Origin of the sequence: Sphingobium sp. 15-1, assembly GCF_013375535.1 — a bacterium.
In the GTDB taxonomy this organism is placed as follows: domain Bacteria; phylum Pseudomonadota; class Alphaproteobacteria; order Sphingomonadales; family Sphingomonadaceae; genus Sphingobium; species Sphingobium aromaticivastans.
On the sequence record NZ_JABXJG010000003.1, the window covers coordinates 632,353 to 843,427 of the forward strand.

Consider the following 211,075-nt stretch of genomic DNA (forward strand, 5'->3'; position numbering starts at 1 on the left):
TTGCGCGCTTGGATAGCGCTCTGCCATTTCACTGGTTCTTCCGGTCCCGTCTCGCCGACTGTTGTGCCATACCCTCCTTCGACCGCCTACGTCCCCGACGCCTCTGACCGCGACCTCAGCTTATGCCGTGACCGCAGCCGGAGCTCTGTAATCTTCGTTCTTTGTCAGCAACGCCCACACCATGTGTGCCATCTTGTTAGCGAGCGCCACTGAGACGAGCATGCGGGGCTTGCGCGCCAACATTCGTTCCAACCATGAACCAGCCGGTGCACCGTGGCGGCACGCACTACGAACCATCGAGCTCCCGCCGATGATGAGCAGCCGCCTGATGGTGCGCTCACCCATCTTCGAGATGCTGCCGAGCTTCTGTTTACCGCCGGTGGAATGCTGTCGCGGTGCAAGTCCGAGCCAGGCGGCAAAGTCACGGCCTTTGGTGAACGTCTCGATGGGTGGAGCCAGAGCGATGATGGCGGTGGCAGCGATCGGGCCAATGCCCGGCATGGTCATCAGCCGCCGTGGGGCTTCATCTTCTTTCGCGCGGCGTGCAATCTCGCGGTCGAGTACGCTGATGCGCTTTTCCAGTTCCCCGAGCATATCGACCATGAGCGCGAACATCGGTCGAGCTGCCTCGGGCAGGCTTGATGCCATCTCCTCCTCATCGAGCAGGTCTGCAAGCATCGCCATATGCGCCGTTCCGCGCGGTGCTACCCAACCATATTCTGCCAGATGCCCACGGATTGCATTGATAAGTTGAGTTCGCTGGCGCACCGCCAGATCGCGGGTGCGGAATACGAGACCCGCCGCCTGCTGCTCTTCACTCTTCACCGCCACGAAGCGCATGCCAGGACGCTGCGCCGCCTCGCATATTGCCTCGGCATCGATCGCATCATTCTTGTGCCGCTTCACAAACGGCTTCACGTAGGCTGGCGGAATTAGGCGGACCTTGTACCCCATCGCCTGCAGTTCGCGCGCCCAGTGGGTGTGCTCCACCGCATGCCTCGAGTGCCACTGTGCATCGAGGGTGTCGCGTAAAGAAATCCAACAGCTTGCCGCGTGTCAGCTTGCGGCTGAACACCATCGCGCCGCGCGCATCAGCGCCATGGGCGTGAAAAGCATTCTTAGCAATATCCAGACCGATCGTGATAACCTCTGACACGGACGCCTCCCTCAAGTGGTGCTTCAACACCTCCACCTTGGCACATCGATGCCGTCGGGGGGCGTCCACCCGATCAGGTTTCGAGATCGACAACCGAAACGGTTTAGACCGGAATTGGCACGTAGCAGCCGCTTCCGACCTTTATAGGACGATCAAGAGCAAATTTTTTGCTCCGAGGTCCGCTCGGTCCGCTTTCTCATTTTTCAGAGCCTAGAATTGGTCGTTCCCGAACGACCGATCAGCGGCAAGCGACTCGGGAAAGCTGCCTTTTACTCTTTTGAAAACGTCAAAATTGCCAGTTCAGGCCGGCCTGAAGCTGATGATTTTGCCCGCTGCGCGCAATTGCGACCTGATAACCGAGATTGATCTGCAACCGGTCACGGATCGCGCCATGCAACCGCAATTCGCTTACCAGACTGTCGCGTGCGATCGGCAGGCCGCTGACCGCAAAACGCTGGCCGTCAAGGGCAGCCTGAACCACCGGCAGTTGATCCCCGAAAACATGCTGCCAGCCTGCCGACGCGCGCACCGTGAGCCGAGCGCCTGCTACGGCGAGATCAAGGTCGCCGCGCGTGCCTGCGGTCGCGTAGCTGGTGCGCAGGGAATCCGCTTCCAGTTGCAGAGCCGCCGACGCGCCGCTTTCCTGCCCGCGACCGACATCCAGCCGCACATGCGCGATGCTGGCGAAGGGTTCGATTGATCCCGCCACCGTCTCGATGCGATAAGCGGTCTCCCCGAACATCTGCGCGGTCGTTGCGCGATACCGCGTCGCGACGCCGTCCGCAAAACCGGAAAAGCGCACGGAACGCTGGACCGCGACATCCTGCCAGGCAAAGGCCAGACCGCCGCGCAACGCCACCCGGCCTAGCGTCCCGCCGCCATAGAGCCCGGCATGGTAGCTGTCCACATCCGCCAGCCCCTCTCCCCTCATGCGATCACGGTTGTGACCGCCGATCATGCCAAGGCGAAAGCTGCTGTCGGATGCCTGAGCCTCAATGCCTATCAGTCCGCCCGACGAACTTTGGTCGAACCGCGCGGCATTGCCGTCGCTGCGCCAATGGCTCCAGGCGTCGAGCGTCTGTCCCCAATAGGTCAGCCCCGGACGGCCCGAAACCGTCCCACGCAATCGGTCCAGCGCCGCATCGCGCGACAGGCTGCTATTCTGGATCAACGCGGCACGCAGCGATGCGTGAAATTCACCGGACAGTTGATCGAAGGCTTTCCGCGCCGTCTCGGCGTCACTCATCAACACAGCGTCCTGTACTTTGCTGCCCGCCGCCATCCTCTCCAGCGCCGCGCCGGTCGCCTGCTGGTTCGAGGATATGGCGACATCGCTGAACCGGACATCATTGCGATCCAGCCTCAACCTCACGCTGTCATGGCCGTAGCGGAGCTGAGGCGTCAGGAAGGCATAGGTGGACGTAACCGCGTCGAACCGGCCCTGCACTCCGCCCTCTGCGAGCAGAATGACATAGGTAGAACTCGGCCGGTAAATGCCGCTGGCGCCGATATGGGCGACTGTGCCGCCGAGCGTCGCAACGCCGGTCACTATGATCGCATCCGCCGACGTGCCGAATGGATCGACCTCCACCTCATAGCGGCTTCCCGGCGCGAAGGTCAGATTTCCCTCGACGTGAAGAGTTGCGATCCCTGGGCCGGGCGCGATCTTGCCGCCCGTAGCGACCCGGACGGACCCTAATGTCCCCTGGCCGGCCAGCAGCGTGTTCGCCTCCACCGCAATCTGGCCACCCAGCTTTCCGTCCACGATCAGGCGCCCGAACTGAAGCTGGGTGCTGCCGGTAAAGCCGGAGGAATCGCCGCTGAGGGTCAATGCGCCGCCGCCCGCCTTGATGAACCGACCGCTGCCGCCGATCCGACCGGAATAGTGGCTGGCGCCGGTCTCTGCGAACTGGAGTTCCGCGCCCGGCCGCAAGTCGGCATTGCCGGTAAAGCGGCTCGCGGCGGTCGCCAGCCGCCCCTCTTCCAATCGCCAGTCGAGCGTGCTGAGACCGGTGAGCGTCAGCACGCCGCTGCCCCTTTTCACCATTGTTCCGGCGTTTCCATCGAGCGCCCGGATCGCGCCGGAGAAACTGCCATTGTCCCGCTGGTCGAACACCATTGTCGCCGCATTGCGGACATTGCCGCGAAGCGCACGGCTATTGCCGACCAGCGTGCCCGCCTCGACTTCAGTATCGCCCGTGTAGCTGTTGGTGCCGGACAGGATGAGCGTGCCTGCATCGCGCTTGACCAAGGTCGTGGCTCCAGACAGGGGCGCGGCGATTTCGGCGGTCAGGCTGGCATCCCAGACGCTGCCCGCGCCGACGCGGACAACCGTGCGATCCCCTCCCGCCAATGTCAGCGTGCCTCCCGACAGGACATAGCCGCCGGTCGCGAACTGCAATCCATCGGTTTTTACCGCCCCGGCGCCGTTGTCTATCAGCACCTGCCCGCTATCGCCGGTGAAGATCGCAAAGCCATTGGCCTTTCCGGCCTCGTTGACGATCCCGTCCTGCCCGGTCCAACTGAGCGCTCCGTTGCGCCAGACGCCGGGGCCACCGTCCACCCGGCCATTTCCATAGCGGGCCGGGTCGCTGCCGTCCCAGAATTGCAAGGGCCGCGCCGCCGTGCCGGAAAGAAGATTCACTTGCCCCACGGTCGCGGTCTGGATCGAAAGGCCGTCGGCAACTTGACCGGGTGGCAGCGCCCCGAGCTCCAACCCCCTGTCGGTGAGCTTGCCGCCATAGCTGAAGAGCCGATAAAGCCCTTCGCCCAGCGGCGCGCCGTTGGCGACATGCAGCGTACCGTCCAGCGTCAGGTCGCCCGCCACATCGAACAGCGCCGGATCTTGCGTCGCCCCGAAAGTGGCATCGGTAATCGAACCGGCGCCAAGTGCAAGACTTTCCATATGAAGTGTCGCGCCGGCTCTGCCCGTCAAGCGCCCGCCAGTGGCGATCTCCACGGCGCCGACCTGCCCACCGCCGCTCAACATGCCGTTCGAGGCAACATAGAGCTTGCCGCCCAGTGCACCATCGACCCGCAGCGCGCTGTCGGAAACCTCTGTTCGGCCGGAGAAGGTGGACTGGCCGGTCAGGACGAGCATGTTGGCTCCCTTGACGTCGAAACGGCCATTGCCTGAAAGAGCGTAGGGATAGACGGTTTCCGCCCCCGACCCCTCGCCCGCATCGAAGGTCAGCCGTCCCGTCCCACCGATCTCGACATTGCCGCCAAAGCCGGCCGCGTGGGCCACCAGAGCGCCTTCCTCCACGCGCCAGTCCAGATTGCTGCTGCTGCCAAGGGTAAGCGTGCCCTCCCCCCGTTTGATCATGAAGCCCCAGAAGCTGAACAGGCCACTGACGCTCCCGGCGAAGATTCCGTCCTTATCCTGATCGAAAATGACGGTGCTGCCATTTTCCAGATTGCCGCGGATCGAATCCGTGTTGCCGATCACCGTGCCGCCATCGACGCGCATATTGCCTTGATAGCTGTTCGCGCCGGTCAGAATGACCGTGCCGAAATCATTGAAGAACGCGCCTCCGTTGCCGGTCAGTTCAGCATCGATCCGCGTGGTCGCCCCCGCCGTTGAACGAATCGAGGTATAGGCGCCGCCATCGAGTTTCAGTTGCCCGCCGGAAAGGCGATAACCGTCCGTTAGAAAATGCATGCCGGTGACCGCCGGCACCCCGTTCCTGTCGTCGATCGTTATCGTGCCGGCCTGGCCCTGAAAAACGGTGAAGGCAGGCACAGGCCGCATCGGACCATTCACCGTGCCGCTGCTGTCGGTCCAGCTCGGGTCGGCGCCACTCCAGACGCCCGAACCACCGTCGATGACGCCATTCTCACGCTCGGCTGGATCGCTGCCATCCCAAAAGCGCAGCGCCGGTTGCGCTTCCGCATTGTCGGGCAGCACCATCAATCCACCGACAACCAGCGCCGCGATACTGTCGCTCGCCAGTCGTCCTGCTTTCGATACGGATTGCGCCACCGCTCCGCGCCGTCCTTCATCTCGCATCGGCATAACCCCTTTATTAAGAAGGCATTTTTACAGCCTCCTGAAGAGATGAAATGACGCAATCGCTTTGCGCCATTGCGTTATCCATCTGCGGGGGACCGATGGGGCGATCGCCGAACTTGCCGCCAAGGCTGTTATACCCGCCTCATCGCGGAGCGGAGAGGCGAAGAATTTGAAGGAGTTCGGACATAGCCCAATCGATCTTCTGAGCGCCGACCTCATAGCTGGAATGCTCTTTGGTCGATTCCAGAATGACGGGTTGGCGGCAGGCGACTCGGCAAAGCTGCCGCTCCCATCGCCGAGAAATCTGCCGCACCCCCGACGACCCATCGCCATTAAGCGGCCAATTTTCGATGCCGAATTCCGGACGGTCAGCTCTCTTATGCTGTATGCGCAAGCCTCGCCGCTTTCGATTTGGCAGCTTTGGAACTATGGTGCGTTGGTTCCAGTGCCGTCGTCCTTTCTCAATGACCTTCTGCATGGGGCCGCATGACTGCCGCACCCAAAGCACCGAAACGCCCTATTGATTCGTAATCTTTGGATTGGGCGGATCATTCGCGGCAGGGCATTTCTGTCCGGAGGCAGTGGGCGGCAGCTTCACGCCATCCAGAGCGTCATCCAAGAGAGCGTGCCGACCTTGCCAGGATTCCCCGCGCGCCGTCCGCCAGAGTGTCGCCAAGCTCGTCAGGATCGCCGCTATGCCGATCAGGAATGAACCATCGATATTGACCATTATCGACTCCTTTCATAAGCATGTTCCATATTTGTTCTCATGTAGGAAAGGGTGATTCTGCGATGGGAGTGACGATCGAGGCAATTCCAGAGAGTGTGCGGCTGCGTGTCACGGGGGACATTGAAACCGTGCTGGTCGTCCCATATGAGGATGATGATCGGTTTCTGGTCGGCTTCAGCGATGGCAGCTTTTGATCGGTGCTTATGATGAAGAGCTGAACTGCAGATGGGAGGTGGCTCGCGAGGGCGCGGGGATTGTTCGGGTCACCCCTGGAGGCGTGCGACTGGACTGGTGCGTGGAATGGGCCACGGTGTCGGTCTATGATCCTAATGTTGCGGAGCCACCGCTGCCGGAAGCCTTGCCGCTCTTTCCGATGCTGGATCGCTGGGCGGCTTAATTTCTGTCGTTGCGGCGTCGAACTGTCATTGCGTCCAGCCGATGGGCAACCTCTTGCCACAAGGCGATACCGTCCGATTCTCCCAGCGTCGCCAATTCTCCTATACGCTCAGCGACTTTCAATGGGGCAAAGTCGCCATGTTGGCGCAACAGCATCGAGGCTATGCCCCATAGCTCCAGATCCCGGGTCACGCTGCTTCGATTCTGTCGACGGCGAGCAGGTCGAACCCATTGCGGGTTCCGTTCACTTTGACTCGCATGCCGAACAGATGCCTGTGACGCTTCAATATTTCCAGCCGCCATTCACCGCCGCCAGGCATACGCAATATAGGATAGAGGCCATTCTCAAGCAGAATGCCAATCAGTTCATGCCGTGTCGATCGATGCACTACTCACCTCTAAGCCTGCCATTCTCGTTACAGGGGCGGTATAAAAGCTGGCTCCGACTTATAAAAGCGGGAAGAGGCAGCTTCGCCCACGGATCGCGATTATTTTCCATGTACCTCAAGCGAAGGACGACCCGGTCAGTTTCTTGCCACCTTCCCAATGCGCGACAGGCCGTGTCCGCGTGCACTTCCTCTCCCAAATGGCGCGCGTCAGTACCAAATGAATCGCCTTAGCGGCTTCCTGGCCCGGAATGAAGCATCCGACAGGTCTTTCGCTCCACAACGGACGCCATTGCCGATCTTGTTGTTCTTCTGCCACAACCCCATGAGGTCTAGTCACCCAGGTCAGGAGCGCCAGATATGCCTGATCTTGATATATTGCCAACGATGGACGAATGCGTGACTGCAATCGCCGAAATACTGAACGCATGTCTCATCCAGCTTGATGAACTGTGCATGTGGCAAGCGGGCGCACATGTCAGCCAGGCGATCGCGGCCTTGCCCGGTCAAGCCACCGTACTTCCCCTGGAATTCCAGGACGCCAGCAACTTATCCACCCTGGAATACCATTCGGTTGAAAGCTCAACGAACACCCGCCGGCTATCCAGCGGATCGGCGCGTCGCGTTATCATTCCGTGACTTTCCATGACCCTCATTTGCCGCAATGCCGTAGTTTGCGGTACTGCCGAGGCAAGGCAGAGACTGGAGACGCTGACCCGTCGACGAATGCTGGCATGAGCGAACAAATCCAGCAGCATGTCCCAGATCGGCTCGCCGAACAGACTGCCTCCCAGCAGCCTGTCTCGTTCCCTTCGTGCCTTGAGGATTGCCAGGGCGACGTCAGAGGTGGATGGGCAATGCGCACCCCAACGACTATCCGAAAGCTGATTTACCCGGCGCGCCTGCGCTCTGATCTTCAAGAATATCTCGTCAACCAATTGCTCGAGTGGCTCTTCTTCGGACGAGGGGCTGAAGGGAAACTCCTTACCCATAAATTCGCTCTCCATTGAGAAGGGCCTCAATGTCGGTCACACGGCCTTCCCGATACGCAGTGATCAATTCAACCTGCTCGGGCCGTAAGGAATCGATGGCATTTAGATTTTCCGGCACTACCTCCTGAAGGAGCACCGAGGGGCATTGTCCTTCATAATTTCCCAGGTTCGGACGATGTTGCTGATAGCCGACCAGCGCTGCAAGGGTGGGAGAAAATTGCCTTGCAATCGAGGGCGGATAAGCCAGCCACTGATTCTCATAAGGTTTGAGCCATCCGAGCGAATAGCTGATAATCAAGCCACGCCGAATTTCTCTGCTTCGATTGTGCCCGGCGCCATGCAGTGTCGATCCCAGGAACAGCAACGCCGATCCGGGCGACATTTCCGCATCGATCGCCTCTTCCTTTGACAGAATCATCTGTTCCTGCTTTCGATGGCTTTCCGGCCAAATAACCGTTGCCCCCGTTTCCCGTGTGTAGCTGGTCGTGGGCCACATGACATTGACGAGATATTCCACCTCGCCCTTGGGGCCCTGCCACATATCCTGGTCGCGATGGGGAACCTGGGCGGGCGATCCGGGATAAACCTCGACCGCCTGTGTCAGGTTGAGCTGGATCACGTCGCACCAAGGGTGCAACAACTCCCGGACAACACCAAGGATGACCTCATTCTGGACCAGCGACGTCGCATGTTTCGAGCGGACCAACAGCCGACCAAATCGCTTGGTGCGAGATCCGTAAAAAGGACCTTCACAGAAAGGGGTCTGGGAGAAACGTTCTCTCAGGTCGCCATCCAGCTCGGACATAAGCTGGCGATCCATGAGGTTGGGAATGATGACATAACCATTGGAACGCAAAGCCGATGCGTAAACGGAGATCAGGTCTTCTAGACGCGCGCCATCAGCCGCGCCAATCGATATTGGCGTGTACATTGTGATTTCCTTTTTGGAGAGGCTTAGGCGACTAGTGGGCGATGTCCGAGCTTCAGCTCAGAACTTGCATAGGTGCCGGCCTTGCGAAGCAAATTAATGGTATCGGTTGCGACATGGATCTGTAGAGCACCCAGCAGGGACTTACCGATCGGTTTGGGGATGCCGAGGGGATCACAGCGCCAGCCCAGAGCGAGAATCTGGTTCAGCCAGCCCAACTCCGCTACCCCCGTGTAGCTGGTAATGCCGGTCAGCAGGGCATATTCGACGAGCGCCGTTGCCAGGCGATTGCGGACCTGCAATCTTTCCGAGGCACACAATCGGGGCGACAGGCAAAGCCGCGTGATTTCGCGGATATCGGGCCCAGTCGGGATCGGCATATCGCAGAGCTGCGGAAAAAGATTGCCGAGAATATGCGGGCGATCTGTACGCAAAAGCCTAACCGACCCCATATGTATTTTCGTTTTGCTATCATAAACGATCAGATATTCCGCAAAATCATCATCGAATTGATCGATTTCCTTTCCATCAACTGAGACGATTTCCCATTTCAATATATCGATAAATACCTTTTTTCTTTCGCGAAACATGGAATCCATTACATACCCATTCTGGGTTTTATTTCCACTGTTCACCAGATGAACCATCGGACACCTCCACTTTGGAGGTTTCATTTTGTCCGATATGGATCATTGCTCAATTTCCCCCTTAAGGGGGATGTTTTCACAGCAGGTCAGTCAGGGCTATCTTTCCATCATGCACTGCACGGATGATCATCTGCACTCGCCGGGCCACGCCATAGCGCTCCCGTGCCATATCGAGATGTTGCGTAACCGTATCCTCCGCGATCCCCAAAATTTTGGCGATCTCCCAATCGCTTTTCCCGCGGCCCGCCAGCACCAAGCAATCAAGCTGCCTTGGACTGAGATGTATCGGACTGGAGGGAGAAGAAGAAACCGTCATCGCCTTTGCCGAAAGCTCGCGCGCCGTATTGAATGCAATGGAGCCAATCAGTTGAACGGCATTCAGATGCTTTCTTGGAAGGCTCTTTCCAGCCCGGACAGCGAAACTAAAGGAGCCGTTGGCTTCGCCAGGAAGATTCGCGGGAACGGTGATGCCATCACCCAGGCCTTCCCGCATAGCGCTGCTCAAGACATCTTTATGCTTCTTGGTAAGATGGATCATGTCGGGCACATCCGACCAGGCGAATGCAAGGTTGGTCCCATAGCTGGCCATATGAATGGGATCCCATGAATATAGCTTCTGCTCCAGAAACTTCTCTACCCATGAAGCAGGATAATTTTCGAGGCGGATGGTCCGCCCTTTGGCCCCAATGCGATGATCGACATGGTGGATCAGGGCAAAATAATCGAATCCTAGCTCCGCGGCGGTCTGTAGGAGCAGGCGTTCAAGGTCGGCAAGGCCTTCGGTCCGCCGCGCCGCGTCTGCAAATTCCTGCGCGACACGAAAGCAATCCAGTTCCTCAGCCCTGGATATAAATTCGGTTGTTAACGCCGCATTCCCCATGCAACGACTCCCCCCATTACCCATCTTTGGATATAGGAGGATTCCTATAGGAATTGCCACAAGCTTTTGTTAACCTTCATAAGCTTTTTGCTCATTGGCAGATTATAGCGCTACCTTGTGATAAGGGGAATCAGAAGCGGTCTTCCAGCTTTCGTCCGACCCAGACTACGCGGCCCACAATCTTCATCAACTCGGGCTCAAGATTGTCCCACTGCGGATAAGCGGGATTGTCACTTCTCACGGTGAATTGCCCCTTGCGGGGTCCCAGTGCGACACGCTTGACGAAGAGGACGCCATCCAGAAGCAAGACATAGATACCATCGCGGAGGCGGATTTCCGCATCGTCATGGTTGACCATGATTTCATCGCCATCGATCAATGTCGGCGCCATGGATTCGCCCTTCACCTGGATGATGGAAATCCGATCGGGCCTGAGGCCCATTTTCCTCAACCACGTGCCGCTGAACCGGATGCTGGAATTCTTTCTTTCCTCCTCGACCCGCGCGCCATGGCCTGCGGACGCACCGACGGCGATAACGGAGACCGCCTCTAGTTGACCCACCCGGGAACATCCGCCGCTCTTCCCCAGCTCCTCCTCGGACACGCCAAAATATTGCGCGAGGATGCTGCGGTCCTCCTCCTTCAAGCGGCGAGGAACGCCTCTCCTGATGAATTGCTGGACATAAGCGGGATTGCGCCCGAGCAACGCGGAGATGCCGGCATAGGATGAACCCCGCTCCTCAATGAGTTGCTCAAGCCTCGCGCGAACTGCATCCATAACTGCCATAGCTGCCTCTAAGCTGCTTTCGTGCAGATTAACAGTTCAGCAAAATTCTGCGGTTTGCTGAGATATTCCGACAGATTCATTCGATGAACGGTGGTTGGATATCATCCCATAGAGGCCCTTGGCCCTGCCATGCCCCTGCGCGCACGCGACTTATTCGCAGGCGATGCCATCGCCATCCCGATCAAGCCGCCGGGAATATCCACGATCGCCTTCCCTGATCGGGGCCGCGCCCGCTGCGCGCGCCTCGCTGCAATTTGCATAGAGGGAGCGACCGCCACCTCCATAAGCGCGAGCGGATGAAGCGGCACCATAATAGGATCGCCGCCGGTAACCATATGGCTTCGAACCGCGCCTGCGGGCATCTGCGTCGCTGCCAGCCAAGCCCAGAAACGACACAGCCATCAGTAAAAAGGACCGTCGGTCCATCTCACCTCCCTCTTGATATCTGGCGGCGGCGAACATGGAGCGAATTCAACACCATCTCGCCGCCTACAGCGTGCGATCAATAGGTGATCGCCTCGGCGGTGAAGGCGTTCACGAACTGGCCGGGCAGCATTGTCGCGGACCGCCCGCTCACCAACCAGGTCGCGAAGACCGCGGCCACCGTGTTTCCCTTGCCTTCCTGCCGATGCGTCCCCCGCAGTGCGAAGTCATGTCCCCGAACGTTGATCTTATCGAAATTGACCTCGAACTTTCCTGACTTGCCACCGACGGCCTTGCCTGTCTTCCAGGAAATCGTTCCCTCGACCGCCGCGCCCCGTGGGATAACGACGATGCCATTTTCGGTAACGTCGTTGACCACGGCAAAGGCAACCTTCTGACCCACTTCGACGTGCTTGGAGGAAATTTCACTTAGCGGGGTAACGGAGATCAGCGTACTCGCCGGTAGTGTCCGTGAAGCCACGGAAACCGCTGAAGGAGCGGTAACACCCGTGCCGGGCGCATCGGTCTGCGCAAATGCAACAGAAGAAGCAGCCATAGCGGCTGCGCAAAACAGATAACGAATCATGTACCCCCCGATAATCCACAGAATGTGGACGGCGCAGAGAGCATGGTTCGTGCTAATTTTCTATGATGAATACGACACTGACATCCAATTCGGGTCATTCTCATGAGGCGTGCGGTATGCTCTCGGTTGGCCGGTTCTCGTCACTCTCGACCCCTAGTAGTCGTTCAGGCGTCAAATTCCAGTTCTCGGAAGCGGACATAGCTATGCGCCAGGAACACCGGCTGTATCAGCTCGGTCTCGCCCTTCGGTCCAGAAACTGCTTGAGAGGATTGGGTTTGCCGGGCGCCACACGCCTGAGGGTATTTGTATCGTGATGGTCGAACGGGTCAGGCCTGCCGTGGATGGTAAGGGTGGTGCGGATATCATAGCTCCAGCTATCGTTGCCATCGAAGCGGATATCGATGCGGTATGAATCCGTTCGAAAACCATATTCAAGGAAAGCGGTCGAGCATATCCCATCCTGCGTCTGTCCGCGTGTCGCGACCAGGGATAGACTATCGTCGCCGGCCTTGGCATGGCCTGCGGCCAACGCCACTTGCCCACGCGGGATCGCCAATGTCTGCAGGATCAGTCCGGTCGCCGGTTCCCAGAGCCAGTAACCAACCTGATCGTGGAAAGTGATATCCTCTTCCTTGGTGGTGATATGGGTGTGGTAGCGCAGCCCATAGAAAAGCTGCGGGCCGTTGGTTTGCGGATCGATCGCGTCGAACGAAACACGCTCCATGAACACACGCCGCTCGGGAGCATTTGCCTTTGGGTTGATATCAATGCCCTTGTGGGCCTCCCAGCGACCGGCAAACCTCGCAAGCGGCCCCAGATTAGCGAGCGTGTCAGGGTCGACGGCGGTCGGCTCGGTAAAAATATCGTGAGGAAACGGGTTCATAGACTCTCCCTTGGGAACGGTTGAGATTCGGAGCATAGGGCTTGACCATGATCCACCCAAGGCAATCTCGCCTAGATCGCGTCCCGGGACGTTCTCTAATCGCCTTGGTCAAGTGCTGATCTCTCAGCGATCCATCCTGCGTGCCGGGCTCTTGGGTTCTCTCCGGGGTCACCGCGTCGGGTGCCGCACGTTTGCGTTCCAGGTCGGGTGGATCGAAGTGGTGTGCGCGGTCATTGCCGCTAACCTGGGAGCGATCTCACCCTCGCCGCGCGTCCCGGCTGGACGCATTCCGTTGTGCTGATGATCAGTGTCGTTTCAGTTGCGAGATCTATGCCATCGCCGGCTCCCGGAAGGGCGTGTTAGTGCGCCACATCGCATGCAATGTTACAGCAAGTTTCCGCGCCAGAGCCACCTTGGCTTTCCGGGGTCCTGTTCTTTCGGCGATAGCTTTGGCCCAGCTGCGTAAGCGTGGGCCACCAAGGTCCCGACAGACGATCGCATTCGCCGCCTCGAACAGGCATTTCCGCGTGAACCCATCCCCGCGTTTCGAGATGCGACCGTTCCGGCTAATCTCGCCAGACTCGTAGCGCCTTGGCGTCAGCCCGAGGTAGGCACCGGCGCCGGACGACCGTCGGAACCGGGCGGCATCATCGAAGGCTGCTACTACGGACATCGCTGTGATCGGTCCTACACCGGGGGCGGTCATTAACAATCTGACCGTCGCATGCCGCTTGGCGATCGCCCTGATCCGCTTGTCGAGTGTTGCTATGTGAGACAGAATGTCGCGGCGAGCCTGTATCAGCGTTTTAAAAATCGGGATGAGTTCTGGGGCAACCAGCAGTTCCTTGGCAATGATTTCGTCGGCCCGACGCTTGAATCCACCGACACGCTTGCCAAACATAACACCAAAGGTCTTCAAAAGCCCCCGGACCTCGTTCTCCAGCCGAACCCGCATGCCGACGAACGCTTCCCGGGCTGTCAGCATCGCCCGATTGACGTAGGCGTCGTGGCTCTTGATCTGCACAGCCTTGAACCAGCCGGTCCGTACGATCTGGGCCAGACCACGGGCATCATGACGATCGGTCTTGTTGGGCATCATTTTCAACACACCGTTGGCATGGCGCGCGTCCAGACAGATGATCGGCACCTCTCGCGCCACCAATTCGTTCCAAAGCCAGACAGCCAGAGGGCCAGTTTCCATGCCGACCCGCTCAAGGCCATCTGATCGCTCCGCGAGCCAATTGGCAATCGCCTCCGGGCAGGTCGGCACCTTGGCCTCCGCCAGCATCGCGCCGTCCTGGTCCACCATGCAAATCGCCGTCTGATCCTGCGACACATCCAGAGCTGCAAACACCGCCATTGCATCCTCCTTGTTCAAAGCTTCGGCATAAAGTGTCGAAGCGGAAGTCCCATTCTGCATCAGTTGTTGAGATATGGGGCGTGGCGATTACACTAAGTGGTGTAGGTGGTGTAGGTTTTCCTAGCCACCGCTCATTTCGGCATCGGGATGAGCCGATCATGCGCCCGGTACAGCCGAGAGCATGACGATCGGATTGTCGCTGACGGGAGCCATGGTTTAGCTGCGCTGGCCTTCGGCTCAAGCGTCATGTAGCGGGCGCGCTGGACAGCCCATTCGTCACTCTGTTCCATGAGGATGGCGCCGATCAGGCGCGTGATCGCGGCCTCATTGGGGAAGATGCCGACGACCTCGGTGCGGCGCTTGATCTCGCCGTTGAGGCGCTCGAGAGGATTCGTAACCGGTATGAGGATTGGCGGTGCCGATGTCCCTGCCGCGATTCGATGTTGTGGCATATGGTACGACCATCCGGGACAGAGGCACCGGGAGCACGAATGTGCGGGCAGGCCGATCTTATAGCATGAGCTACGAGCTCGAGTTAGTAGCTGGCCGCCTCTGCGACTCACCCGGTTGCGCTGCGAGCGCGGATCCGTAGTTGTCGTGTCGCCCGCCGCTCCCGTCACTTTGACTGACAGGAGGCGTTTATGCGGCGCGTCGTTGGCATTGATATCCACCGGACCTTTGGCGAGGTGGTGATTTGGGAGGAAGGTCGGCTCAGGAATTCCGGACGGGTCGATATGACCCGGACGGCGCTGGAGGGTTTCGGCAAAAGACTGCGATCGAGCGACGAAGTGGTCATTGAGGCGACCGGCAACTGCATGGCCGTTTCGCGGGTCCTCTCGCCGTTCGTGGCACGCGTGGTGATCGCCAATCCACTTCAGGTAAAGGCGATCGCCCACGCTCATGTGAAGACCGACAAGATCGATGCGGGTACGCTGGCGAGCTTGTATGCAGCTGGCTATCTACCGGAAATCTGGACGCCGGATGCAGCGACTGAGCGGATGCGCAGGCTTGCTGCCCGGCGATTTCAAATTGTCCGGCACCGCACGCGGATCAAGAACGAGGTGCATTCCATCCTGCATGCTCATCTGATCCCGCGCTGTCCGCATGCCGATCTGTTCAGCGGCGTGGGCCGTGCCTGGCTTCTGCGCCAGGCCGTGCCGGAAGATGAGCGTGGCGCTATCGAACGGCACATCCGCGAGCTTGATCGGTTTGGCAGCCATCGACAAGGAAATTGCCACTGATGCGCTCAACGATGATGCGATTGCCAGGCTGCTGACCATCACAGGGATCAACCTAACCGTAGCGGCGGGGATCGTGGCGGCGATCGGCGACATCAATCGCTTCTCGAGCCCGCAAAAGCTGGTGAGCTACTTCGGCCTCAACCCGCGGATGCGCCAGTCGGGGCTTGGAGCAGCCCACCATGGGCGGATCAGCAAGGCCGGCCGCAGTCACGCCAGGGCGATGCTGGTCGAAGCGGCATGGGCAGCCGCCAAGACGCCTGGGCCGTTACACGCCTTCTTTGTCCGTATCCGGGCGAAGCGCGGCCATCAGGTGGCGGCAGTCGCCTTGGCTCGCAAGCTGACAGTTCTGTGCTGGCACCTGCTGACCAAGCAGACCGACTATCGCTGGGCGCGCCCCGCGCTGGTCGCCAACAAGCGACGGGCAATGGAACTCAAGGCCGGAAAACCGCAGAAGAAGGGCAACAAACCCGGCCCAGCCCATGCGTACAACGTCAAGGCCTCGCGCGATCAGGAAATGGACATCGCCCGCCATGCCGAGCAGGCCTATGAGCAATTCGTTGCCCAGTGGGAGACAAGGCCAAAGGTGCGCGGACGCTCCAAACCGGCAGGGCTGTGACAAGGCGGCCTGACGGAACTTACAGCCGGAGTTCCGCTCTTCGCCACGGAGTCGCCCGCGCACCACCTGCATAGCACAATTTTCTGAGGCCGGTCTTGTCCATCTCATCCGTGCTAAAGAACGGCTCGGTGGCGCGTTGGCGAACCTCGGCGCTCATGCCATGGCCTTCGTCGCGGATGCTCAACACGACATAATCCCCTTCGGGAAGGCCATGCGCCGCCGCGTTGCCGTTCAGCTTCCAAAGCTCGGTCGCGATCGTCACGGTGCCGCCGCCCGGCATCGCGTCGCGAGCGTTGATCAGGATGTTGAGCACCGCCATCTCAAGATGCGTGGGGTCGATCTGCACCACCGGGAGCCGACGCTCCAGCGCGGTGACCAGCCTGATCTGCGGCCCCACAGTATTGTCGATCAAATCGCCAAATTCGTGGATCAGCTCGTTCATATTGATCCGGCGCGGCTCGAGCCGGGTCTTGCGCGCGAAGGCAAGCAACTGGCGAGTCAGCCTCGCGCCGCGCTCGGCAGCCCGAGCAGCATTGCCCAGCATCGGTCGCTGGGCATCGTTCAGATCGTCTCCGAGCACGATGTCGAGATTGCCTGTCACCACCTGCAGCAGGTTGTTGAAATCATGCGCCAGGCCGGCAGTCAGTTGTCCGATCGCCTCCATTTTTTGCGCCTGACGAAAGGCTTGTTCAGAGGAGCGTCTTCAGAGGAGCGTCGACGCGTGACATCAAGCTGACTGGCGAAGAAATAGATGAGCGTGCCGTCGTCATCATAGACTGGCGCCACGAACACCGCGTTCCAGAAGGGACTGCCGTCGCGACGATAGTTCAGGATTTCGGTCGAAATCGCTTCCTGCGCCCCTACGGCTTCGCGAAGGGCGCGGACGGTTTCCCTGTCGGTGTCGGCCCCCTGCAGGAAACCGCAATTGCGGCCGACGACTTCGCTTTCCTCATAGCCTGTCAGATCAAGAAACGCTTTGTTGGCGAAGACGATTGGATTGTCGTCCTGGCGCGGATCGGTAAGGATCATCGGCATCCGTGTCATCTGCAAGGCAGCAAAGAACACCGTACCGCGCTGGTCGAGCCCAGGCTCCGCCACGGTTGATCGCTTCCAGTGACGCGTCGGTCGGGTGCCTGTCGGACTATAGGAACTGGTGTCTTCCAGATCGCCGGCTGGCTCGCCGGTCGCTTCGTTGGGATTGACGGGCGCTTCTGCGCCATCCTTGTCGGCCACGGGCTACCTCAAATCAGTTTCAACATCGCAATAAATCTTCATCAGCGATCTGGTTGCCATGAGTCTTCACTCGAGATTATCAGCCTGGCCTGACCATCCCGTCTGCAACCAGTTCAAGCGTTTTGCGTTTGCGTCCAGCATCAGAAGAATTTTTCCCCGGGGGATCGATGAAAAAGCCAGAACCGGCGCGCGCGATCAGCGCTGACGAATGGCGCCAGATCGTCGATGGCGCGGTTGGCACGGCGATCATCACCACCGATCTCGAAGGCCGGGTGACGAGTTGGAACGAGGGCGCGTCCCGGATGCTGGGCTGGACCGCCTCTGACGTTCTGGGCGAGACGCTGGAGCGCCTGTTCCCCCCCGGAGAGGGTGCCTTGGCGCTCCGACAAGAGATGACCGACGCGCTGACCGTCGGCCGTGGCGGCGGAACGGAAGGTTGGCGCATTCGCCGCGGCGGCTCTCAGATATGGGCCGTAGGCGAAATGTCGCCGATCCGCAATCGGACCGGTGCCGTGGTCGGATTCACGAAGATTTTGCACGATCGCACGAGAAGCAGGGAAGCGCAGGAGGCGATCTCTGAAGAGCGCCGTGCGCTCGAGATACTTAATCGGGCCGGCTCCGCCCTGGCGGCCAAGACCGATCTTCAGGAACTCGTCCAGATCGTCACCGATGCGGGCGTTGAGCTGACCGGTGCCGAATTCGGCGCCTTCTTCTACAATGTCGAGAATGAGGCCGGGGAGAGCTACATGCTCTACACCCTGTCCGGTGCACCAGCCGAAGCCTTCTCCAAATTTCCGATGCCGCGCAACACATCGGTGTTCGCGCCGACCTTCTCCGGCGAAGGGATCGTTCGCTCCGACGATATAACCAGGGACCCGCGTTACGGGCAGAATGCGCCCCGCAAAGGCATGCCCGAGGGACATCTGCCCGTTCGCAGCTATCTGGCTGTGCCGGTCATTTCGCGTATCGGAGAGGTGATCGGGGGCCTGTTCTTCGGCCATGCCGATATCGGCGTCTTCGACGATCGGTCGGAACGGGGCCTGGAAGGCCTGACGGCCGAGGCGGCCGTCGCAATCGATAATGCGAGGCTGTTTCAGGCACTCGAACGCGAACTCACACAACGGCGGAAAGCGGAGAGCGAGCTCGCCGACAGCGAAGCGCGCTTGCGACTGGCCACTGAAGCGGCTGAAATCGGGACCTGGGACTACGACCCCGCATCGAACGAACTTCAATGGGACGTTAGGTGCAAGCAACTCTTCGGTTTATCCCCGGAGGCGGCAGTCACCTACGAGGGCTCCTTCATCGCAGGAATTCATCCGGACGACCGTGAGCGCGCGGATGAGGCCGTCCGACGAGCAATCGATCCCGCGGGCTTGGGCCGCTACGACATAGAATATCGCACCATCGGTATCGAGGACGGACGGCAGCGGTGGATTTCCGCGAACGGACGCGCGCTCTTCGATACCGACCAGGGAACGCGGTTTGTCGGGACCGTGATCGACATTACCGAGCGGAGGGCGACCGAGGACAGGTTGCACCAGCTTAACGAGCGGCTGGAAGAACAGGTCGAGGCCGAGATCCGCAAACGCGCGGAAGCGGAAGAGGCGCTGCGCCAGTCGCAGAAGATGGAGGCGATAGGACAACTCACCGGCGGGATCGCCCACGATTTCAATAACCTGTTGGCAGGCATCATCGGCAGCCTGGAAATCATCGAAAGGCGTCTTTCCGAAGGCCGAACGGAGGGTATTGAGCGCTTCATCAACGGTGCGCAGACCTCCGCCCGGCGCGCCGCGGCGCTGACCCAGCGGCTCCTCGCCTTCTCTCGTCGCCAGACCCTCGATCCCAAACCGACCGACGTGAACCGGTTGGCCTTCGGTATGGAAGACCTCATCGCCCGCACCGTCGGCCCGGCCATCAAGGTCGAGGTCGTCGGCGCCGCAGGCCTCTGGCCAACCAGGATCGACACCGTCCAGCTTGAAAGCGCGCTCCTCAATCTCGCCATCAACGCTCGCGACGCCATGCCCGACGGCGGCAAACTGACGATCGAGACCGCGAACAAATGGCTGGACAATCGCGCCGGGCGGGAACGCGACCTGCCGCCAGGACAGTATATCTCGGTATGCGTCACCGACACGGGGACAGGCATACCGAAAGACATCGCCGACCGAATCTTCGATCCGTTCTTCACGACCAAGCCAATCGGTCAGGGCACGGGTCTGGGTCTTTCCATGATCCATGGTTTCGTGCGGCAGTCGGGCGGCCAGGTTCGCGTCTACAGCGAGTCCGGGCAGGGAACGACGATGTGCCTCTATCTGCCCCGCTACTCCGGCGATGTCACGGACGATGCCACGGCGGTGGAATCACCGATCCCGGAAACGGGCGCCGGGGAAACCGTGCTCGTGATCGACGACGAACCGACCGTTCGCATGCTGATAGTGGAGGTGCTCGAAGAGGCTGGATATGTCGCACTTGAAGCCGAAGATGGCCCTTCAGGGTTAAAAATCCTACAGTCCGACGTCCGGGTCGATCTGCTCATCACCGATGTCGGGTTACCCGGAGGCATGAACGGCCGACAGATCGCCGACGCGGCCCGCGTTGCTCGCCCGGACCTGAAGGTGCTTTTCGTTACCGGCTTCGCGGAGAATGCCGCTGTCGGCAATGGTCATCTTGAGAGGGGCATGGAGGTTATCACCAAACCATTTGTGATGACCGAACTCGCGAACAAGATCACCGACATGGTCGAACATCGGCACCCCGGGGCCTGATTGACGTCGATTCCCGGTCGCGCTTGCCAAAGGTCATCTTGAGGTGCGTAGAATGAATAGCTGACCGTCCGAACCCGAGGGGCGAAAATGTGCCTCCGAGCGTCGTGGAAAGGTCGTCCCCGCAGCGCGCCAGCACGAACTCACAGCATTCTGGTCTCTTTTCAGTCGGATTTGCGCCTACAGAATAAAGTCGGCGGCTGCGAATTTCACACTGCCAAGGATCTCGATCTGAAAGTCAGCAATTCCGTCGCCATTCACATCGCCATACACGGATGTGCTTCCGCCTGCCTGATCGTATCGAAGCTGGCCCGCTTCTCTGCTGAACGTTTTGGTTCCGATGAATTTGAAGGCCTCGTTGGCGCTTGTTGCCACTTTTGCATCGATGCTTGCCAGCGAAATGATGTCGCCCTGCTGCCGGCTGAAATCGGTGATCCTGTCAGATGTACCAGCCCGGCTGTCACCAGCCGCGCCGAATTCGAATATGTCGGTGCCCAGACCGCCGGTCAGAATGTCGGCGCCCGCTTCGCCGGCAAGGCGATCATTGCCCGCCCCGCCGTCCAGACTGTCATTCCCTGCGCCGCCGGAGATCGTATCGGCGCCGCCGCGTCCTTCGATCCGGTCGTTGTAGATCGTGGCAAATGACTGCCCCGCGACCGTTCTGCTGGTCGAGATTATGTCGTTGCCCGCGGTCCCTATGATGGTAGCGGCTTCTGGGACGTCACTGACGGTGACGGCCAGCGTCTGGCTATCGCTCAAATGTCCGTCGCTCGCCGAGATCACGACATCGTAAACATTGTTCAGCCCCGCATCGGCAGGCGCTTCAAAATCCGGCGCGGAGTTGAAGCGAAGCGCACCGGTCGCGGGATCGATGGAAAACAGCGCAGCGTCCGCGCCGCCCGTCACGGCGTAGCTAATGGCGTCACCATCAGGATCAGCGGCGGCGATCAAAGCAGCGGCCTGCTGATTTTCATTGACGATCAGCGAGACCGCGTCTGTCCCACCAAAAGAGGTGATGCGGGCAACCTCATTGTCATTCTGCACAGCGATGGCGAAGCGTTGCGTCGCCGATAGCGATCCGTCGCTGGCCGAGACGATGACGTCATAGCTGTTGTTCCGGTCGACATCGGAGGGCGCTTCGAAGTCCGGCGCAGATTTGAAGCGAAGCGCGCCGGTCGCGGCGTCGATCGCAAACAGAGCGGCGTCCGCACCGCCCGTCACGGTATAGCTAATGGCATCGCCGTCGGGGTCGTTGGCGCGGACGTCGGCTGCCGCCTGGCCGTTTTCCTGGATGGCGAGCGAGACCGTTTCGGTGCCACCATAAGATGTGATGCGTACCGCTTCGTTCACATCCTCGACGACGATCTCTACCCGCTGCATCGCCGACAGCGTGCCGTCGCTGGCCGAAACGATGACGGTATAGAAATTGTCCTCGGCAAAATCGACCGGTGCTTCGAAATCGGGGGCGTTGACGAAAGACAGGACGCCGCTTTGCGCATCGATCGCGAACAGAGCCGCGTCGGGACCGCCGGTGATGGCGAAATGGACGGCGTCGCCGTCGACGTCGGTGGCCGTGATGGTGGTGACCGCCAGCGCATTTTCCGGGCGGGATAGCGCGACACTGGTTGAACCGCCATGCGAGGAAATGACCGGCGCTTCGTTGACATTTGTGACGCTGACGGAGAGCGTCTGCACATCGCCATACACAGCATTGCCGGCTCGTACCCGAACGCTGTAGAGATTGTCTCCGTCTCCGCCCGGATATTCGTGGTCCGGCGCGTTCGCGAAGCTGAGAATGCCGGAAAGCGGATCGATCGTGAACAGAGCGGCATCGTCGCCGCCGTCGATTGAGTAACGAATATCGGCTGGCGACCCATCGGTGGTCGCGACGACCTGCGTGACGATGGACTGATTTTCCGCCGCCATGACCGATGCAACGTCACCGCCGCCATCCGATGTGATGGTGACGGGATATTGCGGCGTGAAGACGCGTGCCTTCACCTGATCGTCATCCGCCCCCGCACCGCCGAGGTCGGTCCAGCTGACGATGAAGCCGCCCGATCCCAAGGCCGTGATGGAGGGATCAAACTGGTCTCCCGACGCCTGATTATTGACGAGCCTGGCGTCGCCTGCCGCCTGTCCGCCCGCGTCGAAGACCTGCACGAATACCGCCCTTCCCGATCCATCGCTGAGCGGGGTGCTGTTTGCCGTCCATGCTATCGCGAAGCCGCCGTCGGCGAGGCTCGCCACCTTCGGTCCGACCTGCGTGCCCGAAAAGCCGCTGGGCACTGTGATCTGGGAACCGATGCGATCGCCGCTTGCCGAAAAGAGCTGGATCCGATGGCCGCTGCCGAGCACGGCGTCGCTCTCATACCAGGCCACCGCGAAACCGCCATTGGCGAGCGTCGTCACGGAGGACTCGACCGAGGATACGCCGCTCGTTGCGGTGCTGACGATGAATTCGGACCCGACCGCGGCCCCAGAGGCGTCATAGATGCGGCCCTTGATCAGCCAGCCCGCGCCGCGATCGGTGAAGGTGACGACATAGCCGCCTCCCGACAGTGCGGTGATGGCGCTGTCCGCCTGATTGCCGTTCGACACCACATTGACCAGGCTTTCGGGCGCGATGGCGGCGCCATTCGCATCGTAGCTTCTGACATGCACGGAGAAGCCCGATATATCGCCGCCGCTCGTCCTTGTATCATGCCAGCTGATGGCGAAGCCACCGCCGTCCAGCGCGGTGACATCCGGCCGATCTGCGGAAATTCCCGCGGGACTGACGGTAAACGCGGGCGCGACGGGGGCGCCGGTTGCATCGAAGACCTGAGCCTGGACCGAGGTGAGACCTTCCCAGGTGAGGACGAACCGCCCGTCTTCGAGCCCCGTCACCGCCGGATTGATGAAGCTGGACCCGGCGACCAGCGTCATTTCCGTTCCCAGCCGCGCGCCATCGGCGCCATAGATCTGCGCCTTGAGAAAGCGGCCGGCCGTGGTGTTGAAATCGGCGTCCACCCAGACGAGAATCGCGCCGCCGCCGGCAAGGCTGGCGGCATCCGACTGCGCTTGCGTTCTGGAATAAGTCGAATTGACGTCGAACTCCGTCCCCGAAGCACCATAGATCGTCATGCCACCCCCGCCTCAGCGCATTTGTCCTTCGTCCAAATTGCACCAAGATGATCCGGGAGTCGATCCGCTACGGTTCCCCATAAGGATATGCGCCATAAAGAGACAATCCAGCGTGGATCGTATCAGCAGGTCATGGGCAAAGACGTTTCGGTCAACGGCTGCCTTTAGGCGTCAGGGCAAAATCGACCTGAATGGCGACCGCGCTTGTCGTCTCACCTGGCATCAACCGGGCCGACGCGTTGTTCACTGCCGATTGCTCGACAACCGGTGGGGGCGCAACCGGCACTGCACCGGGAAGATAGCGGTTGCCCTGCGTGCCGCCAGCATCGCGGATCGAGAGAATGCGCGCGATGGTCATTCCCGCTGCGTCGGCATAGGCCTGCGCCCGGCTATGAGCCGCCTTATACGCAGCCGTGTACGCCGAGTTGGCCGCCTTTTCCGGATCGGACATTCGAAGGTCAGGACCACTCAGCACATTGGCCCCAGCGCCTGTCACCGCGTCTATCGCAGCTGATGCACGATCAACATCGCGCACCGTGACGTTGACCACATTGCTCGCCTGATACTGGCCCTTGCGATCGCCCCAGTCCACGCGTTGAACGCTGAGCGAGCGGGTCTGGATATCCTTTTCCGCGATCCCGACCTGGTTCAGCGCGCTCACAATTTTCTCGATCATCTGGCGGTTGGCCGCGCTCGCCGCTAGCGCAGTCTTGCTCCAGCTGTTGATCCCCGCCTGGAACTGCGCCTGGTCCGGACGCGTATCGGCCTGACCTGTCGCGCTGACGGAAAGCAGCGTCTCTTCATGCCTTATGCCGCGGGGATCATATTCTCCCTGACCGCCGCAGCCGGTCAGGAAAAGGGCTCCTAACACTATATGCATTCTGGCCATGAGCAGAGTCTCCGCGGGCGAAAGGGCTTCCCGTCGCTCATGATGCGGGGGCGGAAATGAAGGAAAGCTGACGCAAACGGACGACCGGCCTGAAAAGCTCTCGTTGCATGTCTGCCGACGAGGATAGTCGACAGAGGCGCGCCGCGCAGTTCGACAGCAACCTTGGAGCGGATGCCGCGTTCTTTTTGTTTCTGGAGGACGATGGAAGAATGCGAAGCGCGGACACCTATGGCAGGCGCTTGACTATCCTCGCCCGGATCGGCTTTGCGGCACGTGGGCTGGTTTATCTGATGGTCGGTTGGTTGGCGATCGACGCGGCGTTTCATGGCGGCGAGCCCAGTGACAATCAGGGCGTGCTCGGGTCATTCGCGGACAACGCCATGGGCCGTGTCCTGCTCATTCTCTGCGCCATCGGCTTTGCCGGCTATGCCTTGTGGCGGCTTACCGAAGCGCTACTCGATCCGGAACGGAGGAGCCGCAATTTGAAGGGGAAGCTCGAACGGGCAGGATACGCGCTGAGCGGGATTGTCCATGCCATGCTTTCGATCGCGGCCGTCAATCTCGCTCTTCGCACCCCTCATTCCTCCAGCCGCAGTCCCGGCGACAGGACGGCGCAAAGCTGGTCCTCCTGGTTGCTCGATCAGCCGGGCGGGCAGGTAGTGCTGGCGGCCGCCGGGGTGGTTCTTCTCGTCGTCGCGCTCGCCCAGGCAATCAAGGCCTATCAGGGGCGTTTCGATGAGCTTGCGGGGGATGTTCCCGCGCCGCGCGAGGTGCGCTGGGCTGGCCGGCTTGGATATGCGGCGCGGGGGGTGGTCTTTACGCTAATGGCATGGTTCGTCTTTAACGCCGCGATTCACGAAAATGCGCGGGAGGCTGGCGGCCTGGGCGCGGCCCTTCGCCAATTGCGGGATCAGGAACAGGGGCCGCTGCTGCTGGGGGTCGTAGCTGCCGGACTGGTCCTGTTCGGCATCTTCAGCCTGGTCGAGGCGGCCTATCGGCATCTCAAGATCGACCTGTCGGAATGGCGCGCCGCCGCGCATACGTTGAGACGGTGACAGACGGGAAGATGCAGGGCACTGGGCATGTCACCGCCGAGCCCTAAACCTTAACCTACTTTGTCGCGCCGCATTGGACTCTCTGTAATCTGGTCGGAAAATAGAGGGGCGCGGAATGGGGGACGATGGACGGGAGGCGATCCGACACGCAATCACGGCGCAGGTGAAGATGCGGCGCAGGATGGAGCATTCGGTCGCGTCCTCGGTGTCCGATCTTTCGCTGAGCGGCTTTCGGCTTCGTACCCACATGAAATTGGCGGCAGGCTGCGACATCGCGCTCACCCTGCCGGGGCTTGAAGCCCGCTGGGCGAAAATCGTCTGGGTTCGGGGGTTCGAGGCAGGATGCCGCTTTCATGAGCCCTTGCACCCGGCAATCCTGGACGATCTCATCCGGCGGTCCATGAGAAAAGCATGATGGTGGCGGACTTTGCGGCAATGGGAACGGCAGCCGGTCAATCGGGGAGAAAGGGAGCCGCCCATGATGAGCGGCCCGATGTCTCAGGCGAGGCTATGCTTCAAGGCACTGGCGCGATCGTGGCCGGCCTTGACCGACTGGTACGCCCGTTCGACCACCGTTCGCGCGTTGGCATCCAGGCCCGCATCGCGAAGGGCGGCTTCATATTTGCCCTTGATATAATCTTCACCCCGCTCGACTTCCTGGACGATCGCCTTGTCGTCCTTGCCGGTGAATGCCTGCTTCAGATCCATGAAGCTATGGTGGGCGGCGGCGAGAAAACTGCTGTCATCTTCAGGATTGCCGCCCAGGCGCCTGACTTCCCCCTGAAGCGCGGTTGCAACTTCGCTCCGTTATCGCGCGAAGTCAGCGAACAAGGTCGAAAATTGCGTGCTCTCCGCGTCCTCCGCTACGTCCTTGAAGCCCTTCATACTGTCAAGCGTGGTTTTAATAAGGCTGTTCAAGATGCTGATCGTGCTTTCCGCGCTCATGGCCTGCTCCTTCTATGGAAAGCTTCGTAACGGTCGCCGCAACGGAAAGGTCCGCCGCACGTTGAGAATGAGCCAACGGAGATGCATCGGCCTGGAAAACCGGAGCGAGGAAGAAATCGAAGCCTTGCGCGCCGACGAACAGTGCGCGGTCGACCGAAACGCAATCGCCAGCAGCGGCGCTAAATCGAGGTAAACCTCACATATGCTCCGCAGTCATCCGAATGTCTGCCGCGTACCTGCTGCGCCAGCTCAAGCCAATCAGCGGCCGTCGGCAGAACGCCATAGCTAGTCGGATTCTCAGACAAGCGGAAGGTCCGCTGCCCGAGAGGTGAATCTGGGCGATGAAAGGCCACATAGGGCCGTTCAAAATGGCAGAGGAGCTGATGCCTCATTCAGCCGAGCGCCACCGGCGGGTCCTCAATGGGGTCAGCTAAGCTAGGACAGCAATGGTTTCTGAACGAAGCGGGGCATGCTTCAATCGCCTCGCGCTCGGCTTCAGCCCCCAGCAAACCGGCGCTGCCATAGCTTGCTTTGCAGAAGGTCCAGCAGTTCGTTTAAAGGCCGATCGTCAGGATTTTGAACCACAATGAATTATCGCCATTCCTTCCATGCTGGCAATAGCGCCGATGTCGTGAAGCACAGCCTCCTGATTGCCCTGGTGCGAGCCTTGCAGCACAAGCCGGGCGCGCTGACTCTGATCGACACCCATGCTGGCTGCGGGCTGTACGACCTTGGCGGTGACGAAGCTCAACGCACCGGCGAGGCTACGGGGGGCGTGCTGCGGGCCTTTGCCGACCCGAACCCCTTTCTGGACGACTACCGCGCCGCCGTGCAGGCGGTAAATGTGGGTGGCGAACCGCACCTTTACCCCGGCTCGCCGCAGATTCTGGCGCAGCTTTTGCGCCCGCAGGATTTTCTGATCCTCAACGAAAAGCACCCGGAAGACGCTTACACCCTCCGCGGCGTGATGCGGGGCACCAGCGCGGCCGTGCATGAACGCGACGCCTACGAGCTTTGGCTGGCTATATTGCCGCCCCGCACCGCGCGCGGCGTGGTGGTGGTCGACCCGCCCTACGAGCAGCCGGACGAACGCGCGCGCATCACCGCCACCCTCGCCGCCGCTCACCGCAAATGGGCGCATGGCGTGACGGTGATCTGGTATCCACTGAAAGACCGCGCCACGCATTTGCAGTGGAAGAAGCACTTACGCAAGCTCGGCATCCCGAAATTGCTGCTGGTGGAGCATTGGCTATACGATAGCGAGCAACCCGGCATTTATAACGGCGCGGGCCTCTATATCGTTAATCCACCCTACGCTTTCACGCAGACACTGCCGCCACTGTTGGAAGCTTTGCGCGCGGCGTTAGCGCCCGAAGCGGTCCGCACCTCGGGAACGCAAATTCGGTGATGAACGGCTGAGATGGGTCGCGTGCAGCCTGCCGGTTCTACGACATCAGGATGATAGGTGCCTGCAGCGCGGCGATCATTGAGAGAATCAGGTTCAGGAAGATAAAAGGATATGGGTCGAAAGCTGGACCGTAATATATCAGCACCAGCGTGTTGGGTCCGACCCACGCACCCAGCGCCACTATGAAAATGATGATGAAGGTCCAGGAACCCCCAAAGCGCGCGACCCGGTCCGCGACATGGTCACCAATGGTCTGGTCATCGTCTACCGCGCGATTGACGCTGCGCGTGACATGATGCCGATCGGCAATTGTGGAGATGACGCGCTGTTCGCGCACCGAAGCTCGGACAGCCTCCCTTCTGCAGTCGCTGCGCAAGATCTGCAACGCGTGCGTATGGTTTGCCTTCACTCATCCTATGCCACCCTGCCCATCACCCAGCGCAACCAAATCCTGTTGCAATTCATCGGAGACGCCTTGCGATCTTTCGGGTGAAACGGCAAGACGGCAGCTTTGTTTCATCGCTTATCGCGGGGATCAGGCCGCACTTCACGTCCTCAATCCCTCCGCTGTTCGAGCGGGCTGGTTTCATAAATTCCTGTTGCGCGCTGTCACTTTGCATCCTGCGCGGTTTGCTCAACAGCTCTACCAGCCGATTGCGCATCTTTTCCGGCGCCTTCGACAGTGTTGCAACTCGCAACGGCCAAGCCGCCTAGCAAAATTGCAAATCGAATATAATGTGAAATTCTCACAATAGCTCTCCATATTCATTCAGGAGGGGGTGTGCATCTTCGACGGTGCGGATCGTTATTGCCGGTTATTCCGCATATTTTCGGCCTCGGCTTTTCTCCTGGCCCGCTCTTCGGCATCGCCATGCTTCGCGGCAGCGGAGTCATTCCTTCCTTGCGCACGGGGCGTGGCTTCCCAAGGCCGCTGATCACGATTTCGCATCGCACCGGGGCTGACATTGGGGCGGTCGGGCGTCGGCACCGCCTGAGGGGTCGCGTCGCGGCGGTAAGAATTTGCCGGCTGATCCCTGTACCCGGACTCACGCCTGCCCGGCGCCATTTGCGGACGCTGCCGGTCGTTCCCCCGGCGATACCGATCCGGGGTGGTGGGCCGGGGTCCCCATTCAGGCCTGTAATTGTCGTAATAGTGGCTCTCCCAACGAGAGCGATCGGAATAGAATGGACGGCTGCGATAATGATTGTCCCAATAGTCGTCGAACCGGAACGACAACACAAGGATGCTCATATAGGGCGCAATCATGATAATCGACTGTCGCCGCCCCCGGTAATCGGCGCCCAGAAGGCGGCCGGCAACCCAGCCGCGATCCGAACGGTAGCCCACATCGCACCAACTCCAGTTATTCAGGCAGCCGTAAATATCGACCCGGCGGTTACCGGGGATGAAGCGTATGACAGGATAATCCGTGTCTGGCCCGGCCCACATCCTGACCTGCCTCAAGGTATAGCCGGTCGATGTCCGGCCATGCCGCGACCATCCTGACTGGGCTTGGGCCGCAGGAGCAAGCGACACGAGCGGCACTGCCAGTGCGGCTACAGACGCCATGAGCATGAATGCGCGCATGAAAAATATCCTTTGATGCTGGTCTGTTATCATCAATGAAGCTGAAGGCCCTCACCCTTGCGGGCTCGCCGGGAACTGTATTCACAGCCGACCGGTCAGAAACAGCAGGGCAACGATGATCAGAATAACACCGATCACCCCTATTCCGCCGTGACCAAAGCCATAGCCATAGCCGCCGAAGCGGCCACTGAAACCGCCCAGCAACAGGATGACGAGGATGATGACGAGGATAAGCCCGATGGTCATAATCTATCTCCTGCCGATCCATCCCCTCACTGCGGAGGAATCGTCAATGTTCGATCCCATGCGGTTGCTGCCTCAGCGGCAGCGGGTATCGCGATCGATCTCGCGGCCAGCAAGCGCGCCCGCACCGGCGCCAAGGATTGTACCGAGCGTTTCCGATCCACCTGGCGCGATCATATTGCCGAGTACGCCACCTGCGATTGCGCCGACGACCAGCCCTGTGCTGCCGTCCGAACGGCGGCAATAATAGCGTCCGTCCTGACCGCGATAGATGCGGTCATTCTGCGCCAGGCGGCGCTCGCCGTAGCGACGGTCCTCGCGATAATATCGATCGGCATGATATCCGCTATAATTTGGATCTGGCCGGTTATAGTCATATTGCCGCCATTCCGCGCGCGGACGACGATCATTGCCGTCGCTCATACAGCCCGTAAGCATAGCCGCAGCCATTGCCCCTGCTATGAAGATGCGCATATTTTCTCTCCAGCCTTTATTGTCTTAATCATTAGAGATGATCATATAGGACTTAAGGATATATCGTGAGTATCGGAAACTACTCACTTCATAGAGTAACGGATCAGTCCGGTGACTGACTGGAAAGTTCGATGGCACAGATGAGATCATGGAGTTTGAATGGCTTGCGCAGGATGACCGCGCCTGGTGCCAACTCCTGCACCTGATAGGGATCGCCTGTCATGAATATATGTGGCACGAAGCCCGCAAGGAGGATTTGGGCAACAGCTGAGATGCCGCTGCCTTCATACAGGTTAGCATCGACGATCATCAGATCGGGCCTGCATCGAACGGCGGCGGCTACCGCTTCCGCCTCGGTCTCGGCAAACGCGCAGACTGCGTGCCCCATGCCGCTTAGCAGATCTGCAAGGGACATTGCGATGACCGCGTCGTCTTCAACGAGCATTATCTGGAGCGGCTTCACGATGCAGCCTCCTCCCATGCGCCGCCTTCGTTGACCCATCTGGCGATATCCGCCCGCAATGCCAAAGGGCCATTGTTCGTGTCGATGGACGTGGGACGCGCTTGCCCCGCCGGGGGTTCTGCCCGACCGCATTTCACGCCATTTGGCGGGGGCCGACGATCGGCTTCAGCGTGCGGCGGAACAATCGGGGGCATTGTTCGGTCCTCCAAGCGGGCGCCTCTGGACGATCTTTGGGTCTACCAGATGTACTGCGCGCGCACGAGCGGTCCAATTCAGAGGCTTGCTACCGATCTTACAGAGATATCACCAGACCGATCAGGGTCGGAAATTACTCAAATCTCACATATGCCATATCGATTGGGCGTAAAGGGTTGCGCTGGCCGCCGTGCTATAATCCGATCCATGGCAGCATTTACTCCCGAGTCGGGTGTCGACCAACGACACCGCGGCATCTCGGTCGAAGGGCATGCGACTCCGTCAGTCACCGAACGGCCTTCGCCAGCGCGCGCGCTGCTGAGTAGCCCCTGTTTTCCCATCGTCGCCATAGGGGCCTCGGCCGGTGGGCTCGAAGCCGCCACCAAACTCGTCGCCGGATTGCCCGCCCATTCCGGCATGGCATTCATTCTGGTCCAGCACCTCGCCCCGACGCATGAGAGCATGATGGTAGAACTGCTCGCCGAACATAGCGCGATGAACGTCGTCCAGGCGAGCGACGGCGCGCTGCTTGAGCCCGATTGCCTCTATGTCATTCCGCCTGGGCGCTATCTTTCGGTACGCTCCGGTGCGCTTCATCTGTCTTTGCCCCAGGCTCGGCACGGCGCGCGTCTTCCCTTCGATTTCCTGATCAAATCGCTGGCGCAGGATTGCGGTCCACGCACCGCCTGTCTGATCCTTTCCGGCACGGGCGCGGACGGAAGCGTCGGCCTGCCTGTACTCAAGGAAAAGGGCGGCTTCATCATCGCGCAGGACCCGGACGAAGCGGACTATGACGGTATGCCGCGCAGTGCCATTCTCACGGGCAAGGTCGATGCGGTGCTTCCTGTGGGGCGGATGCCGGAGGCGCTTGCGAAATTCGGCCAACGGGTCGCCGCTTTGCCCGATCGGCTGGGATCGGCGGACCGGCAACCGGAATCGGCCAGCTTGCCCGATGTCATCGACTTTCTCCGGCAGACGACCGCGCATGATTTCCGGCTGTACAAGCGTGGCACGCTGGAACGGCGGATCGAGCGGCGGATCGGCCTTGCCCCGATCGAGGCGAAGAATATGCACAGCTATTTGCAGCTGTTGCGGAATGACCCGCGGGAGCGGGACCAACTCGCCAAGGACCTGCTTATCAACGTCACCCGCTTCTTTCGTGATCCGCAGGTCTTCACGACCTTGGGCAGGACGATCATTCCAGACCTCATCCGGGGATTGAAAGAGCATCAGGCGCTGCGAATATGGGTGCCGGGTTGCAGCACGGGGGAGGAAGCCTATTCCATTGCAATGGTTTGCCGTGACGCCATCACGGCTGCCAAGCGCGATATCAAGCTCCAGCTATTTGCCTCCGACGTTGAGCCGGATGCCATCGCTGCGGCCCGCGAAGCGCTTTATCCCGAAACCATCGCGGAGGACGTGCCGCCCGACCAGTTGGCCCGATTTTTCAAAAAGGAGGATGGCGGCGGCTATCGCGTCGTTCCCGACCTGCGGGGCGACGTCATATTCACGGTCCAGGATCTGCTGGCAGACCCGCCTTTTTCGCGGATCGACCTGATATCGTGCCGGAACCTGCTGATCTATTTGAACCCCGAAGCGCAGTCGAAGGCCGTCGCGCTGTTTCATTTCGCCCTGCGCGAACAGGGGATATTGTTCCTCGGGCCTTCGGATGCCGCCGGCAATATCGACGACCGCTTCGAACTGATCGCGAAGACCGAGAAAATCTATCGGCATATCGCGCGGAGCCGACCCGGCGATGCGGGCTTTCCGTTGAGTTTCGACGAGAGCATTCCCACATTTTCTGCGTCAATCGGTCCCCCACTGACGTCGCGGCAAACCACGCTTGCTGATCTATGTCGTCAGGCCGTGCTCAAAACGCATGCGCCGGCCGCCGTGCTGATCAATCGTCAACGCCAATGCCTTTATTCGCTTGGCCCCACGGACCGTTATCTGCGCGTGGCGCCTGGTTATCCCTCGCATGACCTGCTGGCGATGGCGACGCCGGCCTTACGGACGAAGCTGAGGCTCGCGATTGAACAGACCGGGAATGATAGGCCGCGGGTCAGCGCCGGACGCAGCAGACTGAACCGCGATGGCGCGACGATCTGGTTTGACATCGATGTCCAGTTTTTGACGCATGAGGGTGAGGAGCTGTTGCTCGTCTGCTTCATCGAAGAGACCAGCCGGGACCGCATGCCGGGTTCGACCCTGGCGCGTGTCGATCGGTCCCGCATCGCCGATCTGGAACGCGAACTGGAAGAAACCCAGGCCGAATTGCAGAATGCGCTTCAGAATCTGGAAATGTCGACCCAGGAACAGAAAGCCATCAATGAGGAGGCCTTGTCCGTCAACGAGGAGTTCCAGTCGACCAACGAAGAATTGCTGACATCCAAGGAGGAGTTGCAATCCCTTAACGAGGAGTTGACAGCGCTGAACTCCCAGCTCCAGGAAACGCTTGACCGTCAGCGGACGACCGCCGACGATTTGCAGAACGTGCTTTACAGTACGAATGTGGCGACACTGTTCCTTGATCGTGAACTCAGGATTCGCTTTTTCACGCCCGCAACCAGATCCATTTTCAATGTCATCCCCGGCGACGTTGGCCGCCCGCTCGCTGACCTCCATGCGCTCGCGACGGATGAAGATCTGCTCCCCGATGCCCAGGCGGTCCTGGCGGGCAAGGATGCCATTGAACGCGAAATCGGCGCGAAGAACGGTGTCTGGTTCGTGCGGCGCATTCTTCCCTATCTTGCCCATGACAATCGGGTCGAAGGCGTCGTCATTACCTTCGTCGATATCACCGAGCGCAAGCTGGCCGTATCGGCCGTGGACACGGCGAGGCAGGAGGCTGAACGGGCGAACCTCGCAAAATCGAGCTTTCTGGCGGCGGCAAGCCACGACCTGCGGCAGCCGCTGCAATCGCTGACACTGCTACAGGCGCTTCTGGCGCAGATGGTTGAAGGAGAGGATGCCCAGAAACTGATCGCCCGGTTCGATCAGACCGTCGGCGCGATGTCGGGCATGCTCAACGCTTTGCTCGACATCAACCAGATCGAAGCTGGCGTCATCACGGCGAGGCCCGTCGCCTTCCCGATCATGGAATTGCTCGACCGGCTTCGGGACGAATTCACCTATCTGGCGGAGGCAAGGCACTTGTCTCTGCGTGTCCAGCCGAGTTCTGCAATAATCGAAAGCGACCCACGCCTGCTGGAACAGATGCTTCGAAATCTACTTGCCAATGCCATAAAATATACCAAGCGAGGTCGCATAGTGCTGGGCTGCCGGCGGAATGGCGGTGGGCTGCGCATAGAAGTCTGGGATAGCGGGATCGGTATACCGGGGGACCAGCTCCATGCGATCTTCGATGAATTTCATCAGGTCGGCAATGCCGCGCGGGAGCGCAGTCATGGCCTCGGCCTCGGCCTGTCGATTGTCCAGCGCCTTTCGGCATTGCTGGGCCATGAGGTGCAAGTCCGGTCAATGCCGGGCAAAGGGTCCTTTTTTTCGATCGGTGTCAGGCAAGGTACCGGCAGGTCGCACCCCGCGCTGATCCCCGAAAGGGACGGGCATGATGCCGAACAAACGGCCCGATCGGGTTGCGCGATCATCCTTGTTGAAGATGATCCCGACGTCCTCGACCTGCTCGCACAACTGCTCAAGGCTGAAGGGCATATCGTCAGGATCGCATCGGACGGAAACGCCGCCGTGAAGCTGGTGTCTGGCGGAGCGATTCGGCCAGACATCATCCTGGCCGACTATAATCTTCCAAACGGCATGAACGGTCTGCAATTACTGGCGAAGCTTCGCAATCTGCTTCATCATCCCGTGCCCGGTATCATCCTGACCGGCGACATATCGACGGCTTCCCTTGCGGAGATCGCGCTTCAGGATTGTGTGCAACTGAGCAAGCCGGTGCAGGCGCGCGAACTTGCTGCGGTGATTGAGCAGCTCTTGCCGGACAGTGCGCCACATGGCGCCTCGATAGACGGGATTCCTGGCGCCGATCCGGTTTCCACGGTGTTCGTCGTGGATGACGACCCGGAAATTTGTACGTCCCTTCGCGACGTACTAGAAGCCGACGGCCACCATGTCGAGGCTTTTGGAAGCCCGGAGGCGTTTCTCGCCGGATATCTGCCGGGAGGCGAGGGATGCCTGCTGATCGACGCCAACCTGCCCGGGATGAGCGGTATCGCACTTTTGGAAAAGCTTCGGGACGGGGGCGACCGATTGCCGGCGATCATCATTACGGGCAGCGGCGAAATCGGACTGGCGGTCCAGGCGATGAAAGCGGGTGCCTGCGATTTCATCGAAAAGCCGGTCGGACGCGCGGCACTGCTCGCCAGCATTGGCGGGGCGCTCGAACAGTCTCATGATGCCGGAAAATCATCCGGGGTCCAGGAAGCCACGTCACGCCGGATCGCTGCTCTGACCAAGCGGCAGCATCAAATAATGGACATGGTGCTTTTAGGGCATCCGAGCAAGAATATCGCGGCGGATTTGGGCATCAGCCAGCGTACCGTAGAAAATCACCGGGCATCGATCATGCGCAAAATGGGGGCAAGGTCGCTTCCTGAACTGGCCCGTCTGGCATTTGCGTTGCCATCGGTAGTTTCCTGATCTGACCGGGCGTGCGGCCAAGGAACTGCTTGATTTCCCTGATGGAATGAGACTGGTCATAAAAACTGTCGTAGCAAAGCCCGTTCCGGTCCTGACCATCGCGTGCGATCTGCGCGGCAAAGCGGAGTGCCCGATATTTGCGCGCCAGATATTGGGGCGGTGCACCATAGAGGCGGTTGGTCAGCCGCGCCACTTGCCGTTCCGACAGACCGGTCGCGTCCCGAAGATTCCGCACTTGCGGCGATGTCTCGCTGGTCAGCCAGTCATCAACCGCAGCGACAAACGCCCTTATCGCGGGACGCACCGCTGCGGTTGCGGGCAGCGGTTTAGTTCCCGGTTTGGGAATGAGGCGCGGCCACGGGTTTCGATTCCGGTGACTCGCGTTGACGTAGAAAGACCGAAAGTATGACGAGGACGGCGGTGGACAAGAACTCACTCTGCCAGTTCTGGAAGGATTCAAACCAAAGCTGCGGATCAGCGAGATGATTGAATGCCGTCGGGGCGATTTCGCCATGTTCGGCGGCATCCCGCGCGGCGGCATGCGCGCTCTGGAGCCAGTGACCAAAGAAGGACAAAAGGAACAGCAGGGTAAGAGCGATCCCTAAGGAGCGCGCATAAAGAGCACGCCACAATCGCCCCCACCGCAAAATCCCCGGGGCGCCAGGCTTGCGCGCGTGAAGGTCGAGATCGGCATCGCGTGGCGGGCTGCCGGGGTCCATTGATTCTGCCGACCCGCGTTGATAGAATACCGCCGTCAGAATGACATAGGCAGACATTTGCAGGAATTCGCTTTCCCAATTCTCAAAGACGCTGGACAGGAATTCGGGGCTGCCTGCATATGCGAGCAGGCTCTCAGCCAAGGAGCCATGTCGCGCTGCATCCTCCATCTCCACGCGCCATCCCGTCAGCCATTGGCCGAGGATACTGAGGGAGAAGCAAAGCAGCAGCAGCAGGGTTAGGCCATTGTTTCGCAGCCAGCGCATGAGCATATCCTCGATTTGTTTAGCGGCGAAACGCACGCGGCTGCCTTCGTGCTCCGACTGTGGCGCCGTTAATGAATTTCCGGTGCGCGCTGAGCCGCGCGTGGGCTCATTGATTGCGTGCCTTCTGCGATATCGCTCGGCTGGCTCGCCCGACCGTCATGATTCGGTGGCTCTCGCCGTTGTGCATCGCAGCTTTCAGGCTCGGTCGGCGGCCTACGTCTGCGCAGCGCGGCCGTCAAAGCGGTAGGGATCGAAGGCGTCCCGATCCGGGTCGGCCTCGCCGGCCAATTCCCGCTCCAGTATCTCTGCCGCCAACGAGGCGAAGGCGATGCCATTGCCGCCATAGCCCGCCGCGATCCAGACATGGCGCATGAGCGAACTAGCGCCGATGGCGGGCAGGCCGTCGGGCGACGCGCCGAAGGTCGCCGCCCATCTTCCACCGTTCATCGACCGCGTCTACAATCCTGCTTCATAACACCCATCTGTCTATGTTGTTGAAGTAAATAGGCTTTGCTGATCGGGATGCGATCCCGTGGGGTATTTTGGGTTTTTCCGGGCGCGGTTTACGAGTTGATGGGCGGAAGAGCCACCAAGTTCGGCCCGGCTGAATATCCATGGTCCTTCTGGTAGAGGATGGATGCCTTCGATCTCGCCGGCTTCCGCTGCGACCCGGAGCGTCTTCGGGGTCACGCCGATTTGGCGGGCCGCCTGGCTCAAGTTCAGCCATGGAACATCGCCATCGGTTCCTGCGCGGAAGACCGGAATCTTGTGATGCGACCTCAGCGCGGTGACCCGTTCACGCGTCCAGCGGTTGCCGTGCCCGGTCATCAGCCCGTTCCGGTTGAGGATCCCAGCGATCAGGTCGTCATTGGCGATGAGCACGAGTTGGCGCACGGCGACAATGACGTCGGCCGGGGTGCTGTTACGCTGTCCCTTGCGGCGCTTGGGCAGTCGTAACTCGGTATGGACGCCGCCCGCCCAATGGATCAGCAACACGATCTCGGATGCGTCGCCGTCGATGTCAGCGATTATCTCTTGGATGAGAGTGCGCACGATGCGCTTCTTCAAGCGCGCATCGGTCTGCGGGTCTTTCCAGACGGCTTTGAGATCGGCGGCAAGGCCGTCGATCTCCTTCAGGGACGTCGACGCTGGTTGCGGCATCGCGGCATCATGCGCGGCGATCCTGGCTTCCACTTCACTGACGCGCGTGAGTGCGCGGTTCCATCGGGCTTCCAGTTCCGCCGTTACCAACCGGTTCTGAGGATCGGCCGCATCATATTGTCGGAAGGCCCGATCGGCCTCGTAACGGGCCGCTTCGAAATCGCGCATCAGCGCGTCGCGGACCTGATCGCGGCGACTGGCTGCTTGTGCTTCGGCTTCAACCGCGGCCGCAATCGCTCCGGGTTCGAGGACCGGAATGAGCGCCTGCTCGATCGCATCATCGACACGTAATCCGCCGAATGCGATACAACGCGGCTCGCCATTGTCGAGCAGGCCCCGCCAGCAGGAATAGCGGGGAATATCATGCCTGGCACCAGTGTAACGCACGGTCAGCTTGCGGCCGCACCGCCGGCATCGGACGAGCCCGGTGAGCAGTGCATCGCCATGCTTGGGCGCCCCATGATGCCGACTAGTGGGAACATTGTCGCTCACCATCTTGCGGATAATCTCCGATCGCTCCCAACTGACATAGCCTTCGTGCGAACCAGGGATGAGCGCCAGCCACTCGTCCCGCGCCTTGCGGCGACTCTGCGATCGCATACCGCCGCCATTATATCCGGTGGCGGTGCGGCTTTTACCATAGGCATAGGCGCCACCGTAAATCGGGTTCTCGATCATCCGGTGAATGGTTGCGTAGTTCGGCTTGCGCCACTCGACATCGCCGTTGTTGCGCTTGGCGGGAAGGTCCAGCCCATGCTCGATAAACCAGAGCAGCGCTTGCCGTGCACTGCCGAGCTCGGCGACCTTGTCAAACACCAGGGCAATGGCTTCTTGGACTCGACGATCAGGATCCTTCTCGATCCGGTCGCCGACCTTCACGAAGCCGACCGGGGCCGCAACGATTAGTTCGCCGCGTCGAGCCTTCTCGTAGCGGGCCGAGAGCGAACGCTGGCGCAGAAGATCCAGTTCATACTCTTTGAGGCTTCCCTTCAGGCCCAGCAGCAGTCGGTCATTACCTTGGCGCGGGGCGTACACGGTCTCTTGGTCGATCAAAACCGTGTCGACGACCCGGCACATCTCGATAAGCTGTTGCCAGTCACGGCTGTTGCGGGCGAAGCGCGAAACTTCCCGTGCAGCGACTGCACCGACTTTGCCAAGGCAGACCTTGGCAACCATCCGGTCGAAACCAGCGCGTGTCACACCTCCTGCGGCTGATCGGCCAAGATCTTCGTCGACGGTCTCGATGCGAGACCATCCCAAAGTGACCAGGCGATCGCGCATTGCGTATTGCAGAGCGCTGCTCTCCCGGTTGTGAAGCACCTGATGGGGGAGGACTGCCGCACATACAGGATCGCCTTGCGCTCGAGATGCTGCGGGCCGATCTTCTCAAAGTTCATCGTACGTCTCCCGTGGTTCCGCGACGGGATCGCTGTCGATATGCTCAAGTAGCAGGCGTACGATCAGCGGCATCAACGCTTGGCGTGTCGGCGGCGGCAGGGTCTGCCATCGCGGAAGCTGCGCGATCCCGGAACCGCTGGGGCTGGAGAACAGATCGAGCTGCACTGTCATCGGCTTGCGTGCCATCAAGACCTCCCGAATACGAGTCGTGAGGGCTGAATGCTGCGCTCGAAACCGATGAAGCCGAAATCTTCTTGGCTGCCACCTGCAGGAGTCTGGACAGCGCGCTCAGCGCGCCGATATCCACGCGAGATGCAGCTTCAAGGCACGTCATGGTACAAACAGCGCGGTCAAACATCCACGCCGGAATCTCAAGCAAGCGATCGGACGTCGTACCTGTGAGGTTGCACCGAAAAACAATCCCCCCGGCGCGTTCCACGGCTTGATGCACGTGGATCGGCCGACCCCTCCAGGGGTGCCATTGATAGATAACTTCCCGGATATCGGTCCCGTGGGCGTTGCGTCGCCGTGTTGTACAATGAACGCCGACTGCATTCCGCTCTGGGCTATTTGAGCCCGGTGCAGTTTGAGGAGTTACACGCCAAAACTATGGTCAAATCCGCGGCCTGATACCTGTCCGACCCCAGGGGCCCACTCCATAACGGGGTCCTTTTTGCACGCCGATCCACAGTGGCGAACCACTTCGGGCCGGCGACATCCTCCTGACAGGCGCGCTCGGTCCCCTGGTGCCGCTCCGGATAGGGGATCATGTTCACGCGGTCGTAGGCGGGATCGGCGAAGGCAGCTTCACCTATCAGACCTGAGCGCATTGAGCTCGCTGCCACAGGGACCGATCGCGTCAGCCCAACCCGAGCCTGCGCGATAGGAGTGCGCGTCCCGGACCTGCATCTCCACATCTGCACCCGCGCATGCCGGGTTCACATCGGCTTGCTTCCCTACCCGCCTACATCCCTCCGCGCTTTGGGAAGCGAGGAGCAGTCCGTTGCCATCCCGCAGCAAATTGATAAGCTGCTCCGGCATGGTTTGCCCAAATATGCTCGGGCATTTTTGCCCTATCCCCAACTAGACTGAGAAGGCCTATTCGGGATAGATTAAGCCATGCCTCACGCCATATCCGACCTGTCTCAGCCTGAATGGGACACAAGCCTTGTGCAGCTCCTAGTTGATACCTCGACTTCCATAGCCCGGCTGGACGAGCGCATTTCCGCTAGTTCTGTCACTGTCGCATGGCAGCTACGCGCGAGTTGGAGCGGATATGGGCGAGCCTTTGAGGCGCACGGAGTGGAAATTGAAGAAATCGACATTTTTTCGAGGGAATGTGGCGTCCCCCTCCCCTCTCGCGCCCCAATTTCGACGATCAGCGATCCGTTCGATGTCCTTGTTCGCTGGCAGAATCGGTTTACTGGCAACGAACGTCTTCATTGGAGCGATAATCTCAAGTTCAGCTTTTCGGCACCGCCGGACTGGGCAGAACGTCCTGCCCTCTTGCGCGCCCTGGAGCTACAGGCCCGCAGCGCCCGCGCGGATGCTGGGTTTTCAGTGTGGCTGGAGTTGCCGCTTCTGTTGCAACGACTGGGCTTTACCCGCTCGCTTCTCCCCATATTGGTGGCGGGGGATAAGGCCTATCGAATTGCCCCGAACGACCGCTCCATCACGCGCCGCTTTCTTCGCAGACTGAATGCGGCGGCCATGGATGGCATGGCGCTTCTCGACGCGATGGAGGCCGATCGCCTTAGGTTCAGCGAGGCGATTGCAAAGACCCATCGCCCGGGCAGCTTGGCCGCTCTGGTAGCGCTGCTCATGCGGCATCCCGTCGCGAGCCCCACTCGGGTTGCCCAGGAACTCGGTTTGAGTATTTCCGGAGCCGGCAAGCTTCTCAAGCGCGCCGTGGGCTTGGGATTACTGGTCGAGGCAGAGGCGCGCCACAATTGGCAGCTCTATCTGACGGGCGACCTTGCTGTTCGCTTCGGGTTTAAATCAGCGCCGCGTGGCCGGCCCGTCTCCCCTTCCCCACCGTCCCCCGAGCTTGATACAGCACTGATGGCGTTCGATGCCGAGCTTGCCGCTTTTGAACGAAAGATCGAGGCTCTCGGATCAAAGTCAAAGTCAGACCCAGAAATCGCGAACAAGGGCTAGGACCGCCTGCTCCGCTTCTTCGCGGGTACCGCCTCCTTTGGGCAGCAGCGTCAGCGTCACGGCCTTCGGGGATCGTTTCTCAATCTTGAGCAGCGGCTTGTCATCCGTTCCGGTGATCGTTTCGGTCAATCCTGACTTCCTGGGGGATCCTGACCTCTTGGGGGGGTCCGCTGCGAGAGTCAGCGCACGGACGATGTCCGGCGCCGCAAACGCCCCCCCTCCCCTGCCCCATTGAGCCGCCAGCTCGGCAGCCCTGGCAAATACCCGATCCTTGCGTTCTTCCGGTTTGAGTAGCGGCTTCAGCATCGTCACATGCTTGATCCTGAGCGCGTGGATGTCGGGAAATGCCGCCGTGAGTTCGGCAGGCAGGCGCGCAAGGTCAAGATAGCGGCTGAGCCAGCTTTGCGAAACGTTGAGTCGCTCCGCCATGCGGCCCTGGTGCCCCTCATAATAGCCGGCAAGCGCCTTCAGATAATCCCGCGCCCGCTCCATATCCGTAATGTCTTCACGCGCACGGTTTTCAAGGTCTGCCAGGCGAAACGCCTCTTCATCTGTAAGCTCGCGAGCTTCGACGAGGAACCGGAAGTCGGGATAATTATGCGCCCGCAGCCAGGACACCGACCAATGGCGGCGCGCGCCGCAGATGACCTCGAAATCATAATCCGCGTCGCCACGGACCCGTCGCACAATCGCCGGCACTTCCTGTCGCCCCTGCGCCTTCAAACTCTCGATCAGGTCGGCGCAGCGATCTTCATTCAGCAGGTCATAGTCCCGGTTATGCCCCGCCCACATGCGGCAACGAGCGGGATCGACAAGCTCATGCGTGCGCTGCGTTATAGCACCCGACGCGAGCGCCGCGATCCGATTTTCGCGCGACGACAAAATCGACCCCATCTGGCTTCGCGCCCTGGGCGTTTCCGACGGAGCGGGCACCAGCCCGGCTGCGAGGCCTTCTGCGAAACTCTTATTTTTACCGCTCATATACTGGTCCCTTTTTGGCGGATTTCTGCGCCGTTCGCGCTAGCAAATGCCTGATTTTGCACCGGTGCAAAATCAGGCATGGCCCTCCTGCCTGAGCCTGGCGGCATGGCTTGGCCAGGTCGATCGGATGTCAATCTCCACCTCTGAATTGACGCCGTCGAGATAAGTCAGGCAGCGCTCGCGCACCGAGCGGCTGGTGAGAGGTCCATCCAGTTCGTAAACGCTCATCAACCGAGCCGTTGCATTGTCGATTTCGGCCGAGTCCTTGAGCGGCGTGCGCACGATGTAATGACCGAAAAGCGAGCGCATGAGGTTCAACATTTCCTTCTGCATCGACTTTCCTTCGTCCACCTTGGAAGCCACGAAGCGAAGGAAATTGAGGCCCGTGGGGAAACCCAGCCTGTGCAGCTCAGCCATCGTTTCCTCAAGCATGCTGAGAAATGCGGCTGTCGAGGAAAAGTCCATTACCGTCGGAGGCACCGGCACGACAAGCGAATTTGCTGCGCGCAGCACCGAAAGCGAAATCGCGCCCAGCGCTGGCGGCGGATCGATAACGATCACGTCAAATCGATCGGCAATCGAATGGATGCCTTCCGCCAGCCGGTTGAGCAACGCCGACTCGCCGCGCGCCATCCGCCCTGCCAGCTCATATTCCGACTGGAACAGCCGGAGGTTGGCGGGGATCAATTCGAGCTGATCGAAATGCGTCTTACGCAGGGCATAATCCAACGATCCAATATCGTCATGCCGCAAGAACGGATAAAGCGTGTCGTCCTCGGTAAGATCCAGGTCAGGAACATAGCCGAAAAGGGTCGTTGCCGACCCCTGGCTGTCGCAGTCGATAAGCGCCACCCGATAGCCCTGGATTGCGAGATATTGCGCAAGATGGACGGAGATGGTCGATTTGCCGACCCCCCCCTTGAAGTTCTGGACCGCGATGACGGCACAGGGGTCGTCCGCCGTGCGCCACGGGCGTGTGCCGAACAATCCGCGCATATCGTTGAGCTGAGCCAGGGTGTAACCCACCCGGCGCCCCGTGTCCGTCCGCGGCGGCTCAGGCAGACGCCCATCGCGTTCGGCTTCGCGAATGGCCTGCGTCGTGCGGCCGATCAGTTCTGCCGCCCGCCCGATCGTGAAGGTTGGCTCTCGCCTTGCATTGGCACGCGCCGCCTGCGCATTGTCCCGCAGCCTTTCCAGAACTGTATTGGAACGCGCTGCAAGGTCGGTTACGGCGGCGAAGCTTGAGTCTATTTCGTCGGCCGGAAGGCTTGCCATAATCACTACCCTTTTCGAAGATGGATCGACTATGCTCCAGCTTGTGATTTTATGTCAATGGCGGGCATATTTTCGCAAGCTGACGCTTGCATGCTTATCCAGTGAAAACCCCAGCGCCATCCTGACCGAATGGGGGCCGTCCATGCCGGCGGAGGGAGATTTTGCACCGGTGCAAAATGAATGGCCGTCAACAGAAAATCCCGCAAACTTGGGTAATATCCGTTTCTCCCACCCCCCAATTTGCCGGGACCGGCTTTAGCGCCGCCCTACCGTGACTCACTTAAGCGCCGTCTTTCGAATTCCAGCCTCTGTGGCGGATAATTTTGAAGATGTAAGGAATCTGATGCTTCCTCAGCAATTCATACGTTCAAACCTGACCAGTTGGGGGCGCCGAACTGAATTAGATCAACCGAACGCTTCAGTTTTGCCCTCCCAACTTCGCTGCGCTGGATGGTAAGCAAGCGGTCCTGTCCGATTGGGGGGCGGACTTCTGCACAATCCGCTTGGGTGAAATTTGGCGATGTGCCACCGTTCCCCTTAGCGTCCATTCAGTCGATGAGCTTATGCGTCAGCCGCGACATTCAAACGCGGTTCGACAGCCATTTTGCACCGGTGCAAAATCTTCTACGGCCGACCCCGACGCGACGCGTAGCTCTCGCAAAATCCGGTCCAGGATTGCCTCAGCTTGTTACCGCTCAGATTGGCCAGCCGCGCTCCCATATATTCTCTATAGGCGGTGGCAATGAGATCGATATCCCACCCCCCGCCGATGGAGCGGGCGATATCGCGAAATGCCGGCGAGGACGCATAGTGGAGGCTTCCTGAAGGGAAGGCCGCAAAGGCATCGCCCTCCCCTCCACTGTTCGCGCCTGCCGACTTCTTCTTTTCCACGGCCGGGCCGGCCGTCACCGCCGGAGCCGCCGGCACAATGGTTTCCACCCGTCCGTCCCGCCGAGCCTTACGCCCGGTAGAATGGCGTTCGAGTTCATCAACCGTGTTGATTTGCTCGGGTGCGTCCTTCGCAAGGAAACGCATCTCGATCTCTGCAACCGCACGGCCCTTGCGGACCTCCTTCCACTCGATGGTGAAATGGGCCAGTTGATCGATCTCTGATTTTGCCGTCTGCAGGACCTTGCGGCGAAGTTGAGCGAAATCCTTGTACACATCGGGATCGATCCCCAATGCCGCTCGCAAGGCCGTGACGTCTCCCTTCCAGGTCGACTGGCGTCGATGGATGCGCAAGGCGCCCATCTCATAAAGCCGCAGCGCATATGTTGAACGAAAGCCCAGAACCGCCTGCCGATTGAGGACGGCGTAGGTCTCTGATTCCTTGATCAGCCGGCGCGCGTCCGGCGTGAATTCCCATTCGATCCACCCCGCCTCCTGGCCATCCTCGTCCACCTCTTCCCTGGACATCTGGATAAGCGGAAAGCGGCGTGTTGCCCGGCGACCCCGCCAGGAAGTATCATCTTCCGCGAACAAGGTCCGATGCAATTCTTCAAGCATGTCGGCAATGCGTTCATTGCCCTTATGACCCCGCCGTATCTCCGCCTTGCGGATTCGATGGGGGATGTCGCGCCATGCGTCCCCACCAGCGGTCAGGATCATGAGGGCGAGAAGACGGGAGGCCGTCAAACTCAGAGACTGCCCCTTGATGAACCTTACCTCGACGAGCTTGCCTGGCTTTGCAAATTCGTCATTATCCCGATTGGCAAGCGCTGCCGCGACACGCATGGCGCGATTCGTGGCGACAAGCGCCTCATCTTGTGTTCGGGTCTGATCCGCCTCTTCCATAGCGAGCGAGAGATTTGCCTGACCTGACCGGAAACGTCAAGTCAGGTCAGGATACAGCCCATTCCCCCAATCGGACAGGATTCGCAAATATCCGGCGGGATCAGAAGATCAAGGTGCGCCCGCGCGAAGAACGGCGGAACGCGGTTCAGTGGGCGCCCTGTCGGACCCAAGGCGGGATGGGGGAGGGCATATTGGTATCGATCCACCGCCTCCTCCTCCAACCGGTCAGGCGAACGCCCCCGCAAGGTCAGCCCCACGCCCCCAAACAGACAGGTTAACTCCCCCAACCAGTCAGGATAGGGGCTCGCGACTCATGTTTTCCCCGCGATTCGCAAATCCTGAATCAGAATCTTTAGAATCAGAATTTCTCCGACCATTCTGGTCGGCGTGTCTCATAAAATATTTGGAAGGGGCTCTAAACTTACGAAGGAAAGTGCTGGCGCTTCAATGTCGCCTCAGCGCGCAGGCGTCTGCTGACTTTGAGTGGGTTTCCCGAGATCGGTTTGGTCGCGGCCGGAGCAAAACCGGATACGTTCCTGCACGGGGGGAGATGTCCGCTGCCAAAAAGAAGAAAGTGAACCTGTAACGCCGCGCTACGTCCGAGGCAGCCTCCCGCAAACTCGTCAACGAGTGGCTCGCTGGCATGTGCCGACTTGGTTTGCTGCAAATGACAAGAGCGTTAAGAACCGGCTGGATGGCGATCTTATTCGCAATTTGGCAGCCTTCGGTCGGCAATGAACAGCGATCCCACACGCGCTGCGATGAATGGAGCCGAGAGGATCGATCGAGAGAGCCAACCAAGTGTGCGGTTAGGCTCACGCTACGAAAAGAAAGCGAGATCAAACAGCGATAATCATGGCGTCGCATGGACGTCGTCCCCTCGTCCGATGATTTAAGAGAGGATCTACCCGCTATGCCCGGTCCGATTCTGATGAAATAACCTTGCAAATCGGGAATGGTATTCCAATAATGCAAGGATGATTGACCGTCGAATTGCAGCGCGCCTGTTTGAACGCTTGAGCGAAGTCCCCGCTGTGGCGCTGCTCGGACCACGGCAGGTCGGCAAGACGACCCTTGCCCTGGAGATTGGCGAGACGGTCCCCTCCATCTATCTCGACCTCGAATCCGAGACAGACCGGGCCAAGCTGAGCGATCCGGAACTCTATCTTTCGGGGCACCAGGACAAGCTGGTGATCCTGGACGAGGTTCATCGCCTGCCGGGTCTTTTCCAGATATTGCGCGGCCTTATCGACAAGGGCAGGCGCGCTGGCTTCAAGGCCGGCCGCTTCCTACTCCTTGGCTCTGCATCGATCGATCTGCTCGCTCAATCGGGCGAGAGCTTTGCCGGGCGGGTCAGCTATCTTGAAATGGGACCGCTCGATGCGCTTGAGATCGAGGCGCAGGCGGCAAGCCGCCTCTGGGTGCGGGGCGGTTTCCCGGACAGCTTTCTCAGTGCGAGCGATCCCTCGAGCCTGCGCTGGCGGCAGGATTTCATCCGCACCTATCTGGAGCGGGATGTTCCGATGCTGGGCCCCAGGATCGCGGCGGAAACGCTGCGACGCTTCTGGACGATGCTGGCGCATCATCAGTCGGGGCTGCTCAATGCCGCGGATTTCGCGCGCGCTCTTGGCCTCGATTCCAAGACCGTCGCCAACTATCTCGATCTTCTCGTCGACCTGCTGCTCGTCCGTCGGCTCGAACCATGGCACAGCAACAGTGCGAAGAGGCTCGTCAAATCGCCGCGCATTTATGTCAGGGACAGTGGGCTGGTCCATGCCCTGCTTGGTCTGGGCGATGAAGAAGCGATCCTTGGTCATCCCGTCGCGGGCGGAAGCTGGGAAGGCTTCGTCATCGAGAATCTGATTGCCGCGGCGCCTGAGGGCAGCGTCGCCAATTTCTACCGGACGGCGGCAGGCGCCGAGATCGATCTGCTCATCACTCTGCCGGGTGGAGAACTCTGGGTCTATGAGATCAAGCGGAGCCTGGCGCCGAAGGTGGAACGCGGCTTCCATCATGCCTGTGCAGACCTGAACCCAGCGCGCCGCAGCGTCATTTATCCCGGTGGCGAAGCCTATCCCATGTCGGCTGACATCATGGTCATGCCGCTCGTTGCTGCGGCCGCGGATCTGTTCGAGCGCCACTGAGGCGGGCCTCCAGATCGGCCTCATCGCATGGGATCGCTGGAATTGCGGTTACTGACAACGCCCGTGAATTTCGCCATGGCGCGTACGCCGACGGCGGCCCGGACGCCCGTCTGCATCTTGACCCCGAGATAGAATCGGTGTCGCCCGCGGGCTTTAGCCAGGCGACCGGGTGACCGATCAAGGGCAGGCCTAGCCGTCCTGATCGGAGCATCGCTTCGCTCTCGCCGATGATGCGGACGGAGATGCGGTAGCGGACCTTCAATTGGCCGAGCTTTGCCCAGAGATCGCCGCAGGGAATGCAGCCGGGGCACTGCTCGTCTCGACGACGAAAGCTGCCCCCTGACCGCGCAGCGTTTCCTCAAAATCGGGCGGATGATCGATGGTCTGCGGAACGCGATCGAGCCCGGATAGGCGCTGCGGGCGCTGTGTCACGCCGGCGAAGGCACGCGCCTTGCAGCGGGCAAAGTCCTGGAGACGCCAGAAATTCGCGACGGCGTCCACCGTCAGAACCGTGGCCGCATAATCGCGCTGCTCGGTGATCAGCCTGGCAATGCGCGGCGGGCTCCAGCGCGCAAGCTCCGCCATCGGCGGGATCAGGGGCGGTTTTGGAAGCTCTTCTGCGTCCTGAGGGGCGGGCAGGGGCGGCGGTGCATGCCACTCGGCCCCGGTGAGACTGTGACCGAGCTTTGTCTGGAGGGGTTCTCACGTCCCGCTTCCGTACTTTCACCGGAAGCAAGGCTAACTTTGACGCATCGGATGGAGGACGCACCCCAAAAGAACGAAATTCATGACATTTTGGTAAAGCCTGTCGGCGTCCGGATGTGGCTTCCCGTGGCACATGCGTCTCACCCGGTCTCCTCGGCTTGCTTCTTTTCCGGGAAACCTCCCGCTCCACAGCATCTCTGCCGTATGGCGTGACCGTCGTTGCTGCGGTCGGCGGACGCGCCGCCTCCCTTCAAATGGGAACCCGATTGTGCGGCGACAGTTTGGCTCCGCCTCAGGACGCGGCGGGAATGAGGGAGGGAAGGGGGAGGGGGTTGTTGCGCCTCAGCCGGGGCGTTGACCACCTGTGATCCGGAGTATTTGCGCCATAATGTCTGCGGCCCCCAGATAAGCAAGTGTTTGATGAAGCTGACCATCACCGTTTCACCACGGGATTTTTAATCGATAGCGCGTGCATCAAGCCCTTCGTAGGAAGCTAACCAGTGCGTCGGCTGTTCCGGTTAACGGGTGGCCTCTGACCGCTGCCGATCGTCCAACTTGACCGAAGCTGCTTTCCATCCGAGACTGTTGTAGCCGAGCGCGTCGCCAATTGGTCAGGCGGACCATTTCGGCGGGAGACCGAGACATGCACGAGCTTGCCCTGCTGGTGGCGACGCGAAAGGGTGCCTGGATCTATCGCAGCGATGTCGGACGGCGGGAATGGCAGGCAGATGGTCCGCACTTCCTGGGCCATATCATCCATCATCTGGTACTCGATCCGCGCGATGGTCGCACATTGCTGGCCGCCGCCAAGACCGGGCACCTGGGTCCGACGATCTTCCGCTCGACCGACCTGGGGAAGAGTTGGAACGAGGCGAGCCGTCCGCCAGCCTTTCCCAAGGCGCGGGAAGGAGAGGCTGGCCGCGCCGTCGATCATAGTTTCTGGTTGACCCCCGGCCACGCCAGCGAGCCGGGCCTGTGGTACGCCGGCACCTCACCGCAAGCGCTCTTCCGCAGCGAGGATGGCGGTGTGACCTGGGAAGGCGTTGCTGGTTTCAACGATAACCCCGCCTATCGCGATCGTTTGGGTGGCGCACAGGACGGAACCCCCGATGGTCCGAAGTTGCATTCGTTGCTGGTCGACCCGCGCGACGCGGCCCATCTCTACCTTGGCATGTCGGGTGGGGGCGTGCACGAATCGCATGATGCCGGCCAGACCTGGATACCGTTGATCGAAGGGCTGGAGGTGGTCGCCGGGTTCGATGCCAGCCAATGGGCCTTTCACGACCCACATTGCCTGGCGCTGTGCCCTTCGAACCCCGACCGGCTCTATCAGCAGAACCATTGCGGTATTTACCGGATCGACCGGCCGTCGAACCAATGGCGACGGATCGGACGCGCCATGCCGGCGGAGGTCGGAGACATTGGCTTTCCCATCATAGCCCACCCACGCGACGACCGGACCGCCTGGGTATTTCCGATGGACGGCACCGACGTTTGGCCGCGCACCAGCCCGGGGGGCAAGCCTGCAGCCTACATCACTCGCGATGGCGGCGAGTCCTGGTCGCGACAGGATGCCGGCCTGCCTCAGAACGGCGCCTGGTGGACGGTCTATCGCCAGGCGATGGCCAACGATGTCTGCGATCCGGTCGGCATCTATGTTGGTACGGCCAGCGGCAGCCTGTGGATGAGCGCGGATGAAGGCGAGCAATGGTCGATGATCGCGCAGCATCTACCGCCAGTCTATGCCGTGGAAACGGCCGTCCTGGCCTGAGGAGAAGTGGGATGAATGTGTCGATTCCCAGCGCGCTGCAATCCTATACCGGCGCATCGCAGGTTGAGGCGTCGGGCACGAACCTTACCGATTTGTTCGCTACGCTTGACGCGCGCTATCCCGGCATCCGCTTTCGCATGATTGACGAGCAGGACCGCTTTCGCCGCAATATGCGCTGCTTCGTCAACGGTGAACAGGTTTTCGAACTAGGCAGGCCGCTGTCCGACTGGGACGAAGTCATCATCCTCCAGGCTCTCAGCGGGGGATGACGATCGTTGGCGCGGGCGTGCTGCAGGTTCGCAAACTGCGCGATTTTGCTTTAGCGTGTCTCGCGCCGATGTCCCGCTACAATTGCGCCCTTGCCCATGCGACGATGGCTGGTTGCGGCATCGCACCCGATTGCCGGGCCACTTCGCGCCCGTTCGAGAACAGGATCATCGTGGGGATCGAGCGTATGCCGTAGCGCGCGGCGATGCCCTGCTCGGCTTCCGTATCGAGCTTGCCCAAGCGCATATAGGGTTCAAGGTCGCGCGCCGCCCCGGCAAAAGCAGGCGCCATCTGACGGCAGGGGCCACACCAGGACGTCCAAAAATCAACAAGTAGAGGCACGCCGCTGCGACCGGCATGCGCATCGAAATTGGCGGCAGTCAGCGACACCGGCTCGCCTGCGAAGAGTGGCTGCTTGCACCGCCCGCATATGCCACCAGCCTTCAATTTATCAGGTGGGACGCGGTTGGCGGCGCTGCAATGTGGGCAAACGATGATTAGAACTTTATCTTGGGTCATGAAACTGCCTTGCGCCCTCACGCTCGCGGAAGCGAGAGCCATAACCCTCCGGTCGCGATGGCCATTGAATAGCGGCCTGTCCGCACCTGGGGAGTATATATATATGCCGGCTGACGACTGCAAAGGGTCGACCTTGGAAGCGGCGTCAAAACGATGACCTTCAAACATCGCGGCCAGCTTCAAGAAAGGCCTTCAGGCGGCCGGCAACTTCGAGATTCGCGGGGTTGTAGACCATCATAACCAGATCCCGCCGTCCTTCGACGGAGAAAGTGGAAAATTCCAACTCGATTGGCCCTATCTCAGGATGTTGCAGACGCTTCACGCCTTCGCCGTGCCCGACAACCTCATTGTCACGCCACATTGCCGCGAATTCGGGGCTCATGAGGGATAGCTCATCGACGAGTTGACGGATTTCTGCGCCAGCGCCCGCTCGTGCGGCATCTGCCCGGAATGCACCGACCACAAAACGCGCAACGCTATACCAATCCTCCTGTGCCGTCTTCACCCGGGAGTCGGAGAACATCAGGCGCAAGATGTTGCGTTCCTGCCGCGAAAGGCTGGAATAGTCGGTCAAGATTGTTGCGGCAGCTCTGTTCCATGCCACGACGTCCCAAGTCGCCGTCCGGATGATCGCTGGACTGACGGGGATGGCATCGAGCACGCGCTGTAACCGCGGCGAGATGCCTTCCGGCTCACTATAGCGCGATTCCGGTGGATGACCGAATGCAAGAATATGAAGATGTTCCCGTTCCGGCTCGGTCAGCATCATTCCCGTCGCGATGCGCTCGATCACATCTGCGGAAGGCGCTCCGCCACGGCCCTGTTCGAGCCAAGTGTACCAGGTCGCGCTGATATTGGCGCGTTGCGCCACTTCTTCCCGGCGAAGGCCCGGCGTCCGGCGGCGATTGGTCGAAAAGCCGAACGTTGCCGGATCAAGCCGCATACGGCGGTCGCGCAGGAATAGGCCGAGGGCGTTGTCGATCTCCACCAGAGGTCCAGCCTGTTTGGATTTATACTATGATAAGATCACTACTTTAACAGGAAAATGTGCGGGCGGATAGAGGCTCCGAACAATGTCGGAGTATCGATGATGCGTATTTTCCTCACGGGTGCGACCGGTTTCATAGGGTCGCGCATAGTGCCTGACCTGCTGGCCGCTGGGCATGAGGTGCTCGGCCTAACGCGATCCGAAACGGGAGCAGCGTTTCTCGTTGCGGCGGGTGCAGAGGTGCATCGCGGTACGCTGGAGGATCTGGACAGTATCCGCGCCGGTGCCGCCAACGCCGACGCTGTGATACACACCGCCTTCGATCATGATTTCTCCAACTTCATCGCAAATTGTGAGAAGGATCGGCGTGTGATCGAGGCGCTGGGGGCAGTGCTAAAAGGGAGCGACCGTCCGCTTCTCATCACCTCGGGAACGGGCATCGGGGCACCAGGCGACGGCACGCCTGCTGTGGAGGATGTGGTGAACCTTCATCATCCCAACCCGCGCATCGCTTCGGAACTAGCTGGACAGGCATTACTGGAGAAAGGCGTCAATGTCTCGGTCATGCGACTGCCGCAGGTACATGATGCAGTTAAGCAGGGCCTCATCACACCCTATATCCAGATGGCGCGGGAGAAAGGAGGCGTGGCCTATATTGGCGAAGGCGGCAACCGCTGGCCTGCCGCCCACGTCCTCGACGTGGCCAAGCTCTATGTGCTTGCTATCGACCGTAGGCAGGCTGGCGCACGCTATCATGCTGTCGCTGAGGAAGGCATATCCGCTCGCGCGATTGCGGAGGTCGTGGGGGTGGGCCTGGGCCTGCCGGTCATCTCCTTGCCTCCGGAAGCGGCACCGGACCACTTCGGTTGGTTTGCCATGTTCGCTGGACTCGACATGCCTGCGTCGAGCGAGAAGACGCGCGCGTTACTGGATTGGCAACCCGTCGGTCCCGATATGCTCACCGATCTCAGGGCGATGGATTACGCCGCGATACCGGCTTGAGGGACTGGATGGGAGTGAGTTGGATCGGCGGACACCCTCCAATTCTTGCATTGCGCTGTCTGACGAGCGTCTGTTTTGGGGAAACAGGATTTGACAGCTCTATGGCTTCTTGGGTCGACGCCAGCGCGCTGTCCGTGCTGCTGCTGCTAATGTATGCCACCTTGCTTCTGTCCTCATTATTCCTTATCTTGTGGACAGGAGACTGGTCTTATGTCTAAACCCATGACTTTAAATGTACGCGTCAGCGGCTCTCTCAGCGATTTTGTGTCCGCTAACATCGGCGAGGCAGGGGCCTATGAAAATGTGAGCGAGTATGTTCGAGACCTGATTCGTCGGGACAAGGAACGGGTCGAGAGCGAACGGTTGGCGCTCTTGAAGGCCGAGTTGACCGCCGCATTTGCCGTACCAGAGAGCGAATATCTGCCGCTTGATGCGGACGCAATTATTGCCCGTAACGCTCGCAACTAAGCCTCATGATCAGTTATCGCGTGCAGCGCGCCGCCGGCCGCCGGATAGATGACATTTACAACTATACACGCGAGCAATGGGGACAGGATCAGGCTGACCGTTATATTCGCGGCCTTTTTGCTCGCTTTGAAGATATTGCCGAACGCCGCATTGCCTGGCGGGATGTCCCCCGGGGACTCGGCGTCGAAGGCTTCTATTGCCGGTATGAGCATCATTATGTCTATTGGCGTGTCTTGTCCGATGGTGCCGTTGGTATTGTCACCGTTTTGCATGAGCGCATGCATCAGATCGAGCGTTTCCGAGAGGATGCGCCGAATTGATCCCTTGCCGTGTCGAGTTGGATTCCAGTGATCTTCCGATGATCGCAGCCTAAACCGTCGGTCCTCTGCTGGGATCGCAATTTACCTCCTTCGATGTCGCCTTCGGGTCGTTCTAGTGGGGGGATTTTAGGGTGTTGCCCACCGAGATTGGATCGCTGCCAGTTGGCGCAACAATCTTGCCAAATTGCTTATGCAGTTGGCCATGAGCACGATGAACATCTCATTGCCTGATACGCTCAAAGCTTTCGTGGTGCTTCGTTGAATCGCTCGAAGCGGTTTATCGCGTGATTACGGAGCATCCCGGCGCTGGCTCGCTGCGCTACGCGCACGAGTTGAGCTTGCCGGATTTGCGTCATCGCCGGCTCGCCCGCTGGACTTTGGAAAACAGCTTTCGTGCCGCTCTACACCGAGGCCGCACATGCTCTTGGGCCGTCTCCGGGCCGGACAAAGCGCAGGGCTGTTGCATTTAATTAATTGATCGATTAGTGTTCTGTCATAGGCAAGGGTTGAACCCTACTGTGTGGGCGAGGCAGATGAATTTCGAATTTGACAGCGCGCAGCGGCAATTGGGGGAGGAGGCACGGCGGTTTCTTGTCTCGCGCTCGCCGTCGGCGGATGTCCGTTGCGTGCTGGAGGGGGAGCAGCCCTATCAGACGGAGCTTTGGCGCGAGCTGGGCGAAATGGGTTTCACCGGGGCGGCCATCGCGGAGGAATATGGCGGCTCCGGATTCGGCTATCTCGAGCTGTGCGTACTTGCGCAGGAAATAGGTCGGGCGATGGCCGCAGTGCCTTTCAGTTCGACTGTTTACCTGTTCGCGGAACTCATCAAGGCGGCAGGAACCGAGGCGCAAAAGCAGGCCTGGCTGCCACGGGTGGCGGGTGCCGGTCTGATCGGGACAGTTGCCTGGGCGGAAGGGCCGGGCGCATTCACGCCGGAATGCGTGACGACCGTGGCGATCGGCGGTCACCTGAATGGCTCGAAGACGCCCGTGCTTGATGGCTCCATCGCCGGCGCGGCGATCGTGATCGCCCGGGAACATGACGATCCTGCGGAGCTGTCGCTCTTCCTGGTAGAGCTCGCCTCTTCCGGCGTGTCGAGAACCGCGCTGGAGTCCATTGACCCGACGAGGGGCCTTGCCGCGCTGACGTTCGATCATGTGCCGGCGGAACGGCTGGGCGCGCGCGGAGCCGGGCTCAGCCTGTTGGCGGACGTGTTCGACAGGGCGGCCGTCCTTGTCGCCTTCGAGCAGATCGGCGGTGCGGAGCGCGCGCTCGAGATGGCGTGCGAGTTCTCACGCATGCGATTCGCCTTCGGTCGCGCGATCGGTTCGTTCCAGGCGCTGAAGCACCTGATGGCTGACATGTATGTCAGTACCGTGCTGGCCCGTGCCAACGCCTATTATGGCGCCTGGGCGCTGTCGGCCAACGCGTCGGTGCTGCCGGAGGCGGCGGCGTTCGCGCGGGTGGCGGCGACGCAATCCTACCAGCAGTGCGCAAAGGACAATATCCAGGTCCATGGCGGCATGGGCTTCACCTGGGAAGCCGACTGCCATCTCCATTATCGCCGGTCGAACCTCCTCGCCCTGATGCTTGGTGGCGCGAGCGAGTGGGAGGGCAAACTCATTGCCAAGCTGAGGGCGGAGCCCGCCTCGGTCGAGAAAATTCCAGCATAGAAGAGGGATCGCGGTGAGGACCGAATATGATACTTTGTATATCGACCGCGTTGGCACGGAAGGTCGTGTCGCCCGGATCACGCTGAACCGACCCGAGAAGCTTAACGCGATTTCCCCCCACATGATGGGGGAGCTGGACGCAGCGCTCCACGACCTTGAACTGGACCGAACGGCGCGAGTGGTGATTTTGCGGGGGGCAGGGCGCTGCTTCAGCACTGGCCACGACATTTCGGGCCCGGGTCAAAATGCGGCATCGCCCCGCAACCCTGAAATGAGCGGCACCAAATACACAGAGGACGGGCGTCCGCTGACGATGAACTTTCGCACGATGCTGCACGCGGGCACGGACATTCAGATGTACATGTGGCGCATGGCGAAGGTCACAATCGTCCAGGCGCACGGTTTTTGCCTGGCCGGAGGGATGGAGTTCGCGATGATGGCGGACCTCGTCACGGCGTCGGAGGACTGCCTGTTCGGGCATCCGGGCCACCGGGCCATCGGCGTTGCGCGCAATGGCAATATCCTTCCGCTGGTGATCGGCATGCGCAAGGCGAAGGAGCTTTTCTTCACCGGCGATGCGATCGATGGCCGGGCCGCCGAGGAGCTTGGAATGATCAACTATGCCTGGCCAGAAGCCGAGTTGGAGGATCGCACCATCGCGTTTGCAGACAGAATCGCGAATCTCAGCGCCGACTTCCTGGCCGGTTTGAAGACAGCGGCCAATGCCTTCTACGAAAATATGGGCATTCAGTCGTCCGTCTCGACCTGCACTCTGACGGATGCGGCCCTGGCCAACAGCGAATCCGCCTATGAATGGTGGAGCAAGCTCGATGAATTGGGCGTGCGGGAAGCGGTGCGATGGCGCGATACGGGGTATGGGGACTATTCTGCCGGCAGCAGCAAGAAGTGATCCCCGGTTATCGGGATCAACGACAATAACGACTTGGATGGGGTGTTAGATGGAACGGATGGCCACTTTGAACTCGGGACATGCAGCATGAACACGACCGAGTTGCGCGAAGCGCTCGATTACGCAAATGTGCCGACATTGCTGCTCTTGCTCTATCAACTGACGGGCGAAAGCCGCTGGCTGGAGGCGCCCTATCTGCCCACGCCGATGCTTGGCTTCACCGATCATGACACGGGTGGCTTGTCGGACGACATTCAAGCGGAGGTGCGGGCCGCGGCGCTGGAGGCGATCGAGGCGTGGAAGGACGGCAAGCCCATAGCCGTGCCGCAGCCCTCGGCAGAAACGATCAACAGGATGCTGAGCGTGTCCACTGGCGACCCCATCCCTGAGCGCTATTCGGAAATGGTCGACGATACACTGCGTCTCGCTTCGCGGCTGGCGCAGGCGAAGACTCCAGCGACGTCGGACACGGGCTTCAAAGCCATCGTCATCGGGGCGGGAGCCTCGGGCCTTGCCGCCGCCATCCGGCTGCAGGATCTGGGCATAGCCTATACGATTCTGGAAAAGACCGGGAAGGTAGGCGGCACCTGGGTGGCGAACCGCTATCCTGGGGTGGGCGTGGATACCCCGAACCACCATTATTCGTTCAGTTTCTCCAATCATGACTGGACCCGCTATTTCTGTCATGGCGCGGAACTGCGCGACTATCTTCAGAAGGTCGCCCGGGATTTCAACATCCAAAGCCAGATTCAGTTCGACACCGAGGTGTTGGAACTTGAGTGGCAGGATGCGGACCAGGAGTGGGAGGTTCAGGTCCGGCGAGCCGGTTCGGACGCGGTCGAGGTGATGCGCGCAAATGTCGTCATCAGTGCCGTCGGTATCTTCAGCCCCGCCAGGCTACCGGCGATCAAGGGGCTGGACGTTTTCAAGGGCGTCATGGCGCACACGGCGGAATGGCCCGAACATCTGGATCTGGATGGCAAGGATGTCGTGGTTGTCGGTAGCGGGGCCAGCGCCATGCAACTGGTTCCGGCCATCGTTGACAAGGTCAAGTCGCTGACGCTGATCCAGCGCACGCCGCAATGGTCGGCGCCCATGGACGAGAAGTTCCGGGGGGTGATTGCTGAACCGCTGCGCCGCCTGTTTCAAGAGGTGCCGCTCTACACCACTCTCTACCGCATGCGTATCGGCTGGATGGTCAACGACCGCTTCTATGCCCAGATTCACAAGGATCCGAACTGGGGTCATCCGGAGCGCTCACTCAATGCGGAAAATGATGCCATCAGGCAGCAGCTCGCGGACTACACCATCGCCCAGTTGGGCGACCGTAGGGATCTGATCGACAAGCTGGTCCCGAATTACCCGCCCTTTGGCAAGCGGTTGCTGGTCGATCATGGCTGGGTGCCGGCGCTGATCAAGCCCAATGTCACGGTCGTGAACGAGGGCGTCGCTGAATTGCGGGAGGATCGCGTCGTGACCACTTCCGGCCAGGAGATCGTTGCGGATGCGGTCCTCTTCGCGACCGGTTACGATGTGCAGCGCTTCCTTTCGACGCTCACTGTCGTGGGGCGGTCCGGAACCACATTGCGGGCGCTGTGGGGCGATGACGATGGCAAGGCTTTCCTTGGCGCCGCCATTCCGGATTTCCCCAACTTTTTCTGTATTTACGGTCCGAACACCCAAACCGGCCACGGTGGAAGCCTGATCGGACTGGTCGAGCACCAGATGAATTTCATCGCCAGTGCGATCGAACAGATGGTTGAGAATGATATCGGAACGCTTGAGATCAAGCGCGACGCTCTCGACGGCTTCATCAATATGATCGACAGCATGCACGAAAAGCTGGTTTGGACCCATCCCGGCGTCGATAGCTATTATCGCAATTCGAAGGGCAGGGTGGTCATCACCACGCCTTTCTCGACCTTCGAATTCTGGAACCGCACCAAGGCGGCCGATCTCAGCCTGTTCGACTGCGAAAAGCGGAAAGCCTCGGGAAAACAAGTCTCTCCGGCGATCGCGGAACAGTCATAATATGCGAACGTCCTGTTTGACGGGTGGGAAAAAAAATGAATTTTGAGGATTCAGCGGAGGAAGCCGCTTTCCGCGCCCGGGTACGAGCATGGATCGAGGCAAATGCGCCCGTCGGGCTGAAGCGGGAACTGGAGCAGACTCCGTTCGGGCAACTGGGTCTGAAGTCGGTGGACAGTCTTCAGGCCGCGAAGGACTGGCAGCGCAAGAAGGCGGAGGGCGGCTGGGCCTGTCTGTCATGGCCAAGGGAATATGGCGGGGCGGGCGCGTCGCCCATCGAAACCCTCATCTGGCACCAGGAGGAGGGGGTGTACAAGCCGCTGGGCATGCCTTTCATCGTTGGTCTTGGCGTATGCGGCCCCGCGATCCTGGCCTGGGGCACAGCGGAGCAGAAGGCCAGATTGCTGCCGCCGATGATCGTCGGTGACGAGATCTGGTGTCAGTTGTTTTCGGAGCCGGCGGCGGGGTCCGACCTCGCCGGCGTTCGGACGCGAGCCCAGCGCAGCGGGGATGACTGGATCATCAACGGCAGCAAAATCTGGTCCAGCGGCGCGCGCGATTCCCAAAAAGGGTTGTTGATCGCGCGGACGGACCCCAGCCTTCCCAAGCATGCCGGCCTGACGATGTTCTACATCGACACCGACACGCCCGGCGTCGACATCCGGCCAATCAAGCAGATCAACGGCCATTCGCACTTCAACGAGGTGTTTTTTACCGATGCCCGGATTCCCGATAGCCATCGGATCGGGCCTGTCGGAGCCGGCTGGAAGGTCACGCTGACCGCCCTGCTGAACGAGCGCGCGTCCGTCGGCGCCGAAATGCAGACGGGGTTCGACGATCTGCTCCCATTCATCATGCGAAACACCAAGCGCGGGGGGGCTCTTCTGGATAGCGGGCTCGTGTCGCGGCTGGCGAGCATTGCAGTTCGGGACAACGGCCTGAAGTTCACCAACTATCGCGTGATGACCGCCATTTCCGAGACCGGCGAGCCGGGTCCGGAGAATTCGGTGATGAAGCTGGTTGCCGGAGCCACCAGCCAGGAGGTCGCGATGCTGGGCATGGACCTTCAGGGCCTTGCCGGTGCGGTGATGGGCGGCGACGTGAACGAGGATGGCGAGCTGTTCCAGATGATGCTGCTGCGTTCGGCCGGCAGGCGCATCGAGGGCGGCACGGACGAGATCATGCGCGGGATCATAGCCGATCGCGTGCTTGGACTGCCGGCGGATATCCGCGTTGACAAGAATGTGCCCTTCAACCTTATCCCGCATTCATAGATCCAGCCGGGAGCGCTGGCGCACGGCATGGAGAAGGGGCCCGATGGAGGCACAAATGTCAGTAGAACCCTATTCGACCTGTCTGGCGCGCTTCAGGGCGGTTGTGTCCGCCAGGGGAGCGTCGGTTGCGCTGCGCTATTTTGATGGCGCGCTCAGCTATGACGCGCTGGACGACCTCAGCAACCGATTTGCGGCGTACCTGCGCCGCCACGGCCTCGTCTCCGGCGACCGTGTCGCGTTGATCCTGCAGAATGTGCCTGCCTTCATCGCTGCGGTCCTGGGCGTCTGGAAGGCGGGAGGCACCGTCGTGCCCGCCAATCCGATGTATCGGACCCGTGAGATCGAACTGATCTTTGGGGACTGCAAGCCGAAGATCGCAATCACGACCAAGGACTTTTACGACGACGTTCTGGCGAAGATGGCTGCCAACCTGGCGCCGGGCCATGTCATGTTCGTCGACGCGCGCGCATTTCAGTCCGCGGACGATCCCCGCGCCTTTTCCTCAAGGATATTGGAACTGCCGCGCGGCGGCCTGGACGACCTTCCCGCCGCAGATGGGGATTTGGTCATCGACCCGCAGCCCGACGACCTCGCCTACATCGTTTACACATCGGGGACATCAGGCGTGCCCAAGGGGGTGCGGCTGCTGCACAGGAACATCCTGGCCGGAGTCGAGACGAGCATAGCGACCTTCGGGGTCACCTCCGACAGCGTCATCCTGGCGATGGCGCCGCTGTTCCATGTAAGCGGTCTGATGCAGCATCTGGGCATCGCGACCTGCTCGGGGGCGGCCCTGGTCCTGCTGCACCGGTTCGAACCCAGCCTCGCGGTCGAGGCGATCAGGCAGCACCGCGTCACGCACGTCAGCGGGGCGTCGACCGCGTTCATCGCGATGATGAATGTTCCGGGCACGAGCCGTGCGGATGTTGCGAGCGTGGGTACCATCGTCACCGGCGGCGCGCCGACAGCGCCGGCCATATTGCATCAGATCGAGGACTTTTTCGGCGCCAAGCCGAGAAATGCCTACGGTCTTACCGAGACGGGCATCGCCAGCCACCTGACCCCCCGTGACGCGGACATTCCAGTCGACCGGGAAACGGGCGCTATCTCGGTCGGGCGTCCCAATGTGGGTTTCCAATCGCTCATTGTCGATGAGGAGGGCAAGCCGGTTCCAGCGGGCGAAGCTGGCGAGATCGTGGTGAAGGGCCCGACGGTGGCGGATGGCTATTGGGGGAAGGCTGAGGAAACCGCCGCGGCGTTCCGTGAGACGGGCTTTCACACCGGCGATATTGGACGGGTCGACGCGGACGGCTGGTATTATATCATCGACCGCAAGAAGGACATGATCAGCGCGAGCGGCTTCAAGGTCTGGCCGCGCGAAGTCGAGGACGTTCTTTACAGCCACCCAGCGGTCAGGGAGGCTGCGGTCGTCGGTGTTCCCGACAGCTATCGCGGCGAAACGGTGAAGGCGGTGGTGAGCCTGAAGGAAGGGCATCACGTTACCGATGGGGAGCTGATCGGTCATTGCCGCGAGCGGCTGGCCGCCTACAAAACGCCGCGCCTGATCGAAATCATTGCCGAACTGCCCAAGAATCCCGCAGGCAAGATCCTGCGCCGCGAGCTCAAATCATGACGTTGCGATACGTTCGATGAAGAACGAGAATTTGAAAAGAGCGGCCGGTCTATCCCTACTTAATGACGGGCGGGTTGGATGACATCCGGCGCGCGTACCGAATGGAGAAACGCCTGACCGATCCCTTTCGCCGGGGCCATCTGCTATGCCATCGCCTCGATATATTTCTATTCGATGGGGATGTTCATCGCGCCGATCGAAAAGGAACTGGGCTGGAGCCGTGCGCAGATTTCCTCCGCCTTCGTGATCCTGTCCGTCGTGGGTGTTTTCGCCAACCCGCTGATGGGCCGGGTGCTTGACCGCTACGGCTCGCGTCGCGTCGCCCTGTTCGGCATGTCGGTTCACTGCGCCGCGTTCAGCGCAATGAGTCTGGTCGAAAGCCTATGGATGTGGTGGTTCCTGTGGGGGCTGGCGGCCGTCGGTGGCGCGGCCGTGAGCGCGATGGTCTGGGTCGCGGCGACTGTGTCGCGGTTCGATAAGGCGCGGGGCCTCGCGCTGGCGATTACCCTGTGCGGAGCGGGCATCGGCGCGTCCGCCGCCCCGCTTCTGGCGAGTGGATTCATTGCCGACTATGGTTGGCGGGGCGCTTATGCAAGACTGGGCGCGGGAATGGCGGCGGTGGCGTTGCCGCTTATCCTGCTGCTGTTCTATGACGCTTCGGATCTGCGCCGCCGTTCTGGAGAACCGGTCCATGCGCCCGCGCAGCGGGCCTTAGTGGGCGGCTCATCCTATCTGGAAGCCCTGTGGTCGATGCAGTTCATCAAGCTCGCGCTATCGACCCTCCTGCTTTCGGTCCCGATGTTTGCGATCAGCGCCAACTTGATACCGATATTGGCCAGCTTGGGCATCGACAATGTCGTCGCCGCCAGCGCCGCCGCAGCCTTCGGCATGGGGTCGCTTGCCGGGCGCGCGGGGACGGGACTGCTGCTCGACCGCGTCAATCCGACGATATTGGGCGCCGTCATCTTCGCCCTGCCGATCGCCGGCCTGGTCCTGTTGATGAGTGGCGCTGCAATCGCCCCCGCCGTCATCATCGGCGCCGCGACACTCGGTCTGGCGCTTGGGGGCGAGATAGACATAGTCGCCTATCTGACGAGCCGGTATATGGCGGAGACCGAGTTCGCTTCACTATTTGGCATCATTGTGACGATGCAGATACTCGCGCTCGGAATCGGCCCCTTCGCCGTCAACTATGGGTTCGACCTGACCGGATCGTACAGCAGCTTCCTGGTCGCGGCGCTGCCCTGCTTTGCGCTGGCGTCGATGATGATCCTGTCGCTGGGCAAGCCCCGCATAACTGTCGGGCAGCCCGCTGAAGCGGCCTGACATCGCCGCCTGCTTGAACGGCAGCGGTTCAGATCAGGACGGTGACGCCGACCGACTTCAACCTGGCCGCTGTCACATTGCACCGGTCGAGCAATTGGACAGCCTCCACATCCAGCGCTGCCAAGATCTGCGCGATCTTGCTGAAATCGTGCGCGTGCGGGCCGTTCTTGGCGGGGTGCATGAACGAGGCTGGCGTGTTGGCAGCACTTCGGGATGCCGACGCGATGATGATGACGCCCGCGCCGCGCGCGCTGATCGCTTCCATCGCCCGCGCCAGATCATTTTCTCCGCCCGCTTCCGCGATGAGGCTGGTCAGCGGCGAGGCCGGTCTGAGAACCAGCGGGACCGCACGCAAAGCGTCCGCTTTTCCCTTTTGCAGCACGATCGTCTCCGACTTGTCGAGATCGGACGTGACGATCTTCATCTGCCACGTTCCGCCATGTCGGCTTTCGAACGCCGTCACCGTTGAGCAATCTATGTAGCTGTCCTGTTTCTGGCGGAAAACAAAGAGATCTTTGATGCATCCCAGCTTGAGATCCAGGCGGCAGGCCAGCCGCGCAAGATCGCTAAGATCGGCATCCTCGCCGGCATCGTTGATGATGCTGCATATCACGCCGGAGGGGTTCATCCCGGCCAGACGTGCGAGGTCGGTCGCGGCTTCAACTTGGCCGATCCGCCCCAGCACCCCGCCATCCGCGGCGCGGAGCGGGAAAATGTGGCCGGGGGTCACGATCTCCAGGGATGGATCGGTGGCATAGATTGCCGTGGCGATGGTCCTGGCGCGGTCGGCTACCGAAATGCCGGTACTGACGCCATGCCTTGCCTCGATAGATACCGTGAAGGCGTGTCCGTCATGCTGGTCCGGCGTGCCCGTCATCATCGGCAGGCCCAGTTCTTCGATGCGTTGCCGGGTCAATGCCAGGCAGATCACGCCCTTGCCATGGCGCGCCATGGCATTGATCATCGCCGGTGTCGCCATCTGCGCCGCGCCGAGCAGGAAACCCCGATTGGCGCCATGGTCATAGACGATGACCATTCGCCCGTTCCGAAGCTCGTCGAGCAGATCTTCAACTGGGCTGAAGCGTGGAAGCGCGGTTTCGTCGCTGTCCGCGTCAAAATAGAGTGCCTTCGCCAACATAGCTTACCTCACGCAGCCGGACGGCTGCCTTGTCATTGGAATGGGATGACCGAATGGATGAGCCCGTTGCAATAAACACCGGGTTCTGATGCACAGTCCTCTTCCCAGAGGTCCGTAACTTCGCCCACGAAAATCGTGTGACTGCCGAACCCGTGGCTCATGGCGATGCGGCACTCGAACGCCGTTATCGCGCTGAGGAGGACCGGGACATCGCTGTTGCCGTCTCGCCAGTGATCCGATGCGAAGCGTTCATGCCCCTGCAAACCGCGTTGGTTGGAGAAGATGGCGACGATTTCGCCATGGTCGCTGCGGAGTTGGTTGACGCTGAACCGGCCGTTCTCGAGGATGAGATCATGCGCGCTCGCGCTCTTGTTCACCGCCACGATAAGCGAGGGAGGGTCGGCGCTGAGCGAGCACCACGCCGTTGCGACAAGGCCGCGCCGCTGGTCGCCCGTTCCTGTTGCGATGACCGCCATCGCGCCCGGAACCTTGCGCATCTGTTGGATGAACGCGGTCCTGATCAGGCTGATGGCATCGGCGGATGGCTCGACAATTTCGCTCACCTTATGGGCTCCATCTCGTTTGAGGGGCGGGATTTCCCCGGCCTTGTTCCGCTGGGTGAGACCGGCCATCGGTGTCATCTGCGGTGTTGTTCCTGCAAGATGACAGGCGCTTGGCATTAGTTCAAATAATGGTATGTGATGATCTTCATATGATTACGATATGGGGTGCGTGATGGATGTTCGGGCGCTCACCGTCTTTGTGGCGGCCTATGAGGAAGGGAATTTCAGCCGGGCGGCCGAGCGCCTCAATGCCACGCAGCCGGGGGTCAGCGTGCAGATGTCCGCTCTTGAGGCTGAGCTGGGCGTATCTCTGTTCGAGCGGACGGCGCGCGGCGTGGTGCCTACCGGTCCCGGCAAGCGGCTCTATCCACAGGCGTTGCAGCTCATCCATGATCTCCGCAAGACCGAACATGACATAAAAAGTCTGTCCGGCGTGATAACCGGACAGATTACCGTCGGCATTCCGCCGACTCTGAGCATGGCCATATTAGCGCCGGTGTTGACCGCTTATGTCAACGCCTATCCCGATGTCGATATCCGGATATTCGAAGCCTATAGCGACACGCTGATTTCGCTCATTGAAAGTGGTCAGATCGATTTCGCGTTGGTCGCGCCGCTGCCCAATCATTCCGCCATTACCTATACGAAGATCTTTACCGATCATTTTGTCCTTGCTTCAAACCGCGAGCTGGGTCTGGCGGAGGACACCGCCGTATCCTTGAGCGAGCCGCCCCTATTCAAATATGTTGTCCCCTCCGTGCTGCGCCGCAGCCTCTCGGTCTTGCTGGAGGAGCCATTGAGAACCGGGCGCATCGTGCCCGCCCGGATGATAGAGATAGACGGCCTTGCCGGCATGCTCGAGTTCATCGCGTCAAGCGACTGGGTGGGGCTGCTCCCTTCGGCCACAGCGCACAGCCGGTTTGGCACCGACAATATCCGGTTCAGCCCGATCACGGAAGAAATCCACATCAATTATTTCGTCGCGCATCTGCGGACCAGGCCGCTCGACACCGCCTGTGAGAAATTCGTTGAGCTTATCCATGCAAATCTCTCGCTCGTCGAGCATGGCAGTTCGCGATTCCGCATCACGCGGCGCGGTTTGGAGGAGGGCTGACAGCGGCGCCAAGCATCTGCCTTGCATTAATTTAGTTGATCAACTAGATACGATTCATATCGTAACAGGAGAGGGATGTTCCAATGGATAGCGGAAATGAACCTGCGGAATCCGGGATTCCCGAAGCCTATCGATCGTTAAGTCTGCGCGATCGTGTCATCGTCGTGACCGGTGGGGGCGGGGGAATTGGCGGAAGCGCCGCGAAACTGTTTGCCGCACGCGGCGCTTCGGTCGTTGTCTCCGACAAGAATGGCGCGGCCGCAAAGGGGGTCGCTGACGCAATCATCGCATCCGGCGGACAGGCGACCTCGATCGAGACCGATGTGTCGGTGGAGGCTGATGTAGAGGCGATGGTTGCTCTTGCGGTATCGACCTTCGGCAAGCTCGACGGGGCGTTCAACAATGCCGGCATCGGATCGAAAGGCGGAGCGCTTACCGACTATGCGCTTGATGATTGGCGCAACACCTTCTCGGTCAACATCAACGGCATGTTCCTGTGTTTGAAGCATGAGGTGCGGGCCATGCTGGAGGTCGGGCGGGGCGCGATCGTGAATACCGGTTCCATCTCGTCCGTCATCGGCCTGCCCGGCAATTATGATTATGACGCAACCAAGCATGCCGTGCTGGGTCTCACCCGCACCAGCGCGCTCGACTATAGTAGCCGGGGTATCCGCATCAACGCGGTCCTGCCCGCCGCGATCGATACGGCGCTGATGCGCAAGCATATCGGTACGCGGGAAGACCTCGCTGCGGCCATGGCGGCCAGCCATCCGATCGGGCGCTATGGCGAGGCCATTGAGGTGGCGGAGGCGGCGGCCTGGCTGCTCTCCGACGCGGCCTCCTTCGTAACTGGTGCCGGTATCGCGGTCGACGGGGGCTATACCGCCGCTTGATGTGGAAGCTGGCCGGCATCCCAAACCGTTCCAACCGCAGGCAGCGCTTTATCTTCCCGCCGTGGCTTTACCGCCAGCGCAGCCTTGTCGAGCGCTGCTTCAACGGATCGTCGCCTTACCAGTGCACCATCGGCAGCCCGGCGACCGGGCAACGGAAATAGGGGATAGTCGAACCCTTCAATGATCCAAGATACGCGGTGCGGAGGTCTGGGCCGCCAAATGTGACGCTTGCCAACCACGGCGCGATGGTTCCGCCAGTGGCGGCCATCGTCTCGAAACGGACGGGCTTGCCGCTGTCAAGTTCCGTATCGAAGCGGGCAGTGGCGGATGCGTCGCCGTCTTCCAGCAGCGTCAGCGCCTCTCCCTCCGGTGTAATGGCGATCAGCCGATCTGCAAAGATCATCGTGGCCCAGAGGTTGCCATAGGAATCGAAGGCGATTCCGTCGACCGCTCCGGGGCCGAGCGAAGAGGGGCCGAAAATCTCGCGATCCGTCAATGAGCCGTCCGGCAGCACGCGCAACCTTGTGACCCTGCGCGCTGCGGTCTCCGCGACGTAGAGCCACTCTTCCTGTGCATCGAAGCGGATCTCATTGGTAAAGGCGAAGCCGTCCGCCACAATGCGCATGCCGCGGTCGTCGATCAGGGCGATGTAGCCGTCGGCTAGAGTGCTGCAAATAGCGTCGCTCCAGGGATTGACCTTGGTTGACACGGTGATCCAGATTCGGTCGCGCGAATCCCTCAGCACGAAGTTGACCTTGCCGAGCGGCTGTCCGTCGATGTTGTCGAAGAGGGTGCGGCTCTTGCCGTCGCGGGTCATGATCTCCAGCGCATCAGTGCCGAAATTGGCGATGAGCACATCGCCGTTGCGTGCGAAGGCAAGGCCGTTTGGCAGCGTGCCGCCCAGCAGGCTGTTGGCTTCGTTGGCCTCAAGGTTGAAGTGATCGCTGGCTGACTGGACGACGAGATGCTGAATCCCGTCCGGGCGGATGTGCATCACGCCGCCGCGCGCGTCAGCCGCCCACAGTGAGCCGTCGCGCTCCGCCAGGATGCACTCCGGCCGGGCCAGCCCGGTGCCGATGGTCCTGATCGCCACGGGATTAACCTGCCATCCCTTCAGGGGGTTGGGCGCATGGGATCGAAGGAGCGTCACCGGTCAGATCCTGACGTTCGCCTTGCCCTTCAGGCGTAGCAGCTCGCGGGCCTCATCCGGGGTTGCCACCTCAAGCGACAAGGCTTCGAGGATGGTGCGAATGCGCCGCACCTGCGCGGCGTTGCTCTCCGCGAACTTGCCCGGACTGTCCCACAGCGAATCTTCCAGCCCGACGCGCACATTTCCGCCCATGGCGGCGGCCATCGTGCCGATGCCCATCTGGAACCGGCCGGTTCCGATCACGGACCACATATAGTCATCGCCAAACAGCCGGTCCGCCGTGGCCTTCATATGCGCGACATCGGTGTAATGGATGCCGATGCCGCCGCGAATGCCGAAGACCGACTGAATGAACAGGGGCGGCTTGATGAAGCCCCGGTCGAGAAAATGGGCCGCAGTGTACAGATGGCCGATATCATAACACTCTATCTCGAACTTCGTACCGGCATCGCCGCAGGACTGCAATATGCGCCCGATGTCGCGGAACGTGTTGCGGAATACGAAGTCGTCGCTGTTTTCGAGATAAGGTCGTTCCCAGTCATAGGTGAACTCCTTGAACCTGCCGAGCAACTCATACAGCCCGAAGTTCATCGACCCCATGTTGAGCGATGCGATTTCCGGCTGGAAGCGCGCGGCCGGCGCCAGCCTTTCTTCCAACGTCAGGATTGGCGAGCCGCCGGTAGTCAGGTTGATGATCACGTCCGACCGCTCGTGGATCACCGGCAGGAACTGCCCATATACCTCCGGATCCTGGGTAGGGCGCCCCGTTTCCGGGTCGCGCGCGTGCATATGCACGATGGCCGCGCCTGCCTCGGCCGCCTCGATAGCGGAATTGGCAATCTGCTCGGGCGTCCTGGGCAGGTGGGGCGACATCGACGGAGTGTGAATCGAACCCGTGATGGCGCAGGTGATGATGACTTTCTTGGGCACGCTCCTGGTTCCTTGTTCTGAACTGGGGCGGAACGTCTTTTGCGCCTCGCCCGATATGTCTGTCATGCGGTCTGCACGGCACCGGGCCCGCCATAGGCGGTCCAGCCGCCGTCGACGGGAACGATGGCGCCGGTAACGTAGGTCGCGGCGTCGGAGAGCAGAAAGGCCGCCACACGAGCGACTTCCGGAGGCTGGCCGAGCCGCGCCAGCGGTGTTCGGTCCTCCAGACGCTTGATGTCGAGCTTGCCCTCAGCGGCGAGGCTCTCGATCATCGGCGTCGCGAGATAGCCCGGCGCGACCGCGTTCACGCGGATGCCCGCCGCTCCCCACTCGCAAGCGAGGTTGCGCGTGATCTGGGCAACTGCCGCTTTCCCTGGCGCGTAGGAATTTCGGCGCGGTATGCCGGTAAAGCCGTTGACGGAGCCGACATTGACGATCGATCCGCGACCCGCCGCCATCATCACGCGCCCGGCGGCGCGACATATCAGCATCGTGCCGCGCACATTGACATCGAAACCGCGCTGCCAGTCCGCCATGTCAAGATCCAGCGCCCGCTCCACGCGATCGCTGATCCCCGCGCAGTGAAAGACGCCGTCAAGATTTCCCATGCTGGCTACCGCCTGCGCGACGATAGCGTCGCAGCCAGCTTCGTCCGCGACGTCAACGGTTCCGTGCCCGCAACCGCCCAGTTGCGCCGCGATCTCCGCAAGGGCCGGCGCGTTGAGGTCCGCGAGGAACAGTCTCGCGCCTAGCTCATGAAACAGCTTCGCAGCGGCGAGGCCAAGCCCGCTCGCGGCGCCAGTGATCAGAATATGGCGACCGGTCAGATCACCGAGTTGGTTAGTCATTTCCGACCTTTCGCCGATGTCGGCAGCCGCGTCAGCGCCGCCGGAAATTCCGGCGATCCCGACGCGGCCATGACATGCCACTGCCCCCTTTCGACCGGGTTAGGCTGCTGCAAGGCTGGTGACATGGGGTTGGACCGCGGAGTCGTCATATTCCAGGTGCGGCCAGATCTCGGTCATGAACCGGGAGATCGTGTTGATGCAATCTTCCTTCGGTTGCTGCGCAAAATGGAAGATGAGCGTGATGAATTCGCACGGCACCTTGTTGTAGATGTCGATCCATTCTTGCCTGACCTGCTCGGCGGTGCCCCCGATATAGATGCCGGATTTCTTGATATTCTCGATCATCTCATCGTCATTGACGTCACCCGTCGGAAATTGCGGAAAGAACGGGCCGTAGAAATTCTTATAGATATCCAGATCATAGTCACGGAGCTTGCGGTTATACTCCTCTTCGGACTCGCAAATATGCACCCAGCGCACGATGTTCTGGCGCTCTCCGGTGCGGTAGGTTTTGCCGACCTTCTTCGCTTCTTCGATATAGATCTCGTTGCCCCGCATCACCTTGTCGAAACTGGTGAAGTGCAAGGGGTAGAAGCCCATCCGCGCACAGTAGCGGATCGATTCCTCGCTCTTGCTCGTGGCGACGAACACCGGCGGGTAGGGGCGCTGATAAGGGGAGGGGACGACGCTGATCGCGCGGACCGCGCCATTCTCGTCAATCTCACCCTCCGCACCCGCATCCCGGGCGATCTTCCAGGCGGGATAGCCCTCCACGCCCGTCTCCAGAGGATAGGGGGCCTGATAATATTTACCCGAAAGCTGCAGCGATTCATTCGTCCAGCAATCGATCACCATCTGGACGCGCTCTTCGAAAATCTCCCGGTTCTTTTGGTCGGAGGAACTGCCATCCGAAATGGTCGCAACGCTTTCCGTGAACTGACCCAGGATATTCGCCCATCGCGACTGGTACCCACGCGCGAAGCCGACAAAGAAGCGGCCATTGCTGAGATGGTCGATAATCGCGGTTTCCTCGGCGACGCGGATCGGATCCTGGGTCGCCATGACATAGCCCATCGCGCCTACGTGCATCTTATCGAGCTTAGCCGCCCAATAGGCATTCAGCGCACCTGGATTGGGGCCGACCTCATAGCCTTCGGAGTGGAGGTGATGTTCGATCGTGGCTGCACCCCACACACCCATAGCTTCGGCTGCTTTCAGCACATCCGTCCACTCATGAATGATCTTGTTATACAAAGCTCCGTCGCGGCCGACTGGCTTCGCCGCTTTACGGCCTTCCTCGCCGTCGGTGGGGATGACGGGATATACTTGGAGAATCACCTTAGGACGCGCCATTGCTACACCTATTTTCTGTCAGGATCTGACGCAGTTCATGGGCTAGCTCTCATCATTATGTCCAATAATGGATTATCATTATATTCATATGAAACTTTTATCTCTGTTCCACGCCGGTTGGGGCACGTGAATATAGGCCCCCAGCCATAGGGAAGCGGCGATATACGGTGTTGCATGCACTGCTGCCTGATGTCATTAATCAACTAAGTATAAACCTGCTCTTTCGAGCCGCAGCCAATGGGAGATGATGTATGGAATTCACGGAGCTGGCGTCCGGGCTCGCTTTTCCGGAAGGCCCAGTGGTCATGCCCGATGGCTCGATTATCGTGACGGAGATCGTATCCGGTCATGTCACGCGGATCTGGGGGGAGGGCAAGCGCGAACTGGTCGCGGACACGGGGGGCGGTCCGGCCGGCGCCGCGGTGGGGCCAGATGGCGCGCTTTACATCTGCAATCTCGGCGGCTTCGACCTGAAGTCGATGTGTTTCGGTCAAGGGCCGGGCTATGAAGGCCGGATCGAACGGATCGACCTTTCAACCGGAAAGATCGAGCGCCTCTACGAACGCTGCGGCAACAAGCTTCTGCAGGCGCCCGACGACATCGTGTTCGACCGGCAAGGGAACATGTGGTTCACCGACCTTGGCAAGGACTTTCTCAACGACCGGACCTATGGCGGCCTTTATTACGCAAGCATTGACGGGAGTTCGATCAGCGAGGTCTATGGCCGGGGCCTGTCGTTCAATGGCGTCGGCCTGACGGCGGGGGAGGACATGCTCTACGTCACCGACACCTATAGCGCCCGGGTGTGGCGCCTTGAGATCGAGTCGCCGGGCCAGGCCAGGCCGGGGCCGTCCGGCCATCCGGGGCACCTCCATGCGACGATCCCGACCGGCGGTGCTATCGACAGCATGGCAGTGCTGGAGTCAGGAAAGATTTGCGTCGCGGCCATCCATCCTGGCGGAATGGCCGTGGTGACCGAAGAAGGCGCTGTCGAACTTATCGACCTGCCAGACGATGTCGTCACCAACATCGCCTTCGGCGGAAGCGACATGCGGGATGCCTACATCACTCTGTCGGGAACGGGGAAATTGCTTCATTGCCGGTGGCCCGAGCCGGGGCTCAAGCTGAACTTCAGTGATTGAGCTGGCCTGCCTGTAGCGCGCACGCCATGATCACTTGGCGTGTGAGCGCACCCGGACCCTCGTCGCACGACGTTTCGCTGTTGGTGGCTGCCGCGCGTGAAGCGGCGATAGCGACGCTGGTCCGATCGTCCGCCCCGGCTGCTGCCCGGCTCCTAAGGTTCAGGCCCTGCTGCTGATCCCGTACATCAGCATGTTCACCACCTCATGCGTATATTCCAGCCGGGCTGGCTGCGACATGCCCCTGACACGATAGGCGTTCCCCATCTGCTGGCTGGCATCGATCAGGGAGTCGCATGCGCCGCGCATGATGTAAAAGGTCATTTCGGGGTCGACGTTGCGGAACTCCCCCAATTCTATGCCTTCACGGATGATCCTGTTCTGCAGCTCAATAAAGGGCTGCATGATCTTTTGATCGATGGCATCCTTATATTTTTGTTCGCTATGCCGCAGGATATATTGGCATAGAACATTGATATACGGATGGTGCCAGTAAAGTTGCATCAAGCCGGTCAGATGGATTTCCATCTTCTTCCTTGGTGAGATGCGCGCCTCGACCAGTTCGCTCAGAGCCTCCATGTTTTTCTCGGCTGCATGGAGCGCAACGGCCGTCAGCAGACCGTCCTTGTTGCCGAAATGATATTTGATGAGCGCGCTGTTCAATTTTGCGCGTGCTGCGATTTGCAGCAACGTGACGTCAATGGAGTTCATCTCCACCATGAGTTCGCTGGTGCTTTGGATAAAGCGCAGGCGAGTATCCCCGCGCGTGTTCTGCGGTGCCTCCGCTACTGCCAGAGCTGCCGGAAGATTTTTTGGCATTGGGGAATCCACCTCGATTATCCGATTTGTCGGAGACCTAACTGCCATCAGAGCGTTAGTTAATCAACTCAGCATAGCTCAAATTACTGAGGAAATGCGTGTTCCGGCGCAGGGCAGGATGGGAAAGGGCCCGCATGATAGGCAGTCCTGATCTCTCGCTGCTTTCGAACGGCCGGTCGGCCCAAAATGTGGATTATGCTGTTCAAGGCCGCGCGCTGCGGGATGGCGGCTCCCTTCCAAACCAATGGGACAGCCTTGGGCAAGCCCGGTCGGAGGGCTAGATAGTTTATCGATTAATTCATATTGACCGGCTTCAGCTTCTTGAATTAGGGAAGATACGCCACGCAAATACCCGTGCGCCCCAATATATTGTGGACCATCAAGAAATGTCGAGGAATGGCGGATGCTGAGACAGATTTCACAACTCGAACTGATCGACGGTCGCGCTGCCGAGTTTGAGGAGGCATCGAAGCCCGCCTTCGCCCTTGTGCGGGCGGGCGATGGATGTCGTGATGTAAAATTGCTGCGCTCGATTGAGAAGCCGAACAATTATTATGTGCTGATTGAATGGGACAGCCTGGAGCATCATCGCCGGTTTGAAGCGGCGAATGCGCCGAAGGTGCTCGCCCATATCGGCCATCTTGCCGTGCATGTGCTGAGCCAGCATTTCGACCTGGTCGATCTGGGTCTGAAACCCTGAGGGAAAGCGGCTCACCCACCCAGGGCTGGCAGGGAATGCCCAAGGATCCGGGCGAGGTTCCGGCCGCACTTTGCCGGTAGGATGCGAGCCAGCACAGATGCTGATGTTCGTTCGATCCCGACATGAGATAGAGGATGACGCCGATTATGCCGCATGTTGATCCAAGACCGGTTCTGGTTACCGGTGCCACGGGGGGGCAGGGGGGCAGCGCCGCGCGCCATGCCCTCGGCGCGGGCATGTCTGTGCGGGCCCTTGTTCGCGACCCCGACAGCGCGGCGGCGCAGGCACTGTCCGCAGCCGGCGCGCAGATCGTCAAGGGCAGCTTTGACGACAAGGCGGCGCTGGCCGCGGCAATGGACGGTGTCCGCGCTATTTTCTCGATGCAGCAGGATGGCGCGCCCCTGACGGAGTTCGAGACGCTGGTCGAGGCGGCGGTCGCGGCCGGTGTTGAGCAATATGTCCATAGCACGGTGTCGGGGGTGCGGCAGCAGGAAGCGGCCCAAGGCGATTTGGTCGATGCCGTGAAGGGCGACTATTGGCCCACGAAGATAGCGCAGGAACGACTGGTTCGGAACGCGCCCTTTCGCTTCCGTACATTTCTGCGTCCCGGTCTGATCCTGGACAATCTCATGCTGCGGGCGGCATTCTTGTACCCGCGCCTGGCGACGCAGGGTGATTTCCTGATCGCTATGCCCGTCGATCAACCCCTATCCTTCATTTCCTATGACACCATTGGCTGTGTCGCGGCCGAAGCGTTTACCGATCCGATCCGCTTTGATGGCGCGGAGATCGAGTTGGCTGACGCCTATGCCTCCTACGCCGATCTGGCGGCGGCTCTTGAGCAGGTCAGCGGGAAGCGCGTCACCGTTACCTCGGCGCCCATCGAGGATGCGATACGCCTCGGCCTGTTGCCGCGCGTTGCCCATTCGCATGTCTGGCTCACCGATATAGGTTATCCCGCGCGTCCGGAAATGCTGAAGCCTTTCGGGATTGAGCCGCTGGCGTTGGTGGATTGGGTTCGTCAGAATATCGCCGGCATTGATATCGGGACTGCAGCCTAGCTGTCGTTGCGATTCAGATCAGGCGGAGCCAGGGGCGAAAGCGACCATAGGGCAAAAGGCCGATTTTCCGGCATCGGAACGCAGCCTACTCAGCGTAGGTGAGCAGCGGAAGCGCAGAGAGCCGCCATTCGCCAGCCGCCAGGGCTGAATGGCGATCTGCGCCCGAGGGCTTCTGAACATTTCCGAGGTAACGACCGGGGCGTTGCCGCGTGATCAGTCTTCTTCCGCGATGCGCAGTGCGAGTTGTTCCGCCGCTTCAGGGAGGCGCAACTGACAGGAGAGGCGCGAATCCGGGGTTCGATGAGACGAGGTAGCCAGCAACTCATTTTCGTCATCGTTCATCGGTTCGAACAGATGTGCATAGGCTGGATCGATATGGACATGGCAGGTCGCGCAGGCGCAATTGCCGCCACAGATTGCAGCAAGGTCGTCCAGTCCGCTGTCGCGGATCATTTCCATCAGCGAGCCGCTTGGCGCCGCATCAATCTCGCGAATATCTCTGCTGCGTGTCGTGATAATTAGCTTCGGCATCATTTGTCCCGCTCGGCGGCCGGGGAACGGCCGGCCATGTGAAGCCGTCCATATCGAAATAAATTATTCAGTCAATTAAATTCCGGTTGACCTGCCAAGCCGGGGCGCGATAGCGATGCGATCGCCCGCAGCAAGGCAGGCATTGTCAGCGTGGGCGCGCAAGCGCCAATCGTCTGAGCCGTGCCAGGCAAGCGGAGGAGAGAGTGAGGATGTCGATGGACTTCGCTGGCAGAGTGGCGATCGTAACCGGGGCCGGGCGGGGCTTGGGACGCTCCCACGCGCTGATGTTGGCCGCAAAGGGTGCGCGTGTCGTGGTCAACGACCTGGCGCCCGAAAGCGGGTCGGAAAATGTCGCCGCCGCTGTAGTCGAGGACATTCGGAGGCAGGGCGGCGTTGCAGTCGCTGACCACCACGATGTTGCCACATATGCCGATGCCGTCGTCCAGACCGCGATCGACAGTTTCGGCCGGCTCGATATCCTCGTCAACAACGCCGGGATCGTGCGCAGCGCAAATTTCGCTGACGCGGCCCCCGGTGAATGGAACAAGATATTTGCGGTCCATTTCGAAGGAACTGTCGCCATGTGCCGGGCCGCCTGGCCCCACCTGGCATCGTCGGGCGCCGGGCGGATCATCAACACGTCGTCCAGCGGCATGCTGGGCAACGCGGCCTTCAGCGCCTACGGTTCGGCAAAGGCGGCGATATTTGGCCTGACCCGCTGCCTGGCGATGGAGGGCGAGGCGGTCGGAATGACGTCGAACGCCATCTTGCCGAGCGCCTGGACCAGAATGGCTGATGTGATTAAGGATGCCGCCATTCTCGAGACGATACGCAACCATTTCCAGCCGGAACATGTCTCCGCGCTGGTCGTCTGGCTGGCCCATCAGGACACTGTCGTGAACAATGAGGCGTTTCAGGTCAGCGGCGGCCGGGCTGCGCGCCTGACGATGGCTGCTTATCCATCCGTCAAGGTGAGCGAAAGCACGCCCGAAGCCTGGGCCGCGCAATCGCAGGAGCTGTTCGCGGCAACGAACCTGTGTCCTGTCGGGTCCACCGTCGAGCTGTTTGTCAGCGAGTTGATGGCTGCGGACCCTTCCATCCTCTCGAAGATGGCCGGGCATGGGCGCGGCGGTCTGGATTTGAACGCCACGGTTTCGGATGCACGCAGCGACCTATGATGGCGCGCTGCGCGCTGTGCGACACGGATTTGACCGCTTTCGGAAACGACGGGAGACATGATGCCAAGGCTCGCTGGAAAAATTGCCCTCGTGCTGGGCGGCGCGTCCGGCATCGGTGAGGCGATTGCGCGTCGATTTGTCGTGGAAGGCGCGCGGGTCGTCGTCGGGGACCGGGATGAGCGGCGCGGCAGGGCGGTGGTGCACGACATCGGCCAGGCTGCGCGCTTCGTCCTTATCGATGTGTCCGACCCGGATGCCTGGCCTGGCCTTGATGATGACATCAGAAGCGCGGAGGGAACTATCGATATTCTTGTCAATTCCGTCGGCGTGGTACGGATGGGATCGATTGAGGACGGAACTTTCGAGGACCTCAAATTCATCCAGTCGGTGAATTCCGATTCGATTTTTCTCGCATGTCAATTCGCGATCGGCATCATGAAGGACAGGAGCCGCGCAGGCTCCATCGTCAACATTCTGTCGGACTCTGCGATCCGGCCCAACCATCATGCCGCCGCTTATGGGGCGTCCAAGGGGGCGGCGCTAAACCTCAACCGTGTGGTGGCGCTGCACTGCGCTGAAAAGGGCTATCCCATTCGCTGCAATGCTGTCCTGCCGGGCCTCATCGACACGCCCATGACGCACGCGGTTTTCGCGCGGATGCCGGATCCGGACGCGGCGATCCGGGATCTGCTGGCGCGGCATTTCCCGATGGGGCGCATGGGCACCGCGGATGAAGTCGCGTCCGCCGCGCTGTTCCTCGCTTCCGACGAGGCGAGCTTCATCACCGGCGCCAGCCTGGCGGTCGATGGCGGGCGGACGGCGGCATAGCCATAACGCCGGACAATCCACACTGACATGGCGGGAGGAAAAAGCGGATGAAGAGCTGGCTTATCACGGGCATCAGTGCTGGCTTCGGCAGGTTGATGGCGGAGAAGCTCCTGGCGGCGGGCGACAGGGTCGCGGGCACGGTCCGCAAGCTATCGTCGGTCGATGATCTCAAGGCGACATATGGCGACCGATTTTGGGTGGCCCAACTGGACCTGACCCACAGCGAAGCGATCAAGGGAGCGGTCGACGACGCCTGGGCGGCGCTGGAGCGGATCGACGTGGTCGTCAGCAACGCCGGCTACGGCCTGCTCGGCGCGGCGGAGGAGGTGACCGATGCGCAGATCCGGCACCAGATCGACACCAACCTGCTCGGCTCCATCCTGCTCGTCAGGGCAGCGCTTGCGCATATGCGCGCGCAGGGCGGCGGCCGAATCCTGCAACTGTCGAGCCTCGGGGGCCAGATCGCGATCGCCGGCGGATCGCTCTATCACGCGACGAAATGGGGCATCGAGGGCTTTATGGAAGCGGTGGCTCAGGAGGTCGCGCCGTTCGGGATCGGCTGTACGATCATCGAGCCCGGAAGCTCCCGCACTGGATTTCGCGCGCAGGGGTCGGTCGTCGGGCCGCCTATCGCCGCCTATGACGCTTCGCCTTCCCGCAAGATGAATCACGTTGTCGACGACCGGACCATCCAGTCACCCGGCGATCCGGCCAAGGTGGTCGACGCGATGATCGCCTGCGCCGACGCAAACCCCGCGCCGCTGCGCCTCGTTCTGGGGAGCGATAGCTACACTCACATGAAGCACGCTCTCTCCACCCGCCTGGCCGCGCTGGAGGCGCAGCGCGACCTCGCCTGCTTTACCGACCATGACGAAAAAGGGGACGGTCTGCCCCTTTATTGACCAAATCGCCTCGAAGAGAAGGGGATATATGCCGCCGTAGCCCACCGTTCACATGACGGTTCGAGTCCTTGGTGGATGCAGGCCCAGAATCGACACGGCCTATTGCGAAGCCTCTTCCGAGATGCTAATTAGTTGAACAGTTAAATTGAACGAACACCGAATCGGGGACGGATGATGCAGATCGGCATGCTGTTGATTTTTCAAAACTATGAGAAGCAGCTATCGGATGCTGAGGCATGGAGCCGCGATCTCGCGCTGGCGGACCTTGCCGAACCTCTCGGCTATGAAATCTTGAGCTGCGTCGAGCATCATTTTTTCGATTATTCGACGTCCAGTTCGAACATCCAGTTGCTGTCCTACTGGGCGGCACGGACAAAGCGGATCAAGCTGCTTACTGGTGTCGTGATTCTGCCATGGAATGACCCCCGCCGCGTGATGGAGCAGATGTCTGTTCTCGACCATCTGAGCGGCGGGCGTGCGCTGTTCGGAATTGGCCGCGGACTGGCGCGCCGCGAATATGACGTGTTCGGCATAGACATGAATGAGTCGCGGGACCGCTTCGATCAGTCGGCCCGCATCATTCTCGATGGTCTTGAGAGCGGCTACATGGAGGCGGATACCCCGCTCTACAAGATTCCGCGCACGGAAATCCGTCCGCAGCCGCGCGCCGGGTTTCGCGACCGCCTTTCGGCGGTGGCGATGTCGACCGACTCCATCCCGTCCTGCGCCGAACTGGGCGCGCAGATGGTCTGTTTCTCGCAGAAGCCCTGGGCGGAGATGGTGCCGCATTTCGAAACCTATCGTGAGCTGTTCCTCCAGCACCATGGACGGCAGGCGCCGAGCCCGTTGATCGCGGATTTCATGGTGTGTTCGGAGAGTGCGGATGAGGCCGAGGAACTGGCGCGCACGTATATGGCGAATACATTCTATTCGGTCATGGAACATTACGAAATTATGGGCGGCCATTTCAAGACGATGAAGGGCTACGGTGCTTATGCCCAGGCGGCGGAGGAGGCTGCCGAGCAGCTCAAGTCGACCGCTCTAGAGCAAATGGCAACGGGTTTTGCCGACATCAATACGTTCGGTACGCCCCAGCAGGTTCTTGACCGGCTTGAGGCCCGCCGTGCCCTGATCGGTGACTATGACTATCTTATCCAGCCCAGTTTCGGCGGCTTGCCACGCAGTAACGCCGAACGGAGCGTGCGCCTGTTTGCCGACAAGGTGATGCCGGAACTGCGCGCCCTGAAGAAAGCGTCCTGAGGCATGGCCCGGCAGAAGGGCCGTTTGGATTAACTTTGGCGTAAGGGCGCAACCCGAGCTGACTGATGTCTCGCGCGTTGCCCAAAACGCTGTTCGAGGAGAAGATGTGATGACAGACGTAAATCCGTATCCCGATGAGCTGAAGCCATATTGGGGCGAGCTTATGGACGTCGACGCTCATGAGCAGCTTCCGGCTCAGGTTTGGGAGCAGGAAATGGGGCCGGCGCTGAAAGACCTCGCCACCTACTGGTTGAACATGGAAGATGATGGCCGCGACCGCCATCATCCCAATGTGCCCGGATATGTCAAGGATGACGCTCCCATTAGCCCGGATACCATCTGGAAGCAGAAGGGGCCGCCGGCGCCAGCCGCGGCAGATCTTTCGCGGCGGCCGCAAGTGATGGACCTTATGGGGATCAAGCGGCAGTTGATCTTCCCGACCATGGGCATCCAGTGCGCGGCGATGATTTATCTTCCACCCGAGCATCGTTTCGGCAAGAAGATCCGCGCGACCTATGAGGAACGGCGCGCCTACGGTTTCGAGCTGCTGAAGGCCTATAACGACTGGGGCATCAGGGTTGCGAAACACAGCGACCGCGTGCGCCCGGTGCTTCCGATCTACAGCGAAACGGTCGAAGGCATGATGACCGAGGCGCGCAGGTTGATCGACAACGGCATTCGCGCGATCTGGTTGCTGAGTGGCGAGATGCCCGGCGGCCGCTCGCCCGCCCATCCCGATCTCGATCCGTTCTGGTCGCTGATGGAGGACAATAACGTCGCGGTCTGCCTGCACGTGTCGTCGCGTGGTCGCGTGTTCGTCGAGGATTGGGCAGACGCGCCCGCATTCAAGGGCTTCACCTTCCTTGGCGAGTTCGATGTCGATCCCTGGTCAACCGCGCACTTCCACACGCTGGCGGAGAATTTCCTGCTGACGATGGTGCTGGGCGGGGTTTTTGTGCGTCATCCGATGCTGCGCTTCGGGTGCATCGAGCTTGGCGCCGGCTGGATCGGTCCGCTCTGCGAGCGTCTCGACATGTGGTATGGTCTAGATATTGCCCGAGTGAACAAGAACGGCGCGGGTCTTCCGCACCCGCCCTCATTCTACGTCAAGCGGAATGTTCGCGTGACCGGTTTCGATTTCGAGCCGTTCGGTCGGTACCTGAAGAACTATGATCTTGAGGATGTTCTTTGCTTCGCGTCCGACTATCCTCATGTCGAGGGAGGAGAAAAGCCGCTCGTCAAAATGTATGAGGAAATTGCGCCGTTGGGCGAGCATGTCGTGAAGAAGTTTTTCGTGGACAACGGGAAGTGGCTGCTTCCGGACTGATTTAACAATCACCGACTAGATCTATTCATATTGAATATGCCGTTTTAGGAGCGTTTATGGAAGCGGTTGAGCATAAGAATTTGGGCACGATAACCTCTCCCGAGGTTCGGGCTTGCCCGCTTCCGTTTCTCAAAAGGCTGCAAGCCGAGCAGCCGGTATATTATGATGCCGTCGCGGGTGGCTATGTCGTGACGCGTTATGCCGATTGCACCTATGTTTATGACAATTGGGAAATATTCAGCAATCAGGCGGATGTTCTGACGGGGCGCGCTACATCTCCGGTTGCGGAAGAGGCGCGCTGCCGATTTGCTCAGCGGGGTTTTCCGGAAGTTCACACCGTTGCAACATCGGATCCACCGATCCATAGCCGGTACCGGGGCCTTGTCGACAAGGTGTTCACGCCGAGCTACGTGAAGGAAATCGAGCCGGAAATCCGTGCCATAGCCAATGGTCTCATCGACAATTTCATTGGCAAGGGTCAGGCGAATTTCTTTGAGGAGTTCGCGGTTCTCTTCCCAATGTATGTGATTTGCGATCAGTTGGGCATCCCGCGTGAGGACTGGCGGCGGATCAAGCGTTGGTCCGACGTGATGGTCGAGCGCATCGATCCGGTCCTGTCGCCGGAACGCGAGCTTCAGCTCGTCGATGAAATTATCGAGATGCAGAATTACTGCTTCGGATTCCTCAAGAAATATCGCGCCGAGCCACAGAAGAATCTGCTTACCAAATATGCGACGATCGAGGTCGACGGCGCACCGCTTCGCGATGAAGAGGCGGTTTCGCTGGCCTATCTGACGATGGTCGGCGGCAATGAGACGTCGACCAACGCGATCCTTTCCGCCTTCAACATTCTGCTGACGCATGATGGCATGATTGACGCGCTTCGGAACAACCCCCAACGGATCACCGCGTTCGTCGAGGAGACGATGCGTTCGCACTCGCCGGTTCCTGTCATGTATCGCCGCGCCAAGCGCGACGCCAAGATCGGTGACGTTGAGATACCCAAGGGCAGCCTGGTCATGATCTCCAACATCGGGGCCAATCATGACCCGGAGCGGTGGCAGGATCCCGAGGCGTTCGAGATGGATCGAAAGGGTGGCCGCAATCACCTCACTTTTGGTCGCGGGCTTCATTTCTGCCCAGGCGCTCTGTTGGCGAAGGCGGAGCTGCGGATCGCGATCGAGCAGATCATGGAGCGTATCCCAAGCATGCGGCTGTCACCTTCTTATCCGGCGCCGAAATATATGTCTCATGCCTTCGTGCACGGGCTGGACTCGATGCATGTCGTCTTCGATCCCGCGTAACGACAAATGATTCGGGTGAAATGAATATCGGGAGGGGCAAGATGGAATTGCCAGGGTCGGCGGCCCGGCAGCCGGGTCCATCAAATGTCCTTCCCGTCGTCCCCACGGTCGCGCACGGCGTTAGCGTGGGTATCGGGGAATTCGCCGTGGGCTGGCCCTTGCTGATCGGCTGCTTCGCCGGGATCACGATCGGTATCAGCTCTCTCTATTTCTACTCCCTCGGACTGTTCATAAAGCCGCTCGCCGTCGAGTTTGGCTGGAGCAGGGGCGAGGCGTCGTTAGGCGGACTGGCGGGTACGGCCGGCATCGCGTTGATGTCGATTCCGGTGGGCAGGATCTTGGACTTTGTCGGCAGTGTGCCGGTGGCGATCATCTCCCTGCTCCTTTTGGCGCTGGGTTTCTTCGCTCTTGGCACGTGGGTCGATGGTCTAGGGAGCTTCGTGATCGTCAATGGCCTCTTGGCCGTCGCTGCAGCCGGGAGCAACCCGCTCCCTTTCACCCGCCTGATCGTTGGGCGGTTCGAACGCAGCCGGGGGTTGGCGTTGGGGCTGGCGCTGTCGGGAACCGGCCTGGGCGCCATATTGATCCCCATGCTGGTCGGGCCGTACATTGCCGAGTTCGGCTGGCGCGCCGGTTACAGGCTGCTTGCCGTGGTTGTCGCTCTTGCCACTCCATTCATATGGTTGATCCTGCGGCGCTATTCGACCGGCCGGCCGAAATGGGATGCTCCGCAGCCGCTCCGCCTTCTTCTTGCCGACCCAGCTTTGCGGCTGCTGGCGGGGATATTTTTCCTCGCCGCCGTCGCCGTCCTCAGCGCGGTCGTTCAATTCGTTCCCATGCTGTCTGACGCCGGGCTGGATGCCGCGCAGGCGGGCCGTGTGGCGGCGCTCATTGGCTTCTCAGCGATCATCGGCCGTTTGGGTGCGGGCTTTCTGATCGATCGAATCCCGCCCCACAAGGTGGCCACGGCCTTGATGCTGGCGGCCGGACTGGGATTGGCGGGCCTCGCCATCGGGGGAGCGAGCGTCGCGGTGGCGGGAGCGTTGATCGTTGGCCTGGCGGTGGGGGCAGAAGTGGACCTGATATCCTTCTTCGCCGGGCGGCTGTTCAAGCGTGCCGGCTACGGCCAGGCTTACGGCGCGATCTACGCAGCGTTTTTCGTAGGTGGTGCGATCGGACCCGCGCTGTCAGGATATCTCAGGGACTGGTCGGGGGATTATTCAATTGCACTTGGTCTGTCGGCGGCGCTGCTGTTCATTGCTGGAGCGTTGGCTTGGCGGATAGGCGTGCTGCCGGTTAGAAGTTCCAACGAGAATAAGGACTAAGGCTATGGAGAGACCGCTTTACATCCGCGAGTCCGTCGTCGACAAGGCACCGCTGATCGGAACCTGGGCCAGCTTGCCTGCGCCGGCAATTGTCGAGCTGGTGGGCGACGCCGGGTTCGATTTCGTCGTGATCGAAGGCGAGCATGCCGCTTTCGGACGGAGCCAGATCGAGGATCTTGTCCGCGCGGCCGACGCCGCAGGCATACCATCGATCGTGAGAGTGCCGATGGAAGGCAACTGGATCAGCACTGCGCTCGATGCCGGCACGGGAGGCATCATGATCCCGCACGTGGACAATGCCGACCAGGCCCGCGCCATCGTGCACGCCGCACGTTTTCCGCCGATGGGCGATCGTGGGGTCGGCGCCGGCCGCGCCAGTCGCTACGGCATGAACATTGGCCCTTATCTCAAAAGCGCGAATGACGGAATCCTTGTCGCGTTGATGATCGAGTCGGTCGAGGGCGTCCGCAACGCGAAGGAGATCGCGTCGGTGCCCGGCGTTGACGTGCTGTTCATCGGCACCGGCGATCTGGGGCTGTCCATCGCGCATACTCCTGATGCCAGCTTCGACGTCGACGGTGCGATCGAACAGGTGGTCGACGCGTGCCAGTCCGTCGGCTGCACCGTCGGCATGATGGCGACGGACCTTGCGATCTTCGAGAAATGGAAGTCGCGCGGCATGACGTTCATGATGGTCGGCCTTGATGTCATGATGCTCGGCGCGGCCCTGAAGCAGCTCGAGCGTGATGCCCGTGCGATCGGTTGAGCGAAGCGCGGTAATCCTCGCCAATTGATACGATCTTAGATGTCGAGAGGATGAAGTGATGACAAAAGTCAGGCGTGTTGTAACTGCCCATAACCAAAATGGCCGGGCCATTGTCGCGAGCGACGATGAATTGTCCTTCGTGCAGATGCCGGGCATGGCGGGCTGGGGCTGGCTGGACATATGGTCCGCGGACAATCCCCATTTTCCTGATGATGGGAGCCGCAAGCCGGTTTCCTGGATGTTTCCGCCGGTCGGCGCAATGCGTTTCGGCCAAGCGACCATCGCGCCAAGAACCAAGGCGGGGTTTGAGCGGGCTTCGGCAGATGATGCCGCAGAGGACATGCAGAGTTCCATGTCGGATCGGGGCTTCCACCGGTCTGCGACGATAGACGTCATCTTCATCGTGAAGGGCAGTTGCGTCTGTGAGCTGGACGATGGCGAGACGGTCCAGCTCAACGAAGGTGACACTCTCATCCAGAACGGGACAATCCATGCGTGGAGCAATCCCTTCGATGTCGAATGCCAGATGTCCTCGGTGATGATCGGCGCGCGCAACGACCTCGTCGAAGGGCATTGAGCAGTTATAGTCGGGACGGACGCGCAGCCCGTCAGGAGCGGATATGGCCAGACTGGCGAGGCAAAATCGCGCTTGTCACCGACGGCGCGTTTGGGATGGGCGCAGCCATCATCGAAAGGTTCGCGTGGGAGGGCGCCCGGTCGATCGTAGCCGACGTCAATGACGTGGGTGGGTCGGCCGCCGCCGCCGCGATAGGCGACGCGGCGCGCTTCGCCAGATTGGACGTTACCGATCCGGACGTTGGGAATGCTCTGGGCGCCGACATTCGTGAATGGGAAGGCCGACTCGACATCCTGTCATCCTCGTCCGTTCGACCGAATCCGTAACAAGAGCCTATAGTGCCTCCAAGGGAGCGGTCCCTCAACCTTACGCGGGTTGTCCTCTCTACTGCGCGGAGAGGGCCTATCCCATCCGCTGCAACGCCATTCTCCCGGGATTGATCGACACACCATGGTGCGGACTGCGCTCGGCGCGGATGGGGAATTGTCCGAATCTATCCAATCGCTGCTTGAAGAGATCGCTTCGGCTGCGCTGTTTCTGGCGTCCGATGAGGCCAACTACATAACCTGGCCGTGAATAGGGGCAGCATCGCCGCTTAGTTCCATCGACACGGAGCAAGAATGCACAGCGTCACTTGACTTACTTAGCCAATTGACTAAAAATATCCTGGTTGATGGCTAGCGCCTCGGTGGCGCGGCGCGGTAATGATGGCTGCATCCCAGCCGTCCGCTCCACCAAGGGCATATTGCAGGGGGATGTCCGCCCTCTGATCGCATAGTGTGAACGAGGGTCTTTGGCCCTGGCGAGACCAAGAAACGTCGGAGAGAATGATGAAAGAATATGTGTATGTCGTCCACACGAGGCCGCTGCCCGGTCGCGAAGATGACTTCAACAAATGGTATTCTGATGTCCACCTCGCGGACGTTGTCGCGTTGCCCGGATTCGTGGCCGCTCAGCGGTTTCGTATCGCTGATCCGTCCGATCCGAAGTCGCCTGAACGCATTTATTTGTCGACTTATACGATGCGTACCGATGACCCGCAGGCCGCGCTGGATCATATGCATAAGCTCGTTGCGTCAGGCGAGATGTACGTCACCGATGCCGTCGAGATAACCGACGCCGTCGCCCATCTTTATGAAGTCATCACGCCGGTCGTCACGGAAAAATAAGATCGTTCCTAGTTGTCCGGTTAATGAGCTGGCGGACATGTCCGCTGCGGAACGCTTAAGCAAATCAGGAGAGGAGGGGGCTTGAAATGAACAAAATTTCGGTATGCGGATCAATACTCGCCATAACGATGGTGCTGGCCAGCCAGCCCGTGGCCGCGCAAGAACCGTCGGGTGCCGCTTCAGCGACATCCGGCGCCGACCAAGCCGGGGGGCGTGCCCTGGAAGAGATCGTCGTCACAGCGCGCAGAAAAGAGGAATCGGCGCTGAAGGTGCCTGTAGCCGTGACCGCGATCAGCGCCGCCGCGATACAGCGCGCAAACGCGGCGGATCTGACCAGGATTGCGCAGATCACTCCTCAGGTCCAGGTGGTCAATTCCTCAACCGCGGTTGCTTCGTTCATCTCCATCCGGGGCATTGGCGCCGCGTCGAACGACCAGTTCATCGAGCAGAGCGTTCTGATCGACCTCGACGGCATGCAGCTTGGTCGCGGCCGTATCACCGGCTTGGCGATGTTCGACCTTCAACGGGTCGAGGTCATGAAGGGCCCCCAGTCGCTGTATTTCGGCAAGAACAGCCCTCAAGGCGTGATTTCGATCAAGTCGGCCGGCCCGGGTGACAGCTTGTCCGGATATGCGCGGGCCGGCTATGAGTTCTACGCGCGCGAACGGTTTATCGAAGGCGCGATCGGCGGCCCGCTGAGCGACACCCTCGGCGTTCGCGTGGCGGTTCGCGGCGACCAAACCGATGGCTGGCTCAGAAACGCCGCGCCCAGTGGTCCAATCCGCAATCCTCTTGATGCCGTATTCCCGATCGTGCCGGGCGAATATAAGAGCCGTCGGCCGGGGGGTAGCAATGTGGCGGGGCGCCTGACGGTCGCATGGAAACCGTCTTCGCAATTTGACGCGCAGTTTAAGCTGCTGGTGACAGATAGCCATAACGATGGCGATGCGGGTTCGCGAGAGCTCTACTGCGCGCCGGGTGTGACGGCTATCACGGACTATGGCGTGGTCGACCCCTACAGCGACTGCAAACTTAACGGTGTTGTTGCAGTTGGCGGCTTGAGCCCGGACCGCGCCCGGCAAATGACCGGTAATGAAACGCGGGCTTTCGGTAAGGGTAAAAATACGCTTGCAACTCTTACCGCGAACTACACAACCGACCAGTTTACTATAACATCGACCACAGGTTATTATCATTACATCTACAAGGGGATCGATAATAACAATCTGACCACCAACCCGACGGTAAGTGGTCGAAACAACGCTGATAATACGAGCGCCACGCAGGAATTGCGCGTGTCGACCAATTTCGAGAGTCCGTTCAACTTTGTCGTCGGCGGCTTTTACGAATATGGAGATCGGAAGCAGGACAGCATCGCGATGCTGCGGCCGATCGCCGCGGACCCGACTACCGGATTCTACTATCAGATCGCGAACCTGTCTTACGATCGGACCGATGCCTATTCGGCATTCGGCACGGTGAAGTGGGCAATTTCCGACCAGTTCGAACTTTCGGGCGGTGCGCGCTATACCAAGGAAGTCAAAAAATCGAATCGCCAAACGCCTTATCTTGCGGCCGCGTTTGCGGGGCGGTTCGCGCCGGCCGGGACCAATCTGAACGGGCGTTACAAGGATGACGATGTGTCGCCGGAGGCGACATTGAGCTGGAAGCCGGATGCGGGGCAGCTCCTCTATGCAACCTACCGCCATGGTTACCACTCCGGTGGGTTTGCCGCGCCTACGACCTTGTCTCCGGGCGTGAATATGGGGCCGATCGGTTCCCCTCTGACGCTTCAGTACGGCCCGGAAAAAACCAAGGGTGGTGAAATAGGCTACAAGGCGTCGTTGCTGGGCCGGTCGTTGCGCGTCGAACTGGCGGCCTTCCGCTACGATGTGCTGGGTCTTCAGATCACGTCCTTTGACCCTCGCGCTTTCGCCTACTCCATCAACAATGCGGGTAAGGCGCGTACACAGGGGTTCGAGGCATCGGCGGAATGGCGCGCTACGTCCGCGCTCACTCTGCGCGGCGCATTCGGTTATGTTGACGCAAAATATATCGATTACGCCAATGCGCCCTGCACGGCGTTCCAACTGTTGGCCACGCCCACCGGTTGCACCCAGGATTTGAGCGGCCGTCAGTTACCGAGGGCGCCGAAGGTGTCTGCCACCGGCGGTGTGGACTATGTCTTCGAACTGCCCGGCGGTCTGAAGCTGGGCGTCGTTGGCGGCTTCAAATATGCCAGTTCGTCCAACCAGCAGGAAAATCAGGACCCCAATGCCCGACAGAAGGCATATTGGCTGTTTGACGCCGGTATCCGGCTGTTCCAGGATAACAGCGGGTGGACCCTCGAATTGCAGGGACGGAACCTCACCGACGAGCATGTTTCGACCTATTCGCTCGACAAGACCGCCGGCGCTGTCGGGCAATATCAATCGATCCCGCTTCGCACTCGCGAAGTTGCTCTTCAGGTGGGATATAAGTTCTAAGATGACGTTTGGCGCCTTCGGGGGCTGGACGTAACTTCGGGCGTTGCAACGGAGATCCCAGGGCTGACGCCCAAGATCGGAATGATCGGGAAATGAGATGCAGCTCCTTTTGATAAGATGCTACGATAGAATGAAGTGCATGAGTTAATATCGCTATCAGTTAAGGCAGGGGCGAGGTGTTGGATCAAGGTGATCGTTGATACAGCCTCGTCCCCATCCTGTTGTGGCCCCAGTATCGAAGAGGTCTATGAGCAATGCAGTCACAGAGAATGAGCCGAGCCATTGTCCAAACAGGTTCTCGGCAGCTTGAAATGCGTGAATTCCCTTTGCCTCAAATCGGGGAAGATGACGCGCTGCTGAAGGTGGAGGGCTGCGGCATCTGTGGCAGCGACTGGTCGCAATATATCGGTGAATCGGAAGGCTATATTCGCTATCCTATCGTGCCTGGCCACGAGCCGGTCGGCATCATCGCAGAGATCGGCAGCAAGGCGGCGAAGCGGTGGGGCGTTAAGGAAGGCGACAGGGTAGTCATCGACCCGGCGGTCCCCTGTGGATATTGCCGCAATTGCCTCCACGGCGATTACAACGTCTGCAACGGCAAGGATCACATCCCCTATCTTGGCCACGTGCCTGTCGGGGTCAGCGGCACTGCGCTTTGGGGCGGCTATGCCGATTACATGTATCTCGACCCGCATAGTCTGGTGCACAAGATCAGCTCGTCGATACCGGCTGAGCTTGCTTCGCTGTATAATCCGCTGGGTTCGGGCATTTCCTGGGCGGTTCAGCGCCCCGGCACCTCGATGGGTGACACGCTCGTCATTCTCGGTTGCGGGCAAAGGGGGCTGTGCTCGGTCATCGCGGCCAAGAATATCGGCGTATCGTGCATCATCATCACCGGGCTGAGGCGCGATGCGGCCAAGCTGGCGCTTGCCAAGGAGTTCGGCGCCGATCACGTCATCATCGCCGATGAGACCGATGTGGTGGAAGAGGTCCGCAAAATCCTGCCCAAAGGCGCCGACGTGGTGCTCGACACGACGCCGAACTACTCGAAGTCGGTCAACCATGCGGTTGCGATCGTCCGGCCCAATGGGACAATTGGTCTGGCGGGGACGCATGGCTCGGACTTGGTGTCAGGCCTCAAGTCCGACCTTATCGTCCGCAACAATCTGACGATCATCGGGATGGCGGCCGTTCCATTCCGGACGACGGAAATCGCCGTGCAGCTCATCGAGTCGAGGCGTTTCCCGCTGGAAAAGATGCATACGCATACCATCCCGCTCGAACAGACCGAATATGCGCTTCAGTTGCTCGCCGGGAAAATCCCCGGGGAGTCGGCGATCCACATCATGATCGAGCCTTAGGCTGAGGATCGATTGATTGGTTGGCGAGGGCGTGACTCAGGCTCCGTGAGGAGACTGATGATGAGCGACCGATACTGGCTGACGGATGAGCAGATGGCCCGGCTTGCGCCTTATTTTCGCAAGAGCCACGGCAAGCCCCGAGTTGATGACCGATGCGTGCTAAGCGGGATCAGCTTCGTCAATCGCAATGGGTTGCGCTGGCGGGATGCACCGCGAGAATATGGGCCGTACAAGACATGTATAATGGTTGGAAACGAGCGGGTGAAATGGGCGTTGTGGATCGGCCCGGAGACGGGACTCGCTTAGATTTCGGCCAAGCCGCTGGAAGTGAACGAAAAATGCCACGGCGCTGGGGTCCCGATCGGTGCCGGTCGAACCCCAGCAATATCTCTTTTTCGCACGTTATTTCAGATAGTTGTGCTGTACAAAGGCAGGGCTGCGCTTCGGCGCCGATCCACGATCCAGACACTCCGGGAGGCCATGGCCGCCATGCAGGGTAGAGGGGGAACCGGTGCGGCAGGAAGGTTGCCCTGCCAGTTGCCGACGATTGTGTTTCACGGTGACAAGAACCGGGCCGTCCATCCTTCCAACGCAGCCGGATTTTTGGGCAATCTGGAGTGTGCAGGCGTCGGCCCGCTAACCTCTCGGTCCACCAGTGGACGTTCGGAGGGAGGCCGGCACCTCACACAAAGAACCTGTCAAAATCGCACCGGCACGATTCTTCTGAAGGACTGGACGGTCCATGGCAGCGGCCATGACTGGTCGGGTGGTAGCGCTCTGGCCACTCATACAGATCCCGCAGGTCCGGACGCCTCATGTGAAATGCTCTGTTTCTTCCTCCAACGGCGCCGCGTTGGATAGGTGCGGATACCAGTCGTCTTTTCGCAAGCGGATTGAACAACCGCACCCCATCGCGATGGCCATTCACCAAGGCTTCTATAAATCATGGGAGAGGCTGATGCTGATGGCTCTCAATAATGTCACAGCATAGCATGGTCCGTCGGAAGGTAGCCCATTCTCGGCAGTGATATCGGCCTTTACCTGCGCTGCATCATCAATGATTTCGATGGCTTCCGCGGTGCTGAGGCCTCCTTTTGCGATAAGGCCATGGATCAGGCTTTCGACCAGAAGGATTGCTGCTTCACCATGCGCGCCCATGGCAGGCAGGCGCCCTGTTTCTCGCGCGCGATCTTGATCGCTTCTATCGTCGGCCACGACTCATCTCCGTCAGGCGAGAGTATTGCTCCCCCAGCCGCCGGAGCCTGAAATAGGGGCCGACGATCCTTTCATATTAGCGGGAATAGCAAAAAAAACCATTATCGATATTAACTTTCGACTATAATATTGAACAATATCATTTTTGACAGTCCTGTGGGACGGTGTCGGATGAGCAACCGCTTTATCGACAAATTGCGCGGGTTTGTTCCGCTGAGCCAGAATGATGTGGATGTCCTTGCTGGGGCCACCTCACGCTCCAAGGATATTCCTGCCCGACGCGACCTCATTCGGGAGGGGGACCGGCCCGGTCCCGTATTCGTCGTACTTGAAGGTTGGGCATGCCGGTACAAGGTCTTGCCCAGCGGTACCCGGCAGATCCTAGCCTTTCTGATGCCCGGAGACTCATGCGATCTCCACGTTGGCCTGTTGGCCCAGATGGATCACAGCATCCAGACTGTTGGACCGGCCCGTGTCGCCACGATCGAGCGCGGCGAGATGGATGCGATCATGGACCAGCATCCACGCGTCGCCAAAGCCATGTACCTCGCCCAGCTCATCGATGAGGGGACGATGCGCGCCTGGATTACCAGCATGGGCCGCCGCACGAGTATCGAACGGGTGGCGCATCTGATGTGCGAACTTTATCTGCGCGCCCGCAACATCGGCTTGACCAGCGAGCGTCATCTGACACTACCCCTGTCGCAGATATTGCTGGCGGATTCGCTCGGCATGACTCCCGTTCATCTCAATCGGGTGCTGAAGGAATTACGGCTCAGGGGGGCCATGTTACTTCAGCGCGGAAGCCTGCATATCGCTGACCCAGACAAATTGGTCGAAATAGCCGGCTTCGATGAAAATTATCTCCATCGGCATTTGCGAGAATCAATCATGTCGATGGAGAAGACGGGCAGCCGATGACCAAGATCATTCAAACCGATAAAGGGTCTTGGCGCAGGCAATTTGTTGTTTAAATGGAATATTGATCAAAAAGACTCGGACTATCAGCTCATTCTGAAATTTTTAAAAAGTGGCTACAGTCTTATTGGTGGCTGTAACAATATAATTTTCACCATTCTTTTTAATGATTAAATAGTTTTTTCTAATATAGATCAATTTTGATTGGAAATTAAAGCAATCCTTCCTGCAAAATGTCAGCTATACGAGTCGAGCGACCCGAAGGCTCAATTAGATGCCTTCCCCTGGACCCAGTCATTTGCGTGGCTGGGTCTTTTTTACGCATTTATCAATATTGGCATCGAAACCGAAACTATTGGCAGCAGGCGCGGGCTACTGATGAGCGAAATTTTGCAGCCGCGTTGGAGGGCGGCTCACCCCAAAAGGTCGCGAAGCCAAAAATCACCCTCGGCCTTTGATGACCGAGGGTTATGGGTGCGGGGATGGCGGCGCTGTGACTTATGACAGACCAGCGGGCGCACGATATAGTGACCGCTCGCGTTCGATCTCCTCGGTCGTGTAGGCGGGAGCATTCTCATCGAAACTATCCCAGCCGCTTTGCCGGTACGCTTGACCGCGCGCGGCTGCATCGACAGAGCGATGGCGCTGGAGAATGGCTTCGGCCTGGGCAGCCCGATCATCGGGCACCTTCGCGCTGACCAACGTGCCGCCGCGCCGGACACCTTCCGAATAGACCTGCGCTTCCTCGTCACTATGGCCGGTATGCTTGAGGGCCCCGACGATACCGCCGGTTACAGCGCCGCCCGCTGCCCCAATACCGGCACCTGCCGCAGTGGAGGCAAGCCACCCCGCCGCAACGATCGGACCAAGGCCCGGAATAGCAAGCAGGCCCAGGCCCGCGAGAAGACCTCCTGCACCTCCCAGAACTGCACCTGTCGATGCGCCCCGCGTGACATCGCCATCGTCATTGACGCCTTCATGATCATGCTCTGAATGGCTTCCGTCAGCGTTGTTGGCAACGATGCTTAAATCGTCGTGGGGAATGCCCAGTTCTTCCAGATCGCGCACGGCGTTCGATGCATCATTATAATTATCGAACAGACGAGTGATGGTCTTTGACATGATTTCTCTCCTTGTGAGGCTTCAACGCGTGGTTATGTTGCCCTTGTAATCGAGCATGACCATCTTCTTCTTTCCGTTCTTGACAGCCGCCCCGTGCCAAAGTCCATTTTGCTTGGTGAGCTTTCCAACCTTTACATAACCCGCTTTCCCCAACCGCCCGCGAGCCTGGCTTTCGGTGAAGGAATTGGCTCCCTCCGCAGGTGCCGTAAGCGTGTGAGGTGAGCCATCCTTGATGGCTGGATTATGGGACCCTGCTTGCGGGCTTTGTGCGCCCGCGCCGGTCGCAAGAAGCGCAGCCGCGGAAATGGCGGCAAATTGTCGCATCATTGAATCTCTCCTGATGATTGTAAGGAGCGCAACGGTTCAGGACGAACAACGGACCCATAGGTTACTAAATTTAATGTTCCCTAGCGTGGGGGGCGGGGATTCAAAATCTTAATGATCCAGATTAACATCGGTGATTATCCGCAACCATGAATGATTGCAGGAGTTCTTGCCTGCGACTAGCCGGCGTTGGGATAGTAGTGGCCGAAACAATCCGGTCCGCTTTCCTCATGCCGGCGGGGGAAAATACCATATGATAAGGATGACCTCATGGCCAAGAAATCCACTCTGCCTCCGTCCTCCGCAGCTTTGCCGGGGAAAGTGGCACCGTCCGGCATAGCGGGCGCCGATAGCGGCGGAGAATCGCTCCAAAAGGCCTCATTCCTGCCCGATGATGCGGCTATTTCCTTCTCCTATGGCGAACAGCAGGGCCATGGCGGTGAAACCCACCAGCTTGCCGACGGCGACATCCCAAGCCTGACGACGCAACAGGGCGCGCCGGTCGCGGACGACCAGAACAGCCTGAAGCAAGGCGCTCGTGGCCCGACGCTGCTCGAGGATTTCCATTTCCGCGAAAAAATCTTCCATTTCGATCATGAGCGCATTCCCGAACGCGTTGTTCACGCGCGCGGCTATGGCGCGCACGGCTTTTTCGAGCTGACCGACAGTCTCGCCGACGTCACCCGCGCCGACATCTTCCAGCGCGTGGGTGAACGCACGCCGGCCTTTGCGCGCTTCTCGACCGTGGCGGGGTCGAAGGGTTCGTTCGATCTCGCCCGAGATGTGCGCGGCTTTGCCGTCAAACTCTACACGCAAGAGGGCAATTGGGATCTGGTCGGCAACAATATCCCGGTCTTCTTCATTCAGGACGCGATCAAATTCCCCGATCTGGTCCATTCGGTGAAGCCCGAGCCGGACCGGGAATTTCCGCAGGCAGCATCAGCGCACGACAATTTCTGGGACTTCATCAGCCTCACGCCGGAGAGTTTCCACATGATCATGTGGACTATGTCCGACCGGGCGATCCCCCGTTCCTTCCGGACGATGGAGGGCTTTGGCGTCCACACCTTCCGGCTGCTGGATGCAGAGGGACGGTCGACTTTCGTCAAATTCCACTGGAAGCCCAAACAAGGGTTGCAATCGGTCGTCTGGAACGAGGCGGTCAAGATCAACGGCGCCGACCCCGATTTCCACCGCCGCGACCTGTGGGATGCGATCAACGGCGGCGATTTTCCCGAATGGGAATTGGGCGTGCAACTGTTCGACGATGATTTTGCCGACAGCTTCGCCTTCGATGTGCTCGACGCGACCAAGATCATCCCGGAAGAACTGGTGCCGATCCGTGTCGTCGGCCGGCTGGTGCTCAACCGGGTGGTCGATAATTTCTTCGCGGAGACCGAACAGGTCGCCTTCTGCACCCAGAATGTGCCGCCGGGCATCGATTTTTCCAACGATCCGCTGCTGCAGGGCCGCAACTTCTCCTATCTCGACACCCAAATCAAAAGGCTGGGCGGACCGAACTTCACCCATATCCCGATCAATGCCCCCCAATGTCCGATGGCCCATTTCCAGCAGGATGGACATATGGCGATGCGCAATCCCAAGGGCCGCGTGAACTATGAGCCCAACAGCTGGGGCGCGGCGCAGGGCGGTCCGCGCGAGGACGCAGTTCGCGGCTTTACCAGCTTTGCCGAAATTGCCGACGGCCCCAAGCAGCGCGTTCGCTCCGACAGCTTTGCCGACCATTATAGTCAAGCGCGACAGTTCTTCGTCAGCCAGACGCCGATCGAGCAGAAGCATATCGGCGACGCGCTGGTGTTCGAGCTATCCAAGGTCGAGCGGCCGGACATCCGCTCGCGCGTGGTGTCGCATCTGCTCAACATTGATGCACCCCTGGCCGCGACGGTGGCCGATGGGTTGGGGCTTCCTCTACCCGATCCGGCGGTCGCCGCGCGCCAGCCGATCATGGACCTGCCCGCATCCGCTCCGCTCAGCATCGTCAAAAATGGTCCCGACAGCTTCAAGGGGCGTAAGCTGGGCCTGTTGCTGAGCGATGGCGCCGACGCCGCGATCTTCCAGGCGCTGCTGGAGGCGCTCGAGGCCGAGGGCGCGGTCTATGAGGTGATTGCGCCCAAGATCGGCGGCGTGACATTGACCGATGGCCAGAAGGTGGCAGCCAAGCACAAGATCGACGGCGGCCCCTCTGTCCTGTTCGACGCCGTCGCGGTTCTGGTGTCTGCTGATAGTGCCGCGCTGCTGGCGCGGGATGCCGCGGCCAGAGATTTCGTCACCGATGCCTTTGCGCATTGCAAATATATCGGCATCGGCGCGGAAGCCGAAGCGATCTTCTCCGCCGCAGGGATCGCGGACAATCTGGACGACGCTTGCCTCCCGCTCGGTAAGGCAGGCGATGCCGGGACTTTCGTCAAGGCTTGCCGGGCGCTGCGGTTCTGGCCGCGCGAGTTGGAAGTCGATCTCGACGCGTGACTTAGCGCCGGAGCGGCGTTCGCTGGGCCAGATCGTTCCGGATAGTGGTCGCGGCGACGCCGCCTTCGCCCATCGCGTGACTGATCTGGCCCAGACCCAGCACGACGTCACCGGCCGCGTAAAGACCCGGAACATCCGTCCGCTGATGCGTGTCCACCATGCGACAGCCCTCCGCTGAAAAATCGGAGCCGACCTGGGCCGCCAGCTCCGAATGAATATCCGACCCCACTGCGCAACGAACCCGGCGTCACGTCGCTCCGCTAGGCAATCTGTCCGTCCTGCGGGCGGGCGCTATGGCGGGCGGCCTGATCGCGCATCCGCGCCAAGAGACCAGGGCCGAAATCTCTTCGGGAAACCGGGATGATCGCGGGTAAGCGGAATCATCCCCGCACGACTGTCGCCAATCCAAAATGTTCAGCGGGCCTGCGCCATCAATTCGGCCTTGCGTTCGGCTAGTTTCACGCCCAGCGCCTCGAGGTCGAGATCGCTGGACCGGCTTTCCGGGAACATCTCCTTTTCCTCTTCCTCGACATGATGGTCGATATATTCGCCGAGCACGGTCACCTTGGCATCGAACAGCCGATCGGCAGCCTTCATGGCCTGAATTTCGGCGATCAGTTGCTTGGCACTGGCATGTTCGACTTCCGCCTCATCGAGCAGGTCGTCGTCGTCGATCGCGACGCGAGCGGCGGGATAGTAGATTTCCTCCTCGATCTGGGCATGAATCGTCAGCGCCCGGCAAATCTTGTCGGCCAACGCCTGCTTCTCGGTCTCATCCTTCAGACCTTCATATTGCTTGAAATAGGTTTTTACTTCCTTGTGATCGGCTTTTAGCAGGCTGATCGCATCGGTGGGGGGCGCCACAGCCCGTTCCGATTTGCGGGCCGGCTTAGAGCCGGGCTTGGTTTGGCGCGATTTCGTCGCGGTCTGGGGTGAAGCCATATTCATTCTCCTGAGACAGGCGGCGCGAGTGCGCGTCTGTTAGATTTACGAACTCGTGACCATCGAACGAAGATCCGAACGAACCGCAAAATTAACTTCGCTCAGTATGATTGTGCAGAACCTCCCTCACGCTTTTCCGATGAGTGGAGAAAGGCAGCCTTGCCAATGGAGAATGAAAGCCTAATTATTGTGCAGTGCAGCAAGATGGTCATAGCCACGCCTGTGCAGGCCTCCACCATCAAAGGATACTGCAATGCGTACCCTCTCGGACACGATCTCCCGTCTCGCGGCGCTTCGCCTCGCCTCCAGCCACGTGCCCGACGACCATGGACGCCTGAGCGAACTGACGGATTTCGGATCCAACCCCGGCGATCTTCGGGCGCGGACATATATTCCCGAACATCTGGATGACGATGCCGCACTGGTGGTCGTTCTACATGGCTGCACGCAGACGGCGGCAGGATATGATATCGGATCGGGCTGGTCGCAGGTCGCTGATCGCCATGGATTTGCGCTTCTTTTCCCTGAGCAGCAGCGGCAGAACAATCCCAACCTGTGCTTCAACTGGTTCTCCCCGGAGGATAGCCGGCGGGACTCTGGCGAAGCGCTCTCGATCCGGCAGATGATCGCGACGATGGCGCGGCGGCATCGGATAGACCCCACGCGGATATTCGTGACAGGCCTGTCAGCAGGCGGCGCCATGACGGCCGTCATGCTGGCGACCTATCCCGAACTGTTCGCGGGCGGAGCGATCATCGCCGGACTGCCCTATGGCTGTGCCCGCACCATTCCAGAAGCGTTCGACCGTATGCGCGGCCATGGCGTCCCTCCCGAAGCCAAGCTTGCCGCGCTGGTCCGGGGCGCCTCCGACCACGCCGGTCCCTGGCCGACCCTTTCCATTTGGCACGGAAGCGCGGACGCAACCGTGAATCCGTCCAATGCCGGAGCGATCGCCGCCCAATGGCGCGCCTTGCATGATGTTGAAGCCGACCCGGGCCAGGTCGAGCGGAGGGATGATTATGTCCGGCGTGCCTGGTCAGATGCAGAGGGTCGCGATGTGATCGAGGAATATCGTATCGCGGGCATGGGCCATGGCACGCCGCTCGACACCGCGGGCGAGGATGGCTGTGGAAGGAGCGGCGCTTATATGCTCGAAACCGGCATTTCTTCGACCCACCGCATTTGCGCGTTCTGGGGTCTGATAGGGGATGCCGTTGAGCGGGATCGTGGGGTCACAACACCGCCTGCGACGCGAGCGCCTGTCCCGTCGCTTGCATCCGCGCAGGCTTCGTCACCCCCGCGCAGCCATGAAGAGCGCATCCATGTCCGACCCACGGTCGCGACCGGCGTGCGCAAGGTGATCGAGGATGCGCTGCGCGCCGCCGGGTTGATGCGTTAAGGCATCATGCAGCTTCGCATCCGCCACCTCACCACCTACCGCTATCGCGATGCGGTGATGCTGCAACCGCATCACCTCATGCTGGTGCCACGGGGAACCCATGATCTGAGGGTTCTCAAAAGCGCGATCCATCTTACGCCGGCCGCGGAACTGGAATGGGCGCAGGATGTGTTTGGCAATCTCGTCGCGACGGCGAGCTTCTCGACGGCCGCGGACAAGCTCAGCATTTCGGCCGACATGGTGGTCGAGCAGTTCGCTGCACCCTGGCCTATATATCGGATTGCGCCGGGCGCCCATTCCTACCCCTTCAGCTATTCGGAGGAAGATGTTGCCGATCTTGGCGCCCTGCTCCGCCCCCAGCATGCCGACGATGAAGGCCGACTGGGCAACTGGGCTCGCGGCTTCGTCGCGGGGGCGCCAACAGACACGCTGTCGCTGCTCAAGGACATCAACGCCGGCATCTGCGATGCGATAAGCTATCGCCTGCGGGACGAGGAGGGGACGCAGTCGCCGTTGGAGACGCTGGCGATGGCAAGCGGGTCATGTCGCGACATTGCGGCGCTGTTCATCGAGGGGATTCGCCATCTGGGCTTTGGAGCCAGAGCGGTTTCGGGGTATCTGTTTGATCCCGATGTTGGTGTGCACGATCCTGGATCGACACATGCCTGGGCAGAAGTCTATCTTCCGACGGCAGGTTGGATCGCGTTTGATCCCACACACCGCCGCGTCGGCTCGTCTAACCTGATTGCCGTGGCCGTTGGCCGGTGCAACAGTCAGATCATGCCTATCCGCGGCGGCTTCTCTGGCGCCCCGGACGATTTCCTTGACATGGGCGTTCGCGTGAGCGTCGTGCCGCTCTGAAGGGGCGCAGGAAGGATCCATGCCCAACGCCGCTCTTTACATCCAGATACTGGCGGGCCTCGGTGCGATCATATTGATGACGGCCTGGGTTCCGATGATCATGCGGAAAATGCCGCTCTCGCTGCCAATCTTCTGTGTCGGGTCCGGCGCAGCCTTGTTCACGCTGCCAGCGTTGCACCCCTTTGCCGTTCATCCGCTACAATACCCGATCGCTGTCGAACGCCTGAGCGAACTGGTCGTGGTGGTTTCACTGATGGGCGCCGGCCTGAAGATCGACCGGCTCATCGGGCTTCAGCGCTGGGCACTCACCTGGCGTCTTCTTGCAATTGCGATGCCGATCACGATCCTGCTGGTCGCGGCGCTCGCCTCGTCCCTTCTGGGTCTGGGAATTGCCGCGGCAGTGTTGATAGGATCAAGTCTCGCGCCGACCGACCCCGTGCTGGCCAGCGACGTTCAGGTCGGCGCGCCCGGCGAGGGTGAGGAAGGCGAAGCCCGCTTCGCGCTCACATCCGAAGCGGGACTGAACGACGGGTTGGCCTTCCCCTTCGTCAATCTGGCGATTGCCCTGACAGGCCTGTCGTTCGGGGCCGAAGAGTTCGGGCGCTGGCTGCTGATCGACCTGTTCTGGAAACTTCTGGTCGGGATCGGCATGGGCTATGTCATTGGCAGGGTGCTCGGTCACCTGACCTTCCACCTTCCCAATGTGGCCAAGCTGTCGCGAACCGGCGATGGTTTCGTCGCCCTCGGCGCCGCGCTGTTTGCCTACGGGCTGACACAGATGGCTGGCGGCTACGGCTTTCTTGCTGTGTTCGTCGCAGCGCTCGGCCTTCGTCATGCCAGCCGTGACCACAGCTACCAGCATCGGCTGCATGCGTTCGCGGAGGAAACCGAACGCCTGCTCATGATGATGCTGCTCGTCCTGTTCGGCGGCATGGTCATGCATGCCGGCTTGCTGGCAAGGCTGGATGCCCGGATCATTCTTTTCACCTCCCTCACCATCCTTGTCGCGCGTCCGCTCGCCGGCTTCATCAGCCTCAGCGGATCGCAGATACCCAGGCGGGAAAAAGTCGTGATCTCTTTCTTTGGAATTAGAGGAATGGGCACGATCTATTATCTCGCCTTCGCACTCAATCAGGCTGATTTCCCCGACCCGGCGAAGCTTTGGAGCATCGCTGCCCTGACGGTGCTTGTTTCGATCCTGCTGCATGGCATCACCGTCACCCCCGCCCTGCAGTTCCTTGATAAATGGCAGGCGCGGCCGAAGGCCGATGCTGGAAGGCCACCCTCAATGTGAGGAAGCAAGCTTCTCCGAGGACATTCCGGCATTGCTGGAATGGAGGCTTCTTCCAAACAAGTCGTTAGGTGGCCTGACCGTTACATGCTACCATGGCGTATTACGGCTCAAATCATCCAGACAGGCCGTGGCTGAGAGACAAGAGCGCTCCCGTTTGGTGAGGAGAGCGAAATGTCCACATCGCAAGATCATTCATCTTTGTCCTTTCGACAGCGCGCAAGACAGGCCGACGTAGAGCGACAGGGGCTTGCCCTCGGGGCAGAGCGAGAACGCGCACGTTGCGCGGCTTCGGTTTCGCAAGACCGCGAACGCCAACTGGAGGGCGCGATAGACGACTGGGAAAATGAGGGAGGCACGGCATTCGGTATGCCTCCGTCAAGGCCCCGTCTCCTGCGCAAACTTACCACTCTCCAACTGTCCGCCGACCTGTTTCGCGACGACACGTTGATGCGGGCCGTCACTCTGAACGGCCTGCTGGTCCTGATCGCGGGAGGAGCGGTGATTTTGTGGCTGAACAATTGACGCCAGCGCCCTCAAGCGCCGCATTTGGATCATGGAAAGAGGCATCATGAATATATCCCAGAACAGCGTTGGCCTGGCGGTTTCACTGATACAGGCACAATCTCGCCTGCCGTCTGTGCCGGCAAGCGAACTGATAAAATTACAGCGGCTGGAATGTCTGCTCACGACTGCTCGCGACAAGCTTGCGCGCGGGGGAGCGCTGTCCCGGGCCGATATGCAACGCCTCAACGGCGCCCTCGACGACCTGCAAGCCACGTGAGCGTCGCTGGCGGGTCGCGTGGTGAAGAAGGACCGGCGGCGGCGTTCCTTTCCGCCCTTTCCCGTCCACCTCGATTAGGTGCAGCCCTGAGCCATATCTGTGCTACAATGCGCGATCACCCGGATTTTTGCCCCAGGCATGTCGTGACAGAGAGACCATCGTGCTCCCGCCTGCAAATGGGAGATAATCGATGTCAGACGCTTTGCCGCCTACATGCCCCTCTAACGAGCAGCCGTCATGATCAGCCAGACCACCCACAAATCGGTGATATTTTCCGAGCCATTCCAACTGCCGGAATTCGAAACGCCTCTTCCCGCCGGCACCTATGATGTGGAAACGGAAGAGGAGGTGCTTGAGGGCAATGTCCATACGGCCTTACGCCGGATAGCTACAACGCTGCGCATCAGAAATGGCGCGGCCATCGAGCGTCACCCGGTCGACCCTGAGCAACTGGATGCGGCCTGGGAACGCGATCAAAAGGCTGCGCGAGCGGGCGGCGGGGGCCTGCCCGCGAAACGGCCTTGGACGCCGCTCTGGGTCCAAAACATACCCGCCGACGACTGCCGATAGGTCAGCCATGCTCAACAATTCAGCCATGTGCAGGCGGCAGGCAGCGTATCATCGGCAGGTCGCGGCGGCCTCACCCCTTGAGAAGGTGCGCAGGATCGCACTTGCCGCCGCCAACGCCTGGGAGGTCCAGGCCATGGAGGCGGAGGCACAGGAAAGCGGAGAGCGGGGCATGTTAAGCGCACAAGACGCAGCGATCGCTCTGGAATTGCACCGGGAGGACGAGGAAAAGGAACGCGCCCACATGAAGCGCGCCGCGGGCAAGACCGCGTTCGGTCCTCTGCAACGCCCAATAGACGATTGAAAGACGCACCTGCCCAGCACCGATGACGTAATCAGCTTTTCAGCGTCACGATGCTCAATGTACCCCGCCTCTGCGAAGCGCTGGAGGCATTATGCTTTCGGGGCTTTGCAGTCTTGGGTTTACGAACTTCGCGGGTCGATCTTTTTTGACTTTTGGCCTGTGGATCGGCCTGGAGACGGGACCCGCTTAGATTTCGGCCAAGCCGCTGGAAGTGAATTAAAAATGCTACCGCGCTGGGGTCCCGATCGGCGCCGGTTCGAACCCCTGCACTATCTCAATTTCGCACGTTATTTCAGATATTTGCGCTGCACAAGGGCAGGGTTACGCATCGGCGCCGATCCACAATCGGGACCTGGCCTGCGGGCATGAATCGCCTGCTCCAGGGCATCCAGAACGAAGCCTGCAGTGGCTGACGTGCTGACCTTCCACCCCACAATCCGCCGAGCAAAAGCGTCAATCACAAAGGCGACGTAGACGAAGCCCGCCCAGGTATGCACGTAGGTGAAATCGACAACCCACAGAGCGTTGGGCCGGCTGACGCGAAACTCCCGATTGACCTTGTCCAGCGGACACGGCGCCTTCGGGTTGCTGACAGTGGTGACTGTCTTCTTTCCACGCCGGACGCCCGCCAGTCCCATGGCCCGCATCAATCGTTCCACCGTGCATTTCGCCACCATGATGCCGTCCCGCCGCATCTGGTGCCAGACCTTGCGTGCGCCATAGAGGCCGAAGCTGGCCTCATGGACTCGCTTGATCTGCTCCCTGATCTCCTCATCGCGCCGGGTACGTGCCGGACGCCTCCCGGAATCGGCACGGCGTGCAGCATGTTCATGGTATGAGGAAGGGGCGATCGCCAGTTCGCGGCAGATCGGCTCGATCCCCAAATCCTCGCGATGGGCGTCGATGAACGCCATCATCATCTCCCGGGGCGGTCGAGCTCCGCCATCGCAAAATATGCTGATGCCTTGCGCAAAATCTCGTTGGCCCGGCGCAACTCCTTCACTTCGCGCTCAAGCAACCTCAGCCGCTCGCGGTCATCGGCAGCCAGCGCCGCTGGTCCCGCTCGTCGGCTCGCCTCCTCGCGGCACCAGCGGCGCAGCGTCTCCAGCGAGCAGCCGATCTTCGCCGCGATCGACTTCATCACTTCCCATTCCGAGCCATATTCAGCACGCTGCTCCGCGACCATACGGACCGCGCGCTCGCGGACTTCAGGAGAAAATTTGTTCGTCGTCTTGCTCATCACGGATGCTCCTTCTCACAAGTTGGAGCCTCCTGAAAAGCCGGGGCGCTTCACCCCAGGCCTTAAGCAGTGGTAGGATGATGCGCGCCAAATTGTCTTCGCCTTCCAGAAGCGTAACGACGTTGCGCTCAAAGACGCTGCCTGCGCCTTTGGGTATTACGAGACCGAACGTCTTCATCAGCCCGCGGATCTGGTTCGACATCTGCACCCGCATCTTCATAAGTTGGCGTCGTGCTGCAATCAGCGTCCTCATCAACATGCTGTCGAAGCCTTTGACGCGGATCTCCCGAAAGAAACCTACCTCGGCCAAATGCGCCAGACCGTCAGCGTCGTTCGCGTCGGTCTTGTTCGCAGCCATGTCGAGAGCCGCCTTGGCATGGCGCGCGTCTATGCAGATCGCTGGCAAACCCTCCGCAGTCAGTGCATGAAAAAACCAAACCGAAAGAGGCCCTGTCTCGAACACCACGCGCTTTGCATTCGGCGCGCGTTTGCGGATCACTTCTGCGAGCAGCTTCGGATCCGACGGGCACTTGCCACGCCAAACGCGCTTGCCATCCTGACGAACCGAAATCGAAGTGTCTTTCAGGGAAACATCGAGTCCTATATGCTGGTCCACGGTTGTCCTCCATCTGATGCTGGGCCCGGTCCAAAATCGTGAGCCCGTTCTTCATCTAGCGGGGGGCAACCAACCTTCCAGTAATCTCGAGCCCGTTGCCCATGGCCGGCGCTCCCGCGATTACGTCATGTTCGTGCTTTGGTCGGAACCGGACATAATGGCTCGAAGGATTGGGGGGTCGCGGCCTCTTACCGCCACCACCTGGCGAGTCCCAGACCTGCGAGATAGGCTCCGGCGTCCTGACCATTTACCGAGACACGCGCGAGAGTGCGGATTTCAGAAATCAGCCTCGAAGACGTAAACGGCAGTTCTGTCGGTGTTTTAATCGCCTACATCGGCCAACCAAGCTGGCATGTCCCGCTTGGCATGAAGCACGCGCCAGGCATCCGCATGGGTCTCCAATTCAAGGTAGAAAACAAGCCAAGGAAATCCTTTCAGCCCTATGGTCCTCAACCCGGGTAAGTTCAGCTCATGAGAGCATCGCGGAGATCCTGCCGCCGGCCTTTCCCCTGTAAAGGTATAGGCCTGTTCAAGCGCATCAATGAAACTGAAAGCCACATCCGCGCCAGCTTCGGCCGCGTAATGCTCGACCGCAAGGTCGACATCCGCCCGCGCTTTGGCGCGCGGTATGACCGGTTTTCCAGTCACGACCTCGTGCGTTGCGTCACACGGTCACGAAGGCCTTGGAAATATCCGGCGTCGGCTGGCGCTGTGGCTGCAGAACTGGCGCCGTCCAGGAGCATTTCGCGAAGGCGCTGAATGTCCTGATCCTTGCGGATTAATTCCCGCACATACTCGCTGCTCGTGCCGTAACCACGCACGTTAACCTGCTGATCCACAAACGCCTTGAGCGCATCCGGAAGCGAGATGTTCATCGTCGACATGGACTGTGATATAACGGGTTTGGCAAAATTTGGCAAGATGTCACCGGGGGGCAAATCGCCGTACACGGCACCGTTGCGATATCCTCCGATCGGCCAATTCTGGCCATCGGAGAACTATCATGGGACATTCGGACCTCGACCCCGCCATACACGATCGGCGCCCTTGGAATGCAGGGCAGAATATAGGGCCGAAGCGCCTACTCAAGCCGAGAGATATCTGGGCAATCCGTTTTTATCTCGACGAACACACCCGCGCTGCTGGCCGGCCGCTACAGCGCTTCAGTGCGTCCGTCCAGCAGCGCTACCGTCCAAACCTATCCCACCCCTCGGGGCACGACCGATAAATGCGCAATTGATAGTCGGTGGCTAAGATAGCCCCTGTCCGCGCATGGCGTGCAGACTACACGCGGACAGGGACCGTCCGGCTTCAAGCCGGAAGGCGTTGCAGGCTCTTTTCGCCGAGGCAATTGAGGGTATCATTTGGCCGCCTGGACGGGATCGCCCAATCGCCAGGCATTGAGAGAGCGGATCGTCGCCTTGCCATTGCGGGCATAGGCGCTCCAGCGCAGCTTGCCTCCAGCGGGAAAAAAGCGGTCAGTGATCGTGGTTTCGCCATTGTCGGCATAGACCTCGACGATCGATTGATCGACCAGCAGGCGCAGTGTGAAATGTCCCCGCTCGATCTTGATCGGAGCGTTATGCCGATCTGGAAAGGCGTCGTGGAAATGCGGACCTGACCGCGTCCGATCGACGAACAACTCCTTCGCTGTCGGATTGACGCCGATCAGCGTGCGATATCCCTGATCGTCGGACAGGGCGAATATGATCTGGTCCGCGCTACCCGCGTCGATATCCAGTTGCAGTTCGACCGAGCCGCCGTCGACGGGAAGGGCAATCTCTTTTTCCCCCAAAGCCAGTCTGTCCAGACGCACGGGATCGCGACGCAGGGATGCGACCTCCCGCACCGGCGCTTGCGCGATCCGGTATCCGGTCGGCGTCTGGCGCAGGGACACGGTGCGCGGCAGGGACATTAGGCCGCGGCTGGGGAATGTCGGAATGGCGTTGGCATAACGCCAGTCATTGGCCCAGCCGATCCAGATCCGTCGGCCATCCTTGACCGGAATGTCGTTCCATGACACCGCCGCGTAGAAATCCGCGCCATAGTCCATCCATAGCGGGGTCGTGCCCGATGTCGGGTCAGGCGTGAAGCGGCGGCCGTCGAAATCGCCGACGAAATACTGGCCGCCCGATCCGCCGCCGATGGCATTGTCACCCAGATTGATGCCCAGCACCCAGCGGGACCGGTCCGGCTGCCCTTCGACCGGCAATTCGAAAAGATCGGGACATTCCCAATTCTTGCCGCGCGCGCCAGCCGGACCGAACTCGCTGGCCTTGTCCCATTGATTGAGGTCTTTCGACGTATAGATGGCGAGCTTGTTTTCCACCGCCAGCACGACCAGCATGACCCAGCTTTTCGTTTCCGCATGCCAGAAGACCTTGGGATCGCGAAACTCGGTCGAACCGACATCAAGGACGGGCCTGTCGCCGGCGCGGGTCCATGTCCGCCCGCGATCATTGCTATAGGCCGCATATTGGGCCTGGATCTTCGTCCTGGGATTGTAGCCGGTAAAGAATGCGACCAGCGGCGGCTTGCCGTTTTTGCCAAAGCCGCTGCTGTTCGTCCAATCGACGACGGCGCTGCCGGAAAAGGCCATGACATCGGTTTCGGGAATGGCGACCGGCAGTTCGGTCCAGTGCACCAGATCGGGGCTGACGGCATGGCCCCAGCTCATATGACCCCAGCGATCGCCGAACGGATTATACTGGTAGAAGAGATGATATTCGCCGTCGTAGTAAACCAGCCCGTTGGGATCGTTCATCCAGTTGGCGGCCGGAGCAAAATGATAGACCGGCCGACCTGTTTTCGATGCATCCTGCGCTGACACCGCAATGGGCATCGCCAATGCAAGCGCAGCCGCCGCTTTTACGATGTCCATCATGTCCTTGCTCATTGTGCTGCTGCCGCCAACCCGGCGCGATTTGACGCAGTATGGCCAAGGTCCATGTCTTCCAGAGCGATGCCATTGGTTTCGGGCATCAACTTCCAGACGAACAGCAGTTGAAGCACCATCATCGCGCCGAAGAAGGCGAACACCCACCCGCCCAGGCTGGCGGCAAAGACCGGGAACACCCAGGTGATCGCTGCGGCCATCACCCAATGGGTGGTGCTGCCGAGCGCCTGCCCTTTGCCGCGTACGGTGCTGGGAAACACTTCGGAGATGAACACCCAGATGACCGCACCCTGTGAGATGGCAAAGGCCGCTATGAAGCCCAGCAGGCCCAGCAAGACCAAAGTTCCGTTCGGCTGCGCGGATTCCAGTTGTGCAGCGACGAGGAACAGAGCTGCGGCGGTCGCGACCGATCCGAAATAGAGCAGGGGCTTGCGGCCGAAGCGGTCGATCAAAAACAGCGCCAGGATCGTGAAGAGGAGGTTGGTGCCGCCCACGGCCACCGATTGCAGCAGGGCCGTGTCCGCGCCTGCTCCGCCCAGTTCGAAAATACGCGGCGCATAATAGAGGAGGGCGTTGATGCCGGACAGCTGATTGAACATTGCGATCAGGATGGCGCAGGCGACGGGCAGGCTATGTGCAGCCTGGAACAAGCGCGGCTTTTCGCCATGTTTGTCCCGCGCTGCCGCCTCCAGCATCTTGTCGACTTCAGCGTCGGGATCTGCAAAACCGAGCCGAGCCATGACCAGTCGCGCAGCATCGCTGCGTCCCTGAACCGTCAGCCAGCGCGGGCTGTCGGGCAACAGGAAGGTTATCGCCAGGAAAAAGGCCGACGGCACCGCGATGATGCCCAGCATCCAGCGCCAGGCGGTATCTTCAGGCGCGAGATTGGCAATGATGAAGTTGGACAGAAAGGCCAGCAAGATGCCCAGAACGATATTGAGCTGATTAAGCGCCACCAGTCGGCCGCGATAGGCGGCGGGGGAGACTTCTGCGATATAGATGGGCGTCACGACCGATGCCGCACCGATGGCAAGCCCGCCGAGGAAACGAAACGCGACCAGCGTGTACCAGCCCGCCGCGAAGGCGCAGCCAAGGGAGGAGACGACATAGCATAGCGCGATGGCGATCAGCATCGCCCGGCGACCGAAGCGGTCGGCAGGAGCGCCGGCCGTCAGCGCCCCGATTACCGTCCCGATCAGTGCGGACGCGACCGTAAAGCCGAGCGCTGAATCGCTGAGCGCGAAGCGCGCCTGAAGCGCCGAGGTGGTCCCGGAAATGACGGCGGTATCGACACCGAAAAGCAGGCCGCCAAGGGCTGCGCCCGCCGCCGCTAATATCATCGGGCGGCTTACTGCGCCGTCGCGTAACCTTTTGCCGTCAGCCATGCGCCTTCTCCTTCTGTACGGTCGACATGTCGTGCGCGTCCTGTTGCAGCACGCCCATGCGCCAATGAGCGGGCCATTGCCGCGTCACCTCATGATAGGCGATAGCGAGCGCGCCGCAGAGACCTGCCGACGCGCCCGCCGTTGGCTGGGCAATATAGTCGTTTAGATCCAGATCCTTGATACTCGCATCATAGCCGGCGAGCTTGTCTGCCAGTGCTTTGCGTATCAGGCCGTAAATAGGGGACCGCTGCATGACGCCGCCGCCCAGAATGATCCTGTCAGGCCGCATGATGTAGGTCAGATTGGCGCACAGGCCCGCAATATAGTCCGCCTCGATTGCCCAGGCGGGATGATCGTCGGGTAATTCCGGCGGGCGAACGCCCCAGCGCGCCATCATCGCCGGACCGCAGGCCAGCCCTTCCAGGCAGTCGCCATGGAAGGGGCAATGTCCGGCAAAATCGTCGTCGCCGGGCGCCCTTGGTAGGCGGATATGGCCTGCTTCGGGATGATTGGCGCCGCCATAGGGCGCACCGTTCACGATCATGCCGACGCCGATGCCCGTGCCGACGGTTACATAGCAGAAACTGTCCAAGCCCCTGCCACTGCCGAACAGTCGCTCTCCCACGGCGGAACAATTGACGTCCGTGTCGATCGCCACCGGCACGCCCAGCGCCTCCTTGAAATAGCCCACCAGATCAGTCCCGCTCCAACCGGGCTTGGGCGTGCTGGTGATAGACCCGAAGTCGGGGGCGGCGGGGCGCAACGACAGCGGACCGAAGCTGCCGATCGACAGGGCGGCAAGCGGTCCATGGCGCTCTATCGCGGTCTGGAAAAAGCGGGCCACGGCCGCCAAAGTCTGTGCGGGTTCTTCTGTCGGTATGCGGGCCGTGTCGAGGATCACCCCGTCACGGTCCGCGATCCCGCAGATGAACTTTGTGCCGCCCGCTTCGATGCCACCTAAAAGGCCGGTCTGTACCATGATGTTCATAAGAGCCTTTCGGGCGGAAGTGGATGCGGATGCGTCAGAAGCTGTAGGTCAGGCTGCCGCGAATGATCCGGCCGAACAACGGCCGGCCGACCCCGCGATTGGTATCGCCGTTGGGACCAAGCAGATCGAAGAAGATCGGATCGCCTTCCGTGAAGGACAGCTGATTGGTGATGTTCGACACATGGAATTGTGCGGAAAGGCGGCTGCTGACATCGACCATCACACCGGCGTCGATATGATAATAGGACGGATAGAGCGTGACGTTGAAGTCCGCCGATTCCGAGTAGCGATTGCCGAAATAGGTGAATTTGGCATAGGGTCGCACCGGCAGGCCGGTGAGCGGCTTGAGGTCCCAGCTCGGCTGGATATTGACCATGATGTTGGCCAAACGGCGCGGACGACGACCATTTTCGCCAACCTCTACGAAATTATAGGCGGTCACCACGCCATCGGGGTTCGTCGATGCATTGACGATGGTATAGTTGGCGTCCGTCACCTTGGGATCTTGCAGCACCAGGCTTCCGCGAAGCTCGAAGCCGGGGATCGCGTTGGGGCGCATCGCCATCGACAGTTCCATGCCCTTGTTCTTGATGCCGCGCTGATAGAGTTGGCGGACAAGCGGGCAGGCGTTGATATTGGGTACGCCGGGCGCCGGCACCGCGCAGGACGGGTCGGCAAAATTGCGATATTCGTTGATCTGCTGGCGAGGGTCGAACTTGTTGTAGAACAATGCCAGTTGGGCATCGAACTGACGGTCGTAATAGCGCAGGCCACCTTCATATTGCATGATATGCTCGACCTGCTTGCCAGGGGCAGCCGAGCTCACGCGGAACTCGTTGAGATCCTCCATCGAAGGCAGGCGGAAGGAACGCGATACAAGGCCATAAGCCGCGAATTTGTTGGAGAAGGAGTAATTCGCCCCGACAGACCAGCCAAAGCCATGGAAATCGTCCGAAAGATCACGGCGATTGCCGGGCAGCGACACTTCATTGTCGGCCGTGGTATCATTGGCTGAGCCGACCACGATATTGGCCGGCGTCAGGTCCGTGTTCACCACCCGGTCGTAGCGGGTGACGCTCGCGCTCTGCGTCTGATAGCGGATGCCGGCATCGACCTTCAGCTTGCCGCCCAGCGTTTCCCAATGGTCCAGCGCATAAATCGCCCGGCCATCGGCATCGGCATCGCTGACATAGCCAAAGAAGCCCGGCAATATGGCGCCATCGAGAGTGAGCGAGGGACCCACCGGGTTGCCGTTGGCATCGAGGCCGCGCAAATCCACAAGGGATGAATCCTTTTCCATCGTAGAGACAAGCAAGCTCGCCTGGAAATTCTGCTTGCTCGAATAGGCCGAAGCATAGCCGCCGATGGTCAGGTCGTGCCTGCCCAGCGCCTCGAAGGATTTGCTGATCTTGAGATCGATCGATGTGCTCCGCGCCTTGGCCTCATTGATGAAAGGCAGCAGGAAGTTGAGATAGGTGCCGTCCGGGACAGGCTGGCCATTTTTGAGATAGGTGGCGCCCACCGATCTGGCGCGGGCGAAGCTGTTGACGAAATTCTCACGTGTGCCCGCATAGGGCACGCACGTGCCGGACGTGCGATAGTTGAAGAAGCCGATCAGCTTTGCATAGGCGGCCGTATTCGTTTCGCATGAGACAGCGGCGTTGAACGCCGGCGAGACGACATCATTCTGGTAGCGCGCATTGTTGAACATCGACGCGTAAGCCGTGTCGTTTCCGGTGAACATCGCGTTGAAGTTGCTGGTGCCGCCGGTATGGCGGATGCCGCCGCTGACCGCCCAGCCGTCGCCGAACGTCTTGTCGATCTTGAACGTGAATATCTTGAAATGGCTCTGTTGCAAAAATCGTGAAGCTTGAGCATGCTTGGCGGAGATTGAACGGATGGAGCGATGACGGATTTCAAGTGGCGCCATTTCCAGGGTGATGTGATCCTGTGGGCGGTGCGCTGGTATTGTCGCTATCCGATCAGCTATCGCGACCTTGAGGAAATGCTGGCGGAACGCGGCATTTCGGTCGACCATACGACGATCTATCGCTGGGTCCAGCGCTACGCCCCGGAGATGGAGAAGCGGCTGCGCTGGTTCTGGCGGCGTGGCTTTGATCCGAGCTGGCGCCTGGATGAAACCTACGTCAAGGTGCGGGGCAAGTGGACCTACCTGTACCGGGCAGTCGACAAGCGGGGCGACACGATCGATTTCTACCTGTCGCCGACCCGCAGCGCCAAGGCAGCGAAGCGGTTCCTGGGCAAGGCCCTGCGAGGCCTGAAGCACTGGGAAAAGCCGGCCACGCTCAATACTGACAAAGCGCCGAGCTATGGTGCAGCGATCACCGAATTGAAGCGCGAAGGAAAGCTGGACCAGGAGACGGCCCACCGGCAGGTGAAGTATCTCAATAACGTGATCGAGGCCGATCACGGAAAGCTCAAGATGCTGATCAAGCCGGTGCGCGGTTTCAAATCGATCCCACGGCCTATGCCACGATCAAGGGATTCGAAGTCATGCGAGCCCTGCGCAAAGGACAGGCTCGTCCCTGGTGCCTGCAGCCCGGCATCAGGGGAGAGGTGCGCCTTGTGGAGAGAGCTTTCGGCATTGGGCCCTCGGCACTGACGGAGGCCATGGACATGCTCAACCACCATTTCGCAGCAGCCGCCTGATCGGCGCAGAGCGACAGCCTACCTGTGACTGCCGCCAATCTTTGCAACAGAGCCGATGATCTCGATATCCGAAGGTTCGAAGGTGTAGAGCCGTGCCAGGCGGTCGCGATCGGTCGGGATGGCGAGGATCTGATCGCGCTCGCGCTCGGTCAGGAGTTGATGCTTGCGCTTCGTCATGCCGGTTCCCGTCCACAAAAGGTCATCTGCGCCTATGGACAACCATGAGTAAAGAGACATAGTATGTGGACGGATGTCGATGGGGCGAAGCGGCTGTCCTCCATAGCGTCCACAGAACGACCGTTTGGGAGACGTGCGGCATGGGTGATATTCTGGGCTATGCCCGCGTCAGCACCGGCGATCAGGACGTTGCGGGCCAGACCATGCGTCTGGAGAAGGCTGGCGCCATCAAAATCTTCACCGATGTCATTTCAGGTAAGAGCATGGAACGGCCCGGTCTGGCTGAGCTAATCGCCTATGCCCGCAAGGGTGACACGCTGGCGGTGGTCCGCCTCGATCGGCTTGGGCGCTCGCTTGCCGAACTTCTCACCACGGTTGAGACGCTACGCGGTCAGGGCATCGCGCTCCTGAGCCTTGAAGAAAAGATCGACACTTCGTCAGCTGCCGGCGAGCTCATCTTCCATGTGTTTGGGGCCATCGCCCATTTTGAGCGACGGCTGATTTCTGAGCGAACCAGAGATGGTATTGCCGCCGCCCGTGCTAGGGCAAACAGCCTGGCCGTCAGCCGCTGGACATGTCCAAAGTGGATGCGGCCATCAAGCTGGTCGAAGCTCGTATCTCGCCTACCGAAGCAGCGCGGCAACTCGGCATCGGCCGATCGACCATTTATCGCGAAATGCGTAGGATGGGAATCGAACGGCCCGCCTGATTAAGCGCCCGTCCGTTCGCATCGAGCGTTCGCCATGCGTTCTCGCTTAGCGTTGTTTAGCGTACTTTCCACGCTATGCCCTCTATCGGTAATGCGCCCGCCGAACGCATCGAGCAGAATTTGCCCGACGCCCCGCGCCGTTACCTGTCCATAGGGTCGCCCGCACGATCGGCGGAGCCGATCTCGCCGGGAAAGGCGCATTGCCGACCGCCGCGCGGCATAGACACGCCCGACATAGCCGTTGCTCAGCCCGCGGACACGCGAGCCGGTATTATATTCGCTGATCGCGGCTTGGAGCGGATAGGCATGGCCGGCGGCGCTGGCGCGGCTGTAATTGTCGGTCAGCACCCGAGCGCCTGCCCGCAGATTGGTGCAGGGGTCGAATACCGTCTCCGCCGTCAGGCCGAGGTGCGCGAAGTTCGCGCTGTTGATCTGCATCAGCCCGGCATCGAAATTGGCGCCGCGCTGCAGGAGTCCCCTGGCCGTCGCGATCGCATCGGCGGCATTGCCGGGCTGGCGACGCAAGGCCCCACCCGAATTGACCCGATGCGGAACGGATCGCCCTCGGATTCGACGCGGATCACCGCCACCATCGTCTCGGGCGCGACGGAGGCGCAACAGGCTTGCGCAGCAACGCCGCCAGAACCGGCCCCTCTAGCCCCATTGCAAGCCCTTCTCCCGTGAGTCTGATAATAGGATATATTACAAAGCCGAATTTGCGGCAATACGCATTGATGATCGGGGGGCTGGCGGAGCGCACCGCGTTCAGCCGGAATCGGTGGCGTCGCTTGCTGCCGACTTGATGCAGCAAGGGCGATTGCCTAGTTCAGTTCGGTCTCAGCGTCCGACGCGGCGTTCGGCATCATTCCACGACAAGCAGAGCGGACCCTTGGCCAATACTTTCCTGTTTCTCGCAGAAACGAACCTGTCGCCGTCGATAGCCGAGCAACGGAAAGCGTGCGAAGCCGCCGGCGACGTGATCGTGGAAGCCGGCAGGATCAGCTTTCTCGATTTGCCCAAGAAGCTGGAACAGAGCGGTTTCGAGCTGGGGCACGGCGACAGGATCAAGATCTACGATTTCACCTGTCTGCCGGTGAACACGGCCACGCTCGTCCGCATGTTGGTGAAGTTGCTAGGCAAGGGCGTCGCGATCGAGTTCAGCGCCGCCCTCATCGTTCTGGACCCCGACGGCGATAATGATGAGGCGTTGCGCCTGCTGGTCGCCCTCGACAGCCATTGGCGGCGCGTTCACGGCATGAAAACGCATCCGCCGCACATCAAGACCGGACGCAAGCCCAGGCTGAAGGCCGATCAGCTCCCGAAGATACAGGCGATGCTCGCGGCCGAGGGTGCCACCTACAACAGCGTGGCTTCCGAGCTTGGCCTGGCGCGATCGACGGTGTTCGAGTTCGTGAAGCGGCACAAGCCCGTCGCGGCCGAGGCGTCATAGCGGCGAAAGCAGGTCCGTTATCGGTATTTCGAGCGCCATCGAGAGCGCCGCCAGCTCGCGCAGCGTGATCTCCCGCGCCCGCCCGTGGAAAATGGCCTGCAATCGTTCTTCGGGTAAAGTGCTCGCGGCGGCCAGGTCACCAATTGTGAGATTCTTCTTATCCGCTTCTGCTTTCGCGCGAATATGAAGACTTGCGTAAACGTCGTTTACGCGCTCCTCCCTCTTATGACCTGTCATGGCCTTGTTACCCGAACCTTATCTTGGCACTTGCCAGACCAATTGGCGCGATGGCCCTGTCTAGCGAAGATTGCACAATTCTAGGGGTTTGTATGAGCGGCCAACAGAGCAACGACAGTGGTTTGCAACCCTTTGGCCATATCCTCCAGAACCTCCAGAGTCGGGTTGGCCTTGGCTTGTTCGATAAGCGAGATATGCGAGGCTGCGATGCCGGTCCGCTCCGCAAGTTCGGCCTGTGAGATGGCCAGATCGGCACGGCGACGCTTGCAATTTTCTGCCAACAGTTTCGCTAGCTCTGACGCTGCCTCATCCAACCTCAAATATCGCGCCATAGGGTTGTCCCGTCCGTCGTTCGCTAAGCATCCGCCCAATCCGGCGGCGGAAATTATAGCGACCTGCACGGCCTATGCGATATTATCTAATTAACTACCTTTTTTTGCATAACTTTGACAACAAAATCCAAACGCCATATCGTGACGAGAATGGCACGTCGCAGTCGATCAAACCTAAGCCCGATCACTCCCGCTACCTGTATGCAGCGCAAGCGGCAAGTAATGGCTGCCGCAGGCTTTGTGCAATGTAAGCTACAGATACCAATCAGCTTCGGTCAGCGTCTAAATCATCTCAAATTCCTCCATAATATGCGTGGCCTCGACAGTGTGGTTTCCGCGATGATCCGCAAGGCAATGGCAAATTACTCCGCCGATGAACTGGTGGCGCCACCTCCGCCATGCGATCATGACAGGTTAAAACAAGTCGCGCTTCACATACCTCGAGAGCATTACGCTTTCCTTGTAGCGGTAGCGGAACGCAACCGGGGCATCAATCTCGGCATCGCTCTTGAAACCGTTGGAAGCTATGTCACCAATCTGACAATGACGCCTTTGCAACTTTCCCTGTTCTAACATTCGGAACGGGAACCGTATGATTGCACCAACTTCCTATCTAGTCACCTGTTCCTGCGACAAATAGGATTATTTGAAAGACAAAATCTGAAGTATCGAGAGTGTCGCCATGATGACTTGTGTTTTTCATCAGCATAGCTGATCCAAGTAACTGGCGAGCGGTTTTGCCTGTGCAAACCAAACAAATAACGCTGCTTCTCAATCTGTGAGGTGCCGAATCTCTCTGTCCTCTTGCTATTAATCGAATTTCGAAATTGTCACAGCAGAAAGATCTACCTTGCGAGCTTAGAGTAACAATCTCAATCCAGTGCAGGATACGACAGTGAATGTTGCACAATTTGGGCAATGTAATCTGGTTAGAAAACCTATATATTATTTATATGATCTTCATCATGCCAGATAAGAATGACTCAAAATATGGAGGAATTATCTAATTGTTGTTAATCGTCTCAAGTGGTGCCATCCCAATTTCGCGGAGGATTTCGCTGGAATGTTCGCCATTACGGGGAACGGAGGGCGGATCGGGAACTTCCTCACCGACGAAACGTGGCGCCGCACGTGCTTGCAGCACGCCATGAGCACGCGAGTAAATCTCGCGCGCGGCCATATGCGGATGTTCTGCGGACTGCGTGGGCGTCAGGACCGGCGCAAAGCATATGTCTGTTCCCTCCAGCAATACACGCCACTCAGCGGCGGTCCGAGTGGCAAACAAGCGTTCCAGCCTCGCTCCAAGTGTCGGCCAGACCACTGGATCATATTGGGCGGCGAAGGCCGGATCGTCCGCCAGTCCGAGCTTTTCCATCAGCAAGCTGTAGAATTTCGGCTCGACCGGACCAATCGTCACATATTCGCTATCGGCACAGCGGTAGGCGCGATACCAGTGCGGGCCATCCAACAGAGTCTGCCCTCGTTCGAATGCGCGCGGATTGTCGGCATTCAGCGAGAGCAATAAATTCATCATGTGCGCTGAGCCATCGACGATCGCAGCGTCGACCACGCGCCCCTTGCCATCCGAGCGGGCCGCGAGAACCGCAGCCAGGATGCCGACAGCAAGGTAGAGCGCTCCACCGCCTATGTCGCCGACGAGGGTTGGCGGAGAGAAGGGGGGACGCCCTGCTTCTCCTGAATAGAACAAGGCTCCAGAGAGGCCGATATAGTTTATGTCGTGGCCAGCCACATGTGCCAGCGGCCCGTCTTGTCCCCACCCGCGTCATCCGTCCGTAAACCAGGGCACTGTTACGACTATGGCACTGTTCGGGTCCGATGCCCAGGCGTTCGGCTACTCCTGGCCGCATTCCCTCGATAAGTGCGTCAGAGCGCTCGACGAGACGTAGGACCGTCTCTACACCCTCCGGTTGTTTCAGGTCGATCGCTATCGACCGTTTCCCGCGATTGACGATCATGGCGCTCCCGGTGTTGGTGACGGAAGCTTCAGCCTCTGGACGTTCGACGAGAATGACATCTGCACCCAGATCGGCCAGCAGCATACCGGCAAAAGGCCCCGGCCCCAGTCCCGCAAGCTCGACGATGCGCAGTCCTGTCAGTACTCCCATGGTGCCTACTCCGCCGCTACCCTGCGTCCAATGACCAGACGCTGGATGTCGCTCGTCCCCTCGTAGATCCGGCAAACCCGAACATCGCGGTAGATCCGCTCCACTGGATAATCTGCAAGATAGCCGTAACCGCCATGTATCTGGATCGCATCCGAACAGACCTTTTCCGCCATATCGGACGCGAAGAGCTTGGCCATTGAGGCCTCCTTCAGGCATGGTTTACCCGCATCGCGAAGGTCGGCGGCGTGGAAGACAAGCTGTTCTGCCGCAGCGATCTGCGTCGCCATGTCGGCAAGTCGGAACGAGACCGCCTGATGCTCGACGATCGGTTTGCCGAACTGTCGACGCTCTTTGGCGTAGCTGAGCGCTGCTTCAAACGCAGCGCGGGCCATGCCGACCGACTGGGCAGCGATCCCGATGCGCCCTCCTTCTAGATTCGCGAGCGCGATCTTCAGCCCCATGCCCTCCGAGCCGAGCAGTTGATCGGCAGACACGCGCATGTCTTCAAACGCGAGCTGACAGGTGTCAGATGCGTGCTGGCCCAGTTTTTCCTCGACGCGCACGACATGGTAGCCGACCGTATTCGTAGGAACGATGAAAGCGGAGAGCCCGTTTTTGCCCTTCGCCGGATCGGTCACGGCGAACACAATGGCAATGTGGCCGTTCTTGCCTGTTGTTATGAATTGCTTGGCCCCGTCGAGGACATAGTGATCGCCGTCACGGCGGGCCTGCGTTCGCAACGATGCGGGATCAGAGCCGGCCTCGGGTTCGGTCAGACAGAAGCAACCCAGCTTCTCGCCGCGCGCCATCGGCTTAAGGAACCTTTCGCGCTGCGCGTCATTGCCGTAGGCCATGATTGGCGCGCAGCCGACGCCGTTATGCACCGCCATGATCGTCGATACGGCGCCACAACCCGCCGCGATCTCGATCAGCGCCGCTGCATAGGAGACATAGTCCATCCCGGCGCCGCCCCAAGCCTCATCGATGGTCATGCCCATAAAGCCGAGCTCGGCCATCTTCGCCAGCGCCTCGGCGGGGAAGTGGTGCTCGTGGTCCCACTTCTCCGCGAAGGGAGCCAGCTCGCTCTGGGCGAAGGTACGGGCCATGTCGCGCACCATCTGCTGCTCATCGTTGAGGATCATAGGATTTCTACCGCCAGCGCCGTGGCCTCGCCGCCACCGATACACAAAGTCGCAATGCCCCTTTTAAGGCCGTGCTTGCGAAGCGCTTCCGTCAGCGTCACGACCACCCTGGCACCGGAAGCACCGATCGGATGGCCGAGCGCGCAGGCGCCGCCATGAACATTGACCTTTTCGTGCGGCAGTCCCAGTTCTCGCATCACGATCAGCGCGACGATGGCGAAGGCTTCGTTGATCTCCCACAGATCGACGTCGTCGACGGCCCAGCCGACCTTGCCGAGCAGCCTGCGGATGGCCCCGACCGGCGCTGACGCAAACTGCGAGGGCGTCGATGCCCATGTCGCATGGCCGACGACCCTCGCCAACGGGGCCGATCCGCGCTTCTCGGCTTCGCATAGCGCCATCATCACCACGGCGGCCGCTCCATCCGATATCGACGATGAATTGGCGGCGGTAACCGTTCCGCCGTCCCGGAAGGCGGGTTTGAGCGTCGGGATGTTTTCCGGTCTGGCCTTTCCCGGCTGCTCGTCGACCGAGATTACGACTCGTCCCTTGCGGGTCTCGACCGCCACCGGCGTGATTTCGGCAGTGAAGCTGCCGTCTCGCGTGGCGTTCAGCGCCCGCTCCAGCGAGGCAAGCGCATAGCTATCCTGTTCCGCACGAGTGAAGCCATAGACCTGCGCCGCGTCCTCGGCGAAGGTGCCCATCAGACGCCCTCGATCATAGGCGTCTTCCAGACCATCGAGGAACATGTGGTCGACGACCGCGCCGTGGCCGAGTCGAAGACCGGCACGCGCCTTGGGCAGCAGATAAGGCGAGTTGGTCATGCTTTCCATGCCGCCCGCAACAAGGACCTGCGCGTTATCGGCAACCAGCATGTCATAGGCGAACATGATCGCCTGCATGCCTGAACCGCACATCTTGTTGACGGTGGAGCATCCGGCACTTTCGGGCAATCCGGCACCGAGCGCGGCCTGCCTGGCAGGGGCCTGCCCTTGGCCTGCTGGCAGGACGCATCCCATTATCGCGCCCTCGACATCGCCGGCAGGAACGCCGGCGCGGCCAACCGCGGCGCGAATCGCTTCGGCTCCGAGCTGGTACGCTGATAGGCTTGCAAAATCGCCCTGCAGCCCGGCCATCGGAGTTCGCGCGGCCCCGACAATGACAATCTGGTCATTCATGGCAAATCCTGTCCCCCAATCACTTCGGCGGCATGCGCAGCGCGCCATCAAGCCGGATCACCTCGCCGTTGAGCATGGAGTTCTCGACGATATGCTGCGCCAGCGCCGCATACTCCTCCGGGCGGCCTAAACGGGACGGAAAGGGAACACCCTTGCCCAGCGCGTCTTGCACCTCCTGAGGCATGGCCGCCATCATCGGGGTGCCGAAGATGCCTGGCGCGATGGTCACGACCCTGATGCCGTGGCCCGCCAGTTCGCGCGCGGCCGGGAGAGTCAGTGCTGCCACGCCGCCCTTAGAGGTGGCATAGGCCGCTTGCCCGATCTGCCCATCGAACGCAGCGATCGACGCTGTGTTGACGACCACCCCGCGTTCTCCGTCCGGGCCTGGTTCTTCCCTCGCGATAGCCTCGGCACAGAGGCGGAGCATGTTGAACGTACCCACAAGGTTGACCGAGATCACCCGGGCAAAGCTATCGAGCCGATGGATCTCCTTCTTGCCAAGAATCTTCTCTCCCGGCGCGACACCCGCACAGTTCACCAACCCGTGTAGATGACCGAAGCTGTCGAGCGCCAGCTTCACTGCCGCCCGGCCGTGTTCCTCGCTGGTCACATCTCCGGAGATGACGCAGGCTTCACCCTCGACATTGGCCCGTTCGGCCTCCGCGGCCATGCCGTTGAGGTCGAACAGCACCAGCCGCGCGCCCGCCTTCGCAAATCCACGCGCAACTGCCGAACCGAGGCCGGATCCAGCCCCCGTCACGATGAAAACCTTATTCTCTAACTGCAAAACAGAACTCCCATGAACTCGTCATCCAACGAGGTGGCTGGCCGGAACGCTCACGCTGCAGCCGTGATCTCCGCGTTGCGCAGAACAAAGCGCTGGATTTTCCCGCTGGGCGTCTTCGGCAGCGAAGCGACGAAGGCGAATTCGCGGGGATAGGCATGGGCAGACAGGCGATTGCGTACATGGCGGCGTAATTCTTCCTCCAATTCCGGCGTTGCCTCGTAGGCCGCATTCAACACGACGAAGGCTTTCACGATTTCGGTGCGTTCGGGATCGGGCTTGCCAATCACTGCGGCCTCGACAACCGCGGGATGCTCGATCAGTGCACTCTCGACGTCGAACGGCCCGATCCGGTATCCCGAGGAGGTAATGACATCGTCAGCGCGGCCGACGAAAGAGATATGGCCGGTCGGCTCCAGTTCGACTGTGTCGCCCGTACGATAGTAGCCGCCATACACGGACGGCGTCGCTTCGTTGAGATAGCCCGCAAACCACATAATCGGAGATTTCTCAACGTGGACAGCCAGTATGCCGGGCTGGTTGGGGCCGAGGACGTGATCTTCCTCGTCGAGCACAACAACATGGTAGCCCGGCATGGCAAAACCCGCTGACCCAATGCGAATATCGTGATCGAGCCCGTGGTGATTGTTGACGCACATACCCAATTCCGTCTGCCCATAATGGTCAGCGATCGGGACATCGAGATGCTCGGCAAACCAGCGGACGACTTCCGGATTCAGCGGCTCACCTGCGGAAGAAACGCGCCGCAAGCACCCCTTCACGGTAGCCGCCACGTCCGGACCGGCGGCGATCATCAAGCGATAGGCGGTGGGTGCGCCGGCGAGGTTGGTGATGCCCGCGTTCTGGATCAATTGGTACGTGGTTTCAACCGAGAACGGCCCGTCGAAGAATGTGGTCGAATGGCCAAGCAGGAGTGGACCGATCACGGCATAGTACAACCCATAGGCCCAGCCGGGATCGGCGATGTTCCAGTAGATATCGCCTTTGCGCAGGTCGATCGCATATTCCATGTACGCACGGAACGAGACCAGCGCTTTCAGCGGCACCGGCACACCCTTGGGTAAGCCGGTCGTCCCCGACGTCGACATCAAAAGGAAGATGTCGTCCCCGGCACGTGCAACAGGTTCGAATTCTGCACTCTGGCATGCTAGTTCGGCGGCCAGATCAAGATCGCCCTCACGGATCTGCTCGCCGCCGTAAGCGGGCGTTGTCACGGCAATCAAGGGGGCATTGTCGACATCATCGAATTTAGGCCGGTTGGCCGGATCGGTGACGACGAGCTTTGCTTGGCTGGTGCCCAGCCTTTGCTCAATCGCCTTCGATCCAAAAGCCGTGAACATCGGCTGATAGACCGCTCCTGACCGCCACACACCAAGAGCGGCGATGATCAGGTCAGGTACGCGAGGCAACATCACCGCAAACGCGGTCTCCCGGAACGATGCCACGGCCGGCGAGGAAATTTGCGAAACGGGCCGATGCATCGCGCAATTCCCCAAAAGTCAAGTCAAGCTTCCGTCCCGTTGCGTCTTCCCAGTGGACAGCCACCTTGGACGGGTCTTCGGCCCATCGATCGCAGCATTCGACGCAGGCGTTGATGCCAGTTGAAAGGCTGCCAAATAGCTTACCGGCTTCGGTATCCAGATCGAAGGATCGATAGACACCCCGATAGCAGGCGGACTCAGATTCTTGTGCGCCGGAAGTCATCATGGCTGCTTTGATCTCCAGTAATTTTGCGGGGCAATGCGATCGACCGGGTCGTCACTATCGCCAGATTCATTCCGAACCTCCTCCACACCGTGATTCAAACGAGGGGATAGCGAGATATCCTGCCCTCTGTCAACGGCGGAGTAAAAGTCGGCCATTGGGCGGCGCAAAATCAGGCCGGGTGATCCGTGTGCTGGCGAGCGCCGCGAGGGCGTAGCCCGAGTGGGGGTCGCCAACACACGGATGGTCTTTTCTGTCAGGGGTTGGAGCGTGCCTTGCGCGCCTGGCTTTGGGCCAGACGATAGCTCTCTCCGTTCATCTCGAGTATGGAGACGTGGTGGGTAAGCCGGTCGAGGAGCGCGCCTGTCAGGCGCTCGGAGCCGAACGTTTCGGTCCACTCGTCGAACGGCAAGTTGCTGGTGATCAGCGTCGAGCCGCGCTCGTAACGCTGCGAGATCAGCTCGAACAGCAGTTCCGCGCCGGTTTTCGAGAGCGGCACGAACCCCAGTTCATCGATGATGAGGAGCTTGTATCCGGCCATTTGCTTGTGGAGGCGCAGAAGGCGGCGTTCGTCGCGTGCCTCCATCATCGCGCTGACCAGCGCGGACGCGGTGGTGAAGCCGACCGTCAGGCCCTTCTGGCAGGCGGCAAGGCCGAGGCCGATCGCCACATGGGTCTTGCCGGTTCCCGAGGGACCAAGGGCTATGACGTTCTCGCGGCGGTGATCCAGTCGCAGCGTGCCAGTTCCAGCACCTGCATCTTGTTGAGCTTGGGGATCGCGGCAAAGTCGAAGCTGTCGAGGCTCTTGGCGGCCGGGAACTTCGCAGCCTTGATCCGGCGCTCGACCATCCGGCCGGGCGTTCCCGGTCGATCAGCTCCAGTTCGACAAGCCGGGCAAGGTAGCGGACGTGATCTGCGCCCTCGGCCGCGCATCGCCGGGCCAGCTTGTCATGCTCGCGCAGGAAGGTTGGTAGCTTGAGCGTCTTGAGGTGGCTGGCCAGTAACAGCTCGGGGACGGACTGCTCATGCCGCATCCTTCGCATCGCCCGAGAGCAACTGCATGTAGGAGCGCGCCGATGTCGTCTCCACCCTGGCTCTGGGCAGATAGGGATAGATCGCCATGTCCAATCGGGGTGGTCGGCGCTCCACCCGGCACAGCAGGAGATGCTTCACGGCATCAAAGCCGATCGCCCCGATATCGAGAGCCTGCTTTACGGCCGCATGCAGATCGGCAAGCGTGAAGCTCTCCAGCAGACGCAGCACCTGCCATACTCGCGCCGACCATGCTTGCCCATACGAGCTTCCATGAGGCGGCGCAGCGTTGCAAACGCTTCGGGCAGGTGCCAGCCTTGCAGGGGCGCTGCCTGATCGAGCGCATTGATCTTCTGTTCGATCAGGGGAAGGTAATGGATGGGATCGAAGATCACGTCCCTCGCTCGTAGCTGCGCACATGACGGGCAATGACCTCGCCCCGGCAGCCGATCACCACCTCGCCGACATAGCCCCGGATCCATACCTCCTGATGGCCGAAGCGCACCGGCACCGAGTAATCATTGGTCCGGTAACGCACCAGCGCCTGCGACGAGACCTGGCCGCTGGTCTGGTCACAAGCCTCGAACGGGGCAGCCGGCAGTTCCTGCATCGCCGCCAGATCGCGCTTCAGCCTCTCGCCGATCGTCTCGCTCTCGCCCCGCAGCCGGTCGTTCTGACGCTTGCGGCATTGCTCCTCGAGCCACAGGTTGAACGCCTCCCACGTCGCGAACCGGGGGATCGGCACCATGAAGTTGCGGCGAGCATAACCGACCAGCCCTTCAACACTGCCTTTGTCGTTCCCCCTGCCGGGACGGCCGTAACGATCGCGGATCAGGTAATGCGACAGGAAGCCGCTGAACAGCCGGGCGCGCTGCCTCGTGCCGTCGGGCAGGATCTTCGAGACCAGGCAGCGGTCGTTATCGTAGACGATCGACAGCGGCACCGCGCCGAAAAACGCGAAGGCGTGCACGTGGCCGTCCATCCATGCCTCGGCAACGGCAGCGGGATAGGCGCGCACGTAGCAGGCGTCGCTGTGCGGTAGATCGAGCACGAAGAAATGCGCCTTCTGCACAACACCGCCGATCTCGACCATGGCCTCACCAAAATCTGCCTGGGCATGGCCGGGCGCATGCGCCAGCGGCACGAACATCTCCCGGCTGCGCTGCTCGCGCTGTCGGATGTAATCCTTGATGATCGTGTAGCCGCCGGTGAAACCGTGCTCTTCGCGAAGGCGGTCAAATACCCGCTTCGCCGTATGACGCTGCTTGCGCGGAACCTGACGGTCACCATCAAGCCATGCATCGATGATCGGAACGAACGCTTCCAGCTTGGGCCGCCGCACCGCCGCCGTCCGGCGGTAACCGGGGGGCTCCGAATACGACAGCATCTTGCGGACCGTGTCGCGCGATACGTTGAAATGCTTCGCCGCCTCACGCTGGCTCATGCCGCCCGCGCAAGCAAGACGCACCTTCAGGTAAAGATCCACGGTATATATCTCCACGCCCTCCCTGCTCGCGCAAAGAAGGCAAAGTGGACGACTTTTACGCCGCCCGCAGCAGCACTTCGCCGCCGCCACCGTGGTCTAATTTTGCACCGCCGTTCTCAGGCGCCGCCGAGGTCAAGCTGGTCAGTTTCCAGACCGCAGATGCCGGCAATGCCACGCGCGTCGCTAAGGGAACGACCACCTTCAGCGACAGCATCAACTATCTGCCGCCCAACAGCTTCGCCAGTGCCAAGGTCATAGTCGGCGTTGACGCGAGCGCCGGCGTCAACAGCCAGACCGACCCCTTGCCGGTCGTGCTTCGCGTCACTGGCCCGGCCCGTTCCGTCTATCAGAACGGGCGCCTCCTAACGACCAAGATCGAAGGCTGCCTCGTGAACGGTGCCGCCCGCGGCGAGCTCTCGAGCGAGAAGGTCTACGTCAAACTGCAAAAGATGACGTGCCCGCAGCCTGGCGGGCGCTACGCCGTCTCCGAGGTCAAGGGGTTCATCGCCTTTGGCGGCAAGACAGGGGTGCGCGGCCGAGTGGTCAGCCGGGAAGGCTCGCTTGCCATGCAGGCGTTTCTGGCCGGTCTGGTCAGTGGTGGCGGCAACGCTCTCAACACCGCTTTCAATCAGCCGCTCGCCAGCATCAGCACCGACGGGGAGGGGGGCGTCAACCGCACGCCCAACTTCGGCAGCGTCGGCCTGCGCGCGCTCGGCGGCGGTGCCGCGGAATCGGGCAAGGACGTCTCGAAATATCTGATCGAGCGGGCCGAGCAATATCAGCCCGTGATCGAGATGCCGACCGGCATCGATGTCGAAATCGTTTTCCTGGAGGGTGTCTATGTCCGCAATTGATCGTCTGCGAAAGCTGCGCGCGTTCGCTCGCCCGGCGCCGATTGTAGCGGCCGCTGCCGCGCTCGGCGTTGCCGGAATCGCTCTTGCAGCCGATGTCGCCGGCAAGGATGACGCCAAGGTCAGCCTGCTCCTGAAGACCAGGCTTCCGAAGACGCCGATCAACAAGCTCGATTGCGATAAGATCGACGGGCTGTGCGAAGTCACCTCGGGCGCGAACCTCTTCTACGTCAATCATGGCGCGCGCTATCTGATCATCGGTCGTGTCTACGATATGGAGACGCGTCAAGACCTGACCGCGGCGCGGCTGCTCGAGATCAATCCGGACATGCTGGTGGGCGGGGCCGCCAAGGCGAACGCCGCGGTATCCGATGACGGCGAGGCTGGCGAAATCGCAGCGACGGCGCGCGGTGTCGGCAAGACATCCGCGCCGGTCCGCCCCGTCTCGCTCAACCTGTCTGGGCTTCCGGCCGACGGGGCCATTGTCTGGGGCAACCGGTCGGCCAAACAGAGCATCACCATCTTCACGGACTTCCGTTGCGGTTATTGCAGGGCGCTCGCCAGCGTCTTGCGCGGCATGGATGTGAAGGTGGTCGAGCGTCCGATCTCGGTCCTCGGTAGCCGCGACATCGCCGACCGCGTCTATTGCTCCAAAAACCAGGAACAGGCGCTGCATGCCGCCTATGCCGGTGAGCCATTCAAAGCGCCGGCGAGCTGCGACACCAAGGGGCTCGATGCAAACGAGCGCTTCGCGCGCGAGCATGGGCTTAATGCGACGCCAATCATCGTTCGGGGTGATGGCGCCGTCCTGGAAGGATATCGGCCCAAGGAGTTTCTCGAGGCCTGGCTGCAGGGGACGCGGTCGTGACGGCGCGGCACGCCCTGTCGCTGCGCGGCTGCGCGATCGCCGCTCTGTCCCTGCTTGGCGGGTGCGCCACGTTCGGCAGCAATGTGAAGGGAAGTTTTTCCTGTAAAGCGCCCGATGGCATCTGCGCGCCATCGTCCTCGATCGACGATCGAGCACTCGCGATGATCACCGGAGAGGGCACTGTCGAGCGTTCATCGCCGGCCAGCAGCGGGCCGGCCAGGCAGTCTGCACCCAGATCCTCGCACATCGCCTTTTTAGGACAAGCGCCGGCACCTCAGATCGATGCGCGCCGTACCCAGGAGCGCGTGCTGCGCATTGTCTTTCAGCCATATATCGATGAGCGTGGCCGCCTTCATGAGGTGACGGCAGTCCATGCCGTGGTGCAAAGCGGGGAATGGCAACAACAATTCCTCGTCAATGCAACAGCGATACCGGACCGAGATGCGATTGTCGCTGCTGAGCAGCCGGAATCGCTCGCCGAAGCGGTCGATCGAGCGGAACTGGCAAGCCGAGCGACGGGCGGCGTCGACCCCAATCTACCCGATCCTGCGGCCGTCGCGGCAGCCCGCGCCCGTGCAGCCGACCCGGTCAAAGCGATCAAGGACGATGTTGCGACCCGTCTAGCCCCCAAGGCGGGCCGCACACCGACGCCCCCGGCCACTAACGTCTCCTCCAGGCGCGCGGAATCGCGCAGCGTCGAGGGAGCAGTGCCGGGGGCGCCGACTATCGAAGCGAAGGTGCCGCCGCTCGCAACGGCAGACAAAGCCTCGGCCGGGACCGCCCCGGCGCCGGAGGGCGCAGACAGTGCGACCGCGATCGGCGAAGCAATCACGCGGGTGAGAGGCTCTACCGAATACCAGGCGCGCTCGGCTCAGGCAGCGAGCGACGCGAAGGCAGCAGCTCTGACCGGATCGACGCCGACACCCGAGCCCAAGACGAAGCCCACCGTGCGCGCGGCGAACTTCCCGGCCGCTGCTCCAGAGGAAAATTGAGATGGCGAGCGGCTTCCTCGATGAGTTGCTGTCCGGTATCTTCGGCGACAGCAAGCGACCGGACACCCAGCGGCCGGACCTGGTGGTCCCGATGCTTGCGCATTGGCTCCCTTATCGAAGCTTCGACCCGAAGACCGGTATCTTCTACAATAGCGCCTCGCGCGGCTTCGTGATCGAGGCCGCGCCGCTGGTCGGCGCGGACGAGCGGACGGGTGAGATCCTGGCGCAGTTCCTGTCCGAAGGCATTCCCGCGCCCGGCTGCCTTCAGATTCACCAATGGATGTCGCCGCGCATCGGCGAGCAGCTCTCGAAATGGTATCTGCCCCGCTACTCGGCGCGCGGCGTTTACGAACGGATGGCCAAGCACCGGGTCGACTTCCTGACGGACGGCGTCTGGAATTCGCTTTCAGCCGACGCGCCGTTTTGCCTTCGCCATCATCGGGTCGCGATATCCTACTCGACGCCGGAGTCCTCAAACATCACGATCGAGCAGATCGTATCGCTCATGGACGGGCTGATCTCGGCTCTTCAATCGGTGAACGTATCCGCCCGCAAGATGGACCCGGTCGCGCTCATCGGCTGGATCGACGATATCACGTCGCCGACCACCGCCGCTGGCGACGATGCGGTGAGCTACAACCCTCTCGACCCGATCGCCGATCAGGCGATCCGAAGGGATATCGAGCTGCATATCGAGCCGGACCGCATGTTGCTGCGGACCGAGCGCTTCCGGCCGACCGGAAAAACGCTGAAGGGCGCGCCGGAGATCGGGGAGATCTACCCCGACGTGTTCGATGTGCGCTCCTTCTCGGTGCGCAACCTGCCCACGCGCTGGGCGCCATGGGACGTAACCCGGCTGATCGGCGACATCTTTACCGACAAGCTGCGCATGCCATGCCCCGTATCGACCAACCTGTGCATCGAGTTCCCGGACCCGCAGGCGTCGACCAACAAGGCCAGCTACAAGTTCATGCGAACGACCAGCCTGGCCGATTCCAAATCGTCCCGCTTCCTGCCGCAGCTCCGCGAGCAGTCGCAGGAGTGGCGACACGTCAATGAAGAGATCCGGCAGGGCAGGAAGCTCGTGCGCGTGTTCTTCAGCGTCACGTCGTTCTCGCCGAAAGGGCAGGGCGACAGCAACGAGCGAGTGCTGAAGTCGGTCTACCGTGCGGCGGGCTGGGATCTTCTCGATGACCGCTACCTGCAGGTGATGGGTCTGTTGTGCGCGATGCCCATGACGATGGCCAATGGCCTGTCAAAGGATCTCGAGCGCATGAAGCGGATGCGCACTCTGCTCACGACGACGGCCGCAAATCTCGCGCCGCTGCAGGGGGAATATCTCGGCGGAAGCATTCCCCACCTGCTGCTGATCGGCCGGCGCGGACAGCCCTTCTTCTGGAGCCCCTTCGAGAATGCCGCCGGCAATCACAACGTCGCCGTGTTCGGCAAATCGGGCTCCGGCAAGTCGGTCGCGCTGCAGGAATTATGCGGCTCGCTCTGCGGTGCCGGCGCGCGAGTGGTCGTGATCGACGACGGGCGTTCGTTCGAGCATTCGGCCAAACTTCAGGGCGGCGCCTTTGTCGAGTTCACCATGAGCTCGGGCTTCTGTCTCAATCCCTTCTCGATGATCGACGAGGCCCAGGCCGCCGAAGACGAGGACTATCTCCTCGACTGCATGGCAATGCTGAAGGCCATCATCAATCAGATGTCCCGGCATATCAACCTGCTCGACGACACCGAGCGCGGGCTGATCGACGGTGCCGTGAACCAGGTCTGGGAGGCGCACGGCAGCCGCGGCTCGATCGATCTTGTCATCGAGGCGCTCGAGGCAACCGGAAACGGGCTGGCCGCGAACCTTGCGATCGCGATGCGGCCCTTCTCGTCGGGCGGCACCTACGGCCGCTTCTTTCAGGGCGAGGTCTCGTTCGAACTTTCGGCCCAGCTCACGGTCTTCGAGCTCTCCGATCTGTCTGCCCGTGAGGAGCTGCGCAGCGTCGTCCTGACGGCGATCATGTTCATGTCGCAGCAGATGATGCGCAAGCTGGATCGTTCGATCCCGAAAGCGCTACTCCTCGACGAAGCATGGCAGATGCTCCGCGGCGGGGCGATGGCCGATTTCATCGAGACCTACGCGCGTACCTGCCGGAAATATGGCGCATCGCTGGTCACGGCGACGCAATCGCTGAACGACTATTACAAATCGGCCGGATCGGTCGCGGCGCTCGAAAATTCCGACTGGTTCGTGATCCTCCAGCAAAAGCCGGAGACGATCGCAGACTTCAAGAAGCATGACCGCTTCGAGATGGACGATCACACCGATGCGCTGTTGCGATCCTTGAAGCGCAACGGCTTCGAATATTCGGACATCATGATCAAAGGGCCCGACACCCTCGCTGTCGGCCGCCTGGTCCTCGACCCCTATTCCGCAGCGCTGTTCTCCTCGAGTCCGAAGACTTTTGCGGCGATCGACGCTCTGATCGCCGAGGGCCTCAGCATGGACGAGGCGATCGAGCGGATCGCGTTTCCGAACAATCCCGAAAAGTGGGTCAGCAATCTCGTCCCGGAGGACGAGATCGCGATCGCGGCGGAGTAGCAGGGATGGCGACGCATCCGGTCCCGACCACCGCCCGGCGATACATCGGGTTCACGCGCCATGAATGGCAGACCATGCTTCATTTCCTGCTGCATGGGCTCGGCTTTGTCGCGTCGACGATGCTCATCACCTGGGGCCTCTTCTGCCTCTTCTTCCTCGCGATCGGCGGCTTCTCGTTCGATGGTTTCGTCCATCAGCTCAATAATTTCACGACGCGCTACGTTGCCGCGGACCCGGCGCGCACCGCCGCCTTCCTCAACATGTTCGCGATCGCGCACATGATCCTTTCCACCGCCGTCGTCGCTCTTCGCGCCAATCGCATCCTTCCGCAGCGTGCGGATGAGGGAGTTCCGCCTCATGGCTGACCAACCCCAACTCGACCTTCCTCCCCCTTCCGCGCCTGAGACCCGAGCAGCGAAGCGCAGGGTCGGTTTTGGCGGCTTCACGCGCGTCCAGATGCTGATCCTGTTGCTGCTCGTCGCTGCGATCATCTGGGGAATGTGGGTGACGCGGGCACTGACCCAGTCGAAACAAGACCATATCGTTTCGGCACGGTTGTCGGCGCTGGTCGGCGACTATGTCGAGGCACAGCGCTTCTCAGGCTCGCCGCCCGACCGCGTGCGCGCCGAGATGCAGGCGTTCATGTCCTCGCTCGACAAGGAACTGCAGCGCAGGAGCCAAGACGGCCAGATCGTGCTTGTCGGTGAAGCCGTGCTCACCAAGAACGTGCCGGACATCACCGACAGCCTGAAAAAGGCGGTCTTTGCCTCGGGCGTTCCCGAACCCAAGCGTATGTCCGTCGAGGAATTGCAGCGGATGCAGGAGCTCTCGGCTGCCCAATCGGCGCTGGCCGCCTCGCGTGCAGCACCGCTGGCGGCGCCGGGGGCAACCATCGATCCGATGGCTGGCGTCCCCGGCGCCAGCCCTCAGGTGCCCGCGGGCCAGGCTTTTCCGGCCCAGCCAATCCCGCCGCAGATTCCCGGTGCGTCCGTCTCGACGTTCGGAGGACCTGATGGCAACGGCGGCCAATAGGGTGGAAGCCCTGCGTTGGCGTCCCCGCACGCGCATGTGGGGGATGCTGGCGGTGGCCGTCGCCGGGACGCTTGGCTTCGGCGCGATCGGCGAATGGCGTGATGGCCACGCCCTTTTGATCAACACGACGGACTCGCTCCCGAATTGGGCGTTTCTCATCCAGCGCCACAAGCTGCCGGCACGCGGCGACTATGTGTTCTTCGATCCGCCGCCCGGCGAGCTCCTCCGCCGCCATTTCGGCGCGAAGCCACAGATGTTCGGGAAGATCGCCTACGGCGTGCCCGGCGACATCATCAGCCATATCGGCCGGACGGTCGCCGTGAATGGTCACCCGGTCGCGCAGATGAAGCCCTTCACACGCTTCGGCGAGCCGCTGACTCCTGGCGCCACCGGACGGGTGCCGGCCGGATGCTATTTCGCGGCGACGCCTCACAAGGACGGCTTCGACAGCCGTTACGGCGAAATTGGCTTCGTCTGCGGGCGCCAGATCATTGGGACAGGGGAGCCAATCCTATGAGGATGCTTGTCACGAGCTGCGTGTGCGCGGTTGCGGCGCTAGGCGCGGCGCTCGTCTTTCCCCCGATGCGGTCGGAAGCGAAGGATTATGGCCAGGCGGCACAGGCATTTCCGGTGATCGAGCCGGATCTGCTTTCGACGATCGAAGCCCGACTGCGCAGGGCCGAGGCGAGTGGCGAACTCGCGCGCACCAATGAGATGTTTGCCAAGCGCGTCGAGGCGAAGGTTCGGCGTCCTGATCCCGTGGCGGGGATAACCGCGGCGCGAGCGGCCCGAAGCTGGGACTTCGATCCTTCGGTCATGATGGAGCGCGACATTCGCGATCAGAAAGGAAACCTGATCGCCGCGGCCGGCCAGCGTATCAATCCGCTCGACTTCGTCTCGGTCCGACAGGACCTCGTCTTCATCGATGGTGACGACCCCGCGCAGACGGCGTGGGCCATCGAGCATTACTCCGACATCAAGGCCAAGATCATCCTGGTCAATGGCTCGCCGGTCGAGCTGATGACCGCGAAAAAGCGGCGTTTCTATTTCGACCAGGCAGGCAAGCTCACGACCCGGTTCGGCATCGAGCACACACCGGCAATCGTCACCCAGGCCGGCAGGGTGATGCGCGTGTCCGAAGTCGCGCTCAAGCCCGGAAAAACAGGCTGATGCCACCTTGGCTAGACATGCTTCGCACGCCGATGGCGGCCCCCGAGACCGGCGCGCTGCGACGTCTGCGCCTGATTTGGCAGATGCTTTGTCTGATGCTCGGCGCCGCGATTATTGGCCTGCAGCCGCTATCGCTCGCCTTCGGGCGGGCGGCGCCATGCGCGATCGCAGTACTTCTGCTTGCCAATATCTGCACGACCGCCGTCTACCTCGCGCGGAAGCATCGCGCCGACACCTCATTTCTGGAAGCAAGCGGGGAGGAGCAATGATGCATAGCGCGCGATGGGCTCTGCGGCTCCTCCTGACGATGATCGCCGCCTTCATTCTCGCGCCGAGCGCTCAGGCCGCGGGACCGACCTGTCACGGGAAGTTCGTCAACCCGATCACCGATGTCTGTTGGTCGTGCCTCTTCCCGCTGTCGGTGGGCGGCCTCAAGATCTGGCCGAGCGGCCGGCCGGATACAGCCAATCCGGCTTCGCCTATTTGCGCCTGCGGCAGCCCCATTCCTCGGATCGGTATCTCCGTCGGTTTCTGGGAACCAGCGCGCCTCGCGGACGTGACCATGAAGCCTTGGTGCTTTCCGAACCTTGGTGGTATCCGCATCGCACCCGGCTTCGACATCGGACAGGGCTATTTGGCCGGCCCGTCGATGGTGGGCGGCCGCTCCCAGAGCACGGCCAAATGGCACGTCCATTGGTATGTGTACCCGCTCCTCTACTGGATGGAAATCCTGACCGACTTCGTCTGCTTCGAGCAGGCAAGTTTCGATATCGCGTACATGACCGAGATCGACCCGCTCTGGCAGGACGACTCGCTGACAGCACTCATCAACCCGGAAGCCATCGTTTTTGCCAATCCGATCGCCCAGGTTGCCTGCGCCGGAGACTGCATCGCCGGCACCGCCCATTTGCCGCTCGATCCGCTATTCTGGTGCGCTGGCTGCCAGGGCAGCATGTATCCGCTCAATGGAAACGTGCCGTCGTCGATCGGCCACGTTCAGTCCTCGCGGCTCGCGCTGTCGCGCTTTGCGTACAAGATGCACCGCGAGGCGCTGGCGTGGGGAACGATGGGGTCGGCGGGCCTCTGCAAGAAGTACCTCATGCCGATCATGCGGAAGCAGCAATACCGCTTTCAGATGGTCAATCCGATCCCGACCGTGAGCGGTCGCTTCGCTTGCTCCGCGATCGGGGCATCCACCATGCCGCCCGACGCAGGCCGCGCCTATCCCGCCGGTGGCGAGGACATGGGCTACCTGGTCTGGCGCAAACGCAACTGCTGCGTTCTCTAGGGGGGCCTTTCGATGCGCGGATATCTTTGGGCTTCTACTGCTGTTCTCGGCATCGCCAGCATATCGGCGGTGCTTGCGCAGAGCGTCGATGGGATCGACGTTCAGGCGATCAAGAAGCGCTCAGCCGAGCTTCAGGCTGATGCCGAGGCGTTCGTCAATCAGGTGAAGGACAGGGGTGATGCGTTCCGCGAGGAGGCGGCCAATGTGAATGACGGTGGCATGGCCAACATGCAGCGCGTTGCGAAGACCGATCTGCCCAAGGGGCCCGCTGGTCCGGTCGACTTCGACGAAATCGTAGCGGGCGCCGCGTCGAACGCGACGGTGGGGAAGGGCGAAGCACCCCAGTTCATAGTGTTTGCCAGCCTGTCGATGCCGCCACAGGCGCTCAAGCAATTGATCGGCGATACCGCGCGCGCGGGCGGTGTGGTCGTCTTCCGGGGCTTTCCGAACAATTCGATGAAGGAGTTTTCGTCCGCCCTCGGGAAGATCGTGACCCGGCAGGACGATTTCGCCAATGTCGGTATTGATCCGCGCCTCTTCCGCGCTTTCGACGTCCAAGCTGTTCCGACCTATATCGCCGTCTCGTCCGATTTCGACCTTTGCGCCGGTTTCTCGTGCCAGACCAAGGTTCCGCCCCACGACCGTCTCATTGGCAACGTCTCGGTTGAATATGCGCTCGAGCAGTTTGCCGAGGGGAATGGCCCGGGTGCCCGCGTCGCCGCCGTTGGGCTCTCCAACATGCGCAAGGTCAATCGGTGAGGTCGATCCCCGCCTCGGCTGCGCTCGTTGTCGCGCTGATGGTCGTAACGCCGGCGCTGGCGCAAACGACCGTCGAGGAGGCGCGGGAGCAGGGCAAGGAGCTCGGCACCCAGAAGCGCAACGATCCGACGCTCGTACCGTCGAGTGACGCCCAGGCGGCAGCGGTCCCCGGCTATTCCGGCCCGAGCCTGCCCGAAGGTTCCTATTTCGACGATCCCGAGCGACTTGAGGCGGCCGGTCAATCGGCGAAGTCCTCGAACGAGCAATATCGCATCACGACGGACGCCGATCGGACGCGCGCGACGTTCAGCAATTCGGAGATCTTGGCGGCCACGCAGAGGGCGACGTCGGTTGAGAACGATCCATCCACCTATCTGGCCGGTGAAGATTATAGCGGCGGTGGCGGGTCTTGTGTGCCGTTGCCACCGGCGGTTGGGAACGCAGGCTACTACGAAGCGACCTGCAATCAGGGCACGAAGATCGAGGACCAGCCGCGCTCCTGCTCGATCACGATGGTGCCGGAGACGACGACGGTCGACGCCTTCAAATTCTTTGTGGTTCCCAACAGCGCCTACGGCACCCCGTTCGCACGGTACGATTCGATGGCGCCGCATATAACGGCCGGGACATGCCGTCCGACTGGCGTGGTGATGCAGGCGTGCGCCGCCCATCGCATCTACGGCGTTTCGACGAACAAATTTTGCGACGATTACAACGCCACCGAATATGTTTGCTCCCAGGACCTGACGGGAATTGCCTTCCTCCCTAGCCCGATTACCGGACGGGATTGGCATGCCAAAACGACCGACACGCAGGTCACCGTCAAGAGGGCCGACGGCTGTGGACATCTTACAGCGGATGCCATGTGCACGGCCGATCCTGCGGGGGAGATTTGCACCGAGGGCCCGGAGACCCGCGTCATCAATGGGGTGCCGATAACCCAGGCATGCTGGGCGTGGAAAAGAGACTTCACCTGCCACACGCTGACTCCCGCCAGCGACTGCGGCGACCTCGAGAGCAATCGGGCCTGCACCTATTTGCGGACCGAATGCCTTGATGACGAACCGAACGGCGGCGCATGTCAGGTCGAAAACCGGGTTTATAAATGCCCGACGCCCTTGAGTGGGACCAGCGACGCACCGCAATATATTTGCGGCGACGATGTCTACTGCATCAACGGTGATTGCGAGCCGATCGTTCGCGAGGCGTCGACCGAATTCAAGGATGCGCTCGTCGCCTTGCATTCGATCGACCAGGCCGGTGAGGAGTTCGACGAGACCAATTTCACGGTCTTCAAGGGCAATCGCGAGACCTGTCACAAGCCGGTGTTCGGGCTCATCAACTGCTGCGCCGGCAAAACGTCAGGCCTGCTGACGGTCGGTGCAGGCGCAGCCGCACTGGCCGGCGGGCCTGCGGCGATCGCCGCGTTGGCGACGCCCTTCCTGACCCTGTTCGCTTGTTCGCAGGACGAGATGAAGCTCGACATCAAGGATCGGATGGGTCTGTGCCACAATCTCGGAACCTATTGCTCATCGAAGATCCTCGGCATCTGCACAACGAAGCGGACCGCCTATTGCTGCTTTGAAAGCAAGCTCAGCCGCGTGCTTCAGGAACAGGGCCGGCCACAGCTCGGCAAGCCTTGGGGGAGCGCCAAAAAGGAAACGTGTCAGGGCTTCACCGTCGACGAATTTGCCCGCCTCGACCTCTCCGTCATGAATTTCACCGAGGTGTATGCGGACTTCATGGATGCGGCGAAGCTGCCTGACGAAGTCCAGACGATGACGGACATCCAGGCGAAAATTCAGTCCTACTACGACCTCCACGGAAAATGAGGCGGGTCAGATGTGCACCACGCCGGGGGGAGGCCGTCCGAAGCCAGAAAGTCAGGGAGAATGATCATGTCGATGCCGCTTCTTGAGCTGCCCGTCATCGCGGCAGCGCTGCTGCTTCAGCCAGCGCACGAGAGCCCGTCGCCGCGCCCGCCGTGCGCCTCCCGGCACGCCGCAACGGTGGCCGATTGCTGTGTTCATTTACCGGATTGGGAAGCGCGCAAAGAAAGCCCGCCCCGCGAACGCCCTGCACAGTCGCCCGGTAAGGCCGAGGGAGGGACGGAACATGGCAATTCTTGACCGGACGGTGATCCTTGCGGCAGCTCTCTCGGCGGCGATTTGGGCGCCCGCGCTTGCCCAGGACGCGCCCGCGGCCCGAAATGATACCATCGAGCAGGATCGGCCGGACGAATTCTACTGCGGCGAGCGCAGGCTGGGGCAGTGGTTCTATTGCGCGAAGCCAAAGCCGATGGACAACGCCAAGCCGGCGACGCCTGTCGAAGCGGATCGCGCCACGGATCGGATCGCCGCGATCGCCAAGCAACTCGACGAGCTGAAGGCCAAGGCCATCCTCGAGCCGACGGAAGCGAACGTCATCAACTATATCCGCTTCCAGCGCGAACAGCTCGATCGCGCGTCGACATTCTCGGACACCTGGCAACGCGCGCTCTGGCAGAACCCGGACCTCGACTATACGCTGCAACGCCCGGTTTCGACGGTCGGCAAGCGTCTGTGGCTCGATAATCGGAAGGCCGACCGCGATGCTGTCCTCACCAGCCTCGGCCAGCGCTACGGGCTGTTCTATTTCTATGCCCAAAGTTGCGGCGCGTGCGAGGTGTTCGCGCCGATCCTGCGATCGGTCACCGATAGTCATCGGATGACGGTGATGGCCGTATCCATGGACGGCGGGCCGAGCAGGGATTTTCCGAATTACGTCGTCGATTCCGGGCAGCGGGCACGAATGGGTGTGCCGGGCAATGAAACGCCTGCGCTGGTCCTGTTCGATACCCAGACCAAGCGGACGATTCCGGTCGGCTACGGCGTGCTCAGCGCCGACGAAATCATGGACCGCATCTTCATGCTGACCAACACCAAGGTCGGGAGCGACTATTGATGACACAGGCAAAAAAGGGCGTCCTGCGCCGGAAGTTCGGCTCTGGTCTGGCGTTAATCGCAGCTTCCCATTTCGCGATCGTCGGCGTCGCGCACGCTGATGTCGCGTCTGAGATGAACGGCTTCTTCAACGATGCCGGTGGCGCCGCAAATGTCACCGGGCCGACGGCATTCCAGGGTCAGTCCGCGGGCTATTACTCGCTTGGCAACGTGTGGACCCGCTTTCCGCAGAAGAGCGTCTCGCCGTTCAATCTGCAGCTTCCGAGCGCGCGGGCGGGCTGCGGCGGCATCGACCTGTTCGCAGGCAGCTTCTCCTTCATCAACGCCTCGGAAATCGTGGCGATGTTGAAGGCGACCGCCAACAATGCCCTTGGTTTCGCCTTCAAGCTCGCGATCGATTCCGTTTCGCCAGAGATCGGGAAGGTAATGGATGAGTTCAGCCAGAAGGCGCAGCTTCTCAACCAGATGAATATATCGAGCTGCGAGACGGCGCAGGCGCTGGTCGGTGGAATCTGGCCGCAGATGGAAACCACCCGCTCGACGATCTGCGAGGCGGTCGGCAACAGCCAGGGCATATTCTCCGATTGGGCCGCTTCACGGCAAGGCTGCAACAACGGCAACCGCCGGGACAGCACAATCGCTGGCAATACCGATGCGAGCATGAAGGACCAGCTCGTCGGCGAGCCACACAACTACACTTGGGAGGCGCTGAAGAAGTCCGCCAAATTCGGGGCGTTCGACCAGTCATTCTCCGAATATATCATGACGCTCGTCGGCACGGTGATCACCACGCCATCAACCGATCCGAGCGTAGGCGGGAAGGTCATCATGTTCGGGCCCGCCGAGGAGGCGGTGGTTACGGCGCTGCTCGACGGCACGGCGAACGCACCGGCGGTGAAGATGCTCAAGTGCAACGACACGGATTGCTACGATGTCGGTGAGCAGACCCTGACGGTGCCGGCCTCGTCGGCGTTGCGGCCGCGGATCGCAGGGATGATCCGCTCGATGAGCAGCAAGATCAGGACGGACACCGCGCTCGACGGTTCGGAGAAGCAGCTCCTCAACCTCGCGACCGTACCGCTCTACAAGATCCTGTCAGTCCAGGCCTATGCGCATTACGCGCTGACCGACGGCGAAATCGAAACGCTCTCAGAGATCGTCGCAGTCGATCTGCTGGCCGCGATGCTCGATAACATGCTCGATCGCGTCGAGCAGGCGCAGACTCACTATCAGACGTTCGACCAGGCCACCGCGACGCAGTGGAAACAGCAAATCGCTGCGACGCGGCAGAAATTCGCGCAGCGTGACGTGAAGCTCTCCAACAAGCTGCAGGTGACGATGCAGATCATCGATCGCAGCATCATGCTCGAATCCACGCTCCAGAATTCGATGACGCCGGGCATGGCGTCCGCGCTCAATTTCTCGCGCGGGTTGAACGCACAAGGGCTGAATTAGGGCAGGGGAGCCGGCGCGATGCTCGAGGTCTTTACGGTCGGGGGCGGGGAATATCTCGTCAACACCTTCAATGCCGTCGCTGCCTGGTCCGGGGGAGGTGGATACCGCTCGCTCCTCCGCGTCGTGATGGTGATGGGGCTCATCTACTCTCTGCTCGTCGTCGCCTTCACGATGAACTTTCGCGTGTGGATGAACTGGTTTCTGCAATCGACGGCGATCTATCTCTGCCTCATGGTGCCGACCATCGACGTGAAGGTCACCGACCGGATCAATCCGTCACTGGCACCGGCAACGGTCGCGAACGTGCCGCTCGGGCTTGGTGTTCTGGCAAGTTTCACCACGCAGATTGGCGACTGGCTGACGCGGACGGCCGAGACCGTTTTCGTGATGCCGAGCGAGCTCAACTATTCGACCAACGGCATGGTCTATGGCGCGCGCCTGTTCGACGCCACTCGCAACTTCGTGATCCGCGATGCCGAGTTCTCGACCAATCTTGAGGAGCATTTCAAGAAATGCGTCTTCGGGGACGTGATGCTCTACCGGAAGTCGCTGACCGTCCTGGCGCAATCGAAGGATCTCTGGGCGGAAATCGGTCCCGGCTCGGAAGCCCGATCGCAGGAATGGCTCGAACGGCAGGGCGATGGGACCGTCACCAGCGCGATCGTCACCTGCCGGCAGGCTTACGACATGCTAAATGCGCGGTGGGCGCCGATGATCGAGGCGAACACGCCGTTCTGGGGGAAGGAGCTTTACCCGAAGCTGAGCAACGCGCTGGCGGCCGACAAGCTGAGGCACGATCTGCCGATCGCCAATGCCGCGTTCACCGGCTCGGGCAGCAACTACAGCGATTCCATGCGGCAGAACACGGCGATCAACGCCTTCATGCAAGCCCGCAACAGCATGGCGGGCGGATCGGGCGCGGCGACGATCGACACCTTCGCGCAGACCCGCGCCGACATTCAGGCACGCAACACTTATAATTCGATCGCACAGCAGGCGATGGCCTGGGTGCCCATCCTCAACATCGTGCTGACCGTGGTCTTCTTCGCGATGTTCCCGGTGATATTCCCATTGTTCCTGATGCCGCAAACGGGTCTCGCGACCCTGAAGGGCTATGCGATGGGCTTCTTCTATCTCGCAGCCTGGGGGCCTCTCTATGTCATCCTGCACATGATCTGCATGACAAGAGCCGAGGCCGCCGCCGCGGGGGTCGCGCCCGGCGGCGTCACGCTGGGCACCTATGCCGGCATCGGCGCCGTGAATGGAGAGACTGCGACGATCGCCGGCTTCATGCTGATGAGCATCCCATTTCTCGCCGCGGGTCTTGCACGGGGCGCGATGTCGATCGCGGGCCAGGCGACCTCGATGCTTGCGCCGGCACAGAACGCCGCCGAGGCTGCCGCGCTGGAACAGACCACGGGAAACTATTCTTACGGCAATGTGAGCTGGGCGAATGCGACGTCGAACATGCGCCAGAGCGACCAATGGTCGATTGCGCCGAGTTTCACGGGCGGTGCGACCAGCGTGGGTTGGCGCCAGGACAACGGCGCCGTGGTGTCGGGCTTCGGCAATGGACAAGATGTCATCGACATGTCGGGCGCGATCTCGCGGCTGGGGTTCACGCCAACCATGAACAGCGGCACCGTCGCGGAATGGCGGGAAATGTCGAGCGCGGCGCATCGCCAAGCGCAAGCGTGGGAGAATGCCGCGCAGGATATTCTGACCAGCACACACACGAACCGAAGTGCGTTTGGGGTCTCGTCCGAGCGATCCAGAGGCTTTGAATCTGGAAGCGGGTCCACCGCAAATACAAATGTCGAGAAGTTCGATCGTGTTACCGGGTCGAGCTCGCAGGGCCTAGAGGAGCGCTCCTCGACCGGGTTGACCGATCGGATCTCGATGGGCCGTGATCGGTCAGCCGGCACGCTCGATCAGGTGACCGGCGGGATCAATGGCGGCATCGGCGGCGGCGGAGGTCGTAAGGGTGGCGGTGGGCGGGCAGGCGGCGGGGGACTTCTTCCCAATGTCGGCGGTTCCCTTGGGGTCAGCAAGACCGGGCAACAGGTCGACAATCTTCGCTATGGCACGGATCAAACGCGTTCCTCCGACAGCTCCAGCTCGTCTTCAAGCGGTGTGCGCGACGAGCACTCCAACGGCAGCGGAGCTAGCACATCCGACGGCACTTATGTTCGTTCAGGCTCGTTCAGCCGGTCATCGGTGACGTCATCGTCCTCGGTGAGCACCGAGGACGCCCTTTCGCGGGCACGATCCTATTCCGAGGCCGCGCGGCGTATGGAAGAGCTATCGCAATCCCTCGCGCGCGATGCGAGCTTCGCCGAATCGCACGGGATGCAGCTCAGCGAGAATATGAGCCAGGATCTTGCGCAATGGTACAGGCTGCAACAGGCCCTTCATCCCAACCTTGATGCGCCCGAGCTTTGGGCGACCGACTTAACGCCGCAGAAGCGCGCGGTCCGTGACCAATTGATTCAACAGTGGGCACAGGAAAAACGAGACGCGCTTTGGTCCGAGATCAGCGGCGATATCAAGGACCCGTCGCTGGTCGACGTGTCGCGGATCGATCTCGACGCCGGCGATGTGCGCGGCTCCTATAATCCGCGCGGGGTTAGCGGGATCGGTAGCGGTGGGGGAGGCGGCGACCCTGGCGCCGCTGCCCGCATGATCGCTGATGGACAGGCGAAGCTGGACGGTGATCGGGCGGCAGCGGAAGCCGCCCGTAACAATCGCGGTGGCGCGAATGTTGATCTACAATCCGAGGTCGGCCGCGAACTCAATCGCGGTTTCTTCACCGATCCGAACTTGCGGAAGTAAAGGACCGGTCAGAGCGTCAGGTAAAGATAGGCACCCGTCGCCACGAGCAGGACAAGCGAAATCACGCCACCGATCAGGCGGCCACGCGAAAGCTCGTTAGTATCGTCATCGCTCTCGTCGGAATTGATCTCATGCGGCATCGGATCGGCCGGCCTATAGATTGGGCCGCCGGGTAGATCTTTGGTGAATGCGTATGTGATCGTATCAAACATGGGCGACTTTCTACCGCCGACATCATATCATTGAGTAACTTCGCATTCAAACCGGAATAGGCCGATGCGGACACGTGCCACAATCGCAAATTCTTAGAGCGATAATAAGTATTATGTTAAATATCAATATCTTATAAGAATATCAGTCCCGATACAACGCGGAGACCTTTCATGGAAGTCCGATTGAGCGCGACACCTAAAGGCAACGGATTTCAGGCAACGGTCGCATTGCCCGATGGGGTATCGATCAGCTCGGCCGAATCCTATCCCACCGAAGCCGAAGCGATCACCGCGGCGGCCGTGAAGTTGTTGGAGATGCCCGATCGCCTGATGCGCGCGACCGCAGTAGAAGCCGATCTTGCGATCAGCGGCAGCTCATCGCCGGCGTAGCGCCGCCAAGGTGTCCGGCATGATCGTGTAGACTGCCTCGCGCTGGGCGCCGCGATTTTGATGATCCACCCGATAGCCCTGATAGTGGCGTCGCAGGAGGCCGCCCCGACATAGATCCGACACTGCGCGGCTGACATTGCAGCGGCCCGATTGGCGAACCCGCTCACGGACCCTTTCTTCAATGACACGGTCAGCCTGTGTCGGATCGGCCGGTAGTTCGTCAGCCTGCTCAAGTGCCGACCGCACGGTTTCGATCGTCGAACGGCGCCAGGGTGTACGCTGCGCGATCGGAGCCAGCGCATCGCACAGCCAGTCGCGGACAGGCACGGCGTCGCCGTTCACCATCACGCTCGGTCCAGCCCTGCCCTTTTCGTCAGCGACTTCCTCCAGGAGCTGGAGGAGCATGTAGGAGAATTTTGGCCGCGGCGAAGCTGCGGCGATCGCCGCCAAAAGCCCCGGCGTGTCCATCCCTCGCGCGGGTTCGACGGATGCTTCGAATAGGTCTGCCTGATGGAACATAGCATGAATCTACTATGCACTTTGGTGGATGTGAATCCCACAAAGGACCGAAGGCGCTTTTTTTCTGGCGGATTCCACAGGCTTCGGAAGCGGTGCATTTGAGCTGCTTGACTCATCGCCGGGAACAGGAACAAATAAGGAACGAATCAACGAGTCCCGAGTCTCCTGAATGCCATGCGTCAATCAACCGTCCTTGAAGATTTGCGAGCGCGTATCGAGGGCGTAGGCGTTCAGCGCGAAGCGATCCCGTTCGGCATCGACGCGATTGCCGGGCGGAGGCATTGCTGCAGGTGCTCTCCATGAAATGATGGGCAGTCCCGATCTCGCGGACTAGGCGAGTGCGACGGTCTTTCTGGCGGGAATCCTGGCGCGAATGGAAGGTCCCGTCTTCTGGTGCCTGCGCTGGCGCGACCTGTTTGCCCCTGCCCTTCATCTCGCCGGTCTTCATCCAGATCGGGTCATCTATGTCGAGGCCGGCAGCGACACCAATGTCCTGCTCGCGATGGAGGAGTGCCTGCATCACCCTGGCATCGCCGGTGTGGTTGGCGAAGTCGGGAAATATTCGACTACTGCATCGAAGCGCCTGCAATTGGCGGCGGAAAGCTCGGGTGTAGCGGCCTTCGTGTTTCGTCGCGCGGCGAAGGCCGAACAGGTCGCCGAAGGGACGGCAGCGATGACACGCTGGCGGATCACCGCTTCACCAAGCGAAGATCTCGGTCTGCCGAGCCTGGGTCGCCCTCGCTGGCATGTGGATTTGGAACGTGTGCGCGGTGGTAATCCGCACGCCTGGATCGTGGAGGCGTGCGATGCGACGGGTCGTATCGCTCTTCCTGCCGCACTGGTCGACCGACCGGCTGCGGCGGAAGATCGCAAAATTGTCGCCTGAGTGCCGTGACGGCCTGGTCCTTGATCTTCCGCTGGTGACCGCGGTGCCCGATCACGGCAGGAAAGTCATTGCTGCCGTCGATGCCGAGGCTAAGGCGCTCGGTGTCCGCGTCGGCATGACCGTGACGAAGGCCCGAGCGTTTGCCCCTGAATTGCAGGTCGTCGATGCCGACCCGGAGGGCGACCTGCAGGGACTTCGCGATCTCGCGCTATGGGCGGGCCGCCGATACTCACCCTTCGTATCACCGGATGCGCCCGACGGAATCTGGCTCGACATCACCGGCTGCGCGGGTCTCTTTGGCACCGAGAAGGCGCTGCTCAAGGATCTCCATCGCCGTGTTGCCGCGTCGGGGCTGGCTCTGCAGATCGCTGTGGCCGACACTGCAGGCTGCGCCCATGCCGTTGCGCGGCATGTACCCGCCGGCCGGCCGGTCACGATCGAGCCGGGCGGACACCGCACTGCCATTTCCATCCTGCCGATATCGGCGTTGCGATTGCCAGGACGCGAGGTCGAAGGTTTGCGCAAGCTCGGATTTGAGCGGATCGAACAGCTCATCGGTGCGCCGCGCGGCCCTCTCGCCAAACGGTTCGGCCGCGAATTGCATCGGCGGCTGGATCAGGCGCTCGGCTTCGTGCCCGAGCCGATCGAGCCGATCTACCCTGAACATCTGCCGCGGGCCCGTCGAGGTTTCATGGAGCCGATCGCGACACCTGAAGCCTTCGCCCAGGTGATCGGCGATCTCGTTGCCGATGTGGTGGGGCAGCTCACCTGTATCGGCAAGGGTGCTCGCCGATTGGATTGCTATTTCCACCGTGTGGACGGCCACAATCAGGCGATCCGCATCGGGACCGCAACCGCATCCCGCGACGCAGGCCATCTCGCGAAATTGCTGTGCGCTAAGATCGAGACGGTCGAGCCAGGGCTTGGCATTGAGGCAATGACCCTCGTGACGCCGCTGGCTGACGCGCTCGCGGCCCAACAGGATGAAGGGTTGGAAAGCCCGCGACGCGGGCCGAACCTCGCCTCTCTGGTCGATGCGCTCGCCAACCGTTTTGGTCCACGGAGCCTGCATCGGGCGGCACCGCACGCGAGCAGTATGCCTGAGCGCTCGATCACCACGATGCCCGCCCTTGCGAAAGATAGCGGCGCCCAGTGGGACGATGACCTCCCTCGCCCCGCCCGCATGTTGGATCGACCCGAGCCAATCGACGTGGTCGCCCTGCTGCCAGACGATGCCCCTCGCCTCTTCGTGTGGCGTCGAAAGCGCTATCGGGTGACCCGAGGCGATGGTCCGGAACGCTTGCACGGCGAATGGTGGCGCGAGAGCGGCAATGAGGCCGACAAGGCGCTGATCGTCCGGGATTATTATCAGGTCGAGACCGAGACAGGCGGTCGGTACTGGCTGTTCCGGCTCGGTGACGGCGTAAATCCGGCTACGGGCACCATGCGCTGGTTCATCCACGGTGCGTTCGCATGAGCGAGGTCGACGCCAACTATGTCGAGCTGCAGGTTACGACGCACTTCAGCTTCCTGAGGGGCGCATCATCCCCCGAGGAGCTGTTCGCCGCGGCCGCATTGCTCGGATTGCCTGCTCTCGGCGTCGTTGATCGAGGATCGGTCGCCGGCATCGTCCGGGCCTGGGATGCCGAACGGACCACCGGCGTTCGTGCCATCATCGGATGCAGGATCGATCTGAGCGACGGCACGGCGCTACTGCTCTATCCGACGGATCGCGCAGCCTATGGCCGAATGTGCCGACTGCTCAGCATCGGCAAAGAACGCGGCGGCAAGGGAGCCTGTCATCTCGACTGGTCGGATGTCGAACAATGGAATGACGGGCTCATCGCGATCCTGAGTCCTGACCGGGCAGACGTCGGCACCGAGGCCGCCCTTGCGCGGACGAAACGGATTTTCGCCGACCGTGCCTATCTGGCTCTGACGATCCGGCGGCGACCGAAAGATGCGATCCGGCTGCGTGATCTCGCGAACCTGGCGGCTGCGGCTCGCGTTCCTACGGTCGCGACCAATGACGTGCTCTACCACGCGGCGGAGCGCCACATGCTGCAGGATGTTGTCACTTGCATCCGGGAGAAATGCACGATCGACGAATTGGGCGCTCGGCGCGAGCGGTTCGCCGATCGGCATCTCAAGACCGGCCAGGAAATGGAGCGGCTGTTCCGTCGCTATCTCAAGGATGCGTCGCCCGTCTCTCGCACGCTCGAGATCGCAGCGCGGTGCAGTTTCAGCCTTGAGGAGCTCCGTTACCAATATCCGGATGAGATCAATGTGCCCGGCCGGACGCCGCAGGAGGAGCTGGAGCGGCTGACCTGGGAGAAAGCCCCCGACCGCTATCCCGAGGGGGTCGATGACAAGGTGCGCTCGCAACTGGTGCACGAACTGAAGCTCATCGCGGACCTTGAGTATGCGCCCTATTTCCTGACCGTCCATTCCATCGTGACCGAAGCGCGGCGGCGCGAGATTATCTGCCAGGGACGTGGGTCGGCCGCGAACAGTGCCGTTTGCTACGTGCTGGGCATCACCTCGATCGATCCGGTGCGCTCGGAATTGCTGTTCGAGCGTTTCGTGTCGGCCGAGCGGCGCGAGCCGCCCGATATCGACGTCGATTTCGAGCATGAGCGCCGGGAGGAAGTGATCCAGTGGATTTATGAGACTTATGGGCGGACGCACTCGGCGCTGACGGCCGTCGTGACCCGCTATCGCGCGCGGGGCGCGGTCCGCGAAGTCGGCAAGGCGCTCGGCCTGAGCGAGGACATGACGGCGGGTCTGGCCGGGTCCGTCTGGGGATGGAGCCAGGATGGCGTCGAGGAAAAACACGCGGAAGAGCTCAATCTGGACCTCGCCGACCGGCGCCTGGTGCTGACCCTGGAATTGGCCCGTCAGCTCATCAATACGCCGCGCCATTTGTCGCAGCATCCTGGCGGATTCGTGCTGACGCGCGATCGGCTTGACGAACTGGTGCCCATCGAGCCGGCTGCGATGGAAGATCGACAGGTGATCGAATGGGACAAAGACGATATCGATCTCCTGGGCTTCATGAAGGTCGATGTCCTGGCGCTGGGCATGTTGTCGTGCATGCGGCGGGCGTTCGAGTTCATGGAGAATGACAAGGGCCTGAAGCTCGATCTCGCGACCATCCCCGCCGAGGATCCGGCGACCTACGCGATGATCCGCAAGGCCGATACCTTGGGTGTCTTCCAGATCGAGAGCCGCGCACAGATGGCGTCCATTCCGTTGATGGCGCCGCGCACCTTCTATGATCTGGTCATTCAGGTGGCGATCGTGCGCCCCGGGCCGATCCAGGGCGATATGGTCCACCCTTATCGTCGCCGGCGCAACGGCGAGGAGGCCGTCACCTATCCGACCGAGGAACTGCGGCGCGTGCTCGAGAAGACCTTGGGGGTGCCGCTGTTTCAGGAGCAGGCGATGCGCGTGGCCATCGAATGCGCTGGCTTCACACCGAGCGAAGCGGATCTGCTTCGGCGCGCGATGGCGACGTTCAAGCTGACAGGCGGCGTCTCACATTTTCGGGACAAGCTGATCGATGGCATGGTCGCGCGCGGATACGATCAGGAATTCGCGGAGCGCACCTTCAAACAGATCGAGGGCTTCGGCTCCTATGGTTTCCCGGAAAGCCACGCCGCGAGCTTTGCGCTGATCGCCTACGCCAGCAGTTGGGTGAAATGCCATCATCCAGATGTGTTTTGCGCCGCGCTGCTAAATGCCCAGCCCATGGGCTTTTATGCCCCGGCCCAAATCGTCCGCGACGCGCGTCAGCATGGCGTCGAGATCCGCCCGATCGACGTCAATCACAGCCGCTGGGATTGCACCCTTGAGCCAACGGGCGGCCGCTATCTCGCCGTTCGGCTGGGCCTTCGCATGGTGAATGAGCTCGCCAACCGCGATGCCGCGGCGATCGTCACGGCGCGCGCCGATCAACACTATGAGAGCGTCGAGGAAATCCAGCGGCGTGCCGGCGTGGGGCGCGGCGCTCTGGATCGGATCGGCGAAGCCGATGGGTTCGGCTCATTGGGGAACAATCGGCGTGAGGGACTGTGGAGCGTTAAGGGGCTCGGCAATGCAGCATTGCCCTTGTTCGCTGCGGCGGACGAACGTGAAGGCAAGCTACGCCAGGAAGCGATCGAGCCGACGGTCATCCTTGCGCCTATGGGCGCCGGCGCGGAAGTGGTCGAGGATTATCGGGCCTCTGGCCTGTCGCTGCGGGCTCATCCGCTGGCGTTCCTGCGCGACGAATTGCGCAATCGCAAGATGATCACCTGCGATGAGCTGCAGTCCATGAAAGACGGCCGCTGGATCAATCTCGCGGGGATCGTGCTGGTCAGACAGAAGCCGGGCTCCGCCAAGGGCGTCATGTTCATCACGCTGGAGGACGAAACGAACGTCGCCAACCTGGTGGTATGGACCAACGTGTTCGAGAAGCATCGGCGCGCCGTCCTGGGTGCGTCGATGATGGGCGTGCGAGGCCAGGTGCAGCGCGAGGGCGAGGTTATCCATGTGGTCGCCCAGCGGCTCGATGATTTGTCGCCGCTCCTTGCCAGCGTTGGCACACGCACGGATGTCGCCGATATCTACCGGGTTAGTCGCGCTGACGTGGCCAAACATCCGCTGCGGTGCGATCCCCGTGATCTGGTATCGTGGGATCGCAGATCGCTGACGCCACCGCCTGATCCCGGCATAAGGGTCCGTTCGCGTGATTTCCGCTGATCCTGTCCAAACTCGCCGGCTCGCAGCTCCGGGGGAAAACGAGAGAAGTTCGGCGCAGTGGGAGCTTGTCATTAGACTAGCCGGTCGGTGCATAGGTATTCGGGCGAGAGACATCATTCCAGCTCATGGCAGGGAGCCTGGACCATTCCTATATCGCCTTCGGGGGCCAGCTTACGGCCAACGCGTCACAGTGTTTCTGTTCACGCCATTGACGTGTGAGCGGGTGAACGAGGCGCGCCAGCAACAGCCGGAGCAGGAAAGCAGCGTTTCATGGTATCTTCGTCCGCCGCGACAGTTGAAGCCCTCATCGCGACACTGCTTGCGACACGGAATCAGACCGACATGATTGCCAAGCTGGGCCAATCGCCGCGGCCTGCGATGTCCAAGGCGATCGGCGCCGAGATCCGGTCCGCAATCGAGACGCTCGGCGGTCATATCGAAGCAAAACGCCGCCGCGAGGCGACCGTGACGCTCCTCGCGCTGTTGTACATCGATGCCGCCTATGTGGTGCCCCGCCTGCGCCGGGCAGGTGTGCTGCGTGCTTCGCGTTACGGCTACGCCGGCAATCTGATCGGCACCCTCGCCAAGACCGCACTCCAGATACGGCCGTTGTTGAACGCTCCAGAACGCGCTCGCTATTTCGAGTCCGTGATTGCGCTCAGCAAATTGGCCTCCAACGCGCGCGCGATCTACGACGAAATCGTCAAAATCCTCGGGAGCCGGCGAGATTGCGTTCTCAAGACCCTGCTCGTGATTCTCAATAACCAGTTCTACCAGGGCTGGGTCGCCGACCCTTCGCAGCCGTCCTGGTCGCCTCGCCGCTACACCACGGAAGAATATGTAGACGGCGCCTCGCTGATCTTCTCGATCTATGCCTCGCTGTTCCCGATCACCGACGAATGCTGCAATCACGTCGATATTGCTGCCATCACGACGGACGCGGTGGTCTATGAACGACTGCTCCTCGCGGCCGTGCGCCTCACAAAATTCAAGGACGCGGAAACCCAGATTGATGGGTTGCCCTATCAAGCGACGCTCGAAGGCGAGACCGTCACAATCTCATCGATCGACCCGGACATAGAGCGCTCCGTCCGCTTGGGCTACATTCAGAGCGACAATCAAGCGATCATCCGGATCCACCGTTTCCGGAACTCAAACCCGCCGATGTCCATGAGTGACTTTCTCGACATGGGCTTTGAACGTGACGCCTTTCCCGGCTTGCTCGAACTCGCGGAAAAGCCGGTCAGACGCTATCGAATGATGCTGCCGACGGCGCCGGAAATCTTCTCGATCTTCGCTGGGGACCAGATGTTTCGCGAGGAGGTGGAGAGCCTCCTCCTCCTCGATGTCAACAACTTTGGGAACGTCAGCGATCTGATCGCCGATGTGAATGAGCATGTCACCACCACCGACATCTTCAAATTTCAGAGGTACTTCACCTTCCTGAGCGGTGTGTACCAAAGGGCCTTGGCGCGGATTGAGGACGAGGCCGAGCGCACATTCCTCACCTTCACGTCGACCGTCTTTGTGATGTCTCACGACAATCTCTTCATGCAGATGATGTTGATTTTTAGGAGCGAAGCAAAGGTGCGCTCCCTGATTGAGAACGGCGGTGCAAAATTAGACCACGGTGGCGGCGGCGAAGTGCTGCTGCGGGCGGCGTAAAAGTCGTCCACTTTGCCTTCTTTGCGCGAGCAGGGAGGGCGTGGAGATATATACCGTGGATCTTTACCTGAAGGTGCGTCTTGCTTGCGCGGGCGGCATGAGCCAGCGTGAGGCGGCGAAGCATTTCAACGTATCGCGCGACACGGTCCGCAAGATGCTGTCGTATTCGGAGCCCCCCGGTTACCGCCGGACGGCGGCGGTGCGGCGGCCCAAGCTGGAAGCGTTCGTTCCGATCATCGATGCATGGCTTGATGGTGACCGTCAGGTTCCGCGCAAGCAGCGTCATACGGCGAAGCGGGTATTTGACCGCCTTCGCGAAGAGCACGGTTTCACCGGCGGCTACACGATCATCAAGGATTACATCCGACAGCGCGAGCAGCGCAGCCGGGAGATGTTCGTGCCGCTGGCGCATGCGCCCGGCCATGCCCAGGCAGATTTTGGTGAGGCCATGGTCGAGATCGGCGGTGTTGTGCAGAAGGCGCATTTCTTCGTGCTCGATCTACCGCACAGCGACGCCTGCTACGTGCGCGCCTATCCCGCTGCCGTTGCCGAGGCATGGATGGACGGCCACGTGCACGCCTTCGCGTTTTTCGGCGCGGTGCCGCTGTCGATCGTCTACGATAACGACCGCTGCCTGGTCTCGAAGATCCTGCCCGACGGCACGAGGCAGCGCGCCCGGCTGTTCAGCGGCTTCCTGTCGCATTACCTGATCCGCGATCGTTACGGCCGTCCCGGCAGGGGGAACGACAAAGGCAGTGTTGAAGGGCTGGTCGGTTATGCTCGCCGCAACTTCATGGTGCCGATCCCCCGGTTCGCGACGTGGGAGGCGTTCAACCTGTGGCTCGAGGAGCAATGCCGCAAGCGTCAGAACGACCGGCTGCGGGGCGAGAGCGAGACGATCGGCGAGAGGCTGAAGCGCGATCTGGCGGCGATGCAGGAACTGCCGGCTGCCCCGTTCGAGGCTTGTGACCAGACCAGCGGCCAGGTCTCGTCGCAGGCGCTGGTGCGTTACCGGACCAATGATTACTCGGTGCCGGTGCGCTTCGGCCATCAGGAGGTATGGATCCGGGGCTATGTCGGCGAGGTGGTGATCGGCTGCCGGGGCGAGGTCATTGCCCGTCATGTGCGCAGCTACGAGCGCGAGGACGTGATCTTCGATCCCATCCATTACCTTCCCCTGATCGAACAGAAGATCAATGCGCTCGATCAGGCAGCGCCCCTGCAAGGCTGGCACCTGCCCGAAGCGTTTGCAACGCTGCGCCGCCTCATGGAAGCTCGTATGGGCAAGCATGGTCGGCGCGAGTATGTGCAGGTGCTGCGTCTGCTGGAGAGCTTCACGCTTGCCGATCTGCATGCGGCCGTAAAGCAGGCTCTCGATATCGGGGCGATCGGCTTTGATGCCGTGAAGCATCTCCTGCTGTGCCGGGTGGAGCGCCGACCACCCCGATTGGACATGGCGATCTATCCCTATCTGCCCAGAGCCAGGGTGGAGACGACATCGGCGCGCTCCTACATGCAGTTGCTCTCGGGCGATGCGAAGGATGCGGCATGAGCAGTCCGTCCCCCGAGCTGTTACTGGCCAGCCACCTCAAGACGCTCAAGCTACCAACCTTCCTGCGCGAGCATGACAAGCTGGCCCGGCGATGCGCGGCCGAGGGCGCAGATCACGTCCGCTACCTTGCCCGGCTTGTCGAACTGGAGCTGATCGACCGGGAACGCCGGATGGTCGAGCGCCGGATCAAGGCTGCGAAGTTCCCGGCCGCCAAGAGCCTCGACAGCTTCGACTTTGCCGCGATCCCCAAGCTCAACAAGATGCAGGTGCTGGAACTGGCACGCTGCGACTGGATCAACCGCCGCGAGAACGTCATAGCCCTTGGTCCCTCGGGAACCGGCAAGACCCATGTGGCGATCGGCCTCGGCCTTGCCGCCTGCCAGAAGGGCCTGACGGTCGGCTTCACCACCGCGTCCGCGCTGGTCAGCGCGATGATGGAGGCACGCGACGAACGCCGCCTTCTGCGCCTCCACAAGCAAATGGCCGGATACAAGCTCCTCATCATCGATGAACTGGGGTTCGTGCCGCTCTCGAAAACCGGCGCGGAACTGCTGTTCGAGCTGATCTCGCAGCGTTACGAGCGCGGCTCGACGCTGATCACCAGCAACTTGCCGTTCGACGAGTGGACCGAAACGTTCGGCTCCGAGCGCCTGACAGGCGCGCTCCTCGACCGGCTTACCCACCACGTCTCCATACTCGAGATGAACGGAGAGAGCTATCGTCTGGCCCAAAGCCAGGCGCGCAAGGCACGCTCCAACCCCTGACAGAAAAGACCATCCGTGTGTTGGCGACCCCCACTCGGGCTACGCCCTCGCGGCGCTCGCCAGCACACGGATCACCCGGCCTGATTTTGCGCCGCCCAATGGCCGACTTTTACTCCGCCGTTGACAGGCAGGATCTTCGAGACCAGGCAGCGGTCGTTATCGTAGACGATCGACAGCGGCACCGCGCCGAAAAACGCGAAGGCGTGCACGTGGCCGTCCATCCATGCCTCGGCAACGGCAGCGGGATAGGCGCGCACGTAGCAGGCGTCGCTGTGCGGTAGATCGAGCACGAAGAAATGCGCCTTCTGCACAACACCGCCGATCTCGACCATGGCCTCACCAAAATCTGCCTGGGCATGGCCGGGCGCATGCGCCAGCGGCACGAACATCTCCCGGCTGCGCTGCTCGCGCTGTCGGATGTAATCCTTGATGATCGTGTAGCCGCCGGTGAAACCGTGCTCTTCGCGAAGGCGGTCAAATACCCGCTTCGCCGTATGACGCTGCTTGCGCGGAACCTGACGGTCACCATCAAGCCATGCATCGATGATCGGAACGAACGCTTCCAGCTTGGGCCGCCGCACCGCCGCCGTCCGGCGGTAACCGGGGGGCTCCGAATACGACAGCATCTTGCGGACCGTGTCGCGCGATACGTTGAAATGCTTCGCCGCCTCACGCTGGCTCATGCCGCCCGCGCAAGCAAGACGCACCTTCAGGTAAAGATCCACGGTATATATCTCCACGCCCTCCCTGCTCGCGCAAAGAAGGCAAAGTGGACGACTTTTACGCCGCCCGCAGCAGCACTTCGCCGCCGCCACCGTGGTCTAATTTTGCACCGCCGTTCTCAAATTTCTCGTCATCGATCCTTTTCCGCAACAGCCGCAGGAGGATGTCGTGGTCGATGTTCTCGAAGAACCCCGCGACATCCACATCTACGAGCCATTTCACCCCCGTCCATACGGCTTTGACGTGTTCAAGCGCCGTATGACACGACCGGCCCGGCCGGAATCCATGGGAGGCGTTCGAGAACACCGGTTCATAGATCCGTTCGAGCAGTTGCCGCGCCACTTCCTGAACGAGGCGGTCGTCGCGCGTGGGAATGCCCAGCGGACGCCGTTTGCCCTTGCCTTTCGGGATAAACACCCGACGCACTGGTTTGGGATCATAGGTCCCTGCCGTCACGCTGGCGATAATCGGGTCGAGGTCTTCCGGTCCGAAGTCCGCGAAGGTCTCGCCGTCAATACCCGGCGTCATCGCACCCTTGTTGGATCCGATCTTCTGGAGCCCCTCCTCCCAAAGGAGGCGAGACCCCATCAGACGATAGAGTCCATTCACCCTTTTGCCCGACGCAACGAGCGCCGGAATGGCCTCCAACCGGCCTTTCACAGTTTCTGGCAGCATCAGCACACCCCATGATCGGTGGTTGAAGAATCACAGCTGCCGCCCTTCCCCCGGTCTTCCCCGCTTTCGGCCCGATCGCTCGAGACCTTATACAGTTGCACCGCCGCCTCCGAAGAGGTCGATGTCCCGGGCATTACCCCGGGCATTTGAGTAATATGGCGGCTCCGTACCCATGCAGGCCGGCAGAAGCCGCCTGTTTAGGGCATCCCGTAGTTACGCTGAATGGAGATGCGGCGCGGTTAGGTGTCCCGTTCGTCCACTAAACCCCTCGACGAGAGGCGCACCGGATGGGCTGAGAAACAGGCGGCCAAGACATGAGACCGCTGTCATCATCCGGACCTGGCGTGACAGTCGCTTTCGCCAGTATCGCTATATAGATTGCTGCAGACTGGGATTTAAGCAGTGTAGCCTTCACCATACGCACCTTGCCCTGACCGTCATCGCCTCCATTTGCGACTAAGACGCATCTGGCCTTTTCCGAACATGCTATTGTTCCCCGTCCCTTTCGGGATTTCAGACCTTGTGAGGCCCGAGGTTAGTCCGGCGAGCAGAGGCATTCTCAACTTACCTCATCATCACTGATACTCCATTTCAGCGCCGCAACGGCGCACTATCCTTGTAGCCGAAATGCTCGCCGGACTTGCTTTTGGGATTCCACATCACCTTGCAGACGATCGCGAAAACCTCCTTGCCGACGCCGTCGATCATCACCTGAGCCGCAGCATAATAGGTGCGATTCTGGGGGCAGGATGAGGCGAGCACCTTCAGTCCCTTGATCGTCCCGTCCGCCTCGCGGCTATAGGTGAATTGCGCGTCCAGATAATCCTTGGCGGTCTTGTGTCCGCCCATGTGGAAACGGGACATGGTGAGCCAGCCCATCGGTATCTCCTGTGATGTCGGGGAAAATTCGGATTAGCGGCGGTCAGGCCGCCTCGAGGATCTGCCTGACCCCCTCGGCCGATGACGCCGTGTCGTCGCTGTCGCCAAACGCCAGAAGGTAGTTGAAGGCCTGCTCAGCTTTCGAGGCGGCGTGAATGATTGCGGTCTTGTCCGCGCGCAAAATGCCGAGCCAGTGGGCGACGTAGCTCGCATGATTGTCGTGCAGTTCGTTCGGCAGATCCAAATGCGCGCAAATCAGGCCGCTTCCGATCTCCGCCACATATCCTGACAGTCCAGCCAAAAATGGCGGTTGGAAGGTAAAAACCATCGGTGCCTCCAGCACTGCCCAAAACCCCATGGCTCCCCCGAGGCGGGGTTGGCGGCGAGAACGACCGGAGAGGCCCGCGCAAGCGGCGGGCCGCACCCGGAGGGGCGAAATGAAATGGAGCAGTTCGGCGAAGCCGGGCTTGCGGCGCGCCGTGGCGGGCCTAGCAGGGAGCGCCGACCAGACCCGCATCGAGGGAGGCCAAAGAAATCAGCGCCGCCGCGCCAGCGGCGTCCGCTGGTGAGCGGGCGAAGCCCGCGCATCGGCATGCGCGACGAAGCGGCCGAGCCCGCGAGGGATCGGCCGCTCAGCCTTGGTCGCTGCTGGATCATGGCTGCTGGGCGTGCATCCAGTCGGCTGCCGCTTGCGCCTTGCTCGCCGCGGTGAAGATCGCCCGGGGCTCGTCCTTGAGCAGTTGCAGCCAGGAAGCGATATAGGCCGCGTGATCGGGTCGCGGTTCGTGCGCGATCCCGAGATCGGCGAGCAGGAACGATGCGGTCAACTCGGCGGTCGCTTCCTCCATGGCGAGCGCGTGCCTGGTCCACTTGGCGCTGAAATCCCGGTCGAGCCGATGGGCTGCGCCACTGGCGTGGGCTGCCTCATGAATATGGGTGGCGTAGAAGCCGTGGGCATCGTGGAAGGCGCTGAAATCCGGCATGTGGATGTGGTCTTCGGCGATATGATAATAGGCGCTGGCCGAGCCGTAGACGGTATCGATGCCGAGGGCGGCGATGAAGGCTTCGGCGGCGGCGAGGCGTTCGCTCTCGGGCAGATCCGGCCCCGGTTCGGGCGCATAGCCATCGACCTGGTCGGCGTTGAACAGGCTGAACACCTTGGCGAAAAGCCGTCGGTGTTCGTCATCGTCGCCGGCGTCGTCGCTCTTCGCGCGAAACTCCTTCCAGAGGACGCCGAGGCTGGCGTGCTCGCCCTTGCGGACCTGCGCGCCGAGCGCCTGCCACTGGCGATAAGTGCCCCAGACGCCGCTCGCATAGCCGCTGCCATAGGCGGCGGCCCAGAGCGAGACCGTATTTATGCCGCGATAAGGCTTGCCGCTGGCGATGTTGGTCGGGCGGGTGACGTCGGCGCCGGAATGATGCCACGGCATGCGCCAAGTGCCGGTGCCGGCTTCGATGGCATCGACGATCGCTTGCGTGACGCGAGCGTAGATGTCGACACGTGGTGAGGCTGACATGATCTGTTCTCCGTTCTCGCGCCGGGGACCATCCCCGGCGGCGGAGGCCTGTTCGCGCCGGGCACAGGGGGGCTCGCGCACCCGTCAGGGCCGCAGCGAAGCGAAGGACGGCGAAGCCATTGCGCGGGCGCGCCGACCGGCGCAGGACTCCGCCAACAGCCGGGGTGGTCTACGGCGCGGGAGGATCGATCCCGGCAATCACCGCGGTCAGACGATCCAGCTCGCCCTGGAGCGCCTGACGCTGGAGATCGGAAATGCGCCGTTCGCGTAAATGCGCCCTGGCATCGGCAGCCGCGCGGTCCCAGGCCGGCCTGTGGCGAGCGGTGATGCAGGCGTTGGGACAGCGGGTCGGCTCGCACAGGGCAGTGAGCGGCTGCGCGGGATCGGGGGTCGTCACGCGCTTGAGGCAGAGCGCGGTCGCGGGATCGAAGAAGCAATCCGCGAGCGGGCCGACATGGAAGGTGCGCGCGACGCTGGCGAGCATGACGCGCAGGCGGGCGCGATCGGCGATCATGGCGGGCAAAGGCCCTTGTCTGACGGCGGCATCGTCGAGCGTCCGCGCGATACGCGGTCCCGCCGGACCGCCGAGCGATGCGCCGCCCTGCCGCCGGTCGAAATAGTCCAGCAGGTCGTCAATCTGACCGAGCCGGCGCTGCGCCTCGACCTCGGCGCGGAACCCCGATGCGCTGGTCCCGGCATAGCCCTCGAACGCGGCGACGGACGCATGCTTGTACTGGATCATGCCGGCGATGGTGCCGAACGGTCGGTTGGCGATGTGCCACGCGATCGTGCGCCGAAACTGCCGCGTCGTGATGCGCCACGGCTCGCCATCGGGTCCGGGTGGGATGACCGGCGCATCGGGACTGCCGAAGGCGGTGTTGAGGTGATCGCGGAAAGCGTTGAGCTGGCGCACCACCTCGCTCGACAGATGCGTCTTGGTGACGGCGCTCGTGCGCAGCACCGGCCAGAGCGTATCGCTGCCGCTCGCGCGCGCCGGTCGTGCCGACAGGCGTTCGAGCACCGCGATCGCGGCTGCGACCGGCTCGATCGTCACCCAGCTCGCCGCCTCGCCCATGGCCGCCCGGCGCTTGTATATGGTCGACCGGATGCGATGCCGCTCGATCAGGCCATTCTCACTGCGCACAATCGAGAGGCACCCGCGCTGCATCGCCTGCACCTCGCAGTCGCGCATGCCGGTCAGGTAGGCACACACGATATAGGCGGCCGCCTGGAGCATCCGTTCCTCATGTGCGAGGGTCTTCGCATCGAAACGTGCGCGCCATGGCTGACCGCTCTCGGGATCGATCGAGATCGGCGTGTCCATGCCGCCGACCTCCACCCCCAGCTCGGCCGCCACTGCGTCGATCAACCTCGCTTCACCGCCGGTCAGCATGAAATGCGCGCCTGGTTCGGCCTGCACGTCGATCCCGGCATGGAGATGCAGGAGATGGGCGTTGATCGGTGGGGTCACGGCGCCGGTGTTGGGGTCGATGCGCAGCTTGCCGTTATGAGCGGTGCCCCAGATCGGTGCGCCGCGCCCCTCGCGGCGTCGGCGACCGAAATAGGCCTTCAGGCGGGTGCGGCGACGTTGCCGGCGATCAGCGTCCGGAAGGCCGGCGTCGGCGGCGGCAAGGCGATCCCGGCGCGCTTCGAGCCGCGCAAGCTCGCGGCGGGCGGCCAGAATATCGTCTGCGAACATGGTGACATAGCGCAACGACCAAGCGAGTAGCGCGGCGATGACCTCTTCCGGGAAGCGCGGCGTGCGGTTCTCCAGGACATGGCGGTAGCCCGCAACGCGGGCGGGCGCCTGTCCGGCCCAAGGCTCGAATGCAAGGCCTCCGCCAGCGAGGTGGTCACGATAGTAATAGAGATCGGAAACCACTTCGAGGAGGTGGCCGACGATGACGGGTCGTCGGGCAGGATCGTCACGAAGATGACGGGCATAGGCATCGACCAATGCCTGATCGATACGGCAAACGTCGAGCCGTCCGAGCCGCTCACGGGCGAAGGCGAGGAACCGGCGGGCACGGTTGAATACTTGGCGGATGCTCGCCGGTGGTAACTTCGTTCGATAGCCCGGAAGATCGACGTTGAGGCGCGCGTAGAGATAGGCGCGCATCGCCGCCTGCACATCGGCATGTTCGAGCACGTCGAAATGCACGGTGACGTGGCAGCGCCGGGCGTTCTCGCGGAAGACGGCGGGACCGAGATCCCAGCTCGGGTCGCCGACGCGTGATAGCTCCTCACGGATATGGCCTTCCTTGAGCGGCGCGCTCGCCAGCACGGGGCGATCGTCGAAGGCCGGTGCCTGGGCATGGGCGGGCATGGTCATGCGCGGACCTCCGGCGGCAGATAAAGCCGCTCGCTCTCCATCTGCCGGCGCGCATCGGCAATGACGGCATCGGAGAAGGCCGGCACGACCTGGGCGGTGATGCGAGCATGGACGCGGCCGAACTTGGCCGCCCAGTCGGTCGCGGACAGACTCAACCGCTGCTCTTCGACGAATGCGAGGAAGGCGAGGATCGCGGGGAGCTTGCGCACGGTGATGACGGCGTTGGAACAATCAAGGCAACCCCAGAAGGGCTGCGCGCAGGGTGATCCGGCCTCGGCGAAGGGACTGTTGTGGAAGCCCGCGCAGGCGGCGAGCCAGACATCCTGTTCGCCGTCGAGCAACGGACCCACGGTATCGGGCGGCAGCAACGGCGCGGCCTGTTCGGGTGCTTCGCGCAGCGCCTGCTCGGCGGTGGGCGGAAGCACGGTCGGTATCGCGGCGGCGACTGCTGCGCGAAAAGCATCGGCGACGGCCATCTCGTGCAGGGGCCGGAGCGACGGCAGATCGGCGTAGTGGCGCGCCGCCACCTCGCGCGAGTGGCCGACCGCGAAGCGGGTCATATGCCCCTCGGTCTTGATGTACCATAGCGCCTTGTGGGTCTTGCGGAGCCGGGAGAGCAGCAGGTGGAGGGGCTTGCCGTCGTCATCGACAATATCGTGCTGAGCTACCCAGGCATCGATCCGTTCCGTCGGGTGGCGGATACCTGCCCGCAGGGCGCCAGCGTTGTGATAAGCCCAAAGACGATCGTCGTTCAGATGCTTGCGGGTAGTCGCCGTGACCTCGATCAGGCGACGAATAAGACCGCCAGGCGTGCCGCCCCCGCCGTCGCGGATGCGCATGCTCTTGTGCTCGGCGCCGCGGGCGCGGCGCTTGAGATAGCGCAGCTCCACCGTGCCGGCATGCGGGTTGGTGAGACAATCTATGGTCAGCGCCTTCAGGCACTCGGGCTCGAGGCCGGTATCGAGCGTGAGCAGCACGAGCAGTGCCGGCAGGTCGCTCGCGAGCAGATGGTGCCGGCCATGGAGGTCATCGACCAGCGTGCTGATCGGCAGACCGCGCCGCATGCGCATGAAATAGAGGCTCTTCAGCGCCGGATGGTCTGCAACGATAAAGCCCTGCCGCGCGATGATCGCTTCGGCATCGGCGCGCGCCCTGGCGATGACCGGATCGCCCTCATCGGTGCGGTCGTCGGCGCCGAGACGGCGGAACATCGCCTCGACATCGGTCCTCGCGGCGTCGCGCAACGCGCGGGCGACGAAGGGGCTATAAGCATCGCGCGGGGTCGAGCGGCCCGCCGATGTGGCCAGCGTGTAGCGCACCCTCTCATGCAGGTCGGGCGCGATCCGATCGGGCCGGTCTGCCTCGATCGCGCGCAATGTGTTGACGATCTTGCCGACCGATATGTGCCGGTGGATCGCGCCCATCCCGCGCTGTTCGAGCGCGGAGGCGAACCCATCGATATGGACTGCGCGCAGATCGCTGACGCCGGTCACCTCGGGCGCACCATCGCCAAGCCAGGCGAAGAAGTGACGATAGACCTGCACATACTGCTTGATGACGCTGGCCGCACCGATGGGGCCGCCGAGCGCTGCTGATCGACGCAGCGCGCCGGCGAAGGCGATAGCGAGCGGGCGAGGATCGAGTGCGGCCATATCAACCTGGACCGTTCCGCCATGCCGGGCCTCGATGGTGAACTTGAGGCCGAGCACCGGATCGGGCTTCTGCGGCTCCGGCGTGATCGGCGCGAAGGCGACAGGCCGGCCCTTACGGGGATGACCGCTCATACGCTTTGCGGCCCCGGCAGCAACGCCAGCAGTTCCTCAACGGCTGCGTCCACCGTATCGGCGCGGGTCGCGATATGGTCGAGGTAGATATAGGTGGTGGCGAGGCTGGCGTGGCCGAGCAGGCGTTGCACCTGTTGCAGCGGGTCGCCGAGGATCAGCCGATAGCTCTCCACCGGTCCCGCCGGCAATGCTGCTTCGCGCAGCCGCTGCTGGATCAGCAAGGCGAGCATATGGACTGCGAAGGTGTGGCGAAGCTGGTGCGGGCTGATCGACAGCGGGAAGCCGTTCTCCTCGCACCGGTTGCAGGCACGGGTGAAGATCACCTCCCACGAGTTGGGGCGGACAGGCTGCCCGACCTCGGTCAGCCATAGCGCCGCCGGCTCGCGGGGCGTTGCATCCTCGTCGCACAGGATCAGGCGGCATCGTTCCTCCGGGGTGCAGACATCGCGCATACGGTCGAGACCGGCGCGGGGGACAGGGATCGGTCGCTCGAAGCTGGCCGCCCCATCGCGCGCGGCGAACTTGGCCACGCCCGCTGCTCGCTCGACGGCGACATAGGCGGCGATCTGGCGAAGCAGCCGACGCGGGAGCAGAACGCTACGTCCCCGGTCGCCCTTGGTGAGCGGCGGCGGGAGAGGCAGCCAAAGTTGTCGGGCATCGCCGTCCGCGCGGTCGATCGCCGCGAGCTCGGCGGTGAGCAAGCCCGACGCCTCTTCGAGGCGCAGGCCGGTGGTGACGAGAAGATCGGCGAACAGTGCGTTGCGCAGCCCGTTACGGTCGCGAGCGCCGGGGCGTTCGGTGCCGTCAGGGGTGAGCCCGCGCAGGCCGACCTCGCGGAAAATGCGGTAGTCGTCCATCGTGACGAACCGCACATCCGATCGCCTGGCGACACGTTCATAGGCATCGTTGCGCGCCGCGATCATGCCGCGACCGCCGCCATGCGCCGGGCGCCATACAGCACGCCGACTGAACGGCGCCTCGGCGATCAGTCCCTGTTGCTCACCCCAACGGTAGAGACGATCGAGGCTCGCGACCGCCCTGTTCCAGCTTGCAGCGCTGATCCGCTGGGCGGCTTCGTCGCGTCGACGCGCACGATGATAGGCGGTCACGTCATCGCGCTCCGCGGTCCACATCGTCTTGCCGCAGGCATCGAGAAAGCGGAGCCAGACCGCAACATCATAGGCGTAGGCGCGCAGCGAATGGCGCGAACGGACACCCGACAACGGTAGGTCGAGAAAGAAGCGGTCGAGGTCAGCGTCATAGAGCGCGCCATCTCGAAGGATCCGCGGCACATGCGCATCGAGGCCAGAGATCTCCCGCCCCTCGGAAACGACGATGACAGACACCGACGTGAAACCCTCCCCCTGCCCCCCCTCCCGGAAGGTGGACCGGCCCATGCGTGGTTGACTCGGCAGTCATCAGGCTGGCCTCCGCCAGCTCTTGGGTCAGCGCTACGGCCAGCCAGATAACTGCCCGCCGTCGATGTACATTGCGGATTTTACCGCACGGTTGCATCCGGCGCAGACTGTCCAGATAAAGCCACAAGCTCCTCGAAACTATAAGCTTTGTCGCCGAACCGCTTGCCGAAGGTCCGGGCAAGGCGCGAGCTGCCGCCTGACCAATGAACGGTCTCGTGTGCCCTCACCGAGGCGTAATGATCCATCGTTGTGAATGACCGCCGGTGCGGCATCTGGATGAAATCAAATGTCGGGTGGAAGAAGGCGCGATCGCCGCCATGTCGAACATCTGCCGGCACATGATCGAAGAACTCGTCGATGGCAGCTTGCCGCGCAGATGGATCGATCGGCGCAGGGGTCGCGTCGTCCGGATAGAAATAGGCGGGCAGCCCATCGATCTGATCGGCGTTGAACACGAGATAATGGCGAAGGAAACGAATGCTGCGTTCGCTCTCGGCACCGGTCACCCGGTCCGACTCGGTCTTTTTGAAGCTCGAATAATAGACCGAGAGCGAGCCGTGCTCCCCCCGGCGAACATGGCCGCCGAGCGCTTCGGCCTGGCGATACGTCATCCAGTAGCGCGAGCGATAGCCGTTCGCGTCTGCGATCGCCCAAAGATAGACCGTGTTGATCCCGGTATAGGGCGTGCCGCAGTGTCGGAGCGGACGGCCACCGGCGCCGGCAACCCGCCAGGGCCGAGTCCAGGGCGGGACGCCTTCTTCCAGCTTTCTGATGATGAGGTTGGTGATTTCGGCCGCGACGTCGCGGCTCGGACGGGCTTTCGCAGGCATGGCTGATGCTCCAGCGGGATGACGATGGGGTTCGGGAGAGGCAAGCGTGCGGGAGGGGACGATCGCGCAAGTGGCGCCGACCGCCCCCCTGTCCTGCTGGGTCAGGCTTCGACCGGCTCGATCACCGTATCGTCCGCGACCGAAGCGCCTTCCGCCATGTGATCATCCGACAACGCAGAGCGATCCGGCTCGCCACCGAGACGATCGGTCGGGCACGGGGCCGCAGCACCAAAGCGCATCGCGTCCGGCACCCATGCGAGCACAGCGTCCTTCGTCTCGGGCTCGACAATGGCCGCCCCGGCGAAGAGTTTTTCACAGCTCTCCGAGATCTCCGCCTTCTTCAGGGTGGCGTGCCGAGCCGTCAGCGCGCCGCCGCCGACGTCATGAAGCAGGCTCAAAATGCTGCCCTTGTTGACCCGATCGAAGAAGTTTTCCGCGGTCGGACGCCACCAGCTCGCAACGTCGATCTCGAGGATCGAGGCCAATCGATTGTGGATCGCGACCTGGCCGCTGGCCCCGCGCGGCTTGGCCTCGATCGACATGGCAACGATATAGGCCAGCCACTGCGCCTTGCTGTCGTCATCGAGCGCGCGAAACCCTTCGAACCGATCGATTTCGTGATCGTGGTCGCACCATCCGGCATCAAGGCCATCATGCGCTTCGGCCAGGTAGGACCGGGCGCGTGAGCCGGGCAAATCCGCCGTGACGGGATCCTGCGGGGCATCAGCGCAGATGGTGGTGCCATATTGAACGATCTCGTCGGCAGAACCGCCGCCGGCGAAAACCCGGGCGTCGATCATGACGAACAGCGCGTAATCGAGCGCGAGCGCCGGCTGAGCGAGCAGACAGGATGCGAGAATATCGCGGCGTTGTATGGCAAGCTCGTCGTAGAGCCGATTGCTGAGCGGCTTGCCGCCAGGTGCCACAGCTTCGGGTCGGCGAGCTGGCTCGGGCGAATCCTTCACGCCGACGCGAAACCTGCCCGCCCCGCCCTCGTCGGGTTCGCCGGGATTTCCGCCGCCCGCATCATCGATCGCGTCGGGTTCTTCGACGATGAGCTCCTGCTCGCTATAAAATTGGGTGTCGAGACGCATCTCGCCCTGCGGCGTCAGAAGCAGAAACGCGCCGACATGCGGCCGCAGCTCATCTGGCAGCACGGGCGCGCGATGCTCGATCGCCTCGGCCTCGGCGATCAGTCGGTCATCCTCCTGGTCCAGGGCCTTGTAGGCATCGGGCGAGATGGATTCGTCCTGCATTTCGGCCTCGAGCTCGGCGCGGCGCGCCTCGATCTCGCCAAGGCGGGCGGATTGCTCCTCGGTGAGCGCGGGCGGCTGCAGGATGGCACGGTAGAGGCCGTGGGCGGCGTTGTGGGCGTAGTTGCTGGCGATCGGCCTGATCCAGGCAAGGCCCGTCTCCTCACCGATGCGTCTCGCTTCGGCCTCCATGATGTCGCCGGCGAGACGGTGCGCGATCTCGGGATTGTTCCAGCGGTCGTTGCCGTCGGTGAAGAGGTCGCCATCGACCTTGCCGCCTGCCGCGCGATACCGCTCCTCGCCGACCAGAATCGCGATCGGATCGCTGGCCTTGAGCGTCTCATTGGCGATGACGCGGCGGATGGTGTCGGCCGTTACGTGGCCATTCTGGTAGCTGTTCCAGACCAGAAGCTGCTTGTCGTGGCTTTCGGTCGACGCATAGGCTTTGGCGATGTCGAGCGTGATCTCGCTTTTGCTCAAGGCGTCGAAGATCGGCGCTGCCAGCGAGGCGAGGCGCAGGCGCCCCTCGACGAAGCGACGTGTCACGCCGAAACGCTTTGCGACAGCATCGAGATCGCCGGTCGAGCCGATGAAGTGCTGAAAGGCGCGGCATTCCTCGGCGGGGGTCATCTTGAGCTGATGGAAGTTGGTCGCCGTGGACGTTTCGGACAATTCGGCATCGTCGCCGGTAAGGATCATGACGGGGACATCGAAATCGGCTTCCGAGATCGTACCGCGCTCGGCGAGCAGGCGAAGCGCGCGCCAACGGCGTCCGCCATCGAAGACCTCGAAGGTGCCGCGCGGCTTTTTGGCGGGCGTGACGAGCAGATTCTGAAGGACGCCCTTGGCCTCGATACTGGCGGCCATGGGTTCAATCTGAAGCTGTTCGTCCGGTGCGGTACGGACGTTGATCGGCGAGAGCCGCAGCTTGGCGAGTTTGATGGTCTGGATCACCGGGGTCACTCCTCTTGGCGTCCGGCAATTCCCGGACACCACCCCGTTCCCCCTTCCCTCTTTCCCAAGAGCGGCCTCGGTCGTTTGACCAAGGGCGACCCGCGCTCACCCAGGATCGGCGAGAATGCGCCCAAGGATGTCGGCGGCGATGCTCACCGGAAGGAACACCCGTGTCCGGTACTGAATGATCTCGGTGAAGCAGCCCAAGGATTTCAGCCAGGCGAGCTGATCCGACGGCGCCCCGACTATCTCGATGCGATGATTTCGGTTCACCATCGCGCGGCGGATCGTCATGGGGAATGGGCGGGCAACATCAACGCTTCGACCGGAATGGGCCGATTTGATGATGTCCGAGGGCGGCAGGTTCTCGGCGCGATCGATGCCGAGCTTGGTGAAAAGCTGGACAACGTGCTCGTCGAAAACGAGGCGGCCGAGCCAGCTATTTCCCGCTTTGTCAGCGATGCGGTTGACCACCAGATGATCGCTGGGCAGCGCCGACCAGATCGGCAGAAGCAAGCCGGTCGCGAGGCGGATCGTCTCGGTGTCGACCTTGTTCGCCGCTTCATCGGCTTCGGCCTGCCATTTCGCGCAGAAGGCGTCCCGATCGACTATTTTCCAGGCGCTCTCGAAGAGCTCATGCTCGCGGATATATTCCCGCCGGGTCGGCCTCGTCAGCTCGAAGCGCGGGATCGGCGTTCCGTCCTTCTCCTCCATGAGCGCTCGGGCGCGGGTCTGCAGCGCGACCATCCCCGACTTGGCGTTGAGCAGAAATACGGCGGTGCTATCGCTGTCGGCGATACGCAGCACGCGCTCCAAGGTGACAGGGGTCCGCCGCCGCGCGATCTCGATGGTCAGCAAGTGCGACGTCGCCCCGCTGACCGGGTCGGTCCGGAGCAGTGTGTCGTCGATCAAGGTGGCGGAATCGACGAGGATCGTCTCGACACCGACATCGAGCCGGCCAGCCTCCCTCGCCGCCGATACCCGTGTCTCGACCAGGGACAGAAACTCATCGAAGATGCTGTTCTGCAGGCCGATGGGAAGCGCGAGGATGCGATTTAGCCATCGCTGGATGGGCGGCAGTTCCTCTTTCAGGACGCCGTCCTTGTCGCAGAGCTCGAGACCGGTCCGATCCTCGAATTCCGAATGCGAGATGCTCTTGAGCTTGCCATCGACCAGCAAGTGGAACCACGTCACCAGCGCAGCGCAAGCATATTCGCTCTCCAGATTATCAGCCGGGTCGAAGAGATTCTGACCGCCGGTCTGGCGCTGACCCCGTGTGAGTGCGCCGAGGCTGTCGAGCCGCCTCGCAATCGTGCTGGTGAAGCGGAGTTCGCCTTTGCAGTCGGTCGTGACGGGCCGGAACAGTGGCGTGCTCGCCTGATGGGTCCGATGGGTTCGGCCAAGGCCCTGAATGGCGCGGTCCGCGCGCCAGCCCGGCTCGAGCAACAGATGGACGCGTTGCTCCTGGTTCGGCACGTCCATTGATGCGTGATAGGATCGCCCCGTCCCGCCGGCGTCCGAGAAAATGAGGACGCGCTTCAGCCCCTGCATGAAGGCCGCGGCCTCGGCCTGACTGGTACGGGTCGAACGGGTTTCCAGCTTCTGCCGGCCGTCGCCCGTCGAGATTAGGCGTTTTGTCCGCCCAGTGACTTCCGCGACACGATCATGCCCGAAATGCTCCAGGATGCCGTCGAGCGCCGACATGATCGGCGGCAATGCGCAAAGATGCTCGATCATCAGCGCGCGGGCAGCTTCGGCTTCGGGATTGTAGACGGGATTACCCGTCTCGTCCGTCATCGGCTCGGAGCGCTGCGTGCCTGTGTCGTCGGTGAAGACGCGCATTTGGCGAGTAGGGAAAGCGCGCTCGAGATAATCGATGACATATTCACGAGGGCTGAGGTCGATTTCGAGGTCGACGCGCTCATCCGGGCTGAGCATGCCCAATCGCCGGTCGAGGATGGACTCGGCCGTCGTCACCAGTTGAAGCACCACCGACTGGCCCGCCATAAGATGCTCGCCGACCGCGGCGATGACCGTTGGCAGCTTCATCGAAAGCAGCACCTGGCCGAAGAAACGCTGCTTGGTGGACTCGAAGCGCGAGCGGGCCGATGCCTTCGCCCCGCTATTCAAAGTGGTGTTCTCGAGACCATCGACGACGCCGGTGAGTTCCAGGGCTTTTTCCATGTTCCGGTGGATGATGGACCAGGCATTGGCGTAAGTGTCGTAGATCTCGATCTGCGCGGGCGTCAGTTCGTGCCGCAGGATCTCATATTCGACACCGGCGAAGCTCAGCGCTCGCGCCATGTAGAGCCCAGTCGCCTTGAGATCGCGTGCGACCAATTCCATGGCGGCGATCCCGCCCTGGCGAATGCTGGAGATGAATTGCTCGCGATTGGCGAACGCCGTCTCCGGTCCCCAGAGCCCGAGCCGCACGGCATAGGCAAGGTTGTTGACCTCGGACGCCCCCGTCGCAGAGGCGTAGAGGATCCGCGCGGCGGGCAGATGGTTCTGGAGCCGAACGCCGCTGATGCCCTGTTGCGATCCCTCCTTGGCTCCGAGTGCGCCCTCGCCTCCTGCGACACCGCCCATCTCGTGCGCTTCGTCGAAGGCGATGACGCCGTCGAAATCGGCGCCGGCCCAGTCGATGATCTGCTTCAGCCGGCTATGTTCCCCGCGCATCGATCGAAGGGTCGGATAGGTGACCAGAAGGACGCCCTGGTCAAGCCTGATGGGTTCGTCGATCTTCCAGTTCGATATGGGCTGAATGTCACCGGCGAGCCCGCCGAGGGCCGTCCAATCACGGCGAGCATCTTCGAGGAGGGGCGCGTTCTTGGTGACCCAGATATTGCGACGCCGCCCCTGAAGCCAGTTGTCAAGAATGGCGGCCGCGATTTGGCGACCCTTGCCTGCCCCGGTTCCGTCCCCGAGGAAGAAACCCTTTCGGTAGCCGCGGCCCTCCTCCGAGATAACGAGGCCGACACCATCCTTGTCCGGTGCGAAGCGCCCAGGGATCGTCTGAGCCCAGGCATGGCCGGCGTAAACGACGGTTTCGAGCTGGGAGGCCGAGAGCAAACGCTCTGTGACAGTCCGCTCCGGCAGCGAAGGGACGTAATCGGGGATCGGCGCTGGGATTGATCCCATGGCAACGGATTCGACGAGCGCAGTCGGGTGTTCGCCGGCTTTGTCGAAAACCAGGCGGCTTGGCCGATAGGGCAGATAGACGCCGGTCTGTTCGAGCAGCGGCGCCGGGGTTTCGAGCCTGGTGTAAGCAACCGGCAAGACATGGTTGCGCACGGCAGCGTGAAAGGCCCGGGGCATGGGCTTGGCGCTTTTGACCGCTCTGAAGAGCGAGATGCCTCCGCCCCGCTTCGGCGCGGGTGCCGGCTGATCTGCGACAAGGGACAGGCGAGGTGTCACGGTGAGAACGTCGAGCAGTTCCGCGATTGATCCACCCTGGATGACTTCTGGTGCGAGCCTGCCGGCGACCTTGTCGATGACGAAGATTCGCACGTCGATAGACGTGCCGTGTTTGAGATAGCAGCCTTCAAGTCGAACAGAGGCTTGCACTGTCGATCCGCGAAGGACGGTCTCGTAGTGGTCGCGCATTCGGGTGGTCGGTCCGAACCAGTCGGGCATGATGGCAACGAGGCGGCCCCCAGTCTGCAATCGGCGAAGTGCAGCCTGAAGATGCCGAACGGCCGCAAGATCATCGACGCCGCGGCCGAGCGACCGCGAAAACGGCGGATTCATGAGGATCAGGGAAGGACGCGGTGCGTCGCCAAGAGCAGCATCAAGAATCGCCCCATCATGGCCGGTGATCGTTGCGCCGGGGAAAACGCCGTGCAGGCGATCGCGGCGGATCGGATCGAGCTCGTTGAGATGCAGCGATCGATGAGCCCCAAGCTGTGCAACGAGCAAACCGTTGCCGGCGCTGGGCTCGAGAATGACGTCATCCTGCCGGACATCTGCGAGCAGAATCGCGACGGCCGCAATGTCGACAGGAGTCGAGAATTGCTGCCATTCGATCTGGTCTTCGCTCCGCACGGTCTGAGTGGGGAGGCGCTGCGCGAGGTCAATCCGCGCGGCGACATCGGCGAGGCTGGCCAGAGGCGCCAATGATCCACGGAGATGAAGGGCGAGTGCGTGCTCTAGCACCTCGAAGCTTGAGCGCTGCGTCCAGCGTCCTTCGGCATCGGTTCCGCCGAACGCCTGCACCATCGCCCGATTGAGATGTTGACGGGTGACCGGCTCGCCTGACGCCAGTTGGGATAGAAGGATGTGCGCAGCGGCACGGTCGCCGCGCTCGGCGGTCTGAAAAAGGTCGGTCATTTGGGAATCTCCTGCGCGGCTGCATCTGTCGCAGCGACACACCCTCGATCCCCCTCCCCTCTCTCCGCCCCGGGATCAGGTCCGGCAGTGCGCGTCGAGGAACTTTGCCCAATCCTTGAAAGCCGGCGGCGGCGGGTCGCGGCGGATGATGAGCCCGGGACGGGCATATTTCGCTTCGGCGGACGCCGCGCCGCGACGCCCTTCTGGATCATTGTCCTCTGCGATCAGCAGGGTCGTAATGCCGGGTGGAATGACCAGTTGATCGAGCCGCCTGGCGCCAAGTGAGGCCCAGCAGGGGATGTCCTTGATGCGGGTGTAGGCGCCGGCAGTCTCGAAACCTTCGGCGATCGCCAGCGTCTCGCCCCCTGCCCGGCCCCGCCATGCGCCTGTCCCAGGCACGCCGAGCATGACTTTTCGGAGGCACTTCGCTGTCGCAGGGTCGAGAAAGTTGCGCTGGATCGCGACGAGCTGCCGGATCTCGCGAACAGCAATCAGCAAAGCCGGTCGATAAACGGTTTTCGGCTTCGGGAGGTATGGGCAGCGCGAATGGAAGCGCACGTCGGCAGGCGCTGGCAACAAGTTGCGTCGCTCAAGATAGCGCTCGGCCAGCGTCCCTTTGACGCCAACGGCCTGCTCCCAGATGCGCGAGACATTGGCGCTGCCTTGCGGTCGATCCTGTTCCGGTATTGCATAATGTTGGCCGGTTCGAACCCGACGCAATTCCCGCAGAACATCATCGCGTGCGCAACCCGCGAAGCACGTCACCAGAATGCCGCGGTCACCTTGGCGGATCGAAAGACTTGGATCGTTGTCGCCATGTGCCGGGCAACGGGCCATAGCCCTGTAGCCGGTCCAGGTGCCGCCAAGAGCGCCTACGAGGTCAACAAGTTCCTGGGTCGGTCGTTTGGCCGTGAGTGGCATAGGACTACCTCCTGCTCGGTAGCCACATCCCCCCTTCCCTCTTTCAGCGCATGGCGCTGTGACCCGGACCTATGAACGATGAGGGTCGGCGCGCTCACGTTGATCGCTTCATCGGGCACGACTCGGGCTCGTTCGCAGGCGACGAACGGCTCGGACATCATCGGTCAATCGTCAGGCCGGTTCTTCCGCCGATCCGCATATTTGATCACGAAGGCCTCCCAGAGCCGCATCCATTCGGTGTCGGTCCGGGGCCTCTTGATATCGGCGAATCCCTTGCGGAATGCGTTGGCCATATCGTCGACTGACCAAGGATGGCCCTTAGTGAGACCGACACTCCGAAACGCCTGTTCGCGGTCGCCATAGGAAAGCGTTCCCGGCGGGAATGCGTGAAGCGGTTCGTCTGATTTCGCTGCGGGTTTCGTTGCCTGCGGAACGGTGCGAACCGATGATCTCGGTGCCGTTTCGACGCCTGGCGCCCCAACAAGTCGCAAATGGGGTCCGACCAATTTACGCTCCATCGGCGCTGGAGACGGATGAAGGACCACCTTCCTGCCGGAGAGATCGACGTTCGCGTTGGGATAAACCGCCGAGACGAGCTGCATCGTCTCCCGCACCGTTTGACGAAAGCGCTTGCTGTCAGCCTCGTTGCCGAGGTGCTTTGCCAGTTGATCCCAAGAAATGATCTGCCCCTTGTCGGAGCCGATCCGTGGGAGGCGATAGGCAAGATAGGTATAGAGATCGAGCGCCGTTGGCGTCCCTTTAAGCTCCCGGATCGCTACTTCGTTTAATGGGACAGCGTGCTCGATAAGGTGACTGTAGAAGACCTCCGACATACGGATTTCCCGCGCGAAGGTGCCGTTCTTGTCGAGTGAACCAGCATATTCATTTGAGATCTTCACATCGCGGACCGCAAAGGCGTTGTCGTCCGTTTCGGTGCCATCCCAGCGAATCTGCCACTCGCACGCCAGCAAGCGGTCGACCTGTTCGCGCATCAGATTTGCGGTGCCACGGGGGCCATAGGACACCGTTTGATAGCCAAGCCGCCGCATCCATTCCGTGAAGTTGCGGCCGAGATAGACGTCGCGCGAACGCTTCATTACCGCCTGTGAAAGCAGATAGATGAGCGCAACCCTGGGATAGGCCCCATATGGAACACCCAGGCTTCTCATGACCGACTTGCCATCGATATTTTGAAGAACCGGCCGAGGGTTGATTGCCAGCGCGTACTTGCCGTCTTCCCGGATAATCGGGAGCGTGTCGTCCTTCGGGCGCTTGGTCGGGAGCGACATGGCGCAAAGCGCGGAATGGAGAAATGCCGGGACAGGCTCTTCGTCGTGGACTCGCAGGAAGGCGTCGAGCGTCAATTGGGTTCCGGCAGTGGAGGCAAGCTTCCGGACATTCTCTGCACCGCCATCGATCATGGCGAGTGCATATTGGTGCCCAATCGGCCTATGCTGATCTCCGTTCATTGTTCCGCCCTTCCCCGAATCTCCGGGGTCTGTGATGGCGCTGTCTCAACAGGTTTGGGTTTCGAAATCAACCCTGTTGGCAGTTTTGGCGGGAAATCAGGGGTGAGAGTTGCAATTCGACCGATGATCTCGGTGCCGCTTTTGCCGAATCGCCCCTTCCCACTTTCAAAAATCGAAATTTTGAAGCCGATTCGCGAATCGGATTGATTCAGGGATTCATGTAATAGGTATGCGCTCCGAGATCATCGGTCTGTTGGCACCGAGATCATTGGTAGGACGCACCGAGATCATCGGAAGGTACTGAGATCATCGGTGCGCCTCTACCAGGGCGCATTGGCATTACCTTGAAATCCGAAACGGCTCGGAGATCATCGGTAAAGTTGTAAGTTCGATGGCCAAATCGTTGCTCGAAACTGCCAACGTCGCTATTGTGGGCCATCAAACCCACAAAAGCGGAATCTCATGGCCACTGATCCCACAAATGTCCCCGCCGATGACCTTCTGGAAGGTGGCCTGGATGTGCTTCACCGTAAAGCGCTCACGATCCTCAAGCGGATCCGCGACAGCGCGGTCGATCCAGAGACAGGGCAGAAGCGAGCCCCCACCTTCCCTATCTCCAAGGCTGCATCACTTGTCGGACGCACCGCGTCGGCGATCCGAGAAGCTGAACGCGACGGGCGTTTGCCGGAGCGTGGGCGGACGGCTTCCGGTCATCGCGTCCAATATACGCTCGAAGAACTCGATCATATGCGTGAGGTGTTCGGAACGCGTCCGTGGCGCAGCCCGGAAGATCCACCCGCCATTCTCTCGGTCTGCAATTTCAAGGGCGGTGTCGGCAAGTCCACGATCGCGCTGCACCTGGCTCAGCACTTCGCGATCAACGGCTATCGTGTGCTGTTTATCGACTGCGACAGCCAAGCTTCATCGACAATGATGTTCGGCTACCGACCAGACGTCGATCTGGAGGAGGACGACACGCTCTATGGGCATTTCCATAACCCGGAATTGCTGGGTGTGCGAAAGATCATTCGGAAGACCCACTTCCATGGGCTCGATCTGATCCCTGCGAATTTGCGGCTCTACAATCTCGAATACGAGATCGCCGGCTACCTCGCGCGCAATCAGAACCTGAACATCATCGACCTGATCGCCGAGGCCATCGACTCGGTGGTAGAAGATTACGATGTGGTGATCATGGATCCGCCTCCAGCACTCGGCATGGTCTCCATGGCGGTCCTTCAAGCAGCCAATGCGATGGTGATCCCCGTGCCGCCAAGCCTGGTCGACTTCGCATCGACGGTGTCGTTTATCGACATGGCGAAGACCACGATGAAGCAGCTCGAGCAGCTCGCGGGGAGGGGGCGCCCGGCTTACAATTTCATCCGTCTCGTCGGCAGCCGGGTCGACGACAGCAAGTCGATGCATCGTGAGATACTTTCGATGATGCGGAGCGTTTTCGGAGGCTCAATGTCTTCTTCGGTGATGGTCACCAGTGCGGAGATCGACAATGCCAGCTCGCGGATGAAGACGGTCTTTGAACTGGAAAAGCCCGTCACTTCGCACGAGGTTTACAACCGGTGCATGAGGCATCTGAATGAGGTTTGCCGAGACATCGAAGAAGACGTTTTGCGGACCTGGCCGAGCCGGGCAGGGGGGCAGCTTTGAGCAGCAGTTGCCACGTGGCAACTGCGGGCAATTGTTCGCCGTCTATGGGGCTGAAATCTGCTAAGAATGATGCGTTGTTGCCACGTGGCAACCGAGCAAGGAAAGCGTTTATAAACAGTATCATGAGCCAAATTCCAGGATCAGTTTTCCCTCAGAAAAGGGGAGCCGAAGGCGAGGCGAATTTCGGTTTGTTGCCACGTGGCAACAGACCAACAAATCGGGTCTCCAAGATGCCGGAAATTCGAGTAGGAGCGAGCCGATGACAAAAGGAAATAAGGGCTTCGGCTCGATGTTCACCGAAGGCCTGGATAATGAGGCCGAGCTTGACAATGCGAGCCCCTCGGAAGGGATCATGGCGAGCCGAAGCCAGACCCTGGCGCGGATAGCGAGCGGCAAGACGGTTACCGATCGAACGGAGTGGGTGGACCCGGCTCGTTGCCGTCCCTGGCGGATGCACAATCGCGACCTGGACCATTTGTCCGAAGAGAGCTGTCGCGATCTGATCGACTCCTTTCTCGCGGCGAAGCGGCAGCGCATCCCGGCGATCGTGCGTCGTCTGAAGGACGATCCTGACTACGATTATGAGATCATCGCTGGCGTTCGCCGGTGGTGGACCGTCCAGTGGCTCCGCGAACATCATCATCCAGAATTTGATTATCTCGTCACGATCCAGACCGTCACGGATGAAGAGGCATTCCGGGTTTCGGACGTTGAAAATCGGTCGCGAAAGGACATTTCAGACTGGGAGCGTGCAAAGGAATATGCGCGAGCGCTGTCGGAGTTTTACGAGAACTCCCAGTCCCAGATGGCGGAGCATCTCAACCTCTCGCGGTCATGGCTGAGCCGCCTGCTGGATGTTGCGAGGCTTCCTGAGGAGATCGTGGCGGCATTTTCGGACACCCACGACATTACCGTTCGAGTGGCGCGCGATATCAAACCGCTGACCAGCGAACCGAAAACTCTGAAGCGAATGCGAGACGAGGCCGAGCGCATCGAGGCCGAGCGTAGGAATGGTGGTTCCAGTCTGACCGGACCCGAGGTGGCGAAGCGACTTGTTCGTGCGACCGTTGAGGCAAAGAAGAAGGAGACTGGCGAGCGAGAGATCACGGGCAAAGGCGGAAAGACGATTCTGCGCTATGCCAGTGCCAGAGGTGGGGGGATCACGATCAAGATCGTGCCCCGGACCGGCGCCACGAAGGCCGAGCTCATGAAAGCGATCGAAGAACTGTTGCCGGCGAGCTGAGCAAAACAAGCGAGACGGCGTTTCAGTACGGAGGGCGTCCCGGTCGCTATTCGGCCCGCAGCCGGCGCTGCGCGGCAGGCGTGGTGGGCAGCGCCGCGAGGAGCTTTCGGGCACCCTGAGGTGTCACAGACAGCAGCTTCGAAACGGAGGATGCCTGGAGCCCTGGATAGGCGATCAATAGGCGCCCGAGAAGCGGCAGGCGACTTCGCTGAGTTGCACCTAAATTGGTGAGCTTGGCGACGTCATGCTCAATTGCGGAAAGCTCGCGGAGCCCCGCCGCGCTGATCTGCCCGATCTCCTTAGCGAGGAACCCGGTCAGCGCGGCAGGGGAAGGGGGCATGAACTTGGGGAGCGGCACCAGTGAGGGGATGATGCGGCTCGTGAAGCCAGCGCGGTAGAGCATGCGAGGAAGAGCGGTCGCGACGAGCCAGTTGCGATCGCGGCAGCGGGGAGGAAGCTCCAACGAGCGTCCGTCGATCGCAACAACCTCCGAGGCGCCGACCGGAAGACGCTCGGTCATTTCGGCAAGAGCGAACACGCGCTCGGCGATGGACCGGAGATCGGCGACGGGGAAGGGTGCATCCGCCGCAGACTTCACCTGACGCCAGAGCGGGCCGAAGTGTGCGAGATCGTCTCCACCATAGCGCTCAGCCTCTGCACGGTCGTCGAGGATGGTTCGGAGAGCATTGAGGGATGCGCGGCCAACCGGGTCTCTGACATCCTCGTCCCGACTTAGTGCGAGGTGGAAAATGGACGCCACCGATATCGGATCGTTGAGACCTTCGGAGGCGCGGGGAGGGGCGCTTCGCCCCGCGATCCAATCCTGCAGGTCGCCGACAGCGATCGGCACGCCGGCGAGACCTGCTAACGCCGCGGCGCCGTGAAGGCGCGATCGCGCAAGGAAAATGTCGGCGCTTGTACTATGATGAAGCCGGCCGTCGAGCCGGCCGAGCAGCAACATTGGGTCATTTGCGCGGCGGTCGACGATCTCCTGCATCGCTCTTACGCTTAGCGCGTGAGGAAACCAAAGTCAGCAGTTGGTTTCGCCTCATGCTATCGTCGAAAAGTTCATATGCGATAATTGCACTTATCACATAAGCAGATTTGACCGTTCTTTATAAGGTGGGCTACAAGCGCGGCTGAGGAGCGAGGCGCGTCGTGAGCACCGAAACCGCCCGGGAAGGGCCAGAAATCCCCGTAGCGCCGCCTGAGGCTGTCCTGCCGGCCGTCAGGGCGCCGGCCGACCTTGCGTGGACGATCGTGCAGATGCGCGCCGGCGAGCGCATCACCGTCAACGAGGGCCTGATCGCCGCCTATCAGGCCGCTTCATCGCCCCATAGCATCCGTGCGCTCAAGTCCGACGTCGAGGCGTTCGATGCGTGGTGTAGGCGCAACAACCGGATCGCGCTGCCGGCCACGCCCGAGACCGTGGCCGATTATCTCGACGCGCGGGCCGGGAAGGGGAGCCGGCCGGCCTCGCTATCCCGCTACAAGGCGTCGATCGCCAAGATCCACCAGCTGCTCGAGCTCAAGGATCCGACGCCGGCGCCGCTGGTGAAGCTGCGGCTCCAGACGGTGCGCCGCGAGAAGGGGGCTGCGCAGAAGCAGGCGCGGCCGCTGCGGTTCAAGGGCCCGGTGCGCGACGTCGAGCGCGACAAGGCGCGGGGGCTCAACATCCGCGCGCTGCTCGAGAGTTGTGGCGAGGATCTGCCGGGGCTGCGTGATCGGGCGCTGCTATCGGCCGCTTATGACACCGGGCTGCGCGCCTCCGAACTGGTGGCGGTCGCCATTGAGCATATTGAGGAGGCGATCGATCCCGAAGCGCGGCTGCTGCAGATTCTGCGTCATAAGGGCGATCAAGACGGGGAGGGGGCGACCGCCTACCTCAGCCCGCGCACCGTCGCGGCGATCGCGGCGTGGACCGAAGCGGCGGGGATCACGACAGGGCCGCTGTTCCGGCGGGTGCAGGTGCGGCGCTACAAGGCGCGGGCAGCCGTGCGCGGTCGGCCGATCGACAGCATCTCGGGCCGGGAGACGTGGGATCTGCGCAAGACGCTGTCCAAGCCGGCGGTGAAGGCGCGCGTCGAATATGACATCGGCACCGTGGCGCTGCACCCGGGCTCGATCGGACCAATCTTTCGGTCGATCATCGGCCGCGCGTTCGACCGTGGCGCGCTGCCCGATTTGACGGCGGACGATCTGGCGCGGTTGCTGAAGGGGATCAGTGCGCACTCGACGCGGATCGGGCTCAATCAGGACCTGTTCGCCAGCGGGGAGGATTTGGCCGGCATCATGGACGCGCTGCGGTGGAAGTCGCCGCGGATGCCGCTCGCTTATAATCGCAATCTCGCGGCAGAGCAGGGGGCGGCGGGGCGCCTTATGGCGAAGATTGGCTAGTCATGACGGCCTAAATAGGTCTTTGGATGATGCCGTGCGACCACACGACGGCGGCAGGTAGATCGAGGGATTTGCGCAGCGGCAAGAACCGGAGAAGGGAGGCTGAGCCCCCGGGGTCTTGAGCTACAACGTTAAGCCTAAGAAACGGGCAGGGGCCTGGTAGCGCGTAGTGTATGAGCGAAGCCACCATCGCTCAAACTCATCAGCACAGTCCAATTTCGAAGAGGAAACAAGAAAGTGGTTCCGGAAACGGTATGGATCTTATCCTGTGTAAACGCTCGCGCTAAATGGCGGCGTTCTGATCGCGCTATTTGTCAGTTGCCGGGTCCGATGACGAGGCAATCGCGCGCGGCCTGAACGATGTCAGCGGTGACCTCCTCGACGCGGTTGAGGGTCATGATCCGCCGCATCTGCGCGAACAGGCGCTCCATGAGCCGGAAGTTGCCGCGCGTGATGCGGATCACGGCTGCCTGCGCTTCGATCGCGTCGAGTTGGGCCGGGTCGAAGCTGATCCCGAAATCGCCGGCGTGGGTCGCGAGCAGCAGCCGCATTTCGGTCTCGGTAAGCGGTTTGAACTCGTGGACGAAGCCGATCCGCGAGTAGAGCTGGGCATAGCGGGCGAGGCGCTTCTCCAAGCCCGGCATACCCATCAGGATCAGCCCGAAGCCGTGGCGATCGGCCATGTCGCGGAGATGTTCGAGCGACTTTATGGTCAGGCGGTCGGCCTCGTCGACGATGACGAGGGGGCAGGCGATGCGGGCGGCGTCATGGGTGATTTCGTCCTGCGAGCCGCCCGCGACCGTCAGCCGGGCATAGCCCAGCTTAATGAGGTTGAGGCCCAACACCGCGTCGATCGTCTTGGGCGTGTTGCTGACCGACACGGTGTAGAAGACGGCGCGGCAGCGAGCGACCTTTTCGCCAAGGAGCGCGGCAATGGGACGGAGCGCGGCATATTCCCCCAGGTCGGGGAAGCTGGAAAACTCGCGCGCCGATCGCGTCTTTCCGACGCCCGGCCGGCCATGACACACGCCGATATAGCGGTAGTGCGCGCAGGCTTCGGCAAACTCGACGAACCGGGCATGTTCGCGGGTCGCCAGGAACGGCTGCTCGACCAGGAACTCAATCGTCAGCGGCGTAGAGCCGGAGCCCTCGGTAGGTGGTGGGCCGGGAAGCCGTATCCTCTTGGTCGCCATCGAAGGTCTCCGTGGGGGCAGGCACCTGCTTGTCGCGCTCCTTCGCGCCGCGCCGGGCGCGCTGGATCGCGCGCAACGACGGGTGCCCAGCGTGCTCGGAGCTGAGCGCACGGCAGACGAACCGGCCCTGGTGGTAGACGTGGATCTCGGTCAGGTCGCGGGGGTCATAGACCGCCTCGACCTGCTCGCCGACGAAGGCCGCGAGCGTGGGTTCGACATAGCGCCTGCCCATCAGACGGATGCCGTCGCGCAGCACTTTACGGGGCTTGGGCACGTGCACGAGCAGCATGTCGAGCTGTTCAAGGCTGTCGGGCATTGCGGGCAGGAACCCGCCCTTCTGCCAGCGCGTGATCGGCGGTTCGCCGGTGCTGCCATGCGGGCGACGATGATAGACGCCGCACACGAACGCCTCGAAGCGGGCGCGCAGCTCGTCGAGCGTGAGCACTGGCGCCGACAGCGGCTTGCCCGCGATCAGGTGGCCGGGCAGGTCGGGCAGGAACATGTCGTTGATGGTGCGGAACAGCCGCTCGATCTTGCCGCGCCCGCGAGGACGCCCCGGCAGCGAATGGATGAGGCGGATTTTGAGGGCGATGCACGCCTGCTCGATATGCTCGGAGATGAAATCCGAGCCGTTGTCGACGTAAAGCTGTTCGGGAATGCCGCTGACGATCCATTCGGGATTGGGCTTGCGCCAGATCGCCTGCCGCAAGGCGAGCGCCGTGTTGAGGGCACTGGGGGCATCGAGGCTGAGGAAGTAACCGGCGATGGCTCGGCTGTGATCGTCAACGATGACGGTCAGCCAAGGACGCACCGGGGTTCCGGCATCATCGAGCACGAGAATGTCGAGAACGGTATGATCGGCCTGCCACATCTCGTTCGAGGTCGCGGCTTCGCGCCGATGCACTAGCTCGTGCTGGTCGCGGTAGACGGCCGGATCGGAGGCTGCGGCGATCTGGCTTGCCGGTATCGCCCTGACGACACGCGCGACGGCCGCATAGCTGGGGGTTCGGTGTCCATGCGCGATGGCGAGTTCCTGCACCTTTCGGTGAATGGCGGCGACCGGGGGTCGCGGGCGCTTGGTGGCGAGAGTGCGGGTCAGTTCGACCAGATGTTCCGGCAGGTGCAGCCTGCCCCGATCGTTGCGCGGCAGACGCGCGAGACCGGCAAGTCCTTCGGCACGGTAGCGCCCGAGCCAGCGCTGCAACGTCCGCTCGCTCAGCGTGCCGGTGCGGGCGAGGTCCGCGAGCGGGATGCCATCGGCGAGGTGCGGTTCAAGGACGCGGTAGCGCTCGATCGCCAGCGGCGGGACAAGCGCCGGATGCGTCACCGCCGACGGTCCGTGTCGCAGGTAAGGAAAACGGAGATTTGCCTGCCCATCGCCATGCGAGTCCGCTCGCGTTGCCAAACCGGCCTGTTCGACGTAAATCTACCCGGTAAAGAAAACTAGGGCAACATAGACCTGCCGATGACGACTTTCTTCCCAAACCGCGCCCGATCGGGGCGCCACCGGCCCTACGCATGAAAATCGGTTACGCCCGCGTATCGACCGCCGAGCAGAACCTGGACCTCCAGCGTGATGCGCTGAAGGCTGCCGGCTGCGAGAAGGTCATCACCGACAAGGCCTCCGGGGCGACTGCCGCTCGCCCTGGATTGGAAAAGGTGAAGGAGCTGCTTCGCGCCGGCGACACACTGGTGGTCTGGCGCCTCGACAGGCTCGGCCGCTCGCTCCGTGATCTGATCGGATGGATGACCTACCTCGACGAGGAAAAGGTCGGGCTGCTGAGCCTGCACGAGGCGATCGACACGACCACCACGTCGGGCAAGCTTACCTTCCACCTGTTCGGGGCATTGGCGGAGTTCGAGCGCAACCTGATCCGCGAGCGGACCCAGGCCGGTCTCACCGCAGCCCGCGCTCGCGGCAAGAAGGGTGGCCGGCCGGCCGCACTCGGCAAGGACAAGCGCGACCTGCCCGTCAGGCTCTACCACGAGAACACGATGCCGATCGCCAAGATTTGCTCGATGCTCGGCATCTCCAAGCCAAAACTCTACGCCTATGTGCGATCGGCCGAGACCAAGCCGGTAGCCGCGTAGCGACGCTCGCCGACAAATAGCGCGATCAGAATGCCGCCACTTAGCGCGAGCGTTTACACCGTTCGCGGTCCCGATCGGCCCAGCGTCCCCCGGAACCGTTCGTTATCGGGAAGGCATCTAAGCGGTCTGCACCATCCTTCATCTAAAGTTCTCCAAGCGCTTCTGAGGATTTTCGGGCGCACCAAAAGCACTTGCTCCTCCAGTGGCTGGAGCATGTAACCGCAATTTGCTCTCCTGCGGACGGGGGGCTGGAGGTGGCTTTTTGACGGCCCGTGTTGAAGCAATCGGTATGTCTCGACGCTCATTAGTGGCGCGGCTGGTGGCCTGTGGAACCGGCTTGGTGCTCGGTTCTCCAACGCTCGCGCGACAGACTTCCCGGTCTGCGGGCTCGTGGAACTTCGGTGCGGCTCACCTCGAATGGGAGCCGCTGGAAGTCGGCACGGGTGATACCCTCCTTGTTTCGGCACAAGTGCGCGGAGTGCCGGTGCGGGCGGTGCTCGACAGTGGCAGCGGCGCGTCGATCATGAGCACGGCGCTCGCGGCGAAGCTCGGCTTGAACGATGGTGAGCGGCGCATGATTAGCGGGCTGAGCGCCAAGGCCCCGGTGCTGCTGGTCCGCGACATCGACGTACAGCTCGCCCGCGAAACCCGTCGCTTACCCTTTGCCGTCGTTGGTGATCTGAGTTCAGTGTCGGCGGCCTTCGGACGACCGATCGATATCCTCCTCGGTGCCGATATGTTCACGGGTAGCTGCATCGCGCTCGATTTCGCGAAAAGGCGTATGGCGGTCGTCAAGTCAGGCACGTTTCTCGCCGGTCCCGACTGGCGCGCTGTCGCGCTCGGGCGCGGTGCCAAGCAGGAGCTGTTCATTCGAGCTTCCGTCTCGGGTTTGCCTCCCGTGCCCTTGATGATCGATCTTGGCAGCTCGGCCGCGCTGATGCTCTCGTCGGCTATGCCCGCGATCAAGGGCTGTTGAACGGGAAGCTCGTCTCGACCGCGGCGATCGGCGGCGTCGATGGTGTGCGTATCAACGATGCTTTCACGATCCAGAACATCAACATCGAAGGGCTTGGCGTCTCGAACGTCCCCACACTCGGGATGAGAGCTTGGCTCTCCACCAGCACGGTTGGCAATGTCGGCCTACCGCTGATCGCTCAATTCGACGTGGTGTTCGACGTGACCGCCGGATTCGTGTGGCTCCGGCCACTCGGTCCTCGTCGTCGCCTGCCGATGCTGAAGGACCGTAGCGGCCTTGGCCTCGCAGCCTCACCAACGGCGCTCACCGTTGTTCATGTGGCGGCGAACAGTCCCGCGGAAAAGGCTGGCTGGGCGGTCGGCGACCGGATCGTGGCGGTGAACGGCCATTCGATCGATGCGAACTATACGCGTGGGGAGCTCTGGCAAGTGCGCTCCCGGCCTGCTGGCACCCTCGTAAAGCTGACGATGGCCTCGGGTGATGTGCGCGAGCTCAGGCTGGCCGATTATTATTGATCGGCTTGAGGGTGGCCTTTGCCGATCGCCTTCATGATCCGACAATCGGCCATGCGCGCCTTGGTGCAGCTCTGGCTGAGCATTGCCAACTCATCCCGCAACACCGCGAGTTGCGCCAGTCTCTCCTCCACATCCTTGAGGTGCTGAGCAGCGATAGCTGAGGCGGCACCACAATCCTGGTCCGGGTTCTGCGCCAGCCCCATCAACGAACGGATCTCGTCGACGGAGAAGCCAAGCCGGCGACCGTTGCGGATGAAGTGCAAACGCTCAATGTCACTGGCATCGTAGGTTCTGCGACCCGACGCCGTGCGAGGGGCGGATCGGAGCAACCCGATCGACTCATAAAAGCGGATCGTCGTCACCTTCGTCGAGGTCTCGCTGGCGAGCTGCCCAATCATCACCGGCTTCATCATGCCATCCTTGCTTATGCGAACGTGTCGCACATTTCGCTTGCTTCTACAGCGACTGGAGGTGGTAAGGAAGGCCGCATGAATGCTTCTACCGAAAGCTGCGGGTGCCACGGGGAGCCCGCGCGCGCGCAAACCGATCCGGCCTATCGCCGTGCGCTGCTGACCGTCGTGGTGCTCAACCTCGGCTTCGGAGTCGCCGAGCTGTTCGGCGGGTTCATCGCCGATAGCCAAGCGCTGAAAGCGGATTCCCTCGATTTTCTCGGGGACGGGTCGATCAGCCTTATCGGTCTTCTCGCGCTTGCCTGGTCCGCACGGGCGAGGGCAAAGGTCGCGCTGACGCAGGGGTTGTTTCTCGGTGCGCTTGGCGTGGGCGTAATCGGTTTCGCGATTTGGCGCGTCCTGAACGCAACCGCGCCCGATGCCGAACTGATGGGCACAATCGGCGTTGTCGCGCTCGCGATCAATGTCGTGTCCGCCTTGGTGCTTGCGCGTTTCCGGGAAGGGGACGCCAATGTTCGCGCGATCTGGCTGTTCAGCCGCAACGACGCGCTCGCCAACGTGGCGGTGATCGCCGCGGCCGGTCTGGTGGCGTGGACAGGAAGCGCCTGGCCGGACCTCGCCGTCGCCGGCCTCATCGCCCTCCTGTTCCTCCACTCCGCTTATGAAATCGTCACTGGCGCTCGGCGCGAATTGGGAGAGCGGTAGTGCGTCTGCTCGCGTTGATCCGGGCAATGCTCTCGTTGCGGCTGCTCTCCGCGCTCGCGGCGCTGCTGATCCCTGCTGCGGCAATCGCCGAACCCGGCGACGTGCAAACCGCATGGCGGCTGCTCGACTATATGGCCGTCGATTATGGCGGCGCGGTCGCCAACGGTCGGATCAAGAGCACGTCGGAATATGCCGAGATGACGGAGTTCGCCGCGTCGGTCTCGACACGGCTTCAGGGCCTGCCGGCGAAGCCGGAGCGTCAAGCCCTCATCCAGCGGGCTGCCAACCTCCAGGCGGTGATCGCGGAAAAGGGACCGACTGAACAGGTGGCAACATTGGCGCACGGGCTCGCGGCCGATCTGTTGCGCGCCTACCCGGTGCCGCTCGCGCCCGATAAGGCTCCGAACCTCGTCTCCAGCGATGCACTGTTCCGACAATCCTGCGCGTCCTGCCACGGGATGACGGGCAACGGCCGTGGCCCTGACGCCGCCAAGCTCGCTACGCCCCCGATTGCTTTCACCGATGCCGAGCGCGCGCGCCAGCGCAGCGTGTTCGCGCTCTATCAGGTGGTGACGCAAGGCATCGACGGGACCGCGATGCAGAGCTTCGCCGATCTGCCCAACGATCAGCGCTGGGCGTTAGCATTCCGAGCCGGGAGCTTCGCCTTCACGGATGCGCAGGCGCGCGAAGGCGAGCGGCTTTGGAAATCCGACCCGACCCTTCGCCGGCGCATTCCGGACCTGAAAACCCTGGTCGCGCTCACCCCGGCCGCGCTCGGCGCGGCGATCGGCGACGCCAAGGCTGACCCAGTGCTCGCGTTCCTGCGTCGTCATCCCGAACAGGTGATACAACAGGCTCCCGGCTCGCTCGCGGTCGCCCGCGCCAAACTCGCCGAAAGCGTGGCGGCTGCGCGGCGCGGCGATGCGCGCATGGCGAAAGAGCTGGCGCTGTCGGCCTATCTCGATGGGTTCGAGCCGATCGAGCCAACACTCACCGCGCGCGACGCGACGCTGATGGGTCGAATCGAGGGCGCGATGGGGGAGTTCCGCGCCTCGATCGACCGGGGCGCGTCGCCCGATGATCTCGCGGAGAAGGTCGCAGTACTGGGCGGCCTTTTCGACGATGCGGAAGCGGCGCTCGCGCCTGATGCCGCCACCGAAGCGTCCACGTTCCTGGGCGCGTTCACGATCCTGCTGCGTGAAGGGCTCGAAGCCCTGCTCATCGTTGTCGCCATGATCGCGTTCCTGCGTAAAGCCGAGCGCGGCGAGGCGCTGCGGTACGTGCATGGCGGCTGGGTCAGCGCGATCATCGCGGGCGGGATCACCTGGGCGGTCGCCACCTATGCGATCGGGATCAGCGGTGCGAGCCGGGAGCTGACGGAAGGGTTTGGCTCGCTGTTCGCCGCGGTCGTGCTGCTCTCGGTCGGGATTTGGATGCACGGCAAGGCGCAGGCCGATCAGTGGCAGCGCTATATTCGCGAGAAGATGTCGCGGGCGCTCTCGGGCGGGTCGGGCTGGTTCCTGTTCGGGCTGGCGTTCGTCGTAGTTTATCGCGAGGTCTTCGAGACGATCCTGTTCTATGCCGCGCTTTCGGCGCAAGGTGACAACGGGATGCTTCTCGCGGGGGCCGGGTCGGCGATTGGACTGCTCAGCCTGATCGCTTGGGCCATGCTTCGCTACAGTCGCAAGCTGCCGATCGCGCAGTTCTTCCGCTATAGCTCCTGGCTCATGGCGGTCCTGACCGTCGTGCTGGCGGGTAAAGGCGTCGCCGGGCTCCAGGAAGCCGGCCTTATCAACATCGCACCGCTCGCGGACGTGCCACGGCTGTCGATGCTCGGCGTGTTTCCCACTTGGCAATCGGTGCTGGCGCAACTCCTGATGGCGGTCGCCATTGCGGTCGGGTTCGCCTGGAACGGGCGCGACCGATCCCGCTCGGGTTCCGGCTCAGTGACCCTTGGTTCGAATTAGTGCAATGACATGAAAACCCTTCCGTGATAGAGGCAAGCTAGTGCGAGCCTTTTTGCCTTTCCTGACATGCCTGATGCTGGTCCTGACCAGCTTCTCCGGCATGGCCCATGCCGCCGATCTGGCGGGGGGAAGCATCGCGGGCGTTGAGTTCACGGTCCATACCGCCGGTGACATCGATCAGGTGCCATCGGACTCGGACAAGAATGTCCCGCATCATCACAATTATTGTCACGGACACGACGTCGGCGCGCCTGCGCGCACGACGATGGAATATACCCCCGTCCTCACAGTGCCCAAGCCGACAATCTCCGCCTCTGCGTCGCTCGACGGCCGCACCGGCATGGTCCATTTGAGGCCCCCCCAAGCCTGACGTCCGATTTGGGCGTGCGTTGGCGCGCCCCTGTCGATCATCGTCAGGAGTCCTATTTTCATGAATCGTATCCTCGCGGCCATGCTGGCCGCAGCGTCTTGCGCCACGATGGCGCAGGCGCAGGTCGGACCGTCCGCGCCTGTTGCGCAGGATGCGCCGGTCTACACGCTTGACCAAGCGGTCAGTGCAGCGGGCGGTTCGGCCCCTGCTGCGGAAGCGGCGACAGCTGGAATCGACGCGGCCCGTGCAGGTCGCACAGTCGCCGGCTTGCGGCCCAATCCGGTGGTTCAAGGCCAAGTCGAGAATGTCATCGGCTCCGGGCCGTATCGGGGGGTCCGCAGCGCGGAAACCACGGTCGGCTTTGCGATCCCGATCGAGCTAGGCGGCAAGCGCGGCGCCCGCGTCGCGGTCGCCAATGCGCAATTGTCCCGGGCCGAGATCCAGGCCGCGATCATCGCGGCGGATGTCCGGCTTCAGGTAACGCAGCTCTATGTCGAAGCGGTCGCGGCCGATCGCCGGGTAATGACAGCCCGCGATCAGGCCCGGATCGCCAGCGATGCGCTGCGGGCCGCGAGCGTTCGCGTGCAGGCAGGGCGGGCATCGCCACTCGAGCAACAGCGCGCGGATGTCGCGCGTATCAATGCCGACGCCAATGTGGAGCGGCAGCTTCGCTTGGCCGAGGCGGCCCGCGCCAATCTGGCGCGTCGGATCGGACGGCCGATCGACGGCCTGCTCGATGACACGCTGCTCGATCGCCTTCCCGATGTGAACGTCTATGGGCCGTTGGCACCGGTCAACACGACCGGCACACTCGCGCTGGCGGCAGCCAACGCGGATTTCTCCATTGCCGAAGCCGGCGTGCGGCTCGCGCGCGCCAATCGCGTGCCTGACCTGAACGTCGGGCCGTCGATCCGCCGCCTGGAAGCGACCAACGACATGGCGGCGGTGTTCAGCGTGTCGATCCCGATCCCGGTGTTCAACAATGGTCGCGCCGCGATTGCGCAGGCGACCGCGCAGCGGACCCAGGCGGATGCGCAGCGCCGCGTGACCGCGCTCGACATCGAACAGGCGATCACGGACGCGCAGGCGCAGGCGGCCAATGCCGCAACGACGGCTCGTGCGGCGTCGGGGCCGGCGCTGGCGGCTGCACAGGAGGCCGCCCGCATCGCGCGGATCGGCTATCGCGAGGGCAAGTTCGGCCAGCTCGAATTGCTCGATGCTGAACGCACGCTCGCCGAAACGCGGGTCGCCGCGATCGACGCGCTTGCCAATTAGGCCCAGTCGGCCCGAAGCTGCGATTTTGGCCAGGTTGAAGAACGAACACTGAACGCTTGATTGATTCTACCAGGACCGTTGCTGACCACCGACCTCGTAGATATCGGCTTCCATGGAGCAATTGTAGCTCTCTGCGATGTTGAACATCTCGGAGAGGAGGCTTTGGATTTCCTCATCAAGGGAAATGCCATCCGGATCGGGGTCATAGGCGACGGTCAGTTTGTAATCACAATTGCCGTTTTTTACCATGGCGTAGTCGCGTTCCAGCATCGCCTCAATCCGCTCCCGAGCGGGTTTTCTACCTCTTCCACGCTTGTTGAAGTTCTCGATAATCAGATGCAGGGCGATGCTGGCAGTGGGCGGCTTTTCCGGCAGTTTGGTCTGTGACGGAATAATGTCGAGCGCCCGATAGACGGTCATTCGTGAGACCTTCAGGTCGCGGGCAACGCGGGCCTTGCTGGCGCCGGCGGCAAGGCGACGGCGGATTTCATCGTCATCGACGTTCTTCTTCCGGCCTTTGTAAACGCCTTCGGCGCGCGCCGCTTCGATCCCGGCGCGCTGACGATCCTTGATGAACTTCAGCTCCATATCGGCGACCATGCCGAGTATGGTGATGACCATTCGCCCCATGTCGCCCGCCGTCGTCACCTCTGGCTCAAGGATGCGCAGCGAAGCTCCCTTTTCATCAAGCTCATGCACCAGGTTCAGGACATCGCGCGTGGAGCGGCCGAGCCGGTCGAGCCGCAGCACGACCAGCTCGTCGCCGGTGTGCATAAACTGCATGATCGTTTCCAGTTCCGTGCGCCCGCTCCGCGAGGCCCCCGATCCGGTCTCGGAACGGATAATTTCGCAACCTGCATTCTTGAGGCGGCCAATCTGGATATCCAGATCCTGGTCCGTGGTGCTGACGCGGGCATATCCGATACGAGCCAAGTGCAAAATCCGTCACATTAGGGTGGCTCTTGCAGTGTATCGTCACATTGAGCGCAAACCCACCCTTTTGTGACAGACGAATGGTGTCACTCGGCCCTATCACTCTGGGGTGTACCCAAATGTTATAGGCCGATCAGCCGCCTCACGCTGCAAGCCGTCCAAAATCAATCCGGTCGTTCAGGTCGAGGTCGAAGCGGCCATAAGGGTTCACATGACTGTAGATCAACGGCGTGAGACCACGATAATCTTCCGGCGTCATCCGCCCCGCCCACTTCGGCTCAACCAGTACGGTCTGAAGCATGCGGGTGTTCACATACACCAGCGACGCTTGCAGGAGGTGTAGCGCCAGAACGGAGATTTCCTGCTCATGGATGCGGTTGGTGGCGATCTCGCCGCCCTTGCCGAAGAACACGAAACCATTAGCGCCGTTCCAGTTCTCAACCACATTCAGCCCTTCGTGGATCTCGCGGCGGAATGCCTCCTGACGCAAATACCGGCATAGGAAGATTGTTTTGACCGCGCGGCCGAGTTCACTCAGCGCCTTGTAGGTCGGGTGCATCACTTCGGCTCTGGCAAACCGGAGCAGGATCGCTTCCGGATCGGCGGTGCGCGATTGCATGGCAGCGGCATATTTGACCATTTCGTCATATTGTTGCTCGATCTCGTCCCAGTCGATCGGGCTGGAGAGGATCGGCAGTAAATTGGAAAGCCGCGTGCGCATGCCGGCTTGGGGAAGGGCCAGTTTCTGGCGTGCCACTGCTTTCAGCCGCGGGGCAAGCTCAAATCCAAGGAGTCGGCAGAACGCAAAGCCGACTGCGCTCTGGCCGTGGCTATCGACGTACTGGCGCTGGATTTCCATGTCGGTGCAATGGCGTAGCACGCCTTCGATCATGGAGGCGACCTCCGAGGAAGAGCACCGCTTGAGCTGGGAATAAACGCAGGTCGCGCGCTTCTCCACATGCCAGTAGATCATGACGCCACGGCCGCCATAGCGGGCGTGCCATTCCGTCATCAGGTTGCGGTCCCACGCGCCGAACTTCGTTGAATCGGACGCGCATGCCGTGCCCGCATCTCCCCATACTGCGGCATTGCGGATTGCCAGTGTCGCGTTTGCTACCCGCGCGCACGCCTCCCTCAGCGCTGGCGCGTGGATGAAACGGCGATGGACATGCAGCAATTCCTCGTAACTGACATCGGGTGTTGCGCCAGCGACCCGCTTGAGCCCGGCGTTCGTGCCCAAGCCATAGAGACACAGCAAAAGACGCTGAGCCAAGGCTGCTTTCGACAGGGTAACCCGCGAGGCCGACGTTTCGAAAGCATCCATCAATCCCGTGTCCAGAGCAGCCTCTTTCAACACGTCCAGCAGTCCGGTCATCGGCCAGCGCTGACCGATCTCGCTTTTGATCGAAGCGAGACCCTTCGGTTCGGGCAAGGGCTTGAACGGTGTAATCGATATCCGGTTGTCGCCGCGCCACAGGAGCCGGACCTTGTCGTTTTGTGGAATATTGGCATTGAGGAGCAACAGTTCCCGTTCAAGCTCCTCCCGGATCGAGGCGCAAAACGCCTGCGCATCTGGCGTCAGGCTGAGGCCGGAATAGTACGCATCTCGCCTGATCTCGAAGTCCTTGGGAAGATCGTCATCGGGATTGCGATAGCGATCCGCCCCGACCACCCAGATTTCTTTGGAGCGGATGCGGTCGCGCAGTTGCGTCAGGACGCAAAGCTCATAGCCGATCCGGTTTACCCGCCCATCGTCATCAATGACGGAACTGCGCCATCGCGCTGGAATCACCTCATCGATCGGAACATCCTGCAATGGCACGAAGCGGCATCCGCCATCCACCTTGCTCCTGATCCAGTCGAGGGCCGCCAGGACCGGCCGCCACACCGCGTTGTTCGACCGGAACTCAAGTACGGAAAGCAGGCTTGGCAGCATGCGCCGGTAATGATTGGCCCAGGAACCACGCATCACCTTGTAGATGCGCCGGTCCAGAGCGCCCTTCGCATGGCTCTCCTTGACGATCGCCGCCAGCTTGGCCTTACCGGCGATCGGGAAAATGACATCGCAGATGCGCCCCGATGGTTCATTGATCGAGGCGCTGGCGATCTCGACCAGCAGGCGCTCCTTTCCATAGACCCGCTCGATGTCTTTCGCGATATCGCCCACCACCTTGCGTTTCGAGCGCGTTCCGATCTTGTGAACGGTTTCGATCAGCAGGTCGATCATCGCGTCAGTGAGTTGCGCCTCCCGCGACATTAGATAAATCGCATAAAGGCCGAGCTGTCGCGCCGGCGCATGCCGGCGCATCTCCGAGGCCTTTTCACCGGCAACGCGGCGAACAATCTGATCGACCCATGGCTTGCCCGTAGCCGTCAGGAGATCATGGGGAAGATCAAGTCTCTGGATAAAGGCGAGTTTCTCGGTCACGTCGAGAATGTTGTCGAGCGTTGCCTGTCCGGCGTCACCCTTCATCCTGTTGAATCCGGTCGAGCTGTCCGGATCGGCAAGCGAGGCGGCTCTGTTGCAAAGATTGGCGGCAGTCACAGGTAGGCTGTCGCTCTGCGCCGATCAGGCGGCTGCTGCGAAATGGTGGTTGAGCATGTCCATGGCCTCCGTCAGTGCCGAGGGCCCAATGCCGAAAGCTCTCTCCACAAGGCGCACCTCTCCCCTGATGCCGGGCTGCAGGCACCAGGGACGAGCCTGTCCTTTGCGCAGGGCTCGCATGACTTCGAATCCCTTGATCGTGGCATAGGCCGTGGGGATCGATTTGAAACCGCGCACCGGCTTGATCAGCATCTTGAGCTTTCCGTGATCGGCCTCGATCACGTTATTGAGATACTTCACCTGCCGGTGGGCCGTCTCCTGGTCCAGCTTTCCTTCGCGCTTCAATTCGGTGATCGCTGCACCATAGCTCGGCGCTTTGTCAGTATTGAGCGTGGCCGGCTTTTCCCAGTGCTTCAGGCCTCGCAGGGCCTTGCCCAGGAACCGCTTCGCTGCCTTGGCGCTGCGGGTCGGCGACAGGTAGAAATCGATCGTGTCGCCCCGCTTGTCGACTGCCCGGTACAGGTAGGTCCACTTGCCCCGCACCTTGACGTAGGTTTCATCCAGGCGCCAGCTCGGATCAAAGCCACGCCGCCAGAACCAGCGCAGCCGCTTCTCCATCTCCGGGGCGTAGCGCTGGACCCAGCGATAGATCGTCGTATGGTCGACCGAAATGCCGCGTTCCGCCAGCATTTCCTCAAGGTCGCGATAGCTGATCGGATAGCGACAATACCAGCGCACCGCCCACAGGATCACATCACCCTGGAAATGGCGCCACTTGAAATCCGTCATCGCTCCATCCGTTCAATCTCCGCCAAGCATGCTCAAGCTTCACGATTTTTGCAACAGAGCCATCTCGCCTGCTATGCCACCTTTTGCGCACGCGCGGGCGGGATCGGCCTGCCCGCGAACGAGGCACGGATCGTCGCCTACCTCGAGGATTGTGAACGGCGCGAGCTCAAGCCGGCGACGGTCGGGCGGCGTCTTGCCAGTCTGGCGGCGGTGCATGGCCTGCTCGGGGTGGCGACACCTACCCAGGGGAGCATCGTGCGCGACGCGCTGCGTGGGTTTCGGCGCCGGGTCGATGTCACGCAGCGTCAGGCCGGGCCGCTGCGGTTTGGAGAGGGGCTGGGCAGCGCTCCGGCAAAAGGGTTTACCCTGAGCGCGCTGTTGCAGGCATGCCCTGGAACATTGCCTGGTTTGCGCGATGGGGCGCTGCTCAGCCTCGCCTACGACACCGGGTTGCGCGTGTCCGAACTGGTGCGGGTGGCGTGCGACCATATCACAGTCGAACGCGATGGTTCGGCAGTCCTGACCGTTCCGCGCTCGAAGACCGATCAGGAAGGGCAGGGGGCCTATGCCTGGCTCTCGCCCGACACGATGCGGCGCGTGTCTGCATGGCGGACAAGCGGCGGGATTGCCGAAGGCCCGCTGTTTCGCCGAATCGGCGTGGTGCGGACCAAGGCTCGCGCTGCCGAGGCCCCTGCCGCCTTGCCTGCCCCGCCGGGGTTCAGGTGGCGGCTGCCCGCAGGATCGCCATCGCCTGCCGAAGCTAAACCCGTGCTGGCATCGACGACCTATGTCATCGGCGAAGAACCGCTGACACCGGCGGCGGTGCGACTGATCATCAAACAAACCGCCCGGCGCGCGGCAGACGAACACATGGTCAATCTGTTCGGAAAGGAGCTCGATGCGGCGATTTCAGCGCTCAGCACGCATTCGCTGAGAGTAGGTCTAACGCAGGATCTGTTCGCCAGCGGAGAAGACGCCGGGCCGATTGCGCAGGCTCTGCGTTGGTCCTCGACATCGACCGCGCTGCGCTATGGCCGCAAGCTGGCCCCGTCGTCCAATGCCACCGCGCGCATGCTGCGCGAAGTGCGGGGATAGAGGAGGTGCTCTTGGCCAGGAGTGTGCGGAAACCGGGAAAACCCGTTGCCATCAATTATGGCAGAGCGGCATCAGTTCGTCTTCGGCGGTGACACTAACTTTGGCAGCCGACAGAAAACGGATCCCCCACCGTTTCGAGGCGAGGCCGCCCGGCCAGATGGAGACCGCATTGCCAGGAAATAATATCGATTTCCTCGATTTCGTAATTCTGTAGGCGTAGCGCGGCGGCGTAACCTGTCCAGCTCGCCCGCAGATTCCAGGCTGGGGCAAAGGAAGTCGCACAAATCCGCGCATCAAGCCGCCCAATCGCCGCGCCAGCATCGGCGATCGCGGCCACCAGATCGGGCGTCCAAGCGATGCCGGTAAGGGGCGGGGGAGGGTGCTTCACGGACAAATTATAGCCTGACGAGTGATGTTTAGTCCATATGCCGGTTGATTAAGTGTTGATAATGGCTGCTTATCGTAACTACGCAAAACTCAGATTAGCGATTGCATGATTGCATTTTACTAGTTTCCGATGTGAATTGCCGCTATATTAGCGGCGATGGCCACCTCGGCCGCCAACATGGAGTCCGCGCATGGCCAGCGTCACGATCCGCAACCTGTCTGAAGAAACCAAGGGTCTGCTTGCCCAGCGTGCTTCACGTAGGCGCCATAGTCTCGAGGAAGAACTGCGCCAGATTCTCGATGAAGCTGCGCGCGCAGAAGTGGGCAACCCCGATGCGCTCGAGCCGCTCGGCAGCTTCATCGTGCGCATCACGCGGCCAGGCTATGACGATGTCGCCGCCGCGATCGATGCGCAGCGCCAGCGCCCTGATCGAGCGTTGCCGGTCTTCGAATGATCTACCTGATCGATTCCAACGTGGTTTCCGAGTCGATGCGGCCAGCACCCTCGGCTCGTGTGGTGACATGGCTCGATCGCCATGCTGGCAACTGTGCTATGCCGACTGTTGCGATCTTCGAGGTACGTGCCGGGATCAACTCCATGCCACCCGGGCGCCGCCGCGACGAACTGATGGGGGCGTTCGAGCGTATCGTTGCCCGATTTGGTCCGCGCGTCGTGTCCTTCGACCGGCCTTCGGCGGAAATGGCGGCCGAACTGGCCAGCGTCAGTGCCAGCGCTGGACGGACCATGACGACTGGCGACGTCCAGATTGCCGGTATCGCAGGGGCTTACGGGCTCACATTGGTGACCCGGAACGTGAAGGATTTTGCAGCTACCGGCATCGACCTGGTCAATCCTTGGGGCGATTGATGCGGCGACCGATCATCGCACCGCCAGCCCGGCTGCTTGCGGCCCAAGCACCCGACGAGAAAAGTCCTGACATGCGCGAACCCGTCCGCCCTCAAAAATCATCGGTCCGTACCCGAAAGATCGTTCCTTTATCTGTCGAACCAGCAGATCTGATCGGAGATGTGCGCGCACTGGCAGGTGCAGGCATTCGCATCGACGAGGCGCTGCTCGATGCAGCCATGCGTGGCTGGTCCGAAAACACACGCCGCGCCTTCCGCTCTGACCTGACCTTGTGGGGGCAATGGTGCCGATTGCGCCGCGTTGAGCCTGCCGTTGCAAGGCCTGCCGACGTTGCTGCCTGGATCCGAGCCCTTTCCGGTACTGAGACTTGTGACCTCAAAACCCGCGCAATGGCGACGATCGAGCGCTACCTCGTCCATGTGGGCTGGGCTTACCGCATGGCGGGTCTCACCGATCCAACGTCGGACCCCTTGGTCAAGTTCGAGCGCAAGGCGGCCCGTAATCATCTAGGCGTGCGGCAGCGGCAGGCGCATGCCATTCGCTTCAAAGGCGACATTGCCGATCTCGACAGCCCTGCCTCGGGGGTGTGCCTCGCGCACCTGCTCAAGGCCTGCCGCCGCGACGAGCTGGGTTTGCGCGATGCCGCGTTGTTACGCATTGCCTATGATACGGCGGCGCGGCGATCTGAACTGGTGGCGATCAATGTTGCGCACATTGAAGGCCCTGATAGTGAGGGCGCAGGGATCCTTCACATTCCCTCGAGCAAGACTGACCGTAAGCAAGCTGGTGCGCAGGCTTACCTTTCTCCAGCAACCATGATGGCCATCACGCGTTGGTGCAAAGCTTCTGAAATCGACCAGGGGCCGCTGCTGCGCCGGGTCACGACGCATTTTGACGGATCAATCGATGGTATCGGTGCAGAGCCGCTACACCCCAACAGTATCACGCTCATTTACAAGCGGCTTATTCGCCAAGCCTGGGAGAAGGGCTTGCTGGGGCAGATGAGCGAGGCCGAGCTTAGTCGCTGGTGCAAGGCGATTTCGTCGCATTCCATTCGTGTCGGCGTAGCGCAGGATAACTTTGCCGCAGGTGAGGGGCTACCAGCGATCATGCAGGCTTACCGCTGGCGCGATGCACGCACGGTGTTGCGCTATGGCTCAAAACTTGCTGCCAAAAGTGGCGCGAGCGCCAGACTGGCAAAGCGGTTCTCCGATCAGTAGCGCGAACAACACGCCGAATGCCGTGCAGATTGAATGCAGCCCAATATGGCGCGACGATTGGAGTTCAGTGCACGCAATTGCGCTCTACTTTGGCGCCCGACAGTTGTCCCCGGCGTGGTCTATACCACCTTTCACCACCCCGAAACGCAGGCCAATCTCGTCACGACCGAGTTCTCCGACTGGGCGACCAATTGCCCGGAATACAAGGTGACCGCAGTGCAGGTATCGGCGTCCAACGGGCCAAGTGACTGGCAGGAAAACTATGCTGCGCTCACCACCCGCGCGCGCCGCATCGAGGCGATCTGATGGACGAACAGCGGCTTGTAAGCATGGCCAACCAGATTGCCCGCAATCTGGCGGCGCAAGGTGAGGATGCCGCCGTTTCGGCAATGGTCCAGCATATCGTGGATTTCTGGGATCCGCGCATGAAAGCTGCGATATTGCTCGCTGACCCGCAGGGCTTGGATCCGATAACTGCGACGGCGATTTCAAGACTGGGTGTTGATTGTGAAGCAGCGTTGGAGTGGGACCCGCTCTGACGGGAGGTAATGCATTGATTTCTATCCTTATACTGGCGCATGCCGGGGTCCCGATCGGCGCCGATCGGGACCCCGGTCAAAACCAACTTTTTACGGCAATTCAAAATGATAGATCGTGAAGTAGGAGGGGCCCGTTCCAGCGCCGATCCACAGGTTTGTGCGAGCGACAGCGTTACCAACTAGTTTGGGGGCCGGCTATCAAGTTGACCAAGCTGTGGAGCGCAGGAATCGCGCCAACCGTGGGTCGTAAGTGCTACCGCCGCACGTACAAGCCATAGCGAGTGGTCTTGTTCGGGTGAGCGTCATATGGCTGCCAACTCGGTCCCGTCTTCTCGGCCTTCACGGCGGCCAATGCCACCTTGGCCTTGAATATGGGGCTGTCGTTCCGGCGCGGTCGTCTGCTCTCCTGTCACGCGGCATGATGGCCGCCATCAGACAGAAAATCCACTAATCGCCCTGTCCAGAATCGCCGCCCAGCATAAGATTACTCGGCTTGCCATTTCTTGAGTCGATAATCGATTTGCGCGCGTGTGACACCGAGCAGCTTTGCTGCCCGAGCCACATTGTCGTTTGTCGCGGCAAGAGCTGCCTTGATCGCCGCGCGCTCCAAGCCTTCAAGGTTGAGGCCTTGAGAGTTCAGTGCGTCTAGGATTGTCGCGGGCAGACCATCCAGATCATCTGAGCTGTGGGCCAGATTGCCTGCTTCATCCAGTTGCATCAGTCTTTTGGCAGCTTCTGCCAATTGGCTTTGGGGGAAATGGCCAACTTCGATCATTTCCCCTCGCTGGCACATGATAACTGCGCGTTCGATGACATTTTCAAGTTCTCGGATGTTCCCGGGCCAGTTGTGTGCCAGCAGCATCCGGTAGGCTTGCCCCGAAATCCCGGAGACATTTCGATCGTGACGTGTGCTGAACATCTTTAGAAAATGATCGATCAGCACCGGTAGATCATCCGTGCGCTGGCGCAGAGACGGAATCTGTATCGGAAATACGTTCAATCGATAATAGAGGTCGGCGCGGAATCGTTTTTCCTGGACTGCTACTTCAAGATCTTCGTTTGTAGCGGCAATAACTCTGACATCGGCTTGAAGTGTCTTGTTGCTGCCAAGCCGCTCGAATTTATGATTCTGGAGAACCCTAAGAAGCTTGCCCTGCGATGATAGCGAAAGCGTGCCGATTTCGTCGAGAAAGATGGAACCGCCATTCGCTTCTTCAAACCTGCCGGGCCGCGTGGCACCTGCGCCCGTAAAAGCCCCCTTTTCCACGCCAAACAATTCGGCTTCAAGGAGATTTTCTGGAATGGCGGCGCAATTGATCTCCACGAACGGATTCCCGCTACGAGGGCTTCGATCATGGATCTGTCTCGCAAAAACGCTTTTCCCGACGCCGCTTTCACCCAGCAGGAGTACGGTCGCGCGTGTGTCGGCTACCTGATTGACGTTATGCTGGACGGCATTGAACGCGGTGGACCGACCTACAACGATTCCACTTGCATTATGGGCTTGCAGTAAGAGTTCAGGCTGTAAGGAAATCGGACCGGTGGCGGTTGTGGCATCATCTTCGCTCATTTGGAGCGCGGAGTAATAGACCATGTCTTCAGTACTATCACTCCACTGATCGGCAAATTTTGCGATGCCGCTGCAATGATCATGGCCGCCCGAACAGCATGCAAGCTCTCGGAAATGTACTGGCGCGCCATAACATGTGGTCAAAAAACCAGCAGCATAGCCAACTGTCATCCAGCAGCCCGATTCCGAGTTATGGAAGCGCCGCTCGTCATCGCCGATGCGTTCGATACTGTTCTTCCAAACGAACTCGATGTGGCAGCGCCGCCTATTTTCATCGAGGTCGATGTTGATCACGGCAACGGCAACCATACCGTGGAGGGTATGCATTTGCCCACCGGTCAGCAGCATTTCCTCCCACGATTGTGCCGGATTTCTCTCAAGTGAGGCCTTGGCGTCGCGACAGCCGGCTGAATAACCGAGCCGCGTTATTAGCGCCCGTGCCTGATGGTAGCCAAGCAACGGCAAAAGTTCGGATCGGAGCTGCGCAAGCCAACTGGCGTGCAAGAGGGTGACCCGGCTCTGGTCCAGCCAGATCAATCCCTCGGGAAGATCAAAGTGCAGCCGTTCGATGAGGCCGGCAATATCGCGCTTCGTAGCCGTCAGGCTCACATTCGGAGTCCATTTCACCGATTCTGAATGGTCCACACGATGCTGGTTCAAGACACCCTCCTCGATGTCGGAATATTCCGAGATTGTGATTATTTGACATCGGAATATTCACAGTTTTTGCGATGCCTGCAAGCTGAAACGACCAATGTCAGACGCAGCCGCGACCGTCGGTGTGCAGCAGGATGGCGAATAGCGCCCATCAAACAGCCATTTTCTGTGATCAAGCCAAGCGGCTGAAAGCACGCTGGCGAAATTGGCACGGTCCTTGCTGATCTCGGTCGGGACAGCGCCCAAGTTTCTACCTGGCGCTAAAAAAGAACAATCACTGGGAGAGATCTGATGGAAAATAAGAACGTACGTTCCGGTTGTCAGGCTGCAGGTTTGGCCCTCGCGGTAGGATTGCTATATGCACCTGTCGCATCTGCCCAGGAAGCTAGCACCACAGATCAAGCACCCGATGGAGGCATCGGGGAAATTATCGTCACGGCGCAGAAGCGCAGTGAACGGCTGTCGGATGTGCCTCTTTCCATCACCGCCGCGACGGGAGAACAGTTGCGTTCGCGGGGTGTTACGTCAACGTTCGATTTGGAGCGGGTTGTGCCAGGCTTCACGGCCCAGCAAAGCGCCTATGGCCCACCAGTCTTCACCATTCGCGGCATTGGGTTCTATGACACCTCGACGGGGGTCAGTCCGACCGTCAGTGTCTATGTCGACCAGGTTCCGCTGCCCTATTCGGTAATGACGCCTGGCGCCTCACTCGACCTTGAGCGGGTGGAAGTGCTGAAGGGCCCCCAAGGCACACTTTTCGGGCAAAACTCCACCGGCGGGGCAATCAACTACATTGCTGCGCGGCCGACCGATGAATTCCGCTTCGGCGGAAGCGCCACGTATGGCCGCTTCAATCAGTTCGACGTCGATGGCTATGTGAGCGGCCCGTTGGCGGAAGGTGTCAAGGCCCGGCTTGCTGTTCGCCATGAAGACCGGGGGGACTGGCAGTATAGCCAGACACGCAATGACACGCTCGGTCGCCGTAACTTTACCACGGGGCGCCTGCTGCTCGATGTCGAGCCCAGCGACAAGCTGAAGCTTCAGTTCAACCTGAATGGCTGGATCGACAAGTCCGACAGCCAGGCCGCGCAGTACATTGCCTATGCGCCGACCAACCCGGTGGGCTTTCCCGAAGAAAAGGCCTTTTTCGCCACAGCGGTAAGAGCGCCCAACAACGCACGCGTTGCGGATTGGGACCCCGGTGTCGATTTCCGGCATGACGACCGGTTCTATCAGGGGTCATTGCGGGCGGATCTCGAATTGTCGCCAAGTGTGACGCTAACTTCGATCACGGCTTACACTGACTTCCGCGGTCGTAACCCCAATGATTCCGACGGCGTGGCGTTCAATGATCTGTTTTTCCTGATCAAGTCTGACATCAGCTCCTTTTCGCAGGAACTGCGCCTTTCGGGTGATACGCCCGGCCTGAAATGGATGGTTGGCGGTAATTATCAGCGCGATACTGCGGACGAAGATCAGCTCGGCACAGTTTCGGGCAGCAACTCCGGCATCGCCACGCCGGCGTTTGTCAACCGCTACCGTAACTTCGACATCCGTAACGATCAGAAGATCAAGACTGCCGCCGTGTTCGCGAGCGTCGACTACGAGATCGCACCAAAGGTTACGCTGCAGGGTTCCGTCCGTTATACGGATCAGCGTCGCAGCGCCAATGGCTGCCTGTTGGATGCGGGCGACGGGTCTTTCGGAACAGCCTTCGGCAACCTCTACAGTCTTCTTCAGACGATCGGATCGGGGGTCCCGACCACAATCACCATTCCGAAGGGCGGATGCGTTACTTCCGACGCGAACTTCCTGCCCGTGACCAACGTTCCGGGGACGCTCAACGAGGACAATCTCTCATGGCGCGCGGGGCTGAGCTGGAAGCCCAACAGCGATCTGCTGCTTTATGCCAACGCAACGAAGGGTTTCAAGGCGGGGAGCTTTGCCGGTGTGCCGTCGTCCTCGGTCACCCAGTATATTCCCGTAACGCAAGAGTCCGTCTTGGCTTATGAAGCCGGGTTCAAAACGTCACTGCTTGATCGCCGTGTCACGCTGGAAGGCGCGGCCTTCTACTACGATTATCAGGACAAACAGATCCTGGGCTTCATTAATACCGGCTTCCCCCTGGGCACATTGCCAAAGCTGGTGAACATTCCCAAGTCGCGGGTAGCGGGCTTCGAATTGTCGACGACCATCCGCCCGGTTGCTGGGCTGAGCCTGCGCGGCGCAGCTTCCTACATCAACTCCAAGGTGACGCGGAACTACCAGACACCCGATTCTGGCGGCACCCTTGTCGATCTCAAGGGCGAAGGGTTCCCTAACACGCCCAAGTGGCAGATTTCGGGCGGCTTCGATTACGAGGTGCCTGTCTCAAGCGCGATCAATGGCTTTATTGGGGCGGATGTGAACTATCGTTCCAAGACGGTCGCGGCCTTCGGCAGCGATCCGCGGTTCGCGATTGATAGCTATGCGCTCCTCAACATGCGTGCGGGCATCAAGAGCAACAACGATAGCTGGCGTGCGGAAGTCTGGGGACGCAACATCACCAACAAGTATTATTGGAACGGCGTTTCGCACGTCATCGATTCCTTCTCCAAGGTTGCGGGCATGCCGGCAACCTACGGAGTAACGGTGTCGTTCCGATACTAATGTCCCGGTGAAGGCGGCCCTTGGGTGACCCTCTCCACACCCAGGGGCTGCGCTTTCCCATCCGATGCACACCATTGTTGCTGCGCGGAATAGATTTCTCCTGATCGAGGATTGCATGATGTCAACGGAAGCACAAACCAGCCAATACATCGATACGCCGCGTTGGCGATTGCACTACCACGTGGCTGGCGAGGGGCACCCGCTGATCATGCTGCACGGTTCTGGCCCAGGAGCCAGTGGCTGGAGCAACTTCAATCCCAATTTCGCGAAGCTGGCCCAGCGCTACAAAGTCTATCTGCTCGACTTTCCGGGCTGGGGAAAATCGTCCGAATATGACCCAACCGGGGAGAACCGCTTTCTCGCCAATGTCGAGGCGACCCGCTTGTTCATGGACGGTCTTGGTATCGAAAAAGCAGCGCTAGTCGGCAATTCGATGGGCGGGCTTGCTGCAGTGATGATGACCGCACTGCACAACGACCGGGTCACTCATTGCATTACCATGGGCGCACCGGCACCCGGCGGCCCGCAACTGTTCTTTCAACCCGGTGGCCCGACAGAGGGGCTCAAGATTCTCTTCGCGACATATGCTGATCCAAGCCCCGAGAATTTTCGCAGGCTGGTCAATGTAATGGTCTTCGACCCGGCCTATGCGACCGATGAACTGGTGAACCAGCGCTCCGCAAATGCCCTCGCGAACCCTGCGCATTTGTCCAATTTTCTTAAGGGCGCGGCCGCCATGAATATCGATGGTCTGGGCCAGGACGAGGTTTTCGCGGGCCTTGCACGCACAACTACGCCCTCGTTGCTGATCCATGGCCGCGACGATCGGACCGTGGGCGTGGAGCACAGCATGCGCCTGGCGGGTGTCATGCCAAATTCCAGCCTCATCGTCTTCAACCGCTGTGGCCATTGGGCGCAGCTTGAACATGCAGATCGGTTCAATGCCATGCTTGCAGCGTTTATCGACGCCTGACCGGGCCGATTGGCGCCGCTTCAGGACCTGCGTTCCAAACGCTGACCATCCGTGAAGCACTCCGCCTGCCCTAGGCCGATTACCGGACAAGCAATCCAACTTTGAAGGGTAACCCAAGATGACTTCAGCAGTTCAAAAACCGGCGTATGAAACCGAGGTTCTGATCATCGGCACCGGGCCGGCAGGCGGCACCATGGCCTTGGCTCTGGCCAAAGCGGGCATTCGCACGGTGATCGCCAACCGCTATGGCTGGACCTGCCGGACACCCCGCGCTCATATCACCAACCCTCGGGCGATGGAAATTTTTCATGACCTCGGTGTGATCGATGACGTCAATCTCTACGCGTCGCCTAACGAGTTGATGGGCGAAAACGTGATGTGCCAGAGCCTTGCGGGCGAAGAGTTCGGCCGCCTGCGTACCTGGGGCCATGAGCCCGGCCGCCGCTTCAACTATGCCCTTGGGACCCCGGAAGTCTTCGTCGATCTGCCGCAGAACTATCTGGAAAAAATTCTACTGGGTGCCGCTGCACACAAGGGTGCGGAGGTGTTGCTTCACACCGAATTCGTCAAGTTTGATCAGGATGATGAGGGCGTTACCTCGGTCCTGCGCAATCGGCTGACGGGTGAAGAGTACTCGGTGCGATCAAAGTATCTCGTCGGCGCTGACGGCGCGCGGTCGGCGATCGCGAAACAGCTGAATCTGCCCTTCAAGGGCGATATGGATAAGCTGGGCGCGACCAATATCGTTTTCACGGCCGATCTGACTAAGTATGTCGAGCATCGCCCAAGCTCGCTCTACTGGATGTTCACACCCGGAGAAGCACCGGGCGGGTTGATGATGGGGGCCCTGCGGATGGTTCGCCCATGGACCCGCTGGCTGGCAACGACGTTTTTCGACATCAACAATCCGCCCGTGATTGATCATGTCGAAGCACGCCGACTCATGCACAGGTTGATCGGTGACGACAGCATCGACGTTCAGATTGAATCGGTGTCGTTGTGGGCATTCAATGAATGCTGGGCGACCCGGTTTCACCAGGGCCGTGTGTTCTGTGCCGGAGACGCGGTACACCGCCACCCGCCACTGAAGGGTCTGGGTTCGAACACCTCGGTTCAGGACAGCTACAATTTGGCTTGGAAACTCGTCCATGTCCTTAAGGGAATGGCCACTCCGGCGCTGCTGGAAAGCTATTCGCAGGAACGCGTGCCCGTGGCCGAAGAGTTTGTTCCTGCCGCCTTTGGCGCGATGAAATATTACGACCAGGTTGTAGCCGCACTCAATCCTACCTTGTCCGACGATCCCGCCGTGTCCTCTGCCAGCTTTGAAATGCTCAAGGGCGAAAGTGCTGACCTGTCTGCGCGCCGACAACTGCTTCGGGAGGCTGTCGCCGACACCTACCGGACGTATGACTGCCCTGGAATCGAGATGAACCAGCGGTATCAGAGCTGCGCAGTGGTGACGCCTGAAGGCGAGACTGCGCCGCCCTTCTCGCAAGATGCCGAGATTTACTATCAGCCCACCAGCTTCCCGGGCGCTCGCTTGCCCCATGCATGGCTGTTCAAGGACGGATCGAAGATCTCGTCACTCTATGTATGCGGTGGCGGTGAATTTACGTTGCTCACTGGCAACAGCGGGGCCGGATGGCGTGCAATTGCCAAAGCTGTGTCAGACAAACTGGGCGTGCCCATCAAGGTTGTGACCATTGGTCTGGGGCAGGATTATCAGGACCACTATGGCGATTATGCCCGCATCAGCGAGGTCGATGAAAGCGGCGCGCTGCTGGTACGGCCCGACGTCTATATCGGGTGGCGCGCTGGTTCGCTGACGGAAACGGCAGCAGTTGACCTTGAAGCCGCTTTTTCCACCATTCTGGGGCGAGGGGCATCCGGACATGGAGAGCTGAAGGCCAGTGGAGCTATCCAACCCTCGAAGAAATTCGATGAAATGGACAATGCCCTCACGGCAAAATTCACGCCGGCTTCTTAAGGCAATGAGATGAGCGCGAAAGGTGTTGTGGCACGGCAGGTGCCGCGACGCAGGGGCCGGCAATTTTACGCGGCTAGATCAAGACGGGCTTCGGCTTCGGTCAGTTTCTAACAACCCGGCCGCCCCGCGCAACTGTGGCGCAATGCGGGGCGGTCGAGGCTGGATCGAACAGCTGATCGGCGTGGTTCTTCGAAAGGGCCAGCGGTCGATACGCCAAGCAAGCTGAACAACGGGAACTGAAATGCGGACTGCACAGTATGGCGAAATCGGCGAAGCGGCGGATGTCCTCGATATTGTGGACTGCCCGCATCCTGTAACGGGCCCTGGCGAAGTTCGGGTCAGGGTAAAGGCGTCCGGGGTAAATCCGTCCGACGTCAAAATCAGAAGCGGACATATTCCTTCGCCTTGGGGATTTCCACGCACCCCACACAGCGACGGCGCTGGCGTGATTGATGCTGTCGGCGAAGGCGTCGATCCTGCCCGGATTGGCGAGCGTGTGTGGATTTTCAATGCTGCGTGGGGCCGCACCACTGGAACCGCAGGCGAATATGTCGTTGTGCCGGAGAATTTCACCGCACCGCTGCACGACGATATCTCGTTCGAAATCGGCGCTTGCCTAGGCATCCCTGCATCGACAGCTCTGCACGCACTCACCTTAAATGGGGATATTCGGGGGAAAACCGTTCTGGTCGCGGGTGGCGCCGGCGCCGTTGGCCATTACGCCGTCCAGTTTGCGCGGCAACTCGGCGCAGCCAGGATATTGGCCACGGTCAGCAGTTCGGAGAAGGCCGAATTGGCGAGGCTGGCCGGAGCGGATCGGGTTATAAACTATCGCACAGAAGGCACCTTGCAGGTCATCATGGACGCCACAAGCGGCGCGGGTGTTGACCTGATTGTCGAGGTCGATCTCTCGGTCAACGTCGATCTCGATGTTGCGGCATTGGCAAAAGAGGGGCGCCTTGTCGCGTATGGCAGCTCGGAACGGGAGTTCAAGATGCCGTTCTCGAAGTCCATCCTGAAGAATATCGGGTTTGATTTCTTCATCCTCTATCATTTGCCGCAAGCGCGACGTCACGAGATTTGCCAGGGCGTGAATGACCTCATCGCTCAGGGAAATATCGTCCACAATATCGCCGAAGTGTTGCCACTGCATTCGATCGTCAAAGCGCACGAACGGGTCGAGTCTGGCAGTGCCATCGGCAATATCGTTCTTGCGGTCTGAGGGCGGGAGCGCGAGCATGTCAAACTATCGCACAACCTATGATGAGTGGATGGCCGATCCCCTGAGCTTCTGGGCGGCGGCTGCCACTGCAGTGGATTGGATCGCAACGCCAACAGAGAGCGTCGTTGATCCACAAGGATTGGCCAGTTGGTTTGCCGATGGAACGTGCAACGTCTGCTGGAATGCGGTCGATCGGCACGTCGTTGCCGGGCGGGGTGACGAAGCCGCGCTGATTTATGACAGCGCCATTCTCGGCATCAGCAAGACACTGACCTTTTCGCAGTTGCTGGACGCGGTCGAACTGTTTTCGTCGGTGCTGCGCAGCCATGGCGTAGCGAAGGGCGACCGGGTCATCATCTATATGCCGATGATCCCCGAAGCAGTCATCGCGATGCTGGCTTGCGCGCGTCTGGGAGCGGTCCATTCGGTTGTCTTCGGCGGCTTTGCTGCGCACGAATTGACAGTTCGCATCGATGATGCCGAACCCAAAGTTGTCGTTTCGGCATCGTGCGGATTGGAGCCGAACCGGATAATTGCGTACAAACCACTGCTCGACGAAGCCATAGCAAATAGTCGCCATAAGCCCGAGGCGGTAATCGTCCTCCAGCGGCCGCAGCTTTTTTGCGAACTACGCCCTGAACGTGATTACGATTGGAATGCCGAGTGGAGTGCCGCGATTACTCGTGGCGACAGGCCGGAATGTGTCGAAGTGCGAAGCACCGATCCGCTCTATATCCTCTACACGTCCGGTACGACCGGCAAGCCAAAGGGCGTTGTTAGGCAACAGGGCGGCTATATGGTCGCCCTGGTTTGGTCGATGAAGAATGTCTTCGGCATCGGTGCAGGCGATGTCTACTGGGCCGCATCCGATCTCGGCTGGGTCGTGGGACATTCCTATATTACCTACGGCCCGTTGCTTGCCGGATGCGCCACCGTCATCTTTGAAGGAAAGCCTGTCGGCACGCCCGATGCGAGCACCTTCTGGCGCGTGATATCGCAGCACAAGGTGAATTTGCTGTTCACGGCCCCAACGGCCCTGCGCGCAATTCGCAAGGAAGACGCAGGCGGCGTGCTGCCACAGAAATTCGATCTGTCTTCGCTGCGTGCGATTTATATCGGCGGAGAGCGGGGCGATCCAAGCGTCATCAAATGGGCAGAATCTGCGCTGGACGTTCCGGTGCTGGATAACTGGTGGCAGACCGAGACCGGTTGGCCGATGACTGCCAATCCGACCGGATTGGGAACAATCGAAGTCAAGTACGGATCGGCGGCCGTGCCGATGCCTGGCTATGATATCCAGATACTCGATGCAGAAGGCGAACCCGCTCCTATTGGAGAAACCGGATCGATTGCTGTCAAACTGCCCCTGCCGCCTGGTGCCCTGCAGACACTCTGGAACAACCATGGCGGCTTTGAGGAATCATACCTCACTGAATTTCCCGGATATTACAAGACAGGCGATGCTGGTTACATCGATCAAGACGGCTATGTCTTCATCATGAGCCGGACCGACGACATCATCAATGTCGCGGGCCATCGGCTGTCGACCGGTTCGATCGAAGAAGCGATTTCGACGGTCGATCAAATCGCGGAATGTGCTGTTGTCGGAGTTGCCGACGGCATCAAAGGCGAAGTTCCGCTTGTACTCTTCGTTGTTTCAGATGGCGCTTCTGCGAAATCAGCCGAAATTTCCGCCATGGCAACATCTGCTGTTCGAAGCCGAATTGGATCAATCGCTACTCCGAAGATCATTCTGTCGATTTCGCGACTGCCCAAGACCAGATCGGGCAAGATTCTGCGCAGCACGATCCGGAAAATCGCGAATGGCGAACCATGGACCATGCCTCCGACAATCGAGGATCCGTCGGTCCTCGATGAGGTTTCTGCGGCCCTGGCCGGAGTGGGATTGCCAGAGAAATTGGGAACTGAGGGAGAAATCTGATGACTGTTGATCGCCTTGGCTATCTTGGCTTCGACGCGTCCGATGTCGATGCGTGGAGCAGATATGCGAACAATACGCTCGGCATGATGACGGCGGCGAAGGGCAAGGACTCCGACCGCTACAGGCTGGATTCGCGCGCGTGGCGGCTTGCTGTGCACCGCGGTGAAGCGGATGACATTTCCTATGCCGGGTTCGAAGCTGCCGATGCCGCAGCATTCAATTCCACTGCAGAGCGCTTGCGGCAGATGGGCTATCAAGTGACGAACGAACCTGACGATCTCAAAGCGGATCGCGGCGTGATCGACCTGGTGTCGGTCATCGATCCATCGGGTGTAAGGATCGAGGTCTATTATGGCGCCACGGAATTGTTCGAAGTTCCGTTTGTGTCTCCCGTCGGTGTTTCGTCATTTGTTACCGGTGAGCAGGGATTTGGCCATATCGTTCTAGCCACGCCCGACCTCGAAAAATCGATGGAATTCTACGTTGCTGGTCTCGGGATGGAGCTTTCCGACATCATCGACTGGGATCTCGGACCCGGCGGTAAGCACAAGCTTCACTTCTTCAACTGCAACCGACGGCATCACAGCCTGGCTTTGCTGCCTGCCCCGGCCCCCAAACACATTCATCATTTCATGATCGAGTCTGCTTCGCTTGATGATGTTGGTCGAGCGATTGACCGTATGGAGCGCGACTCTCGAATTCTCCTGACATTTGGTCGTCATACGAACGATCACATGTATTCCTTCTATGGGATCACCCCTTCCGGTTTCGCGGTCGAGTTCGGCTGCGGACCGCGCGACGTTGATCGCTCCTGGTCGGTCGTTCGATATGACAGCATCAGCATGTGGGGTCACAAGTTCATTTCCCCTGAGTGACTGTTCCAAACCAAACACATGAATTTTGAGGAATAAATCTCATGGGAAGCATTGCAACTGCAGGGACTGATAACCCTGAAATATCCAAGTCAGTGATCGCCGCTGGCATTCGCACCAATTATCACGATGTGGGAGAAGGCTCTCCGGTCGTATTCATCCACGGGTCTGGTCCGGGTGTTTCTGCCTGGGCAAACTGGCGGATGATATTGCCAAAAATCTCGCAGCAGAACCGTGCAATCGCCCCGGACATGGTCGGCTTCGGCTTCACGGATCGTCCGGAAAACTTCAAATACGGTGTTGAAGCTTGGGTTCAACATCTTCTGGGCTTTCTCGACGCCCTCGGCCTCGATCAGGTTGATCTTGTCGGCAACTCGTTTGGCGGCGCACTATCGCTGGCTGCAGCGATCCGTCATCCTGATCGGTTCCGGCGCTTGGTGCTGATGGGCAGCGGCGGCATCAAAGGGTCAATCTTGCCAGGGCTCGATGAAGTGTGGGGCTACACGCCCTCGCTTGAGAACATGCGCCGCATGCTCGACATTTTCGCATACAACCGCGATCTTGTAACCGACGAACTCGCCCAGATCCGCTATGAGGCGAGTATTCGGCCCGGTTTCCAGGAATCCTACAGTCAGATGTTCCCGGCCCCACGCCAACGCTGGTTTGACTCGTTGGCATGTCAGGAAGACGACCTGCGCAAACTTCCCCATCAGACCCTGATTGTTCACGGCCGTGAGGATCGGGTCATCCGTGTGGAGGATGCCTATCGCATGGCAAGCCTGATCCGGCGCGCGCAACTGCATGTCTTCGGGGAATGCGGCCATTGGACTCAGATCGAGCAGTCCAGTCGATTTGTTCAACTGGTTGGCAATTTCCTGGCCGAAGCTGCCCCAAGCGAACCCATTCCGCTGAGCTAAGGCGCGATAGTTCGTTCAATCGGAGACGCCTCAAGGCGGCGTCTCCGATTGAATATGCAGCCTTACGCGCGGCCCGAACGAGACCAGCATCATTGCGGATCGGCACAGCCAGGCAGGCCAGACCGTTGGCGACTAGAAAGAGAGAACCATGCTCAAGCCAGATTATGAAGAGCTCGCAAGGCGACTGCGCGACGCCTACACCGGCGAGACGCTACCGCCGCTGCGCGAGTGGCTGGAGCCGACCGATGCGGCCGGGGCCTATGCGATCCAGGCGATCAACACCCGTTTCTGGGAAAGCCAGGGCCGCCGCATCGTTGGTCGCAAGGCTGGCCTGACTGCCGAGGCCGTGCAGAAGCAGCTTGGTGTCGACCAGCCCGATTTCGGCGTCCTGTTTGACGACATGCAGATTGCGGACGGCGGTAATCTTGATCCGGCGCGCTGCATCCAGGCCAAGGCCGAAGCGGAAATAGCCTTTGTTCTGGGCGCGGACCTGCCATCGGCTGACACCACGGCAGAGCAGGTCGCGGCGGCGGTCGCCTCGGTCCATGCGGCGATCGAGATTGTCGACAGCCGCATTGCCGACTGGAAGATCACCTTTGCCGATACCGTCGCCGACAACGGCTCTTCGGCGTTCTTCGTCCTGTCCGATCAGGGCCTACCTCTGGCTGGCCTCGATTTGGAGGGTGCGGCCATGACCATGACGCTCAACGGCAACGTGGCCTCGTCCGGGATCGGTTCGGCGGCGCTGGGCAATCCGCTCAACGCGGCGGCCTGGCTGGCCCGCACTCTGGCAGCAGGCGGCGACCCGCTGAAGGCTGGCGACATTCTGCTGGCCGGCGCCCTCGGCCCGATGGTGGTGCTGAACGCCGGAGACGAGGTTCGCACTGATGTCGCCGGCATCGGCACCTGTTCCTTCTCGTTCAACGGAGCCTGATTATGGCCAAGACCAAGGTAGCCATCATCGGTTCGGGCAATATCGGCACCGACCTGATGATCAAGATAATGCGCCTTTCCGGCGTACTGGAAATGGGCGTGATGGTCGGGATCGACCCGGCCTCCGATGGCCTCGCCCGCGCGCAGCGACTGGGTGTTGCGACGACGGCGGAAGGGATCGACGGCCTTATTAAGATGCCCGAGTTTGCGGACGTCGGGATCGTGTTCGACGCTACTTCGGCCGGGGCGCACAAGCGCAACAGCGAACTGGTGCTCGCCGCTGGCAAGCGCATGGTCGACCTAACACCTGCCGCGATCGGGCCTTACGTGGTGCCGCCGGTCAATGGCGAAGCGTGCCTCGACGCCAAGAACGTCAACATGGTCACTTGCGGCGGTCAGGCTACCATCCCGATCGTGGCGGCGGTGAACCGCGTGGCCAAGGTCCACTATGGCGAGATTGTTGCCTCGATTGCCTCGAAGAGTGCTGGCCCGGGCACCCGCGCCAACATCGACGAGTTCACCGAGACCACCAGCCAGGCGATCATGGACGTCGGCGGCGCGACGCGCGGCAAGGCGATCATTATCCTCAACCCCGCCGAACCGCCCTTGATCATGCGCGATACAGTCTATTGTCTGTGCGAAGATGCCGATCAGGATGCGATCCGCAAGTCGGTGGAAGACATGGTCGCCGAAGTGCAGAGCTATGTCCCCGGCTACCGCATGAAGCAGGCCGTACAGTTTGAGCATATCGGCTCCAACCGTCCGCTGCGCATCCCGGAAATGGACGGCGAATTCACCGGGCTCAAGGTCTCCGTCTTCCTCGAAGTGGAAGGCGCGGCCCATTACCTGCCGGCCTATGCCGGCAACCTCGACATCATGACCTCTGCCGCGCTCAAGACGGCCGAGAAGATCGCGAACCGCATGCACGACAACGAAATACAAGGGGGAGCGGCAGCATGACTTTCGACCCGACCCAGCAAAAGCTCTACATTCAGGACGTCACTCTGCGTGACGGAATGCACGCTATCCGTCACCAGTATGGTCTGGACCACGTCCAGGCGATTGCCCGCGCACTTGACCGGGCCAAGGTCGACGCGATCGAAGTCGCCCACGGTGACGGCCTGCAAGGCTCCAGCTTCAACTACGGCTTTGGCGCCTACACCGATTGGGACTGGATCGGCGCCGTGGCCGAAGTGCTGGAACACTCGGTGCTGACCACCCTCCTTCTGCCCGGCATCGGCACAGTCCACGACCTGAAGCACGCTTATGAGTTGGGTGTGCGTTCGGTGCGCATCGCGACCCACTGCACCGAAGCGGACGTCAGCAAGCAGCACATCGAGGCGGCGCGCAACTTGGGCATGGACGTCTCGGGCTTCCTGATGATGAGCCACATGACCAGCCCGGAAGCGCTGGCCCAACAGGCCCAGCTGATGGAGAGTTACGGCGCGCATTGCGTCTACGTCACCGACAGTGGTGGCGCGATGAGCATGGATGACTACGCGGCGCGCGTTGCGGCCTACGACAAGGTACTGAAGCCCGAAACGCAGCGCGGCGTGCACGCGCACCACAACCTCAGCCTTGGTGTCGCCAACTCCATCGTCGCGGTGCAGAATGGTGCGGTCCGGGTCGATGCGAGCCTTGCCGGCATGGGCGCGGGGGCAGGCAACGCTCCGCTCGAAGTGTTCATCGCCGCTGCCGACCGCATGGGCTGGAACCATGGCTGCGACCTTTATGCCCTGATGGATGCCGCCGAGGATCTGGTGCGTCCGCTGCAGGACCGCCCGGTACGCGTTGACCGCGAAACGCTGACGCTGGGCTATGCCGGTGTCTATTCCTCCTTCCTGCGCCACGCTGAAAAGGCTGCCGGGGAACATGGCATAGATACCCGCGCCATCCTTGTGGAACTGGGTCGCCGCAAGATGGTCGGAGGCCAGGAGGACATGATCGTCGATGTCGCGCTCGATATGATCAAGCAAAGGTCGGCAGCCGATGGGCAATGACTTTGAGAACCTTGCGCAGCAGCGGAGCTCCGCGCGATGAGAAAGATTCTTGTCGCCAACCGCTCCGAGATCGCGATCCGTGTCTTTCGTGCTGCTACGGAACTAGGGATACGAACGGTTGCAATATATGCAGAGGAGGACAAGCTTTCTCTCCATCGGTTCAAGGCGGATGAGGCCTATCATCTGGGTGAGGGTCTTGGACCGATTGCAGCCTATCTGGATGGCCCGCGGATCATCGAAATCGCGAAGGCCGCTGGCGTAGATGCAATCCATCCTGGTTATGGATTTCTGTCCGAGAACCCTGATTTCGCAAAAGCCTGTGCCGACGCAGGTATTACCTTCATTGGTCCGAGCCCTGCGACAATGCACAGCCTGGGCGATAAGGTATCAGCGCGTAACATAGCGGTTAGCGTCAGTGTGCCGGTTATCCCGGCGAGTGAACCGCTGCCCGACGATGAAACTGCGATCAAAATGATCGCGGCAGATATCGGTTATCCTTTGATGCTCAAGGCGAGTTGGGGCGGCGGTGGACGCGGCATGCGCCCGATCGAGGATGAGAGTGGTCTCATTGAGGCCGTGGGCTCTGTTGCAAAGATTGGCGGCAGTCAGAGGTAGGCTGTCGCTCTGCGCCGATCAGGCGGCTGCTGCGAAATGGGGCTCTGTTGCAAAAATCGTGAAGCTTGAGCATGCTTGGCGGAGATTGAACGGATGGAGCGATGACGGATTTCAAGTGGCGCCATTTCCAGGGTGATGTGATCCTGTGGGCGGTGCGCTGGTATTGTCGCTATCCGATCAGCTATCGCGACCTTGAGGAAATGCTGGCGGAACGCGGCATTTCGGTCGACCATACGACGATCTATCGCTGGGTCCAGCGCTACGCCCCGGAGATGGAGAAGCGGCTGCGCTGGTTCTGGCGGCGTGGCTTTGATCCGAGCTGGCGCCTGGATGAAACCTACGTCAAGGTGCGGGGCAAGTGGACCTACCTGTACCGGGCAGTCGACAAGCGGGGCGACACGATCGATTTCTACCTGTCGCCGACCCGCAGCGCCAAGGCAGCGAAGCGGTTCCTGGGCAAGGCCCTGCGAGGCCTGAAGCACTGGGAAAAGCCGGCCACGCTCAATACTGACAAAGCGCCGAGCTATGGTGCAGCGATCACCGAATTGAAGCGCGAAGGAAAGCTGGACCAGGAGACGGCCCACCGGCAGGTGAAGTATCTCAATAACGTGATCGAGGCCGATCACGGAAAGCTCAAGATGCTGATCAAGCCGGTGCGCGGTTTCAAATCGATCCCCACGGCCTATGCCACGATCAAGGGATTCGAAGTCATGCGAGCCCTGCGCAAAGGACAGGCTCGTCCCTGGTGCCTGCAGCCCGGCATCAGGGGAGAGGTGCGCCTTGTGGAGAGAGCTTTCGGCATTGGGCCCTCGGCACTGACGGAGGCCATGGACATGCTCAACCACCATTTCGCAGCAGCCGCCTGATCGGCGCAGAGCGACAGCCTACCTGTGACTGCCGCCAATCTTTGCAACAGAGCCCCGCATGAAGCGGGTGGATCGCGCGCAATTGACGGAATGGATTGCTGGCGAGCTGTGCCCGGGCGGCCAGTCGATCAATGCCATGCTTGAGCATGTTTTCCTGTGGTGCCGGGACCGGCGTATTTATGGGCCGTCGCGCAAGGAGCTTGAACGTGTCGTTCGCTCACAACGGCAAGATTATCTGGACACCTGGCTGATCGGAACCAGTGATCGGCTTTCGTCAGATGCGGTGGCGTTATTGGAAGCCTCGCTGGCTCTGTTGCAAAAATCGTGAAGCTTGAGCATGCTTGGCGGAGATTGAACGGATGGAGCGATGACGGATTTCAAGTGGCGCCATTTCCAGGGTGATGTGATCCTGTGGGCGGTGCGCTGGTATTGTCGCTATCCGATCAGCTATCGCGACCTTGAGGAAATGCTGGCGGAACGCGGCATTTCGGTCGACCATACGACGATCTATCGCTGGGTCCAGCGCTACGCCCCGGAGATGGAGAAGCGGCTGCGCTGGTTCTGGCGGCGTGGCTTTGATCCGAGCTGGCGCCTGGATGAAACCTACGTCAAGGTGCGGGGCAAGTGGACCTACCTGTACCGGGCAGTCGACAAGCGGGGCGACACGATCGATTTCTACCTGTCGCCGACCCGCAGCGCCAAGGCAGCGAAGCGGTTCCTGGGCAAGGCCCTGCGAGGCCTGAAGCACTGGGAAAAGCCGGCCACGCTCAATACTGACAAAGCGCCGAGCTATGGTGCAGCGATCACCGAATTGAAGCGCGAAGGAAAGCTGGACCAGGAGACGGCCCACCGGCAGGTGAAGTATCTCAATAACGTGATCGAGGCCGATCACGGAAAGCTCAAGATGCTGATCAAGCCGGTGCGCGGTTTCAAATCGATCCCCACGGCCTATGCCACGATCAAGGGATTCGAAGTCATGCGAGCCCTGCGCAAAGGACAGGCTCGTCCCTGGTGCCTGCAGCCCGGCATCAGGGGAGAGGTGCGCCTTGTGGAGAGAGCTTTCGGCATTGGGCCCTCGGCACTGACGGAGGCCATGGACATGCTCAACCACCATTTCGCAGCAGCCGCCTGATCGGCGCAGAGCGACAGCCTACCTGTGACTGCCGCCAATCTTTGCAACAGAGC

Annotated in this window: 177 protein-coding genes, 24 pseudogenes and 1 other annotated feature; of the genes and pseudogenes, 109 read left to right on the forward strand and 92 right to left on the reverse strand. The window is 61.1% G+C overall.

Annotation, left to right across the window (positions count from 1 at the left end; genetic code table 11):
* Positions 1 to 120: 120 nt before the first annotated feature.
* Positions 121 to 1,078, reverse strand: a pseudogene (locus tag HUK72_RS25985) (IS110 family transposase).
* Between HUK72_RS25985 and HUK72_RS27540 the strand changes: the two are divergent.
* Positions 1,022 to 1,153, forward strand: coding sequence for a hypothetical protein (locus HUK72_RS27540; protein ID WP_255326070.1), 132 nt, complete (start codon positions 1,022 to 1,024; stop codon positions 1,151 to 1,153). The pseudogene HUK72_RS25985 and the gene HUK72_RS27540 sit on opposite strands and share 57 nt — an antisense overlap.
* A gap of 289 nt (positions 1,154 to 1,442) precedes the next feature.
* On the opposite strand, the gene HUK72_RS25990 is transcribed toward HUK72_RS27540, so the two are convergent.
* The gene (locus HUK72_RS25990) at positions 1,443 to 5,165 is read right to left on the reverse strand and encodes an autotransporter domain-containing protein (protein ID WP_176599346.1); all 3,723 of its coding nucleotides are present in this window, start codon (positions 5,163 to 5,165) and stop codon (positions 1,443 to 1,445) included.
* A 172-nt stretch (positions 5,166 to 5,337) separates the two neighbouring features.
* Between HUK72_RS25990 and HUK72_RS25995 the strand changes: the two genes are divergently transcribed.
* Complete coding sequence (locus HUK72_RS25995; RefSeq protein ID WP_176599347.1) at positions 5,338 to 5,658, forward strand: hypothetical protein; 321 nt, start codon at positions 5,338 to 5,340, stop codon at positions 5,656 to 5,658.
* 27 nt (positions 5,659 to 5,685) lie between these two features.
* On the opposite strand, the gene HUK72_RS26000 is transcribed toward HUK72_RS25995, so the two are convergent.
* Complete coding sequence (locus HUK72_RS26000) at positions 5,686 to 5,898, reverse strand: hypothetical protein (protein ID WP_176599348.1); 213 nt, start codon at positions 5,896 to 5,898, stop codon at positions 5,686 to 5,688.
* Positions 5,899 to 5,960: 62 nt separating this feature from the next.
* Between HUK72_RS26000 and HUK72_RS27545 the strand changes: the two genes are divergently transcribed.
* Complete coding sequence (locus HUK72_RS27545) at positions 5,961 to 6,092, forward strand: hypothetical protein (RefSeq protein ID WP_255326028.1); 132 nt, start codon at positions 5,961 to 5,963, stop codon at positions 6,090 to 6,092.
* 390 nt (positions 6,093 to 6,482) lie between these two features.
* Here HUK72_RS27545 and HUK72_RS27550 read toward each other — a convergent pair whose 3' ends face one another.
* A complete protein-coding gene (locus HUK72_RS27550; RefSeq protein ID WP_255326058.1) occupies positions 6,483 to 6,614 on the reverse strand; it encodes a DUF5818 domain-containing protein in 132 nt (43 codons plus the stop codon).
* Positions 6,615 to 7,040: 426 nt separating this feature from the next.
* On the opposite strand from HUK72_RS27550, the gene HUK72_RS26010 reads away from it, so the two are divergent.
* Positions 7,041 to 7,319: a hypothetical protein gene (locus tag HUK72_RS26010; RefSeq protein ID WP_176599349.1), complete on the forward strand. Its 279-nt coding sequence runs from the start codon at positions 7,041 to 7,043 to the stop codon at positions 7,317 to 7,319.
* Between the two features lie 345 nt (positions 7,320 to 7,664).
* Here the strand turns inward: HUK72_RS26010 and HUK72_RS26015 are convergent, their stop codons facing one another.
* The 9 genes and pseudogenes from HUK72_RS26015 to HUK72_RS26055 all read right to left on the reverse strand — a co-directional run.
* The gene (locus tag HUK72_RS26015; RefSeq protein WP_176599350.1) at positions 7,665 to 8,603 is read right to left on the reverse strand and encodes a phytanoyl-CoA dioxygenase family protein; all 939 of its coding nucleotides are present in this window, start codon (positions 8,601 to 8,603) and stop codon (positions 7,665 to 7,667) included.
* Between the two features lie 23 nt (positions 8,604 to 8,626).
* The gene (locus HUK72_RS26020) at positions 8,627 to 9,247 is read right to left on the reverse strand and encodes an acyl-homoserine-lactone synthase (RefSeq protein WP_176599351.1); all 621 of its coding nucleotides are present in this window, start codon (positions 9,245 to 9,247) and stop codon (positions 8,627 to 8,629) included.
* A gap of 76 nt (positions 9,248 to 9,323) precedes the next feature.
* The gene (locus tag HUK72_RS26025) at positions 9,324 to 10,127 is read right to left on the reverse strand and encodes a LuxR family transcriptional regulator (protein WP_176599352.1); all 804 of its coding nucleotides are present in this window, start codon (positions 10,125 to 10,127) and stop codon (positions 9,324 to 9,326) included.
* Between the two features lie 130 nt (positions 10,128 to 10,257).
* Positions 10,258 to 10,905, reverse strand: coding sequence for a helix-turn-helix transcriptional regulator (locus HUK72_RS26030; RefSeq protein ID WP_369806073.1), 648 nt, complete (start codon positions 10,903 to 10,905; stop codon positions 10,258 to 10,260).
* Positions 10,906 to 11,064: 159 nt separating this feature from the next.
* The gene (locus tag HUK72_RS26035) at positions 11,065 to 11,376 is read right to left on the reverse strand and encodes an excalibur calcium-binding domain-containing protein (RefSeq protein WP_176599354.1); all 312 of its coding nucleotides are present in this window, start codon (positions 11,374 to 11,376) and stop codon (positions 11,065 to 11,067) included.
* A 40-nt stretch (positions 11,377 to 11,416) separates the two neighbouring features.
* Positions 11,417 to 11,923 carry a hypothetical protein gene (locus HUK72_RS26040; RefSeq protein ID WP_176599355.1) on the reverse strand — a complete coding sequence of 169 codons (507 nt, stop codon included), beginning with the start codon at positions 11,921 to 11,923 and terminating at the stop codon, positions 11,417 to 11,419.
* A gap of 226 nt (positions 11,924 to 12,149) precedes the next feature.
* Positions 12,150 to 12,806, reverse strand: coding sequence for an FABP family protein (locus tag HUK72_RS26045; protein WP_176599356.1), 657 nt, complete (start codon positions 12,804 to 12,806; stop codon positions 12,150 to 12,152).
* A gap of 328 nt (positions 12,807 to 13,134) precedes the next feature.
* On the reverse strand, positions 13,135 to 14,166 hold the full coding sequence (locus HUK72_RS26050; RefSeq protein ID WP_176598517.1) for an IS110 family transposase: 1,032 nt from the start codon (positions 14,164 to 14,166) through the stop codon (positions 13,135 to 13,137).
* A gap of 156 nt (positions 14,167 to 14,322) precedes the next feature.
* Positions 14,323 to 14,561: pseudogene (locus HUK72_RS26055) on the reverse strand (transposase); the annotation flags it as partial.
* A gap of 264 nt (positions 14,562 to 14,825) precedes the next feature.
* On the opposite strand from HUK72_RS26055, the pseudogene HUK72_RS26060 reads away from it, so the two are divergent.
* A pseudogene (locus HUK72_RS26060) lies at positions 14,826 to 16,023 on the forward strand (IS110 family transposase).
* Between the two features lie 19 nt (positions 16,024 to 16,042).
* Here the strand turns inward: HUK72_RS26060 and HUK72_RS27755 are convergent.
* Together HUK72_RS27755 and HUK72_RS27760 are read right to left on the reverse strand one after the other, a co-directional pair.
* A complete protein-coding gene (locus HUK72_RS27755) occupies positions 16,043 to 16,687 on the reverse strand; it encodes an ATP-binding protein (RefSeq protein ID WP_336953199.1) in 645 nt (214 codons plus the stop codon).
* On the reverse strand, positions 16,666 to 17,256 hold the full coding sequence (locus tag HUK72_RS27760) for a PAS domain-containing protein (RefSeq protein WP_336953197.1): 591 nt from the start codon (positions 17,254 to 17,256) through the stop codon (positions 16,666 to 16,668). The genes HUK72_RS27755 and HUK72_RS27760 overlap by 22 nt, the downstream gene beginning before the upstream one ends.
* A gap of 167 nt (positions 17,257 to 17,423) precedes the next feature.
* Here HUK72_RS27760 and HUK72_RS26070 point away from each other — a divergent pair, with 167 nt between their 5' ends.
* Positions 17,424 to 20,021, forward strand: a complete 2,598-nt coding sequence (locus tag HUK72_RS26070; protein WP_176599357.1) for a PAS domain S-box protein — start codon at positions 17,424 to 17,426, stop codon at positions 20,019 to 20,021.
* A 177-nt stretch (positions 20,022 to 20,198) separates the two neighbouring features.
* Here HUK72_RS26070 and HUK72_RS26075 read toward each other — a convergent pair whose 3' ends face one another.
* Complete coding sequence (locus HUK72_RS26075) at positions 20,199 to 23,144, reverse strand: hypothetical protein (protein WP_176599358.1); 2,946 nt, start codon at positions 23,142 to 23,144, stop codon at positions 20,199 to 20,201.
* A gap of 151 nt (positions 23,145 to 23,295) precedes the next feature.
* A complete protein-coding gene (locus tag HUK72_RS26080; RefSeq protein WP_369806074.1) occupies positions 23,296 to 24,024 on the reverse strand; it encodes an SIMPL domain-containing protein in 729 nt (242 codons plus the stop codon).
* A 218-nt stretch (positions 24,025 to 24,242) separates the two neighbouring features.
* On the opposite strand from HUK72_RS26080, the gene HUK72_RS26085 reads away from it, so the two are divergent.
* Positions 24,243 to 25,088 (forward strand): DUF1206 domain-containing protein, encoded by an 846-nt coding sequence (locus tag HUK72_RS26085; RefSeq protein ID WP_176599360.1) that lies wholly within the window; start codon positions 24,243 to 24,245, stop codon positions 25,086 to 25,088.
* A 115-nt stretch (positions 25,089 to 25,203) separates the two neighbouring features.
* The gene (locus HUK72_RS26090) at positions 25,204 to 25,503 is read left to right on the forward strand and encodes a PilZ domain-containing protein (RefSeq protein ID WP_176599361.1); all 300 of its coding nucleotides are present in this window, start codon (positions 25,204 to 25,206) and stop codon (positions 25,501 to 25,503) included.
* Between the two features lie 83 nt (positions 25,504 to 25,586).
* On the opposite strand, the pseudogene HUK72_RS26095 reads toward HUK72_RS26090, so the two are convergent.
* Positions 25,587 to 26,033: pseudogene (locus HUK72_RS26095) on the reverse strand (PA2169 family four-helix-bundle protein).
* On the opposite strand from HUK72_RS26095, the gene HUK72_RS26100 reads away from it, so the two are divergent.
* Together HUK72_RS26100 and HUK72_RS26105 are read left to right on the forward strand one after the other, a co-directional pair.
* On the forward strand, positions 26,008 to 26,226 hold the full coding sequence (locus tag HUK72_RS26100) for a hypothetical protein (RefSeq protein WP_176599362.1): 219 nt from the start codon (positions 26,008 to 26,010) through the stop codon (positions 26,224 to 26,226). The pseudogene HUK72_RS26095 and the gene HUK72_RS26100 overlap by 26 nt on opposite strands.
* Positions 26,227 to 26,619: 393 nt before the next feature.
* Positions 26,620 to 27,441 carry a 23S rRNA (adenine(2030)-N(6))-methyltransferase RlmJ gene (locus HUK72_RS26105; protein ID WP_176599363.1) on the forward strand — a complete coding sequence of 274 codons (822 nt, stop codon included), beginning with the start codon at positions 26,620 to 26,622 and terminating at the stop codon, positions 27,439 to 27,441.
* 37 nt (positions 27,442 to 27,478) lie between these two features.
* Here the strand turns inward: HUK72_RS26105 and HUK72_RS26110 are convergent, their stop codons facing one another.
* From HUK72_RS26110 to HUK72_RS26135, 6 genes are all read right to left on the reverse strand, one after another.
* Positions 27,479 to 27,850: a DUF1003 domain-containing protein gene (locus tag HUK72_RS26110; RefSeq protein WP_176599364.1), complete on the reverse strand. Its 372-nt coding sequence runs from the start codon at positions 27,848 to 27,850 to the stop codon at positions 27,479 to 27,481.
* A gap of 200 nt (positions 27,851 to 28,050) precedes the next feature.
* Entirely contained in the window at positions 28,051 to 28,185 is a 135-nt protein-coding gene (locus HUK72_RS26115) for an entericidin A/B family lipoprotein (RefSeq protein WP_176599484.1), read from the reverse strand.
* Between the two features lie 61 nt (positions 28,186 to 28,246).
* Complete coding sequence (locus tag HUK72_RS26120; RefSeq protein ID WP_176599365.1) at positions 28,247 to 29,029, reverse strand: SH3 domain-containing protein; 783 nt, start codon at positions 29,027 to 29,029, stop codon at positions 28,247 to 28,249.
* Between the two features lie 81 nt (positions 29,030 to 29,110).
* A complete protein-coding gene (locus tag HUK72_RS26125; protein WP_176594413.1) occupies positions 29,111 to 29,275 on the reverse strand; it encodes a DUF3309 family protein in 165 nt (54 codons plus the stop codon).
* 72 nt (positions 29,276 to 29,347) lie between these two features.
* A complete protein-coding gene (locus HUK72_RS26130; RefSeq protein ID WP_176599366.1) occupies positions 29,348 to 29,746 on the reverse strand; it encodes a glycine zipper 2TM domain-containing protein in 399 nt (132 codons plus the stop codon).
* A gap of 103 nt (positions 29,747 to 29,849) precedes the next feature.
* Complete coding sequence (locus tag HUK72_RS26135) at positions 29,850 to 30,209, reverse strand: response regulator (RefSeq protein WP_336953247.1); 360 nt, start codon at positions 30,207 to 30,209, stop codon at positions 29,850 to 29,852.
* A gap of 402 nt (positions 30,210 to 30,611) precedes the next feature.
* Between HUK72_RS26135 and HUK72_RS26140 the strand changes: the two genes are divergently transcribed.
* On the forward strand, positions 30,612 to 35,021 hold the full coding sequence (locus HUK72_RS26140) for a chemotaxis protein CheB (protein ID WP_176599367.1): 4,410 nt from the start codon (positions 30,612 to 30,614) through the stop codon (positions 35,019 to 35,021).
* Here HUK72_RS26140 and HUK72_RS27765 read toward each other — a convergent pair.
* From HUK72_RS27765 to HUK72_RS26165, 5 genes are all read right to left on the reverse strand, one after another.
* The gene (locus HUK72_RS27765) at positions 34,945 to 35,457 is read right to left on the reverse strand and encodes a helix-turn-helix domain-containing protein (protein ID WP_369806075.1); all 513 of its coding nucleotides are present in this window, start codon (positions 35,455 to 35,457) and stop codon (positions 34,945 to 34,947) included. The two genes, HUK72_RS26140 and HUK72_RS27765, sit on opposite strands and share 77 nt — an antisense overlap.
* Positions 35,348 to 36,040, reverse strand: a complete 693-nt coding sequence (locus HUK72_RS26150; RefSeq protein WP_336953245.1) for a DUF6766 family protein — start codon at positions 36,038 to 36,040, stop codon at positions 35,348 to 35,350. Before HUK72_RS26150 ends, HUK72_RS27765 begins: the two co-directional genes overlap by 110 nt.
* Before the next feature lie 177 nt (positions 36,041 to 36,217).
* Entirely contained in the window at positions 36,218 to 36,451 is a 234-nt protein-coding gene (locus tag HUK72_RS26155) for an FAD-binding oxidoreductase (RefSeq protein WP_176599369.1), read from the reverse strand.
* A gap of 39 nt (positions 36,452 to 36,490) precedes the next feature.
* Positions 36,491 to 38,446 carry a recombinase family protein gene (locus tag HUK72_RS26160; protein ID WP_255326030.1) on the reverse strand — a complete coding sequence of 652 codons (1,956 nt, stop codon included), beginning with the start codon at positions 38,444 to 38,446 and terminating at the stop codon, positions 36,491 to 36,493.
* A gap of 105 nt (positions 38,447 to 38,551) precedes the next feature.
* A complete protein-coding gene (locus HUK72_RS26165; protein WP_066562783.1) occupies positions 38,552 to 38,749 on the reverse strand; it encodes a hypothetical protein in 198 nt (65 codons plus the stop codon).
* 1,116 nt (positions 38,750 to 39,865) lie between these two features.
* On the opposite strand from HUK72_RS26165, the gene HUK72_RS26170 reads away from it, so the two are divergent.
* On the forward strand, positions 39,866 to 40,720 hold the full coding sequence (locus tag HUK72_RS26170) for a hypothetical protein (protein WP_176599370.1): 855 nt from the start codon (positions 39,866 to 39,868) through the stop codon (positions 40,718 to 40,720).
* Here HUK72_RS26170 and HUK72_RS26175 read toward each other — a convergent pair.
* The 3 genes from HUK72_RS26175 to HUK72_RS26185 form a co-directional block, all read right to left on the reverse strand.
* On the reverse strand, positions 40,691 to 41,701 hold the full coding sequence (locus HUK72_RS26175; protein ID WP_176599371.1) for a ParB/RepB/Spo0J family partition protein: 1,011 nt from the start codon (positions 41,699 to 41,701) through the stop codon (positions 40,691 to 40,693). The two genes, HUK72_RS26170 and HUK72_RS26175, sit on opposite strands and share 30 nt — an antisense overlap.
* A 72-nt stretch (positions 41,702 to 41,773) precedes the next feature.
* Positions 41,774 to 42,976 carry an AAA family ATPase gene (locus HUK72_RS26180; RefSeq protein WP_176599372.1) on the reverse strand — a complete coding sequence of 401 codons (1,203 nt, stop codon included), beginning with the start codon at positions 42,974 to 42,976 and terminating at the stop codon, positions 41,774 to 41,776.
* 624 nt (positions 42,977 to 43,600) lie between these two features.
* Positions 43,601 to 44,710, reverse strand: a complete 1,110-nt coding sequence (locus HUK72_RS26185; RefSeq protein WP_176599486.1) for a replication initiation protein — start codon at positions 44,708 to 44,710, stop codon at positions 43,601 to 43,603.
* 1,037 nt (positions 44,711 to 45,747) lie between these two features.
* Here HUK72_RS26185 and HUK72_RS26190 point away from each other — a divergent pair.
* On the forward strand, positions 45,748 to 46,914 hold the full coding sequence (locus tag HUK72_RS26190) for an ATP-binding protein (RefSeq protein WP_176599373.1): 1,167 nt from the start codon (positions 45,748 to 45,750) through the stop codon (positions 46,912 to 46,914).
* Between the two features lie 423 nt (positions 46,915 to 47,337).
* On the opposite strand, the pseudogene traF reads toward HUK72_RS26190, so the two are convergent.
* Positions 47,338 to 47,580: pseudogene (gene traF / locus HUK72_RS26200) on the reverse strand (conjugal transfer protein TraF); the annotation flags it as partial.
* 682 nt (positions 47,581 to 48,262) lie between these two features.
* Between traF and HUK72_RS26205 the strand changes: the two are divergent.
* Both HUK72_RS26205 and HUK72_RS26210 read left to right on the forward strand, forming a co-directional pair.
* Positions 48,263 to 49,390, forward strand: a complete 1,128-nt coding sequence (locus HUK72_RS26205) for a glycosyl hydrolase (RefSeq protein WP_176599374.1) — start codon at positions 48,263 to 48,265, stop codon at positions 49,388 to 49,390.
* Positions 49,391 to 49,401: 11 nt separating this feature from the next.
* Positions 49,402 to 49,659, forward strand: a complete 258-nt coding sequence (locus tag HUK72_RS26210) for a MoaD/ThiS family protein (protein WP_176599375.1) — start codon at positions 49,402 to 49,404, stop codon at positions 49,657 to 49,659.
* 76 nt (positions 49,660 to 49,735) lie between these two features.
* Here the strand turns inward: HUK72_RS26210 and trxC are convergent, their stop codons facing one another.
* Together trxC and HUK72_RS26220 are read right to left on the reverse strand one after the other, a co-directional pair.
* Positions 49,736 to 50,176: a thioredoxin TrxC gene (gene trxC / locus HUK72_RS26215; protein ID WP_176599487.1), complete on the reverse strand. Its 441-nt coding sequence runs from the start codon at positions 50,174 to 50,176 to the stop codon at positions 49,736 to 49,738.
* Between the two features lie 160 nt (positions 50,177 to 50,336).
* Positions 50,337 to 51,164 (reverse strand): helix-turn-helix transcriptional regulator, encoded by an 828-nt coding sequence (locus HUK72_RS26220; protein WP_336952174.1) that lies wholly within the window; start codon positions 51,162 to 51,164, stop codon positions 50,337 to 50,339.
* A 99-nt stretch (positions 51,165 to 51,263) separates the two neighbouring features.
* Here HUK72_RS26220 and HUK72_RS26225 point away from each other — a divergent pair, with 99 nt between their 5' ends.
* The 9 genes from HUK72_RS26225 to HUK72_RS26265 all read left to right on the forward strand — a co-directional run bounded on the left by HUK72_RS26225 (position 51,264) and on the right by HUK72_RS26265 (position 61,798).
* On the forward strand, positions 51,264 to 52,166 hold the full coding sequence (locus HUK72_RS26225) for an SDR family oxidoreductase (protein WP_369806076.1): 903 nt from the start codon (positions 51,264 to 51,266) through the stop codon (positions 52,164 to 52,166).
* A 210-nt stretch (positions 52,167 to 52,376) separates the two neighbouring features.
* Entirely contained in the window at positions 52,377 to 52,634 is a 258-nt protein-coding gene (locus tag HUK72_RS26230) for an addiction module antitoxin (RefSeq protein WP_176599376.1), read from the forward strand.
* Positions 52,635 to 52,639: 5 nt separating this feature from the next.
* Positions 52,640 to 52,954 (forward strand): type II toxin-antitoxin system RelE/ParE family toxin, encoded by a 315-nt coding sequence (locus HUK72_RS26235; protein WP_176599377.1) that lies wholly within the window; start codon positions 52,640 to 52,642, stop codon positions 52,952 to 52,954.
* A gap of 533 nt (positions 52,955 to 53,487) precedes the next feature.
* Positions 53,488 to 54,627: an acyl-CoA dehydrogenase family protein gene (locus HUK72_RS26240; RefSeq protein ID WP_176599378.1), complete on the forward strand. Its 1,140-nt coding sequence runs from the start codon at positions 53,488 to 53,490 to the stop codon at positions 54,625 to 54,627.
* Between the two features lie 13 nt (positions 54,628 to 54,640).
* Positions 54,641 to 55,537 carry an enoyl-CoA hydratase-related protein gene (locus HUK72_RS26245; protein WP_176599379.1) on the forward strand — a complete coding sequence of 299 codons (897 nt, stop codon included), beginning with the start codon at positions 54,641 to 54,643 and terminating at the stop codon, positions 55,535 to 55,537.
* An 87-nt stretch (positions 55,538 to 55,624) separates the two neighbouring features.
* A complete protein-coding gene (locus tag HUK72_RS26250; RefSeq protein WP_176599380.1) occupies positions 55,625 to 57,568 on the forward strand; it encodes an NAD(P)/FAD-dependent oxidoreductase in 1,944 nt (647 codons plus the stop codon).
* A 35-nt stretch (positions 57,569 to 57,603) separates the two neighbouring features.
* Positions 57,604 to 58,839 carry an acyl-CoA dehydrogenase family protein gene (locus HUK72_RS26255; RefSeq protein ID WP_176599381.1) on the forward strand — a complete coding sequence of 412 codons (1,236 nt, stop codon included), beginning with the start codon at positions 57,604 to 57,606 and terminating at the stop codon, positions 58,837 to 58,839.
* A gap of 55 nt (positions 58,840 to 58,894) precedes the next feature.
* A complete protein-coding gene (locus tag HUK72_RS26260) occupies positions 58,895 to 60,472 on the forward strand; it encodes a class I adenylate-forming enzyme family protein (protein ID WP_176599382.1) in 1,578 nt (525 codons plus the stop codon).
* 138 nt (positions 60,473 to 60,610) lie between these two features.
* Complete coding sequence (locus HUK72_RS26265) at positions 60,611 to 61,798, forward strand: MFS transporter (protein WP_336952212.1); 1,188 nt, start codon at positions 60,611 to 60,613, stop codon at positions 61,796 to 61,798.
* Between the two features lie 28 nt (positions 61,799 to 61,826).
* Here HUK72_RS26265 and HUK72_RS26270 read toward each other — a convergent pair whose 3' ends face one another.
* Positions 61,827 to 62,936: a 3,4-dihydroxy-2-butanone-4-phosphate synthase gene (locus HUK72_RS26270; protein ID WP_176599384.1), complete on the reverse strand. Its 1,110-nt coding sequence runs from the start codon at positions 62,934 to 62,936 to the stop codon at positions 61,827 to 61,829.
* 32 nt (positions 62,937 to 62,968) lie between these two features.
* Positions 62,969 to 63,499 carry a flavin reductase family protein gene (locus HUK72_RS26275; RefSeq protein ID WP_176599385.1) on the reverse strand — a complete coding sequence of 177 codons (531 nt, stop codon included), beginning with the start codon at positions 63,497 to 63,499 and terminating at the stop codon, positions 62,969 to 62,971.
* A 172-nt stretch (positions 63,500 to 63,671) separates the two neighbouring features.
* Here HUK72_RS26275 and HUK72_RS26280 point away from each other — a divergent pair, with 172 nt between their 5' ends.
* Together HUK72_RS26280 and HUK72_RS26285 are read left to right on the forward strand one after the other, a co-directional pair.
* Positions 63,672 to 64,613 carry a LysR family transcriptional regulator gene (locus HUK72_RS26280; protein WP_176599386.1) on the forward strand — a complete coding sequence of 314 codons (942 nt, stop codon included), beginning with the start codon at positions 63,672 to 63,674 and terminating at the stop codon, positions 64,611 to 64,613.
* Positions 64,614 to 64,696: 83 nt separating this feature from the next.
* Entirely contained in the window at positions 64,697 to 65,506 is an 810-nt protein-coding gene (locus HUK72_RS26285) for a glucose 1-dehydrogenase (protein WP_176599387.1), read from the forward strand.
* Between the two features lie 115 nt (positions 65,507 to 65,621).
* Here the strand turns inward: HUK72_RS26285 and HUK72_RS26290 are convergent, their stop codons facing one another.
* The 4 genes from HUK72_RS26290 to HUK72_RS26305 form a co-directional block, all read right to left on the reverse strand.
* Positions 65,622 to 66,599, reverse strand: a complete 978-nt coding sequence (locus HUK72_RS26290; RefSeq protein ID WP_336952183.1) for an SMP-30/gluconolactonase/LRE family protein — start codon at positions 66,597 to 66,599, stop codon at positions 65,622 to 65,624.
* A gap of 60 nt (positions 66,600 to 66,659) precedes the next feature.
* Positions 66,660 to 67,586 carry a 3-keto-5-aminohexanoate cleavage protein gene (locus tag HUK72_RS26295; protein WP_336952185.1) on the reverse strand — a complete coding sequence of 309 codons (927 nt, stop codon included), beginning with the start codon at positions 67,584 to 67,586 and terminating at the stop codon, positions 66,660 to 66,662.
* Positions 67,587 to 67,648: 62 nt separating this feature from the next.
* The gene (locus HUK72_RS26300) at positions 67,649 to 68,434 is read right to left on the reverse strand and encodes an SDR family NAD(P)-dependent oxidoreductase (RefSeq protein WP_176599390.1); all 786 of its coding nucleotides are present in this window, start codon (positions 68,432 to 68,434) and stop codon (positions 67,649 to 67,651) included.
* Between the two features lie 99 nt (positions 68,435 to 68,533).
* A complete protein-coding gene (locus HUK72_RS26305) occupies positions 68,534 to 69,772 on the reverse strand; it encodes an LLM class flavin-dependent oxidoreductase (protein ID WP_176599391.1) in 1,239 nt (412 codons plus the stop codon).
* Between the two features lie 266 nt (positions 69,773 to 70,038).
* Between HUK72_RS26305 and HUK72_RS26310 the strand changes: the two genes are divergently transcribed.
* Positions 70,039 to 70,929 carry an SMP-30/gluconolactonase/LRE family protein gene (locus HUK72_RS26310; protein WP_176599392.1) on the forward strand — a complete coding sequence of 297 codons (891 nt, stop codon included), beginning with the start codon at positions 70,039 to 70,041 and terminating at the stop codon, positions 70,927 to 70,929.
* Between the two features lie 159 nt (positions 70,930 to 71,088).
* Here the strand turns inward: HUK72_RS26310 and HUK72_RS26315 are convergent, their stop codons facing one another.
* Positions 71,089 to 71,745 carry a TetR/AcrR family transcriptional regulator C-terminal domain-containing protein gene (locus HUK72_RS26315; RefSeq protein WP_176599393.1) on the reverse strand — a complete coding sequence of 219 codons (657 nt, stop codon included), beginning with the start codon at positions 71,743 to 71,745 and terminating at the stop codon, positions 71,089 to 71,091.
* 403 nt (positions 71,746 to 72,148) lie between these two features.
* Between HUK72_RS26315 and HUK72_RS26320 the strand changes: the two genes are divergently transcribed.
* Together HUK72_RS26320 and HUK72_RS26325 are read left to right on the forward strand one after the other, a co-directional pair.
* Positions 72,149 to 72,445 carry an antibiotic biosynthesis monooxygenase gene (locus tag HUK72_RS26320; protein WP_176599394.1) on the forward strand — a complete coding sequence of 99 codons (297 nt, stop codon included), beginning with the start codon at positions 72,149 to 72,151 and terminating at the stop codon, positions 72,443 to 72,445.
* 146 nt (positions 72,446 to 72,591) lie between these two features.
* Entirely contained in the window at positions 72,592 to 73,506 is a 915-nt protein-coding gene (locus HUK72_RS26325) for an NmrA family NAD(P)-binding protein (protein ID WP_255326064.1), read from the forward strand.
* A 213-nt stretch (positions 73,507 to 73,719) separates the two neighbouring features.
* Here HUK72_RS26325 and HUK72_RS26330 read toward each other — a convergent pair whose 3' ends face one another.
* Positions 73,720 to 74,040, reverse strand: a complete 321-nt coding sequence (locus tag HUK72_RS26330; RefSeq protein ID WP_336952190.1) for a 2Fe-2S iron-sulfur cluster-binding protein — start codon at positions 74,038 to 74,040, stop codon at positions 73,720 to 73,722.
* Positions 74,041 to 74,246: 206 nt separating this feature from the next.
* Here HUK72_RS26330 and HUK72_RS26335 point away from each other — a divergent pair, with 206 nt between their 5' ends.
* The 14 genes and pseudogenes from HUK72_RS26335 to HUK72_RS26400 all read left to right on the forward strand — a co-directional run.
* Positions 74,247 to 75,215, forward strand: coding sequence for an SDR family NAD(P)-dependent oxidoreductase (locus tag HUK72_RS26335; RefSeq protein WP_176599396.1), 969 nt, complete (start codon positions 74,247 to 74,249; stop codon positions 75,213 to 75,215).
* 57 nt (positions 75,216 to 75,272) lie between these two features.
* Positions 75,273 to 76,043 carry an SDR family NAD(P)-dependent oxidoreductase gene (locus HUK72_RS26340; RefSeq protein WP_218036299.1) on the forward strand — a complete coding sequence of 257 codons (771 nt, stop codon included), beginning with the start codon at positions 75,273 to 75,275 and terminating at the stop codon, positions 76,041 to 76,043.
* Between the two features lie 47 nt (positions 76,044 to 76,090).
* Positions 76,091 to 76,945 (forward strand): SDR family oxidoreductase, encoded by an 855-nt coding sequence (locus tag HUK72_RS26345; RefSeq protein WP_176599398.1) that lies wholly within the window; start codon positions 76,091 to 76,093, stop codon positions 76,943 to 76,945.
* A gap of 186 nt (positions 76,946 to 77,131) precedes the next feature.
* Positions 77,132 to 78,205, forward strand: coding sequence for an LLM class flavin-dependent oxidoreductase (locus tag HUK72_RS26350; protein ID WP_176599399.1), 1,074 nt, complete (start codon positions 77,132 to 77,134; stop codon positions 78,203 to 78,205).
* A gap of 109 nt (positions 78,206 to 78,314) precedes the next feature.
* A complete protein-coding gene (locus HUK72_RS26355; RefSeq protein WP_176599400.1) occupies positions 78,315 to 79,532 on the forward strand; it encodes an amidohydrolase family protein in 1,218 nt (405 codons plus the stop codon).
* A 56-nt stretch (positions 79,533 to 79,588) separates the two neighbouring features.
* Positions 79,589 to 80,836, forward strand: coding sequence for a cytochrome P450 (locus tag HUK72_RS26360; protein ID WP_176599401.1), 1,248 nt, complete (start codon positions 79,589 to 79,591; stop codon positions 80,834 to 80,836).
* Between the two features lie 158 nt (positions 80,837 to 80,994).
* Positions 80,995 to 82,161 (forward strand): MFS transporter, encoded by a 1,167-nt coding sequence (locus HUK72_RS26365; RefSeq protein WP_218036300.1) that lies wholly within the window; start codon positions 80,995 to 80,997, stop codon positions 82,159 to 82,161.
* A gap of 4 nt (positions 82,162 to 82,165) precedes the next feature.
* Positions 82,166 to 82,927 (forward strand): HpcH/HpaI aldolase/citrate lyase family protein, encoded by a 762-nt coding sequence (locus HUK72_RS26370; RefSeq protein ID WP_176599403.1) that lies wholly within the window; start codon positions 82,166 to 82,168, stop codon positions 82,925 to 82,927.
* A gap of 58 nt (positions 82,928 to 82,985) precedes the next feature.
* A complete protein-coding gene (locus HUK72_RS26375) occupies positions 82,986 to 83,504 on the forward strand; it encodes a hypothetical protein (RefSeq protein ID WP_176599404.1) in 519 nt (172 codons plus the stop codon).
* Positions 83,447 to 83,830, forward strand: a complete 384-nt coding sequence (locus HUK72_RS27565; RefSeq protein ID WP_255326033.1) for an SDR family NAD(P)-dependent oxidoreductase — start codon at positions 83,447 to 83,449, stop codon at positions 83,828 to 83,830. The genes HUK72_RS26375 and HUK72_RS27565 overlap by 58 nt, the downstream gene beginning before the upstream one ends.
* 501 nt (positions 83,831 to 84,331) lie before the next feature.
* On the forward strand, positions 84,332 to 84,673 hold the full coding sequence (locus HUK72_RS26385; RefSeq protein WP_176599406.1) for a DUF4286 family protein: 342 nt from the start codon (positions 84,332 to 84,334) through the stop codon (positions 84,671 to 84,673).
* An 86-nt stretch (positions 84,674 to 84,759) separates the two neighbouring features.
* Positions 84,760 to 87,159 (forward strand): TonB-dependent receptor, encoded by a 2,400-nt coding sequence (locus tag HUK72_RS26390; protein WP_176599407.1) that lies wholly within the window; start codon positions 84,760 to 84,762, stop codon positions 87,157 to 87,159.
* Between the two features lie 311 nt (positions 87,160 to 87,470).
* The gene (locus tag HUK72_RS26395) at positions 87,471 to 88,520 is read left to right on the forward strand and encodes a zinc-binding dehydrogenase (RefSeq protein ID WP_218036301.1); all 1,050 of its coding nucleotides are present in this window, start codon (positions 87,471 to 87,473) and stop codon (positions 88,518 to 88,520) included.
* A 60-nt stretch (positions 88,521 to 88,580) separates the two neighbouring features.
* Positions 88,581 to 88,804, forward strand: a pseudogene (locus HUK72_RS26400) (transposase); the annotation flags it as partial.
* Positions 88,805 to 89,456: 652 nt separating this feature from the next.
* Here the strand turns inward: HUK72_RS26400 and HUK72_RS26405 are convergent.
* Positions 89,457 to 89,735, reverse strand: coding sequence for a hypothetical protein (locus HUK72_RS26405; protein ID WP_176599409.1), 279 nt, complete (start codon positions 89,733 to 89,735; stop codon positions 89,457 to 89,459).
* A gap of 171 nt (positions 89,736 to 89,906) precedes the next feature.
* Here HUK72_RS26405 and HUK72_RS26410 point away from each other — a divergent pair, with 171 nt between their 5' ends.
* Positions 89,907 to 90,656 carry a Crp/Fnr family transcriptional regulator gene (locus HUK72_RS26410; protein WP_218036302.1) on the forward strand — a complete coding sequence of 250 codons (750 nt, stop codon included), beginning with the start codon at positions 89,907 to 89,909 and terminating at the stop codon, positions 90,654 to 90,656.
* A gap of 495 nt (positions 90,657 to 91,151) precedes the next feature.
* Here HUK72_RS26410 and HUK72_RS26415 read toward each other — a convergent pair whose 3' ends face one another.
* Positions 91,152 to 91,775, reverse strand: a complete 624-nt coding sequence (locus HUK72_RS26415) for a general stress protein (protein WP_176599410.1) — start codon at positions 91,773 to 91,775, stop codon at positions 91,152 to 91,154.
* Between the two features lie 21 nt (positions 91,776 to 91,796).
* On the reverse strand, positions 91,797 to 92,102 hold the full coding sequence (locus HUK72_RS26420) for a hypothetical protein (RefSeq protein ID WP_255326034.1): 306 nt from the start codon (positions 92,100 to 92,102) through the stop codon (positions 91,797 to 91,799).
* Between the two features lie 267 nt (positions 92,103 to 92,369).
* Here HUK72_RS26420 and HUK72_RS26425 point away from each other — a divergent pair, with 267 nt between their 5' ends.
* A complete protein-coding gene (locus tag HUK72_RS26425; protein ID WP_176599411.1) occupies positions 92,370 to 94,586 on the forward strand; it encodes a catalase in 2,217 nt (738 codons plus the stop codon).
* 1 nt (position 94,587) lies between these two features.
* On the opposite strand, the pseudogene HUK72_RS26430 reads toward HUK72_RS26425, so the two are convergent.
* Positions 94,588 to 94,818: pseudogene (locus tag HUK72_RS26430) on the reverse strand (FAD-dependent oxidoreductase); the annotation flags it as partial.
* Positions 94,819 to 95,000: 182 nt separating this feature from the next.
* Positions 95,001 to 95,528 (reverse strand): hemerythrin domain-containing protein, encoded by a 528-nt coding sequence (locus tag HUK72_RS26435; RefSeq protein ID WP_176599413.1) that lies wholly within the window; start codon positions 95,526 to 95,528, stop codon positions 95,001 to 95,003.
* Between the two features lie 253 nt (positions 95,529 to 95,781).
* Here HUK72_RS26435 and HUK72_RS26440 point away from each other — a divergent pair, with 253 nt between their 5' ends.
* From HUK72_RS26440 to HUK72_RS26470, 7 genes are all read left to right on the forward strand, one after another.
* On the forward strand, positions 95,782 to 96,927 hold the full coding sequence (locus HUK72_RS26440) for a PHB depolymerase family esterase (RefSeq protein ID WP_176599414.1): 1,146 nt from the start codon (positions 95,782 to 95,784) through the stop codon (positions 96,925 to 96,927).
* A 6-nt stretch (positions 96,928 to 96,933) separates the two neighbouring features.
* Positions 96,934 to 97,788, forward strand: a complete 855-nt coding sequence (locus HUK72_RS26445) for a transglutaminase family protein (protein WP_176599415.1) — start codon at positions 96,934 to 96,936, stop codon at positions 97,786 to 97,788.
* A gap of 19 nt (positions 97,789 to 97,807) precedes the next feature.
* Positions 97,808 to 99,082 (forward strand): sodium:proton antiporter, encoded by a 1,275-nt coding sequence (locus HUK72_RS26450; protein ID WP_176599416.1) that lies wholly within the window; start codon positions 97,808 to 97,810, stop codon positions 99,080 to 99,082.
* Between the two features lie 171 nt (positions 99,083 to 99,253).
* A complete protein-coding gene (locus HUK72_RS26455) occupies positions 99,254 to 99,604 on the forward strand; it encodes a hypothetical protein (RefSeq protein ID WP_176599417.1) in 351 nt (116 codons plus the stop codon).
* Between the two features lie 31 nt (positions 99,605 to 99,635).
* Complete coding sequence (locus tag HUK72_RS26460; protein WP_176599418.1) at positions 99,636 to 99,863, forward strand: hypothetical protein; 228 nt, start codon at positions 99,636 to 99,638, stop codon at positions 99,861 to 99,863.
* Positions 99,864 to 100,100: 237 nt separating this feature from the next.
* Complete coding sequence (locus tag HUK72_RS26465; protein ID WP_176599419.1) at positions 100,101 to 100,433, forward strand: hypothetical protein; 333 nt, start codon at positions 100,101 to 100,103, stop codon at positions 100,431 to 100,433.
* Between the two features lie 7 nt (positions 100,434 to 100,440).
* Entirely contained in the window at positions 100,441 to 100,734 is a 294-nt protein-coding gene (locus HUK72_RS26470) for a hypothetical protein (protein WP_218036303.1), read from the forward strand.
* A gap of 353 nt (positions 100,735 to 101,087) precedes the next feature.
* Here HUK72_RS26470 and HUK72_RS26475 read toward each other — a convergent pair.
* The 8 genes and pseudogenes from HUK72_RS26475 to HUK72_RS26510 form a co-directional block, all read right to left on the reverse strand.
* Positions 101,088 to 101,974 (reverse strand): annotated as a pseudogene (locus tag HUK72_RS26475) (IS3 family transposase); the annotation flags it as partial.
* Positions 101,577 to 101,693 (reverse strand) — a sequence feature (AL1L pseudoknot). Its footprint overlaps the pseudogene before it by 117 nt.
* Before the next feature lie 40 nt (positions 101,975 to 102,014).
* Positions 102,015 to 102,590, reverse strand: a pseudogene (locus HUK72_RS26480) (transposase); the annotation flags it as partial.
* Between the two features lie 321 nt (positions 102,591 to 102,911).
* Complete coding sequence (locus tag HUK72_RS26485; RefSeq protein WP_176599421.1) at positions 102,912 to 103,238, reverse strand: type II toxin-antitoxin system RelE/ParE family toxin; 327 nt, start codon at positions 103,236 to 103,238, stop codon at positions 102,912 to 102,914.
* A complete protein-coding gene (locus tag HUK72_RS26490) occupies positions 103,235 to 103,474 on the reverse strand; it encodes a type II toxin-antitoxin system ParD family antitoxin (protein WP_066553442.1) in 240 nt (79 codons plus the stop codon). Before HUK72_RS26490 ends, HUK72_RS26485 begins: the two co-directional genes overlap by 4 nt.
* Before the next feature lie 476 nt (positions 103,475 to 103,950).
* The gene (locus HUK72_RS26495) at positions 103,951 to 105,486 is read right to left on the reverse strand and encodes a glycoside hydrolase family 32 protein (protein WP_176599422.1); all 1,536 of its coding nucleotides are present in this window, start codon (positions 105,484 to 105,486) and stop codon (positions 103,951 to 103,953) included.
* On the reverse strand, positions 105,483 to 106,871 hold the full coding sequence (locus HUK72_RS26500; protein WP_218036304.1) for a sugar porter family MFS transporter: 1,389 nt from the start codon (positions 106,869 to 106,871) through the stop codon (positions 105,483 to 105,485). Before HUK72_RS26500 ends, HUK72_RS26495 begins: the two co-directional genes overlap by 4 nt.
* Positions 106,864 to 107,859 carry an ROK family protein gene (locus HUK72_RS26505; protein ID WP_255326035.1) on the reverse strand — a complete coding sequence of 332 codons (996 nt, stop codon included), beginning with the start codon at positions 107,857 to 107,859 and terminating at the stop codon, positions 106,864 to 106,866. The genes HUK72_RS26500 and HUK72_RS26505 overlap by 8 nt, the downstream gene beginning before the upstream one ends.
* A 34-nt stretch (positions 107,860 to 107,893) precedes the next feature.
* Complete coding sequence (locus HUK72_RS26510; RefSeq protein ID WP_176599423.1) at positions 107,894 to 109,717, reverse strand: TonB-dependent receptor domain-containing protein; 1,824 nt, start codon at positions 109,715 to 109,717, stop codon at positions 107,894 to 107,896.
* A 48-nt stretch (positions 109,718 to 109,765) separates the two neighbouring features.
* Between HUK72_RS26510 and HUK72_RS26515 the strand changes: the two are divergent.
* Positions 109,766 to 110,529 (forward strand): annotated as a pseudogene (locus HUK72_RS26515) (IS6-like element IS6100 family transposase).
* Between the two features lie 48 nt (positions 110,530 to 110,577).
* Here HUK72_RS26515 and HUK72_RS26520 read toward each other — a convergent pair.
* Positions 110,578 to 110,706: pseudogene (locus HUK72_RS26520) on the reverse strand (DUF4158 domain-containing protein); the annotation flags it as partial.
* Between the two features lie 140 nt (positions 110,707 to 110,846).
* Between HUK72_RS26520 and HUK72_RS26525 the strand changes: the two are divergent.
* A pseudogene (locus tag HUK72_RS26525) lies at positions 110,847 to 111,415 on the forward strand (recombinase family protein).
* Here HUK72_RS26525 and HUK72_RS26530 read toward each other — a convergent pair.
* A complete protein-coding gene (locus tag HUK72_RS26530) occupies positions 111,416 to 111,940 on the reverse strand; it encodes a lytic transglycosylase domain-containing protein (RefSeq protein WP_176599425.1) in 525 nt (174 codons plus the stop codon).
* Between the two features lie 364 nt (positions 111,941 to 112,304).
* Here HUK72_RS26530 and HUK72_RS26535 point away from each other — a divergent pair, with 364 nt between their 5' ends.
* Positions 112,305 to 112,865, forward strand: a complete 561-nt coding sequence (locus HUK72_RS26535) for a Hin recombinase (protein WP_176599426.1) — start codon at positions 112,305 to 112,307, stop codon at positions 112,863 to 112,865.
* Here the strand turns inward: HUK72_RS26535 and HUK72_RS26540 are convergent.
* Complete coding sequence (locus tag HUK72_RS26540) at positions 112,860 to 113,102, reverse strand: helix-turn-helix transcriptional regulator (protein WP_176599427.1); 243 nt, start codon at positions 113,100 to 113,102, stop codon at positions 112,860 to 112,862. The two genes, HUK72_RS26535 and HUK72_RS26540, sit on opposite strands and share 6 nt — an antisense overlap.
* A gap of 80 nt (positions 113,103 to 113,182) precedes the next feature.
* Complete coding sequence (locus HUK72_RS26545) at positions 113,183 to 113,434, reverse strand: helix-turn-helix domain-containing protein (RefSeq protein ID WP_176593295.1); 252 nt, start codon at positions 113,432 to 113,434, stop codon at positions 113,183 to 113,185.
* Positions 113,435 to 113,584: 150 nt separating this feature from the next.
* Here HUK72_RS26545 and HUK72_RS26550 point away from each other — a divergent pair, with 150 nt between their 5' ends.
* Positions 113,585 to 114,007: a hypothetical protein gene (locus tag HUK72_RS26550; protein ID WP_218036305.1), complete on the forward strand. Its 423-nt coding sequence runs from the start codon at positions 113,585 to 113,587 to the stop codon at positions 114,005 to 114,007.
* Between the two features lie 430 nt (positions 114,008 to 114,437).
* Here HUK72_RS26550 and HUK72_RS26555 read toward each other — a convergent pair whose 3' ends face one another.
* The 8 genes and pseudogenes from HUK72_RS26555 to istA (HUK72_RS26585) form a co-directional block, all read right to left on the reverse strand.
* Positions 114,438 to 115,184: a CoA transferase gene (locus tag HUK72_RS26555; protein ID WP_369806078.1), complete on the reverse strand. Its 747-nt coding sequence runs from the start codon at positions 115,182 to 115,184 to the stop codon at positions 114,438 to 114,440.
* 79 nt (positions 115,185 to 115,263) lie between these two features.
* Positions 115,264 to 115,560, reverse strand: a pseudogene (locus tag HUK72_RS27570) (CoA transferase); the annotation flags it as partial.
* Positions 115,561 to 115,565: 5 nt separating this feature from the next.
* Positions 115,566 to 116,702 carry an acyl-CoA dehydrogenase family protein gene (locus HUK72_RS26560; protein ID WP_176593292.1) on the reverse strand — a complete coding sequence of 379 codons (1,137 nt, stop codon included), beginning with the start codon at positions 116,700 to 116,702 and terminating at the stop codon, positions 115,566 to 115,568.
* Positions 116,699 to 117,880 (reverse strand): acetyl-CoA C-acyltransferase, encoded by a 1,182-nt coding sequence (locus HUK72_RS26565; protein WP_176593291.1) that lies wholly within the window; start codon positions 117,878 to 117,880, stop codon positions 116,699 to 116,701. The genes HUK72_RS26560 and HUK72_RS26565 overlap by 4 nt, the downstream gene beginning before the upstream one ends.
* Positions 117,881 to 117,899: 19 nt before the next feature.
* Positions 117,900 to 118,667 carry a 3-hydroxyacyl-CoA dehydrogenase gene (locus HUK72_RS26570; protein WP_176593290.1) on the reverse strand — a complete coding sequence of 256 codons (768 nt, stop codon included), beginning with the start codon at positions 118,665 to 118,667 and terminating at the stop codon, positions 117,900 to 117,902.
* A 50-nt stretch (positions 118,668 to 118,717) separates the two neighbouring features.
* Positions 118,718 to 120,166: an AMP-binding protein gene (locus HUK72_RS26575; protein ID WP_218036306.1), complete on the reverse strand. Its 1,449-nt coding sequence runs from the start codon at positions 120,164 to 120,166 to the stop codon at positions 118,718 to 118,720.
* 479 nt (positions 120,167 to 120,645) lie between these two features.
* Positions 120,646 to 121,423, reverse strand: a pseudogene (gene istB, locus HUK72_RS26580) (IS21-like element helper ATPase IstB).
* Positions 121,413 to 122,865, reverse strand: a pseudogene (gene istA / locus HUK72_RS26585) (IS21 family transposase). Before istA (HUK72_RS26585) ends, istB (HUK72_RS26580) begins: the two co-directional pseudogenes overlap by 11 nt.
* Positions 122,866 to 123,026: 161 nt before the next feature.
* On the opposite strand from istA (HUK72_RS26585), the pseudogene HUK72_RS26590 reads away from it, so the two are divergent.
* The 15 genes and pseudogenes from HUK72_RS26590 to HUK72_RS26660 all read left to right on the forward strand — a co-directional run.
* Positions 123,027 to 123,761 (forward strand): annotated as a pseudogene (locus HUK72_RS26590) (TraB/VirB10 family protein); the annotation flags it as partial.
* Positions 123,748 to 124,626, forward strand: a complete 879-nt coding sequence (locus HUK72_RS26595; RefSeq protein ID WP_066701138.1) for a DsbC family protein — start codon at positions 123,748 to 123,750, stop codon at positions 124,624 to 124,626. The pseudogene HUK72_RS26590 and the gene HUK72_RS26595, both read left to right, overlap by 14 nt.
* Positions 124,623 to 125,618 (forward strand): TraV family lipoprotein, encoded by a 996-nt coding sequence (locus HUK72_RS26600; protein ID WP_066701137.1) that lies wholly within the window; start codon positions 124,623 to 124,625, stop codon positions 125,616 to 125,618. Before HUK72_RS26595 ends, HUK72_RS26600 begins: the two co-directional genes overlap by 4 nt.
* Position 125,619: 1 nt before the next feature.
* Entirely contained in the window at positions 125,620 to 128,211 is a 2,592-nt protein-coding gene (gene traC / locus HUK72_RS26605; protein ID WP_066701136.1) for a type IV secretion system protein TraC, read from the forward strand.
* 5 nt (positions 128,212 to 128,216) lie between these two features.
* Positions 128,217 to 128,576: a hypothetical protein gene (locus tag HUK72_RS26610; protein WP_066701135.1), complete on the forward strand. Its 360-nt coding sequence runs from the start codon at positions 128,217 to 128,219 to the stop codon at positions 128,574 to 128,576.
* A complete protein-coding gene (locus HUK72_RS26615; protein ID WP_070936364.1) occupies positions 128,569 to 129,243 on the forward strand; it encodes a TrbI F-type domain-containing protein in 675 nt (224 codons plus the stop codon). Before HUK72_RS26610 ends, HUK72_RS26615 begins: the two co-directional genes overlap by 8 nt.
* Complete coding sequence (locus tag HUK72_RS26620; protein ID WP_066701133.1) at positions 129,224 to 129,760, forward strand: S26 family signal peptidase; 537 nt, start codon at positions 129,224 to 129,226, stop codon at positions 129,758 to 129,760. The genes HUK72_RS26615 and HUK72_RS26620 overlap by 20 nt, the downstream gene beginning before the upstream one ends.
* The gene (gene traW / locus HUK72_RS26625) at positions 129,757 to 130,413 is read left to right on the forward strand and encodes a type-F conjugative transfer system protein TraW (RefSeq protein WP_066701132.1); all 657 of its coding nucleotides are present in this window, start codon (positions 129,757 to 129,759) and stop codon (positions 130,411 to 130,413) included. The genes HUK72_RS26620 and traW overlap by 4 nt, the downstream gene beginning before the upstream one ends.
* The gene (locus tag HUK72_RS26630) at positions 130,413 to 130,682 is read left to right on the forward strand and encodes a hypothetical protein (RefSeq protein WP_066701131.1); all 270 of its coding nucleotides are present in this window, start codon (positions 130,413 to 130,415) and stop codon (positions 130,680 to 130,682) included. The genes traW and HUK72_RS26630 overlap by 1 nt, the downstream gene beginning before the upstream one ends.
* 38 nt (positions 130,683 to 130,720) lie before the next feature.
* Positions 130,721 to 131,701 carry a conjugal transfer pilus assembly protein TraU gene (gene traU, locus HUK72_RS26635; protein ID WP_369806079.1) on the forward strand — a complete coding sequence of 327 codons (981 nt, stop codon included), beginning with the start codon at positions 130,721 to 130,723 and terminating at the stop codon, positions 131,699 to 131,701.
* Between the two features lie 12 nt (positions 131,702 to 131,713).
* Positions 131,714 to 132,460 (forward strand): type-F conjugative transfer system pilin assembly protein TrbC, encoded by a 747-nt coding sequence (gene trbC / locus HUK72_RS26640; protein ID WP_066701129.1) that lies wholly within the window; start codon positions 131,714 to 131,716, stop codon positions 132,458 to 132,460.
* A gap of 38 nt (positions 132,461 to 132,498) precedes the next feature.
* Complete coding sequence (locus tag HUK72_RS26645) at positions 132,499 to 134,292, forward strand: conjugal transfer protein TraN (RefSeq protein WP_070936368.1); 1,794 nt, start codon at positions 132,499 to 132,501, stop codon at positions 134,290 to 134,292.
* A gap of 283 nt (positions 134,293 to 134,575) precedes the next feature.
* A complete protein-coding gene (locus HUK72_RS26650) occupies positions 134,576 to 135,403 on the forward strand; it encodes a conjugal transfer protein TraF (RefSeq protein ID WP_083216030.1) in 828 nt (275 codons plus the stop codon).
* On the forward strand, positions 135,403 to 136,857 hold the full coding sequence (locus HUK72_RS26655) for a conjugal transfer protein TraH (RefSeq protein ID WP_066701128.1): 1,455 nt from the start codon (positions 135,403 to 135,405) through the stop codon (positions 136,855 to 136,857). Before HUK72_RS26650 ends, HUK72_RS26655 begins: the two co-directional genes overlap by 1 nt.
* A gap of 18 nt (positions 136,858 to 136,875) precedes the next feature.
* On the forward strand, positions 136,876 to 139,689 hold the full coding sequence (locus HUK72_RS26660) for a conjugal transfer protein TraG N-terminal domain-containing protein (RefSeq protein WP_066701127.1): 2,814 nt from the start codon (positions 136,876 to 136,878) through the stop codon (positions 139,687 to 139,689).
* 8 nt (positions 139,690 to 139,697) lie between these two features.
* Here HUK72_RS26660 and HUK72_RS26665 read toward each other — a convergent pair whose 3' ends face one another.
* Positions 139,698 to 139,901: a hypothetical protein gene (locus HUK72_RS26665; protein WP_070936279.1), complete on the reverse strand. Its 204-nt coding sequence runs from the start codon at positions 139,899 to 139,901 to the stop codon at positions 139,698 to 139,700.
* A gap of 171 nt (positions 139,902 to 140,072) precedes the next feature.
* Between HUK72_RS26665 and HUK72_RS26670 the strand changes: the two genes are divergently transcribed.
* Positions 140,073 to 140,291, forward strand: a complete 219-nt coding sequence (locus HUK72_RS26670; protein WP_066701117.1) for a hypothetical protein — start codon at positions 140,073 to 140,075, stop codon at positions 140,289 to 140,291.
* On the opposite strand, the gene HUK72_RS26675 is transcribed toward HUK72_RS26670, so the two are convergent.
* A complete protein-coding gene (locus HUK72_RS26675) occupies positions 140,277 to 140,810 on the reverse strand; it encodes a hypothetical protein (RefSeq protein ID WP_066701116.1) in 534 nt (177 codons plus the stop codon). The genes HUK72_RS26670 and HUK72_RS26675 overlap by 15 nt on opposite strands.
* 174 nt (positions 140,811 to 140,984) lie before the next feature.
* Between HUK72_RS26675 and HUK72_RS26680 the strand changes: the two are divergent.
* From HUK72_RS26680 to istB (HUK72_RS26705), 6 genes and pseudogenes are all read left to right on the forward strand, one after another.
* Positions 140,985 to 141,696, forward strand: a pseudogene (locus tag HUK72_RS26680) (ImuA family protein).
* Positions 141,617 to 143,173 carry a DUF6504 family protein gene (locus HUK72_RS26685; RefSeq protein ID WP_066701114.1) on the forward strand — a complete coding sequence of 519 codons (1,557 nt, stop codon included), beginning with the start codon at positions 141,617 to 141,619 and terminating at the stop codon, positions 143,171 to 143,173. Before HUK72_RS26680 ends, HUK72_RS26685 begins: the two are co-directional and overlap by 80 nt.
* Positions 143,170 to 146,439, forward strand: a complete 3,270-nt coding sequence (locus HUK72_RS26690) for an error-prone DNA polymerase (RefSeq protein ID WP_066701113.1) — start codon at positions 143,170 to 143,172, stop codon at positions 146,437 to 146,439. The genes HUK72_RS26685 and HUK72_RS26690 overlap by 4 nt, the downstream gene beginning before the upstream one ends.
* A 342-nt stretch (positions 146,440 to 146,781) precedes the next feature.
* Complete coding sequence (locus HUK72_RS26695; RefSeq protein ID WP_176599428.1) at positions 146,782 to 148,104, forward strand: hypothetical protein; 1,323 nt, start codon at positions 146,782 to 146,784, stop codon at positions 148,102 to 148,104.
* A 55-nt stretch (positions 148,105 to 148,159) separates the two neighbouring features.
* Positions 148,160 to 149,656, forward strand: coding sequence for an IS21 family transposase (gene istA / locus HUK72_RS26700; RefSeq protein WP_082430708.1), 1,497 nt, complete (start codon positions 148,160 to 148,162; stop codon positions 149,654 to 149,656).
* Positions 149,653 to 150,420: an IS21-like element helper ATPase IstB gene (gene istB, locus HUK72_RS26705; RefSeq protein ID WP_054944222.1), complete on the forward strand. Its 768-nt coding sequence runs from the start codon at positions 149,653 to 149,655 to the stop codon at positions 150,418 to 150,420. Before istA (HUK72_RS26700) ends, istB (HUK72_RS26705) begins: the two co-directional genes overlap by 4 nt.
* Before the next feature lie 125 nt (positions 150,421 to 150,545).
* On the opposite strand, the pseudogene istA (HUK72_RS26710) reads toward istB (HUK72_RS26705), so the two are convergent.
* The 4 genes and pseudogenes from istA (HUK72_RS26710) to HUK72_RS26725 all read right to left on the reverse strand — a co-directional run.
* Positions 150,546 to 151,145: pseudogene (gene istA, locus HUK72_RS26710) on the reverse strand (IS21 family transposase); the annotation flags it as partial.
* A gap of 118 nt (positions 151,146 to 151,263) precedes the next feature.
* A pseudogene (locus HUK72_RS26715) lies at positions 151,264 to 151,818 on the reverse strand (reverse transcriptase domain-containing protein); the annotation flags it as partial.
* 612 nt (positions 151,819 to 152,430) lie between these two features.
* Positions 152,431 to 152,697, reverse strand: a pseudogene (locus tag HUK72_RS26720) (hypothetical protein); the annotation flags it as partial.
* Positions 152,698 to 152,740: 43 nt separating this feature from the next.
* A complete protein-coding gene (locus tag HUK72_RS26725; RefSeq protein ID WP_176599429.1) occupies positions 152,741 to 153,025 on the reverse strand; it encodes a zincin-like metallopeptidase domain-containing protein in 285 nt (94 codons plus the stop codon).
* Between the two features lie 109 nt (positions 153,026 to 153,134).
* Here HUK72_RS26725 and HUK72_RS27575 point away from each other — a divergent pair, with 109 nt between their 5' ends.
* Positions 153,135 to 153,266: a hypothetical protein gene (locus HUK72_RS27575; protein ID WP_255325652.1), complete on the forward strand. Its 132-nt coding sequence runs from the start codon at positions 153,135 to 153,137 to the stop codon at positions 153,264 to 153,266.
* Positions 153,267 to 153,350: 84 nt separating this feature from the next.
* Here the strand turns inward: HUK72_RS27575 and HUK72_RS26730 are convergent, their stop codons facing one another.
* The 9 genes and pseudogenes from HUK72_RS26730 to HUK72_RS26770 form a co-directional block, all read right to left on the reverse strand.
* On the reverse strand, positions 153,351 to 154,214 hold the full coding sequence (locus HUK72_RS26730; RefSeq protein WP_176596488.1) for an ArdC family protein: 864 nt from the start codon (positions 154,212 to 154,214) through the stop codon (positions 153,351 to 153,353).
* A 169-nt stretch (positions 154,215 to 154,383) separates the two neighbouring features.
* A complete protein-coding gene (locus tag HUK72_RS26735; protein WP_176596487.1) occupies positions 154,384 to 156,546 on the reverse strand; it encodes an integrase in 2,163 nt (720 codons plus the stop codon).
* On the reverse strand, positions 156,543 to 158,330 hold the full coding sequence (locus HUK72_RS26740; RefSeq protein WP_176596486.1) for a hypothetical protein: 1,788 nt from the start codon (positions 158,328 to 158,330) through the stop codon (positions 156,543 to 156,545). Before HUK72_RS26740 ends, HUK72_RS26735 begins: the two co-directional genes overlap by 4 nt.
* The gene (locus HUK72_RS26745; RefSeq protein WP_176596485.1) at positions 158,327 to 159,676 is read right to left on the reverse strand and encodes a site-specific integrase; all 1,350 of its coding nucleotides are present in this window, start codon (positions 159,674 to 159,676) and stop codon (positions 158,327 to 158,329) included. Before HUK72_RS26745 ends, HUK72_RS26740 begins: the two co-directional genes overlap by 4 nt.
* A 182-nt stretch (positions 159,677 to 159,858) precedes the next feature.
* Positions 159,859 to 160,578 (reverse strand): annotated as a pseudogene (locus HUK72_RS26750) (ArdC family protein); the annotation flags it as partial.
* Between the two features lie 101 nt (positions 160,579 to 160,679).
* Complete coding sequence (locus HUK72_RS26755; RefSeq protein ID WP_037505400.1) at positions 160,680 to 162,785, reverse strand: ParB/RepB/Spo0J family partition protein; 2,106 nt, start codon at positions 162,783 to 162,785, stop codon at positions 160,680 to 160,682.
* A gap of 105 nt (positions 162,786 to 162,890) precedes the next feature.
* Positions 162,891 to 167,114 (reverse strand): strawberry notch family protein, encoded by a 4,224-nt coding sequence (locus tag HUK72_RS26760; RefSeq protein ID WP_070936342.1) that lies wholly within the window; start codon positions 167,112 to 167,114, stop codon positions 162,891 to 162,893.
* A gap of 75 nt (positions 167,115 to 167,189) precedes the next feature.
* Positions 167,190 to 168,035, reverse strand: a complete 846-nt coding sequence (locus tag HUK72_RS26765; protein ID WP_176593283.1) for a toprim domain-containing protein — start codon at positions 168,033 to 168,035, stop codon at positions 167,190 to 167,192.
* Between the two features lie 164 nt (positions 168,036 to 168,199).
* A complete protein-coding gene (locus tag HUK72_RS26770; RefSeq protein ID WP_062787891.1) occupies positions 168,200 to 169,504 on the reverse strand; it encodes a replication protein RepA in 1,305 nt (434 codons plus the stop codon).
* On the opposite strand from HUK72_RS26770, the gene HUK72_RS27105 reads away from it, so the two are divergent.
* From HUK72_RS27105 to HUK72_RS26780, 3 genes are all read left to right on the forward strand, one after another.
* On the forward strand, positions 169,487 to 169,711 hold the full coding sequence (locus HUK72_RS27105) for a hypothetical protein (RefSeq protein ID WP_126000574.1): 225 nt from the start codon (positions 169,487 to 169,489) through the stop codon (positions 169,709 to 169,711). The two genes, HUK72_RS26770 and HUK72_RS27105, sit on opposite strands and share 18 nt — an antisense overlap.
* 255 nt (positions 169,712 to 169,966) lie before the next feature.
* On the forward strand, positions 169,967 to 171,169 hold the full coding sequence (locus HUK72_RS26775) for an AAA family ATPase (protein ID WP_062787893.1): 1,203 nt from the start codon (positions 169,967 to 169,969) through the stop codon (positions 171,167 to 171,169).
* A gap of 259 nt (positions 171,170 to 171,428) precedes the next feature.
* A complete protein-coding gene (locus HUK72_RS26780) occupies positions 171,429 to 172,412 on the forward strand; it encodes a ParB/RepB/Spo0J family partition protein (protein WP_030092784.1) in 984 nt (327 codons plus the stop codon).
* A gap of 46 nt (positions 172,413 to 172,458) precedes the next feature.
* Here the strand turns inward: HUK72_RS26780 and HUK72_RS26785 are convergent, their stop codons facing one another.
* Positions 172,459 to 173,409: a hypothetical protein gene (locus HUK72_RS26785; protein ID WP_051743944.1), complete on the reverse strand. Its 951-nt coding sequence runs from the start codon at positions 173,407 to 173,409 to the stop codon at positions 172,459 to 172,461.
* Positions 173,410 to 173,570: 161 nt separating this feature from the next.
* Between HUK72_RS26785 and HUK72_RS26790 the strand changes: the two genes are divergently transcribed.
* The gene (locus tag HUK72_RS26790; RefSeq protein WP_013039113.1) at positions 173,571 to 174,809 is read left to right on the forward strand and encodes a site-specific integrase; all 1,239 of its coding nucleotides are present in this window, start codon (positions 173,571 to 173,573) and stop codon (positions 174,807 to 174,809) included.
* Between the two features lie 314 nt (positions 174,810 to 175,123).
* Here the strand turns inward: HUK72_RS26790 and HUK72_RS26795 are convergent, their stop codons facing one another.
* Together HUK72_RS26795 and HUK72_RS26800 are read right to left on the reverse strand one after the other, a co-directional pair.
* Entirely contained in the window at positions 175,124 to 176,002 is an 879-nt protein-coding gene (locus HUK72_RS26795; RefSeq protein WP_009824028.1) for an AAA family ATPase, read from the reverse strand.
* Positions 175,929 to 177,329 carry a Mu transposase C-terminal domain-containing protein gene (locus HUK72_RS26800; protein ID WP_004212864.1) on the reverse strand — a complete coding sequence of 467 codons (1,401 nt, stop codon included), beginning with the start codon at positions 177,327 to 177,329 and terminating at the stop codon, positions 175,929 to 175,931. Before HUK72_RS26800 ends, HUK72_RS26795 begins: the two co-directional genes overlap by 74 nt.
* 191 nt (positions 177,330 to 177,520) lie before the next feature.
* On the opposite strand from HUK72_RS26800, the gene HUK72_RS26805 reads away from it, so the two are divergent.
* Together HUK72_RS26805 and HUK72_RS27770 are read left to right on the forward strand one after the other, a co-directional pair.
* Positions 177,521 to 178,093, forward strand: a complete 573-nt coding sequence (locus HUK72_RS26805; RefSeq protein WP_009824027.1) for a recombinase family protein — start codon at positions 177,521 to 177,523, stop codon at positions 178,091 to 178,093.
* 289 nt (positions 178,094 to 178,382) lie between these two features.
* A pseudogene (locus HUK72_RS27770) lies at positions 178,383 to 179,584 on the forward strand (aspartyl protease family protein).
* Here HUK72_RS27770 and HUK72_RS26815 read toward each other — a convergent pair.
* On the reverse strand, positions 179,578 to 179,997 hold the full coding sequence (locus HUK72_RS26815) for a helix-turn-helix domain-containing protein (protein WP_007406847.1): 420 nt from the start codon (positions 179,995 to 179,997) through the stop codon (positions 179,578 to 179,580). The pseudogene HUK72_RS27770 and the gene HUK72_RS26815 overlap by 7 nt on opposite strands.
* A 75-nt stretch (positions 179,998 to 180,072) precedes the next feature.
* Here HUK72_RS26815 and HUK72_RS26820 point away from each other — a divergent pair, with 75 nt between their 5' ends.
* The 4 genes from HUK72_RS26820 to HUK72_RS26835 all read left to right on the forward strand — a co-directional run bounded on the left by HUK72_RS26820 (position 180,073) and on the right by HUK72_RS26835 (position 184,311).
* Entirely contained in the window at positions 180,073 to 180,699 is a 627-nt protein-coding gene (locus tag HUK72_RS26820; RefSeq protein WP_176599431.1) for a cation transporter, read from the forward strand.
* Positions 180,699 to 182,666, forward strand: a complete 1,968-nt coding sequence (locus HUK72_RS26825) for a cytochrome c/FTR1 family iron permease (protein WP_176599432.1) — start codon at positions 180,699 to 180,701, stop codon at positions 182,664 to 182,666. Before HUK72_RS26820 ends, HUK72_RS26825 begins: the two co-directional genes overlap by 1 nt.
* Before the next feature lie 73 nt (positions 182,667 to 182,739).
* Positions 182,740 to 183,036 (forward strand): hypothetical protein, encoded by a 297-nt coding sequence (locus HUK72_RS26830; RefSeq protein WP_007406840.1) that lies wholly within the window; start codon positions 182,740 to 182,742, stop codon positions 183,034 to 183,036.
* 60 nt (positions 183,037 to 183,096) lie between these two features.
* On the forward strand, positions 183,097 to 184,311 hold the full coding sequence (locus tag HUK72_RS26835; RefSeq protein ID WP_176599433.1) for a TolC family protein: 1,215 nt from the start codon (positions 183,097 to 183,099) through the stop codon (positions 184,309 to 184,311).
* A gap of 66 nt (positions 184,312 to 184,377) precedes the next feature.
* On the opposite strand, the gene HUK72_RS26840 is transcribed toward HUK72_RS26835, so the two are convergent.
* From HUK72_RS26840 to HUK72_RS26850, 3 genes and pseudogenes are all read right to left on the reverse strand, one after another.
* A complete protein-coding gene (locus HUK72_RS26840; RefSeq protein ID WP_006953933.1) occupies positions 184,378 to 185,244 on the reverse strand; it encodes a recombinase family protein in 867 nt (288 codons plus the stop codon).
* A gap of 142 nt (positions 185,245 to 185,386) precedes the next feature.
* Positions 185,387 to 187,759: pseudogene (locus tag HUK72_RS26845) on the reverse strand (Tn3 family transposase); the annotation flags it as partial.
* Positions 187,760 to 187,813: 54 nt separating this feature from the next.
* Complete coding sequence (locus tag HUK72_RS26850; RefSeq protein WP_013054031.1) at positions 187,814 to 188,578, reverse strand: IS6-like element IS6100 family transposase; 765 nt, start codon at positions 188,576 to 188,578, stop codon at positions 187,814 to 187,816.
* Between HUK72_RS26850 and HUK72_RS26855 the strand changes: the two genes are divergently transcribed.
* The gene (locus tag HUK72_RS26855) at positions 188,555 to 189,673 is read left to right on the forward strand and encodes an integrase (RefSeq protein ID WP_084653587.1); all 1,119 of its coding nucleotides are present in this window, start codon (positions 188,555 to 188,557) and stop codon (positions 189,671 to 189,673) included. The genes HUK72_RS26850 and HUK72_RS26855 overlap by 24 nt on opposite strands.
* 94 nt (positions 189,674 to 189,767) lie before the next feature.
* Here the strand turns inward: HUK72_RS26855 and HUK72_RS26860 are convergent, their stop codons facing one another.
* On the reverse strand, positions 189,768 to 190,010 hold the full coding sequence (locus HUK72_RS26860) for a hypothetical protein (RefSeq protein ID WP_176593304.1): 243 nt from the start codon (positions 190,008 to 190,010) through the stop codon (positions 189,768 to 189,770).
* Between the two features lie 241 nt (positions 190,011 to 190,251).
* Here HUK72_RS26860 and HUK72_RS26865 point away from each other — a divergent pair, with 241 nt between their 5' ends.
* The 5 genes and pseudogenes from HUK72_RS26865 (at position 190,252) to HUK72_RS26885 (ending at position 192,687) form a co-directional block, all read left to right on the forward strand.
* Positions 190,252 to 190,515 carry a hypothetical protein gene (locus tag HUK72_RS26865; RefSeq protein WP_070936387.1) on the forward strand — a complete coding sequence of 88 codons (264 nt, stop codon included), beginning with the start codon at positions 190,252 to 190,254 and terminating at the stop codon, positions 190,513 to 190,515.
* Entirely contained in the window at positions 190,512 to 190,928 is a 417-nt protein-coding gene (locus tag HUK72_RS26870) for a type II toxin-antitoxin system VapC family toxin (protein WP_084653589.1), read from the forward strand. Before HUK72_RS26865 ends, HUK72_RS26870 begins: the two co-directional genes overlap by 4 nt.
* Before the next feature lie 71 nt (positions 190,929 to 190,999).
* Positions 191,000 to 192,148, forward strand: coding sequence for a tyrosine-type recombinase/integrase (locus tag HUK72_RS26875; protein WP_070936436.1), 1,149 nt, complete (start codon positions 191,000 to 191,002; stop codon positions 192,146 to 192,148).
* A gap of 102 nt (positions 192,149 to 192,250) precedes the next feature.
* Positions 192,251 to 192,454: pseudogene (locus tag HUK72_RS26880) on the forward strand (hypothetical protein); the annotation flags it as partial.
* Positions 192,454 to 192,687, forward strand: a complete 234-nt coding sequence (locus HUK72_RS26885) for a formate dehydrogenase subunit delta (protein WP_236036586.1) — start codon at positions 192,454 to 192,456, stop codon at positions 192,685 to 192,687. The pseudogene HUK72_RS26880 and the gene HUK72_RS26885, both read left to right, overlap by 1 nt.
* Positions 192,688 to 193,171: 484 nt before the next feature.
* On the opposite strand, the gene HUK72_RS26890 is transcribed toward HUK72_RS26885, so the two are convergent.
* Positions 193,172 to 194,917, reverse strand: coding sequence for a sigma-54-dependent Fis family transcriptional regulator (locus tag HUK72_RS26890; protein WP_137866665.1), 1,746 nt, complete (start codon positions 194,915 to 194,917; stop codon positions 193,172 to 193,174).
* Positions 194,918 to 195,205: 288 nt separating this feature from the next.
* Here HUK72_RS26890 and HUK72_RS26895 point away from each other — a divergent pair, with 288 nt between their 5' ends.
* From HUK72_RS26895 to HUK72_RS26960, 14 genes are all read left to right on the forward strand, one after another.
* A complete protein-coding gene (locus HUK72_RS26895) occupies positions 195,206 to 197,563 on the forward strand; it encodes a TonB-dependent receptor (protein WP_137866666.1) in 2,358 nt (785 codons plus the stop codon).
* Positions 197,564 to 197,681: 118 nt separating this feature from the next.
* Positions 197,682 to 198,536, forward strand: coding sequence for an alpha/beta fold hydrolase (locus tag HUK72_RS26900; RefSeq protein ID WP_137866687.1), 855 nt, complete (start codon positions 197,682 to 197,684; stop codon positions 198,534 to 198,536).
* Between the two features lie 118 nt (positions 198,537 to 198,654).
* Positions 198,655 to 200,523, forward strand: a complete 1,869-nt coding sequence (locus HUK72_RS26905; protein ID WP_070936394.1) for an FAD-dependent monooxygenase — start codon at positions 198,655 to 198,657, stop codon at positions 200,521 to 200,523.
* A gap of 241 nt (positions 200,524 to 200,764) precedes the next feature.
* A complete protein-coding gene (locus HUK72_RS26910) occupies positions 200,765 to 201,745 on the forward strand; it encodes an NADPH:quinone reductase (protein WP_070936395.1) in 981 nt (326 codons plus the stop codon).
* A gap of 16 nt (positions 201,746 to 201,761) precedes the next feature.
* Positions 201,762 to 203,687 carry an AMP-binding protein gene (locus HUK72_RS26915; protein ID WP_070936397.1) on the forward strand — a complete coding sequence of 642 codons (1,926 nt, stop codon included), beginning with the start codon at positions 201,762 to 201,764 and terminating at the stop codon, positions 203,685 to 203,687.
* Positions 203,687 to 204,562, forward strand: a complete 876-nt coding sequence (gene bphC, locus HUK72_RS26920; RefSeq protein ID WP_070936399.1) for a biphenyl-2,3-diol 1,2-dioxygenase — start codon at positions 203,687 to 203,689, stop codon at positions 204,560 to 204,562. The genes HUK72_RS26915 and bphC overlap by 1 nt, the downstream gene beginning before the upstream one ends.
* A 41-nt stretch (positions 204,563 to 204,603) precedes the next feature.
* Positions 204,604 to 205,476, forward strand: a complete 873-nt coding sequence (locus HUK72_RS26925) for an alpha/beta fold hydrolase (protein ID WP_137866667.1) — start codon at positions 204,604 to 204,606, stop codon at positions 205,474 to 205,476.
* Between the two features lie 148 nt (positions 205,477 to 205,624).
* Entirely contained in the window at positions 205,625 to 206,410 is a 786-nt protein-coding gene (locus HUK72_RS26930; protein ID WP_137866668.1) for a 2-keto-4-pentenoate hydratase, read from the forward strand.
* Positions 206,411 to 206,412: 2 nt separating this feature from the next.
* A complete protein-coding gene (locus HUK72_RS26935; RefSeq protein ID WP_137866669.1) occupies positions 206,413 to 207,369 on the forward strand; it encodes an acetaldehyde dehydrogenase (acetylating) in 957 nt (318 codons plus the stop codon).
* Positions 207,366 to 208,409: a 4-hydroxy-2-oxovalerate aldolase gene (gene dmpG, locus HUK72_RS26940; protein WP_070936407.1), complete on the forward strand. Its 1,044-nt coding sequence runs from the start codon at positions 207,366 to 207,368 to the stop codon at positions 208,407 to 208,409. Before HUK72_RS26935 ends, dmpG begins: the two co-directional genes overlap by 4 nt.
* Before the next feature lie 36 nt (positions 208,410 to 208,445).
* Positions 208,446 to 209,024: a biotin carboxylase N-terminal domain-containing protein gene (locus tag HUK72_RS26945; protein ID WP_176599434.1), complete on the forward strand. Its 579-nt coding sequence runs from the start codon at positions 208,446 to 208,448 to the stop codon at positions 209,022 to 209,024.
* 101 nt (positions 209,025 to 209,125) lie between these two features.
* The gene (locus HUK72_RS26950) at positions 209,126 to 209,890 is read left to right on the forward strand and encodes an IS6-like element IS6100 family transposase (RefSeq protein ID WP_013054031.1); all 765 of its coding nucleotides are present in this window, start codon (positions 209,126 to 209,128) and stop codon (positions 209,888 to 209,890) included.
* Between the two features lie 58 nt (positions 209,891 to 209,948).
* Entirely contained in the window at positions 209,949 to 210,218 is a 270-nt protein-coding gene (locus tag HUK72_RS26955; RefSeq protein WP_255326038.1) for a hypothetical protein, read from the forward strand.
* Between the two features lie 39 nt (positions 210,219 to 210,257).
* Positions 210,258 to 211,022, forward strand: a complete 765-nt coding sequence (locus HUK72_RS26960) for an IS6-like element IS6100 family transposase (RefSeq protein WP_013054031.1) — start codon at positions 210,258 to 210,260, stop codon at positions 211,020 to 211,022.
* Positions 211,023 to 211,075 lie beyond the last annotated feature (53 nt).

What these genes read in the sequence shown, in the direction of transcription:
- HUK72_RS26175 (WP_176599371.1), bottom strand. Translation starts at nt 41,701, where the DNA reads ATGAGCGGTAAAAATAAGAGTTTCGCAGAAGGCCTCGCAGCCGGGCTG.
- HUK72_RS26310 (WP_176599392.1), top strand. Translation starts at nt 70,039, where the DNA reads ATGGAATTCACGGAGCTGGCGTCCGGGCTCGCTTTTCCGGAAGGCCCA.
- dmpG (WP_070936407.1), top strand. Translation starts at nt 207,366, where the DNA reads ATGACTTTCGACCCGACCCAGCAAAAGCTCTACATTCAGGACGTCACT.
- HUK72_RS27550 (WP_255326058.1), bottom strand. Translation starts at nt 6,614, where the DNA reads ATGCCTGGCGGCGGTGAATGGCGGCTGGAAATATTGAAGCGTCACAGG.
- HUK72_RS26915 (WP_070936397.1), top strand. Translation starts at nt 201,762, where the DNA reads ATGTCAAACTATCGCACAACCTATGATGAGTGGATGGCCGATCCCCTG.
- istB (WP_054944222.1), top strand. Translation starts at nt 149,653, where the DNA reads ATGAGCAGTCCGTCCCCCGAGCTGTTACTGGCCAGCCACCTCAAGACG.
- HUK72_RS26615 (WP_070936364.1), top strand. Translation starts at nt 128,569, where the DNA reads ATGGCTGACCAACCCCAACTCGACCTTCCTCCCCCTTCCGCGCCTGAG.
- HUK72_RS26870 (WP_084653589.1), top strand. Translation starts at nt 190,512, where the DNA reads ATGATCTACCTGATCGATTCCAACGTGGTTTCCGAGTCGATGCGGCCA.
- HUK72_RS26820 (WP_176599431.1), top strand. Translation starts at nt 180,073, where the DNA reads ATGAATGCTTCTACCGAAAGCTGCGGGTGCCACGGGGAGCCCGCGCGC.
- HUK72_RS26740 (WP_176596486.1), bottom strand. Translation starts at nt 158,330, where the DNA reads ATGAGCGGTCATCCCCGTAAGGGCCGGCCTGTCGCCTTCGCGCCGATC.
- HUK72_RS26335 (WP_176599396.1), top strand. Translation starts at nt 74,247, where the DNA reads ATGTCGATGGACTTCGCTGGCAGAGTGGCGATCGTAACCGGGGCCGGG.
- HUK72_RS26235 (WP_176599377.1), top strand. Translation starts at nt 52,640, where the DNA reads ATGATCAGTTATCGCGTGCAGCGCGCCGCCGGCCGCCGGATAGATGAC.
- HUK72_RS27755 (WP_336953199.1), bottom strand. Translation starts at nt 16,687, where the DNA reads ATGGAGGCGATCGGACAACTGACTGCCGGCCTGGCGCATGATTTCAAC.
- HUK72_RS26410 (WP_218036302.1), top strand. Translation starts at nt 89,907, where the DNA reads ATGAGCAACCGCTTTATCGACAAATTGCGCGGGTTTGTTCCGCTGAGC.
- HUK72_RS26125 (WP_176594413.1), bottom strand. Translation starts at nt 29,275, where the DNA reads ATGACCATCGGGCTTATCCTCGTCATCATCCTCGTCATCCTGTTGCTG.
- bphC (WP_070936399.1), top strand. Translation starts at nt 203,687, where the DNA reads ATGACTGTTGATCGCCTTGGCTATCTTGGCTTCGACGCGTCCGATGTC.
- HUK72_RS26355 (WP_176599400.1), top strand. Translation starts at nt 78,315, where the DNA reads ATGACAGACGTAAATCCGTATCCCGATGAGCTGAAGCCATATTGGGGC.
- HUK72_RS26575 (WP_218036306.1), bottom strand. Translation starts at nt 120,166, where the DNA reads ATGCATCGGCCCGTTTCGCAAATTTCCTCGCCGGCCGTGGCATCGTTC.
- HUK72_RS26550 (WP_218036305.1), top strand. Translation starts at nt 113,585, where the DNA reads ATGGCACGTCGCAGTCGATCAAACCTAAGCCCGATCACTCCCGCTACC.
- HUK72_RS26495 (WP_176599422.1), bottom strand. Translation starts at nt 105,486, where the DNA reads ATGAGCAAGGACATGATGGACATCGTAAAAGCGGCGGCTGCGCTTGCA.
- HUK72_RS26080 (WP_369806074.1), bottom strand. Translation starts at nt 24,024, where the DNA reads ATGCATATAGTGTTAGGAGCCCTTTTCCTGACCGGCTGCGGCGGTCAG.
- HUK72_RS26255 (WP_176599381.1), top strand. Translation starts at nt 57,604, where the DNA reads ATGAATTTTGAGGATTCAGCGGAGGAAGCCGCTTTCCGCGCCCGGGTA.
- HUK72_RS26185 (WP_176599486.1), bottom strand. Translation starts at nt 44,710, where the DNA reads ATGCGTGTCGCGGCAGCGCTTGCCAATCGGGATAATGACGAATTTGCA.
- HUK72_RS26560 (WP_176593292.1), bottom strand. Translation starts at nt 116,702, where the DNA reads ATGATCCTCAACGATGAGCAGCAGATGGTGCGCGACATGGCCCGTACC.
- HUK72_RS26775 (WP_062787893.1), top strand. Translation starts at nt 169,967, where the DNA reads ATGGCCACTGATCCCACAAATGTCCCCGCCGATGACCTTCTGGAAGGT.
- HUK72_RS26440 (WP_176599414.1), top strand. Translation starts at nt 95,782, where the DNA reads ATGCGTACCCTCTCGGACACGATCTCCCGTCTCGCGGCGCTTCGCCTC.
- HUK72_RS26030 (WP_369806073.1), bottom strand. Translation starts at nt 10,905, where the DNA reads ATGGATGCAGTTCGCGCGAGGCTTGAGCAACTCATTGAGGAGCGGGGT.
- HUK72_RS26690 (WP_066701113.1), top strand. Translation starts at nt 143,170, where the DNA reads ATGAGCGAGGTCGACGCCAACTATGTCGAGCTGCAGGTTACGACGCAC.
- HUK72_RS26815 (WP_007406847.1), bottom strand. Translation starts at nt 179,997, where the DNA reads ATGATGAAGCCGGTGATGATTGGGCAGCTCGCCAGCGAGACCTCGACG.
- HUK72_RS26395 (WP_218036301.1), top strand. Translation starts at nt 87,471, where the DNA reads ATGCGTGAATTCCCTTTGCCTCAAATCGGGGAAGATGACGCGCTGCTG.
- HUK72_RS26250 (WP_176599380.1), top strand. Translation starts at nt 55,625, where the DNA reads ATGAACACGACCGAGTTGCGCGAAGCGCTCGATTACGCAAATGTGCCG.
- HUK72_RS26020 (WP_176599351.1), bottom strand. Translation starts at nt 9,247, where the DNA reads ATGGTTCATCTGGTGAACAGTGGAAATAAAACCCAGAATGGGTATGTA.
- HUK72_RS26935 (WP_137866669.1), top strand. Translation starts at nt 206,413, where the DNA reads ATGGCCAAGACCAAGGTAGCCATCATCGGTTCGGGCAATATCGGCACC.
- HUK72_RS26340 (WP_218036299.1), top strand. Translation starts at nt 75,273, where the DNA reads ATGATGCCAAGGCTCGCTGGAAAAATTGCCCTCGTGCTGGGCGGCGCG.
- HUK72_RS26070 (WP_176599357.1), top strand. Translation starts at nt 17,424, where the DNA reads ATGAAAAAGCCAGAACCGGCGCGCGCGATCAGCGCTGACGAATGGCGC.
- HUK72_RS26320 (WP_176599394.1), top strand. Translation starts at nt 72,149, where the DNA reads ATGCTGAGACAGATTTCACAACTCGAACTGATCGACGGTCGCGCTGCC.
- HUK72_RS26415 (WP_176599410.1), bottom strand. Translation starts at nt 91,775, where the DNA reads ATGTCAAAGACCATCACTCGTCTGTTCGATAATTATAATGATGCATCG.
- HUK72_RS25990 (WP_176599346.1), bottom strand. Translation starts at nt 5,165, where the DNA reads ATGCGAGATGAAGGACGGCGCGGAGCGGTGGCGCAATCCGTATCGAAA.
- HUK72_RS26350 (WP_176599399.1), top strand. Translation starts at nt 77,132, where the DNA reads ATGCTGTTGATTTTTCAAAACTATGAGAAGCAGCTATCGGATGCTGAG.
- HUK72_RS26420 (WP_255326034.1), bottom strand. Translation starts at nt 92,102, where the DNA reads ATGATGCGACAATTTGCCGCCATTTCCGCGGCTGCGCTTCTTGCGACC.
- HUK72_RS26105 (WP_176599363.1), top strand. Translation starts at nt 26,620, where the DNA reads ATGAATTATCGCCATTCCTTCCATGCTGGCAATAGCGCCGATGTCGTG.
- HUK72_RS26100 (WP_176599362.1), top strand. Translation starts at nt 26,008, where the DNA reads ATGCTGATCGTGCTTTCCGCGCTCATGGCCTGCTCCTTCTATGGAAAG.
- HUK72_RS26035 (WP_176599354.1), bottom strand. Translation starts at nt 11,376, where the DNA reads ATGTTCGCCGCCGCCAGATATCAAGAGGGAGGTGAGATGGACCGACGG.
- HUK72_RS26735 (WP_176596487.1), bottom strand. Translation starts at nt 156,546, where the DNA reads ATGACCATGCCCGCCCATGCCCAGGCACCGGCCTTCGACGATCGCCCC.
- HUK72_RS26805 (WP_009824027.1), top strand. Translation starts at nt 177,521, where the DNA reads ATGAAAATCGGTTACGCCCGCGTATCGACCGCCGAGCAGAACCTGGAC.
- HUK72_RS26645 (WP_070936368.1), top strand. Translation starts at nt 132,499, where the DNA reads ATGGTCGTAACGCCGGCGCTGGCGCAAACGACCGTCGAGGAGGCGCGG.
- HUK72_RS26085 (WP_176599360.1), top strand. Translation starts at nt 24,243, where the DNA reads ATGCGAAGCGCGGACACCTATGGCAGGCGCTTGACTATCCTCGCCCGG.
- HUK72_RS26610 (WP_066701135.1), top strand. Translation starts at nt 128,217, where the DNA reads ATGGCGACGCATCCGGTCCCGACCACCGCCCGGCGATACATCGGGTTC.
- HUK72_RS26670 (WP_066701117.1), top strand. Translation starts at nt 140,073, where the DNA reads ATGGAAGTCCGATTGAGCGCGACACCTAAAGGCAACGGATTTCAGGCA.
- HUK72_RS26270 (WP_176599384.1), bottom strand. Translation starts at nt 62,936, where the DNA reads ATGTTGGCGAAGGCACTCTATTTTGACGCGGACAGCGACGAAACCGCG.
- HUK72_RS27105 (WP_126000574.1), top strand. Translation starts at nt 169,487, where the DNA reads ATGCTGATCTCCGTTCATTGTTCCGCCCTTCCCCGAATCTCCGGGGTC.
- traW (WP_066701132.1), top strand. Translation starts at nt 129,757, where the DNA reads ATGAGGATGCTTGTCACGAGCTGCGTGTGCGCGGTTGCGGCGCTAGGC.
- HUK72_RS26730 (WP_176596488.1), bottom strand. Translation starts at nt 154,214, where the DNA reads ATGTCAGCCTCACCACGTGTCGACATCTACGCTCGCGTCACGCAAGCG.
- HUK72_RS26450 (WP_176599416.1), top strand. Translation starts at nt 97,808, where the DNA reads ATGCCCAACGCCGCTCTTTACATCCAGATACTGGCGGGCCTCGGTGCG.
- HUK72_RS26375 (WP_176599404.1), top strand. Translation starts at nt 82,986, where the DNA reads ATGACAAAAGTCAGGCGTGTTGTAACTGCCCATAACCAAAATGGCCGG.
- HUK72_RS27545 (WP_255326028.1), top strand. Translation starts at nt 5,961, where the DNA reads ATGGGAGTGACGATCGAGGCAATTCCAGAGAGTGTGCGGCTGCGTGTC.
- HUK72_RS26345 (WP_176599398.1), top strand. Translation starts at nt 76,091, where the DNA reads ATGAAGAGCTGGCTTATCACGGGCATCAGTGCTGGCTTCGGCAGGTTG.
- HUK72_RS26015 (WP_176599350.1), bottom strand. Translation starts at nt 8,603, where the DNA reads ATGTACACGCCAATATCGATTGGCGCGGCTGATGGCGCGCGTCTAGAA.
- HUK72_RS26655 (WP_066701128.1), top strand. Translation starts at nt 135,403, where the DNA reads ATGACACAGGCAAAAAAGGGCGTCCTGCGCCGGAAGTTCGGCTCTGGT.
- HUK72_RS26910 (WP_070936395.1), top strand. Translation starts at nt 200,765, where the DNA reads ATGCGGACTGCACAGTATGGCGAAATCGGCGAAGCGGCGGATGTCCTC.
- HUK72_RS26360 (WP_176599401.1), top strand. Translation starts at nt 79,589, where the DNA reads ATGGAAGCGGTTGAGCATAAGAATTTGGGCACGATAACCTCTCCCGAG.
- HUK72_RS26900 (WP_137866687.1), top strand. Translation starts at nt 197,682, where the DNA reads ATGTCAACGGAAGCACAAACCAGCCAATACATCGATACGCCGCGTTGG.
- HUK72_RS26780 (WP_030092784.1), top strand. Translation starts at nt 171,429, where the DNA reads ATGACAAAAGGAAATAAGGGCTTCGGCTCGATGTTCACCGAAGGCCTG.
- HUK72_RS26930 (WP_137866668.1), top strand. Translation starts at nt 205,625, where the DNA reads ATGCTCAAGCCAGATTATGAAGAGCTCGCAAGGCGACTGCGCGACGCC.
- HUK72_RS26770 (WP_062787891.1), bottom strand. Translation starts at nt 169,504, where the DNA reads ATGAACGGAGATCAGCATAGGCCGATTGGGCACCAATATGCACTCGCC.
- HUK72_RS26465 (WP_176599419.1), top strand. Translation starts at nt 100,101, where the DNA reads ATGATCAGCCAGACCACCCACAAATCGGTGATATTTTCCGAGCCATTC.
- HUK72_RS26835 (WP_176599433.1), top strand. Translation starts at nt 183,097, where the DNA reads ATGAATCGTATCCTCGCGGCCATGCTGGCCGCAGCGTCTTGCGCCACG.
- HUK72_RS26045 (WP_176599356.1), bottom strand. Translation starts at nt 12,806, where the DNA reads ATGAACCCGTTTCCTCACGATATTTTTACCGAGCCGACCGCCGTCGAC.
- HUK72_RS26280 (WP_176599386.1), top strand. Translation starts at nt 63,672, where the DNA reads ATGGATGTTCGGGCGCTCACCGTCTTTGTGGCGGCCTATGAGGAAGGG.
- HUK72_RS26885 (WP_236036586.1), top strand. Translation starts at nt 192,454, where the DNA reads ATGGACGAACAGCGGCTTGTAAGCATGGCCAACCAGATTGCCCGCAAT.
- HUK72_RS26650 (WP_083216030.1), top strand. Translation starts at nt 134,576, where the DNA reads ATGGCAATTCTTGACCGGACGGTGATCCTTGCGGCAGCTCTCTCGGCG.
- HUK72_RS26955 (WP_255326038.1), top strand. Translation starts at nt 209,949, where the DNA reads ATGAAGCGGGTGGATCGCGCGCAATTGACGGAATGGATTGCTGGCGAG.
- HUK72_RS26795 (WP_009824028.1), bottom strand. Translation starts at nt 176,002, where the DNA reads ATGGCGACCAAGAGGATACGGCTTCCCGGCCCACCACCTACCGAGGGC.
- HUK72_RS27575 (WP_255325652.1), top strand. Translation starts at nt 153,135, where the DNA reads ATGAAATGGAGCAGTTCGGCGAAGCCGGGCTTGCGGCGCGCCGTGGCG.
- HUK72_RS26470 (WP_218036303.1), top strand. Translation starts at nt 100,441, where the DNA reads ATGCTCAACAATTCAGCCATGTGCAGGCGGCAGGCAGCGTATCATCGG.
- HUK72_RS26445 (WP_176599415.1), top strand. Translation starts at nt 96,934, where the DNA reads ATGCAGCTTCGCATCCGCCACCTCACCACCTACCGCTATCGCGATGCG.
- HUK72_RS26725 (WP_176599429.1), bottom strand. Translation starts at nt 153,025, where the DNA reads ATGGTTTTTACCTTCCAACCGCCATTTTTGGCTGGACTGTCAGGATAT.
- HUK72_RS26490 (WP_066553442.1), bottom strand. Translation starts at nt 103,474, where the DNA reads ATGTCGACGATGAACATCTCGCTTCCGGATGCGCTCAAGGCGTTTGTG.
- traC (WP_066701136.1), top strand. Translation starts at nt 125,620, where the DNA reads ATGGCGAGCGGCTTCCTCGATGAGTTGCTGTCCGGTATCTTCGGCGAC.
- HUK72_RS26855 (WP_084653587.1), top strand. Translation starts at nt 188,555, where the DNA reads ATGGCGCCACTTGAAATCCGTCATCGCTCCATCCGTTCAATCTCCGCC.
- HUK72_RS26260 (WP_176599382.1), top strand. Translation starts at nt 58,895, where the DNA reads ATGTCAGTAGAACCCTATTCGACCTGTCTGGCGCGCTTCAGGGCGGTT.
- HUK72_RS26010 (WP_176599349.1), top strand. Translation starts at nt 7,041, where the DNA reads ATGCCTGATCTTGATATATTGCCAACGATGGACGAATGCGTGACTGCA.
- traU (WP_369806079.1), top strand. Translation starts at nt 130,721, where the DNA reads ATGATCGCCGCCTTCATTCTCGCGCCGAGCGCTCAGGCCGCGGGACCG.
- HUK72_RS26505 (WP_255326035.1), bottom strand. Translation starts at nt 107,859, where the DNA reads ATGAACATCATGGTACAGACCGGCCTTTTAGGTGGCATCGAAGCGGGC.
- HUK72_RS26765 (WP_176593283.1), bottom strand. Translation starts at nt 168,035, where the DNA reads ATGCCACTCACGGCCAAACGACCGACCCAGGAACTTGTTGACCTCGTA.
- HUK72_RS26865 (WP_070936387.1), top strand. Translation starts at nt 190,252, where the DNA reads ATGGCCAGCGTCACGATCCGCAACCTGTCTGAAGAAACCAAGGGTCTG.
- HUK72_RS27565 (WP_255326033.1), top strand. Translation starts at nt 83,447, where the DNA reads ATGCCAGATGTCCTCGGTGATGATCGGCGCGCGCAACGACCTCGTCGA.
- trxC (WP_176599487.1), bottom strand. Translation starts at nt 50,176, where the DNA reads ATGACCCAAGATAAAGTTCTAATCATCGTTTGCCCACATTGCAGCGCC.
- HUK72_RS26155 (WP_176599369.1), bottom strand. Translation starts at nt 36,451, where the DNA reads ATGAACGGTGGAAGATGGGCGGCGACCTTCGGCGCGTCGCCCGACGGC.
- HUK72_RS26460 (WP_176599418.1), top strand. Translation starts at nt 99,636, where the DNA reads ATGGAAAGAGGCATCATGAATATATCCCAGAACAGCGTTGGCCTGGCG.
- HUK72_RS26895 (WP_137866666.1), top strand. Translation starts at nt 195,206, where the DNA reads ATGGAAAATAAGAACGTACGTTCCGGTTGTCAGGCTGCAGGTTTGGCC.
- HUK72_RS26850 (WP_013054031.1), bottom strand. Translation starts at nt 188,578, where the DNA reads ATGACGGATTTCAAGTGGCGCCATTTCCAGGGTGATGTGATCCTGTGG.
- HUK72_RS26695 (WP_176599428.1), top strand. Translation starts at nt 146,782, where the DNA reads ATGATTGCCAAGCTGGGCCAATCGCCGCGGCCTGCGATGTCCAAGGCG.
- HUK72_RS26675 (WP_066701116.1), bottom strand. Translation starts at nt 140,810, where the DNA reads ATGTTCCATCAGGCAGACCTATTCGAAGCATCCGTCGAACCCGCGCGA.
- HUK72_RS26160 (WP_255326030.1), bottom strand. Translation starts at nt 38,446, where the DNA reads ATGCGCGATCGCCTGGTCACTTTGGGATGGTCTCGCATCGAGACCGTC.
- HUK72_RS26425 (WP_176599411.1), top strand. Translation starts at nt 92,370, where the DNA reads ATGGCCAAGAAATCCACTCTGCCTCCGTCCTCCGCAGCTTTGCCGGGG.
- HUK72_RS26785 (WP_051743944.1), bottom strand. Translation starts at nt 173,409, where the DNA reads ATGCAGGAGATCGTCGACCGCCGCGCAAATGACCCAATGTTGCTGCTC.
- HUK72_RS26950 (WP_013054031.1), top strand. Translation starts at nt 209,126, where the DNA reads ATGACGGATTTCAAGTGGCGCCATTTCCAGGGTGATGTGATCCTGTGG.
- HUK72_RS26050 (WP_176598517.1), bottom strand. Translation starts at nt 14,166, where the DNA reads ATGGCGGTGTTTGCAGCTCTGGATGTGTCGCAGGATCAGACGGCGATT.
- HUK72_RS26665 (WP_070936279.1), bottom strand. Translation starts at nt 139,901, where the DNA reads ATGTTTGATACGATCACATACGCATTCACCAAAGATCTACCCGGCGGC.
- HUK72_RS26545 (WP_176593295.1), bottom strand. Translation starts at nt 113,434, where the DNA reads ATGGCGCGATATTTGAGGTTGGATGAGGCAGCGTCAGAGCTAGCGAAA.
- HUK72_RS26385 (WP_176599406.1), top strand. Translation starts at nt 84,332, where the DNA reads ATGATGAAAGAATATGTGTATGTCGTCCACACGAGGCCGCTGCCCGGT.
- HUK72_RS26660 (WP_066701127.1), top strand. Translation starts at nt 136,876, where the DNA reads ATGCTCGAGGTCTTTACGGTCGGGGGCGGGGAATATCTCGTCAACACC.
- HUK72_RS26205 (WP_176599374.1), top strand. Translation starts at nt 48,263, where the DNA reads ATGCACGAGCTTGCCCTGCTGGTGGCGACGCGAAAGGGTGCCTGGATC.
- HUK72_RS26565 (WP_176593291.1), bottom strand. Translation starts at nt 117,880, where the DNA reads ATGAATGACCAGATTGTCATTGTCGGGGCCGCGCGAACTCCGATGGCC.
- HUK72_RS26370 (WP_176599403.1), top strand. Translation starts at nt 82,166, where the DNA reads ATGGAGAGACCGCTTTACATCCGCGAGTCCGTCGTCGACAAGGCACCG.
- HUK72_RS26025 (WP_176599352.1), bottom strand. Translation starts at nt 10,127, where the DNA reads ATGGGGAATGCGGCGTTAACAACCGAATTTATATCCAGGGCTGAGGAA.
- HUK72_RS26230 (WP_176599376.1), top strand. Translation starts at nt 52,377, where the DNA reads ATGTCTAAACCCATGACTTTAAATGTACGCGTCAGCGGCTCTCTCAGC.
- HUK72_RS26285 (WP_176599387.1), top strand. Translation starts at nt 64,697, where the DNA reads ATGGATAGCGGAAATGAACCTGCGGAATCCGGGATTCCCGAAGCCTAT.
- HUK72_RS26040 (WP_176599355.1), bottom strand. Translation starts at nt 11,923, where the DNA reads ATGATTCGTTATCTGTTTTGCGCAGCCGCTATGGCTGCTTCTTCTGTT.
- HUK72_RS26455 (WP_176599417.1), top strand. Translation starts at nt 99,254, where the DNA reads ATGTCCACATCGCAAGATCATTCATCTTTGTCCTTTCGACAGCGCGCA.
- HUK72_RS26300 (WP_176599390.1), bottom strand. Translation starts at nt 68,434, where the DNA reads ATGACTAACCAACTCGGTGATCTGACCGGTCGCCATATTCTGATCACT.
- HUK72_RS26905 (WP_070936394.1), top strand. Translation starts at nt 198,655, where the DNA reads ATGACTTCAGCAGTTCAAAAACCGGCGTATGAAACCGAGGTTCTGATC.
- HUK72_RS26925 (WP_137866667.1), top strand. Translation starts at nt 204,604, where the DNA reads ATGGGAAGCATTGCAACTGCAGGGACTGATAACCCTGAAATATCCAAG.
- HUK72_RS26130 (WP_176599366.1), bottom strand. Translation starts at nt 29,746, where the DNA reads ATGCGCATCTTCATAGCAGGGGCAATGGCTGCGGCTATGCTTACGGGC.
- HUK72_RS26540 (WP_176599427.1), bottom strand. Translation starts at nt 113,102, where the DNA reads ATGACAGGTCATAAGAGGGAGGAGCGCGTAAACGACGTTTACGCAAGT.
- HUK72_RS26945 (WP_176599434.1), top strand. Translation starts at nt 208,446, where the DNA reads ATGAGAAAGATTCTTGTCGCCAACCGCTCCGAGATCGCGATCCGTGTC.
- HUK72_RS26620 (WP_066701133.1), top strand. Translation starts at nt 129,224, where the DNA reads ATGGCAACGGCGGCCAATAGGGTGGAAGCCCTGCGTTGGCGTCCCCGC.
- HUK72_RS26120 (WP_176599365.1), bottom strand. Translation starts at nt 29,029, where the DNA reads ATGCGCGCATTCATGCTCATGGCGTCTGTAGCCGCACTGGCAGTGCCG.
- HUK72_RS26075 (WP_176599358.1), bottom strand. Translation starts at nt 23,144, where the DNA reads ATGACGATCTATGGTGCTTCGGGGACGGAGTTCGACGTCAATTCGACT.
- HUK72_RS26240 (WP_176599378.1), top strand. Translation starts at nt 53,488, where the DNA reads ATGAATTTCGAATTTGACAGCGCGCAGCGGCAATTGGGGGAGGAGGCA.
- HUK72_RS26500 (WP_218036304.1), bottom strand. Translation starts at nt 106,871, where the DNA reads ATGGCTGACGGCAAAAGGTTACGCGACGGCGCAGTAAGCCGCCCGATG.
- HUK72_RS26685 (WP_066701114.1), top strand. Translation starts at nt 141,617, where the DNA reads ATGCGACGGGTCGTATCGCTCTTCCTGCCGCACTGGTCGACCGACCGG.
- HUK72_RS26435 (WP_176599413.1), bottom strand. Translation starts at nt 95,528, where the DNA reads ATGGCTTCACCCCAGACCGCGACGAAATCGCGCCAAACCAAGCCCGGC.
- HUK72_RS26595 (WP_066701138.1), top strand. Translation starts at nt 123,748, where the DNA reads ATGTCCGCAATTGATCGTCTGCGAAAGCTGCGCGCGTTCGCTCGCCCG.
- trbC (WP_066701129.1), top strand. Translation starts at nt 131,714, where the DNA reads ATGCGCGGATATCTTTGGGCTTCTACTGCTGTTCTCGGCATCGCCAGC.
- HUK72_RS26140 (WP_176599367.1), top strand. Translation starts at nt 30,612, where the DNA reads ATGGCAGCATTTACTCCCGAGTCGGGTGTCGACCAACGACACCGCGGC.
- HUK72_RS26760 (WP_070936342.1), bottom strand. Translation starts at nt 167,114, where the DNA reads ATGACCGACCTTTTTCAGACCGCCGAGCGCGGCGACCGTGCCGCTGCG.
- HUK72_RS26225 (WP_369806076.1), top strand. Translation starts at nt 51,264, where the DNA reads ATGATGCGTATTTTCCTCACGGGTGCGACCGGTTTCATAGGGTCGCGC.
- HUK72_RS26210 (WP_176599375.1), top strand. Translation starts at nt 49,402, where the DNA reads ATGAATGTGTCGATTCCCAGCGCGCTGCAATCCTATACCGGCGCATCG.
- HUK72_RS26330 (WP_336952190.1), bottom strand. Translation starts at nt 74,040, where the DNA reads ATGATGCCGAAGCTAATTATCACGACACGCAGCAGAGATATTCGCGAG.
- HUK72_RS26180 (WP_176599372.1), bottom strand. Translation starts at nt 42,976, where the DNA reads ATGGCAAGCCTTCCGGCCGACGAAATAGACTCAAGCTTCGCCGCCGTA.
- HUK72_RS26165 (WP_066562783.1), bottom strand. Translation starts at nt 38,749, where the DNA reads ATGGCACGCAAGCCGATGACAGTGCAGCTCGATCTGTTCTCCAGCCCC.
- HUK72_RS26000 (WP_176599348.1), bottom strand. Translation starts at nt 5,898, where the DNA reads ATGGTCAATATCGATGGTTCATTCCTGATCGGCATAGCGGCGATCCTG.
- HUK72_RS26325 (WP_255326064.1), top strand. Translation starts at nt 72,592, where the DNA reads ATGCCGCATGTTGATCCAAGACCGGTTCTGGTTACCGGTGCCACGGGG.
- HUK72_RS26830 (WP_007406840.1), top strand. Translation starts at nt 182,740, where the DNA reads ATGCTGGTCCTGACCAGCTTCTCCGGCATGGCCCATGCCGCCGATCTG.
- HUK72_RS26875 (WP_070936436.1), top strand. Translation starts at nt 191,000, where the DNA reads ATGCGCGAACCCGTCCGCCCTCAAAAATCATCGGTCCGTACCCGAAAG.
- HUK72_RS26630 (WP_066701131.1), top strand. Translation starts at nt 130,413, where the DNA reads ATGCCACCTTGGCTAGACATGCTTCGCACGCCGATGGCGGCCCCCGAG.
- HUK72_RS26315 (WP_176599393.1), bottom strand. Translation starts at nt 71,745, where the DNA reads ATGCCAAAAAATCTTCCGGCAGCTCTGGCAGTAGCGGAGGCACCGCAG.
- HUK72_RS26190 (WP_176599373.1), top strand. Translation starts at nt 45,748, where the DNA reads ATGATTGACCGTCGAATTGCAGCGCGCCTGTTTGAACGCTTGAGCGAA.
- HUK72_RS26960 (WP_013054031.1), top strand. Translation starts at nt 210,258, where the DNA reads ATGACGGATTTCAAGTGGCGCCATTTCCAGGGTGATGTGATCCTGTGG.
- HUK72_RS26090 (WP_176599361.1), top strand. Translation starts at nt 25,204, where the DNA reads ATGGGGGACGATGGACGGGAGGCGATCCGACACGCAATCACGGCGCAG.
- HUK72_RS26390 (WP_176599407.1), top strand. Translation starts at nt 84,760, where the DNA reads ATGAACAAAATTTCGGTATGCGGATCAATACTCGCCATAACGATGGTG.